This window comes from Cellulomonas sp. NEAU-ZC6 (assembly GCF_056844425.1).
This window is the reverse complement of record NZ_JBXFYH010000003.1, coordinates 345253-551974: the sequence shown is the minus strand read 5'-3', so window position 1 is coordinate 551974 and position 206722 is coordinate 345253. Positions and strand designations below refer to the sequence as shown.

The following is a 206722-nucleotide window of genomic DNA, read 5'->3' as shown; positions in this document are numbered from 1 at the left end:
CCGGGAAACACGAAGAGCCACCCCTTGCGGGGTGGCTCTTCGTGAATGGATGTCCGGCGGCGTCCTACTCTCCCACACCCTGGCGAGTGCAGTACCATCGGCGCTGAAGGGCTTAGCTTCCGGGTTCGGAATGGGACCGGGCGTTTCCCCTTCGCTATGACCGCCGTAACTCTGTCGAACTGTCAAAGCACATACCTGACGGCAGGGTGCTCGTGGTTCGGGAACCGCACAGTGGACGCGTAGCAACACAAAGTGTTGTGGTGAAGTTGTCGGCTTATTAGTACCGGTCAGCTGCGGCAGTCTTGCGTCCTGCCTTCCACATCCGGCCTATCTACCCGGTGGTCTAGCCGGGAGCCTCTCACCCCTCGAGGGGGCGTGGAAACCTCATCTTGAAGCAGGCTTCCCGCTTAGATGCTTTCAGCGGTTATCCCTTCCGAACGTAGCCAACCAGCCGTGCTCCTGGCGGAACAACTGGCACACCAGAGGTTCGTCCGTCCCGGTCCTCTCGTACTAGGGACAGCCCTTCTCAAGTTTCCTGCGCGCGCAGCGGATAGGGACCGAACTGTCTCACGACGTTCTAAACCCAGCTCGCGTACCGCTTTAATGGGCGAACAGCCCAACCCTTGGGACCTACTCCAGCCCCAGGATGCGACGAGCCGACATCGAGGTGCCAAACCATGCCGTCGATATGGACTCTTGGGCAAGATCAGCCTGTTATCCCCGGGGTACCTTTTATCCGTTGAGCGACGGCGCTTCCACAAGCCACCGCCGGATCACTAGTTCCGACTTTCGTCCCTGCTCGACCTGTCAGTCTCACAGTCAAGCTCCCTTGTGCACTTGCACTCGCCACCTGATTGCCAACCAGGCTGAGGGAACCTTTGAGCGCCTCCGTTACATTTTAGGAGGCAACCGCCCCAGTTAAACTACCCATCAGGCACTGTCCCTGATCCGGATCACGGACCGAGGTTAGATATCCAGAGCGACCAGAGTGGTATTTCAACGTTGACTCCACCGACACTGGCGTGCCGGCTTCACAGTCTCCCACCTATCCTACACAAGCCGCACCGAACACCAATACCAAACTATAGTAAAGGTCCCGGGGTCTTTCCGTCCTGCTGCGCGTAACGAGCATCTTTACTCGTAGTGCAATTTCGCCGAGTTCGCGGTTGAGACAGCGGGGAAGTCGTTACGCCATTCGTGCAGGTCGGAACTTACCCGACAAGGAATTTCGCTACCTTAGGATGGTTATAGTTACCACCGCCGTTTACTGGGGCTTAAATTCTGAGCTTCGCCTTGCGGCTGACCCGTCCTCTTAACCTTCCAGCACCGGGCAGGCGTCAGTCCGTATACATCGTCTTGCGACTTCGCACGGACCTGTGTTTTTAGTAAACAGTCGCTTCCCCCTGGTCTCTGCGGCCCTCCACGCTTCCCGGGCAAGCCGGTACACGCTTCAGGCCCCCCTTCTCCCGAAGTTACGGGGGCATTTTGCCGAGTTCCTTAACCACGATTCTCTCGATCGCCTTGGTATTCTCTACCTGATCACCTGAGTCGGTTTAGGGTACGGGCGGCTAGAACCTCGCGTCGAAGCTTTTCTCGGCAGCATAGGATCACCCAATCATCCAGCATACGCTGTCACCATCGGTTCTCAGGCTATGTGAGTGGCGGATTTGCCTACCACTCGCCCTACGGCCTTGGACGTGGACTACCATCGCCACGCTGGGCTACCTTCCTGCGTCACTCCTGTTAATACGCTTACCTACTACCGGATCGGGTCACGCGCTCCCCGCCGCGGTGACTCCCGAAGGAGTCGGTGCGGCGGCTCGGGCGTTTAGCATCACCGGGCTCGGTATGGGCGGTTCTTCGCCGGTACGGGAATATCAACCCGTTGTCCATCGACTACGCCTGTCGGCCTCGCCTTAGGTCCCGACTTACCCAGGGCGGATTAGCCTGGCCCTGGAACCCTTGATCATTCGGCGGACGGGTTTCTCACCCGTCATTCGCTACTCATGCCTGCATTCTCACTCGTGTGGCGTCCACCACTGGGTTACCCCGCAGCTTCACCCGCCACACGACGCTCCCCTACCCATCCACACGGCTGGACCACGAAGGCCTGCCTGAAATGTGAATGCCACAGCTTCGGCGGTATACTTGAGCCCCGCTACATTGTCGGCGCGGAATCACTTGACCAGTGAGCTATTACGCACTCTTTCAAGGGTGGCTGCTTCTAAGCCAACCTCCTGGTTGTCTGTGCAACTCCACATCCTTTCCCACTTAGCATACGCTTAGGGGCCTTAGCTGGTGGTCTGGGCTGTTTCCCTCTCGACTACGGAGCTTATCCCCCGCAGTCTCACTGCCACGCTCTCACTTACCGGCATTCGGAGTTTGGCTAACGTCAGTAACCTGGTGGGGCCCATCGGCTATCCAGTAGCTCTACCTCCGGCAAGAAACACGTGACGCTGCACCTAAATGCATTTCGGGGAGAACCAGCTATCACGAAGTTTGATTGGCCTTTCACCCCTAACCACAGGTCATCCCCCCGGTTTTCAACCCAGGTGGGTTCGGTCCTCCACGCGGTCTTACCCGCGCTTCAACCTGCCCATGGCTAGATCACTTCGCTTCGGGTCTAGAGCACGCGACTGTATCGCCCTATTCGGACTCGCTTTCGCTACGGCTTCCCCACACGGGTTAACCTCGCCACGTACCACTAACTCGCAGGCTCATTCTTCAAAAGGCACGCCGTCACCCCTGCTAGGGAGGCTCCGACGGATTGTAGGCACACGGTTTCAGGTACTATTTCACTCCCCTCCCGGGGTACTTTTCACCTTTCCCTCACGGTACTTGTCCGCTATCGGTCACTAGGTAGTATTTAGGCTTAGCAAGTGGTCTTGCCAGATTCACACGGGATTTCTCGGGCCCCGTGCTACTTGGGATCCCCTTCGGGAGGCCACGTCATTTCGTCTACGGGGGTACCACCCTCTGTGCCGGGCCTTTCAATGCCCTTCGACTATAACGCGGCTTTCTGACTCCCTGACGGATCGGCAGATCCATCGGAAAGGTCCCACAACCCCGTACACGCAACGCCTGCCGGCTTGGCACGCATACGGTTTGGCCTCATCCGCTTTCGCTCGCCACTACTCACGGAATATCTCTTCCTGCCGGTACTGAGATGTTTCACTTCCCGGCGTTCCCTCCACACACCCTATATATTCAGGTGCGGGTCACACGACATGACTCGTGCGGGGTTTCCCCATTCGGACATCCTCGGATCACGGTTCGTTTGCCAACTCCCCGAGGCTTATCGCAGGCTACAACGTCCTTCTTCGGCTCCTAGTGCCAAGGCATCCACCCTGTGCCCTTAAAAACTTGACCACAAAGACATTACTTTAAAAGATGCTCGCGTCCACTGTGCAGTTCTCAAACAACGAACGATCCCCAGGTCTTCCGCCGGCGCCTGCCCCCACCAGCTGGTGTGAGCGGTTCGACCGACCGACCGGGCCCGTCATGAAGCAACACCCCCAAAGCGGGCTGTTCCCTCAGGACCCAACAGCGTGCCCAGGCGACCCGACCAGATCAGCGGTGCGAGGTTCCGACCACCCGAAGGCGGAGTACTGACGCGATGCCGACCCAGCAAGAGGTCGCCGTAGTTGATGTTCCACCCGTGAGCACCACCCCGAACGCGTACGGTCCGGGCCTGGTCTCTGCACACCCTGCACCAGGCAGAGCGTCAGAAGCTCCTTAGAAAGGAGGTGATCCAGCCGCACCTTCCGGTACGGCTACCTTGTTACGACTTAGTCCCAATCGCCAGTCCCACCTTCGACGGCTCCCCCCACAAGGGTTGGGCCACCGGCTTCGGGTGTTACCGACTTTCGTGACTTGACGGGCGGTGTGTACAAGGCCCGGGAACGTATTCACCGCAGCGTTGCTGATCTGCGATTACTAGCGACTCCGACTTCATGGGGTCGAGTTGCAGACCCCAATCCGAACTGAGACCGGCTTTTTGGGATTCGCTCCACCTCGCGGTATCGCAGCCCTTTGTACCGGCCATTGTAGCATGCGTGAAGCCCAAGACATAAGGGGCATGATGATTTGACGTCATCCCCACCTTCCTCCGAGTTGACCCCGGCAGTCTCCTATGAGTCCCCGGCATGACCCGCTGGCAACATAGGACGAGGGTTGCGCTCGTTGCGGGACTTAACCCAACATCTCACGACACGAGCTGACGACAACCATGCACCACCTGTACACCGACCTTGCGGGGCAACCATCTCTGGAAGTTTCCGGTGTATGTCAAGCCTTGGTAAGGTTCTTCGCGTTGCATCGAATTAATCCGCATGCTCCGCCGCTTGTGCGGGCCCCCGTCAATTTCTTTGAGTTTTAGCCTTGCGGCCGTACTCCCCAGGCGGGGCACTTAATGCGTTTGCTGCGGCACGGAACTCGTGGAATGAGCCCCACACCTAGTGCCCAACGTTTACGGCATGGACTACCAGGGTATCTAATCCTGTTCGCTCCCCATGCTTTCGCTCCTCAGCGTCAGTTGCGGCCCAGTGACCTGCCTTCGCCATCGGTGTTCCTCCTGATATCTGCGCATTCCACCGCTACACCAGGAATTCCAGTCACCCCTACCGCACTCTAGTCTGCCCGTACCCACTGCAAGCCCGAGGTTGAGCCTCGAGTTTTCACAGCAGACGCGACAAACCGCCTACGAGCTCTTTACGCCCAATAATTCCGGACAACGCTTGCGCCCTACGTATTACCGCGGCTGCTGGCACGTAGTTAGCCGGCGCTTCTTCTGCAGGTACCGTCACTTGCGCTTCTTCCCTGCTGAAAGAGGTTTACAACCCGAAGGCCTTCATCCCTCACGCGGCGTCGCTGCATCAGGCTTGCGCCCATTGTGCAATATTCCCCACTGCTGCCTCCCGTAGGAGTCTGGGCCGTGTCTCAGTCCCAGTGTGGCCGGTCGCCCTCTCAGGCCGGCTACCCGTCGTCGCCTTGGTGGGCCACTACCCCACCAACAAGCTGATAGGCCGCGAGTCCATCCCTGACCGATAAATCTTTCCAGACACTTCGGATGCCCGAGCGTCTCGTATCCGGTATTAGACCTCGTTTCCAAGGCTTATCCCAGAGTCAGGGGCAGGTTACTCACGTGTTACTCACCCGTTCGCCACTGATCCACCCAGCAAGCTGGGCTTCACCGTTCGACTTGCATGTGTTAAGCACGCCGCCAGCGTTCGTCCTGAGCCAGAATCAAACTCTCCGTTGATGTCTACATGGCAACCACCACCCGAAGGCAGCAGTCCACCGACACACGAAACGACCACCCCCACGCTGACGAAGGGGCAGCCAGTTCAACATGGCTGTGCGGGCCGACCCAGACGGAGCAGGGCCAGACCCACGACACCAAAAAAGCACACCAACCCGAAAGCCACCCCGAACGAGGCAACCACCCGAGCCGATGCACCGATATGGCATCAACTACTTAGGCACACTGTTGAGTTCTCAAAGAACAGACGCGCATCCCCCACTCACCCTTGCGGGCTTCGCGGCCGGAGGCTCTCCGTTGTCCAATCTACCAGAGTTCCTGGCCCGCGTTCACCCGGTGTTCACCCGGCGAAGCGCTCCCGAACTCTACCCGAGGTCCGGACCGGCTCACGCCGCTCCCTCTCCCGGGTCCCTGCACGGCCCTGCAGACGCCGAAGCGTCCGCGTGCTCTGCTGGGGGTCGTCTCCCGCGGGACCAGCCACCGGGTGAACCCTCGGTGTCCGTTCCTCCCTGCCGGGCGACTCGGAGAACATTACGCGGACGTTTCGTCCAGCGTCAAGCGAGCGACCTTGCGGTCGCCGCGCACCCCCCGCACCCCTGCTGACCTGGGCTTTCACCCGGATCACGCCGGGGCGACCCCTGCTGCCCCGTCCCGGGCGCCGGTGCGACGCCCGTCACGTCCCGACCAGCGTGCCGTGACCGGCACCGGGCCGCTACCGGGACGCCGGCCCGGGGCGCACGAGGCGACCCGGGCCGGCGTGGGCCGGGCTCAGGCGGAGGCGTCCGCCAGCCGCGCGACCGCGAGGGTCCGCTTGCCCCGGCGCAGCACGAGCCACCGCCCGTGCAGCAGGTCGCCGGGCTCCACGACCGCGGCGTCGTCGGCGATCTTGCGGTTGTTCACCGACGCGCCGCCCTCGGCGACCGCCCGGCGCGCGGCGCCCTTGCTCGCGACCAGGCCGGTCGCGGCGAGCACGTCCACCAGGGGGTCGCCCACCCGGACGTCCGCCGTCGGCAGCTCGGCGACGGCGGCGCCGAGGGTCGCCGCGTCCAGCTCGGCCAGGTCCCCGCCCCCGAACAGGGCCCGGCTCGCGGCGATCACCTTGTCGGTCGCGTCGGTTCCGTGCACGAGCGAGGTGACGTCGTACGCCAGCGCGCGCTGCGCCTCGCGGGCGGCCGGCTTCTCGGCGACGGCCTGCTCCAGCTCCGCGATCTGCTCGCGGGTGCGGAACGTGAACACCTTGAGGTAGCCGATCACCTCGGCGTCGTCGACGTTGAGCCAGAACTGGTAGAAGGCGTACGGGCTCATCATCTCCGGGTCGAGCCAGATGGCCCCGCCCTCGGACTTGCCGAACTTGGTGCCGTCGGCCTTGGTGATCAGCGGCGTGGTCAGGGCGTGCACCGCGGCGCGCTCGGACTTGCGGATCAGCTCGACGCCCGAGAGCAGGTTGCCCCACTGGTCGTTGCCGCCGGTCTGCAGGGTGCAGCCGTACCGGCGGTGCAGCTCCCGGTAGTCCATGCCCTGCAGGATCTGGTAGCTGAACTCGGTGAACGAGATGCCCTCGTCGCTCGCCAGCCGACGGGCGACGGTGTCCTTGGCGAGCATCGTGCCGAGCCGGTAGTGCTTGCCGACCTCCCGGAGGAAGTCGATCGCCGACAGCTCGCCGGTCCAGTCGAGGTTGTTGACCATCCGCGCGGGGTTGTCCCCGTCGAAGTCGAGGAACCGGCTGATCTGGCCCTGCAGGCGCGCCACCCACTCGGCGACGGTGTCCTTGGTGTTGAGCACGCGCTCGCCCGACATCCGGGGGTCGCCGATGAGGCCGGTGGCCCCGCCGACCAGCGCCAGCGGGTGGTGGCCGGCGAGCTGCAGGTGCCGCATGAGCACGAGCTGCACCAGGTGGCCGTGGTGCAGGCTCGGCGCGGTGGGGTCGAACCCGGCGTAGAAGGTCACCGGGCCGGCGTCGAACGCCTCGCGCAGGGCGTCGAGGTCGGTGGTCTGGGCGACCAGCCCGCGCCAGGCGAGCTCGTCCAGGAGGTGGGTCACGTCGTGCTCCTTGCGTCGCGCGGCCGCGGGGGCCGCACCGTCGGCGGTCGTGGTCATGCCGGCGTCGTCCCGCGTCGCGGGTGGCTGCTCGACGCCGGCCGGCGATACGCCGGGCGGAAGGCGGAGACCGTGGGCTCCCCCGTCAGCCACAGCCGCCACGGGAACCGGGTCGCGTCTCCCCCGTCGCCGGCGACGCCGACCCGGGGTCCGGTGGCGTGCGCCGCGATGCGGGCGTCGGGATCCCGGTGCACGACGACGCGGCCGCTCGGCTCGGTGAGGTCCGCGCCGTAGTCGTCCAGGTCCAGCCCGAGGGCGACGGCGAGCCTGGCGGGGCCGCGCGCGATCTGGCGGTCGGAGTCGACGACGCCCGAGCGCAGCCGGCGGGCGCGCGCGAGCTCGACGCCGTCGAGCACCTCACCCGCGCGCAGCAGCACGGCCGCGGCGCGGCCGGCGGTGCCGGTCACGACGTTGACGCAGTGGTGCAGGCCGAGGTGCCGGTAGACGTACAGCCGCCCGCCCTCGCCGAACATGACGGCGTTCCGCGCGGTGCGGCCGCGGAACGCGTGCGAGCCGGGATCGGCCTCGCCGTCGTACGCCTCGACCTCGGTCAGCCGGACGGTGACGTCGCCCTCGTCGGAGCGCACGGTCACGTGGGCACCCAGCAGGTCGGCGGCCACCGCGAGCACGGGGCGGGCGTACCAGCTGCGCGCGGGCACGACGCCGTGCACCTCGTGCACGGGGCGCACGTCGGGCGCGTCGGGCACCGCGGGCGCGCCCGCGCTCGCTCCGTCCCGCGGGTCCGTCCGGCTCACCGGGCCATCCTGCCCCATGCGTCGACCCGCACGTCGGCGCGTCCGCGCGTGCACTCCCGCGCGTAGTGCGCGGCCTCGTCCCGCATCCAGCGCTCCCAGTGCGCACGGGCGTCGGCGCCGTCGCGCGCGAGGCCGCGGGCGAGCCGGGTCGTCGCGTCCGCCTCCACCCAGACCAGCACGCCGACGTCCCGGGCGCCGGCCCGGCGGCCGGAGCCGCAGCCCTCCAGGACGAGGACGTCGGGGACGGGCACGTCGACCCACCCGTCGAACCGGCCGGCGACCCAGTCGTAACGCTGGAACCGGCCCGGCCGGCCGCGGCGCAGCGGCTCGAGCACCTGCGCGGCCAGCCGGGGCCACAGGTCGCCCTCCAGACCGCTCCAGCCCGCGTACAGGTCGTCCATGTGCAGCACGTGCGCCGTCCGGCCGGCGGTCGCGCACCGCTCGGCGAGCGCGGCGGCCAGCGTGGTCTTGCCCGAGCCCGCCGGGCCGTCGACGGCGACGACCCGCACGGGGCCGAGGCGCGGCGGCCGGGACAGCAGCAGGGGGACGACGGCCGCCGCGGCGGTGTCGTCCCCCTGCTGGTGCTCGCTGCTCACGCCGCGATGGTGCCAGAAGCGCGGGCCCTCAGGAGGCCCAGGTCCGCAGCTCGGCCGCGCGGGCGCGCGCCCGGTCCAGCTGTTCCGCCACCCGCACGGGGGCGGTCCCGCCGTGCGCCGAGCGGGACGCGACCGACCCCTCGACCGACAGCACCGACCGGACGGCAGGCGTCAGCGCGGGGTGGATCGCGGCGAGCTCGTCGTCCGTGAGGTCCCAGAGCTCGACGGCCGGCTCGTGCTGCTCGCAGGCCCGGACGCACGCGCCCGCGACCTCGTGCGCCACCCGGAACGGCACGCCCTCGCGGACCAGCCACTCGGCGATGTCGGTGGCGAGCGAGAACCCCTGCGGGGCGAGCGCCGCCATCCGGTCCGTGTCGAAGGTCAGCGTCGCGGTCATCCCGGCGAACGCGGGCAGCAGGACGGTGAGGGTGTCGACCTGGTCGAACACCGGCTCCTTGTCCTCCTGCAGGTCGCGGTTGTACGCGAGCGGCAGGCCCTTGAGCGTCGTCAGCAGGCCCGTGAGGTCCCCGACGAGCCGGCCGGCCTTGCCGCGCGCCAGCTCGGCGACGTCCGGGTTCTTCTTCTGCGGCATGATGCTCGACCCCGTGGAGTACGCGTCGTCCAGGCGGACGAAGCCGAACTCGTGCGTCGACCAGAGGACGACCTCCTCGGCGAACCGGGACAGGTCGACGCCGAGCATCGCGGACACCCAGGCGAACTCGGCGACGACGTCGCGGGCGGCGGTGCCGTCGATGGAGTTCTCGACCGGCGCGTCGAACCCGAGGTCGGCCGCGACCGCCGCCGGGTCCAGGCCCAGCGAGGACCCGGCGAGCGCGCCGGAGCCGTAGGGCGAGACCGCCGCGCGGCGGTCCCAGTCCACGTACCGGTCCACGTCGCGCAGCAGCGGCCACGCGTGCGCCAGCAGGTGGTGCGCCAGCAGGACCGGCTGCGCGTGCTGCAGGTGCGTGCGGCCGGGCATGATCGCGTCGCCCGCCGCGGCGGCCTGCGCGACCAGCGCGTCGACGACGTCGAGGGTCAGCCCGGCGATCGCGCGCGCCGAGTCCCGCAGGTACATCCGCACCAGCGTGGCGATCTGGTCGTTGCGGGACCGCCCGGCGCGCAGCCGCCCGCCGAGGTCGGCCCCGGCACGCTCGATCAGGCCGCGCTCCAGCGCCCCGTGCACGTCCTCGTCGGACTCCGCGGCGACGAACGCCCCGGACGCGACGTCCGCCCGCAGGCGCTCGAGGGCGTCGAGCATCCCGGCGAGCGCCGCGTCGTCCAGCAGACCCGCGGCGTGCAGGACCCGGGCGTGCGCCTGCGAGCCGGCGATGTCCTGCGGCGCGAGCCGCCAGTCGAAGTGCGTCGACTTGGACAGCGCGGCCAGGGCGTCGGCGGGGCCGCCGGCGAACCGGCCACCCCAGAGCGCGCCGGCCTGCTCAGGCACCGATGCCGCCCTGCTGGCCGAGGTCCTCGGCGTTGCCGAACTTCACGTCGCGCGCGGCGGCGAGCTTGGACGACAGGCCGTAGATCTCGATGAAGCCGCGGGCGGCCGACTGGTCGAAGGTGTCCCCCGAGTCGTAGGTGGCCAGGTTGAAGTCGTACAGCGAGGTCTCCGAGCGGCGGCCGGTGACCGTCGCGCGGCCGCCGTGCAGGACCATGCGGACCTCGCCGGAGACGTAGCGCTGGGTGTCGTCGATGAAGGTGTCCAGCGACTTCTTCAGCGGGGAGAACCACTGGCCGTCGTAGACCAGCTCGGTCCAGCGCTGCTCGACCTGGCGCTTGAACCGGGCCTGCTCGCGCTCGACGGTGACGTTCTCGAGCTCCTGGTGCGCGGCGATCAGCGCCATCGCGCCGGGCGCCTCGTAGACCTCGCGCGACTTGATGCCCACCAGGCGGTCCTCGACGATGTCGATCCGGCCGACGCCCTGGGCGCCCGCGCGGCGGTTCATCTCCTGGATGGCCTGCAGCGGCGTGACCGGGACGCCGTCCAGCGCGACCGGGACGCCCTGCTCGAACGTGATGACGACCTCGTCGGCGACCGGCGGGAACGTCGGGTCGTCGGTGTAGGTGTACACGTCCTTGGTCGGCTCGTTCCAGATGTCCTCGAGGAAGCCGGTCTCGACCGCGCGGCCCCACACGTTCTGGTCGATCGAGAACGGGTTGTGCTTGGTGGTCGCGATCGGGAGCTTCTTGCGCTCGGCGAACTCGATGGCCTTGTCGCGGGTCAGCGCGAGGTCGCGGACCGGGGCCAGGCACTTGAGGTCCGGGGCCAGCGAGGTGATGCCGACCTCGAACCGCACCTGGTCGTTGCCCTTGCCCGTGCAGCCGTGCGCGACCGTCGTGGCGCCGAACTGGCGGGCGGCGCGCACCAGGTGCTTGACGATGACCGGGCGGGACAGCGCGGAGACCAGCGGGTACTTGTCCAGGTACAGGCCGTTGGCGCGCAGCGCGGGCATGCAGTACTCGGCGGCGAACTCGTCGCGGGCGTCGGCCACGTAGGCCTCGACGGCGCCGCAGTCGAGCGCGCGCTGCCGGATGACCTCGAGGTCCTCGCCGCCCTGGCCGACGTCGACGGCGACGGCGATCACCTCGGCGCCGGTCGCCTCGGCGATCCAGCCGATGCCCACGGAGGTGTCCAGGCCGCCCGAGTAGGCGAGGACGACGCGCTCAGTCATGTTCTTCTCTTTCGTCTCTGGGTGCTGCGAAGGGTGGGTGGCGACGGGCCGGCTCAGCCGGTCGTCGCGAGCTCGAGGAACCGCGCGGCCAGCGCCGTGCCCTCGGGGCCGTCGGCGCCCTCGCGGGCGATGACGAGGACGGTGTCGTCCCCCGCGATCGTGCCGAGCACGCCGGGGAGCACGGAGTGGTCGATCGCCGAGGCGAGGAACTGCGCGGCGCCGGGCGGCGTGCGCAGGACGACGAGGCTGCCGGACGCCTCGGCGGTGACGAGCAGCTCGGAGCACAGCCGCGCCAGCCGGGAGGCGAGCGCCTCGGCGTCCACCACCGGGGCGGGCGACCGGTCGCCGCCCTCCCCCGGCGCCGCGTAGGCGAGCGAACCGGTGGGGGTGCGGATCTTGACCGCGCGCAGCTCGACGAGGTCGCGGGACAGCGTGGCCTGGGTGACGGTGACGCCCTGGTGCGCGAGCAGGTCGGCGAGCTCGGACTGCGAGTGCACCGACTGGCGGGACAGCAGGTCGCGGATCAGCGCGTGCCGGGCCGCCTTGGTCGCGGCGACGCGACCCGTGGTCGTGGGCACCTCGTCCGCGTGCGCGCCGGTCACGACCGCTCCAGGAGCCAGGTCAGCAGCGCCTTCTGGGCGTGCAGCCGGTTCTCGGCCTCGTCCCAGACCACCGACTGCGGGCCGTCGAGCACCTCGGCGGTGATCTCCTTGCCGCGGTAGGCCGGCAGGCAGTGCAGCACCAGCGCGCCGGGGGCGGCCAGCGCCACGGCTGCCGCGTCGAGCCGGTAGGGCACGAACGGCTGCTCGCGCTCGGCGGCCTCGTCCTCCTGGCCCATGGACACCCAGGTGTCGGTGGCCACGGCGTCCGCGCCGGTCACGGCGGCCGCGAGGTCGTCGGTGACCACGACCGAGCCGCCGGTCGTCGCCGCGATCTGCGCCGCCCGCGCCACGACCTCGGCCGACGGCAGGTACGCGGCCGGCGTGGCGATCCGCACGTGCAGGCCGGCGGTGGCGCCGCCGAGCAGGTAGGACTGCGCCATGTTGTTGGAGCCGTCCCCGGTGTAGGCGAGCGTCCGCCCGCGCAGCGCGTCGACCCCGCCCCAGTGCTGCGCGAGCGTCAGCAGGTCGGCCAGGATCTGGCAGGGGTGGAAGTCGTCGGTGAGCGCGTTGACCACGGGGACGCCGGCGTGCGCGGCCATCTCCTCGATGCGGTGCTGCGCGTGCGTCCGCCACACCACGGCGGCGACCTGCGGGCCCAGCACGCGGGCCGTGTCGGCGACCGACTCCCGCACGCCGATCCGGGCCAGGTTGCCGTCCACGGCCAGCGGGTAGCCGCCCAGCTCGGCGACGCCCGCGGTGAACGACACCTGGGTGCGCAGCGTCGGCTTGTCGAAGATGATCGCGACGGCGCGCGGGCCCTCGAGGGGGCGCTTCGCGAACCGGTCGGCGCGCAGCGCGAGGCCGAGCCGCAGCACCTCGGCCTGCTCGGCCGGGTTGAGGTCGTCGTCGCGGAGGAAGTGCCGGGTCGTCATGCCGTCGGCTCCTGTCCCAGGTCGTGCGGCAGCCCACCGACGAAGTCGGTGAACGTCGCGGCCTGCTCGCGGGTGAGCACGTAGGGCGGGGCGAGCCGGATCGTCGAGGGCGTGCACGGGTTGACGACGAAGCCCGCCGCCAGCGCGCGCGCCGCGACGTCGGCCGCGACCGGGGCGGTCAGCTGCACCGCGATCAGCAGGCCCTCGCCGCGCACCTCCGCGACGAGCGGGTGCCCGAGCGCGGCGACCTGCGTCCGCCACCAGGCGCCGAGGTCGGTGACGTGCGCGAGCAGGCCGTCGCGCTCGATTACGCCGATGGTCGCCAGCGCCGCGGCGGCGGCGACGGGGTTGCCGCCGAACGTCGTGCCGTGCTGGCCGCGGCCGAGCAGGGTCGCCGCGCGCTCGCCGTACGCCACCACCGCGCCGACGGGGAACCCGCCGCCCAGGCCCTTGGCGAGCGTGACGGCGTCGGGCCGGATGCCGCCGCCGAGGTGCGGGTGCTGGTGCGCGAGCCAGACGCCGGTGCGGCCCATGCCGGTCTGCACCTCGTCCAGGATCAGCAGCGCGCCGTGCTCCTCGGTGAGCTCGCGGGCCCGGACCAGGTACCCCGGGGGCAGCGGCAGGACGCCGGCCTCGCCCTGGATCGGCTCGAGGAAGACCGCCGCCACGGTGTCGCCGGCGCCGTCGGCGAACGCGGCCTCGAGCGCGGCGGTGTCCCCGAACGGCAGGAACTCGACGCCGCCGGGCAGCGGCTCGAACGGCTCCCGGTACGCGGCCTTGGACGTCAGCGCGAGCGCGCCCATCGACCGGCCGTGGAACGCGCCCTCCATGGCGAGGACCCGGGTGCGGCGGACGCCGCCGGGCCCCTCGCCGTTGCGGCGGGCCATCTTGAACGCGGCCTCGTTGGCCTCGGTGCCGGAGTTGGTGAAGAACACCCGGGAGCCCTCGGGTGCGTCGGCCAGGGCGAGCAGCCGCTCGGCCAGCGCGATCTGCGTGGGGCTGGCGAAGAAGTTCGAGATGTGGCCGAGCGTGCCGAGCTGCGCGGAGATCGCGGCGGTCAGCGTCGGGTGCGCGTGGCCGAGCGAGTTGACGGCGATCCCGCCGAGCAGGTCGAGGTAGCGGGTGCCGTCGGCGTCCCACACGTACGGGCCCTCGCCGCGGACCAGCACGCGCTGCGGCGCGCCGAAGGTGTCCATCACCGCGTGGGTGTACCGCTCGGTCCAGCGCGCGACCGAGTCGGGGCCCACCAGGGCGGTGCCGTCGGGCTCGGCGGTCAGGTGCTGCTCGGTCACTCAGCTCACCTCGGGGTCGTGGTGGTGCGGGACGTCGACGGCCGGCGGCGCGACCCGCGGGATCGGCGCGGTGAACGGGGACGGGACGGGCTCGTCGTCGGGCAGCACCATCGTGCCGATGCCCTCGGAGGTGAAGACCTCCACGAGGATCGAGTGCGGCTGCCGGCCGTCGATGACGTGCGCCCGGCCCACGCCGCCGGTCACGGCGCGCCAGCAGGCCTCCATCTTCGGCCGCATCCCCGTGTCCAGGGACGGCAGCAGGTCGGCCAGCGCGCCGGCGCGGATCCGCCGGGCGAGCGAGGACCGGTCGGGCCAGCTCGTGTAGAGCCCCTCGACGTCGGTCAGCACGATGAGCTTGCGCGCACCGAGCGCCACGGCCAGGGCGGCCGCCGCGGTGTCGGCGTTCACGTTGAGCACCTGGGTCGGGTCGTCCATGTCGGGCGCGACCGTCGAGACGACCGGGATCCGGCCGGCGTCGAGCAGGTCGTGCACCGCGCCGGGGTTCACCTCGACGACGTCGCCGACCTGGCCGACGTCGACCTCGACGCCGTCGACGACCGCGGTGCGGCGCCGGGCGCGGAGCAGGCCGCCGTCCTCGCCGGACAGGCCGACCGCGTACGGGCCGTGCGCGTTCAGCAGGCCCACGAGCTCGCGGGACACCTGGCCGGTGAGCACCATGCGGACGACGTCCATCGCCTCCGGGGTGGTGACGCGCAGCCCGCCGCGGAACTCCGAGGCGATGCCGAGCCGGTCGAGCATCGCGTTGATCTGGGGCCCGCCGCCGTGCACGACGACGGGGCGCAGGCCCACCTGGCGCAGGAAGACCATGTCCTCGGCGAAGGCGCGCTTGAGGTCGTCGTCAACCATGGCGTTGCCGCCGTACTTGACGACGACGAGCGCACCGGCGAACCGCTGCAGCCAGGGCAGCGCCTCGATCAGCACCTCGGCCTTCTGGTCGGGGCGCAGGTCGGTGCGGGTGTCGAACGCCGCGTCGTGCGGCGGCGGGGCGTCGAGGCTCATGTGCTGTACGCGCTGTTCTCGTGGACGTAGTCGTGCGTGAGGTCGTTGGTCCAGATGGTCGCGGTGGCGTCACCGGCGTGCAGGTCCACGTCGACGCGCACCTCCCGAGCCGCGGCCAGGTCGACGCCCTCGCGCGGGTCGCCGACCCCACCGGCGCGGCACACCTGGACGCCGTTGATCGACACGTCCAGCAGGGCGGCGTCGTAGGGCGCGACGTCCTCCGGGACGGTGCCGACGGCGGCGAGCACCCGGCCCCAGTTGGGGTCGTTGCCGAACACGGCGGCCTTGAACAGGTTGGACCGGGTGACCGCGCGGGCCACGGCGACGGCCGCGTCCTCGCTGCTGGCGCCGGTCACCGTGACGGCGATGTCGTGCGAGGCGCCCTCGGCGTCGGCGACCAGCTGCCGGGCCAGGTCGGCGGACACCGCGGCCACCGCGGTGGCGAACGCCTCGGGGTCCGGGGTGACGTCGCTCGCGCCGGACGCCAGCAGCAGGACGGTGTCGTTGGTCGACATGCAGCCGTCGGAGTCGACGCGGTCGAACGTCGTGCGCGTCGCACCGCGCAGCGCGGCGTCGGCCTGCTCCGCGGTGACGACGGCGTCGGTGGTGAGCACGACGAGCATCGTGGCGAGGCCGGGGGCGAGCATGCCCGCGCCCTTGGCCATGCCGCCGACGGTCCAGCCGTCGCCGACCACCGCCGCGGTCTTCGCCACGGTGTCCGTGGTCATGATCGCGGTGGCGGCGTCGGGGCCGGCGGTCGCCGAGAGGGTCGCGGCCGCCGCGGACACGCCGCCGAGCAGCAGGTCCATCGGCAGCCGCTCGCCGATCAGGCCGGTGGAGCAGACCAGCACGTCGCCGGCCGAGGTGCCGAGCACCCCGGCGACGTGCTCCGCGGTGCGGTGCGTGTCGAGGAAGCCCTCGGGACCGGTGCACGCGTTGGCACCGCCGGAGTTGAGGACGACGGCCGTCGCGACGCCGTCGGACACGGCCTGGCGGGACCAGACCACCGGGGCGGCGACGACGCGGTTGGACGTGAACACCCCGGCCGCGACCTGCAGCGGGCCGTCGTTGACGACCAGCGCCAGGTCGGGCTTGCCGGAGGCCTTGAGGCCGGCGGTGACGCCCGCGGCACGGAAGCCGGCCGGGGCGGTCACCCCCTGGGTCTCGACGTCGGTCACGGGGCGACTCCCTCGGTGGTGAGGCCGGTGCGCTCGGGGAGCCCGAGCGCCAGGTTGAGCGACTGCACCGCGGCGCCCGCGGTGCCCTTGACGAGGTTGTCCAGCGCGCACAGGGCGACGACCCGGCCCGCGGCCTCGTCGACGGCGACCTGGACCAGCGCGGTGTTGGCACCGGTGGTGGCGGCGGTCGCCGGCCACTCGCCCTCGGGCAGCAGCTCGACGAACGGCTCGGCGGCGTACGCGGTCTCCCAGGCGGCGCGGACCGCCGCGGCGTCGGCGCCGGGCGCCAGAGGCGCCGTCACCGTGGCCAGGATGCCGCGGGCCATGGGGACCAGCACCGGCGTGAACGACAGCCGGGTGCCCGTCGCGCCCGCCACGCCGAGGTTCTGCGTGATCTCCGGGACGTGCCGGTGGGTGCCGCCGACGGCGTACGGCTGCGCGGAGCCGAGGGCCTCGGAGGCCAGCAGGTGCGGCTTGAGCGTGCGGCCGGCGCCGGTGTAACCGACGGCCAGCACCGCGACGACGTCCGCGGGGTCCAGCACGCCCGCCGCGACCCCGGGCTGCAGCGCCAGGGTCACCGCGGTCACGTTGCAGCCCGGGACGGCGATCCGGCGCGCGCCGCGCAGCACGTCCCGCTGCGCGACGGCGGCCTGCTCGCCCGCGTGCAGCAGCTCGGGCATGCCGTAGGGCCAGGTGCCGGCGTGGTCGGTGCCGTAGAACCGGCGCCAGGCGTCGGCGTCGGTCAGCCGGTGGTCCGCACCGAGGTCCACGACCACGGCCCCGTCGCCCCGGTCCGCGAGCGCCGCGGCGATCTCGCCGGACGCCCCGTGCGGCAGCGCCAGGACCACGACGTCGTGCCCGGCGAGCTCGTCCACCGACGTCGGCGTGAGCACGCGGTCCGCCAGCGAGCGCAGGTGCGGCTGGTGCGCGCCGAGGCGGGTGCCCGCGTTGGAGTGCGCGGTGAGCGCGCCGATCTCGGCGTCGGGGTGGCCCAGCAGGAGCCGCAGGGTCTCGCCGCCGGCGTACCCGGAGGCGCCTGCGACGGCGACGGAGAAGGACATGTGCATGATCATACATCCGAGTGCACACAGATTCATGCACGCGTGGTCCGGCGCGGCTAGGGTCGGCCCGTGACCTCCGCGCACTCCCCCGCCCCCACCGAGCGTGCCACGCTGCACGACGGCCCGCCCGTCGCCGGACCGAGCCGGGGCGCCGTCCTCGTGCTGGCCGGCGGCGGCTACCAGATGCGGTCCGCCGACGAGGACGGCCCCGTCGCCGCGTTCCTCGCGGCCTCGGGCGTCCGCGCGCACTGGCTCGACTACCCGGTCGCGCCGGCCCGGTACCCCGCCGCCCTGCACGAGGTGCTGCTCGCGGTGGCCGACCTGCGCGCGGGCCGCCGCGGCGGCCCGCCGGTCGACGGGCCGGTCGCCGTCCTCGGGTTCTCGGCCGGCGGGCACCTGGCGGGCACCGCCGCCACGGCCACGGACGCCGAGCTGCGCGCCGCCGCCGCGCTCGGCGGGCTGGACCCGGCCGAGGTGCGCCGCCCCGACGCCGCCGTGCTCTGCTACCCGGTGGTGTCGCTGGTGGACCACCCGCACCTCGGGTCGCGGCTGAACCTGGTCGGCGACCCCGAGGACGCGGCGGCACGCGCGCTGTCCGTCGAGCTCCGGGTCGACGCCGCCACGCCGCCGACGTTCCTCTGGCACACCGCCGAGGACCCGTCCGTGGGCGTCGAGCACGCCCTGGCGGCCGCGGGCGCGCTGCACCGGCACCAGGTCCCGGTCGAGCTGCACGTCTACCCGCACGGGCGGCACGGCCTGAACCTGGCCGTCGGGCACACCGCCGGCGAGTGGGCGTTCGCGGCGGTGCGCTGGCTGGGCGAGCAGGGCATCGGCTCGGTCGTCTCCTGACCCGTCCGGAATGCGGGGCGACGTGCCAGGTGTTCCAGGTCGCATGCACGCGATCCTCGCCACCGAGCCCGGTGGCCCCGACGTCCTGGTCCCCGACGAGATCGGCGACCCGCTGCCGGGACCGCGCGACCTGCTGGTCCGGCTGAGCGCCGCGGGCGTGAACTTCGTCGACGTCTACCACCGCAACGGCACCTACCCGATGCCGTTCCCCCACGTCCCGGGGTCCGAGGGGTCGGGCGTCGTCGAGGCCGTCGGCCGGGAGGTGCGCGACTTCGCCGTCGGCGACCTCGTCGCCTGGGCCTCGGCGCCGTCGTCGTACGCCGAGCTGGTGGTGGTCCCGGAGGTCGTCGCGCTGCACGTCCCGGACGGCGTCACCGAGGAGGTCGCCGCCGCGCTGCCGCTGCAGGGCATGACGGCGCACTACCTGGTGTCCTCGACGTTCCCGGTGCTCGCCGGCCAGGACGTGCTGGTGCACGCCGGGGCCGGCGGCGTCGGCCTGCTGCTGACCCAGCTGGCCACCGCCCGCGGCGCACGGGTCGTCACGACCGTCGGCTCGCCCGAGAAGGAGGCGCTGTCCCGCGCCGCCGGTGCCGCCGAGGTCATCCGCTACACCGAGCTCGGCGACCTGACCACGGAGCTGCCCGCGCTGGTGCGGGAGCTCACCGGGGGGCGCGGCGTGCACACCGTGTTCGACGGCGTCGGCCGCAGCACGTTCGAGGCGTCCCTCGCGTCCCTGCGTCCCCGCGGCGGGCTGGCGCTGTTCGGCGCGGCCTCCGGGCCGGTGCCGCCGTTCGACCCCCAACGGCTGAACGCCGCCGGCTCGGTCTTCCTGACCCGGCCCACCCTGGGCCACCACACCGCGACCCGCGAGGAGCTGACCTGGCGGTCGGGCGAGCTGTTCGACGCCGTCGCCGCCGGCACGCTCGACGTCCGGGTCGGCGCGACGTTCCCCCTGTCCGAGGCCGCCGAGGCGCACCGCGCGCTCGAGGCCCGGGCGACGACCGGAAAGGTGCTCCTCACCGCATGACCGACCTGCAGATCGAGATCTGGTCCGACATCGCCTGCCCCTGGTGCTACATCGGCAAGCGCCGGTTCGCCGCGGCGCTCGAGCAGTTCGAGCACCGGGACCACGTGCGGGTCACGTGGCGCTCGTTCGAGCTGCAGCCGGACGCCGAGCCGTCGTCCGCGCACCCCGGGATGACCGAGGCCCAGATGCTCTCCGAGCGCAAGGGCGTGCCCGTCGCGCAGGTGCAGCAGATGTTCGACCAGGTGACCTCCGTGGCCGCCTCGGTGGGGCTCGCGTACGACTTCGACTCCGTGGTGCCCGCGAACACGTTCGACGCGCACCGGCTGGTGCACGTCGCGCAGGACCTGGGTGGTGCCGACGTGGCGGCCGACGTCGTGGAGCGGCTGATGAGCGCGCACTTCGAGCACGGTGTGGTCGTCGACGACGCCGAGGTGCTGGTCGAGATCGCCGTGGCAGCGGGTCTGGACGCGGAGCCGGTGCGCGCCGCGCTGGCGTCGGACGCCGGGGCGGGCGCGGTGCGCGCCGACGAGGCCGAGGCGGCGGCGCTGGGGATCCAGGGCGTGCCGTTCTTCGTGGCCGGACGCACGCTCGGCGTGTCCGGGGCGCAGCCGGTCGAGGTGTTCGCGCAGCTGCTCGCGCAGGCGTGGCGGGACGCGAACCCGCCGCTGGCGATCCCCACGATCGCGGGCGCGGCCGACGCGGAGGCGTGCGGGCCCGACGGCTGCTGAGCGCGACCGGACCGCGGCCGGGGCCGGCCGGGGACGTGTCCGAAACGTCCACGACCCGGCGCCCGGCCGCGTCCTACGGTCGGGGCATGACACCGCACCTCGACATGATCGGGCTGGTCGCGGGCGACCTGCCCCGCACCCTCGCCTTCTACCGCGCCCTCGGGCTGGCGCTGCCGGCCGACGCCGACGACGCCCCGCACGTCGAGATCACCCTGCCCGGTGGGCTGCGCCTGGCCTGGGACACCGTGGACGTCGTCCGGTCCTTCGACCCGGACTGGCAGCCGCCGGCAGGCGGGCACCGGGCGGCGCTCGCCTTCCGGTGCGCGGACGCGGCCGAGGTGGACGCCACCTACGCGCGGATGGTCGACGCCGGGTTCACCGGGCACGTCGCGCCGTGGGACGCCGTCTGGGGGCAGCGGTACGCCGTGCTGCACGACCCCGACGGCACGGCGGTGGACCTGTTCGCCCCGACCGCCTGAGGTCACGACGCCGCGCGGTCGGCCGCCAGCTGCGCCGGGGACCGGCCGGTGAGCGCCCGCACCTCGCGCGAGAGGTGGGGCTGGTCCGCGTACCCGGCCCGCTGCGCCACCTCGGCCAGCGGCAGGCCGGCGTCCAGCAGCGGCAGCACGCGCTGCACGCGGAGCACCCGGCCGAGCGTGCGCGGCCCGTACCCGAACGCGGCGAGCGAGCGCCGGTGCAGGGTGCGGGTCGTCACGCCGAGCCGGTCGGCGACCTCCGCGGCGTCGTGCCCGGCAGCGACGAGCCGGGCGACCACGGCGGCGTCGCGCGCCGGTCCGCCCGCTCCGGCGAGCCGCGCCGCGACCAGGTGCTCGAGCGCGGGGGCGCCGCCCGCGGCCACCGCGTCGGACCACGGGCGGGCCGCCCGCGCGCCCCAGAGGTCGGCGAGCCCCGGCCGCTGGTCGCGGAGGGCGTCGGCGGGGGTGCCGAGCAGGACCGGCGCCGCGCCCGGCGGCAGCCGCAGCCCCAGCACGGGGCGACCCGGGGTCACGGGAGCCGACGTGTGCGCCCGGGTGTCCGGCCCGGCCACCAGCAGCCGGCCGTCGGACCAGATCAGGTCCATGCACCCGTCGGGCAGCACGCTGCCGCCGGCCTCCGCCGCGGAGACCCGCCAGAGCACGGCACCGGGCACCCGGGCCGACGGACGTTCGGCGTACACGAACGCCAGTATGTCGCGGGGACGACGACGGCCCCCGCCGCGGATCGCTCCGGGGCGGGGGCCGTCGTCGTGGGGCCGTCGGGTCAGCGCTTGACGGTGACCGTCACCGGGGCGCTGGTGCTGCCCGCGACGGTGTCCGGCCGCGACGGCACGAACACCGCCGTGTACTCGTGCGCGCCGACCGGGGCGGTGCGGGGCACCGAGCCGAGCGCCAGGCCGAGCACCACCGGGGAGCGGCCGATCACCCGGTCGCCCTCGCGGAACTCGACCGTGCCGGACGGGAACCACGTGCCCTCGACCTGGACCCGCGAGACCAGCAGCGTCGGGAGCCAGGTGCCGTAGGACTGGCTGGACCGGCTCGCCGCGAGACTGACCGTGGACTTCTTCAGCTCCGGCTCGGGCTCCTCGGCGGCGGCCACCGTGAGCGGCAGCGTGACCGTGGTGCCGCTCGGCGCGGCGACCAGCGTGAGGACGTGCGCCCCCGCCGTCGTGCCGGCCGGGACCGTCACCGCGACCTGCGCCGCGCCGGCGGTGACCGCCGCGGTGCCGATCGACGTGCCGTCCAGCCGGACGTCGAGCGTGGTGTTCTCCGGAGCGCCCAGGCTGGTGAGGTTCAGCCCGGTGACCGGGAACGCGAGCTCCGTGCCCGCGGTGACCTCGTCCGGCAGGGCCGGGACGCCGACCGCCCGCTCGTCGAACTCGGGCGTCAGGCCCGGGTTCGCTTCGAGGTAGGCGATCCACGCGTCCCGGTCGACCAGGCCGGAGTCCGCCGTCCCGCTGCCCTCGGCGAGCACGCGGAAGTTGTCACCGCCCTGGGCCAGGAAGGAGAACGTGCCGATCCGGTACTCCGCCGCCTCGTCGATCGGGGCGCCGTCGACCGTCACCGACGTGATCCGCTCGCCCAGGGGCAGCGACTCGTCGTAGGTGTACGACACGTTGTCGGAGAGGCCGAGCTGCAGGTACGGCCGGCTCGGGATGGTGCCGTCCGCGTTGGTCTGCCACTGCTGCTCGAGCATCGTGACCACCTGGTCGCCCGTGAGGGTCGTGGTCCAGAGGTTGTTCACGAACGGCAGGACCGCGTTGGCCTCGGCGTAGGTGATGGTGCCGTCGGGCGCGTAGAGCAGCTCCGCCCGCAGGCCGCCGGGGTTGACCACGCCGATCTGCGCGCCGCCCCGCTCGTCCGAGGACAGCGTGTCCAGCAGCGAGTCGGCGACCAGGTTGCCCAGCGTCGACTCCTTGGACCGGTCGTCCCGGGTGCCACCGGTGTAGACGCCGTTCGTGTACGCGCCGCCGGCGTAGGCGGTGGTGATGTCGGCCGTCACCGAGCCCTTGGGCTGGTTGCCGACGACCGCGGCCTCGGCGAGCGCCGCGTCGACGATCGTCTTGACCTCGGCGACCCGCGGGTACTGCGCGACCAGGGCGGCCAGGAAATCGGCCGGGGTCTGGCCGGCGGCGGGCGCGAGGCGGGCGACGTTCGTGCCCGTCAGCGCGGACGCCGTGTCGGTGGCCGGGTCGTAGGTCAGCGTGACCTTGCCGATGTTCTCGCCGTAGGAGCCCGTCTGCACGATCGGCCGGGTCCACTCGCCCGAGGCCTCCGGCTCGGCCGGGCCGTACCAGGCATACTGCTTGTGGGTGTGACCGGTGAAGACCACGTCCACGTCGCCCGAGGTGAGCGTCGCGATGTCGGCGAAGGCACCACCCGCGGCGATCTCCTCCTCCAGGGTCGCGCCGTCCGGCGTACCGGCGCCCGCGCCCTCGTGGTACTCGGCGACGACCACGTCGGCCTCGCCGTTGGCCTCGTCGCCGTCGGACAGCTGCGCCGCGACGCGGTTGACCGCCTCGACCGGGTCGCCGAAGTCCAGGTCGGCGATGCCGCCCGGCGTCACCAGCGTCGGGGTCTCCTGGGTGACCGCACCGATCACGCCGACGGTCACGCCGTCGACGTCGACCAGGGCGTACTCGTCGAGCGCCGGGTTCTGCGTGCCCGTGTCGTAGACGTTGGCGCCGAGGTACGGGAACTCCGCGTTGCCGCCGTCGGCGATGACGCGGTCGACCAGGTCGGCGTACCCGCGGTCGAACTCGTGGTTGCCGACGGCCGAGGCGTCGAGGTCCAGCGCGTTCAGGACGTCGATCGTCGGCTGGTCCTCGGCCACAGCGGAGGCGAACAGGGAGGCACCGATGTTGTCGCCCGCCGACAGGAAGACCGCGGAGCCGCCCGCGGCCTCGGCCTGCGCGCGCTGCTGCTCGACCGTGCCGGCGAACGCGACGGTGTTGGCGTCGATCCGGCCGTGGAAGTCGTTGATGTTCAGCAGCGTGAGGTCGACCGGGCCGGTCGACCCGGCGTCTCCGGCGGTCAGGCCGACGAGGACCGGGTCGTGGTCCGAGGAGCGGTACGGGTCGGCGGCGTAGAACAGCGTGCCCTGCGCGTTGTAGCGGCTGTACTCCAGCGCCACCGACTCGCCCGCGTTGATGTTCCACACGTCCGCGCCGGTCGCGCGCTCCAGCGCCGCCTCGTTCAGCAGCACGTGGTCGAGCGAGCCCGACAGGCCGGAGAAGGAGTACGAGTACTCCCCCGCGTCCAGCGCCATGGTGGCGTCGGTGTAGCCCGCGCCGTAGAGGACCTGCAGCGGGTCCTCCTGCGTGTAGGAGTTGAAGTCCCCGACCAGGGCGACCGCCTCGGCGTCGCCCTGCACGGTCGGGACCCAGTCGCGCAGGGCCTCGGCCTGGCGCACGCGGGACTCGTTGGACGCGCCCTGGCCGTCGCCGGCGTCGGCGTCGCCCGGCCACGGGCCGGCCGAGCCCTTGGACTTGAAGTGGTTGACCACCACGAACAGCTGCTCGCCGCCGCCGACCGGCGCGAACGCCTGCCCGATCGGCTCCCGGGCGTTGCCGAACGCCTGGTCGTCGCCCGACTGCGTGCCCAGCGCGCGGGCGTCGCCCACGGTCTCGACGGCGGCCGGCCGGTAGATCAGCGCGTTCGTGATGGTGTCCAGCTGGTCCGCCGCGGGCAGCTCGGCCGACGAGGGCACGTAGGCCCACGTCCCCGCGCCCGCAGCGGCGTTCAGGGCCTCGACCAGGGTCGCGAGCGCCTCGTCCGCGTCGCCGTCGACGCGCGCCGAGTTCTCGATCTCCATCAGGCCGACGACGTCGGCGTCGAGGGCGTTGATCGCCGCGACGATCTTGTCCTGCTGGCGCTGCAGGTCCTCGGGGTCCCAGGCGCCGCGCTGGTCGCAGCCCTCGCGGACCGTGACCGGGTCACCGGTGCGGTCGTCGTACGACTCGCAGGTGGCGGTGTCGGCGCCGAGGGTCGTGAAGTAGTTGAGCACGTTGAACGACGCGACCGTCACGTCCGCCTCGCCCAGGCCCTCGGGCGCCGCGGTGCGGTCGTTCTCGAAGGTGGCCGGGTAGCCGGCCGGGTTCGCCGCGTCCAGCGGGAGCGTCGGGTTCAGCTTCCACGCGTTGTTCCGGTAGTCGACCACGACCGGCGCCGTGAAGCTCGCGGCCGCGCCGACGCGCACCGGGTTCTCGAGCGACACGTACGGCGGGGTCAGGCCGGTGTTCGCCGCGGACAGGAAGTTGGTGCTGGCGCCGTCGTCGAGCACCACGGCCCGGGCCGCGTTGTCCGCGACCGCCGCGGCGTACTCGGGGGTGCCGGGAGCGGCGACCTCCGTCGGCTGGACCAGCGGCGTCGTGCCGGCGGCCAGGCCGACCTCGCCGTACTGGTGGGTGCTGTACGTGTTGGAGACCGTGAGGTCGCCCGACGGCAGGTAGAGCATCGACTCGAGCGCCTCGCGGGCCGTCGCGTCGGCGGGCCAGGTGCCGGTCACCGGCTCGACGGCCGCGTCGCCGTCCAGCTGGACGAGGCCGGCCGCGCTCGCCACGGTGATCTCGGTCAGGCCCTGGTACTCGGAGACCGCACCGGTGACCTGGACCAGGTCGCCCGTCGCCACCGAGGCCGCGGTCGCCTGCGAGAACACGAAGACCGCGTCCGAGGCCGTCCGGCCCGCGGCGTCGCCGCCGCCGGTGCCCGGGGTCTGGATGACGTAGCCGCGGAAGCCGCCGGTCGCGTAGACCGCCGTCACCACCCCGGACGTCGTGACCGTCTGGCCGGCCAGGGGGGACGCGTCGCCCGTGCCCTGGACCTGCGCGATGGTGTGGGTGTCCTCCGCCGCGGCGGCGGGGACCGCGGCGGCCAGGGACGTCCCGACCATCGCCCCCACCGCGGCGAGGCTCGCCGCCCACCTCGTGCGTGTGCGTACAGCGCTCACCGATGTCTCCGATCCCCCGGGGCGCTTCTGGCACCCTCGTCAGCAGGCCGCGTCACGATCGTCACACTGCCGGGTGACAACGTATGAGCGGTATGTCCGATTAGGCAACCACCAACGGCGGACCTGCAGGTTGCGGACGGGTGAACGGCGAGCGTCGCATCCGGGTGCCGGCCGAGCTGCTCCGCGGCGCGGTCGCCGTACCGCGGCGACCCGCCCCGGGACGCGGGGGCGTCCGGCTCTGGCGAGGTCGTCACTCGCCGACCAGGTCGTCACTCGTGCATGACGACCTCGGCGACGTGTGACGACCTCGCGGCGCGGACGGACGGGGGCCGGACGGGGGTGGGACGGGGCGGGCGGCGCACAGGCCCGGGGACGGGGGCGGCCCCGGGCGCGGCGACCCGTGCGGGTGCCGCGGCCGGGGCCGTCGGTCGTGCTGCGCGCGCGAGGCGCTGCTACGCGCGGAGGGTGGCGCCGAACCGGCGCTCCGCCTCCTCGACCACCGCGGCGCGCACGGCCGCCGTCTCGTCGGCCGTCAGCGTGCGGTCGGCGGCCCGCAGACGCAGCGCGAAGGCCAGGGAGCGCAGCCCCTCGCCGACCTGCTCGCCCGTGTACACGTCGAACAGCCGGGCGCTCTCGAGCACGTCCCCCGCGGTGCTGGCGGCGGCGCCGGCGCGGACGGCGTCCAGCACGTCGGCCACCGGCACGTCGGCCGGCACCACCAGCGCCACGTCCTCCTTGGCCACGGGGAACGTGGACACCTCGCGCGCGGGAACGGCCGAGCGCGGGGCGGCGGCGAGCAGCACGTCGAGGTCGACCTCGAACGCGCACGCCCGTGCCGGCAGCGCGTGCGCGGCGACGACGGTCGGGTGCAGCTCGCCCGCGTGCCCGACCAGCGCGCCGTCGACCGTGCGGAACCGGGCGCACCGACCCGGGTGCCAGGGCGCCCGGTCGGGGTCCGCCTCGACCACCAGCGGCACGCCGAGGGTGTCGGCGACCAGCCGGACGGCGTCGATCGCGTCGGTGTGGTCGGCCGCGCGGCCGGGTCCCCACCAGCCGGCGGGCTCCCGCAGGCCGCTCAGCACGCCGGCGACGTGCCGCGGCTGGTCCGGCACCGCGGCGCGGATCGCGTCGAGCACGTCGGCCGACGGCCGCTGCGCGACGGGCGGTACGGGCGCCGCTCCGGCACCCGGGCGGGGCAGGGTCACCGAGCCGACCTCGTAGACGGCCAGGTCGGTGGTGCCGCGGGCGGCGTTCCGGCGCGCCGTGTCCAGCAGCGTGACGAGCAGCGACGTCCGCAGGAAGGGCTTCTCCTCCGACAGCGGGTTCGCCAGCCGCAGCATGGTCCGGCGGGCGTCGTCCTGCGGCAGCCCCAGCGCGTCCTGCTGCGCCACGGAGACGAAGGGGTAGGACCACGTCTCGACCCAGCCGGTGTCGGCGAGCACCGCCGAGACCCGGCGCCGGCGGCGCTGGTCCGGGGTCAGGCCCAGGCCCACGGGCGAGCGCGGCACGACCGACGGGATCGCGTCGTAGCCGTGCAGGCGCGCGACCTCCTCGACCAGGTCCACCGGCGCCGCGAGGTCCGGGCGCCAGGTCGGGACGTGCACGGTGAGCACCGCGTCCGCGCCCGCCCCGACGACCTCGCCGACCGTGCAGCCGATCTCCCGCAGGTACCGGGACACCAGCGCCACGTCCAGGTCCAGCCCGATCAGGCGGGACGGCAGCGCGACGGGCAGCGTGATCGGCGCCGGGGGCACCGTCACGTCGACGTCCGTCAGGACGGGGTCGGGGGTGCCGCCGCCGTGCTCCACCAGCAGCTCCACGACCCGGGCGGCCGCCACGCGGGGCAGCTGCGGGTCCACCCCGCGCTCGAACCGCTTGCTCGCCTCGCTGGGCAGCCTGTGCCGCCGGGCGGTGCGCGCGATCGACACGGGGTCGAAGTGCGCGGCCTCGATGAGCAGGTCGGTGGTCGAGGCGGAGACCTCGGTGTCCGCACCGCCCATCACGCCCGCCAGGCCGAGCACGCGCCCGGCGTCCGGGCCGTCGGTGATGAGCAGGTCCTCGGGGTCGAGCACCCGGCGCACGCCGTCCAGCGTGGTGAGCTCCTCCCCCGCCCGGGCCCGCCGCACCACGATCGGCGCCGTCAGCGTCGCGAGGTCGTAGGCGTGCAGCGGCTGCCCCAGGTCGAGCATCACGTAGTTCGTGACGTCGACGGCGAGCGAGATCGGCCGCATGCCGGCCTGCGTCAGGCGCTGCTGCATCCAGGACGGCGACGGCGCGCTCGCGTCGACGCCGCGCACGACCCGCGCGACGAACCGGTCCGCGCCGGGCACGCCGTGCACCGGGGCGTCGTCGCGGAGCTCGACGCCGAACCCGCCGGTGGTCGCCAGGCCGTCGTCCGCGCCGGCGCGCGGCAGGCCGCGGTCGGTGAACGCGGCGCCGGTCGAGTGCGCGTACTCGCGGGCCACGCCGCGCATCGCGAAGCAGTAGCCGCGGTCGGGCGTCACGTTGATCTCCAGGACCTCCTCGCCCAGCCCCAGCAGGGCGCGCGCGTCCGTCCCGGGCTCGGCGTCGATCCCGAGCTCGGACAGCACGATGATGCCGTCGTGGTCGTCGCCCAGCCCCAGCTCGCGCGACGAGCAGATCATCCCGTCGGACACGTGGCCGTAGGTCTTGCGCGAGGCGATGGCGAACGGCCCGGGCAGCACGGTGCCGGGCAGCGCGACGACGACGTGGTCGCCCACGTCGAAGTTGTGCGCGCCGCAGACGATGCCGCGCGGGGTGCGCGTGCCGTCCTCGGCGGTGCCGTTGTGGTCGCCCACGTCGACCTGGCACCAGTTGATGGTCTTGCCGTTCTTCTGCGGCTCGGGCACGCGCTCGACGACGCGGCCGACGACCAGCGGGCCGGACACGGCGGCCGGGTGCACCGCCTCCTCCTCGAGGCCGACCTTCACCAGGTCGGCGGCCAGCTGCTCGGCCGTGGTGCCGGCGGGCAGCTCGACGTGCTCGGCGAGCCACGTCAGGGGGATGCGAGGCATCAGATCACCGTCCGGAACTGGGTGGAGAAGCGCACGTCGCCCTCCACGATGTCGTGCATGTCCGCGATCTCGTGGCGGAGCATCAGGGTGCGGTCGATGCCCATCCCGAAGGCGAAGCCGGAGTACTCGTCGGGATCCAGGCCCGCCGCCAGCAGGACGTTGGGGTTGACCATCCCGCAGCCGCCCCACTCGATCCAGCCGGGCCCGCCCTTCTTCTGCGGGAACCACAGGTCCATCTCGGCGCTCGGCTCGGTGAACGGGAAGTACGCCGGGCGCAGCCGCGTGCGCGCCTCGGGGCCGAACACCGCCCGCGCGAAGTGGTCCAGCGTGCCCTTGAGGTGCGCCATGGTCAGGCCCTTGTCGACCGCGAGGCCCTCGACCTGGTGGAACACCGGGCTGTGCGTCGCGTCGAGCTCGTCGGTCCGGTAGACCCGGCCCGGGCAGGCGATGTAGATCGGCAGGTCCCGCTCGAGCAGGCTGCGCGCCTGCACCGGCGAGGTGTGCGTGCGCAGCACCAGGTGCGGGTCCGGCTCGCCGTCGGCCGCGGCCACGTAGAACGTGTCCTGCATCTGCCGCGCCGGGTGGTCCGGCTTGAAGTTGAGCGCGTCGAAGTTGAACCACTCGGCCTCGACCTCGGGGCCCTCGGCGATCTCCCAGCCCATGCCGACGAACACGTCGGCGACGCGCTCCTGCAGCTGCTCCAGGGGGTGCCGGGCGCCGCGCGGGGTGCGGTCGGACGGCAGCGTCACGTCGACGGCCTCCTCGACCAGCACGCGGGCATCGCGCTCGGCGACGAGCACCTCCTCGCGCGCCGCGAGCGCGGCGTTCAGCCGGCCGCGGGCCTGGCCGACGGTCTTACCCGCGACCGCCTTGTCGGCCGGCGGCAGCCCGCCGATGGCGCGGTTCGCGAGCGCGAGCGGGCTGCGCTCGCCGGTGTGCGCGAGGCGCGCGGCCTTGAGCTCGTCGAGGTCGCGGGCGGCCGCGAGGGCCGCCAGGGCGTCGGAGAGGGCGTGCTCGACGGCGTCGGCGTCGAGCGGGGACAGAGTGGTGTCAGGCGTGGACATCCGGACCTTCCAGGCGGGAGCTGCGGCGGTGCGGGCGCGCGGGGGCGACGCACCGTCCGACGGGCGAGTCTAGTGGCGCCCGTTCCGGGACCCGGGGACCGTCCGCCGCCAGGGCGGGACGGGACCTGCGCGTCGGGTCAGCCTGCGCTGACGCCGTGCCCGGGAACGGGCCCGGGAAATCGGCGGCTGCGACGCTGCGGGGTCATGCCGCCATGCTGCCACAGGCCACGACCTCGCCACGAGGCGTGCCGGGGCGTCGACACCGGCCGGTCGGGTCCGGGAGGATCGGCGGCGACCGCACGCGCAGGCGCTCGACGAGGAGACGTGATGCCCGACTTCGGCACGGACGACGACCTGCGGGGCGCGCGGTTCGTCGACGCGGACCTCGGCGGGGCCCGGTTCGTCCGGGCCGACCTCTCCGGGGTGGTGATGCGCGGCGTCGACGTCGCGGGGGCCGACGTCGACGCGCCGTGGCTGCTGGACGGCGGCGCCGGCCTGCGGGTGAACGGCGTCGACGTGGCGCCCTACGTGGACGCCGAGCTGGACCGGCGGTTCCCCGGCCGCGAGCAGCGGCGTGCCGCCGACCCCGACGGCCTGCGCGCCGCCTGGGCGGCCGTCGAACGCACGTGGGCGGCGACGCTCGACCGCGTCGCGGCGATGCCGCCCGGCACGGTCGACGTCCGGGTGGACGGCGAGTGGTCGTTCGCCCAGACGCTGCGGCACCTGGTGATGGCCACCGACACGTGGCTGCGTGGCGCGGTGCTCGGGATCGCGCGGCCGTACCACCCGATCGGCCAGCCGAACGAGGAGTACGCGGCGGACGGCCACGACCCGGGCGTGTTCGCCGCGGGCGTCCCGCCGTACGCCGAGGTGCTCGAGGTGCGTGCCGGGCGCGTGGCGATGGTGCGGGAGCACCTCGCGGCCGTCACCCCCGCGGTCCTCGCCGCCGAGCGCCCCGACCCGTGGGCTCCCGCCCACGTCGTGACGGTGCTGTCCTGCCTGCACACGATCCTCGAGGAGGAGTGGGAGCACCACCGGTACGCCGTGCGCGACCTGGACGCGATCGCGGCGGGACGCGCGGGCTGATCAGCCGGCGCCCAGGGGCCAGGAGCCGAGCGGCCGGTACAGCGGGCCCCCGGCGCGACCCTCGCCCGGGAGGGACTCGGTCAGCACCAGCTCCGACACCGGCCACCGCGGACCGCGGTACACCGCGAGGGCGTGCACCAGCAGGTCCCCCGGGTCGGGGGTCACCAGGTCGCGGCGCCGCCGGCCGCCGCGCGGCTGCGCCACCCGGCCGAGCGTCAGGTGCGGCCGGGACCGGACGCGGTCGTCGTGCCGGGCGCCGACGCCCTCGCCCGCGTCGCGGCAGCCCTCGACCAGGGCGTGCACCGACTCGACCGCACCACCCACCCCGGCCCAGAGGGTCCGGTGGGCGAACACCCCGGCGCCCGTCAGCTCCAGCTCGAACGGCCGGCCGGCGGCCGCGACGTCGGCCAGGTCCCCGGCGAGCTGCTCGGTCCGGCCCTCGCCCAGATCCCCGTAGAACGCCAGCGTCACGTGCCAGTTCTCGGCCGGGGTCCACCGCACTCCGTCCGGACCGCGCCCGGGTGCGGCGTCCGGGTCGACGCCCACGGCCGTCCGCAGCGCGGACGCGAGGTGCTGCCGGACCTCGGGGGTGGGCCAGAGCCCGGCGAAGACGCGCACCGGACCAGCATGCCCGACCGCGCGGCACTCAGCGGTGCGCCCGCGACGACGCGTAGAGGCAGACGGCGGCCGCCGTGCCGAGGTTGAGCGACTCGGCGCGCCCGCGCAGCGGCACCCGCACGACGGCGTCGGCCCGGTCCCGATCCTCCGGGGGCAAGCCCCAGGCCTCGTTGCCGAACAGCCAGGCCGTCGGGGCCCGCAGGTCGGCCCCCGGCGTCGGCGCGCCGTCCACCGCGCGGGCGGCGGCGTCCTGCAGGTCGTCCAGGTCCAGCTCGCCCGTGCCGTCGGCGGCCAGCACGGTCAGGCCCGCGGCGCGCAGCGCGGCGACGGCGTCCTCGACCGGCACGCCGGAGACGACGGGCAGGTGGAACAGCGAGCCGGCGGTCGACCGCACCACCTTCGGGTTGGTCGCCTCGACGCTGTCCCCCGCGATCACGACGGCGTCGGCGCCCGCGGCGTCCGCGACGCGGATCACCGTGCCGGCGTTCCCGGGGTCGCGGACGCGTGCGAGCAGCGCGACCAGCGTGGGACGGGTGGCCAGGACGGCGTCCAGCGCGCCGGCACCCAGAGGGCCCGCGGGCGGCTGCCCGGGCTGCCCGGGCTGCCCGGCGCCGTCGCCCGGCGCGTCCGCGACCGCGAGCACCCCCTGGGCGTCCGGCGACATCGCGTCGAGCACGTCGGCCTCGCCGAGGTGCAGGTAGAGCTCCGCGTCCCGGGCGTCGGACACGATCTCGGCGTACCGGTCGGCCGCCTCGGGCGTGAGGTACAGGTCGCGCACCAGCTGCGGCGTCCAGCGGACCAGCTCGCGGACCGCCTGCGGCCCCTCGACCAGGTAGCGGCCCGCGCGCCGGCGGCCGGCGCGGGTCCCGAGGGCGCGGACGGCGCGGACCCGGTCGGCGTGCGGGTTGGTGAGCGGGGGGCGGCCGTCGGCGGAGGTGCGGGACACGCCCCCATCCTCCCGTACCCGGGCCGCGCGGGTGCGCCGCACGCACCGGACCCCCGGGAGCCTGGTGGCTCCCGGGGGTCCGGGGTGTGCGTCGGCGTCCGCCCGTCGGGCGGCGTCGCGCGGGGTGCTACGGGTGCGTCAGGCCGCGGCGCGGGGCGCGTTGACGTCGGCCGGCAGCGCGTCCTTGGCCAGCTGCACCAGCGCGTTGAACGCGGGGGCGTCGTTGACGGCCATGTCGGCCAGGACGCGACGGTCCACCTCGATGCCCGCGAGCTTGAGGCCCTGGATCAGGCGGTTGTAGGTCAGGCCCTGCTCGCGCGCCGCAGCGTTGATCCGCTGGATCCACAGCTTGCGGAAGTCGCCCTTGCGCGCCTTGCGGTCGCGGTAGGCGTAGACGAGGGAGTGGGTGACCTGCTCCTTGGCCTTGCGGTACAGGCGCGAACGCTGCCCGCGGTAGCCGGCGGCGCGCTCGAGTGTTGCCCGGCGCTTCTTCTGGGCGTTGACCGCCCGCTTCACGCGTGCCACGTGATGCTCCTTGCGTTGTTCTCAGGTCGGCGTGCCACCGCGGCGCTCGCGCGCCGGCGGGTCACTTGCCGAGCAGCTTCTTGATACGGGGGGCGTCGGCCGGGGTGACGACCTGGTCGGTGGCGAGACGGCGCGTGCGGCGGCTCGACTTGTGCTCGAGGAGGTGACGGGCGTTCGCCTGCTCGCGCATGACCTTGCCGCTCCCGGTGATCCGGAAGCGCTTCTTCGCACCGGAGTGCGTCTTGTTCTTCGGCATGGCTGCCGTCTCTCCTTGTCGTCGCATCGCGCACACGGGTGCGCGACTCGTCGTCCGTCCGGTCCCGGTGGGGTCCGAGCGTGGTGGTGCTGGTCAGGCGTTCTGCGACCCGCCGGGCGACCGGGGAGCCGGTCGCGCCGCGGGACGCGGGCTGGGTGCCGGGCGCGGCGCGGGCCGCGGGGTCGGCGTCGCCGTCGGCCGGGGGGCCGCGGCGGGCTTGGGTGCGGCAGCCGGCTTCGGGGCGGCGGCCGGCGTGTTCGTCGCCTCGGGCTTCGGAGCCGACGCCGGCTTCGCGGCCGCGGGCCGGGACGCGGCGGGCCGGGTCGCGGCAGCCGGTCGCGGTGCCGACGGGGCCTTCGGCGCCGCCGGGGCGGCGGCCTCCGGTGCCGGGGCGGGCTCGGGCTGCGCGGCCGGGGTCGTCTCCGCTGCTGCGGGGGCGGCCTCGGGTGCCGGGGCGGCGGTGGGCTCGGCGACCGGGGCGGGTGCCTCGGTCGGCGCCGACTCCTCCGGCGCGGCGGACTCGTCCACGACCCGCTCCTCGCGGGCCGGGCGGGCACGACGCTGCTCCTGGCGCTGCTCGGCCTTCTTCTTGGTCGGGCCGAGCACCATGATCATGTTGCGCCCGTCCTGCTTCGGCATGCTCTCGATGAAGCCGAGCTCCGCGACGTCGGCAGCCAGACGCTGCAGCAGGCGCACGCCCATCTCCGGGCGCGACTGCTCGCGACCGCGGAACATGATCATGACCTTGACCTTGTCGCCGGCCGCGAGGAACCGCTCGACGTGGCCCTTCTTGGTGCCGTAGTCGTGCGGGTCGATCTTGAGCCGGAAGCGGATCTCCTTGAGAACCGTGTTGCTCTGGTTGCGCCGGGCCTCGCGGGCCTTCATGTCTGCTTCGTACTTGAACTTGCCGTAGTCCATGATCTTGCAGACGGGCGGACGGGCATCCGGCGCGACCTCGACGAGGTCGAGGTCGGCGTCCTGGGCCAGGCGCAGTGCGTCCTCCACGCGGACGATGCCGACCTGCTCGCCGTTCGGGCCGACCAGGCGGACCTCGGCGACGCGGATCCGATCGTTGATGCGGGGCTCGCTGATGTGGTGCTCCTCGAAGTCGTCGTGACGACCGCCGGGAACGAGGAAGGCCCCCGAACCTGAGCACAGGCGGGGGCCGACGGATCCGCGGTGCGCCCGCACGAGACGGTGCACCGAACGAGCCACGCCCCCGCGAGGGGCACGGCCTGGACCGGGACCTGGACCCTGCTGCCGGCGGACCGGGCGGTCGGGACTCAGGTGGGATTCGACTCCACTTGTGCGCCTGGTCCGCCCGCTCGTCCTCGCGGACGCACGACCGATCCAGGCCAGTCGCGGACAACTGTAGCAGAACCTCGCCGGGAGCCCGGCCGGCCCGACGGCCACTCCCCCGGACGTGACACGCCGTCAGATACCTACTTGAACAGTTCCAGAAAGCATGCCAGGGTGAGGACATGCCCGTCGACCAGCACGCCGACCCCGCGGAGCTCCTCCGCGACCGGGGCCTGCGCGTGACCGCCCCCCGCCTCGCCGTGCTCGAGGCCGTCGAGCAGCTGCCGCACGCCGACGCGGACGCGCTGCTGCGGCACGCGCGCTCCGCGCTGCCCACCGTGTCCGTCCAGGCCGTCTACGACGTGCTGCACGCCCTGACCGACGCGGGCATCCTGCGCCGCATCGAGCCCGCGGGGCACCCGGCGCGGTACGAGCGCCGGGTCGACGACAACCACCACCACGTGGTCTGCCGGCAGTGCGGCGCCGTCGGCGACGTCGACTGCGTCGTGGGCGAGGCGCCCTGCCTCACCCCGAGCTCCACGTCGGGCTTCTCGATCGAGCTCGCCGAGGTCACGTTCTGGGGTCTGTGCCCCGCCTGCCGCGCCGCCTGACCCCTGCGACCACCACCCCCTCGACCCCCTCGACTCCCGGTCGGGCGAACCCTCGCCCGACCGGTCCCCGGCGCGCCCTCGACCGGCGTGCCGCCGACCCGGAAGGACACCCTGTGACCCAGGTCCACCCGACCACCACCAACTCCGGCGCCCCCGTGGCCTCCGACGCGCACTCGATGTCCGTCGGCGCGGACGGCCCGATCGTCCTGCACGACCACTACCTGGTGGAGAAGCTCGCGCAGTTCAACCGCGAGCGGGTCCCCGAGCGCGTCGTGCACGCCAAGGGCGGCGGCGCCTTCGGCACGTTCACCACGACGGGCGACGTCAGCCGGTACACCCGCGCCGCGCTGTTCCAGCCCGGCGTCGAGACCGAGATGCTGGCGCGGTTCTCCTCGGTGGCCGGCGAGCACGGCTCCCCCGACACCTGGCGCGACCCCCGCGGCTTCGCGCTGAAGTTCTACACGTCCGAGGGCAACTACGACCTGGTCGGCAACAACACCCCGGTGTTCTTCCTGCGCGACGGCATCAAGTTCCCCGACTTCATCCGCTCGCAGAAGCGGCTGCCGGGCTCCAACCTGCGCGACAACGACATGCAGTGGGACTTCTGGACCCTGTCCCCCGAGTCCGCGCACCAGGTCACCTGGCTGATGGGCGACCGCGGCCTGCCGCGCAGCTGGCGCACGATGGACGGCTTCGGCTCGCACACCTACCAGTGGGTCAACGCGGCCGGCGAGCGGTTCTGGGTCAAGTACCACTTCAAGTCCCAGCAGGGCATCGACAACCTGTCCGGCGACGAGGCGGCCCAGCTGGCCGGCTCCGACGCCGACCACCACATCCGCGACCTGTTCGAGCACATCGCCGACGGCGAGTTCCCGCGCTGGACGCTGTCGGTCCAGGTCATGCCGTACGAGGACGCGAAGACCTACCGGTTCAACCCGTTCGACCTGACCAAGGTGTGGCCGCACGCGGACTACCCGCTGATCGAGGTCGGCACGATGGAGCTGAACCGGAACCCCGAGAACTACTTCGCGCAGATCGAGCAGGCGACGTTCGCGCCGAGCAACTTCGTCCCCGGCATCCAGACCAGCCCGGACAAGATGCTGCTCGCGCGGATCTTCTCCTACGCGGACGCCCACCGGTACCGCGTCGGAACCAACCACCAGCAGCTGCCGGTGAACGCGCCGCGGTCGGAGGTGCATTCGTACTCCAAGGACGGCGCCGCGCGGTACTCGTTCAACGCGCCCGAGGTCCCGGTGTACGCCCCCAACTCGATCGGCGGCCCGGCGGCCGACCCGGCCCGCGCGGCCGAGTCCGGCGGCTGGGAGTCCGACGGCGAGATGGTGCGGTCCGCCGCGACCCTGCACCCGGAGGACGACGACTGGGGCCAGGCCGGCACCCTCTACCGCGAGGTGTTCGACGACGCCGCGCGGGCCCGGTTCCTGGAGACCATCACCGGTCACGTCGGCGGCGTGAAGAGCGACGTGATCCGCGCCCGGGCGATCCAGTACTGGACCAACGTCGACGCGGGCCTCGGCGCCGCGCTGTCCGCCGCCCTGGCGGGGACCGCGCCGCTCGAGACCGGCGAGCCGGCGACCGCGAGCACGCCGGTCGCCTGACCCGGCCGGCGCGCCCCCACGCGCCGACCCCCGCAGCGCCCGTCGACCCGGCTCCCGCCGGGGCGGCGGGCGCTCGTACGTCCGCCGCGCGGTCCGGGCGGAGAGCCGCCGCGGCGGATGAGAGGATCGGCGCCATGAGCGAGACCCCCGACCCCACGACCGCCACCCGCGACATCGCCGACGTGGCCGCGGTCGAGGTCATCACGACCGCCGCCGTGCACCTGATGAGCGCCGCCGCCGTCAAGTGCGGCCTGGCGCCCGACGAGGACGGCCGCAGCGGCGCGGAGCACCTGGACCTCGACGAGGCCCGCAAGCTGATCACCGCGCTGGCCGCGCTGGTGACGGCGTCGGCGCCCGACATCGGCAACCAGCACGCCCGCTCGCTGCGCGACGGGCTGCGGTCGCTGCAGCTCGCGTTCCGGGAGGCGAGCCCGTTCCCGGACGCGCCCGGCGAGGGACCGGGCGAGAAGTTCACCGGCTACGTGAGCTGACCCGGCCGGGCGCGCCCACCCCGGCGCGCCGCGCTCAGCCCGCGGTGGGGGCGTCCTGCGGCAGCGGACGGGCGGGCACGTCGTCCGCCCCCACCGGAGCCGGGGTCGGCACGACGCCGCCCGGGGCGGTGGCCCGGTCCCCCGGCACCTCCTCGAGCACGGCGGGCACCGCGCCCGGCAGCACCGGTCCGCGGCGGCGCCGGACGAGCGCCAGCACCGCGAGGCCGAGCACCGACAGCAGCAGGCCGACGCCGCCCGTCGCGGCGAACCCCGCGCCCGGGCCGAGGCCGTCGATCACCGCACCGATGACCGGCGCGCCCAGGGCGGCGCCGACGGTGTTCGCGGTGCCGCTCCAGCCCATGACCTCGCCGCGCCGGTGCTCCGGCACCGAGCGGACCAGCGAGGCGTTGATCGCCGACAGCGCCGCGGCGCACGGCAGGCCGGCGACCACGACGGCCACCGCGAGCTGCCACTGCGTCTGGGCGAACGCCGCCGGGACGGTCGCGGCGCCCAGCAACGCGACCAGGACGAGCGGGTGCAGCTCGCGCTTCTGCGCGCCGTAGACCAGGCCGCCCACGACGGACCCCACGCACCACAGCGCGATCATCCAGCCGACGGCGGCCTCGTTCTGCCAGCCCTGCAGCGCCGCGACGATGCCCACGTCCGTGCCGTTGAGGATGAGCGCCGCCGCCGACGCGGCGGCCAGCACCACCAGCAGCCCCGGGGTGACGAGGCGCGGCCGGCGGCCGGTGTGCTCGGGCACCACCGCTCCCCCGGCCGACCGCGTCGGCGGGTTGAACCACATGAGCAGCAGGCCGGCGGCGACGGTGGAGACGCCCACGAGCGTCAGCGCGGCGGTGGTCGACACCTGCGTCGCGACCAGCACGCCCAGCGTCGGCGCCAGCATGAACGTCATCTCGGTCGCGACCGAGTCCAGCGCGAAGGCCGTGCGCTGCTGCTCCACCGGGACGAGGACCGCGAGCGACTGCCGCACGACGGAGAACACCGGGACCAGGAACACGCCGGCGACGACCGCGGCGACGAGCAGCGCCTCGTAGCCCAGCCGCGGCGCGACCAGCCACACCGCCGACTCCACGAGGACGGACGGCAGCAGCGCGCGGCGCAGGCCCAGCCGGTCCACCCGGCGACCGCGCCACGGCGAGCCGATCGCGACGCCGACCGTCATCGCCGCGGCGACGAGGCCGGCGCGCGCGTACCCGAGGCCGAGCGGGCCCACCACGTGCAGGGTGAGCACGACGCCGGTCATCGCGTGCGGGATGCGGGCGACGAACGCGACGAGGACCAGGGGCAGGACACCGGGCAGGCGCAGCAGGCGGCCGTAGGGAGCGAGGGACACCGCAGGATTCTCGCCCCCGCGGGGCCGTTCGGTCGACAGATTCGCACCGTCCGGACGGTGCACCGGACGTGACGTCGCGCACACCGGGCGCGCCGGACGTCGCGCCCGCCCGCGCCGGGTCCCCGTAGGGTGGTGCTCGTGACGTCTGCCACCGGGCCGAACGACCCGATCGGCCCGCCGCGGCCGACCGGGGCCTCGTCGTGGCCGGGACCGCACTCCTCGACCACCACGGAACCGCCCGGCGCGCGCCCGCACGCAGACGCCGGCCACCCCGACCGGCCCGGTCACCCCGACCGGCCGGCGCACCCCGAGCACGCGCACCTCGCGGAGCCCGCCGCGCCGCGGCGCCGCCGTCGCCCGTGGGCCGTGGTCGTGCTGGCGGTGCTGCTGGTGCTCGTCACCGCGCTGGCCGCCTACCTCTGGGTGCGCACCGACCGGTACGAGCGGTACGCCGACGACGTCGAGGCGCAGGCCCGGGTGATCGGGACCGACCTCGCGACCCTGCGCGCGGAGCACGACGGCACGGTCTCCGAGCTCGCGGCGGTCAACGACCAGCTGGCGACGGCGCAGACCCGGATCACCGAGCTCGCGGACGAGAAGGCCCAGGTCGGCGACGACCGCGAGGTGCAGCGCCAGCTGGTGGACTACCAGGAGCGGATCTCACAGGCCGCGGCGAACGTGGCCTCGGCCCTGACCACCTGCATCGACGCCCAGAACCAGCTGATCACCTACCTCGCCGACGCGGCCGCGTACGACCCGGCGGACCTCGAGCGGTTCAAGTCCGACGTCCAGGGCGTGTGCGCGACGGCCACCGAGGCCAACACCGAGCTGCAGCGCCAGCTCGCCGCCGGAGCGGCCGGGTGACCCGCCCCGCCGTCACCCGTGCCGTGGGCACCGCCGCCGCGGCGGTGCTGCTGCTCGCCGGCTGCGCGGTGCTCCCGGCGATGCCCGAGCCCGTGCCGACCGACCTGGTGCCGTCGAGCGTGCCCGTGGCGACGCCCTCGTCGTCGGGCAACCTGTCCCCCGACGGCTTCGACGCGGCGCAGCGGATGGCGGTCCGCATCCGCAACGTCGGCTGCAACTCGCTGTCGACGGGGTCGGGGTTCGCGATCGACTCCTCGACCCTGATCACCAACCGGCACGTCGTCGCCGACTCCTCCGACCTGCAGCTGAGCACCTACGACGGCCGCGACGTCGCGGTCACGGCGTCCTCGGCCGCGGCGCTGGCCGACCTCGCCGTCGTCCGCACCGCCGACGCGCTGCCGACCGCCCCCGGTCTGGCCGACGCCGACCCCGACCCCGGCGACGAGGTCACCGTGGTGGGGTACCCGCAGGGCGGTGCGCTGACCGTCACCAGCGGGCAGGTCATCGGCGCGACGACGGACCCGCTGAACGAGAACCTCGGGCAGGTGCTGGTCACGAACGCCGAGGTGGAGCCCGGCAGCTCCGGGTCCGCGGTGCTCGACGCGGAGGGCCGCGTCGTCGGCGTGGTGTACGCGAAGAACTCGACCGGCCAGAGCTTCGTGGTGCCGGTCAGCACGCTGCGCCAGCTGCTCGCGGACGAGACGGCGTTCGCCCCGACCACGTCCTGCACCGGCGGCTGACCGGGTCGACCCGGTCCGGGCCTGGTGCCGCCCCCTGCGGGCGTGCCACGGTGGACGGACCCACCGACCTCGGGAGGACGACGATGACCGACGAGACGCACCCGGACCTGACGGCGATGACCCGCGCCGCGAGCGACATCTTCTCCGTGCAGCGGGTGTTCGGCCCGGCGTACGAGCGCGGCGGCACGCTGGTCGTCCCCGTCGCGAAGCTGGTCGGCTCGCACGGCGTGGCGGGCGCGCACGCCGACGCCCGGCTGGGCATCCGCAAGGGGGCGCCGGGCGGCTCCGGGGGGCCGGGCGGTCCGGACGCCCCGGGCGGGCACGGGCCGGAGGACGCCGCCCCGGGCCCCGGGCCCGAGGGCGCGCCGGCACCGGCCGACGCGCCCGCCCCCGGACCGTGGCACCGCGGACCCGGGCGCGGCCCGGGCGTCCGCGGGCCGCAGTGGCCGTTCGGCAGCGGCCGGCCGTCGGGGCGCAGCGGCGGCCACGCCGACAGCGGCGGCTACGCGGGCCGCGTGAAGCCGCTCGGCGTGTACGTGATCACGGAGGACGGCGCCCGCTGGCAGCCCGCGCTCGACCTGAACCGGGTGATCCTCGGCGGGCAGGCGCTGGGCGCGGTGACGGTCGTGGCCCTGGCGTGGGCGCTGCGGCGGCGGCGTCACTGACGACGGGCCGCCCGCAGCCCGTCGGCGGACGCCGTCAGCGCAGCCGGACCTCGACGGAGTCCACGCGCTGGGTGACGGTGTCGTCCGCCGCCAGCGCCTCGCCGACCCGGCGCAGCACGGCGTCCAGAGCGGCGCGGTCCAGACCGGCGACGAGCGTCAGCACGACGGCGACCTCGGCGCGGGCACCGGGCACCGCGTCGACGTCGACGAGGGGCGTCGTGGGTGTCGTGGGCGTGGCCGGTGCCGCGGCTGCTGTGCGGCGGCGCCGCAGCCACACGCCCGGACCGCCGCGCTCCGGTGCCGGAGCGGGGGTGGGGGCGGGAGCGTCCGGGAGGGCCGCCCGCACCGCCGCGCGCACGGCGGACCGCACCTCGGGGTCCACGGCCGGGCCCGAGGCGTCCCGGATGACCGCCGGGTGCCAGGGCTGCTGCTGCGCGAGCGCCCAGACCGCCGGCCGGGGCAGCAGGGCGGTCACGGGGCCGCCGGCGTCCAGCACCAGCAGCTCCCAGCCCTCGCTGACCGCGGACAGCGCCGCACGTACCACCTCGGTGGGCACGGGCCGGGCCTCCGGCCGCCAGGCGGTCATCGCCGCCACCGACGAGAACACGGGCAACGCGGTGCGGCCGTCGGGCGCCTGCAGCGCGACGATGCCGGCGGACGCCTCCTTGTCCACCGTGTGCGCGTGCCCGCCGACCTCGACCGTCTCGGCCACCTCGAGCTCCGCGAGCACCGGGACCAGCACGCGGGTGCCCGCGAGGGCGGCGACGACGCCGTCCAGCCCGCCGGTCCCCGCCCCCAGGGCGGCCAGCGCCTCGGCGACCGCGGGGTCGGCACCGCCGTCGTCCCCCGCGAACGCGGAGGTCGGCGGCAGCTCCCGCCCGGTCACGGGCGCCCGGCGACGTCCAGGGCCTCGGGCAGCGTGAACGCGCCCGCGTAGAGCGCCTTGCCGACGATCGCGCCCTCGACGCCCGCCGGGACCAGCTCGCGCAGCACGCGCAGGTCCTCGAGCGAGGAGATGCCGCCCGACGCCACCACGGGCGCGTCGGTGCGCGCGCAGACCTCGCGCAGCAGCTCGACGTTGGGGCCGCGCAGCGTGCCGTCCTTGGTCACGTCGGTGACGACGTAGCGGGAGCAGCCGGCGGCGTCGAGCCGGGCCAGCACCTCCCAGAGGTCGCCGCCGTCGCGGGTCCAGCCCCGGGCGGCGAGCGTCGTGCCGCGCACGTCCAGGCCGACGGCGATCGCGTCGCCGTGCCGGGCGATGGCGTCGGCCGTCCACTCGGGGTCCTCGAGCGCGGCCGTGCCGAGGTTCACGCGGGTGGCCCCGGTGCTCAGGGCGCGCTCGAGCGACGCGTCGTCCCGGATCCCGCCCGACAGCTCGACGCGGACGCCCTTGCCGGACAGCACCTGCGCCACGTCGGCGAGCAGGTCCGCGTTGGACCCGCGGCCGAAGGCGGCGTCCAGGTCGACCAGGTGGATCCACTCGGCGCCGCCGGCGTGCCAGTCGAGCGCCGCGGCCAGCGGGTCGCCGTAGGAGGTCTCCGAGCCGGCCTCGCCCTGGACGAGCCGGACGGCCTGGCCGTCGGCGACGTCGACGGCGGGCAGGAGCTGCAGACGGTCGGGCATGGGTCTCCTCGTTCGGGTCGCGGCGGGCGCCGCGCACAGGGTGCGGTGGTGCGGGTGGCGCGCTCAGCCGAGCGAGCGCACCCAGTTCTCGAGCAGCTGCGCGCCCGCGTCCCCGGACTTCTCCGGGTGGAACTGCGTGGCGGCGAGCGGGCCGTTCTCGACGGCGGCGACGAACCGGCCGCCGTGGTCGGCCCAGGTGACCAGGGGCGGGGCCATCCGGTCGGGGTCGGCGGTCTCCGCCAGCGGGAAGTCCCGCGCGGCGTAGGAGTGCACGAAGTAGAACCGCTCGTCCTCGACGCCGGCGAACAGCCGGGTGCCCTCGGGCGCCTCGACGGTCGACCAGCCCATGTGCGGGACGACGTCCGCCTCGAGGCGGTCCACCGTGCCGGGCCACTCGCCGAGGCCCTCGGTCCGCACGCCGTGCTCGTCGCCCTCGCCGAACATGACCTGCATGCCGACGCAGATGCCGAGCACCGGCCGGCCGCCCGCGAGCCGCCGGTCGACGATCTGCTCGCCGCGGACGCCGCGCAGGCCCGCCATCACCGCCGCGAACGCACCCACGCCGGGGACGACGAGGCCGTCCGCGTCGGCGGCGTGCTGGGGGTCGGACGTCAGCTCGACCTGGGCGCCGACCCGCTCGAGGGCGCGCACGGCCGAGCGGACGTTCCCGAATCCGTAGTCCAGGACGACGACTGCAGGCTGGCTGGGCACCGGTCCAGGTTACCGGCCGCGGGCGGGACCAGCCGCCCCGCGTCCGGTGCGCGGGATCACTCCGTGCGCTTGCGGCCGCTCGACAGCGCGCGCAGGGCGGCCCACCGGGACATCCCGACGCTGGTCTCCACGCCGGCGACCTCCGTGACCGGGGTCCCGCCGACCAGCACGTCCTCGAGCACCGCGGGCGCCCCGGACAGCACGAGCCCGGCCGGGAGGTCGTCCTCCTTCTGCCCGGCCGTCCAGCGGCTGGCGGCGATGCGGCCGGCACGCCGGTCGAGCAGCACCACCGGGGAGCTGCGGAGCATCTGGGAGATCGCCGCGGCGGCCTCGGCGGTGCGCGCGGCGTCGGTGGTGTCGCGGAGCACCGCGAGCGCCCCCACGGGCGACGGCACCGCGTCGACGTCCACACCCGCGAGCGAGCACGCCGCGGCCAGCGCCCTCGCACCGGCGACCTGGGTCACGACCATCGCCACAACCGGCTCGTCCGGCTCGGCGGCCGCGGCCTCCAGGCCGGACAGGTCGTCGGGGACGGCGAGGTCGTCGTCCGGTCCCGCCGCGGGGCCGGCCCCCTCCGCGGCGTGCGCGCCCCGCTGGGTGGGCTGGGCGGGCTGGGTGGGCTGGGCCGGCTGCGTGGGCTCCGCGGGGGCCGGCACGTCGTCCAGGCCGGACAGGTCGTCGGGGATCTCGAACCCGAGGTCGTCCGGGAGCCCGTCCCCGGGGAGGTCGTCGCCGGGCCGGTCGTCGCGGGGCCGCTCGTCGCTCACAGCGCGCCCTTCGTGCTCGGCACGCCGTCGACCCTCGGGTCCAGGGCGACCGCGGCCCGCAGCGCGCGGGCCAGCGCCTTGAACTGCGCCTCGACGACGTGGTGCGGGTCCCGGCCGGCCAGCACGCGCACGTGCATCCCGAACGCGGCGTGGTGCGCGATCGACTCCAGGACGTGGCGGGTCAGCGACCCGGTGAAGTGCCCGCCGATCAGGTGGTACTCCTGGCCCGCCGGCTCCCCCGAGTGCACCAGGTACGGCCGCCCGGACACGTCGACGACGGCCTGGGCGAGCGCCTCGTCCAGCGGCACGGTGGCGTCGCCGAACCGGGCGATGCCCCGCTTGTCCCCGAGCGCCTCGCGCAGCGCCTCGCCGAGGCAGATCGCCACGTCCTCGACCGTGTGGTGCGCGTCGATCTCGATGTCGCCCGTCGCCCGGACCGTCAGGTCGATGAGCGAGTGCTTGCCCAGGGCGGTGAGCATGTGGTCGTAGAACGGCACCGTCGTGCTGATGTCCGTGCGCCCCGTGCCGTCGAGGTCGACCTCGACGACGACGCTGGACTCGCTCGTCGTGCGCTCGATCCGGGCGGTCCGCCCGCCGGTCGTCCTGCTCACAGTCCCAGCACCTCCCACAGCGCGGCGGTGAACGCCGCGGTCTCCTCCGGGGTGCCGACCGACACCCGGAGCCATCCTTCCGGTCCGACCTCACGGATCAGCACCCCCCGGTCCAGCAGACCCTGCCAGACGGCGTGCCGGTCCCCGTGCACCTGGAACAGCACGAAGTTCGCGTCGGACTCCGCGACCCGGATGCCGCGGTCCCGCAGGTCGAGCACCAGCTGGTCGCGCTCGGCCCGCAGCGAGCCGATCTGCGCCATCAGCGCGGGCGCGTGCCGCAGCGCGGCGCGGGCGACCGCCTGGGTCACCGCGGACAGGTGGTACGGCAGCCGGACCACCCGCAGCGCGTCGACGAGCTCCCGCGACGCGGCCAGGTAGCCGACACGGGCCCCGGCCAGGCCGAACGCCTTGGACATGGTGCGGCTGACGGCCAGGTGCGGGTACGCGGCCAGCAGGGTCAGGGCCGAGGCGACGCCCTCGCGCCGGAACTCGGCGTAGGCCTCGTCGACGACGACCACGCAGCCGCCGGGCACCTCGGCCGCGGCGGCCAGCACCTCGCGCACGGTGTCCAGCTCCAGCGCGGTCCCGGTCGGGTTGTTCGGGCTGGTCAGGAGCACCACCGAGGGGGCCTCCCGGGCGATCAGCGCGCGCGCCTCCACCGGGTCGACGTCGAAGTCCTCGGTGCGCCGGCCCGCGACCCAGCGGGTGTGCGTGTCGCGCGCGTACTCCGGGTACATCGAGTACGTCGGGGCGAACGACACCGCCGTGCGGCCGGGGCCGCCGAAGGCCTGCAGCAGGTGCAGCATCACCTCGTTGGACCCGTTGGCCGCCCACACCTGCTCCGGGGCGACCCGCACGCCGGACTCGACGGCGAGGTAGTCGGCGAGGTCCGCCCGCAGGCCGAGGAACTCGCGGTCCGGGTACCGGTTCAGCCCCGCCGCGGCGTCCGCCACGGCGGCGGCGATGTCGGCGACGACCTCGGGCGACGGCGGGTACGGGTTCTCGTTGACGTTGAGCAGGACCGGCACGGCCAGCTGCGGGGCGCCGTAGGGCGCGCTGCCGGCCAGCTCCGGGCGCACCGGCAGCACGGGCTGCACGGGCTGCACGGGCTCAGCAGCCTGCACGGGCCGGACCGGGCGCGCGGGGTCGGGTGCGGGGGCGGGTGCGGTCACGGGGCGATCGTATCCGCGCCGTCGCGGCACGCCGGTCGTGCGTCCACAGGCCGTGCGGCCGGCGGACGCGGGTGTCGGCGGGGGTGGCTAGGGTCGACGCGATGACCGAGACCCAGCAGCACCCCGCGACCGGATCCCTGCGCGACGAGGCGGAGACCGTGCTGCGCCGGCTGGTCGGCCGGGACGACGCCCGCCTGCGCGACGACCAGTGGCTGGCCATCGACGCGCTGGTCTCCGACCACCGCCGCGCGCTGGTGGTGCAGCGCACCGGCTGGGGCAAGTCCGCCGTCTACTTCGTCGCCACGGCGCTGCTGCGCGCCCGCGGCGCCGGGCCCACCGTGCTGGTCTCGCCGCTGCTGGCGCTCATGCGCAACCAGGTCGCCGCGGCGCAGCGCGCAGGCGTCCAGGCGGCCACGCTCAACTCCGCGAACGTCACCGAGTGGGACGCGGTGCACCAGCAGATCGCCGACGGCGAGGTCGACGTGCTGCTGGTGTCCCCCGAGCGCCTCACCCACCCGCAGTTCCGGGACGAGGTGCTGCCGCGGCTCGCGGCCGACGCGGGGCTGGTCGTGATCGACGAGGCGCACTGCATCTCCGACTGGGGGCACGACTTCCGGCCGGACTACCGCCGCATCCGCACGCTGCTCGGCGAGCTTCCGGACGGCATCCCCGTGCTGGCCACCACCGCCACGGCGAATGCCCGCGTCACCGCGGACGTGGCCGAGCAGCTCGGCACCGCCGTCCACGACGACGTGCTGGTGCTGCGCGGCCCGCTCGACCGGTCCAGCCTCGACCTGTCGGTGGTGCGGCTGCCGGACACCGCGGCGCAGCTCGCGTGGCTGGCGCAGAACCTGCCGGCCTTCGAGGGGTCCGGGATCATCTACTGCCTGACGATCGCGGCGGCGCAGCAGGTGACCGAGCACCTGCGCGCCGCGGGCCTGGACGTGCGCACGTACACCGGCCAGACGGACCCCGCGGAGCGCGAGGCCGCCGAGGCGGACCTGCTGGCGAACCGGGTCAAGGCGCTGGTGGCGACGTCCGCGCTCGGCATGGGCTTCGACAAGCCGGACCTCGGCTACGTGATCCACGTCGGGGCGCCGTCCTCCCCCATCGCCTACTACCAGCAGGTCGGCCGCGCAGGGCGCGCGGCGGAGGCCGTCGGCGGCCGCGCCACCGCCGTGCTGCTCCCCGGCCGGGAGGACCGCGCGATCTGGGAGTGGTTCGCCTCCACCGCGTTCCCGCCGGAGGACGACGTCCGCGCCGCGCTGCGCGCGCTGGCCGAGGGCGGCACCCTGTCCACCGCCGCCCTGGAGACGCACGTGTCGCTGCGCCGGTCCCGGCTGGAGCAGATGCTCAAGGTGCTCGACGTCGACGGCGCCGTGCGCCGGGTGCGCGGCGGCTGGGAGGGCACCGGGCAGCCGTGGTCCTACGACGCCGACCGGTACGGCCGCGTCAGCGCGACCCGCAAGGCCGAGCAGCAGTCGATGGTCGACTACGTGACCACGGAGGGCTGCCGCATGGCGCACCTGCGCCGCGCGCTCGACGACCCCGAGCTCGCGGGGCCCGCCGGCGAGACGTGGCGCTGCGGGCGGTGCGACACCTGCACCGGCACGTCGGTCGGCACCGCCCCCGACGCCGAGCACGTCGCCGGCGCGCAGGCGCTGCTGACCGCCGCGGGCGTCGAGGTCGAGCCGCGCCGGCAGTGGCCGTCCGGCATGGCCACCCTGGGCGTCGACCTGCGCGGCAAGATCGCGGAGGACGAGCGGGCCGGCACCGGCCGCGCCGTGGCCCGGCTCGACTCCGTCGGCTGGGGCGGGCTGCTGCGCGAGCTGTTCGGCGGGGACGCCGACCCCGAGGCCGGTCTGCCCGTCGCCCTGCGCGACCCGGTGCTCGCGACGCTCGACGCGTGGCGGCCGGAGCAGCGTCCCGAGGGGGTCGTCATGGTCCGCTCGGCGACCCGGCCCACGCTGGTCGAGCACCTGGCGCAGGGCGTGGCCCGGCACCTCGGCGTCCCTCTCGTCGGCGCGGTGGCGCCGCGCCCGGACAGCCCGCCCACGCGGCACGACGTGAACTCCGCGCACCGGCTGGCCGCGGTCGCCCGCCGGCTGGAGCTGGACCTCAGCCCGGCCGCCGCGTCGGGGCTGCCCGGCCGGACGATCCTGCTGGTGGACGACCGCACCGACTCCGGCTGGACGCTGACCGTGTCCGCGCGGCTGCTCCGGCAGGCGGGCGCGGCGGCCGTGCTGCCGTTCGTCCTCGGCGTGGGCTGAGCCCGGAGCAGGCCGCGTCGGGCCGCACCCACGTCGGCGGGGTCGGGCCCGCCGCGTCAGAACCGCGCGCGGACCGCCTCGCCGTGCGCGGGCAGGCCCTCGGCGTCCGCGAACGACACGATCCGCCCGGCGACCTCGCGCAGCGCGTCGGCGTCGTACTCGATCACCTGCACCGCGCGGACGAACGAGTGCACGCCCAGTCCGGACGAGAAGTGCGCGCAGCCGCCGGTCGGCAGCACGTGGTTGGACCCGGCCATGTAGTCGCCCAGCGACACCGGCGAGTACGCGCCCACGAAGATCGCGCCGGCGCTGGTGACGCGCTCGGCGACGGCCGCGGCGTCGGCGGTCTGGATCTCCAGGTGCTCGGCGCCGTACGCGTTGACGACGTCCAGCCCGGCCTCGAGGTCGTCCACCAGCACGATCGCGGACTGCGGGCCCGACAGCGCCTGGGCGACCCGCTGCGCGTGCCGCGTGGCCTGCACCCGGTGCACCAGCTTGGACTCCACGGCGCCCGCCAGCTCGATGGACGTCGTGACCAGCACCGAGGCGGCGAGCGGGTCGTGCTCCGCCTGGGACACCAGGTCCGCGGCGACGTGGTCGGCGTCGGCCGTCTCGTCGGCGAGCACGGCGATCTCGGTCGGCCCGGCCTCCGCGTCGATGCCGACCGCGCCGCGCACCAGGCGCTTCGCGGCGGCGACGTAGACGTTGCCGGGGCCGGTGATGACGTCCACCGGCTCGCACAGCACCGCGCCGTCGACGTCCTCGGACCCGTCCGCGCCGTAGGCGAGCATCCCGACCGCCTGCGCCCCGCCGACGGCGTAGACCTCGTCCACGCCGAGCAGCGCGCAGGTGGCCAGCACGACGGGGTCCGGCAGACCGCCGTTCTCGCGCTGCGGCGGGGACGTGACGACCAGCGAGCCGACGCCGGCCTCCTGCGCCGCCACGACGTTCATGATCACCGACGACGGGTACACCGCGAGCCCGCCCGGCACGTACAGGCCGACGCGCCGCACCGGGATCCAGCGCTGGCGCACCTGCGCGCCGGGACCCACCTGCACGGTGTGGTCCGCGGGACGCTGCGCCGCGTGCACCAGGCGCACGCGGCGGATCGTCTCGGCGACCGCTGCGCGGACGTCGGGGTCCAGCACGTCGACGGCGGCGGCGATGGCCTCGGCCGGCACCCGCAGGTGCTCGGGCCGGACGCCGTCGAACTTCTCCGCCAGGTCGCGCAGCGCGGCCGCGCCGCGGGCGCGCACGTCGGCGAGGATCGGCTCGACGGCCGCGGCGGCGGACTCGACGTCCAGCTCGGGCCGCGGCAGGGCCTCGAGCAGCTCACGGCGGGACAGGGTGCGACCACGCAGGTCGATGCGGGAGATCACCTGCCCGAGTCTAGAGGCGCCCGCCGGCACCGTCGCCCGAGGGTGCGCGGGGGCGCGCGGTCCCGCCCGGCGCTGGCAGGATGAACCCCGTGACCACCGTGCCGATCTCCGACGACTCCATCCGCCTCGGCCAGTTCCTCAAGCTCGCGGGGCTGGCGGACTCCGGCGCCGACGCGCGCACCCTCCTGCAGGAGGGCGAGGTCAAGGTGAACGGCGAGCCGGAGCAGCGCCGCGGCCGCCAGCTGCGCAAGGGCGACGTCGTCGAGGTCGACGACCCGCGGGGCAGCAACTCCGCCGAGGTGGGCTGACCGGGTCCTCGCGGGGCGCCCGCGGTCAGCCGGCGCCGGGCGTGTCGGCAGCGGCGCGGTAGCGCGGGAGCAGGTCGTCGAACCGCGCGTCCCAGTCGCGGGCGTCGCCGCCCCCGAGGTGGTCGTCGAGCCGGTCCAGCGAGGTGTGCCAGCCGGCCCCGTAGCCGACCGCCTGCGCCGGCTCCAGACGGCTGTGCACCAGCACCAGGTCGGCGTCGCCCGCGCCCGCCGGCTCGACCCGCACCGCGACCTCGCTCGGCTCCTCGCCCGGGAAGCACCACTCGACGACGAACGCGCGGGGCGGGTCGCAGGACCGCACCTCCCCGGTCGCGTTCTGGTCGGAGCCCGGCTCGTCGGCGCCCATCCGCAGCTCGTAGCGGCCGCCCGCCGCCAGGTCGCCGTAGACCGGGCCGAGCCAGCGGGCGATCCGCTCCGGCACGGTCACCGCCGCCCAGAGGTCCGCGGCGTCGGTCGGGTACCGGCGGCGGAAGGTCACCGACGCCGCCCCGGGTCCCAGCCGCAGGACCCCGAGGCCCGCCGCCACGTCGGTCGTCTCATCCGTCATCGGTCCCACCCCCGGCTCGCTCCCTGCCGGACCCCGCGGTCGCCGGGTCCGTGCCGCCACGCCGCCGGCGGCCCCGGGCGACCTCCGTGCCCAGCGCGTCGAGCCGCTGGTCCCAGAACCGCCGGACGGCGTGCAACCAGGTCTGGACCTCGTCGAGGGCCTCGGGACGCACGGCGTACAGCCGCCGCGCCCCGTCGACCTCGGCGGTGACCAGCCCGGTCTCGCGCAGCACGCGCAGGTGCCGGGACGCCGCGGGCTGCGAGATGCCGAACTCGGCACCGACCACCGCCGCCAGGTCCCCGGCCGGGCGCGACCCGTCGGCCAGCAGCTCCACGAGCCGCCGCCGGACCGGGTCCCCCAACGCGTCCATCACCTGCACGGGAGCAATGTTTCCACCCTGCGTTATATAACGCAAGGCTCATACCTCGATCCGAGGCCGCGCGGGGGTGCCGGCGGGCACCGAGACGGCGCGGGCTACACCGGGATCGGGGACTGCGCGGAGACCAGGCAGCCCGGGCCCAGCAGCGCCTTGAGGTCCCCGTACAGCGACGGCGACCGCTCGACGCGCAGGGCCTCCCCCGCCCGGAGCACGGTGGTCCGCCCACCGGGCCGGGTCACCCGCAGGTGCAGCTCGACGATGCCGGGGTGCGTCGAGATGACCTCGCGCAGCCGCTCGACGACCGGCGGGATGCACCGGGACTCGGGCAGGGTCACGACGACGGGCGCGTCGGCGACGGCCGACAGGTCCGGCAGCGACACCTCCATGGCCTGCAGCTGCATGGCGTCGTCGCGACGTCGCACCCGGCCGCGGACGACGATGACGGCGTCCTCCGCCAGCACGGTGGAGTAGGCCAGGTAGGTCTCGCCGAAGAACATGATCTCGACGGAGCCCTCCATGTCCTCCAGCGTGACGGCGGCCCACGGGTTGCCCTGCTTGGACATCTTGCGCTGCAGCGACGTGACCAGGCCGGAGACGACCACGGTCGACCCGTCGGGACGCGCCTCGTCGGCGTTCAGCGTCGCGATCGACACGTCGGCGGCGGCGGACAGCACGTGCTCCAGGCCCGACAGCGGGTGGTCGGACACGTACAGGCCGAGCATCTCGCGCTCGAACTGCAGGCGCTGCTTCTTGTCCCAGTCCGGCACGTCCGGCACCTGCACGGAGAAGCCGGGACCGTCGTCGCCGCCGAGGTCGGCGAACAGGTCGAACTGCCCCTCCGCCTCCTTGCGCTTGACCCCGATGACGGACTCGACGGCCTGCTCGTGCACCAGCAGCAGGGCGCGGCGGGCGTGGCCGAGCGAGTCGAACGCACCGGCCTTGATCAGCGACTCGATGGTGCGCTTGTTGCAGACGACGGCCGGCACCTTGTCGAGGAAGTCGGTGAACGACGTGAAGTCGCCCTTCTCCTCGCGGGTCCGCACGATGGCGTCGACGACGTTCGCGCCGACGTTGCGCACCGCGGTGAGGCCGAACCGGATGTCGTCGCCGACCGCCGTGAACAGCGCGGAGGACGAGTTGACGTCCGGCGGCAGCACCGTGATGCCCATGCGGCGGCACTCGCCGAGGTACAGCGCGGACTTGTCCTTGTCGTCGCCGACCGAGGTCAGCAGACCGGCCATGTACTCGGTCGGGTAGTTCGCCTTGAGGTAGGCCGTCCAGTACGACACCACGCCGTAGCCGGCGGAGTGCGCCTTGTTGAACGCGTAGCCGGCGAACGGCACGAGCGTGTCCCAGACCGCCTTGATCGCGGCCGTCGAGTAGCCGCGCTCCTTCATGCCCGCCTCGAAGGGCACGAACTCCTTGTCGAGGATCTCCTTCTTCTTCTTGCCCATCGCGCGGCGCAGCAGGTCGGCCTGGCCGAGCGAGTAGCCGGCCAGCACCTGCGCGGCCTTCTGCACCTGCTCCTGGTACACGATGAGGCCGTAGGTGCCGTCGAGCACCTCGGCGAGCGGCTCCTCGAGCTCCGGGTGGATCGGCGTGTTCGGCTGCAGGCCGTTCTTGCGCAGCGCGTAGTTGGTGTGCGAGTTCATGCCCATCGGCCCCGGCCGGTACAGGGCGATGACGGCGGAGATGTCCTCGAAGTTGTCGGGGCGCATCTGGCGCAGCAGGGCGCGCATCGGGCCGCCGTCGAGCTGGAAGACGCCGAGGGTGTCGCCCCGGCCGAGCAGCTCGTAGGTGGGCCGGTCGTCGAGCTCGATGTCGTCGAGCTCGATCTGCGGCTTGCCGTTCATGACGATGTTGCGCAGCGCGTCGTCGAGGATCGTCAGGTTGCGCAGCCCCAGGAAGTCCATCTTGATCAGGCCGAGGCCCTCGGACGTCGGGTAGTCGAACTGCGTGATGACGGCGCCGTCCTGCGGCCGCTTCATGATCGGGATGATGTCGATCAGCGGCTCGCTGGACATGATGACGCCGGCGGCGTGCACGCCCCACTGGCGCTTGAGGTTCTCCAGGCCGCGGGCGGTCTCCAGGACGCGCTGCGCCTCCGGGTCCGCGGCGACGACCTGGCGGAACTCCTCGGCCTCGGCGTACCGCGGGTGCTCGGGGTCGTACATGCCCGACAGCGGGATGTCCTTGCCCATCACGGCGGGCGGCATCGCCTTGGTCAGCTTGTCGCCCATCGCGAACGGCATGCCGAGCACGCGCGAGGAGTCCTTGAGCGCCTGCTTGGCCTTGATCGTGCCGTAGGTGACGATCTGCGCCACCCGGTCGTCGCCGTACTTCTCGGTGACGTACCGGATGACCTCGCCGCGCCGGCGCTCGTCGAAGTCGACGTCGACGTCGGGCCAGGACACGCGCTCGGGGTTGAGGAACCGCTCGAAGATCAAGCCGTGCCGCAGCGGGTCCAGCTCCGTGATGCCCATGGCGTACGACGCCATCGAGCCGGCGGCGGAGCCGCGCCCCGGGCCGACCCGGATGCCCTGGTCCTTGGCCCACTGGATGAAGTCGGCGACCACGAGGAAGTAGCCGGAGAACCCGAGCTGGACGATGACGCCGGTCTCGTACTCGGCCTGCTTGCGCACGTCGTCCGGGACCTGCCCGTGGTACCGCTTCTGCAGGCCGCGCTCGACCTCCTTGACGAACCACGAGTTCTCGTCCTCGCCGTCGGGGACGGGGAACCGCGGCATGTAGTTGGCGCCGGTCGGGAACTCGACCTCGCACCGCTCGGCGATCAGCAGGGTGTTGTCGCACGCCTCGGGCAGCTCGGCCCACGTGCGGCGCATCTCCTCCGCCGACTTGACGTAGTAGCCGTCGCCGCCGAACGCGAACCGCGAGCCGCCCTGGTCGTACGTGGGCTCGTCCAGAGTGGAGCCGGACTGCACGGCCAGCAGCACCTCGTGCGCGTGCGCGTCGTCCTTGGTCGTGTAGTGCAGGTCGTTGGTGGCGACCAGCGGCGCGCCGATCGTCTCCGACAGCCGGATCAGGTCCTTGATCGTGCGGCGCTCGATCTCCAGGCCGTGGTCCATGACCTCGACGAAGAAGTTCTCCTTGCCGAACACGTCCTGCAGCTCGCCCGCGGCGCGGACGGCCTCGTCCCAGTGCCCGAGGCGCAAGCGGGTCTGCACCTCGCTGGACGGGCAGCCGGACGTCGCGATCAGGCCCTCGCTGTACGTCTGCAGCAGCTCGCGGTCCATGCGCGGCCACTTGCCCATCTGGCCGTCCAGGGACGCCAGCGACCCCAGCCGGAACAGGTTGTGCATGCCCTCGGTGGTCCGGGACAGCAGCGTCATGTGGGTGTACGCACCGCGCGCGGAGACGTCGTCGGACGCCTGGTGCGCCTCGCCCCAGCGGACGCGCGTCTGGTCGAACCGGCTGGTGCCCGGGGTGACGTAGGCCTCGACGCCGATGATCGGCTTGATCCCGAGCTTGCGGGCCTGCGAGTAGAAGTCGAAGGCGCCGAACAGGTAGCCGTGGTCCGTGATGGCCATCGCCGACTGACCCAGCCGCTGGGCCTCCGCCAGCATCTCCCCGACCCGCGCCGCACCGTCCAGCATCGAGTACTCGGAGTGGACGTGCAGGTGGACGAAGTCGGAGCCCGATGAAGCCATGCCCGCCATCCTAGGCGCCGCCTCCGACACCCCGGCGCCGACACAGCGGAGCCGTGCGGGGGCCGCCGGACGTCACACCGGACGGGTCAGCGGTACCCGTCCTGCAGCGTCTCGAGCGCCCGCGCGAGGTCCGCCGGGTACTCGCTGGTGACCTCGAGCCGGCGGCCGTCGGCGGGGTGCGCGAAGCCGAGCCGCATCGCGTGCAGCCACTGCCGGGACAGCCCGACGCGCTCCGCGAGGGCGGGGTCGGCCCCGTAGGTCAGGTCGCCCACCAGCGGGTGCCGCAGCGCCGCCATGTGCACCCGGATCTGGTGCGTCCGCCCGGTCTCCAGGTGCACCTCGACCAGCGACGCGGCCGGAAGCATCTCGAGGACCTCGTAGTGCGTGACGGAGGGCTTGCCGTCGGCGACCACCGCGAACTTCCAGTCCGAGCCGGGGTGCCGGCCGATGGGGGCGTCGATGGTGCCCGTCGTCGGGTCCGGGTGGCCCTGCGCGAGCGCGTGGTAGATCTTGTCGACGGTGCGCTCCTTGAAGGCGCGCTTGAGCTCGGTGTAGGCGTGCTCGCTCTTGGCGACGACCATCAGGCCCGAGGTGCCGACGTCCAGCCGGTGCACGACGCCCTGCCGCTCGGCCGCGCCGGAGGTCGAGATCCGGTAGCCCCGGGCGGCCAGCACCCCGACCACGGTCGGACCGGTCCAGCCCGGCGACGGGTGCGCGGCCACGCCGACCGGCTTGTCCACGACCACCACGTCGTCGTCCTCGTAGGCCACCCGCAGCGCGGGGACGTCGTCCTCGGAGGTGATGGGCCGCACCGCCTCGGGAGCCGGCATCTCGACCTCGAGCCAGGAGTCGGGCAGCAACCGCGCCGACTTGCCCACCGCGACCCCGTCGACGTGCACGAACCCGCCCTCGGCGAGCTCGGCGGCGCGGGTGCGCGACAGCCCGAGCATCCGGGACAGCGCGGCGTCGACCCGCTCGCCCGCCAGGGCGTCGGGGACGGGCAGGGTGCGGACGTCAGCCATCGCGGCGCTCCGTCCCGCGCACCGGAGCGTCCGCGCCGGCCACGTCGTCGGCGTCGGCCGCCGGCGCCGGCGCGCCGGGCTCGGCCGCGGGTGCCGCGGGGTCGGCGACGTCGGTGCCCCCGGCGTCGACGGCACCCTCGCGCGTGCCGTCCAGGCGGACGCCGCGCAGCGAGAGGATCATGAGCAGGCCCGCCGCCACGACGATCGCGATGTCCGCGACGTTGCCCACGAACAGGTCGCCGTACGCGATGAAGTCGATGACGTGGCCGCGGGCGACCCCGGGCTCGCGGATCATCCGGTCGGTCAGGTTGCCGAGCGCCCCGCCGAGCAGCAGGCCGAGCGCGACCGCCCAGCCGCGCGAACCCAGCCGGCGGGAGACGCGCACGATCACCACCACGACCACGATCGCGACGATGGTGAGCAGCCACGTGGTGCCGGTGGCCAGCCCGAGGGCGGCGCCGGGGTTGAACAGCAGCTGGATGCCGAGCAGGTCCCCGAGCACCGGGTGCCGCACGCCCTCGTCGAGCGAGGCCAGCGCCCACGCCTTGGTCACCTGGTCCAGGACCAGGACGATCGCGGCGAGCGCGACCAGCCCGGCGACGAGGCGCCGGCGGCCCGGCCCTGCGGTCGGGGCGACGGTGCTCCCGGCGCGGTCGGAGCTGCGTGCGCCGTCGGCACTGACTGCGGGAACGGGTGCGGGCGCGGGCTCGCCGGCGGGACGCGGGGCGTCGGGCGCGGAGCCGGAGGTGGCGGACATCGCGCAGGAGTCTACGCAGCGCACCGGTGTCCCCGGGCCCCGGGCGCGCGACGACCCCCGTGCGAGCGGCTCGCGCGGGGGTCGTCGGGTGCGTCGTCGGTGCGGCGCAGGTTCAGCGGCGCTCCTCGCGCTGCTTGCACGAGACGCAGAGCGTCGCCCGCGGGAACGCCTGCACGCGCGCCTTGCCGATCGCCTCGCCGCAGGAGTCGCACCGGCCGAACGTGCCGGCCTCGATGCGCGCCAGCGCGCGGGTGGTCTGCTCCAGCATGTCGCGCGTGTTGTTCACGAGGGTGAGCTCGTGCTCGCGCTCCAGGGCGCTGGAGCCGGAGTCGGCCTGGTCGTCGCCGGCCCCGTCGCCCGAGTTGCGCAGCAGCTCCGAGAGCTCCTGGTCGGCGGCGGCGAGCTCGGAGGTCAGGCGGTCGATCTCGGCGACGAGCTCGGCGGCGATCTCCTGGACCTCCTGCTCGGTCCAGGGATCCTCGCCGGCGCGGACCGGGAACCGGGTGGCCGCGTCCGAGAGGTCGGGCAGCGCGCGCGCGGCGGGCGCGTCGAGCGAGTCGTTGATGGCCACGTCGGTCCTCTTTCCTCAGATGAGTCCGCAGAGACTATGCGCCCGCCGCCTGGACGCACAACACACCACGCCCGAGCTCCGGGCGTGGTGTGTCGTGGGTGACGGACGATCGGTGCGCCGGCCGGGCCGGCGCGCCGGGTCAGATGCGGTCGCCGGCCGGCGTCGCACCCTGGGCGCCGCGCTGCGGGAGCGCGCTGGCCCGGTTGTCCAGGTCCCCGAGCAGGTTCTCGAGGTAGCTCTTGAGGCGCGTGCGGTAGTCCCGCTCGAACACCCGGAGCTCGTCGATCTTGCGCTCGAGGATCGAGCGCTCCTGCTCGAGCTCGCTGAGCGTGCGGGCCGAGGTCTCCTCGGCCTCGCGGACGATGCGCTGCGCCTGGCCCTTGGCCTCGTTGACGATGCGGTCGCCCTCCTCCTGGCCGCTGCGCACGTAGTCGTCGTGCAGCTTCTGCGCCAGGGCGAGCATGCCGGTCGCGGACTCGGGCTCGCTCTGCCGCTGCGGCGCCACCGGGGCGCTGACGACGGGGGCGGGCGCCGGGGCCGGCGCGGCCTGCACGGCGGCGGGGGCCGGGGTCGGCGCGGGCGCCGGCTTCTCGGCCTCGGGCTTCGGGGCCGGAGCGGCCTGCGCGCCCTGGCGGCTGAGCTCGGCGATCCGCCGCTCCGCCGCGGCGAGCTTGGCCTTCAGCTCCTCGTTCTCGTTCTGGGTCTCCCGGAGGGTGTTCACGACCTCGTCGAGGAAGTCGTCGACCTCGTCCTGGTCGTACCCCTCGCGGAACTTGGTCGCCTGGAACTTCTTGTTCAGGACGTCGTCTGCTGTCAGCAGTGCCATCGTCGTCACCTCTTCGGTCGTACTGGGTCGAGCCGGTGGCAGTCCGCCGACCACCTCGGGCCACCGTAGCGGACATTCCGGGATGTGCACGCGACCCGCCACGCGGGGCCCGTTTCGTGACCGGCCACCGGGCCGGCGATCTGCTCGGACGGGCGCGTCATGCGCCGAGCCAGCCGAGCAGGGAGAGCAGGAAGGAGCAGCCGAGCATGAGCACCAGGAACGCCAGGTCGAGGCGCACGGAACCCAGGGTCAGCGGCGGGATCAGCCGGCGCAGCGCACGCAGCGGCGGGTCCGTCACCGAGTAGGTGACCTCCGCCACCACGAGCGCGACGCCGCGGGGGCGCCACTCGCGGGCGAAGTACTGCACCCAGTCGAGGACCAGGCGCACGAGCAGCACCAGGATGAACAGGAGGACGACGACGCGGAGCAGGTCGAGGACGAGAGTCACGCCGCCCAGTCTCCCCTGTCCTCGTCAGCTCTGGTTGAAGAAGCCGGCACGGGACGCCTCCGGCGCGCGGCCGTCGCCCGTGATCTCGACCGAGGACGGCGAGAGCAGGAACACCTTGTTGGTCACGCGCTCGATGGCGCCGTGCAGGCCGAAGATCAGACCCGCGGCGAAGTCGACCAGGCGCTTCGCGTCCGCGTCGTCCATGTCCGACAGGTTCATGATGACCGGGGTGTTCTCGCGGAACGCCTCGCCGATCTTGCGCGCGTCGTTGTACGAGCGCGGGTGGATCGTCGTGATCCGCCGCACCTCGCCGTCGTGGCGGGGCGCGGGCGCGGCCGGACGCTCGGCGGGCGCGGCCGCCGGCGTGCGGTGCAGCGGCGTGACCTCGGCCTCGTAGTCCTGTCCCACCGTCGCCTCCGGCTCGTCGTACTCGTCGACGTACTGGTCGTGCTCGCCCCGGTCGTCGGCAAGGCCGAGGTACAGCATGGTCTTGCGCAGCGCTCCGGCCATCGCGATCACTCCATCCGCATTGCTCAAATGTCTCGCGCGATCACGCTAGCAATGCGCTGACGTGCCACGAGGTTCCGACACGCGGCGTGTCGGGTGCACATCGCACCCAGTTCTCCGGCGACATATCAGGGGCCGGCGAGGGACACGATCCCCGCCGACCGGCCGGTGGTCGTCCCCGCCCGCTGCGCGCGCCGGTGCGAGAAGAACCGGTCGTCGGAGTCGGTGCACCACCCCGTGACGTGCACGTGCCCCACCCCGGCGCGCCGCAGCACCGCCGCGGCACCGGCCGGCAGGTCCAGGCCGGGCGTCCCCGCGTCGGTGCGGCACGCCGTCTCGGGCACGACCGCCACCACCTCGCGCTGCATCGGCGCCGGCACCTCGTACCGCGCCCCGCTGATCGCGGGCCCGACGGCCGCGCGCACCCGTGACGGGTCGGCGCCCCGGGCCACCATCGACGCCAGCGTCGCCTGCAGCACCCCGGCGACCAGCCCGCGCCGCCCGGCGTGCACCGCGCCGACCACGCCGGCCCGGGCGTCGGCGAGCAGCACGGGCACGCAGTCCGCCACGAGCACGCCGACGCCGGTCCCCCGCCGGTCCGTCACCAGGGCGTCGGCGTCGCCGACGGTGTCTCCCGGGTCGCCGCCGCCGAGCACGTGCACCGCGGTGCCGTGCACCTGCGTCGCCCAGGCCAGCGGGGTGCCCGCCCACGCCGCGACCCGTGCCCGGTTCTCGCGCACGTGCGCCGGGTCGTCGCCGACGTGCAGCCCGAGGTCGAGCTCGTCCCAGGGCGGGGCGCTGACGCCGCCCGCGCGGGTGGTGAACCCGGCGCGGACGCCCGGGCCGAGGTCGACCTCGAGGACGGGGACCGGCACGCGGCCTACTTGAGGAAGTCGGGCACGTCGAGGTCGTCGTCCTTGCGGCGCGCGACCTCCTCCTCGAAGATCCGCGGGACCTCGAGCTGGCTGGTGCCCGCCTGCTCCGGGCTGAGGAACGCCGGGACGTCCGACGCCTGCCGGCGCTGCTCCTCGTCGGGGCCGACCGGGCGCGGCGGGATCGTCGCGTGCGCGGCGGTCGTGGTGGGGACCGCGGCCGACGGCGGGATCGCGGCGGGGGTCCGCGCGGGCGCGCCGGCGCCGACCTGGCCGAGGCCGCGCGCGTCGCGGTGGACCGTCGGCGACCCGCTGTCGAAGCCCGCGGCGATGACGGTCACGCGGACCTCGTCGCCCAGGGCGTCGTCGATGACCGCACCGAAGATGATGTTGGCCTCCGGGTGCGCGGCCTCCTGCACGAGGCGCGCGGCCTCGTTGATCTCGAACAGACCGAGGTCCGAGCCGCCCTGGATGGACAGCAGCACGCCGTGCGCGCCGTCGATGCTGGCCTCGAGCAGCGGCGAGGAGATCGCGAGCTCGGCCGCCTGCACCGCGCGGTCCTCCCCGCGGGCCGAGCCGATGCCCATCAGCGCCGAGCCGGCTCCCTGCATCACGGACTTCACGTCGGCGAAGTCGAGGTTGATCAGGCCCGGCGTGGTGATCAGGTCGGTGATGCCCTGGACACCCGAGAGCAGCACCTGGTCGGCCGAGCGGAACGCGTCGAGCACGGACACGGAGCGGTCGGAGATCGACAGCAGGCGGTCGTTCGGGATGACGATCAGCGTGTCGACCTCGGCACGCAGCGCCTCGATGCCCGAGTCGGCCTGCACGGTGCGGCGGCGGCCCTCGAACGTGAACGGGCGCGTCACCACGCCGATGGTCAGGGCGCCGAGCGACCGGGCGATCCGCGCCACGACGGGCGCGCCGCCGGTGCCGGTGCCGCCGCCCTCGCCCGCGGTGACGAAGACCATGTCGGCGCCCCGCAGGACGTCCTCGATCTCCTCCGCGTGGTCCTCGGCGGCCTTCTTGCCGACCTCGGGGTCGGCGCCGGCGCCGAGCCCCCGGGTGAGCTCGCGGCCGACGTCGAGCTTGACGTCGGCGTCGGACATGAGCAGGGCCTGGGCGTCGGTGTTGATGGCGATGAACTCGACACCCTTGAGGCCGACCTCGATCATGCGGTTCACGGCGTTGACGCCGCCGCCACCGATGCCGACGACCTTGATGACCGCCAGGTAGTTCTGCGGAGCTGCCACGGTGGGTGCCTCTCGTTGCGCTGTCGACGAACCTTCACCCTCAACTAGAGGGTTATAGTTATGTCAGTTCTGTCTAGGTGTGACGGTATGTCGCGCACCGAGGTCGTACAACGACCGGTGCGCGCGTGTCGCCCGGGGTGTCGCCGGGATCACCCGACGACGGGCATGGTCGGCGCCGACACGTCGAACCGCGTCGACGCCGCGGTCTCGGGAGCCGCGCGCAGGGCCTGCAGCACGGCCACCTTGAGGGCCGACTCGTGGGCGCTCCCCCACTCGACCGTGGCCCCGTCGCGCAGCGTGAACCGCACGGTGTCCTGCGTCCCGGCCGACACCTGCCCGATCGCCGCCAGCAGGTCCGGCGGCAGCTGCTCGAGCACGCCCAGGGCGGCCGCGAGGATGCGCGCCTCGCCCACCGGCACCTCGACGACCGGCAGCCCCTCGGGCGGGGTGTCCGACCGGCCGACCTTGACGCCCTCCTCGTCGACCAGGGCGAAGCCCGGGCCCGCGGGCTCGGCACCGGCCGCCCCGTCGTCGGCGGCGTCGGGCGCGGCACCGTCGGCGGTGCCGGCCACGTCCGCCGCCTCGGGGACGGCCGCCACCGGCTCGCGCGACACGAGCTGCACCGTCAGACCGTGCGGCCAGTCGCGGGTCACGGTGACGTCGCGCACGCCGGGCACGTCGAGGATCCGCTGCCGCAGGCCGGCGGTGTCGAGCCGGGTCAGGGGGGTCCCCGCCTCGGTGTCCACCACGGCGGCCACCTGGTCCACCGCCACGACGGTGCCCGCACCCGTGACGCGGACCTGCTCCGCGTCCAGCGCGAGCGCGGGTGACAGCAGCAGCAGCCACGCCAGCGCTGCGGCGGCCAGGACCGAGCCGGTGACGACCAGGATCTGCCGCCACGCCAGCCGGCGGCGGGCACGCGCGCGCTCGGCGAACCGTGCCGCGGAGCCCTGGCTGACCACGGGCGGACGCACCGGGAACGCCCCGGTGCGGGGCGCGAGGAGGCCGGAGCCGGAGGACCGGCGTCCCGGGGCGGCGGGCTGCTCGGCGGTGCGGACGGGGGCGACGGGCGCGCCCGTCGCCGCCCGCACCGCGCGCGTCGGCGCGGTGCCGTCGGCGCCCGCCCCGGTCCTGCCGGTCGTGCCGGTCGTGCCACCCGACCCGCCCGTGCGTGCGCCGGCGCCGGGACGCGAGGTCGTCCGCGGCGCGCCGGCACCGGGCGACCCGGCGCCCGGGGACCCGGGCGCGGGCGTGGCGGGACCCCGCGTCCGCGCGGGGGCGGGGCGGGGAGCGGCGGGACGCGGCGGCCCGGCCGGTCGCGGTGCGCCCGGCTGCGGCGGGCGCGGGCGCTGGGGCGTCACGCGGGCTCCGCCCCGCCCTCGCCGGCCAGCGCGGCCAGCACCTCGGCACCGAGCTGGGTGACGTCGCCCGCGCCCACGGTCAGCACGAGGTCGCCGGGAGCCGCGGCCGCCGCGACCGCCCGGGCCGCCGCGTGCCGGTCCGCCACGAACCGGGCGCGGCCCGGCGTGGGCACGCGCTGCACGACGGTGTCGCCGGTGATCTCGGGGTCGAGGTCCTCGCGGGCGGCGTAGACGTCGGTGACGACGACGGTGTCCGCCAGGTCGAGCGCCGCGCCGAACTCGGCGGCGAACGTGCGGGTCCGCGAGTACAGGTGCGGCTGGAACAGCACGTGCACCGCGCCGTCCCCGGCCACGCCGCGGGCGGTGCGCAGCAGCGCCGCGACCTCCGTGGGGTGGTGCGCGTAGTCGTCGACGACGCGGACGCCGGCGGCGGTGCCGCGCTCCTCGAACCGGCGGCCGGTCCCCCGGAACTCGCCGAGCCCCGCGGCGACGGCGGCCGGGTCGGCACCGACGGCCCACGCCGCCAGGTAGGCGGCCGCGGCGTTGGCGGCGTTGTGGTCTCCGGGCACGGCCAGCGTCAGGTCCGCACCGGGCACCTCGGCGGACCGGGACGTCAGGGTGACCTGCCACGCGCCGCCCGTCGCCCGCACCGGGCCGAGCACCAGGTCCGGGCCCAGCTCGCCGATGGCCGTGTCGGAGCCGTAGGTCAGCACGCGGACGCCGCGTCGCGTCAGCCGGTCCCCGACGGACGCGACGAGGCGGGCGGCACCGGCGTCGTCCAGGCACGCCACGAGCGCACCGCCGTCCAGCACGCGGTCCGCGAACTGCTCGAAGGCGGCCTCGAACGCCTCGGCGCTGCCGTAGTGGTCCAGGTGGTCGGGCTCGACGTTGGTCACGACCGCCACCGCCGGCGCGTAGGCCAGGAACGAGCCGTCCGACTCGTCGGCCTCGGCGACGAACACCTCGCCGGCACCGGTGCGGTAGCCCGGCGTGGGGCCGTCCGCCGTCAGCACGGTGCCGCCGATGGCGTACGACGGGTCGAGCACGGCGTCGTCCCGCCCGGCGGCCGCCAGCGCGGTGGCGACCATGGTGGAGGTGGTGGTCTTCCCGTGCGCGCCGGCCACGGCGATCCCGATCCGGCCCGCCATCAGCGCGGCGAGCGCGTCCGAGCGGTGCAGCACGGGCAGCCCGCGCTCGCGTGCTCGCACCAGCTCCGGGTTCGTGTCCCGGATGGCGCTGGACAGCACCACGGTGTCGACGTCGTCGACGTGCGCGGCGTCGTGCCCCACGTGCACCGTCACCCCGGCGGCGCGGAGCCCGGCCAGCGCGGGACCCTCGTGGGCGTCCGAGCCGGACACCGTCAGCCCCCGGCCGGCCAGCAGCCCGGCGACGGCGGACATCCCGGCGCCGCCGACCCCGACCAGGTGCACCCGGCCCAGGTCCTCGAGGCCGTGCGCGCCGCCCGCGCCCGGCTGCGGCACCCCGGACGCGTCGGGCACGGACGGGGTGGGCGCCGTCGCACCCGCGGCCGCGCCGGCTGCCGCGGCGGGTCCGGAGCCGGCGGGCTCGGCCTGCTCGTGCTCGGCCCCGGCCTCCGCGCGCTGCGCCGCCGCCTGCTCGGCCGCGACGCGGTCGGCCTCGGTGCGCTCGGCCTCGGCGCGCTCGGCCTCGGCGCGCTCCGCGGCCAGGCGTGCGGCCTCGGCGGCACGGCGCTCGCCCTCGGCCAGCGCCTCGACGACCAGGTCCGCGACCCGGCCCGCCGCGTCCGGCACCCCGACGCGCGCGGCCGCCTCGCCCATCGCCCGGCGCTCCTCCGCCGCGCCGGGTGCCAGCAGCGGCAGCAGGTGCGCGCCGATCCACGCGGGCGTCAGCTCCTCGTCCGCCACCAGCAGCCCGCCGCCCTCGGCGACGACCGGCTGCGCGTTCAGCCGCTGCTCGCCGTTGCCGACGGGCAGCGGGACGTACACGGCGGGGATGCCGAGGGCTGCGAGCTCGCCGACGGTGCCCGCGCCGGAGCGGCACAGCACGACGTCCGCGACGGCCAGCGCCTGCTCCATCTCCCCCAGGTACTCGCGCACGTGGTAGCGCTCGGCGCCGGGCACACCACGCACGGCGGCCCGGACCTCCTCGGCCTTGCCCGTCCCGGTCAGGTGCAGCACCTCGGCGCCCGTGGCCAGGACCGCGCGCGCCTGCGCGGCGACCGCGCGGTTGACGGAGACGGCGCCCAGCGAGCCGCCGGTGACCAGCAGCGTGACGCGCTCGGGGTCGAAGCCCAGCTCCGCGGCGGCGCGGCGCCGGGTCGCCCCGGCGTCGGCGGCGCGCTCGGCGACCAGCCGCGCGATCTCGGGGCGCAGCGGCAGCCCGGTCACCTGCGCGCGCGGCAGCCGCGTGCCGGGGAACGTCACGGCCACGTGGGTCGCGCTGCGCGCGCCGAGGCGGTTGGCCAGGCCGGGGCGCGCGTTCTGCTCGTGCACCACGACCGGGATCCCGCGGGACCGCGCCGCCAGGTACGCCGGCGTCGACACGTAACCGCCGAAGCCGACCACGGCGCCCGCGCCCGTCTCGTCGATGGCCGCGCCCGCCGCGTCGATCGCCGCACGCAGCAGCCGCGGCAGCCGGAACCAGTCCGGCGTCGGGCGGCGCGGCAGCGGCACCTTGGGCACCACGAACATCTCGAACCCGCGCTCCGGCACCAGCCGGGACTCCAGCCCCTCGGCCGTCCCCAGCACGGCGAGGCGGAGCGCGGGGTCGCGCTCGCGCAGCTCCTCCGCGACGGCGAGCAGCGGGTTCACGTGCCCCGCGGTGCCGCCGCCGGCGAGCAGGACCGCACGGGGCCGGGCCTCGGGGGCCTCCTGGTCCGGGGCGACGGTCGGGTCGTCGGCTGCGGTCACGGGGGTCCTCCGGTTCAGGGGCGGCGGCGCGGGGCGGGCGCGCGCCTCGGGTCGAGCAGGTGGGACGGGTCAGGCACGGGTCCGGCCGATCACGGCGAGGGACCGGCGCACGACGCTGGGGCGGGCGGCCAGCGCCTCGGCCGCCCCGGGTTCGGTCCGGGCGAACGAGACCACCACGCCGAGCGCGACCAGCGTCGTGATCAGCGCCGAGCCGCCGGCGGAGACCAGCGGCAGCGGCACGCCGATCACGGGCAGCAGGCCCACGACCACGCCCATGTTCACCAGCGCCTGGCCGATGATCCACGCCGCGACGCCGCCGGTGACGATCTGCGCGAACGGGTCGCGGTGCCGGGCGATCACCCGGAACATCGCGAACGCCAGCACGCCGAACAGCGCCAGTACGAGCAGCGTGCCGATCAGGCCGAGCTCCTCGCCGATGATGGCGAAGATGAAGTCGTTGTGCGCCTCGGGCAGGTAGGACCACTTCTCGCGGCTCTGCCCGAGGCCGAGGCCGGCCCAGCCCCCGGTGGCCAGGGCCTGCATGCCGTGCTTGGTCTGGTAGCACCCGGCGGTGGGGTCGCAGTCGCCGCTGAACCAGTCCATGATCCGGCCGACGCGGTTGGAGCTCGTGACGGCCAGCGCGGCCACGCCGATCGCGGCCAGGACGCCGGCCCCGGCGAAGATCCGCATGGGGACGCCGGCGACGAACAGCGCACCGGCCACCAGCAGCAGCATGATCATCGCCGTGCCCAGGTCGTGCCCGAGCAGCACGAGCCCGACGGCGCCGCCGGCGACCGGGATCGCGGGCACGGCCGCGTGCTTCCAGTCGTCGAAGAGCGGCTGCTTGCGCACCAGGATCATGCCGAGCCAGACCACCAGCGCGAGCTTGAGCGCCTCGGACGGCTGCGCGGAGAACCCGCCGATGAAGATCCACCCCTGGTTGCCGCCCTTGCCGCGGCCGAGCGGCGTGTACACCAGCAGCTGCGCGAACACGCCCACCGCGAGCAGCGGCCACGCCATCCGCTTGTACACACCGGGACGGATCCGGGAGGCCAGCCACATGAGCGGCAGGCCGATCACGGCGAACTGCGCCTGGCTGAAGAACACCGCGTACGGCGAGTCGCCGCTGGCGAGCGACTCCACGGACGAGGACGACAGCACCATCACCAGACCGATGACGAGCAGCAGCATGCTGGCGCCGACGAGCAGGTAGTAGCTCGTCACGGCGCTGTTCCACTGCCCGAGGCGGGAGGGGGCGCGCGGCGCGGTGCCGGGTGCCGGCGGTGCGGTCGTCGTGGCCATCGGCGCCGTCGTCACCCCCTCGGGTGCAGGGCGCGGACCTCGGCGGCGAACGCGTCACCCCGCGCGGCGTACGAGTCGAACTGGTCCATCGAGGCGCACGCCGGCGCCAGCAGGACCGTGGTGCGACCGGGGGCGGCCGTCGCGCGGGCGGCCGCCAGGCGGCGGGCCTCGGTCACGGCGCGGGTCATCACCGACCCAGTGTCACCGGGATCGACGCGGACGACGGGGACGTCCGGCGCGTGTCGGGCGAGCGCGTCCGCCAACGGAGCGGCGTCGACGCCGATCAGCACCACGGCGTGCAGCCGGTCCGCCCGGCTCGCGACGAGGCCGTCGAACGAGGCGCCCTTGGCCAGCCCGCCGGCGATCCACACGACGCTGCCCGCCTCGAACGCGGCCAGCGCGGCGGCCGCGGCGTGCGCGTTGGTGGCCTTGGAGTCGTCGACCCAGCGCACGCCGTCCACCTCGGCGACCGTGGCGATGCGGTGCGCACCGGGCCGGTACGCGCGCAGCCCGTCCCGCACCGCCTGGGGCGGCACGCCGTGCGCCAGGGCGAGCGCCCCGGCGGCGAGCGCGTCCTGCACCACGTGCGGCGCCAGCCCGTCCGGGCCGGCCAGGTGCTCGAGGTCGTCGAACGTGGCGAGCTCGGCGGCGTGCGTGTGCCGCAGCGCGGCGAACCCGCGGTCGACCAGCACGCGGTCCACCAGCCCGACCTGGCCGACCGACGGCGCCCCGAGCGTGATGCCGACGGCGACCGCGCCGTCGGCGACGTCCGCCTCGCGCACCAGGTGCTCGGTCGTCGGGTCGGCCGTGTTGTAGACGCACGCGACCTCGACCCCGGCGTACACCCGGCCCTTGTCCGCGGCGTAGGCGTCGAGCGAGCCGTGCCAGTCCAGGTGGTCGGCGGCGACGTTCAGCACGACGGCGGCCTGGGCGGCCATCGACTCCGTGTGGTGCAGCTGGAAGCTGGACAGCTCGACCGCCAGCACGTCGAGCGCCGGGTCGGTCGCGGCCAGCACGACCGGCGTGCCGACGTTGCCCACCGCGGCGGTGCGCCGGCCGGCTGCCCGCAGCACCGAGGCGAGCATCTCGACCGTGGTCGTCTTGCCGTTGGTGCCGGTGACCGCCAGCCACGGCGCGGGCCCGTCCCCGGAGTCCCGGTCCACCCGGAGCCGCCACGCGAGCTCGACCTCGGACCACACCGGCACGCCCGCGTCCCGCGCCGCGACGAGCAGCGGGTGCGACGGCGGCCAGCCCGGGGACGCCACGACGACGTCGGCGCGTGCGGGGGCGGCGAGCCCGTCGGCCTCCAGGAAGGCGTCGACGGTCCGGTCGGCGTCGTCGGCGCGGTCGTCCACGGTCGTGACCCGGGCACCGAGCCCGGTCAGCACGTCGCGCGCGGCCCGGCCGCTGACGCCGAGGCCCGCGACGACGACCCGCGCCGACGCGAGCCCGTCCCGCGTGAGGTCGTCGGTGCCCGTCACGTCAGCCTGTCACCCACTCCGCGTAGAAGATGCCGATGCCGAGCGCCACGAACAGCCCGGCGATCAGCCAGAACCGGATCACGATGGTGACCTCGCCCCACCCCGAGAGCTCGAAGTGGTGGTGCAGCGGCGCCATCTTGAACACCCGCTTCTTCGTCATCTTGAAGAAGCCGATCTGGATGACGTCCGACAGCACGATGATGACGAACAGGCCGCCGATGATCGCCGCCAGCACCTCGGTGCGGGTCACGATCGACATGCCGGCGAGCGCGCCGCCGAGGGCCAGCGAGCCGGTGTCGCCCATGAAGATCTTCGCCGGGCTGGCGTTCCACCACAGGAACCCGAAGCAGGCGCCGGTCACCGCCGCGGCGACCACCGCCATGTCCAGGGGGTCGCGGGTGGCGTAGCACCGGGCGCCGGCGGTGAGCGCGCACCGCTGGTTGAACTGCCAGACGCAGACGATCACGTAGGCGCCGAACACGATCAGCGAGGACCCGGTGGCCAGGCCGTCGAGCCCGTCGGTCAGGTTGACCGCGTTGGACCACGCCGTGATGAGGAAGTTGGCCCAGATCACGAACAGGATCGCGCCCACGGTCGCCCCGGCGAACGCCAGGTCCAGGTTGGTGTCCCGGATGAACGAGATCTTGGTCGACGCCGGGGTGCGCATGGTCGCGTCGGGGAACCGCAGCGCGAGCACCGCGAACGTGATGCCGACGAGGCCCTGCCCGACGATCTTCCACCGGGCCGACAGCCCGAGGCTGCGCTGCCGGGAGATCTTGATGAAGTCGTCGAGGAACCCGACGACGCCCAGCCCGGTCATCAGGAACAGCACGAGCAGCGCGGACGCGCTCGGCAGGTTACCGGTGACCAGCGCCGCGACCGCGAAGCCGATCAGCGTGGCCCCGATGATGACGACGCCGCCCATCGTCGGCGTGCCGCGCTTGGTGTAGTGCGCGGTCGGGCCGTCCTGGCGGATGAACTGGCCGTACTGCTTGGTGACCAGGAAGTTGATGAACAGCGGGGTGGCGAGCAGCGCCACCACCATCGCGACGCCACCGGCGACGAGGACGGAGATCACGGGCGCACCTCCGCCGGCGCGCCGTCGGTGAGGAGGTCGCCGAGGCGCCACAGGCCGGCGTCGTTCGAGGACTTCACCAGCACGACGTCGCCCGGGCGCAGCGCACCCTCGAGGAAGGCCGCAGCGGCGTCCACGTCGTCGACCATGACCACCTCGTCGCCCCAGGACCCCTCGCGCTGCGCGCCGGCGAAGATGCCGAGCGCGCCCTCCCCCACCACGACGGTGAGGCCGACGTTGAGCCGCACGACCTGCAGGCCGATCGCCTCGTGCTCGGTGCGGGAGTCGGCACCGAGCTCCATCATCTCGCCGAGCACCGCGACCGACCGGCGCTCGCGCCCGGCCAGGACGGCCAGGGCGCGCAGCGCGGCCCGCATCGAGTCCGGGTTGGCGTTGTACGAGTCGTCGACGACGGTGATGCCGTCCGCGCGCTCCACGACGTGCATCCGGTGCGGGCTGAGCGCGTCGGCGGCCGACAGGCCCGCGGCGACGTCCTCCAGCGGCAGGCCGACGGCCAGCGCGGCGGCCGCGGCGGCCAGCGCGTTGTGCACGTGGTGCTCGCCCACCAGCCGCAGCGTCACCTCGGCGCGGCGGCGCTCCCCCGGCGCGTCCCCCTCGACGGGCGGCACGGGGCCGGCGTCGAGGGTGAACGCGGCGCGGCCCGCGCGGTCCACCCGCAGGTCGACCGCGCGCACGTCGGCGCCGGTCGTCGTGCCGAACGTCGCGACGGGTCCGGGCGCCTGCGCCGCCATGGCGAGCACGCGGTCGTCGTCGGCGTTGAGCACGGCGACCCCGCCCGGGGCCAGGCCCGCGACCAGCTCGGCCTTGGCCCGGGCGACGGCCTCGATGCCGCCGAAGCCCTCGAGGTGCGCGTGCCCGACCACGAGGACGACGGCCACGTCGGGCGCCGCGATCCCGGTGAGGTAGGTGAGGTGCCCGATCCCGGACGCGCCCATCTCGAGCACGAGGTACCGGGTCTGCTCGTCCGCGCGGAGCACGGTGAGCGGCAGCCCGATCTCGTTGTTGAAGGACTTGACCGGCGCGACGGTGGGCCCGTCGGCCGCGCAGAGCTGCGCCAGCAGGTCCTTGGTGGTGGTCTTGCCGACCGAGCCGGTCACGCCGATGACGCGCAGGTCGGTGCCGCCGGGCTCGACGGCGGCCTCGCGCAGCTGGGCCAGGACCGCGCGGGCGAGGTCGCCCAGCGCCTTCTCGACGTCGTCGACCACGACCGCCGGCAGCTCGACCGGCCCGCCGGGGCGCTCCTGGGTGACCGGGCGCGCGGCGAGCACCAGGCTCGCGCCCGCGCGCACCGCCGCACCGGCGAAGTCGTGCCCGTCGACCTGCTCCCCGGGCAGCGCCACGAACAGCGAGCCGTGCTCGACCTGCCGCGAGTCGACCACCACCGGGCCGGTGACCACGGTCGCCGGGTCCAGGTCCTCCGGGCACAGCCGGCCCCCGGTCGCGGCCGCCACCTGCGCCGCCGTCATCGCGATCACGCGTGCTGCTCCTGCGCCCCGCGGGCCGTCCGGGCGGCGTCGGCCGCCCGCAGCACGTCGCGGTCGTTGTACCGGTGGAAGACCCCGGCGATCTCCTGGGTCGGCTCGTGGCCCTTGCCGGTGATGATGATGGTGTCCAGCTCCGTGGCGAGGTCGAGGGCGTCGTGGACGGCCTGCGTGCGGCTGGTCGCCTCGTGCACGTCGGCCAGGTCGGGGCGCTCGTCGCGCACCCCCTGCAGGATGGCGGCCCGGATGGCCGCGGGGTCCTCCGAGCGCGGGTTCTCGTCGGTGACGACGAGCACGTCGGCGAGGCGCGCGGCGATCGCGCCCATGATCGGGCGCTTGCCCTGGTCGCGGTCGCCGTCGGACCCGAACACGATGACCAGCCGGCCCGGCGTGATCGGGCGCACGGCCTCCAGGGCCAGGACCAGCGCGTCCGGGGTGTGCGCGTAGTCGACCAGGCACAGCGGCCGGCCGGGCACCTCGGGCGTCGCGTCCCGCCGCTCGAGGACGCGCTCCATCCGCCCCGGGATCTCGTGCGCCGTGCCGACGGCGTCGATCGCGACGTCCAGCGGCACGCCGGCGCGGAACGCGAGCACGACGGCGAGGGCGGCGTTGGACACGTTGACCAGGCCGGGCAGCGGGCTGGCGGCGCGGTGCTCGGTGCCGTCCGGGCCGCGCAGCGTGAAGGAGGACCCGACGCCGTCCAGGCCGACGTCGGCGGCGGTGACCGCCCAGTCGGCCGTCTCGCCCTCGGGCGCCCCGACGTGGGTGGCGACGGTCTCGACCGGGATCCCGGCCTCGGCGGCCATCCGGCGGCCCCACTCGTCGTCCACCACGACGACGCCGCGGCGGGCGTGGCCCGGGCGGAACAGCAGGGCCTTCGCGGCGAAGTAGCCCTCCATGTCGCCGTGGAAGTCCAGGTGGTCGCGCTGCAGGTTGGTGAACCCCGCCACGTCGAGCTCCAGGCCGTTCATCCGGCCGAGCGCCAGCGCGTGCGAGGACACCTCCATGACGGCGGCCGTCGCCCCGCGCTCGAGGCCGAGGGACAGCATCGACTGCACGACGGGGGCCTCGACGGTGGTGCGCGGGCTCTCGATCGCCTCGTCGCCGATCCGCAGCTCGACGGTGCCCATGACGACCGTGCGGTCGTGCACCCGGTTCAGCGCGGCGTCGACGAAGTACGACGTGGTGGTCTTGCCGTTGGTCCCCGTGACGCCGACGGTCGTGACCCGGCGGCCGGGGTGGTCGTGCAGCCACGCGGCGAGCGGGCCCGCGACGGCGCGCGGGTCGTCGGTCACGAGCACGGGGACGGTCACGGACCCGGCGTCGGCGAGCAGCCGCGCGCCGTCCGCGTCCGTGACGACCGCCACGGCGCCCGCGGCGACCGCCTGCGGGGCGTGGGCCGCCCCGTGCGTCCGGGCACCGGGCACGGCGACGAACACGTCCCCCGGGGCGGCGTCGCCGCTGGCGACCGTGATGCCGGTGGTGCCGAGGTCCGTCGGGACCGGCGAACCGGCGCTGACGAGGCCGAACGCGTCGGCGAGGTCGGCGACCCGGCGTCGGTGGGGGTGCTCCGGGCGCAGCCGGCCCTGCGGGGACGTCATAGGGAGAATCTACCGCGCAGCGCGACGCCCCCCGCGACCGGAGCGTCCGGGCGCGCGGTGCGCAGGGCGTGCCGCACCGCCGTCACCAGTGCGTCGGGAACAGCTGCGGCTGGGTCCCGCTGGGGGCCACGCCGAGCTCGGTCAGGGCGTACCCGGCCACGTCGGAGAACACGGGGCCGGCCACGGTGCCGCCCCACTCCGACGTCCGCGGGTTGTGCAGCACGACGCTGAGCGCGATCTCGGGGTCGTCCGCGGGCGCGACGCCGATGAACGACGCCGTGATGCCCTGGGTGCCGTCGGCGGCCCAGGCCTGCGCCGTACCCGTCTTGCCCGCCACCCGGTAGCCCGGGATCGCGGCCGTCGAGCCGGTGCCCTCGTCGACGGCGCTCTCCATCATCGTGAGCACGGTGTCGGCGGTCTCCTTGGAGACGACCTGGGTCGTCTCGGCGGGCGCGGCGGGGGTGTACGTGCCGTCCGGCTCCGTCCAGCCCTTCACCAGGTGCGGAGCCACCCGGACGCCGTCGTTGGCGATGATCGCGAACACGTCGGTCGCCTGGACGGCCGTCACCGACACCGCCTGGCCGAACAGCACCGCGTACTTGGACCGGCCGTCCCACCGCTCCGCCGGGTGCAGCAGGCCGGCGGACTCCCCCGGCATCTCCAGGCCCGTCTTCTTGCCGAAGCCGAACTTGGCCAGGTAGTCGTACCGGACCTGCTGCGGGATGTTCTGCCCGATCATCACGGTGCCCGTGTTCGACGACTGGGCGAGGATGCCGGTCGTGGTCAGCCGCTCGCCGGCGTGCTCGTGGGAGTCCTTGAACGTCTGGTTGTTCGACGTCGTGTACTGGTAGGGCACCTCGAACTGCTGGAGGGGGTCGGTCACGCCGGTCTCGATGGCCGCGGCCATCGTGATGACCTTGGCCGTGGACCCGGGCTCGAAGACGTCGGACACCGCCCGTGAGCCGCCCAGCAGGTCGGTGGTCGCACCCGGGTTGTTCGGGTCCACCCGGGTCGACTCCGCGATCGCGAGGATCTCGCCGGTCTTCGGCGCGATCGCGACGATCGAGCCGGAGTCCGAGCCGGTCGCCGCCACCTGCGCCGCGATGGCCTGCTCGGCCTTCCACTGCAGGTCCGCGTTGAGGGTCAGCTGCACGCTGCGGCCGTCGGTCGCGGACGTCGACTCCTGGAAGCCGCCCGGGATCTGCTGGCCGCCCCGGCCGCGCTCGTACGTCGTGCTGCCGGGGGTGCCGGAGAGCTCGGCGTCGAGCATCGCCTCGATGCCCTGGGCGCCCTCACCCTCGCCGTTGACCCAGCCGAGCACGTTGCCCGCGAGGTCCCCGTTCGGGTACGTCCGCTCCGCGACCTGCTCGCCGGTGATGCCGTTGATCCGCAGCTCGCGGACCGCCTGCCAGACCTCGGGCAGCACGCCCTTGGCGACGTACCGGTAGCCGGAGTCGCCGTCCAGCTTCGCGCCGAGCTCGGCCGCGTTCACCTCGAGCAGCGGGGCGAGCAGCTGCGCCGCCCCGGCGGCCCCGGAGTACACCGTGCCGTCCACCTTGCTGGAGAACGTGTCGATCTGCTTCTGGTTCACGACGATGTCGTACCGGTCGACCGAGGTCGCCAGGACCTCGCCCTGGGAGTCGGTGATCTGGCCGCGGGCCGCGACGAGCTGCGCCGTGCTCAGCCGGTCCTGGAGCGCCTCCGCCGCGATCGCGTCACCCTCGACGCCCTGGAGCCACAGCAGGCGCCCGGAGAACACGGTGAGCAGCAGCGCCACCACCACGACCAGCACGGCCCGGCGGCGGTTCAGCTGCGCGACGCCCGGACCACCGGGGCGCGGGCCCCGGGGACCGCGCGGGCCGCGCTGCGTGGGCACGCCGCCGGCGCGCACCTGGCCGGGCCGCGCGACAGCGCGCACCGGACGCGCCGGGGCAGCGGTGCGCCGCGTCGGCGTGCTCACTGGCCCGCTCCCGACCCGCCCTGGACCGTGCCGTCGGACAGCCGCAGCCACGCCGTGGACCCGGCGGGCTGCATGCCGAGGCCCGTCGCGGCCTCGGCCAGCCGGGCGGGTGCCTTGTTCGCGTCGATCTCGGCCGAGAGCGCCTGCTTGCTCCGCGCGAGCTCGGCGAGCTGCACGTCCAGGTTGCGGGTCGCGTACGAACCGGCGGCCAGCTGGGTGTTGAGCAGCAGCGCCGCGAGCAGCGCCGCCGCGAGGATCGCCATGCAGGTGACGACGAACGGCACGTGGGTGCGCTCCTGCGCCGGCGGGCGGACCAGCCGGAGCCGCGGGCGCGCCGGCGCGGTGGCCGGGCTCGCGGGGCCGGACGGGTTCGCAGGAGAGGACGGGCGGCGGACGCGCGGTGCCGACACCCGCGGTGCGGCCTGCTCGGCGCTCATGCGGTTCTCCTCGGTCCGTGGGTCGGGGTGCTGCGGGGGGTGCGGGCGGGGCGGGGGCCGCCGCGCCGCGGGCTGTCGTCGGCCCGGCCGGGCCGCCGGTGCTCGGGGGTCGGGCGGAGCCGCTCGGCGGCGCGCAGCCGCACGGACTGCGACCGCGGGTTGCGGGCGAGCTCGGCGGCGTCGGCCTCCTCGGCGCCCCGGATCAGCAGGCGCAGGTACGGCTCGTCCGCGTCCGGCACCACCGGGAGCCCGGGCGGTGCGCTGATCTCGGCGCCCGCGGCGAACGCGCGCTTCACCAGGCGGTCCTCCAGCGACTGGTACGCCTCGACGACGATGCGGCCGCCGACCACGAGCGACTCCACGGCCGCGGGCACGGCGCGCTCCAGCACCGCGAGCTCGTCGTTCACCTCGATCCGCAGGGCCTGGAACGTGCGCTTGGCCGGGTTGCCGCCGGTCTGCCGCGCCGCGGCGGGGATGCCCGCGCGCACCAGGTCGACCAGCTCCGACGACCGCTCGATCGGCGACTTCTGCCGGGCCTGCACGATGCGGCGGGCGATCCGGCCGGCGAACCGCTCCTCGCCGTACTCGCGGAGCACCCGGGTCAGGTCGGCCTCGTCGTAGGTGTTGAGCACCTCGGCGGCGGTCCGGCCCCTGGTCGGGTCCATCCGCATGTCCAGCGGGGCGTCCTGCGCGTAGGAGAAGCCGCGCTCGGCCTCGTCGAGCTGCAGCGAGGACACGCCCAGGTCCATCAGCACGCCCTGCACACCGGGCAGGCCCAGGCGCTCGAGCACCTCGGGGATCTCGTCGTAGACGGCGTGCACGGGGGTGAACCGGTCGCCGAACCGCTCCAGCCGCTGCGACGCGAGCCGCAGCGCCTCGGGGTCGCGGTCGACGCCGATCACCCGCACGTGCTCGAACGCCGCGAGGACGCCCTCGGTGTGCCCGCCCATGCCCAGCGTCGCGTCCACCATGACCGAGCCGGGCTCGGCGAGCGCCGGGCCGAGCAGGTCCAGGCAGCGCTGCAGGAGCACCGGGGTGTGCCGGGACGCGGCGTCGCGCTCGGACATGGTGGCCTCCTCTCGGCGTCGGCGGGTGGTACGGGTCGCTGGGTGCTGCGGGTGCTGCGTGCACGGTGCTGGTCGGGCGGCCCCTCCGCCGTCCGACCAGATCCCCCACCGGCCCTCTGACGCCGGGGAAGTGCGTCAGAGCTGCCGGGGGGAGGTCTCGCCGGGCGGTGGTGCTGGTGCGCGGACCTGCCGTGCTGCGGGTGCTGCGGGTGCTGCGGGTTGCTGTGCTGCGGGTGCTGCTGGGTCCTGTGCTGCTGCTTCGTGGTGCGGACGGGGTCAGAAGGCTCCGGGGAAGACCTCCTCGGCCGTCTCCGCGTACCCGGCCTCCTGCTCGGCCAGGTACGCCTCCCACGCCTGCAGGTCCCAGATCTCGACCCGGGTGCCGGCGCCGATCACGGCGACGTCCCGGTCGAGCCCCGCGTAGGCCCGGAGCATCGGCGGGATCGAGATCCGCCCCTGCTTGTCCGGCGTCTCGTCGGAGGCGCCGGACAGGAACACGCGGAGGTAGTCGCGGGCCTGCTTGCTGGTCACGGGGGCCTGGCGCAGCTTGTCGTGCATCCGCGCGAACTCGTCGAGCGGCAGCAGGAACAGGCAGCGGTCCTGGCCCCGGGTCATGACCAGGCCCTGGGCGAGCTGGGGGCGGAACTTCGCCGGGAGGATCAGGCGCCCCTTGTCGTCCAGCTTCGGGGTGTGCGTCCCGAGGAAGGGCACGGTGGCGCCGAGCCCGGCGAGAGCCTGCTCGAACCCCACGTCGTCCACCTCCCCCGGACCGCGCGTTCGGGCACCCTCCGGCACCCGATGGCTCCACGGTACTCCACTTCACTCCACCGTCAGAGATGGAATCGGCGGCGTCCGGGTGAAGTTGAGGCATCGCCGCAGGTCAGGTGCGGTGGAGCGCGGTGGAGGATTCACAGGCACCGGGGCGCCGACGCGCGGGCGTCGCCGGCCGCTCGCACCGGAGCCCGCCGACGGCGGACAGGGTGTTCGCGCAGGTCAGAGCGCATCGATCCGCCGTCGCCCCGCCCGGGCGCCGGCACCGGGGAGCGCGGTGGAGGGCGGCCCGGTGCGCGGGGTGGGGGGATGTGGAGGAGGCGGGGCTCCTTTCGCCCTCCGCCCGCGCGCGCCGCGCCTTAGGCTTCCCCCAGTCGACCGAGGGGGAACCCCATGCCGCGAGCGGTGCCTGGCACGTCCGAGATGGACGAGCTCATCAACGTGTCGGACCAGGTGCGAGCGGGCATCGACCGCGTGATCACCGGCCGGTCCGACCTGGTCCGCACCACCGTCGCGGTCCTGCTCGCCGAGGGGCACCTGCTGCTCGAGGACGTGCCCGGCGTGGGCAAGACGACGCTCGCCAAGGCGCTCGCCCGCACGATCGACTGCACGGTCGGCCGCGTGCAGTTCACGCCGGACCTCCTGCCCAGCGACCTGACCGGTGTGACGATCTACCGCGCGGCCACCCAGGAGTTCGAGTTCCGGCCGGGGCCGGTGTTCTCGCACATCGTCATCGGCGACGAGATCAACCGCGCGTCCCCCAAGACGCAGGCCGCCCTGCTCGAGTCCATGCAGGAGGCGCAGGTCACCGTCGACGGCACCACCTACCCCCTGCCGCGGCCGTTCCTCGTCGTCGCCACGCAGAACCCGGTCGAGATGGAGGGCACGTACCCGCTCCCCGAGGCCCAGCGCGACCGGTTCATGGCCCGGCTCACCGTCGGCTACCCGAGCCCCGAGGCCGAGCTCGCGATGCTCGACCTGCAGGAGACGTCCGACCCGCTCGCGCACCTGTCCCCCGTGACCGACGCCGCGCAGGTCGGCCGGCTGGTCGACGTGACCCGGCGCCTGTACGCGTCGCCCGCCGTCAAGCAGTACGTGGTCGACCTGGTCGCCGGCACCCGGGACGACCCGGCCCTGCGCCTCGGCGCGTCCCCGCGGGCCGCCATCCAGCTGCTGCGGGCCGCCAAGGGGCTCGCCGCCGTCGCCGGGCGCGACCACGTGCTGCCGGACGACGTGCAGCAGCTCGCCGAGCCGGTGCTCGCGCACCGTCTGATCCTCAGCGCGGAGTCGCGGCTCTCGGGCCGCTCGGGGCAGGACGTCGTGGCGGACCTCGTGGCGCGCACGGCCGTGCCCGCGCCGGCGCGGGTCGCGGTCCACGACCGGTCCGCGGCGGGCTGATGCGCCTGCGCCCGACCCGCCGCGGCGTGGGCCTGGTGGTCCTCGGCCTGGTCGTGGGCGGCACCGGCACGGCCTTCGGGTCCACCGACCTGCTGACCATCGGCACGCTGCCGGTGCTGCTGGTGGTGCTCGCGCTGCTCGGCGTCGGGCTGGTCGACCCGGGCCGCGGCCGCGGGCTGCGCACCCGGCGCTCCGTCCGCCCGGACCCGGTCCACGTGGGCCGCACGGCGGACGTGGTGGTCGAGGTCGGCCTGGCCCAGGGCGCGTCCCGGGCGCGGCTGACGGACCTGCGGCTGCGCGAGCAGGCGGCCGTGGAGCTGTCCGGCGGCCGCCCGCTGCGCGCGTCGGTGTCCCGGGAACCCCGGGTGGTGCGGCTCCGGTACGCCGTGCAGGCCACCCGCCGCGGCCGGTGGGCGCTCGGCCCGCTCGTCGTCACGCGCACCGACCCGTTCGGCGTCGCGCGGGTGCGCGCGACGCTCGGCGAGCGGGAGACCGTCACCGTCTGGCCGACGGTCGTCGACCTGCCGGTCCCGCGCGAGCTGCTGGTCGCGGAGCCGGAGCGGTCCGTCGTCGGCGCCCGGTCCCCCGCCCCGGACGACGCCGCCCTGCGCGACTACCGCGTCGGCGACGACCTGCGCCGGGTGCACTGGCCGAGCAGCGCCCGGCGCGGCGAGCTGGTCGTGCGGTCGGACGAGCGCGCCGGGATGCGTCCGGTGACCGTGCTGCTGGACCAGACCGCCCCCGGCGAGGACCTCGAGTGGAGCATCTCGCTGGCCGCGTCCGTCGCGCTCGCGCTTCACGGGGCGGGGCACCCGACGCACCTGCTCACCGGGACCGCCCTGGACGACCCGCGCGCGAGGCGCGCCGAGACCCCGTCCGCCCAGCGGCTGCTCGACTCCACCGTCGACCTGGCCGGCCACCTCGACGCCTCCGCGGCGGAGCGCGCGCTGCTCGCCGAGATCCGCGGCCTAGACGAGGCCGACGGCGGGTCCGGCCTGGTCGTCGCCGTCCTCGGGCCGCAGGGTCCCGCCGCGCGCGCTGCGCTCGCCGGGGTCAGCCAGACCCGGCCCGGGTGGGCCGTGGTCCGCGGCGGGGAGGACCACGAGCCCGCGACCGCCACCGCCCGCTCGCTCCGGCGCGCCGGGTGGCGCGTCGTCCAGGCCGACCCGGGCGCGGACGTCGCCGCCACCTGGTGGCGGCTGACGGGTGGTGCCGCGTGAGCGCCGACGCCGTCCTGCGCCGCGGCTGGCGCTCCCCCGTCGCGACGGCCCTGGTCGCGCTCGCCACCTGCACCGCGCTCGGGTCGCTGGCCGGCCTGCTCGCGAGCGGTGCGTGGGCGTGGCACGCGGTCGTCGCCGTCGCCGCCACCGCGCTGGTGGTCGGCGGGGTGCGCAGCCTCACCCCCTCCGCGTGGCTGCCGTCCGTCGCCGGTCTGGTCGTCGCCGCGTACGGCCTGCTCGCCTGGTACGCGACGCCGCCTGGCGGCAACCCCCTGCTGGTCGGACCCGGCACCGTCGAGCACGCCGGCCAGCTGGTCACCCAGGCCGCGCAGCTGATCGAGACGTCGGTCGTCCCGATGGTCGTCTGGCCGCCCGTCGAGCTCCTGCTGGTCGGCGCGGCGGTGCTGGTCTTCCTCGCCGCCGACCTGCTCGCCGTCGGCTGCGGCATGCCGGCGCTCACCGGCATCGCCTTCGTCGCCGTGTGGACGCCGGCGGTCGTGCTCGGCTTCGGCGGCAGCGGCTGGGCGGTCGCGGCCACCGGCTTCCTGTACCTGCTGCTGCTGGCCCTCGCGCAGCCACCCGCCGCCCGCGAGCAGGGCGGCCGCCGAGCCGGCGTGGTCGTGGTGGGTGCCGCCGGCCTGGTCGCCCTGACCCTGGCCGCCGGCCCGGTGGTCGCGGCCGTCCCCGCCTGGTCCTGGCTCGACCTGCCCGACGTCGGGACCGGCGCCGTCGGCCCGGTGCGGCTCGCCGACGACCTCGACCTGCGTGACAGCCTGCGCCAGCAGTCGTCCCAGGTCGTCCTCACGTACACCGTCGAGCGCGTCGACGGTGGTGACGGTGGCGACGAGGGCCCCGCGGCGACCGCCGGCCTGATCGGTCCCCTGCGCTCGTTCACCCTCCGGGACTTCGACGGGCGGTCCTGGGAGCGCGAGGCGGGCGCCGACGTCGACGACTGGGACCGCGAGGGCCTGCTCGCCTCCGACCCGGCCCTGGTGGGTGCCGCGCCCGACCCCGACCGCGGCATGCTCACCGACGTCGCCGTGCGCGTCGGCGCCCTGCGCGAGCAGCGGCTGCCGGTGAGCACGTTCCCCCGGACCGTCGACATCGAGGGACCGTGGGCCTACGACACCGCGCGCGACGAGGTCGTCGGCCGCCAGCGGACCGACGTCGGCACCGCGTACGACATGGTCGTCGAGGTGCCCGACCTGACCCCCGAGCTGCTCCGGTCCGCCCCCGCCGACGTGCCCGAGGAGGTGCAGGACTACCTCGGGGTGCCCGGAACCGAGCACGAGGAGGACCTGCGCGCCCTCGCCGCCCAGATCACCGCCGGCGCCACCACCGCGTACGACCAGGCGCTCGCGCTCCAGTCGTACTTCCGGGACGGGACGCAGTTCCGGTACGACACCTCGGTCGACACCGGCGAGAGCGACGACGCGGTGTGGGACTTCCTGCAGAGCCGCCGCGGGTACTGCGTGCAGTTCGCGACGTCCATGACGGTCCTCGCCCGCACGCTCGGGATCCCCGCCCGGCTCGGCGTCGGCTTCCTGCCGGGCGAGCTCGGCACCGACCGCAGCTACCGGGTGACCGGCGCCGACGCGCACGCGTGGCCCGAGCTGTACTTCCCCGGCACCGGGTGGGTCCGGTTCGAGCCGACTCCCGCCGTGCAGACCGGGCCTCCGCCGTCGTGGAGCAACCCGTTCAGCGCCGCGGCCCCCACGGCGACGCCGAGCCAGGCCGCCCCGCAGGCGACGGCCGCCCCGACCGCGGGCGCGTCGACGGCCCCGGGCTCCACGGGCGGCGGCCTGCCCGGGGACACCTCGGACTCCGGCTCCCGCGGCCCGCTGGTCGCCGTGGTGGTCGTCCTCGCGCTCGCCGCGGCCACCGCCGCCGCGCTCACGTGGTACCGCCGGCGCCCCGCGCCCGAGCTCGCGCCCGAGGTCGCGTGGCGGCGGCTGCGCGACCGGCTCCGGCGGGCGGGCATCGTCTGGTCCGACGCGCACACCCCGCGCCAGGCCGTCGCCGCGGTGCGCGCTCAGGTCGAGGCCCGGCGCGGCCGGCCCCTCGGACCCGAGGGCGACCGCGCGCTCGTCGCGCTGGCCGACGCCCTCGAGCGCGAGCGGTACGCCCCGGCCCCGGGGTCCGTCGAGCCGGCGCAGCTGCAGGCGTGGGTCGGCGCGGTCCTCACGGACGTGAGCACCCGCACCCGCGACACCCCCGGCGACGCCGCCCGCCCCGCCGAGGCCTGACCGCGCCGACGCGGCGCGGGGCCGCCCCGGCGCGGCGCCGGCCGGGTCGAGCCGGGCCGAGCCCGGTCGAGCCGGCTCGCCGACGTAGGGCGTTCCCGCCGAGATAGGGCGTCAGAAGGCTCTACCTCGGCGGGACGGCTCTACCTCGACGTCCGGGCAGACGTGGGGGGTGCCGGGAGCGAGCGCTCCGGCGTGCCACCCGGAGCGCGGCGCGGTCGAACGGCCGGGGCCGCCGGGGTGGTCGACGCGCCGCACAGCGACGGGGCACCGCCGACGCGGGCGGGCGCTCGGCGCGGCAGCACCGCCGACGCGGGCGGGCGCTCGGCGCGGCAGCACCGTCGACGCGGGCGGACGCTCGGGGCGGCAGCACGCCGACGCGGGCGGGCGCTCGCCGGCACACGTGTGCGTGCGGCGTCGTGCGCGACGTTCCGGCGCGCGATCTCGGCCGGCTCGGCGCCGTCCGAGGTCGGTGCAGGGCGAGGGTCAGCGACCCTGGTCGCGCCTCCGGTCCCAGCGGTCCTCCATGCGGTGCATGAAGCCCTTCTTCCGGGCAGCCGGTGCCGCAGGTCGGCTCGTGGTGCCGTCGGGACGGACGACACCGACCGGTCCGCTGCCGCGGCGTGGTCGCGTGAACGCGATCGCGACGGAGGCGAACATGACGACGAAGCCCAGGACCCCGAGCCACACCTCGGACGACGCGGCGCCGCCCACGAGAAGCAGCAGCCCTGCCACGGCACCGATGCCGCCCAGGACGTACCGCAGGACCGGCTTGCGACCACGCGATGTCAGCGTGTTCGCGAGCCGGGGATCATCAGACGTGAGCTGACGCTCCATCTGCTCCAGTACACGTTGCTCGTACTCGGAGAGAGGCATTCCAACCCCCGTGCTCCGCCGTTGGGACTACTTCACGTCAGGATAGATGGCGTTCGCCGATGTCGGTAGTCGGCTGCTCGCCCGTACGGGGTGATCCACCCGACACCCGGTTCCGGGAACTTCCCGGAGGCGGCTCCGCCGGCTCCGCGAGGACCGGCGCCGAGCGCCCGACGGCACGGGTGCCGGCACCGATGGCCGCCCGCCCGAACCGCTCCCGCACCAGGTCCATCGTGCGCTCGGCGGCGCGCCGGGCGTCCGCGCTCCCGGTCACGGCCTCCTCGAGCGTGAGCTGCCAGACGCCGTCCTCGGCGGCGGACAGGCCCTCGGCCCGCACCCCCACGAGCCGCACCGGCAGCCCGCCCAGGTCGACGCCGGCGAGCAGGTCCCGGGCGGTGAGGTAGATCTCGCGGCCGACGTCGGTCGGCTGCGGCAGGGTCCGGGACCGGGTGAGGGTGCGGAAGTCGGCGGTCCGGACCTTCACCGCGACGGTCCGCGCCACCTGCTGCTGCGCGCGCAACCGGCCTGCGCACCGGTCGGCGAGCTCGAGCGCCTTGCTCTCGACCACGCGCATGTCCCGGACGTCCACGGCGAAGGTCTCCTCCGCCCCGACGCTCTTCTCCTCACGACCGGGCAGCACCGGCCGGGGGTCCCGGCCCCACGCGAGGTCGTAGAGGTGCGCGCCGGTGGTGCGGCCGACCGCACGCTGCACCGTGCCGACGTCGCTGGCCGCCAGCTCCGCGACCGTGCGGATCCCCCAGCGCTCCAGGGCGGAGGCGGTCCGCTCCCCCACCCCCCAGAGCGCGCCGACCGGCAGCGCGTGCAGGAACGGGACGGTCGCCTGCTTGGGGACCAGCAGGACGCCGTCGGGCTTGGCGTGCCCGGACGCGAGCTTGGCGACGAACTTGGTCGCGCCGATGCCGACGGAGCAGGTGATGCCGAACTCGGCCTGCACCCGCTCCCGGATCAGCGCGGCGATCCGCGTCGGGCTGCCCAGCCGGCGGCGCGCGCCGCTGACGTCGAGGAACGCCTCGTCGACGCTGACCTGCTCGACCAGGGAGGTGACGCCACGGAGGATCTCCATGACCCCGCGCGAGACCTCCTGGTAGGCGCCGTGGTCCGGCGGCACGACGACGGCCTGCGGGCAGAGCCGCCGTGCGACCGCCATCGGCATCGCGGAGTGCACCCCGAAGGCGCGTGCCTCGTAGGTCGCGGCCAGCACGACCGACCGCTCCGATCCGCCGACCACCACGGGACGGCCGCGCAGGTGCGGTCGACGGGCGAGCTCCACGGACGCGAAGAACGCGTCCATGTCGACGTGCAGGATGGAGCACCCGTCCTCGTCGGCGCCCCAGTCGCGCCGGGCGTCCGGCGACCGTGGGCCCCGGCTCATCCCGCGCGAGCCTCCGCGAGGGCGGCAGCGCCCTCGAGCTCCGCGCGGACGATGTCGAGGAAGTCCTCCGCGTGGCAGAGCACCTGCTCGGCGCGATCCGCCGACACGGCGTCGAACCGGCCGGCGTCGACCGCCGCGCGCAGGCTCGCACCGCCGGCGAAGTAGCTCGACCAGCGCCCGAGCTCGGGCGAGACGGCGTCGAGCAGCTCCCAGACGGTCCGCGGGCCGCGGCGGCCGGACAGCGGCTGGCGCTCGGCCAGCACGGCCGCGCCGGCCCGCAGCGCGGCGAGGTGCGCGTGGGTGAACTGCTCCCACGGCTCGGAGGAGAACTGCGCGGCGACCAGCTCGGCGTCGGCGCGCTGCAGCAGCTCCGCAGCGCGTCCCGACAGCCCGGGTGCGGCACTCCGCGGGGCACGAAGGGTCTTGACCGGCATCGCACACCTCCCTCTCTCGACTGGTCCCAGTATCGAACACCTGTTCGAACGCGTCAACCCGTACGGTGGTCCGATGGCCTCGCGCGACCGTTCCGGACGTCCCAGCAGGGCGGACAAGCGCGGGCGACCTGGCACAGCGTCGCACCGGCCACCGACACGCGGCGGCGCCGGCGGCGGCGAGCGCTGGCCCGACGGCCCGGTGCCCATCGCCACCGGCACCGCGCAGGTGCAGCGGTCCCCCGACGACCCGGACGCCGTGACGCTGCTGGTCAACGGCGTGCCGAGCTCGCACCTGGACCTGGCCGACCCCGAGCGCCTCGACTTCGAGTACATGCAGCAGATGGCCGCGGTGCTGGACCACCTGCCGCGCAGCGAGGGCCCGTTCCGCGCGGTGCACCTCGGTGCCGCCGGCTGCGCGATGGCCCGCTGGGCGGACGCGCGGTTCCCGGGCGCGCGCCAGGTCGCCGTCGACCTGGACCCGGTGCTGGTGCAGCTGGTGCGCGAGTGGTTCGACCTGCCGCGCTCCCCCGCCCTGCGCCTGCGCGCCGGGGAGGCCCGGGCCGAGCTCGGGACGCTCCCGGACGCGAGCGCCGACGCGGTGCTCCGCGACGTGTTCGCGGGCGACCGCACCCCGCCGCACGTGACGACCGAGGAGTTCGCCCGGGACGTGGCGCGGGTACTGCGCCCGGGCGGCGTCTACCTGGCCAACTGCGCCGACCGGCCGCCGCTCGCGCTCGCCCGCGCGGAGGCCGCGACGCTGGCCGCGGTGTTCGCGCACGTCGCGGTGGTCGCGGAGCCGTCGCTGCTGCGCGGCCGGCGGTACGGGAACCTCGTGCTGGTCGGCACCGACGACCCGGACCTGCTGGACGACGCGGGGCTGGCCCGGGCCCTGCGCTCGCTCCCGGTCCCGGCGCGGCTGCTGCAGGGCGAGGAGCTGACCGCGTTCGCCGGGCGGGCCACGCCCCTGCGCGACGCGGCCCCGGAGCTCGAGCCGGAGCCGGGCGCGGCCGCACCGGCGTGACGACGCCGGCACGCCCCGGGACGCCGCCGGACGCGGACGAGGCCGCACCCCCAGGGGGATGCGGCCTCGTCGGCTCGGGCGCTCGCGAGGAGCGGTCCGATCAGATCAGAGCGGGCGGACCTGCTCGGCCTGGGGGCCCTTGGGGCCCTGCGTGATCTCGAACTCCACGCGCTGGCCCTCCTCGAGGCTGCGGTAGCCCGAGGAGTCGATCGCGGAGTAGTGCACGAAGACGTCGGCGCCGCCGCCGTCCTGGGCGATGAAGCCGTAGCCCTTCTCAGCGTTGAACCACTTGACAGCACCCTGTGCCATGTTCTTGTCCTTCTGTCCATCCGGTGACGGGCCGGGACCTCGTGCCCCGGACCGTGCCGCAATGCCTATCCCGCGTCCTGCACCGGGTGGACCAGCCGGATGGCTGGAGGGTGCCGGCCAGGTCCCCGAGAGGCTCCCGCCCGACGCCGGTCAAGCGTCAGTACGTCACTGCAACACGGCGATCTTCTCACGCAGGTCAGCGACGCGCCACGCTTCTTCACCAGGGCATTCGCGCTCGGAGACAACGATCCGGTCACGGTGCGGTCACAGGACGACGACACCGACCAGGTGGTCGGGAGGCCGCGAGCGCCGCCCGCACGCGCCGTCAGACGGCCAGGCCGGGGTGCGCCCGGCGCGCGCTGCGCCGGCCCAGGAGCATGCCCGCGACGCCGACGACCCACGGCACGGCGACCACGGAGAACGCCGCGCGGAACGCGTCCAGGTCGCGGGCGCCGCCGCCGACGCGGTCGAGCACCAGCCCGATCGCGAGCATCGTGAGCAACGCCCCGACGAAGCCGCCGGTGTTGACGAACCCGGTCGCGGTGCCGAGCCGGCTCGGCGGCGTGCAGGACCGGGCGACGTCGAACGCGATCAGCGAGGTGGGACCGCCGACGGCGACGACGACCACGAACACGGCGAGCACACCCAGCGGGACCGGGGCCGACGGCACGGTCACCGAGAGCCAGGCCAGGGCGATCGCGACGGCGGTGCCGAGCGCCAGCGGCAGCCGCGCGCCCGGCCGCCGGCCGACCAGCAGCCCGATCAGCGGACCGGCGACGACGGCGGCGACGACGTTGAGGGTGAGCAGCGCGCTGGCCTCACCGGGGGTCCGCCCCTGGCCCTCCACGAAGAACGCGAACCCCCACAGCAGCACGACGACGTGGTTGCTGAACTGCCCGGTGAAGTGCATCCAGAACCCGAGCCGCGCGCCGGGGTCGCGGAGCACCGCCGGCAGCGCCCCGGGCTCGCGCGGGGCCCGGGCCGGCGCCGGGCGCCAGCGGCGGCGCAGCAGCCCCACGCGGCGTCCGCGGTCGGCGGCGAGGACCGCGGTCCCCGGGTCGGCGGGCGCGTCCCGCACCACGACGAGCACCGCGATGGTCGCGACGACGCCGACCGCGGCCACCGACAGGAAGGTGGTCCGCCAGCCCTCGGCGTGCAGCAGCGCGACTACCGGCACGGCCGACAGCACCTGGCCGAGCTGGCCGAGGCTGCCGGTCAGCTGGGTCATCACGGGGACGCGCCGGGCCGCGAACCACGCGGGCACCAGGCGCACGACCGACACGAAGGTGAGCGCGTCCCCGGCGCCCACCAGCATCCGCCCGACCAGGACCCAGGAGGCGGACGGGGCGAGAGCGAGCACCACCTGCCCGGCCGCCATGCCGGCGGCGCCGGACGCGACGAGCACGCGCGCGCCGTACCGGTCCAGCAGGACGCCGACCGGGACCTGGAGCAGCGCGTACACGACGAGCTGCGCGACGGCCACGGCCGCGAGCGCCGCGGAGGACACCCCGAACAGGGCGCTGACCTCGAGCGTGGCGACGCCGAACGACGACCGGTTGAGGATCGCGACGACGTACGCGCCGACCGCGACGGACCAGACGAGGAAGGCGCGGCGGTCGGAGGTCACGTGGAGCCATTCTGCCCGCTCCCGGGACCCCGTCCGCCGCGCGCTCGCCGGGCGGGAGCCGCCCGGAGGTCGTCAGCCCGTCAGGAGCCGTCCTCGCGCTGCTCGGCGAGGAACCGCTCGAACTCCTCGCCCAGCTCGTCCGCCGTCGGGAGCCCGGAGGTCTCCGCGAGCAGGCTGGGCCGGCCGATGTTGCGGGTGAACGCGTCGTACTGCTGCTCCAGCGCCTGCACCACGGTGGCGACCTCGGGCGAGTCCTCCACCTGGCGCTCCACCTCCAGCAGCGTCTCCTCCGCCGCGGCGGTCAGGGCGCCGAGGTCGAGCTCGAGGCCCGCGGCGCGCTGGACGTGCTCCAGGCCGGTGATGCTGGCCTGCGGGTACGGCGACTGGGCCAGGTAGTGCGGCACGTGCACCGCGAAGCCCATCGCGTCGTGGCCGGACTGCCCGAGGCGGATCTCCAGCAGCGAGCCGGCGTCCGCGGGCACCTGCACGGTGCCGAACCACGAGGTGTAGTCCGCGACCAGCTCGGGCCGGTTGGCGTGCGCGGTCACCGACAGCGGCCGCGTGTGCGGGATGCCCATCGGGATGCCGTGCAGGCCGACGGTCAGCGGCACGTCGAACCGCTCGACGATCTGGCGGACGGCGGCGGCGAACCGCTCCCACTGCACGTCCGGCTCGACGCCGTGCAGCAGCAGGAAGGGCACGCCCGAGGTGTCGCGGACCAGGTCGATGGCGAGCTCCGGCTCGTCGTACTCGCCCCAGTGGTCGCCGTCGAACGTGACGGTGGGCCGGCGGGAGCGGTAGTCGAGCAGCTGGTCGACGTCGAAGGTCGCGAGCCGCTCGGACGGCAGCTGCTCGGTGAGGTGCTCGGCCGACAGCCGGCCGGCGCCGCCCGCGTCGACGAAGCCGCGGACGGCGTGCACGAGCACGGGCCCGCTGCCGCCCGCCGACCGCGCCTCGACCTCGGCGGCGACCGCCGGGTCGACGGCGTAGATCTCGCTCGGGTCCAGCATGGGTCCTCCTGGTGGTCACGGTGCGTGCCGCCTCACGGCGGCTTCCACAGGGCACAACACCACGGGGCGCCGGTGTCTTCCCGCAGGCCGGCCGCGCGTCGCGGAGTGGCGCACGTCGCCCCCGGGACGGGGTGACACGAGGCCCCCCGGATGGCGGATAATGGACGGCTGCTCGCGCCGGGAGGCCGCGCGGGCGACGGGCGCAGGCGGGGGCACGACCGCTGCCGGGCGCCCCGCGGGGTCGAGGCGACAGGAGCACGCGTGGGCGGGATCGAGGCGCAGCTGGCGGCTGAGCAGGTGGTCGTGGACGGGCTCTACGCGCGGCTCGACGAGCTGCGGGCGACCACCCGCAGCCGCCTGGCGGAGGTCCGCCGGGTCGGGCCGTCGGGCTCGCCGCAGAACCGCTCGGAGCGGGACGCGTTCGCCACCCTCTACGAGGACCGCCTGGCGCGGCTCGAGGCCGTGGAGGACCGGCTCGCGTTCGGCCGGCTCGACCTGAGCGAGGGCGGCCGGCGGTACATCGGGCGCATCGGCCTGAACGACGCCGAGCACGTCTCGATCCTCACCGACTGGCGCGCGCCCGCCGCCCAGTCGTTCTACCGCGCGACCTCGGCGCAGCCCGACGGCGTGGTGCAGCGCCGGCACCTGGTCACCCGCGGGCGCCGGGTGACCGGCCTCGAGGACGAGATCCTCGACCTGGCGGTGCTCGCGGACGCCGACGCCGCCGAGCGGCTCGGTGCGCTGTCCGGCGAGGGCGCGCTGCTCGCGGCCCTCGCGGCGCGGCGGACCGGGCGGATGGGCGACATCGTCGCGACGATCCAGGCGGAGCAGGACGCGATCATCCGCGCGGAGCTCGCGGGCGCCCTGGTCGTGCAGGGCGGACCCGGCACGGGAAAGACGGCCGTCGCGCTGCACCGCGCGGCCTACCTGCTCTACGCGCACCGCCGGGTGCTGGAGCGCTCCGGCGTGCTGCTGCTCGGCCCGAGCCGCACCTTCCTGCGGTACATCGACCAGGTGCTCCCCTCGCTCGGCGAGACGGGCGTGGTGTCGACGACCGTCGGCGAGCTGTACCCGGGGCTGGTCGCGACCGGCGCGGAGTCGGACGAGGTCGCCGAGATCAAGGGCCGCCTGGTGTGGCGCCGGATCATCGAGCGCGCCGTGCGCCAGCGGCAGCGCGTGCCCGACCAGCCGACCTCGGTGACGATCGACGGCCGCACGATGGTCGTCCGGCCGAACGACGTGCGGTCCGCGATCGCCCACGCGCGGCGTGGCCACCGGCCGCACAACGAGGCCCGGGTGACGTTCGTGCGCGACATGCTCGGTCGCCTGGCCGAGCAGTACGTGAGCCAGCTGGGCTGGTCGGTCGCGCCGGACGAGCGCGGGGAGATCGTCGAGGAGCTGCGCACCACGCGGGAGATCCGGATCGCGCTCAACCTCGCGTGGATGCCGCTCACGCCCCAGGGCCTGGTCGCGGGGCTGCTGTCGAAGCCCGCCCGGCTGGAGGCCGCCGCGCCGGAGCTGTCCGCGCACGAGCGCGCCGCCCTGCTGCGTGCCGCGGACGCCCCGTGGACCGAGGCCGACGTGCCGCTGCTCGACGAGGCCGCGGAGCTGCTGGGCGAGGACGACCAGGCCTCGCGTGCGCAGGCCCAGCAGGACGCGGCCCAGCGCGCGCAGGAGCTGGACTACGCCCGGCAGGTGCTGCAGCAGTCCGGCGGCGGGCTGGTCTCCGCCGAGCTGCTCGCGGACCGGTTCGCCTCCAGCGGGCCGGCGCTCACCACCGCCGAGCGCGCCGCGGCGGACCGCACCTGGACGTACGGCCACGTGGTCGTCGACGAGGCGCAGGAGCTCTCGCCCATGGCGTGGCGGATGGTGCTGCGCCGGGTGCCGACCCGCTCGCTCACGGTCGTCGGCGACGTCGCGCAGACGTCGACGTCGGCGGGCACGCGGGACTGGGCGAGGACGTTCGACCGGATGCTGTCCGGGGGCTGGCGGCTGGCCGAGCTGACGGTCAACTACCGCACGCCCGGGACCGTCGTGGAGGTGGCCGAGCGGGTGGGCCGCGCGGCCGGTCTCCCGCTCACCGCGGCGACCTCGGCGCGCGACGTCCCCGACGCCCTGCAGGTCGAGCAGGTGGACCCGGCGGCGGTGCCCGAGGTGGTCGCCCGGCACGCCGCCGCCGCGCTCGACGCGGTGCGGGACGCGAGCGGCGCCGGGCGGGTGGCCGTCATCGCCGCCCCCGAGGCGCTGCCGGACCTGGCCCGCGTGCTGCCGGACGCCGGCGTGACGCGCGGCGGTGCCCCCGACCTGGACGCGCCGCTGACGCTGATGACCCCGACCCAGAGCAAGGGCCTGGAGTTCGACGCCGTCGTCCTGGTCGAGCCGGCCGACGTGCTCAAGGGCGGTGCCGGCGACCTGTACGTGGCGATGACGCGCCCGACCCGGGCGCTGCACGTCGTGCACGCCCGGCCGCTGCCCGCCGGCTGGGAGGGCTGAGGCGGCCGGGGCCCCGCCGGGAGGGTCACGGGTGTCCGAGGACCGGGACCGGCTTGGACCGGGCGACGACGAGGCGCACCATAGGGGCGTGCTACGCGCCCTGCTGCTCGAGAACCTGCATCCCCAGGCCCGGACCATCCTCGAGGCCGCCGGCTACGAGGTCGTCACGCGCTCCGGCGCGCTCGACGAGTCCGAGCTGGTCGAGGCCCTGCAGGGGGTGCACCTGCTGGGCATCCGGTCCAAGACCCAGGTCACCGAGGCCGTGCTCGACGCCGCGACCGACCTGGTCGCCGTCGGCGCCTACTGCATCGGCACCAACCAGGTGGACCTGCACGCGGCGGCGTCCCGCGGCGTCGCGGTGTTCAACGCCCCGTTCTCCAACACCCGCTCGGTGGTGGAGATCGCGCTGGCCGACATCATCGCGCTGACCCGCCGGCTCACCGTGCTCGACCGGTCGATGCACGACGGCGTGTGGAACAAGTCGGCCGACGGCGCCCACGAGGTGCGCGGCCGCACGCTCGGCATCGTCGGCTACGGCAACATCGGCACCCAGCTGTCCGTGCTCGCCGAGAACCTCGGCATGTCGGTCGTGTTCTACGACACCGCCGAGAAGCTCGCGCTCGGCAACGCCCGCCGCGCCGAGACGCTGGACGAGCTGCTGGACGTCGCCGACATCGTCACGCTGCACGTGGACGGCCGCAGCGGCAACGCCGGGCTGTTCGGGGCGAAGCAGTTCGCCCGGATGCGCGAGGGCGCGATCTTCCTCAACCTGTCCCGCGGGTTCGTGGTCGACTACGCCGCGCTGCGGGACGCGGTGCTCGCCGGGCACGTGGCCGGTGCGGCCGTGGACGTGTTCCCGGTCGAGCCCAAGCGCAAGGGCGACCCGTTCGAGTCGGAGCTGCGCGGCCTGCCGAACGTGATCCTCACCCCGCACACCGGCGGGTCCACCGAGGAGGCGCAGGAGGCGATCGGCCAGTTCGTGTCGAACAAGCTCCGGGACTTCATGACCACGGGCACCACCATGCTCAGCGTCAACCTGCCGAACCTCACGCTCGAGCACCGCCCCGGCGTGCACCGCCTCACCTACCTGCACCGCAACGTGCCGGGCGTGCTGGCGGCGGTCAACCAGACGCTCGCGGAGCACGGCGCGAACATCGAGGGCCAGCTGCTCGCGACCCGCGGCGAGGTCGGCTACGTGGTCACGGACGCCGTCGCCGTCGAGAGCGCGGTCGTCGAGGCCCTGCGCGCCCGCCCGGAGACGATCCGCCTGCGCGTCGTCGACTGACGCCGCGGGCGGCGGCTACGGTCGGGGTCGTGCAGCACGCCGACCCCGACCGCCACGCCCGTCTCCCCCTGCGCCGCGCCGGCCGCACGGGGCTCGACCTGCCCGCGGTGACGCTCGGGCTCTGGCAGAACTTCGGCGACGCCACGCCGTTCGCCGACCAGCGCGCCCTGGTGCTGCACGCCGTCGACCTCGGCGTCGTGCACCTGGACCTGGCCAACAACTACGGGCCGCCGCCCGGAGCCGCCGAGGCGGGCGTCGGGCGGCTGCTCGCGTCCGACCTGCGGTCGCACCGCGACGAGCTGCTCATCGCCACGAAGGCCGGGTACCGCCAGTGGCCCGGTCCGTACGGCGAGTTCGGCTCCCGCAAGTACCTGCTGGCGTCGCTCGACCAGTCGCTGCGCCGGCTCGGCACCGACCACGTCGACGTGTTCTACAGCCACCGGTTCGACCCGAGCACGCCGCTCGAGGAGACCATCGGTGCGCTCAAGACGGCCGTGGACTCCGGTCGTGCCCGGTACGCCGGGATCTCGTCGTACTCCGCCCGGCGCACGCAGGAGGCCCTGGCGGTCGCGGGGCGGATCGGGCTGCCGCTGGCCCTGCACCAGCCGTCGTACTCGATGCTCAACCGCTGGGTCGAGCGCCCGGACCCCGAGGCGGGCGGCGCGAGCCTGCTCGACGTGGCGGCCGGGGCGGGACTCGGGGTGGTCGCGTTCTCCCCGCTGGCCCAGGGGATGCTCACCCGGAAGTACCTGGACGGCGTGCCCGCGGACTCGCGCGCCGCGCGGGGCGGGCCGCTGCGGCCGGAGTACCTGAGCGACGACAACCTGGCCCGCGTGCGCGCGCTCGCCGCGGTCGCCGAGGCACGCGGGCAGTCGCTCGCGCAGCTGGCGATCGCCTGGGTGCTCCGCGACCCGCGCGTGACCTCGGTCGCACTCGGCGCCCGCACCCCCGAGCAGCTGACGGAGAACCTCGCGGCCGTGCACGGGCCGGCGCTCACCGACGCCGAGCTCGCGGAGATCGAGTTGCACGCGGTCGACGCGGGCATCAACCTGTGGGCGTCCCGCTCGTCCGATCTGTGAGGACCTGCGTCGGCGCGGTACCCGGTGCGCGGTTGCCTCAGGCTACGCACACGTAAGTTACGGCTGCGTAGGTTACGGTGACCTCGTGACTGCATTCACGCGACCCTGGCACGACTCCTACGCCCCCGGTGTCCCCGCCGAGGTGACGGTGCCCGACGAGTCCCTGCTGGCTGCGCTCGACCGCGCCGCGGCGACCTGGCCCGAGCGGGTCGCCGTCGACTTCATGGGCGCGGCCACCACGTACGCCGACCTGGCCCACGCCGTCGCCCGCGGGGCGACGGTGCTCCGCGACCTCGGCGTGGGTGCCGGCGACCGCGTGGCCATCGCGCTGCCCAACTGCACGTCGCACGTGGTCGCGTTCTACGCGGCCCTGCGCCTGGGCGCCGTGGTCGTCGAGCACAACCCGACGTACACCGCGGCCGAGCTCGAGCACCAGCTCGCCGACTCGGGCGCGACCGTCGCCCTGATCTGGGAGAAGGCGGTGCCCGCGGCCCTGGAGGCGCAGCCCGCCACCGCCGTGCGCACCGTCGTCGCGGTCGACGTGTCCGCCGACCTGCCGCGGGTCAAGCAGCTCGCGCTGCGGCTGCCGCTGCCCGCGGCCCGCCGCACCCGCGCCGCGCTGCGCAGCACCCCGCCGGCCGGCACGCCCGTCTGGCACCGCCTGGTCGCGGACGCCGCGCCGCTGGCCGCGGACCACCCCCGCCCGGGAGCGCAGGACGTCGCGCTGCTGCAGTACACCGGCGGCACCACCGGCACGCCGAAGGCCGCCGTGCTCACGCACCGGAACCTGGTGGCCAACGCGGTGCAGGGCCAGGCCTGGACCCAGGCGGAGCCCGGTACCGAGACGATCTACGGCGTCCTGCCGTTCTTCCACGCGTTCGGGCTCACGCTGTGCCTGACCTACGCGACCCGGGTCGGCGCGACGCTCGTCGCGTTCCCCAAGTTCGACCCGGAGTCGGTGCTCGCGGCGCAGCGCCGCCGCCCCGGCACGTTCCTGCCGGCGGTCCCCCCGATGCTCGACCGGCTCGCGGCCGCCGCCGAGCAGAGCAAGGGCGCCGACCTCACGTCGTTCCGCTACGCCATCTCCGGCGCGATGTCGCTGTCGCCCGAGACCGCGGCGCGCTGGGAGCGGGCGACCGGGGGGCTCGTCGTCGAGGGCTACGGCATGACCGAGACCTCCCCCGTCGCGCTCGGCAGCCCGCTGTCCCCCGCCCGCCGGCCCGGCGCGCTCGGCCTGCCGTTCCCCAGCACCGACATCCGCGTGGTCGACCAGAACGACCCCACCCGCGAGGTCGCGCCGGGCGAGCAGGGCGAGCTGCTGATCCGCGGCCCGCAGGTGTTCTCCGGCTACTGGGGCCGCCCCGAGGAGACCGCCGACCAGCTGCTCGAGGACGGCTGGCTGCGCACCGGCGACGTGGTCCGGCTCGACGAGGACGGCTTCGTCGTCCTGGTGGACCGGATCAAGGAGATGATCGTGACCGGCGGGTTCAAGGTGTACCCGTCGCAGGTCGAGGACAAGCTCCGCAGCATGCCGGGCGTCCGCGACGTCGCCGTGGTCGGCCTGCCCGGCGGCGACCTCGGCGAGAAGGTCGTCGCCGCGATCGTCACCGAGCTCGGCGCGCACGTCGACCTCACCGCGGTCCGCGAGTGGTGCGACGCCCGCCTCGCGCGCTACGCCGTGCCGCGCGAGCTGGTCATCCTCACGGAGCTCCCGCGGTCGCAGATCGGGAAGGTCCTGCGGCGCGTGGTCCGGGACGACCTGCTCGCGGGCGGTACCGCCTGACCCGACCGGTCTCGCGCACGCACGACGAAGGCCCGCACCGACCGGTGCGGGCCTTCGTCGTGCGGCTCAGGCGACGGGGAGCGTCCGGCTCCACCAGTCGAGCACGTGCTCGAACCGGACCAGGCGGTGCTGCGGGCGGCCCGAGCGGGTCAGCTCGTGCCCCTCGCCCGGGAACAGCAGCAGCTCGGCGGGCACGCCGCGGCGCTTGAGCTCCACGAACCAGCGCTGGCCCTGCTCGACGGGGCAGCGCCAGTCCTGCTCGGAGTGGATCACCAGGGTCGGGGTCGTCACCTGCGCGACGTGCGCCATCGGCGACTGCGCGGCCACCGCGGCACGGGATGCCTCGTCGTCGCCGTCGCCCAGGTACTCCAGGCCGAAGAACCACCCGATGTCGCTGGACCCGACGAAGCTGACCGGGTCGAGGAACCCGCGCTCGACGATCGCCCCGACGAACCGGTCGGTCCGGGTGGTCAGCCACGCGGTCAGGTAGCCGCCGTACGAACCGCCCATGACGCCGACGCGGTCGCCGTCCAGGGCCGGGTCCTCCAGCGCGGCGTCCAGCAGCGCCAGGACGTCGTCGGTGTCCACCGTGCCGAACCCGTGCCGGATGGCCGAGCCGTGCGCCGAGCCGTAGCCGGCCGAGCCGCGCGGGTTGCCGTACACGACCGCGTAGCCCGCCTCGGCGAGGGTCTGCACCTCGTCGAACAGGGCGACCGTGTACTGCGCGTACGGGCCGCCGTGGATCATCAGGATCGTCGGGTGCGGTCCGGCGAACCGCTCCGGGTCCGGCGTGACGACCCAGCCGTGCACCGGGTAGCCGTCCGGGGCCGTCGCGGTCAGCTCGCGCGGCTCGCGGACCCGGCCCGTGGCACGCAGCGCGGCGGACCAGTCGGTGAGCGCCCGGGTCTCCCCCGTGGCGAGGTCGACCGCGTGCAGGTCGCCCGAGGTCAGCGGTCCGGCGACCGTGACCGCGGCGACCGGGGCGGCGGCCGCGGCGGCGACGCCGTGCACGGCGACGGTCCCGGCCACGAGGTCCCGGGTGGAGCCGTCGGCGCGGTGCTCCCGCAGCACGACGGTGCCGCGGTGCAGCACGCCGGCGAGGACGCCGTCCGCGGTGACCGCGAAGGTGCCGGGGTCGAGGTCGACGGCCTCCTCGTCGGTCAGCCGGGTGGGCGCACCGGCGGCCGCGGGCACGCCGTCGCCGGTGGTGAGCGGCAGCCGGTACAGGCCGGTCTGCCGGGCGACGAAGTCGCGACCGGTCGGCCCCATGTCCTGCGCCAGCAGCCAGAGCGCGGTGCCGTCGGGGCTCGGCAGCACCGCGGCGACGGCCAGCGTGCTGCCGGCGTCCGCGTCCGTCAGCGGGCGCAGCGCGTGGTCGGCGTCGGGAGCCGTGTCCACGACGACCGCGTCGCTGCGCAGGTCCGCGTCCTTGGCGGCGTGCCGGGCGGCCACGGCGGCGACGAACCGGCCCCCGGGCAGCCAGGCGACCTGCTCCACGTCGGTGTCGCCGGCGGTGACCTGACGGGACCCGGCCGCGACGTCCTCGTCCGCGGCGACGGCGCGCTCGGCCGGGTCCGCCGGCACGTCGACGACGAACAGCTGACGCCGCTTGTCCCGGGTGAAGCCCACGCCGTCGTGCCGGTAGGGCAGCTCGGTGATGTGCCGCGGCCGCTCGGCCCCCGGCTCGCCATCCGCCGTGTACCGGCCCTCGTCGGGGACGCGCGCGAGGTACGCCAGGACGGTGCCGTCGGGCGAGAACCGCGCGGTCTGGACGCCCAGCGGGGCGTCGGTCAGGCGCACCGGCTCACCGCCCGCGGCCTCGACCAGGTGCAGCTGCGGCCGGCCCTTCGGCTCCGCGCGCAGGAACGCGACCCAGCGCCCGTCGGGCGAGACCTGCGGGTCGGAGTCCCGGTGGCCGCGCGTGAGGCGGACCGGCGGGGCGGACGCGTCGGTCGCGACCCGCCAGAGCTGGCCGGTGTACTCGTCGGAGTCCAGGTCGGGCGCGGTACGCGCCACGACGGCGAACGAGCCGTCGGGGGCGAGCGCGGGGGTGCCGGGTGCGTGCAGGAGCGAGAGGTCAGCTGGGATCACGCACTCGACCGTAGTACGCGCCGACCGCACCGGTGGGGCGACCCGCGCAGCGGCGTCAGGAGGCGACGGGTCCCGCGCCGTCCTCGTCGTCGGGCTCGGGGGCCGCGTCCGTGCCGGCGCGCCGGGCGGCGTCGGCCACCTCGTTCTCCGCGCGGAGCACGGTGATGGCGGCCTCGAAGTCGTCCAGCGAGTCGAACGCCTGGTACACGCTGGCGAACCGCAGGTAGGCGACCTCGTCCAGGTCTCGCAGCGGGCCGAGGATCGCGAGCCCGATCTCGTAGGCGTCGAGCTCGGCGCTGCCGCTCGCGCGCAGCGTCTCCTCGACGCGCTGCGCCAGCACGGCGAGGTCGTCGTCGCTCACCGGGCGGCCCTGGCAGGCCTTGCGGACGCCGTTGACGATCTTCTCCCGGCTGAACGGCTCGGTCGCCCCGGACCGCTTCACGACCGACAGGCTGGCGGTCTCGATCGTGGTGAAGCGGCGGTTGCACTGCGGGCACTGCCGGCGCCGGCGGATGGACAGACCGTCGTCCGAGGTGCGCGAGTCGACGACGCGGGAGTCGGCGTGGCGGCAGAACGGGCAGTGCATGGGGCGCCTCCTCCAAGGGGGTCGTCGCCGCGGCGGGCCGACGGCAGCTGCGCCGCGCCCGTCCGGACGACCGGGACACGGTAGGGCCCCCGCGCGCCACGACGCAACACGGCTCGGCGCCACGACCGAGGCCGGGCAGACGACGAGGGTGGCCGCTGGTGCGGCCACCCTCGTGGGGACGCCCCCGTCCCGTCTCGTCCGCGACGACTCGCCTCGCGCGGACGGTTGCTGCACGCCTCCGTGCCGGGCCCGAGAGCCACGACGACGATGCGTCCCTCGTGGCGAGCCCCCCAGCCAGCCGTTCGAGGTGGCACCACACTAGAGGCGGCCGTCGCAATTACGCAAGCAGCGAGTGTCGTAATCCGGTGAGCCGGCGCCGTGGCCCTCACCAGCACCTCCGTGGTGCCACCGGGGCGGCCGTCCGGGGCGGAGTCCGCGGTCAGTCCGCCGGGATCACCAGCACCTGGCCGGCCTGGAGCGAGCCGTCGGCCAGCCCGTTGAGGTCCTGCAGCGAGCGGACGACGTCCCGCACGTCCTCGCCGGGCGCGGCGACCGTCGACGCGATCTGCCACAGCGTCTCGCCCGCCATCACCGCGTGGGTCGTCACCTCGGTCGCCCGCTCGGGACCGTCGGCGACCGCGCGGCCGCCGACGGCACCGCCGAGCACGACCGCCAGGCCGAGGAGCACCACGACGACGCGGCCCCGTCGGGTCAGGTGGAGCCGACCCTGCGGCGCCGACCCCGCCCGGCGCGCATCCCCGTCGCGCCGGACGGGCGCCTGCGGGCGCGCCGGACGGAAGGAGCCTGCACGGGTCCCCGAGGTGATCCCCGGGTGTGCTGCGACCGCGCTCATCTCCACCACTTCCCTCCTGGGCCGCCCTGCGGCCCGGTCGAACGTGTGTTCGTTCGAACGTCTGTACGATGCTGCCACGACTCGCCGCCGATGTCGAGACACGATCGAACAGGTGTTTGAAACCACCGGCCCCGCGCCCTACGCTCGTCGACGTCGGGTACAGCGCACCACGAGGCACTGACACGCCCGCCCGACAGGTCGCCCGCGACGGACGCGTGGGCGCTCTGACCAGGGCGGACGGACGGGAGCGGACATGACCAGCGACGGAACGGGCGCCGCGGCGGGCACGACGGCGGGAGCCGGCCCGGCGGCCACGGGCGCCTCCGTGGTCGACCTCGGGGACGGCGACGGCCTCACGCCGCGCCAGCGGCTCGTGCTCGAGACGGTGCGCGCCTCCGTCGAGTCGCGCGGCTACCCGCCGAGCATGCGCGAGATCGGCGACGCGGTCGGCCTCACCAGCCCGTCCAGCGTCAAGCACCAGCTCACCGCGCTGGAGCGCAAGGGCTTCCTGCGCCGCGACCCCAACCGGCCGCGCGCGATCGAGGTCGTCCAGCCCGACGACTCCCGCGGGGTCGCCACGCTGCCCGGCGCGCTCGGCATCGGCGACGAGGACTCCGCGGCGCGCGACGGCGCGCCCGAGGCGGCCTACGTGCCCGTGGTCGGCCGCATCGCCGCCGGCGGGCCGATCCTCGCCGAGCAGCTGGTCGAGGACGTGTTCCCGCTCCCCCGCCAGCTGGTCGGCGCCGGTGAGCTCTTCCTGCTCAAGGTGGTCGGGGACTCGATGATCGAGGCCGCGATCTGCGACGGGGACTGGGTGGTCGTCCGCCGCCAGCCCGTCGCCGAGAACGGCGAGATCGTCGCCGCGATGCTGGACGGCGAGGCCACCGTGAAGACGCTCAAGCGCGCGGACGGGCACGTGTGGCTGCTGCCGCAGAACGCCGCGTACTCCCCGATCGACGGCGACCACGCCGAGGTGCTCGGCCGCGTCGTCTCCGTGCTCCGCAGCCTCTGACCCGCGGCCGGGGCGCGCCGCGCGCCGCGCCCCGGGGCACGTCCCGGGGCCCGGTCAGGTCCCGGGCGCGGGCACCGTCCGTGCGGCCAGCGCGGCCAGCGCGGCCAGGGCGCCGTCGACGTCGGCGGCGTCGTTCCAGGCGTGGAACGCCAGCCGCACCCGGCCGGCCCGCCCGGCGACGCGGCAGCCGGCGCGCTCCAGGTCCGCCCGCAGGGCGCCGTCCGGGTCGGGCAGGGTGACGATCGCGCTGCCGCCCGGCGCGAGGCCGAGCCCGGCGCGGAACGCGTCCGCCAGCCCGACGGCGTGCGCCTGCACCGCGTCGGGGTCGACCCCGTCGAAGGCGGCCAGCGACTCGGCCGCCCCGAGCCAGGCCTGCCAGGCGGGCGAGACGTCGAACCGCCGCGCGTCGCCCGCCAGTCGCATCTGCGGCCCGTAGCACGACGCCCAGGGGTCGTCGCCGGCGTACCAGCCGGCCTGGGTCGGCAGCAGGGCCTCCTGGACCTGCTCGCGGACGGTCAGGAACCCCGTGCCGCGCGGCGCGCACAACCACTTGTACGCCGCGGTGACGCTGACGTCGTACCGGCCGGCGTCCACCCGGAGCCAGCCCGCCGCCTGGGTGAGGTCGCACAGCGTGCGGGCCCCGACCGCCCGGGCCGCGGCCAGGACCGCGTCGTCGTCCAGCACCGCGCCCGTGGCCGACTGCACCAGGGAGTAGGCGACCAGGTCGGCGCCCGCCAGCACCTCCGCGGCCAGGCGGTCGGCGGGGACGTGCCGGACCTCCAGCCGGGGCCCCTGCGCGAGGAACGGGAACACCACCGAGCTGAAGTCGCCGGCCACGCAGACCACCCGGGCGCCGTCCGGGAGCGAGGCCGCGACGACCGACGCCATGGCCGACACCTGGGACCCGATGGCGACCCGGTCCGCCGTCACACCGACGAGCGCGGCGAACCGGCTGCGCGCCGCCGCGACCGCGGCCTCGTAGCGGGGCACGTCGATGCCGCCACCGCCCCACCGGTCCAGGTCCGCCCGCAGCGCCTGCACCGTGCGCCGCGGGGCGACCCCGGCGGTGGCGGCGTTCAGGTACCCGGGTGCGGGGTCGAACTCGCGGCGGAGGTCGTCGAGGGAGCGCATGCCCCTACGGTCGTCGCCCGCGGCCCATGCGTGCAACGGCCAGTCCGTTCCCGACGCATGCACGGGGCTTATCGTTCGGGCATGCCCCGCACGCTCGACGCCGCCGCGCTCCGCCTGGTCCGCACCGTGCACGAGACGGGCAGCGTCACCGCCGCGGCCCGGGCGCTGGGCCTCACCCAGCCCGCGGCGAGCCAGCAGCTGCGCGCGGTCGAGCGGACGATCGGCACACCGGTCGTGCTGCGTGCGGGGCGCGGCGTGCGCCTGACGGATGCCGGGCTGGTTCTGGCACGGAACGCGGCGGCGGTGCAGCAGGCGCTGGACGCGACGCTGGAGGAGGTCGCGGCCGTGGCCAGCCTGCGGGCGGGCCGGGTCCGGGTCGCCGCCTTCCCCTCCGCCGCCGCGACGCTGCTGCCCGCCGCGCTGGCCGCGCTGCGCGAGGAGCACCCCGGCCTGGGGGCGACGTTCGCCGAGGCGGAGCCGCCGGAGGCCCTGGCCGAGCTGGCCGCGGGGCGGGTCGACCTCGCGCTGACGTTCCGCGAGGCCGGGGCCCCCGCCGGGCTCGACCGCCCGGACCACCGGGCGCCGCTGCACCGGGTGCCGCTGCTGCGCGACGAGGTGCTGGTCGTCCTGCCGGCCGCGGACGGCCGCGAGCCGGGATCGCCGGTGGAGCTCGCTCACCTGGCCGACCGGCCGTGGATCGCCGGCTGCCCGCAGTGCCGGGCGCAGCTGGTCGGCACCTGCGCCCGGGCCGGGTTCGCCCCGCGGGTGGACTTCGCCACCGACGACTACCCCGCCGTGCTCAGCCTGGTCCGCGCGGGGCTCGGCGTCGCGACTCTGCCGGGCCTGGCGCTCGCCGCGCTGCCGCACCCGGGCGTGACCGTGCACCCGGCGCGGCCCGGGACCGCCCGCGTGGTCGAGGCGGTCACCGCGCCGGGCGCCACCCGGATCCCGGCGGTCGCCGCCGCGCTCGAGGCGCTGCAGCGGGCCGCCGCGGCCCTGGCCGGGCCGGGGCAGCCGCACGTCCGGCCGGCCCGCGCACGACGCGGCGAGCCGGCCGACGCGACCTGACGGACGTCAGAGGCCGAACCGGCGGGCGACCGCGCGCAGCTGCTCGCCCGAGCGCCGCAGCCCGGCCAGCTCGTCCGTGGACAGCGGCACCTGCAGCCGCTCGCCGACGCCCGAGCGCCCGACCACCGACGGCACGGACAGGCAGACGTCGCTGATGCCGTGGTAGCCCTCCAGCAGCGAGGACACGGGGAGGATGCGGCGCTCGTCCTTGACGATCGCCTCGATGATCCGGGAGCCCGCCAGCGCCACGGCGTAGTTGGTGGCGCCCTTGCCGGCGATGATCCGGTAGGCCGACTCGACGACCTCGCGGGCGATCGACTCGCGCACCTCGTGGGTCAGCGGCACGTGCCCCTCGATGGCGTTCCAGTCCAGCAGCGGGACGCCGCCGATGGTCGCGGACGACCACAGGGGCAGCTCGGTGTCGCCGTGCTCGCCCGCGATGTACGCGTGCACGTTCTGCACCGCGACGCCGGTGTACTGCGCGATCAGGTAGCGCAGCCGCGAGGAGTCCAGCACCGTGCCGGACCCGAACAGCTGCGTGGGAGGCAGGCCGGAGACCTTCAGCGCCGCGTAGGTGACGATGTCCACCGGGTTGGTCACCATCACGTAGACGGCGTTCGGGGCGACCTCGACGAGCGACGGCAGGATCTTCTTGACCAGCGAGATGGTCGCCTCGGCCAGGTCGATCCGGGTCTGCCCCGGCTTCTGCTTGGCGCCCGCCGTGACCATGACGACGTCGGCGTCGGCGCAGGCGGCGATGTCGTCCGAGCCGATCACCTCGGCCATCGGCATGAACTGGATGCCGTGCCCCAGGTCGAGCGCCTCGGCCTCCACCTTGGCCTTGTTGATGTCGTACAGGACGACGCTCCGCGCGGCGCCCCGCATGAGCGCCGCGTAGGCCATCGTGGACCCGACGGCGCCCGCGCCGACCACGGCCAGCTTGGTGGTGCGCCGGGGCGCCACCGCGGTGCCGGTCAGTCCGAGCTCGTCGCCCTCGACGTCGTCTACCTGCTCGCTCACAGCGGTCCCCTTCGTTGCCCGCGCCCCGGTCGGCGCGCTGGTCACGAGGCTAGCGCGTCAGGCCGACGGGGTCTCCGCGAGCCGCCGCAGGGCGCCGAGCGCGACCTCCCGGTCGGTGGTGCGCCAGAACGCCGGCAGCGACCGGGCCAGGTACTCGCCGTACCGGGCGGTGGACAGCCGCGGGTCCAGCACCGCGACCACGCCGCGGTCCGACGTCGAGCGGATCAGCCGGCCCGCGCCCTGGGCCAGCAGCAGCGCGGCGTGCGTGGCGGCGACCGACATGAACCCGTTGCCGCCCGAGGCCGCGACCGCCTCCGAGCGGGCCGACTTGACCGGGTCGTCCGGGCGCGGGAACGGGATCCGGTCGATGATGACCAGCTGGTTGGCCCGGCCCGGGACGTCGACCCCCTGCCACAGCGACAGCGTGCCGAACAGGCAGGTCGCCTCGTCCTCGGCGAACTGCCGCACGAGGGTCGGCAGCTGGTCCTCGCCCTGCACCAGCACCGGGACGTCCAGCCGCTCGCGCATCGCCTCCGCCACGGCCACCGCCGCGCGCCGGGAGGAGAACAGCCCGAGCGTGCGCCCGCCCGCCGCGGTCACGAGCGCCTCGATCTCGTCCAGCTGGGCGTCGGTGGCGGGCTCGCGGCCGGGCGGCGGCAGACGCCGCGCGATGTACAGGATCCCCTGCCGGGGGTAGTCGAACGGGCTGCCGACGTCCACCCCGTGCCAGGGCAGGGTCGTCGTGGCGGTCCCCGAGGACGGGGCCGGCACCGGCACGTCGAGCGCGTCGGACGTGCCCTCGCTGCCGCCGGGCGCCGCGACCGCCACGGTGGCCGCCGACGCCGTCGCCGCGGCCGCCTCCGCCGCCCCCTCCAGACCGATGCTGCGCGCCATCGCCCGGAACTCGCCGCCCAGGCTCAGGGTGGCCGAGGTGAGCACGGACGCCCGTCCGGTCAGCAGGTTCGTGCGGATCAGGCCGTTCACGGCCAGGGGCGCCGCGTACAGCCGGGTGGCGCCGTCCCGCTCGCCGCGGGAGCACCACAGCACCGTGTACCGCTGCTCGTCGGGCCCGGCGGCCATCCGCTCGGCGACCTCGAACAGCGCGAGGACGGCGGAGCTGGCGATCTTCAGGCCGGAGTCCGCCGGCGCGGCCTCGCCCGCCGCGGGCTTCTCCGGACGCAGGTCCGACAGCAGCCCGCGGGCGGCGTCCCGCACCATCGCGACGGCCTGGCGGGTGCCGTCGGGCAGCCCGTGGGTGAACCGGCCCTCGGGCAGGTGGATCAGGGCGGCACCGAGCGCGGCCGCCGCGCCGTCGAGCTCGGTGGTGGTGATGCCGCCGTGCCGGCGGGCCATCCGGCCGGCGTGCTCGACGGAGCCGACCGACAGCTCGGCCGTCGACTGCGCGGTGACGCGGTCGGCGAGCTCGTGCGCCTCGTCGACCACCAGCACGTCGTGCTCGGGCAGCACGTGCGTCGACCCGGACGCGGCGATGCCGAGCATCGCGTGGTTGGTGACCACGACGTCGGCGGACCGGGCGGCGGCCTTCGCGCGCTCGGGGAAGCACTCCTCCAGCAGCGGGCACTTCTGCCCGAGGCACTCCAGCGAGGTGACCGACACCTGCCGCCAGGCGCGGTCGCCGACTCCCGGCACCAGGTCGTCCCGGTCGCCCGTGTCCGTGCTGTCCGCCCACTCGCGCAGCCGGACCACCTGGGCGCCGAGCGCCTCCTTCTCGGGGACGGCGCCGTCGGCGCCCTCGGCGCCCCCGGCGGGCTCGGTCGGCGACGGGTGCTCGGCCGCCCCGCGGTCCCCGAGGTCGAACAGCATCCCCTGGTCGTCCGGCGGGTAGCCGCCCGACGTCTTGTGCACGCAGACGTAGTTGTGCCAGCCCTTGAGCAGCGCGACCCGCGGGGCGCGCGGCAGCTCGGGGGCGAGCGCGTCGGCGACCAGCGGCAGGTCCCGGGTCATCACCTGCCGCTGCAGGGCGAGCGTGGCGGTCGAGACGACCACGCGCTCGTCCTTCAGGACGGCGTGCCGGACCGACGGCACCAGGTAGCCGAGCGACTTCCCGGTACCGGTGCCGGCCTGCACCATGAGGTGCTCGCCCTTCTCGATCGCCTCGGCGACCTCGCGGGCCATCCGGCGCTGCCCCTCGCGGGGCGACCCGCCGAGCGCCGCGACCGCCACGTCGAGCAGGTGGTCGACGTCGGGAGCGGGATCGGGCACCCGGACAGGGTAGTCGGGTCCGGCGACCCCTAGCGCACCTCGACGGCCGCCGCCGCGAGCTCCGTGGCGAGGCCCTCGTCCACGCGGCCGCGCAGCGCGGTGCCCTGCGGCGTGTGCTCCTCGAGGTCGATCTCGCCCGACTCGTGCACCCGGTGCACCAGGTCGCCGCGGTCGTACGGGATCACGACGTCGACGCTCACCCCCGGGCGGGGCAGCTGGTCCGCGATGACGGCCTGCAGCTGCTCGATGCCCTCGCCGGTGTGCGCCGAGACCACCACCGCACCGTGCTCGCGGGACCGCAGCCGCGCGAGCGCCTCCGGCTCCGCCAGGTCGGCCTTGTTGAGGATGATGATCTCGGGCACGTCCATGGCGCCGGGGATGTCCGCGAACACGTGCCGCACCGCCGCGATCTGGCCCTCGGGGTCCGGGTGCGAGGCGTCGACCACGTGCAGCACAAGGTCCGCGTCCGCGACCTCCTCCAGCGTCGAGCGGAACGCCTCGACCAGCTGGTGCGGCAGGTTCCGGACGAAGCCCACCGTGTCGGCCAGCGTGTACACGCGGCCGTCCGCGGCCTGCGCGCGCCGGACGGTCGGGTCCAGCGTGGCGAACAGCGCGTTCTCCACCAGGACGCCCGCGTCGGTGAGCCGGTTGAGCAGCGAGGACTTGCCCGCGTTGGTGTACCCGGCGATCGCGACCGACGGGATCGCGTTCTTCTTCCGGGACGCGCGCTTGGTCAACCGCGCGGGCTCCATCGCGGCGATCTCCCGGCGCAGCTTGGCCATCCGGTCGCGGATGCGCCGGCGGTCCAGCTCGATCTTGGTCTCACCGGGTCCGCGCGAGCCCATGCCCGCACCGGCGCCGCCGACCTGGCCACCGGCCTGCCGGGACATCGACTCGCCCCAGCCGCGCAGGCGCGGCAGCAGGTACTCCAGCTGCGCCAGCTCGACCTGGGCCTTGCCCTCACGGGACTTGGCGTGCTGGGCGAAGATGTCGAGGATCAGCGCCGTGCGGTCGACGACCTTGACCCGCACCACGTCCTCCAGCGCACGGCGCTGGGACGGGGCGAGCTCGCCGTCGACGATCACGGTGTCGGCGCCGACCGCCGCGACGAGGCCCGCCAGCTCCGCGGCCTTGCCGGAGCCGAGGTACGTGCCGGGGTCCGGGTTCTGCCGGCGCTGCAGCAGGCCGTCCAGCACCTCGGAGCCCGCGGTCTCCGCCAGCGCCGCGAGCTCGCGCAGCGAGATCTCGGCCGTCTGCTGGGTGGTGCCGAGCGGGCCCCAGAGGCCGACCAGCACGACGCGCTCCAGGCGCAGCTGCCGGTACTCGACCTCGGTGACGTCCTGCAGCTCGGTCGACAGCCCGGCCACGCGACGCAGCGAGGTGCGCTCCTCGAGGTCCAGCTGATCGCCGTCGTACGACGTGTGGACGGTGTCGCCGTCGTGCACCGCCGTGCCCGCCCGCGCGAGCACGCGTGCCACGACGTCGTCGGCGACCCGCTGGGCGTGCCGCGCGGCCTGCTGCGCGTCCACCTCGGTCTCCTCGGGGGCGTCCTGCTCGCGCGTCGTGGGGTCCTGGGGCTCGTTCAAGAGGTTCCTTCTCGGGTCGATCTCCGGGCGGGCGTCGGTGCCGTCCGGGTCCCAGTGTCGCGCGCCGCGAGGCCGGGCGCGAGGCAATTCGCCACCGGCGGACGCCCCGGTAGGGTCGCGGGCGTGACCGGCACCGAGCACTACTTCACCGCGGAGCCCGCCTCCCCCGACGAGCGCCGCACGCGCGCCGTGCACCTGGCCGGCCAGGACGTCGAGGTCGAGACCGCCGGCGGCGTGTTCTCCCCCGACCACCTGGACGGCGGCACCGAGGTGCTGCTCCGGCACGTCCCGCAGCCGCCGCCGGACGGGCCGCTGCTCGACCTCGGCTGCGGCTGGGGCCCGGTCGCCCTCAGCCTGGGTCTGCTCGCCCCGCACGCGCCGGTGTGGGCGGTCGACGTCAACGAGCGCGCCCTCGACCTGACCCGGCGCAACGCCGCGCGCCTGGGGCTCGGGCACCTGCGCGCGGTGCGCCCGGAGGACGTGCCCGACGACGTGCGGTTCGCCGCGATCTGGTCGAACCCGCCGATCCGCGTGGGCAAGGAGACGCTGCACGCGATGCTCCGGCAGTGGCTGCACCGCCTGCTGCCGGGCGGCGAGGCGTACCTGGTGGTCGCGAAGAACCTCGGGTCCGACTCGCTGCTGCGCTGGCTGGCCACCGAGCTGGCCGGGACGGCCCAGGTCGACCGGGTCGCCACGGACCGCGGGTTCCGGGTGCTGCGGGTCGTCCGGGCCTGAGGGCGCCTCAGCCGACCGCGCCCACGGCCGCGCGGGCCTGGGCCAGGCTCGGCACGCCGGTGGCGCGTGCCACCGGTGCGCCCGCCGCGTCGAGCACGACGACCGTCGGCGTCTCGGTGATCGCGAACCGGGTCGCCAGGTCGGCGCGGTGCGCGACGTCGACCTCGACGTGCGCGACGCCGTCCGTGGTCGCCACGACCCGCTCCAGCACCCGGCGGGTCGCCCGGCACGGCGCGCAGAAGCCGGAGGAGAACTGGACGAACGTCGCCGACGCGCCCAGCGGCTGGCGCAGCGCGGCGGCGTCGAGGGGGGCGTCGGGGGTCACGACGGGCACAACGCCCGCGGCGGGTCCCGCTGTTCCCGGATCAGGCGCCCGGTGCGCCGAGCGTGCCCAGCGCGTCCAGGTCGACGTCGAGGTCGGCCAGCAGGACGGCCGGCCCGGCGAGCTCCACGTGCCCGTCGGGCAGGACCGCGACCCGGACGGTGCCGCCCGGCACGTCGACCAGCCAGACGTCCGGCGCCTCGGGGCCGGCCCACGCCCGCACGGCGAGCGCCGCAGCGCACGCGCCGGTGCCGCAGGACCGCGTCTCCCCCACGCCGCGCTCGTGCACGCGCATCCGCGCCCGGCCCAGCACCGTGCCGTCGGCCGCGCGCTCCTCGCCGAGCGGGACCACCAGCTCGACGTTGGTGCCGTGCGGCGGCACGGGCTGCACCCGGGGGGCACGGGTCAGGTCGGCGGCGGCGAGCTCGGCGGCCCCGGGCAGCGCCAGCACCGTGTGCGGGTTGCCCACGTCGACGCTCAGCGCGGGGCGCACCACGTCCAGACCGGCCACGTCGACCTCCGCGTCGAACCCGGCGGCGGCCGCCTCGGGCCCGCCGGGCAGGTGCCACGGACCCATGTCGACGGCGTACCAGGCCTCGCCGGCCGGGCCGGCGACCGCGCGCACCCGGCGCACGCCGGCGCGGGTGCCGAGCACGAGCTCGCCCCGGGCGGGGTCCCACAGCCCGAGCGCCTGCGCGTACGCGGCCACGACGCGCACGCCGTTGCCGCACATCTCGGCGATCGAGCCGTCCGCGTTGCGGTAGTCCATGAACCACTCGGCGGCCGGGTCCACGGCGAGCACCGCCGCCCCCTCCGGCAGGTCGGCGCTCGCGACGAGCCGGATCACGCCGTCGCCGCCGACACCGGCCCGGCGGTCGGCCAGCGCGCGCACCAGGTCCGCGTCCAGGGCGGTGCCGTCCCGGCCGTCGAGCAGCACGAAGTCGTTCTGCGTCCCGTGGCCCTTGGTCACCCGCAGCGCACGGGCGGCGTCGGCGGTGGCGGGCGCCGGGCGCGGCGCGGTGGCGGGGGCGGTCATGACCCCAGACTACGGCGCGGCGCCGGGTCGTCCGTGGCGGGGGCGAGGGTGCCCGCGTCCGCGGCGGCGACCAGGTCGAGCGCACGCCCGACCAGGTCCGGGTCGCGCGCGTCCAGCCAGTGCACGCGCGGGTCCCGCCCGAACCAGCCCATCTGCTTGCGTGCCAGCCGCCGGGTGCCCGCGACCACCTGCGCGCGGGCCGCGTCCTCGGTCAGCTCGCCGCGCAGCGCCGCGAGCACCTCGGCGTAGCCGACGGCGCGGGACGCGGTGCGCCCGATCCCCCGCCCGGCCAGGCCGCGCACCTCCTCGACGAGGCCCGCCGCCCACATCCGGTCCACCCGGGCCTCGACCCGCTCGTCCAGCACCGCCCGGTCGCAGTCCAGGCCGATCTGCACGGCGGGGACCTCGTAGTCGTGCCCGGGCAGGTTCGCGGAGTACGGCGCGCCGGTCAGCGCGATCACCTCCAGCGCGCGGACGATCCGGCGGGCGTTGCGCGGGCCGATGCCCTCGGCGGCGACCGGGTCCAGGCGCGCGAGCTCCGCGTGCAGCGCCCGGGCCCCCTCGGCCTCGACCCGCGCCTCGAGGGCGGCCCGGACCTGCGGGTCGGTGCCCGGGAACTCGATCCGGTCCAGCAGCGCCCGGACGTACAGGCCGGAGCCGCCGACGGCCACGGGGCGGTGCCCGCGCGCGGCGATCTGCTCGATCGCGGCCCGGGCGTCGCGCTGGTAGTCGGCGACGGAGGCGTCCTCGTGCGGGTCCAGCACGTCGAGCAGGTGGTGCGGCACGCCCCGGCGCTCCGCCGGGGTCAGCTTGGCGGTGCCGATGTCCAGGCCCCGGTACAGCTGCATGGCGTCGGCGTTCACCACCTCCCCGTCGAGGTGCTCGGCCAGGGCGAGCCCCAGGTCGGACTTGCCGGTCGCGGTCGGACCGACCACGGCGACGACGACGGTCAACGGGGCTCCTCGGGTGCGGTGCGGGTGATGGCGCCGGGGGTGGCGACGGGCGTGGTGGCGGGCGTGACGGTCCAGGCGACGACGGCGTGCTGCGCGCCGGCCAGGACCTCGGCGTGCCGGGTGGTGACCTCGACGGCGCCGTCCGGGACCTGCCCCAGCGCCACGCGCCACGGTCCCGCGCCGGAGATCGCGAGGTCCCGTGCGGCGTCCGGGCCCAGCCGGTCGAGCGCGGCCGCGAGCGCCGCGGGCCCGTCGCCGAGCGCCGCCAGCAGCGCGGCGTCGGCCGCCGGAGCGCGGGGGTCGTCGGCGAGCGGCGCGTCCGGGCCGTGCCGCGCGCTGAGGGACCCGACGACGACCAGCAGGCCGAGGTCGTCGAGGGAAGGTCGCGCCGGCGCCGGGCCGCCGTCGGCACGGTCGACCTCGTGCACGTCGACCGGGGCGCGGACCCCCGCGGCGTGCAGCATGACGAGGGCGGTGGACGCCGCGACGTCGGCGCGCCGGGCGGGCGGGCCGTCGAGGGCACCGGTGCCCGGTCCCCCGGGCCGCTGACCGGCCCGGCCGTCCAGGGGGCCGGGGTCCAGCCCGGCGGCGCCGAGACCGAGCCCGACGGGGTGCCTCAGCGCCCGGGTGCGCCGACCCGGTGCGACGACGAGGACGCGCCCGTCCACGTCGGCGGTGCCCAGCGCCGCGAGCGCCGCGGCCCGCAGCCCGGCGGCGGGGTCGGCGAGGCCACCCGCGCCGGGGACCAGCAGCGCGGTGTCGGGCACGAACACCACGGCCAGGCTCACCACCTGACCGTAGCGCCCGCGCGCCCCGGGTCCCGCACGCGGCCCGCCCCGGGCCGGATCCTGCGCGCGATCGCCGAGATGGCAGTCCTCGCCTGTGCCGGGCGCTCGGGCCACAGGCGTGGACTGCCATCTCGGCGCGCACCCGCCTCTCGGCGTCGGCGCGGGGGTCAGGACGTCAGCGAGCGGGCCAGGTCGTCGGCGCGGGCTTCCTGGCCCGAGCGGCGCAGGACGTCGACCAGCGCGTTCGCCACCTCGCCGTGCGGGTCGCGCTGCCGCGCCGCGGCGAAGCCCTCCATGGCCGACTCGAGGTGCCAGACGGCCTCGTCCACGTGCCCGAGGGCGTCGTGCAGCCGGCCGGCGAGCCAGAAGGCGTGCGCCGCGTCGGCCACCGCCCCGACGCCGGCGTACGCCTCGGCTGCGGTCTGCGCGCGGGTCGCCGCCGCGGCCGCGCGCTCCGGCCCGCCGAGCGTCGCGAGCAGCCGGGCGGCGGCGTCCTCCAGGTCGGCGAGGGCACGCCGCGCCGCGGCCTGGTCCCGGGCGACCAGCTCGGGTGCCCGGTCGGACGCGTCCCCGGCGACCCCCAGCCGGGTGACCAGCGCGTCGGCCTGGGCCAGCACGGACCCGGCGTCCCCGGTCGCCGCGGCGGCGCGCGCCCACGCGGCGACCACCGGTGCGAGCGACGGCGCGTCGACGCCCCCGGCCTGCATCCGCGCCACGGCGGCGGCGTAGCCGGCGGCGGCCCCGTCGTCGTCCCCGAGCACCTGGGCGCAGTGCGCCGCCTCCGCGTAGGCGTACCCGGACTCCGTGAGCAAGCCCGCGCCCTCGAACGCGACGGCCGCGTCCAGGTAGACGCCGGCGGCGGACTCGGCGTCACCCGCCGACGACAGGCGCTCGGCCTCCGCGGCGAGCTCGGCGGGGTCCGGGGCCGCGGCGCGGCGGGCGGTCCCCGGTGCGCTCGCCGGGGCCGCGCCGTGAGCCGCCGCGGCGGCCTGGAGCGACGGCACCGATGGCACGCTCGGCACCGGTCCCCCGCCCAGCCCGCGTGGGAGCACGTCCAGGTCCAGCCGGTGCGCGGCCGCCTCGGTGGCCCAGGCCCGCGCCACCGCCTCGCTCTCCGCGGTGGTCCCGTTGCGGGCGTCGAACTGCGCGGCGAGCGTGTCCGCCTGCGCGCGCAGCCAGTCGTCGAGCTCGGCGACCGTCGTCGCGGGGACCGCGGTGAGGCGCACCTCCCGGTCGCCGTGCCCGCCGCTGCGCAGCACGTGCGTGGCGGCGCCGACCAGCCGCGCGAACGCGAGCCGCGAGTACGGGGTGTCCCCGCCGGTCAGGTACTGCTGGTCGTCCTCGACGGCGCGCAGCGCGCGGTCCACCTGCCCCCCGCGGGCCAGCAGCCTCGCGCGGCGGCCGCGGGCGCCGACCATGTCGGACTCGGCCTCGGCCAGCGCCGCGACGGCCCGGCGGTGCGTCCGCGCGGCGTCCTGCGTGCGACCGGCGTCGAGGTAGGCCTCCGCGAGGTACGACAGCATGTCGGCGGGCTCGGACGCGCAGGAGGGGTCCGCGGTGAGGGTCCGCTCGATCAGCCGCACGCCCTCCTCGGCCCGACCGGTCGCGAGCAGCCACGCGGCGCGGTCGCCCGGGTCGCACGCCTCGCACTGGGAGTAGTCGTCGCGCGGCGTGGCGATCCAGGTCTGGTACGCGGCCTCGGCCTCGGGCAACCCGCGCTGCCGGGCCCAGGCGAACCGCTCGTACGCGACGGCGTCCATCCCGTTGCCCGCCAGCGCGAACCGGCGCTCCATGTCGGCGAGCGTGCGGTCGATCTGCTCGGCCGGGACGGTCGGGAAGTCCGCGAGACCGCTGATCATCCACTTGAACGACCAGAACAGGCCGTGCCGGTCGTGGGCGTCGAAGTGCTCGGGGTGCTCGTCCCACCACCGCAGCAGCCGGGCGAACGCCACGAACGAGCGGTCGACCTCGCCGCCCCACTGGTACGCCTCGACCAGCGTGCCGAGCGCGAACGCCCGTGCCGCGTCCGGGCCCTCGGCGTCGACCAGCCGGACCTGCCGCTCGGCGGCCTGGGTGCGCGCCGCCCCGTAGGGCATCTGCCGCACCCGGCTGATCTCGCGGTTGGCCTCGTCCAGCGTGCGGCTCACGCGTGCTCCTCGTCGTCGTGGTCGATCGCGCCGTCGGCACGCTCGTCGGTGCCGGCGGTTCCGCGCAGGCCCGCGCGCAGCAGCACGGCCATCGAGCCGGTCATCAGCTCGGCGTCCCGTGCCCGCAGCGGCTCGCCGGAGAGCAGCAGCGCCGAGACGTACAGCGACCGCAGCCCCGCGGCCGACACCGTGCCGGGCGGGGCCGCGAGCAGCTCGCGCACCAGCGGGCTGGCGTCGTTCAGCACCAGCTGCCGGGCCACGGCGGGCTCGGCGAACCCGGCGAGCACGTCGCCCCAGACGTCGTCGGCCTCGGCCATCGCGGCCTGCAGGTCGCGCTGGTGGTCGCCGTCCCGGTCGTGCAGCAGCACGGCGGGCAGCTCGGCGGGCTCGAACGTGCGCAGCACCAGCTCGGTGTCCAGCGGCCGCAGCACCTCGCCGCCGGCGCGCACCGCGTCCAGGGTGGCCAGCTCGCGCTCCGGCGTGACCGGCGCCAGCACCTGGGCGATGTCCCCTGCCCCGAGCGGGCGCACCTCGCCCAGCGACGCCCCGCCGCGCGCGACGAGCCGGGCGAGCAGGTCGGCGTCGTACACGTAGCCGGCGTTCACCACGGCGATGCCCTGGGCGCGAGCCACCGGCGCGATCCGGCGGTACTCCTCGAGCGTCGGCGCGTACACGACCCGGCCGTGCTGCTCGGCGACCTCCGCCAGCGTGAGGGTCCCGTCGGTCGTCTCGTACGGCAGGATCCGGGCCGCGAGGTCGAGCATCGTGTCGTCGGTCAGCGCGAGCGAGCGCACCGCGAGGTGGTGGGTGCTCACGAACTGCCGGGCGAGCGTCGTGGACGACTCGAGCGTGCGCAGCGTCCAGGACCGGACCGCGCCCGCGAGCGCCTCCTGCGTGGCCAGCAGCACCTCGTCCGTGTACAGCTGCTCGCGGGAGGCGGTCGGTCGCAGGCCGGAGGCGTCGATCACGCAGCGGACGAAGAACGCCCACTCGGGCAGCAGGCCCTCGACCCGGGAGCCGAGCAGCATCCGCTTGAGGTAGACGCGGTGCGAGCCGCCGCCGCCCGGCGGCACCGCGGCCGGCAGCACGAACGCCACGCCGGAGACGCCCGCCAGCGGCACCGCCAGGTCGACGTGCGCGAGCGGCGTGAACCCGAAGGTCTCCTCGCAGTACCGCGCCAGCGCCCGGGCGCGTGCCGCCTCGTCCGGGTAGGTCCGGGCCCACGGGGGCTCCGGCGTCGACACCCGGCGCCAGGCGTGCCCGGGACGGGGCGTGCCGTCGGCGGGCAGGTCCGCAGGCAGGTCGGCGGCGTCGCCCGGCGCGCCGGGCGCCAGCGGGACCTCGACCGCCACGTCCACGCCCAGCAGGGAGCCGAACTCCGCCGCGAGCGCCGCGACCGTCTCCCCCGCGAGCCAGTGCTCCATGTCGCGCCGCGGGCGCAGCCGGACGGTGCTGCCCGCGGGCAGGTCGGCACCGGGCAGCTCGACCAGGTCGTACGACCCGTCGGCGTGCCCGCGCCAGCGCACCGCCGGCGCCTCGGGGTCGCGGGCGGACCGCGACACCAGCTCGATCCGGTCGGCCACCATGAACGCCGACAGCAGCCCGATGCCGAACTGCCCGAGGAACTCCTCGCGCCCGAGCCCCAGGTCGAGGTCGCGCTTGGACGACCGCCCGACGGTCGCCAGCAGCTCCTCGGCCTCGGCGCGGGTCAGCCCGACGCCGGAGTCGACCACCAGCAGCGAGCCGTCGGCGAGCGGCCGCAGCCGCACCGTCGCCGGGCACGCCGGGTCCAGCGCGCGGCGCGCGGTGATCGCGTCGACGCCGTTCTGCAGCAGCTCCCGCACGTAGACGCGGGGGCCGGAGTACAGGTGCCGGGCGAGCAGGTCGACGACGCCGTGCAGGTCGACCTGGAACGCCTGGGCGGCGGGCTCCGTCATCGGCGGCGCGTCACTCGCCCTCGAGCTGGGCCTTCGCGGCGGCCGCCTCGGCCGGGAACTGCTCGTCCAGGTGCTCGAACAGGCTCAGCGCCGTCGTGATGCCGCAGGCGAGGTGCAGGTCCAGCTGCTCGTCGGTGACGCCGTGCTCGTAGTCGACCGTGTGCTCCGCGTAGACGCCGACGACGCCGTCCTCGGCGCGCACGTAGCCCTTGGGCCACAGCTTCTCGGAGTTCCAGGTGTTCACCAGGTCGACCACGCGGGCGTACTCCTCGACGCCGACCCGGCGGTTCCAGCGGCCGCGGGTCTGCAGGTACTCCTGCTGGCCGCCCATCCGGAAGAAGTAGAAGAGGTGGCCGTCCCAGTAGCCGCCGACGTCACCGTCGTCGTCGACCGCGTAGTTCATCTGCCGCGCGTCCAGCACGTCGATCAGCCGCTGGTGGGACAGCGGCTGCGGCGTGGGCGCGGCAGCGGTCTCGTCCGGCTTGGTGAAGAAGCCCATGTCGTTCCTCGTCCTCGTGCTCGTGACCGGCGTCGGTGCAGGTGACGGACCGGTCGAGGCCCGCACGGACCGAGCCTAACCCGATCGTCCGCGCCCACCGGGGACCGGTGGTGCCCGTTCCGGTGAACATCTCGCGGCGCGCTGGCACGGCCGGGTCCCCCGCGTATGGTGTGGGCATGGGTCTGTTCCGGAACCGTCGGCCGCGCCGGGGGCCCGACCGGCCCGCGCCTCCGACCAGCGGCCACCAGGCCGGTCCCGTCCCGCCGAACCCGGGTCGCCGCGGGCCGCGCACGCTCCCCGAGCCCGCCGGCGTGACCGTCGAGGACGGTCGCCCCACCCCGCTGTCGTCCGAGCGGGTCGTCGAGTGGTTCGAGCGCAACGACTTCCACTACTTCGTGGACAACGACGGCGACCTCGGCGGCCTGTGGCGCGGGCGGCTGTTCTACTTCTTCCTCTTCGGCGACCGGCAGGAGATCCTGCAGGTCCGCGGGCAGTGGCACCGCGAGGTCGCCATCGAGCGGCTCGAGGAGGTGCTGGACGCCTGCACCGAGTGGAACGCCGAGCGGATCTGGCCCAAGGCCTACGTGCGCGTGCGGGACAACGGCATGGTGCACGTCGTCGCGGAGGTGTCCACGGACCTCGAGCACGGCGCGACCGACGCCCAGCTCAGCCAGGTGCTGTTCTGCGGGCTGTCGACCTCGAGCACGTTCTTCGACGCGATCGACGAGCTCTACCCCGACCCCGCGGCGGTGGCCCCGTGACCGCCCCGCGCACGCCGGGCTGGCTGTCGCGCGTGCTCGGCGAGCGGTCCGTGGCACCCGCCCCCGAGCGCAAGGTGCCGCTGCAGGCGCGGCCGACACCGCTGACCCGGGACCGGGTGGCGGCGGTGCTCGCCGAGCGCGGCTACCACTACCGGGTGGACGAGGACGGCGACCTGACCGGGGTCTGGAACGACTCCCGGTTCTGGTTCCTGCTGCTCGGCGAGCAGCGCGAGATCCTGCAGGTCCGCGGGCGGTGGCACCGGCAGCTGCCGGTCGACAGCCGGCGCGCCGTCACGCTCGCCCTGAACGACTGGAACCGCGAGCGGATCTGGCCGAAGCTCTACCTCCGCGAGGAGGAGGGCCAGCTCGCCGTGTACAGCGAGGTGTCGACCGACCTCGAGCACGGCGTCACCGCCGAGCAGCTGGACCAGCTGATCTCGTGCGGGCTCGGCACGGGCGTGCAGAGCTTCGCCTCGTTCGACTCGCTGCTGCCGCCCTCCGTCTGAGCCCGTCGCAGGGTCGGCCGGAGGTCGGCGCGGGTCAGCGCGGGCCGACGCCGATGGTCGGCAGGCCGAGCAGCACCGGGGCCGCCGGACCGCCCGCCGCCCCTCCCGTGCCGCACGCGTCGCCCGCACCGCCGTGCGCGTGGTCGTCCTCGCCCCGCTGCCGGCGCTCCCACGCGTCGCCCGCCCGCGTCCGCCGCACGGCGAACGGCCCGCCCTGCACCGCGGAGTCCGCCACCAGGTGGTGCGGTGCCGCGTGCGTGACCGCGACGGTGACCAGGTCACCGGGGCGCGGGGCGTCCGCCTCGGGCAGCCCGGCGGGCAGCGCGAGGTGCACCAGGCGGTTGTCCGCCGCGCGGCCGGACAGCCGGTGCGTGGCGCCGTCCTTACGGCCCTCGCCCTCGGCCACCAGGACCTCGACGGTGCGGCCCACCTGGCGCTGCGCCTCCGCGAGGCCGATGCGGTCCTGCAGCGCGAGCAGCCGCTCGTACCGCTCCTGGACGACCGCCTTGGGCAGCTGGTCGGGCAGGTCGGCGGCGGGCGTGCCCGGGCGCGGGGAGTACTGGAACGTGAAGGCCGACGAGAACCGGGACGCCTCGACCACGCGCAGGGTCTCGGCGAAGTCCTCCTCGGTCTCCCCGGGGAAGCCCACGATGATGTCGGTCGTGATGGCCGCGTCCGGCATCGCGGCGCGCACGCGGTCGAGGATGCCGAGGAACTTCTCCGACCGGTACGACCGGCGCATGGCGCGCAGCACCCGGTCCGAGCCCGACTGCAGCGGCATGTGCAGGCTGGGCATCACGGTCGGCGTCTCGGCCATCGCGGCGATGACGTCGTCCGTGAACGAGGCGGGGTGCGGGGAGGTGAACCGCAGCCGCTCCAGCCCGGGGATCGCCCCGGCGGCGCGCAGCAGCTTGGCGAACGCGCCGCGGTCGCCGAACTCCACGCCGTACGAGTTCACGTTCTGACCGAGCAGCGTGACCTCGACCGCGCCCTGGTCCACCAGCGCGGCCACCTCGGCCAGCACGTCGCCGGGCCGGCGGTCGCGCTCCTTGCCCCGCAGGTGCGGCACGATGCAGAACGTGCAGGTGTTGTTGCAGCCGACGCTGATGGACACCCACCCCGCGTAGACGGACTCGCGCCGGGTGGGCAGCGTCGACGGGAAGACCTTGAGGGACTCCTCGATCTCGACCTCGGCGGCCTCGTTGTGCCGGGCGCGCTCCAGCAGCACCGGCAGCACGTCGAGGTTGTGCGTGCCGAACACGACGTCCACCCACGGCGCGCGCTCGACGATGCCGCTGCGGTCCTTCTGCGCCAGGCAGCCGCCCACGGCGATCTGCATCCCGGGGCGCGCGCGCTTGGTCCCCGCCAGCCGGCCGAGGTTGCCGTACAGCTTGTCGGCCGCGTTCTCCCGGACCGCGCACGTGTTGATGACGATGACGTCGGCCTCCTCCGCGGCGGCGGCCTCGGGCGTCGCGGCGACGTAGCCGGCCTGCTCGAGCATGCCCGCCATGTGCTCGGAGTCGTGCACGTTCATCTGGCAGCCGAGGGTCTTCACCAGGTAGGTGCGCGCAGGTGCCGCCGCGCCCGACGCGTCGAGGTCGAGGGCGGTGCGGACGGGGGGCTCGGTCGTCGTGCTCATCGCCGACAAGGGTACGTCGGCCCGGCCCGGCGCCCCGTCCGCTTGCCCGCCGCCGGGGCCCACATGACCGAGACGTTTCCGCATCGTGACCTGAAGGGGTGGCGCGGGTAACAATCGCCTCATAGGTTCCAGGGATGGCACAGCCCGATCCGGTCCCCGCCCAGCACGCGGGCGAGCCCCTCGTCGTCCTCGACCACGTCGACAAGCACTTCGGTGCGCTGCACGTCCTCAAGGACGTCAACCTGACCGTGCGCCGCGGCGAGGTCGTCGTCGTCATCGGCCCGTCCGGCTCCGGCAAGTCCACGCTGTGCCGGACCATCAACCGGCTGGAGACCATCGAGTCCGGCACCATCACCCTCGACGGCGTCCCGCTGCCCGCCGAGGGCCGCGCCCTGGCGAAGCTGCGCGCCGACGTCGGCATGGTGTTCCAGTCGTTCAACCTGTTCGCGCACCGCACCGTCCTGCAGAACGTCACCCTCGGCCTGCGCAAGGTCCGGCGGATCGGCGGCGCCGAGGCCAAGGAGCGCGCGATGGCCCTGCTCGAGCGGGTGGGCGTCGCCAACCAGGCCGACAAGCTGCCCGCGCAGCTGTCCGGCGGTCAGCAGCAGCGCGTCGCGATCGCCCGGGCGCTCGCGATGGAGCCCAAGGTGATGCTGTTCGACGAGCCCACCTCCGCGCTCGACCCCGAGATGATCAACGAGGTGCTGGACGTCATGACGGCCCTCGCCGCCGAGGGCATGACCATGGTCGTGGTCACGCACGAGATGGGCTTCGCCCGCCGGGCCGCGGACCGCGTGGTCTTCATGGACGGCGGCGCCATCGTCGAGGAGGCCGACCCCGAGACCTTCTTCACCGCGCCGCGGTCCGACCGCGCCCGCGACTTCCTGTCGAAGATCCTCACCCACTGAGCCCTGCTCACCCACGCACCCACCCGGCCGGGCACGTCCCGGCGGGCACCCGACACGCGACGCAAGGAGCTCCCATGAGAACCCGCACCGCTGGACCGATCGCCCTGGCGGCAGCCGCCGTCCTCACGCTCGCCGCCTGCGGCGGCTCGGACGACGGCGACGAGGGCTCGACGCCCGAGGTCTCCGAGGTCGACGCCGCCTCGTTCCCCGAGGGCTCGACGATGGCCGAGCTCGCCGAGGCGGGCGAGATCACGATCGGCACGAAGTTCGACCAGCCGCTGTTCGGCCTGGTCGGGCCCGACGGCACCCCCGAGGGCTTCGACGTCGAGATCGGCAAGATCATCGCCGGCGCCCTCGGCATCCCGGAGGACGGCATCACCTGGACCGAGACCATCTCGGCCAACCGCGAGTCGTTCATCGAGTCCGGCCAGGTCGACCTCGTCATCGCGACCTACACGATCAACGACGAGCGCAAGGAGGTCGTGTCGTTCGCGGGCCCGTACTACGAGGCGGGCCAGTCGATCCTCACGCTCGCCAGCAACGAGGACATCCAGAGCGAGGAGGACCTCGCGGGCAAGAAGGTCTGCACCGTCTCCGGCTCCACGCCCGAGGCGAACCTGCTGGAGAACTTCCCCGACACCGAGGTCGTGCCGTTCGGCGCGTACTCCGACTGCCTCGAGCCGCTGCGCGGCGGCCAGGTGGACGCCATGAGCACCGACAACGTCATCCTCGCGGGCTTCGCGGCCGACGACCCGACGTTCGAGGTCCGCGGCGAGCCGTTCACCTCCGAGCCGTACGGCATCGGCCTGGCCCTGGACGACACCGAGTTCCGGAACTGGATCAACGACACCCTCGAGGCCAGCTTCGAGGACGGCACCTGGACCGAGGCGTGGGAGTCCACCGCCGGCGCCGTGCTGCCGACCCCGGAGCCCCCGGCCGTCGACCGGTACTGACCCGCGTGCCGCCCGGCCCGCGCACCTCGCGCGGGCCGGGCGCCGCACCCCTGCCGCGCCGTCGTGCGCGGCCCTCGAACCCGAAGGACCCTGCGTGGACCTCTTCGCCGACAACCTGCCGGCCTACCTGAACGGCTTCCTCGTCACCCTGAGGCTCACCGCCCTGTCCGGGTTGATCGCCCTGGTCTGGGGCACCGTGCTCGCCGCCATGCGGGTCTCCCCCGTGGCGACCCTGCGCGGCCTCGCCGTGACGTACGTGGAGCTGCTCCGCAACACCCCGCTCACGCTGGTGTTCTTCTTCCTCGTCTTCGTGGCCCCGCAGTTCGGGGTCGTGCCGCCGCTCGGCTTCTGGACCGCCGTCATCGCGCTGTCCGCCTACACCTCGGCGTTCGTGGCCGAGGCCGTGCGGTCCGGCATCAACGCCGTGCCGATCGGACAGGCGGAGGCCGCCCGCGCCATCGGCCTTACGTTCGGCCAGACGCTCAACCTGGTCGTGCTGCCGCAGGCCGTGCGCTCGGTCGTCCCGCCGATCATCAACGTGCTGATCGCCCTGACCAAGAACACCTCGGTCGCCGCGGGCTTCGCCGTCGTCGAGCTGCTCGCCTCCGGGCGCCGGATCGCCCTGGCGAACCCGTCCGAGGCGATGCTCGCCCTGGCCGGCGTCGGCATCTTCTACCTGATCATCACCATCCCGGCCGGCCTGCTCGCCGGGGTCCTCGAGCGGAAGGTGGCGTTCGCCCGATGATCGCACCCCACGACCTCGTTCGCTCCGCTCACGAGCCCGAGGGGGCCCCGAGATGAGCTCCGTCCTGTACGACGAGCCCGGACCCGTCGCGCGCCGCCGGGAGCGGATCGGCTCCGTGATCGGGGCCCTGCTGATCATCGCCCTGCTCGCGCTCGCCTTCCGGTACGCCGACGGCCGCGGCCTGTTCGGCGCCGACCGCTGGGACGTGCTCTACGACCCGCCCAAGAACCAGTCCGCCGAGGACGTCTGGCGCTCGATGGTGATCCGCGGCCTGGGCGCCACCCTGCGCGCCGCCGTCGTCGCCGCGCCGCTCGCGCTCGTGCTCGGCCTGCTGCTCGCCATGTGGCGCACCACCCGCATCGCCTGGCTGCGTGCCCCCGCGACCGCCGTCATCGAGCTGTTCCGCGGCCTGCCCGTGCTGCTCATGATGCTGTTCGGCCTGCTCGGCTTCGGCTGGGACGCGTTCGCCTCGGTCGTGTTCGGGCTCACCGTCTACAACATGGCGATCATCGCCGAGATCCTGCGTGCGGGCCTCGCCTCGCTGCCCAAGGGCCAGACCGAGGCCGCGTACGCCATCGGGCTGTCCCGGTGGCAGACGCTGCTGCTGGTGCAGCTGCCGCAGGCCGTCCGGACCATGCTGCCCAGCCTGATCGCCCAGCTCGTGGTGCTGCTGAAGGACTCGTCGCTCGGGTTCATCGTCGGCTACCCCGAGCTGCTCAAGGCGATGCAGAACAACGCGCAGTACTTCGGGCAGAAGTACTACGTCGCCCTGTTCCTGGTCGGCGCGGGCATCTACCTGGTCGTCAACATCGCGCTGACCCGGCTGGCCGTGTGGCTCCAGCGGCGCAGCACCCGCACCGGCAAGGCCGCCGCGGACCCGACGCTCGTCACGATGACGGCCGGCGGCCCGGGCGGCGCGGCAGCAGGCGCCGGCGGCACGGTCTGACCCACCCGGCCGAGGGGACCCGGCCGGGCCCGGCCACTCCACCGGGCGCGCCCGACCGACCGCACTCCCCCGCCGAGATAGGGCCGCCGCACCGAGATAGGGCTCAGGAAGGTCCTACCTCGCCGCGACGGCCCTATCTCGGCGAGCGCGAGAGGGCGAGCGCGACGGGCGCGGGCGGTGGCGGACGGCGAGGGACCGGTGCCCTGCTCGCCCGCGGCGAGCCTGGTGGTCAGCCGGCGGTGGCGCTGGCGCGGACCTCGCGGACGACGGTCACCTTGATCTCGCCCGGGTAGGACAGGTCCTGCTCGATGTGCCGCGCGATCTCCACCGCGAGCCGCCCGAGGTCCGTGTCCGGGACCTGGCTCGGCTCGACGACCACGCGCATCTCGCGGCCCGCCGCCATCGCGAGCGCGCGGCGGACGCCGGCGTGGCCGGCGACGAGCTCCTCCAGCTGCTCGAGGCGCTCGACGTGCTGGTCGACGTCCTCGCGCCGGGCGCCCGGCCGGGCCGCCGACATGGCGTCGGCGACCTGGACGAGCACCGCCTCGACGGTCTCGGCGGGGACCTCGTCGTGGTGCGCGGCGATGCCGTTGACGACGACGGCCGACTCGCCGTGCCGGGCGGCGAGGGCGGCGCCGACCTGGGCGTGCGTCCCGGGGACCTCGCCGGTGAGCGCCTTGCCGATGTCGTGCAGCAGCGCGGCGCGGCGGGCGACGTCCACGTCGGCGCCGATCTCGCCGGCGACCTGGGCCGCCAGCAGCGCCGACTCCACCAGGTGGTCCAGCACGTTCTGCCCGAACGACGTGCGCAGCCGCAGCCGGCCGAGCACCCGCACGAGCTGCTCGTCGAGGCCCCGCACCCCGGCACGCTCCGCGGCGTCGTGGCCCGCCTCGTCGGCGCGGTCGTCGGCGCCGGCGAGCGCCTCGGCGTAGGCGGCCTCGATCCGCTGCGGGTTGATCCGGCCGTCGGCCATCAGCGCCTCGAGCGTGACCTGGGCGACCTCGCGGCGGTCCGGGTCGAAGCAGGACAGGACGACGGTGTCGGGCGTCTCGTCGACGAGCACGTTGACGCCGGTCAGCGCCTCGAAGAGCCGGATGTTCCGGCCCTCCTTGCCGATGATCCGGCCCTTCATCTCGTCGGAGGGCAGCGGGAGCAGCGTGACGGAGCTCTGGCTGCTCGTCGCGACGGCGGCCCGCTGGACGGCGGTGGCGAGCACCCGGCGGGCGCGGGACTCGGCGGTGCGGCGGGCCTGCGCCTCGATGCGGCGTACGGACGCGGTGGCAGCCGTGGAGGCCTCGGCGGTCAGCTGGCGCAGCAGCTCGGCGCGCGCCTCGGCGGCGGTGAGGCCGGAGGTGGCCTCCAGCCGCTCCGTCGCCTCGTGGTCCGCGGCGGCCAGGCGCTCGGCAGCCTTCCGCTCGCCGGCGGCCACGGCCTCGGCGGCGGTGCGCTCCGCGGCGGAGACGGTCTCGGTGGCCGCGCGCTCGGCGGCGGCGACCCGCTCGGCGGCCGCGGCGGCGGCGGTCGCGGCCTGCTCGGCCGCCTGCCGGCGCAGCTCGGCGGCGGCGTCCTCGGCGGCACGGGCGGCGCGCTCGCGCTCCCCCGCGGTGCGCTCCGCGGCGGCCGCGTTCTCCTCGCGCTCGACCGCGCGGGCCTCCCGCCGCTGGGCGTCGGCGAGCGCACTGCGTGCCTCGTCGCGGATCGACTGCACGTCCTCCAGGGCCTGCCGGCGGACGGCGGCCGCCTCGCGCCGGGCCAGCAGCACGAGGATCAGCGCCACCAGGCACGCGGCCAGGAGTCCGACGACGATCGCGACGTCCTGCATGCCTTCACGCTCCTGGTCCTGGTGCCGCCCGGGCGGGCGGCGGAGGCGCGGCCCGGGACCGCGCGGCACCGGGCGGTCCGGCCGGGCGGGTCGGACGCGTGACCTGCGGCGCCGACGCCCATTGTTCACCACCCGGACGCCCGGCCCGGACAAGCCGCTGCGCGCGGCGGGTCCGCGGGCCACGGAACCGGGACTGCGCGTCAGCCGCGGCGGAAACCGCCCGGGCCGAGGTCGGCGTCGTCGTGGGCCTCGTCGTCCGCGCCCTCGGCGTCGAGCTCCTCGCGGACGACCCGGGAGACGAGCGAGCCGCCGTAACCCCGCCGGCCGAGCGCCCCGTACGCGCGCCGCAGCCGGGTCTCGCGGTCGAGCCCCCGGGTGGCGCGGAGCTTCTTGCGGGCGAGCGCGCGTGCCGCCTGCTCCTCGTCGGCGTCGTCGACCTGCTCGAGCGCCTCGTGCGCGGTCTCGTCGTCGACGCCGCGGCGCCGGAGCTCCTGCGCGAGAGCGCGGCGGGACAGCCCGCGCTCGGTGTGCCGGCTGCGCACGAGGATCTCGGCGTAGGCGGCGTCGTCGACCAGCCCGACCTCGGTGAACCGGTCGAGCACCCGGTCGGCGACCTCCTCCGGCACGTCGCGCTTCGCCATCGCCTCGGCGAGCTGGTGCCGGCTCTTCGGGGCTCCGGTCAGCAGGCGCAGCGCGACGGACCGGGCGACGGACTCGTGGTCCGGCTCCGCGTCCTGCGCGGCGGGACCGTCCTCCGGGGGCTCGGTCGCGGGCGCACGCCGGCGGCCGCCGGTGCCGCGGCGGGCGCCCCCGGGACGCTGCCCGGCGCCGCCGCGGCCGCGGCGCGCGGGTGCCGTGGCCGGCGCGGACCCGGCGTCCCCCGGGTCCGCGTGCCCGGCTCCCGCACCGCGGGCCGCACCGGTCCGGCCCACGAGCTCCGCCAGGCGTGCTGCCACCGCCGCGACCTCGTCCACCGGCCCCGGCGCGTCGGCCGTCGGCTGCGCACCCGCGTCCGGCACGACCGTCGCCGACGACGACGCAGCCGCGGCCGACGCCTCCACGGCGGCAGCCCGCTGCGCGGGACGGCCCGCACGGGGTGCACGCCGGTGCGGGGCGGCCGGTGCGTCGTCGGGCTCGACCGCGGGCGCGTCGACCGCGATGTCGTCCCAGCTCGACGCCGGCGCCGGCGCGTCGACGTCCCAGACCGACCGGGGTCCACCGCCGGCGGCGGGTGCGTCACCGTCCCGGCCGACCGGCGGCACCGGCCCGCCGCCGAGCTCCCAGCCCGTGTCGGCGGCGGACCCGGCCCACGCGGGCACGGCGTCGTCGGCACCGTCGGCACCGTCAGCACGGTCGGTGCTGGCGGCGCTGCCGGCACCGCTGGTGCCGTCGTCCCACGCCGAGGCGCCGTCCTCCGGCGCGGTGTCCCAGGCGGCGGCCCCGTCGTCGGCTCCGTCGGCCCAGGCCGACCCGTCCTCGGGTACGGGGTGCGGCGCGGGGCCCGCCGGACGACCTGCGTCCGCCGGGCCCCGCCCCTGCGCCCTGCTGTCGTGCTGCGTCGACATCAGAAGTCGACCTTCACCTCCGCGCCGGCCGGCTCCTCGACCTTGGCGCCGATGCCGAGCTTGCCGAGGATCTTCTTCTCGATCTCGACGGCGAGGTCCGGGTTGTCGCGCAGGAAGCTGCGGGCGTTCTCCTTGCCCTGGCCGAGCTGGTCGCCCTCGTAGGTGAACCAGGAGCCGGACTTGCGGATGAACCCGTGCTCCACGCCCATGTCGATCAGCCCGCCCTCGCGGGAGATGCCGACGCCGTAGAGGATGTCGAACTCGGCCTGCTTGAAGGGCGGGGCCATCTTGTTCTTGACGATCTTGATGCGGGTCCGGTTGCCGACGGCGTCCGTGCCCTCCTTGAGCGTCTCGATGCGCCGGATGTCCATGCGGACCGAGGCGTAGAACTTGAGCGCCTTGCCACCGGTGGTCGTCTCGGGCGAGCCGAAGAACACGCCGATCTTCTCGCGCAGCTGGTTGATGAAGATCGCGGTGGTGCCGGACGCGTTGAGCGCACCGGTGATCTTGCGCAGCGCCTGCGACATGAGGCGGGCCTGGAGGCCGACGTGGCTGTCGCCCATCTCGCCTTCGATCTCCGCCTTCGGCACCAGGGCGGCGACGGAGTCGATGACGATGATGTCGATCGCGCCGGAGCGGATCAGCATGTCCATGATCTCCAGCGCCTGCTCGCCGGTATCCGGCTGGGACACGAGCAGCGCGTCGGTGTCGACGCCGAGCTTCTTGGCGTAGTCGGGGTCCAGCGCGTGCTCCGCGTCGATGAACGCGGCGATGCCGCCGGCGCGCTGGGCGTTGGCCACGGCGTGCAGGGCGACGGTCGTCTTGCCGGAGGACTCCGGGCCGTAGATCTCGACGACGCGGCCCCGGGGCAGCCCGCCGATCCCGAGCGCGACGTCCAGCGCGACCGAGCCGGTCGGGATGACCTCGACGGGGGCGCGGCCGTCGTCGCCGAGGCGCATGATCGAGCCCTTGCCGAACTGGCGGTCGATCTGGCTGAGGGCGGCCTCGAGGGCCTTCTCGCGGTCCTGGGTAGCGGGCATCGTGCTTTCACCTCGTGCGTCTCGTGCAGCGTCGCGCTGCGCCTACGGGGGCTGGTCTGATGTGTCGTCGCAGTGACGCTATGCCCGACCACCGACATGCACCCCGGCGCCGTCCACAACCCGCACCGGCGGTCCCACCTGGGGACCACCGACGGGCCGCGCACGACCTCGCGGCGCGTCACCGAGGACCACACTAGCCGAACACCTGTTCGATCCGGCACGGGCGCACCCGGCGTGTCGCCGACGCTCAGCCGGCCGCCGTGCCCGCCCCCTCGACCTGCCCGTCCGGTCGCGCGTCGGGCGTCCCGGAGGGCCCGAGCCGCTCCGCCGTCGACCCCAGGTGCACCGCCTCCCCCGGCGCGAGCACCACCGGCTCCACGTGCCCGCGCCGCGACAGCGCCCGGGCGAACGCCGGGCCCGCGCGGTCCATCCAGCCCGGCGGCAGCCGCCGGGACGCGGGGGCGTGCAGCGTCCCCCAGTGCACCGGGACGGCCCACCGCGCCCCGACCGCCTCGCAGACCGCCGCGGCCTGGTGCGCGTCCATGTGCCCGCCCGACAGCCGCGGCCCCCAGCCGCCCACCGGCACCAGCGCGAGGTCGAGGGGCCCGCCGGCCAGGTCCGCGAGGTGCCGCATCCGCGGGTACGGCGCGGTGTCGCCGGCGAACCACGCGCGCAGCCCCGGGGCGACGACCAGGAACCCGTGCGTGGCGTTCGGGCGGTGCGGCATCGGGCGGTGGCCGTGCTCCGCCCGGACGGGCCGGACGCGGACGGCGGTGCCGGGCACGGTCCACCACTCGTGCGCCCCGAGACCGCGCGCGGGCAGCCCCTGCCGCGCGAGCCAGTGCGCGTTCGCCCGCCCCGACACCACCGGCGCGTCCCCGAGCAGCCGCAGCGACCCCAGCTCGGCGTGGTCGTGGTGCAGGTGCGAGATCAGCACGACGTCCGCGCCCGCCCAGTCCTCGCGGCGCGGTGCCTCCGTCCTGCGGCGCAGCAGCCCGGCGTGCGGCCGCAGCAGCGGGTCGGTGACCAGCCGGGCGCCGCCGACGTCCAGCACGACGGTGGCGTGCCCGAGCCAGCGCACCGTCGCCCCGGCACCGCTCGGGTCGCCCGCGGTCACGGCGTCGCCCGCGGGTCGCGGGCGTCGCGCTCGGCCGGCGCCCCGTCCGCCGCCCCGTCCGCCGCCCCGTCGTCCCTCCCGGCGTCCGCGAGCGCCACGGATCCCGTCCGCGCGTCACCGGGCCGCAGCCCCAGCCCGGCCGCCCACCGCACCAGCTGCTCGTGCACCCGGTCGGCGCCGACCGGCATCCGCTCCCCGCCCACCGGTCGCAGGAGGTCGTCGTCCACCGGCAGGTCCACGGGGTGCAGCAGCACGGCGAGGTTCTGCGCACCGCCGAGGCCGCCGTGCGACCCGACCTGGCCCTCGAACGCGTGCACCCGGCCGCCGGGGCTCACGTCCGACAGCAGCACCAGGTCGCCCACGTTCCCGAGCCGGCCGAGCCGGCGCAGGTCGTCCGCGGCCATCGACCCGTAGCGCGCGACCGGGTCCGTCCCGTCGACCGGCTCGTGCCCGTCCGAACCGTCCACCTCGAGCCACGCCACCCCGCCCGGCCCGACGGCCATCAGCCCGCGCGCCGCCGTGTCGACCAGCACCAGGCCGACGCCCGGCGTCGCCGCCAGGCCGCGCACCAGGCCGGGCCAGCGCTGCTCGACCTCCTCGAGCACCAGGCGCCGGCCGGCCTGCGGGAACCACACCATGCCGAGGTTGCCCGAGCCGGTGACGGCCACGTCGGGCACCCCGTCGGACGCGGGCGACGGCTCCGGGCGCCGCTCCCGACCCTGGGGTCCGAGCACCACCGACCGGTCCTCGCCGTGCCGCGCCGCGGTCCCGCTGAGGAAGGCGTTCAGGGGCCCCCACTCCTCCTCGTCCGCCGCCTGCACGGCGTCCGCCCCGGGCGCGTCCATGTGCTGCCGGACGACGTCCACCAGCGGCCGGCCGGTCACCTGGTCGAACGTCGCGCCGAGGGACTGGCCGTGGTCGGACAGCACGACGACGCGGTAGTCGCGGGGCGCGGCCGCCGCGACGCGCACCAGGGTGTCGAGCACCCGGTCCAGGCCCTCCAGCGCGCGCAGCGACTCCGGGCGGGTCGGGCCGGCGTGGTGCGCGATCTCGTCGTAGTCGACCAGGTCGACGTACACGACCGGCGCCCCGCGGACGAGCTGCTCGGCGACGAGCGACGTCGCGAGGTCGCGGAGCAGCACGTTGGACACGCCGCGCAGCACCACGTACCAGCCGCGGCGCGGGACCCGGGGCCGCACGTCGCGGACCCGCTGCCGCCGGCCCTGGTAGAGCTCCTTGACCATCTCCCCGACGGTCAGGGTCACGGCGCGCGCCAGCACGAACGGGCTGGCGAAGAACCGCAGGTACGACGTCCCGGGCCCGATGCCCCGTCGCGCCTGGCTCATCACCAGCAGCTGCCGCTCCGCGTCCCCGGAGAACATGGTCGCGACCGCGGCGCCGCCGTCCGCCAGGAGCCCGCGCCCGTCGGACAGCCGCTGCTCCACCAGGGCCGCGTCGTCCGGGTGGTTCGTCACGACCAGCCGCCCGGTCTCGCGGTCCCACCACCGGAACGACGGGATCCGGTCGGCCGCACCGTGCAGCAGACCGGCCTGGCTGGCCGGCGTGGTCGACGGGGTCTGCGCCCACCAGGTGCGCAGCACGTGGCTCCCCTCGGCCGTCCAGCGCGCCATCGTCGGCACCAGACCGGCGTCCACCGCCTGGGCCAGCACCGGGGCCGCGACGCCGTCCAGCTGCACGACCAGCAGGCCGGGCTCCCGGTCGTCGGGGACGGCACCGCCGCCCTCCCCCGCGCGCCGGGCGTGCGCCCGGGCCCGGCGCAGCACGTCGCCGACGACGTAGTCCGAGTCGGACGCGCCCCAGATCCAGCGCCCGACCGCCATCACGAACGCGGTGATGACGAGGACCTGGATCACGTCCCAGGGGTTCGTCGCGTGCACCCCGGGGACCAGGGACAGCGCGAACCAGGCGACCGCCACCTGCGCGGCGAGCCCGGCGACCAGCGCCCCCATGGCGCCGCCCACCCGCGCGAGCAGCCGCAGCGACGGACGCAGCACCAGGTCGCCGACCGCGACGAGCAGGGCCGCCAGGACCACCGCCCCGGGGTTGGTCGCCGACACGCCGTCCACGAGCGCGATCGCGATGCCGAGGCCGACCGCCGTCGTCACCAGCCCCAGCAGCGCGTCGCCGACGTCGCTGAGCGTGACCGCCCACGATCCCGGCGGCGGGCGGTGCGGGGCGGCGGACGGCACGCCCCCAGCGTGCCACTGGACGGCGCGCGCGGGCAGGCCCCCGCGCGGGTGCCTTCAGCGGCGGGGCGGTGCCTGCCGGTGCTGGTCGAGGCCCCAGCGCTGCGGGTCGGGGATGTCCAGCTCGTCGCACAGGGCGTGCCAGACGTCGCGGGGCTCGGTCCCGGCGTCCAGGGCCTGCTCGGCGGTCCGGGCGCCGAGCGTGGGCAGCACGAGCTCGTGCACCAGCGCGCGCCCGTGGGCGCTGCCGAGCACCTCGTCGACCAGCTGCCAGAACTCCCGGTACCGCACCGCGCCTCCCCGTCCGTGTGGGCTCACGAGCGTACGACCCGTGGGCACCACCCGGCGCGCGGTCTTCCCTCAGCGGCCGGCGACCGGGAGCGACATGATCCAGCCCGACGGCGGCAGCGCGGCGTCGACCGCCGCGGTGTAGGTCCGGGCGCCGGGTCCGGTGCCCGCCGTCACCTCGAGGTCCGACGGCGCGGGGCTGGCCAGTGCCACCGCCAGCAGGTGCGCGAGGAACCCCCGCACCCGCGGCCGGCGCCGGGCGCGGCCGGCGAGCAGGGCCTCGACGACGGCCACCACGTCCGCCCGCGGCACCTCCAGGTCGACGACGCCCTCGACCTGCACGGCGTCGCGCCGGTCCCGGTGCAGCCGGACCACGACGTCCGGCACCCCACCGAGCTCCACCACCACGGCACCGCCCTCGGCGCCCTGGACGTCGTCCTCCCACGGGTCCGCCTCCGGCACCGGCGCGGGTGGCCGGCCGTGCGCGGCACCCGTCGCCCACAGCGCACGCACCACGGCCTGCGTCTCGTCGTCGATCGGCATGCCCCGCATCCTGCCCGACCGGCCGCGGCTCCGCGGGCGTTCCGGGCTCGGGCGCTCCGCCGGCGGATTCTCGCGTCGCCGCCCGGGATCGACGCTGGCGACGCGAGAATCCGCTGGGGATGCGCGGGGCGCGCGGCGGGGACGCCGCCGGCGAGGCCGCAGGTGGGGGCGCGCGTGTCGGTGCCGCGGGACAGAATGGCGCGGTGACCCCGCCCCCGACCAGCCAAGCCACCGGCGGACCGACGCCCGCCGACGTGCTCACGCGGTTCTCCGAGCCGACGCAGGACTGGTTCCGGGGCGCGTTCGCGGAGCCGACGGCTGCGCAGGCCGGGGCGTGGGACGCCGTGTCGACCGGACGGCACGCCCTCGTCGTCGCCCCGACGGGCTCCGGCAAGACGCTCGCGGCGTTCCTGTGGGCGCTGGACCGGATCACCCACCAGCCGCCGGACGAGGCCGCCGACCCGCTGCAGCGCTGCAAGGTGCTCTACGTCTCGCCGCTCAAGGCGCTGGCCACGGACGTCGAGCGCAACCTGCGCTCCCCGCTGGTCGGCGTCCGGCAGGCGGCGACGCGCCGCGGCCTGACGCTGCCCGACGTCCAGGTGGGGGTGCGCACCGGCGACACCCCGCCGAGCGAGCGCCGGGCGTTCGCGACCAGGCCGCCGGACATCCTCATCACGACGCCGGAGTCGCTGTTCCTGGTGCTGACGTCGGGCGCGCGCGCCGGGCTGCAGGGCGTGCGGACCGTGATCCTGGACGAGATCCACGCCGTCGCCGGCACGAAGCGCGGCGCGCACCTGGCGGTCTCGCTGGAGCGGCTCGACGCCCTGCTGGACCGCCCCGACGGCCCCGGGCCCGCCCAGCGGGTCGGTCTGTCGGCGACGGTCACGCCGGTGGACCGGGTGGCCGCGTTCCTCGCGGGCGGCCGCGCACCGGCCGACGGCGGCCGCGAGGTCGTCGTGGTCCAGCCGCCCTCGACCAAGAAGATCCAGGTCGACGTCGTCGTCCCCGTCCCGGACCTCACGGACCTCGGCGCGCCGCTGCCCGACGACGGCGCACGGCGGCAGAGGAAGAAGGGCGACGACCTGCCCCCGCTGGCCCCCGGCGAGGTGGACCTGACCGGGCAGGCGGCGAGCGACGGCGCCGCCGGCACGCGGCCGTCCATCTGGCCGCACGTCGAGGAGCGGGTCGTCGACCTGGTCGCGGAGCACCGGTCGACGCTGGTGTTCACCAACTCCCGGCGCGGGGCGGAGCGGCTGACCGCCCGGATGAACGAGGTCTGGGCCGAGCGGCAGGGCGAGGACGTCCCCGACCCGTCGACGCTGTGGGCCGCGCAGGTCACCGCGCAGTCCGGGACGGCGGTCGGCGTGGACTCCCGCGACGCGGAGACGATCATCGCCCGCGCCCACCACGGGTCGATGAGCCGCGCGGAGCGCACCCGCACGGAGTCCGAGCTCAAGGCCGGCCTGCTGCCCGCGGTGGTCGCGACCAGCTCGCTCGAGCTCGGCATCGACATGGGCGCCGTCGACCTGGTGGTCCAGGTCGGTGCGCCGCCCTCGGCCGCGAGCGGGCTGCAGCGCATCGGGCGTGCCGGTCACCAGGTCGGCGCGGTGTCGCACGGCGTGGTGTTCCCGACGTTCCGGGGCGACCTGGTGCCCGCCGCCGTGACGGCGCTGCGGATGCGCGCGGGCCAGATCGAGCCGCTGCACGTGCTGACCAACCCGCTGGACGTGCTCGCGCAGCAGGTCGTCGCGATGGTCGCCCAGGAGGACTGGACGGTCACCGAGCTGGCCGCGGTGGTGCGCCGGTCGGCCCCGTTCGCGACGCTGGGCGACGCGACGCTGCGCGCGGTGCTCGACATGCTGGCCGGCCGTTACCCGAGCGAGGAGTTCGCCGAGCTGCGGCCGCGCATCGTCTGGGACCGGGCCACCGACGTGCTGAGCGGCCGGCCCGGCGCGCTCCGGCTCGCGGTGACCAGCGGCGGGACCATCCCGGACCGCGGCCTGTACGGGGTGTTCCTGGCCACCGGCGCCGAGACCGCGGACGTGCCGGTCGACCCGGAGCGCTCCGGCGGCCGCACCCGCGGCGGCAAGCGGGTCGGCGAGCTCGACGAGGAGATGGTCTACGAGTCCCGGGTCGGCGACACCTTCACGCTCGGGTCCAGCACGTGGCGGATCCAGGACATCACGCCCGACCGCGTGCTCGTGACCCCCGCCCCCGGCGTCCCGGGGCGGCTGCCGTTCTGGAAGGGCGACTCGCAGGGCCGTCCGGCCTCGCTCGGCCGCGCGATGGGCGCGTGGTCGCGCGAGGTCGCCGACCTGCCGGACGCCGACGCCCGCACGCGGGTGGCCGAGGCGGGGCTCGACCCGTGGGCCGCCGACAACCTGCTCGGCTACCTGCGCGAGCAGCGCGACGCCACCGGGGTGCTGCCGAGCGACGTGACGGTGGTGGTCGAGCGGTTCCGCGACGAGCTGGGCGACTGGCGCGTCGTCGTGCACTCCCCGTTCGGCGCGCGGGTGCACGCCCCGTGGGCGCTGGTCCTCGGCGCCCGGCTGCGCGAGCGGTTCGGCGTGGACGCGGCCGCGCTGCACGCCGACGACGGCATCGTGCTGCGGCTGCCCGACATGCTCGCGGCCGCGGCCGACCCGGTCGGCGACCTGCTCGGCTGGACCGCACCCGACGCCTGGTCCGCCGACGGCAGCCCGTCCTCCCCCGGCGGGCTGTCCGACCCGGCGCCCGTCGACGCGACGGACCTGCTGATCGAGCCGGACGAGGTCGCCGAGGCCGTGCGCGCCGAGCTCGGCGCGTCGGCGATGTTCAGCGCGCGGTTCCGCGAGGCCGCCGCCCGTGCGCTGCTGCTCCCCCGGCGGCGGCCCGACCGGCGGCAGCCGCTCTGGCAGCAGCGGCAGCGCTCGGCGCAGCTGCTGAGCGTCGCGTCCCGGTACCCGGACTTCCCGATCCTGCTCGAGGCCGTGCGGGAGTGCCTGCAGGACGACTTCGACATCGACGCCCTCGTCGACCTGATGAAGGACGTGTCGGCCGGCCGGGTCCGCGTCGTCGAGGTCACCACCACCCGGCCGTCGCCGTTCGCGCAGTCGCTGCTGTTCGGCTACACCGCCCAGTTCCTGTACGACGGCGACGCCCCGCTGGCCGAGCGCCGCGCGGCCGCCCTGACGCTGGACCCCACGCTGCTGGACGAGCTGCTGGGCGGCGGCGGCGGCTCGCAGATCGCCGACCTGCTCGACCCGGACGCCGTGCTGCGCACCGAGGGCGAGCTGATGGCCACCGACTCGGACCGCCAGGCGCGGACCGGCGAGCAGGTGGCCGACCTGGTGCGCCGGCACGGGCCGCTGCCGCTCGCCGGCGTCGAGGCGCGCACCCGCGAGGACGTGCGCGGCGAGGTCGCGGGCTGGCTGGCCGACCTGGAGCACGCGCGCCGGCTGATCCGGGTGCGGATCTCGGGCGTGCCGGCCGGCGAGGAGGAGCAGTGGGCCGCCGTCGAGGACGCGGGCCGGCTGCGGGACGCGCTGGGCGTGGCGCTGCCCGTCGGCGTCCCCGAGGTGTTCACCGAGGTGCTGCCGGACCCGCTCGGCGACCTGCTGCGCCGGCACGCGCGGACGCACGGCCCGTTCCCGGCGGTGGCCGTCGCGGCCCGGTTCGGGCTCGGCACCGCCGTGGTGCAGGCCGCGCTGCGGCCCCTGGAGCGCGCCGGTGTGGTCGTGCAGGGCCGGCTGCGGCCCGACGCGCTCGGCGGGGTCGGCGACGAGTACTGCGACGCCGACGTGCTGCGGACGCTGCGTCGCCGGTCGCTGGCCGCGCTGCGGTCCGAGGTCGAGCCGGTGCAGCAGGTGGCGCTGGGCCGGTTCCTGCCGTCCTGGCAGCAGGCCACGCACCGCCCGGGCCGCCCGGACCAGACGTCGGCCGGCTCGCTGCGCGGTGTCGACGGCCTGGCGCGGGCCGTCGAGCAGCTCGCCGGTGCGGTGGTGCCGGCCTCGGCCCTCGAGTCCCTGGTGCTGCCGGCACGGGTGCCCGACTACGGCCCGGCGCTGCTGGACGAGCTCACGGCAGCGGGCGAGGTGCTCTGGGCCGGCCACGGCACGCTGCCCGGCAAGGACGGGCTGATCAGCCTGCACCTCGCCGCGACCGCGGACCTCACGCTGCCGCTGCTCGCGCCGCCGGGGACCGAGCCGGCGCCCGCCGACCACCTGGACACCCCGCTGCACCGGGCGCTGGTCGAGGCGCTGCGCGGCGGCGGGGCGTACTTCGTCGGGGCGCTCGCCGGCCGGGTGGCCGAGGCGCTCGCGCCCGAGCAGCCGCCGTCCCAGGCAGCGCTGGTCGACGCGCTGTGGGACCTGGTCTGGGCCGGGCTGGTCTCCAACGACGGGCTGGCGCCGCTGCGCGCCCGGCTGGCGGGCGGGAAGACCACGCACCGGACCACCGCGTCACCGGCACCGTCGCGCGCCCGGACGCTGACGATGGGCCGGTACGGCGGCCGTCCGAGCCTGCGCGGCAGCGGGCTCGGCCTGCGCAGCGCCGGCCTCGCGGGCGGCGGGCTGGGCGGGCTGGGCGGCGGGCAGGCGTCCGCCGGCGGGGAGGCGGGCGGCCGGTGGTCGATGCTGCCGGCCCGCGAGGGCGACCCGACCCGCCGCGCCCACGCCCTGGCCGCGCAGCTGCTGGACCGGCACGGCGTGCTGACCCGCGCCGTGGCCCCCGCCGAGGGGGTCGCGAGCCAGTTCGCCGGCGTCTACCGGGTGCTCGCCGCGCTGGAGCAGGCGGGTCAGGTGCGCCGCGGCTACTTCGTCGAGCACCTGGGCGGCTCGCAGTTCGCGCTGCCCGGGGCGGTCGACCAGCTGCGGTCGGACGCCCGGCAGCTCGAGCGGCTGGCCGAGCAGTCCGCGCCCGCCGACGCCGACCGGTCCGTGGTGCTGCTCGCCGCCACCGACCCGGCGAACCCCTACGGTGCCGCGCTGGCGTGGCCGACCCGGGCCGACGCGCCCACCGGGCACCGGCCGGGTCGCAAGGCGGGCGGCGTCGTGGTGCTGGTGGACGGCACCCTCGCGCTGTACCTCGAGCGCGGGGGTCGCACGGTCCTGACGTTCAGCGACGACGAGCACGTGCTGCGCCTGGCCACCGAGCGGCTCGCCGACACCGTGCGCGACGGCCGGCTGGGCCGTGTGACGCTCGTGCGCGCCGACGGCGAGGAGCTGCTGTCCGGCGGGGTGGAGTCGACGGCGCTCGGTCGCGCGCTGGCCCTCGCCGGGTTCGCCCCGACGCCCCGCGGGCTGCGGCTGCGGGGCGCGCGATGAGGGCGATCCGCACGACGCCGGCGGAGACCCGTGCCTGAGGGCGACATCCTGGCGCGTACCGCGCGGCGGCTGAACGAGGCGCTGGCCGGCCGCGAGATCGTCCGGAGCGAGCTGCGCTGGCCGTCGGCGGCGACCGTCGACTGGGTGGGGAGCACGGTCCTGGTGACCAAGTCCTACGGCAAGCACCTGCTCACCCGGTTCGACGACGGCCGCACCCTGCACACGCACCTGCGGATGGACGGGTCCTGGCGCGTCGCCCGGACCGGGTCCCCCGGCGCCCACGCGGGCGGCCACGTCGTGCGGGCCGTGCTCGCGAACGCCACGTGGACGGCGGTGGGCGAGCTGATCGGCATGCTCGACGTGGTGCCGACCCGCGACGAGCACACGCTGATCGGGCACCTCGGCCCCGACCTGCTCGCCGAGGACTTCGAGACAGCGGGGATCCCCGAGGTGCTGCGCCGGTGGGCGGCGCGGGGCAGCACGCCGGTGTGCGAGGTGCTGCTGGACCAGACCGTCGTGGCGGGGATCGGCACCATCTACATGGCCGACTCGCTGTTCCTGGAGCGGATCTGGCCGTGGACGCCCGCGGACGAGGTGCCCGACCCGACCCGGCTGCTCCGCGTGGCCCGCGCCATCATGCTCCGGTCGGTCGGGACGTCGCTGCCGTCCACGACCGGCGAGGTCTACCGCGGCCGGAACACCTGGGTGCACGGCCGGCTGAAGGAGCCGTGCCGGCGGTGCGGCGCACCCGTGCGCCGCGGGCTGGCGGGGCACCCGCCGACCGAGCGGCCGGCGTACTTCTGCGGGGTGTGCCAGCGGCCGCCGCTGCCCGCTACCTGACCGCCCAGCACCGCGCAGCACCGCGGGCGCCGGCCCGCCCGGCCGGGCGCGCCGGACGCCCCCGGACGCGGCGACGCCCGGCCGTCCGCCGAGCGAGGGCGGGACGACCGGGCGTGGCCGGTGTCGTGGTGGGGGTCCTCCGGGAGGCTCAGCCGATGGGGGCGAGCTCCGGACGACGACGGGACCAGGAACCGTCCTGGCCACCGAGGGCCGACGCGAGGTCGGCGGGGACGGTGTCGGGGATCAGCAGACCCTCGGCCACCGCGATGCGGTCGCTCACCTCACGGAGGACGACCGACATGGGGACGGCGAGCGCCTCGCAGATGCTGGCGAGCAGCTCGGAGGACGCCTCCTTCTGACCGCGCTCGACCTCGCTGAGGTATCCCAGCGACACGCGGGCGGCGGAGGACACCTCGCGCAGGGTGCGTCCCTGCCGCTGGCGGGCATCCCGCAGCACATCACCGATCTCACGGCGCAACACGACCATCTGGCGTCCCCCTCTCGTGTCTCGATCCTGCTCCTGCCGAGCCGCCGGCGCCCCCGCGGGGACGGTCCGTGCGACTGCGGCACCCTTGTGGCCCCGCGTCGGGAGGCTCCCACCGTACAGGTCGCCGCCCCGACGGGCAGCGCCAGGACGGGTGGACGGACTGGTGTTGATCACGTGTCTTCCAACGCGCCCGGGTGCCCCGGTGTTCCCGGCCGTCACGCGGGTGCGTCCGGTCGCACCGCGGCCGCCGCCTCGCGGAGCACGGCGACGCAGGTGGCGGTGCGGATCGCGGCCCGGTCGCCGGCCAGCGCCAGGGTGCGCACGACGGTCCCCCGCGGGGTCGCGACGGCGACGTGCACCGTCCCGGGTGAAAACCCGTCCTGCCGGTCCGGTCCGGCGACGCCGGTGGTCGACAGCCCGACGTCGGCGCCGAGCACCCCGCGCACCCGCTCGGCCATCTGGCGGGCCACCTCGGGGTGCACGGCGCCGTGCGCCGCGAGCAGGTCGGCGTCCACGCCGAGCACCGTGCGCTTGACGTCCGTGGCGTAGGCGACGACGCCGCCGCGCATCGACCGCGACGCCCCGGGGACGTCGACGACCGTCGCCGCGAGCTGCCCGCCGGTCAGCGACTCGGCGGTGGCGAGCGACCAGCCGCGCTCGCGCAGCGCGTCGAGCAGCGCCGCGGCCTCCCCCGCACCCGCTGCCGTCATCGCGGCGACGTGAGCGCGTCGGGCCCCGGACCCGTCCCGTCGGCGTGCGGCGACGTGGTCCCCGTGGCTGCGGCGTGCCGGGCGACCTCGGACGTGCCGCCCGCCGTGTGCTCCCGGTGCACCCGGACCGCCGTGCGCACGTAGTCTAGGCCGGTGACCAGGGTGACGACCACGGCGACGCCCATCAGGACGCTCGCGACCACCGTCACCCAGGCGGGCAGGTGGCTGAGCGGCAGCAGGTAGACCCCGAGCGCCACGGACTGCAGCACGGTCTTGATCTTGCCGCCGCGCGACGCCGGGAGCACCAGGTACCGGAGCAGGAAGAACCGCATCACCGTGATCCCGAGCTCGCGCACGAGGATCGCCCCCGTGACCCACCAGCTGAGGTCGCCGATGATCGACAGGCCGATGAGCCCCGCACCGATCAGCGCCTTGTCGGCGATCGGGTCGAGCAGCTTGCCCAGGTCGGTCACCAGCCCGAGGCGCCGGGCCAGGTACCCGTCGAGCCGGTCGGTGGCGGCGGCGAGGACGAACATCCCGGTCGCGACGAGCCGCCAGGTGACGTCCTGCCCGTCGTCGACGAGCAGCGCCCACGCGAAGAACGGCACGACGGCGATGCGGAGCACCGTCACGACGTTGGCGACGTTCATCGGCGAGGGGCGAGTCACCCCGACAGCCTACGTGCCCGGGGTCCCGGGCTCAGCCCGGGCGGTCACGCGGCCGGGGCCGGGGTGGGCGTCAGCGCAGGTCGTCGGCGTCGTCGTGGTAGTCGACGGCCTCGGGCGGCTCGCCCGGCATCCGGCCCTCCGGGGCCGCGTACCGGTTGTCCTCGGCGGCCTGCGGCTCGGGCTCGCCGCGCAGCATCGCCAGGGTCCCGGGCAGATCGTCCGGCTGCACCAGCACGTCGCGGGCCTTGGACCCCTCGGAGGGGCCGACGATCTCCCGCGACTCCAGCAGGTCCATCAGCCGGCCGGCCTTCGCGAACCCGACCCGCAGCTTGCGCTGCAGCATCGACGTCGACCCGAACTGCGAGGTCACCACGAGCTCGGCCGCCTGCAGCAGCAGGTCCAGGTCGTCGCCGATGTCCTCGTCGACCTGCTTCTTGACCGCGGCGACGGCGACGTCCTCGCGGTAGACCGGCTTGAGCTGGGTCTTCACGTGCTGCACGACGGCGTGGATCTCGCTCTCGGAGACCCAGGCGCCCTGCGTGCGCATCGGCTTGGCCGCGCCCATCGGCAGGAACAGCGCGTCGCCCTGCCCGATCAGCTTCTCGGCGCCCGGCTGGTCCAGCACGACGCGGGAGTCCGTCAGCGACGAGGTGGCGAACGCCAGCCGGGACGGCACGTTGGCCTTGATGAGGCCGGTGACGACGTCGACCGACGGCCGCTGGGTCGCGAGCACCAGGTGGATGCCGGCGGCGCGTGCCAGCTGCGTGATGCGCTGGATCGACGCCTCGACGTCGCGCGGTGCGACCATCATGAGGTCGGCCAGCTCGTCCACGATCACCAGCAGGTACGGGTACGCGGCGATCTTGCGCTCGGAGCCCGGCAGCGGCTTCACCTTGCCGGCCTTGACCGCGACGTTGAAGTCGTCGATGTGCTTGAACCCGAACATGGCGAGGTCGTCGTACCGCGCCTCCATCTCCCGCACCACCCACTCGAGGGCCTCGGCGGCCTTCTTCGGGTTGGTGATGATCGGGGTGATCAGGTGCGGGATGCCCTCGTAGACCGTGAGCTCGACGCGCTTGGGGTCGACCAGCACCATGCGCACCTGGTCCGGCGTCGCGCGCATGAGGATCGAGACGATCATCGAGTTCACGAAGGACGACTTGCCCGCGCCGGTCGCACCGGCGACCAGCATGTGCGGCATCTTGGCCAGGTTCGCGGTGACGTACCCGCCCTCGACGTCCTTGCCGACGCCGATGACCATCGGGTGCTCGGTGCGGCGCGCCGCGCTGGACCGCAGGACGTCGCCGAGCGACACCGTCTCGCGGTCGGTGTTCGGGATCTCGATGCCGATGGCCGACTTGCCGGGGATCGGCGACAGGATGCGGACGTCCGCGCTGGCCACCGCGTAGGCGATGTTCTTACTCAGCGCCGTGACGCGCTCGACCTTGACGCCCTTGCCGAGCTCGACCTCGTACCGCGTGACCGTCGGCCCGCGGGTGAAGCCGGTGACCTGGGCGTTGATCTCGAAGTTCTCCAGCACGCCGGTGAGCGCCTCGACGACGCGGTCGTTCGCGGCGGAGCGCACCTTGTGCGGCGCACCCTTGGCCAGCACGTCCTCGCTGGGCATCGTGTAGAGCACGTCGCCCTCGAGCATCGGCTGCTCGCCGCGCGGCACCCCGGTGGTCGGGGGCGCGACGGGCTCGGGCCGCGGCGTGGCGGCGGGAACCGGGGCGCCGGCGGCCCCCGCAGTGCCCGCGAGGTCGCCGACGGCGGTCACGGCCTGCGTGGGGGCGGTGCCGGTGGCCTCGGCCGCAGCCAGCTCCTCCGCGGCGAGGACGGCGGTCGCCTCCTCCTCCTCGCGGCGCCGGCGCTCGACGTACGCCGCGCGCTCGAACGCCTCGTCGCCCGCGTAGCCGTCCAGCAGGGGGTCCTCGCCGGCGTCCGCGTCGCGGTCCTTCCTGCGCTTGCCGAGCAGGCCGCGCCGGGCCGGCTTGGCCGGCGGCTCCTCGATGGCGGTGTGGCCGGCGTTGATGATCAGCGGCGCGTCGTCGTCCTCAACCTCGGCCTCGGCGTCCCGGTGGTTGCCGGTGAGTCGGTCGTAGACGTCGCGCAGCCGCGGGCCGATCTGGTTCACGGGGGTGGCGGTGACGACCAGCACGCCGAAGAACGCCAGCAGCACCAGCAGCGGCACGGCCGCCCACGCGGTGACCAGGCTGACCAGCGGCGTGCCGACCAGGTAGCCGACGATGCCGCCGGCGTCGCGCACGGCCTCGAACCCGCCGGACGGGGCGGGCAGGTCCTGCTGCACGTGCACCAGCGCGCAGGCCGCCAGCGTGATGGCGGTGACGCCGATGCCGATCCGGGAGTTCGCCTGGTTCCGCTCGGGGTGCCGCATGAGGCGGACCGCGAGGCCGACCAGGGCGACGGGCACCGCGACGGAGACCCGGCCGAACGTGCCGGCGACCACGACGTGCACGGCGTCGCCCGCCATGCCGTCCAGCCCCCACCACTCGCGGGCGGCCACGACGATGGCCAGCGCGATCAGGAAGAACGCGGCACCGTCCCGGCGCAGCGCCGGGTCGAGGTCGCGCGCGCCGTGGCCGACGCGGCGCGCCGCACCGCCGACGACGTGGGCGCAGCCCATCCAGACGCCGCGGATGATGCGCAGCGGCAGGGCGGGCCGGGTCGGGGGCGGCGGCGTGGCACCGCGGGCACCGCTCGCGCGCCCGGCCGGCGCCGCCGTGCGGGCGCGCGCGGACGGCGCGGCACCACGGGTGGCGGTCGAGGACGGACGGGCGGCCATGGTCCTCACGGTAGCGGGCACGGCCGGTCCCGGCGGGGAGCGCGCGCCGGTGGGACGCGTGTCGGTGACGGGCGACACAGCCCGTGGGTACCGCCGGTCACGCGGACAGCAGCCCGACGCCGAGGGTGGTCACGCCGGCCGCGATCGCGAGGGCGCCCGCCGGCAGGAGCACGACGAGCCGGTTCGGGCGGGTCCGGCCGCGTCCGGTCGCGGACAGGAAGAACCCGGCGGGCAGCAGCACGGCGCCGACCAGCACCCCGGTCTGCGCGAGCCACCGCCAGAAGCCGGCCAGGTCGGTCGCCTCGCCGAGCAGCAGGCAGACGAGCCCGAGCGTGACCAGCACGCCGGCGTGCGCGTGACCGGCCCGGTAGAAGGACCGCTGCAGGTCCGTGGCCTGCTCGCGACCGGTGACCACCCGCAGCAGGAAGAACCCGCCCGACTCCACGGCCACGACCGTCAGCGCGACGACGCCCGCCGTGACCCGCGCCGCCTCCGTCAGCTCCAGCATGCTGCGCCCCTGCCGTCGACCACCAATGCGAACACTGTTATGGAACAGCGTTCGGCAACCCCGGGTCAAGTGCGTACACTCGGCCGACATGGCGCGACCCCGGCTGCACGACGACGCCCTGCGGGACCGCCTGCTCCAGGTCGCCGCGGAGGCCGTCGCGACCGCCGGGACGAGCGGCGTGACCGTGCGGGACGTGGCGGAGCGCGCCGGCACCTCGGCGTCCGCGGTGTACTCGTTGTTCGGCGGGCGCGCGGCCCTGGTGCGCGCGGTCGGTGATGCGGCGTTCGCCGGGTTCGCAGCGCACCTCGCGGAGGTCCCCCGGACCGACGACCCGCGCGCGGACCTGCTCGCGCTGGGGCTCGCGTACCGGGAGCACGCGCTGACCCACCCGCGGCTGTACCGGGTCATGTTCAGCACCAGCGGCGCCGGGGCGCAGGACCCAGGGCGCGAGGCAGCGACGCAGAGCAGGTCCTTCGCCGCGCTGGAGGACGGCGTCCGCCGCGTCCTCGCGCACGGGCAGGACGCGCCGGCGGCACCGGACGCGCGCGAGCCCGCGCTGGGCCTGTGGGCCCTCGTGCACGGCCTCGTCGAGCTCGAGCTGGACGGCCTGCTGCCCGGGACGCCCGCCGAGCAGGCCGCCCGGTACACCGCCGTCCTGCGTGCCGCCGGCCCCGCCGTGCTCGCAGCGGGACCGGGCCCGGGCACCGCGGGACCGGGCGCGCTGTCGGAGGGCCGTGGCACCGTGGGGTGATGAGCCAGCGCGACGCCTCGGTGCACCCGTCGGCCGTCACCGTCGACCAGGTCCTCCGGTACCGCCTGCGGGTGCAGCAGCTCGACCGCGCCCACGACCCGGGCCGCGCGGTCACCGACGCGACGGTGCTCGACCTGGGGGTGCAGGACACGGGACCCGACGGCGCTCTCTGGGCGCTCGCGCTGCGCGGCGTGCCCGTCGCCGCGCACGACTGGCCGGACGACCTCGCGCTCGCCTGGACCGTCCGGGGCGCCCCGCACGCGTACCGGCGGGCCGACCTGCCCGCGGTGCAGCGGGCGGTGCGGCCGTACTCCGACGCCGACGCGGGCAAGCGGATCTACGACGCCGCGAAGCCGCTGCGCGCGGCGGACCTGCGCCCCGTGGACGCACTGGCGCACGCCGCCCGCACCATGCGGGACGTCGTGACGGAGCCGATGGACAAGGGCAGCGTGTCCACCCGGATGACGCAGGAGCTCACCGAGCCCTACCTGCGCTGGTGCCGCGGGTGCGGCGTGACGCACATGTGGGAGATGCCGTTCCGGCTCGCGGCGCTGCACGGCGGGCTGGAGCTGGAGCCGGACACCTCTCCCCCGGTGCTGCGCCGGATCCCGCGGTTCCCGGCCGGGCAGGTCGGGGCGGTCGAGCGGGACGACGCCACGGACGGGGACGACGGTGCGTTCGACCTGGTCCGGGGCGTGCTGCACCTGCTCGGACCCGCGCGCCCGAAGGACGTGGCCACGTTCCTGGACGCGCCGCTGCCCGACGTGCGCCGGCGGTGGCCCGCGGACGCGGTGCCGGTGCACGTGGCCGGCGACGACCGCCCGGGCGACCCGGCCGCGGTGCTGCCGGAGGACCTGCCCCTGCTGCGGGACGCGGCCGACCGCGGGGACGAGCGGGTGGTCCGGCTGCTCGGCCCGTACGACCTGCTGCTGCAGGCCCGCGACCGGGAGGTGGTCGTGCCGGACCCCGCACGGCGCAAGGCGCTGTGGCCCGTGCTGGGCCGGCCGGGCGTCGTGCTCGCGGACGGCGAGCTGGTCGGCACCTGGCGCCCGCGGGCCCGGGGCCGTCGCCTGGCCCTCGAGCTCGACCCGTGGGTCCCGTGGGACGCCGGCCTGGAGGCGGCGGTGGCCGAGCAGCACGCGCGCCTCGCGGCGTTCCGCGGCGCCGACCCGGCCTGACCTCCCGACGCCGGACGCCGGGACACCGGGCGCCGGGACATCGGGCGCCGAGGTCGTCAGACATGGGCGAGGTCGTCATGCAGGAGTGACGACCTCACCCGCGTATGACGACCTGGCGAACGGGCGGCGGCGCGCGCCGGTGGCGGGGCGGCGTCGCGCCGAGCGGGTGGCGTCCCGGGCGCCGATCGGCCGGCGCCCGGACGGCGACGGCCCGGTCGCGCGCGCCGCGAGGGGCGAGCGGGACCGGGCCGGAGCGCGGGCGGGCGGGTCAGGCCTCGACGACCACCGGGATGATCATCGGCCGGCGGCGCAGGCGGTTGGACACCCAGCGGCCGACGACGCGGCGCACGACCTGCTGCAGCTGCTGCGTGTCGACGGCGCCCGAGCGGGTCGCGTCCTCGAGCGCGGCGACGACGTCCGGGAGGATGCCGTCGAACACCTTGCTGTCCTCGGCGAACCCGCGGGCGTGGATCTGCGGGGCGACGAGCACCTTGCCGTCGGTCGAGCTGACCACGGCGAAGATCGAGATGAAGCCCTCGTCGGACAGGATCCGGCGGTCCTTGAGGTCGGTCTCGGTGATGTGGCCGACGCTGGAGCCGTCGACGAACACGTAGCCGCACGGCACGGCGCCGACGACGCTCGCCCGGCCGTCGACCAGGTCGACCACGACGCCGTCCTCGGCCAGCACGACGCGGTCGGCGGGCACGCCCGACTTCACGGCGAGGGCGCCGTTGGCCACGAGGTGCCGGACCTCGCCGTGCACGGGCATGACGTTCCGCGGCTTGAGGATGTTGTAGCAGTACAGGAGCTCGCCGGCGCTGGCGTGGCCGGAGACGTGCACCTTGGCGTTGCCGCCGTGCACGACGCGGGCGCCCAGCCGGGTCAGGCCGTTGATGACCCGGTAGACCGCGTTCTCGTTGCCCGGGATCAGGGACGACGCGAGGATCACGGTGTCGCCGAGGCCGACCGAGATCTTGTGGTCGTTGTTGGCGATCCGGGACAGCGCGGCCATGGGCTCGCCCTGCGAGCCGGTGCACATGAGCACGAGCTCGTCGTCGCGGATGTCGCCCATCCGCTTCTGGTCGACGAGCACGCCCTCGGGCACCTTGAGGTAGCCGAGCTCGGCCGCGATGGTCATGTTGCGCACCATCGACCGGCCGACCAGGGCGACCTTGCGGTCGTGCGCGGCGGCGGCGTCCAGCACCTGCTGCACGCGGTGCACGTGCGAGGAGAACGACGCGACGACGATCTTGCGCGCGGAGGTCGCGAACACGCCGTCCAGCACGGGGCCGATGTCCCGCTCGGGCGTGACGAACCCGGGGACCTCGGCGTTGGTGGAGTCCACCATGAACAGGTCGACGCCCTGCTCGCCGAGCCGCGCGAAGGCGCGCAGGTCGGTGATCCGGCCGTCCAGCGGCAGCTGGTCCATCTTGAAGTCGCCGGTGTGCAGGACGGTGCCGGCGGGGGTGGTCACGGCGACGGCGAGCGCGTCCGGGATGGAGTGGTTCACCGCGACGAACTCGCAGGAGAACGCGCCGATCTGCTCGGTCTGCCCCTCGGCCACCACGAGCGTGTGCGGGGTGATCCGGTGCTCCTTGAGCTTCGCCTCGACGAACGCGAGCGTGAGCCGCGAGCCGATCAGCGGGATGTCCTTGCGCAGCCGCAGCAGGTAGGGCACCGCGCCGATGTGGTCCTCGTGCCCGTGGGTGAGCACGATGCCGTCGACGTCGTCCAGGCGGTCGGCGATGTAGTCGAAGTCCGGGAGGATCAGGTCGACGCCGGGCTGGTGGTCCTCGGGGAACAGGACGCCGCAGTCGATGATGAGCAGGCGGCCGCCGTACTCGAGGACGGCCATGTTGCGGCCGACCTCGCCGAGCCCGCCGAGGGCCACGATGCGCAGGGCGCCCTCGGGCAGGGCGGGCGGCAGGGCGAGGTCGGGGTGCGGGTGGGACATGCTTCTCCTGGGTCAGTGGTGCACAGCGGCGAGGACGTCGGCGAGGCCCGCGGCGCGGAGCCCCGCGCGCACCAGCTCGACGTGCTCGTCCGAGGCGGCGACGTTGGGCAGCCGCAGGTGTCGGGACGGGATCAGACCGAGGGACCAGACGGCGGCCTTGGCCGCGACCGCCTGGAACCCCTGGCCGTTCAGCGCGTCGATCGCCGGTGCGATCGACAGGAAGATCTGGAGGGCACGGGCGTGGTCGCCCGCGTCGTGCGCCGCCGTCATCGCGGCGAGCTGCGGGCCGGCCACGTGGCCGACCACGCTGACGATGCCGGCCGCGCCGTGCGCGAGGAACGGCAGGTAGAGCGAGTCGTCGCCGCTGTACCAGGCCAGCCCGGTGCGGGCGGCGGCCGTCGCGGCGGCGTACAGGTCGCCCGTGGCGTCCTTCATCGCGACGACGCGGTCGTGCGCGGCGAGGACGTCCAGCGTCGGCTGGGCGAACCGGACGCCCGTGCGCCCCGGCACGTCGTAGAGCATGACGGGTAGCGGGGTGGAGTCGGCCACGGCGGTGATGTGCGCCGCGACGCCGTCCTGGGAGGGCCGCGAGTAGTACGGGCTGACGACCAGCAGGCCGTCGGCGCCGGCCTCGGCGGCCTGCTCGGCCATCCGCACGGCGTGCAGCGTGTCGTTGGACCCGGCGCCCGCGACGACCGCGGCCCGGTCCCCCACCGCGCCGGCGACGGCGCGGATCAGCTCGGCCTTCTCGGGCGCGTGCGTGGTGGGCGACTCGCCCGTGGTCCCGTTGAGCACCAGGCCGTCGTGCCCGTGGTCCACCAGGTGCGTGGCCAGGGAGACGGCGGCGTCGAGGTCGACCGAGCCGTCCTCCCGCATCGGCGTCACCATGGCGGTGAGCACCGCGCCGAAGGGACGCGACGGGGTGGCGGGGAGCATGGCCCCCACGGTACCGCCCCGCCCCGCTGCCCCGCGCCCGGCGTCCAGGCGCAGGACCGCCGGGGCCGGCGGCCCGGGAGGGCTGCCGGCCCCGGCGGTCGGGCACCGTGGCGGGTGTCGCGTCCGCGTCAGGCCCGCGCGGCGAGCCAGCCCGCGAGCCGGTCGGGGCGGTCCGTGATGACCGCGTCCACCCCGAGCTCGACCGCCGCGGCCCAGTGGTCCGGCTCGTTGAGCGTCCAGACCTGGACCTGCAGCCCGGCGTCGTGCAGCTGCTCGACCAGCTCGGGCCGGGCGATCAGCAGCGGCCCGTAGGGGTTGACCGTCATGACGCCGAGGTCGGCCGCGAGCGCCAGCAGCGCCTCGGTCCCGCCGTCGGCGTCCTCCGGCACCTGGAACACGAGCAGCCCGCGGCGCAGCCCCGGGTCCGCCTCGGCCAGCGCCCGGACGGACTCGGGCCAGAAGCTCTGGCCGATCACCCGGTCGGCCAGGCCGGCCGCGTGGATCGCCGCGACGACGGGGCGCACCTGCGCGGTCGTCCACGGGCCCTTGAGCTCGAGCAGCAGGTCGGTGCCGGGACGGCGGACCAGCAGCTCCAGCACCTCGGCGAACGTGGGCACCTGCTGCCCGGCGTAGGCCGCGGCGAACCACGAGCCCGCGTCGAGCGCCCGGACGGCGTCGAGCGTCATCTCGGTGACCACGCCCTGCCCGTCGGTGGTCGCGTCGACCGTGTCGTCGTGGATCACGACGACCTGGCCGTCGGCCGTGGGCTGGATGTCGATCTCGATGCTGTGCGCGCCCGCGCGCCACGCCGCCTCGAAGGCGGCGAGGGTGTTCTGCGGGGCGACCGCCGAGTTGCCGCGGTGCGCGACCACGAGCGGGACGGGGACCCCGGCGCCGGGGCCGCCCTCCTGGGCGACCCCGGCGACCGGACCGGTGACCGTGTCGGTCACAGGTACGGCTCCACGTTCTCCTCGTACGCCGTCTCGATCTGCGGGGTGACCGAGCCGAAGGCCTCGGCCGGGTCGGTGCCCTCGAGGACGATCTGCTCCAGCGCGTCGGTCAGCAGCGCGTCGGCGCCGGGGACGAACACGCGGATGTAGTCCTGCGGGCGCGCCTTCTCGGCGAGCTGGTCCACCGCGGTGCGGAACTGCGGGAACTGCTCGTAGACGGCCTTCATGGTGTCGGACTCGACGGCCGACGTGCGGACCGGCATGTAGCCCGTCGCCTGGGAGAAGGTCGCGGTGTTCTCGGTGTTCGTGAGGAACTCCAGGAACATCGCCGAGGCGAGCTGCTCCTCCGGCGTGCTGGAGGACGAGATCGCCAGGCCGGTGCCACCGGTCGGGGTGCCGCCACCGGCGGGGCCGTCCGGCAGGTACGCGGTGCCGACCTCGAAGGACGCCGCGTCCAGCGCACCCTTGAGCGAGCCGGTCGAGCCGATGGTCGAGGCGATGAGGCCCGACGCGAAGTCGGTCATCGAGTCGTCGGCCGAGACGGTCGCGATGGCGTCCTCGCCGTGGAACAGGCCGCGCAGGAACTCGCCGCCCGCGAGCGCCTCCTCCGAGTCCAGGGTCACGTCGAACTCGTCGGAGTACTGGCCGCCGGCGCCCCAGATCATGTTCTCGAACCACCAGGCGGACCACGACGTGCCGAGCGACAGGCCGAAGGGCGAGCCCTCCGCCGGCACCTGGGCCTCGAGGGCGGTGCTCCACTCCTGGAGCTGCTCCCAGGTCTCGGGGCCCTGGTCGGGCAGGCCGGCGGCCTCCCACATCGTCTTGTTGTAGTAGAAGAGCGGCGTCGAGCGGGCGTACGGCGCGGCCCAGTGCTGGCCGTCGTACTCGTAGTCGCCGTACAGGCCCGGCTGCAGGTCCTCGGCGTCGGCGTCCAGGTACTCGAACACGTCGTCGAGCGGCATGATCTGGTCGTTCAGGTGGTAGCGGAACCACCAGACGTCGGAGGCGATGACCAGGTCGGGCTTCTCCTCGGTCTGCGACGCGGCCTGGAACCGCTGGGCGACCTCGTCGTAGTTCGCGCCGGCGGTGACCAGGTTGACCGTGATGTCGGGGTTCTCCGCCTCGAAGGCGGCGATGAGCTCCTCCTCCACGGCCTGGGACTGGCCGGGGTGGTTGCTCCACCAGGTGATCTCGGACGCGGGCTCGACCTGCGACCAGTCCGTCGACGCGGTCGACTCGGAGTCCGAGGACCCGGCCGCAGTGCTCGGGCCGCCGCAGGCGGTCAGGGCGAGGGTCGTGCCGGCGACGACAGCGGCGAGGGCGGGCAGGCCGCGGCGACGCCTCTGGGGGTGGGACACGGTGGTGCTCCTTCGGGGTTCGGCACCCGGGCGGGTGCGCGGTGACGGCGTGCGGGGGCACGTCCGTCTCAGGCGACCGGCGGACCGGTCCGTGGGTGGGCGGGTCAGCCGGTGACGGCACCCGCGGTGAGGCCGTCGACCAGACGGCGCTGCAGGACCAGGAAGACCAGGAGGATCGGCAGGGTGACGACCACCGTGGCGGCGAGCAGCACGCCCCAGTTGGTCAGGCCGTCGATGTTCTGCAGCAGCGTCAGGCCGATCGGCAGCGTCATCTTGTCGGCGCGGTCGATCACCAGGAACGGCCACAGGTAGTCGTTCCACTCGGTGACGACGGACACGAGGGTGACCGCCGCGATGGTCGGTGCGCTCATCGGCACGACGAACCGCCAGAGCTTGCGCCAGTGCCCGGCACCGTCCAGCTCGGCGGCCTCGAGGATGGAGGCCGGCAGGGACAGGAAGTGCTGCCGGAACAGGAAGGTGCCGAAGGCGCTGGCCAGGCCGGGCACGAGGATGCCCTGGTAGGTGTTCAGCCAGCCGAGGTCGGCCACCAGGGTGTAGTTCGGGATGATCGTGACCTGCGGCGGGATCATCAGCGTCGCGATGACCAGCCCGAACACGACCTTCTTGAACGGGAACTCCAGGAACACCAGCGCGTAGGCGCAGGTGAGGCCCAGGATCACCTTGAGGCCGGCGCCGACGACGGTCAGGCCGACGCTGTTGGCCAGCAGGCGGCCCAGCGGGACGGTGCTCGCCGCCTGCGCGTAGTTGTCCAGGCTCGGCGCGCCGGGCAGCCACTGCACCGGGAACTGGTACAGCTCGGCCGGGGTCTTCAGGCTGGCCAGGAAGAGCCACACCAGCGGGGCGCCGAGCACCACGGTGGCCAGGACCATCGTGACGTAGCTGCCGACGTGCGGGCGCTGCCGGCGGCCGGGCCGCGAGGACGCGGCGCTGGGCCGGATGTCGCGGTGGCTCGGCGTGGCCGGGGGCTGCTCGGGCGCGCTCGTGGTGGCGCGCCGGGGCGTCAGGACGCTCATGCGTAGTGGACCTTCCGCTGGACGAACCGCATCTGCACCGCGGTGACCGCCAGCAGCACGAGGAACAGGACCGTGGCGACGGCCGAGGCGTACCCGGCGCGGCCGTTGACGAACGACTCCTGGTACACGGAGTACATGAGGGTCGTGGTGGACCCGAGCGGTCCGCCCTGGGTCATCGCCTTGATGATGTCGAAGGACTGCAGGGACGCCAGCATCATCGTGACCAGCAGGAAGAACGACGTCGGCGTGAGCAGCGGCAGGACGACCGACCGCAGCGTCCGGAACGGCGAGGCCCCGTCGAGGGCCGCGGCGTCCTTGAGGTCCTGCGGCACCGACTGCAGGCCGGCCAGGTAGATCAGGGCGACGTACCCGAGGTTCTTCCACAGGTAGACGACGATCACCATGACCAGCGGCCAGGGGCGCTCGGTGTACCACTGCGGCGAGGTGGCGCCGACCCAGCCGAGCACCTCGCGCATCAGGCCGTAGCGCGGGTCGAAGATGAACAGCCAGAGGATGCCCACCGCGAACCCGGACAGCACGTACGGGGCGAACGCGACCGTCCGGGCGAACCCGCGGCCCTTCAGCTTCTGGTTGAGCAGCACCGCCAGGCCCAGGCCCAGCAGCATGGCGCCGCCGACCGTCGCGACGGTGAACACCACCGTGGTCGTCACCGTCTGGCTGAACCCGCGCGAGGTGAACAGCTCGACGTAGTTGCCCAGGCCGATCTGGCGGGCGACGGGCGAGCCGAGGTTCCACTGCAGCGTGGACAGGTAGAACGACTGGATCAGCGGCCGGTAGACGAACACGACCAGCAGGGCCAGGTTGGGCCCGGCCAGCAGGAGGAACCAGATCAGCGCCGACCGGCGGCGGCGCGACTGGAGGGCCCCGCGCCTGCGGGGCGCACCCGGGGGTGCGACCGCCGGTGGCGGGGCGAGGACGTCGGCAGTGGTCACGGGGAAGGTGTCCGCTTCGTTCAGGGGGCAGGTGCACGGCCCGCTCCGTCGCGGCCCGGACCACTCTGCGCCGCCCCGCGACCCGGATCGAGCCGTTCGAGCCGACGTTCCGCCAGGCTTCCCGGGTCGTTCACCTGCGGTTCCACCAGTCCACCGGGAGGTCAGGCCACGGCCGCCCGCGCGTGCCCGCGGCGGGGACCTACCCTCGTGCCGTGCCTCCCCCGCCGCCCTCCCCCGCACCGTCCCGCGCGCCCGACCCGGCGGTGCGCGCCGCCGTCCGGACCGCGCTGTCGGTGTCCCTGGCGACCGGCCTGTACGGCGTGTCGTTCGGGGCGCTCTCCGTGGCCGCCGGCCTGGACCTGCCGCAGACGATGGTGCTGAGCCTGCTGATGTTCAGCGGCGGGTCGCAGTTCGCCGCCGTGGGCGTGGTCGGCGCCGGCGGTGCGGTCGGCGCCGTCGTCGCCACCGCCGGGCTGCTCGGCGCGCGCAACGGGCTCTACGGCGTGCAGGTGGCGCCGCTGCTGGGTGCCGGCGGCTGGCGCCGGCTGCTCGCCGCGCACCTGACGATCGACGAGTCGACCGCGGTGTCGACGGCGCAGCCGACCCGCGCCGCCGCCCGGGCGGGGTTCTGGTGGACGGGCGCGGGCGTCTTCCTGCTGTGGAACGCCTGCACCCTGCTCGGGGCGCTGCTCGGCGACGCGCTCGGCGACCCGCGGGCGTACGGGCTGGACGCCGCGGCGGCCGCGGCGTTCCTGGCGCTGCTCTGGCCGCGGCTGTCGGGCGGCGACCCGCGGGCGGTCCGCACGGTGCGGGTGGTCGCGGTCGCGGCGGCGGTGGTCGCGCTGGCGCTCACGCCGGTCGTGCCCGCCGGGGTGCCGGTGCTCGCCGCCGCGGCGCTCGCGGTCGTCGTCGGGGCGCTGGAGCGGCCCGGGGACGACCAGGACGCGGTGGGCGCGGCCGACCCGGTGGTGACCCCGTGAGCCGGCTGGCGGTGTGGTGGGCCGTGCTCGCGGCGTCGGTCGTGGTGCTGGCGACCAAGGTGCTCGGGCACGTCGTCCCGGAGCGGGTACTCGCCCGACCCCGGGTGACCCGCACGGCGGCGCTGGTCACGGCCGCGCTGCTGGCCGCGCTGGTCGCCGTGCAGACCGGCACGACCGACGGCGCGCTGGTGCTGGACGCCCGCGTGGCGGCGCTGGTGGTGGCCGCGGTCGCGCTCCTGCTCCGCGCGCCGTTCGTCGTCGTGGTCCTGGTGGCGGCGGTCACGGCCGCGGGCCTGCGCTGGCTGGGCGTGCCCTGACGGACGCGATCGCCGGCGCATCCTCGCGTCGCCGGCCGATCCGTCGGCCTGCGACGCGAGAAAGGGCCGGCGGTGCGCCGGGCGCGGGCGCTCAGACCGCGACGGGGGCCTTGATCGCCGGGTGGTGCCGGTAGTCGAGGACCTCGACGTCGTCGAAGGTGTAGTCGAAGAGGCTCGCGGCCTTGCGCAGGCGCAGCGTGGGGAACGGGTACGGCTCCCGGGTCAGCTGCTCGGTGACCTGCTCGACGTGGTTGTCGTAGATGTGGCAGTCGCCGCCGGTCCAGACGAAGTCGCCGACCCCGAGCCCGACCTGCTGCGCGACCATGTGCGTCAGCAGCGCGTAGGAGGCGATGTTGAACGGCACGCCGAGGAACAGGTCGGCGGACCGCTGGTACAGCTGGCAGGAGAGCTTCCCGTCGGCCACGTAGAACTGGAAGAACGCGTGGCACGGGGCGAGCGCCATCGACGGGATGTCCGCGACGTTCCACGCGGACACGACGTGCCGGCGGGAGTCCGGGTCGGCGCGCAGGGCGTCGAGCACCTGCGCGAGCTGGTCGATCGTCCCGCCGTCGGGCGTCGGCCAGGACCGCCACTGGACCCCGTAGACCGGGCCCAGCTCGCCGTCCTCGTCGGCCCACTCGTCCCAGATCTTGACGCCGTTCTCCTGCAGCCAGCGCACGTTGGAGTCGCCCCGCAGGAACCACAGCAGCTCGCCGACCACCGACTTGAGGTGCACGCGCTTGGTCGTGACCAGGGGGAACCCCTGCGTGAGGTCGAACCGCATCTGGTGCCCGAACACGCTGCGGGTCCCGGTGCCGGTGCGGTCGCCCTTCGGGGTGCCGGTGGCGAGCACCAGCCGGAGCAGCTCCTCGTAGGGCGTCGACGCGGGCGGGGCGGCGGGCACGGCGGTCGTCATGGCCCCATCGTAGGCAGCATCCGGCGTGCCGATCCGGGAGGTCCGGGTCGACACTGGGCCCATGACCACGCCGCTGCCGCCGTACGTCGCCGCGCACACCCCGACCGGCCTGCTGATCGACGGCGAGTGGCGGCACGCCACCGGCGGCGGCACGTTCCCCGTGGCCGACCCCGCCACCACGGACGTGCTGTTCGAGGTCGCCGACGCCGCGCCCGAGGACGGCCTGGCCGCGCTGGACGCGGCGCACCGGGCGTTCCCCGCCTGGCGGGACGTCGCGCCGCGGGTGCGCTCGGACGTGCTGCGGTCGCTGTTCGACGCGATGGTCGCCCGGTCCGAGGACCTGGCCGCGCTGATCACCGCCGAGGGCGGCAAGCCGCTGGCCGAGTCGCGCGCGGAGGTGCAGTACGCCGCCGAGTACGTGCGCTGGTACTCGGAGCAGGCCGTCCGGCTGGACGGGCTCGCCCGCCGCGCACCGGCCGGCACGCACCACCAGCTGGTGCTCCGCCGCCCGGTCGGCCCGGCCCTGCTGATCACGCCGTGGAACTTCCCGATCGCGATGATCACCCGCAAGGTCGCCCCGGCCCTGGCGGCCGGCTGCCCGGTGGTGGTCAAGCCCGCGCAGCTGACGCCGCTCACCACGGCCTACTTCGCCGAGCTGCTGCGGGCGGAGCTGGACGCGCGCGACCTGCCGGCGGGCGTGGTCAACGTGGTGCCGACGTCGTCGTCCCGGGCGCTGACCGAGCCGGTGCTGGCGAACCCGCGGCTGCGCAAGCTGTCGTTCACCGGGTCGACGGAGGTCGGCCGGACGCTGCTCCGGCAGGCCGCCGACGGCGTGCTGCGCACGTCGATGGAGCTGGGCGGGAACGCGCCGTTCCTGGTCTTCGACGACGCGGACCTGGACGCGGCGGTCGAGGGCGCCGTGGCCGCCAAGATGCGCAACTCCGGGCAGACCTGCGTGGCGGCCAACCGGTTCCTGGTGCAGGAGTCCGTCGCCGCGGAGTTCGCGGACCGCCTGACGGCGGCGTTCGAGCGGCTGGTCGTCGGCCACGGCACCGAGCCGGACGTGACGGTCGGCCCGCTGATCGAGCGGTCGGCCGTCGAGCGGGTCGACGACGTGGTGACCGAGGCAGCCGACGCCGGTGCGCGGGTCCGCACCGGTGGCGACCGGCCGGGCGGGCGCGGCTACTTCTACCCGCCGACCGTCCTGGACCGCGTGCCGGAGGACGCCCGGGCCGTGACCGAGGAGATCTTCGGCCCGGTGGCGCCGATCGTGACCTTCGGCGACGAGGCGGACGGCGTGCGGCTGGCCAACGCGACCGAGTACGGCCTGGTCGCCTACGCCTACACCCGCGACGTCGGCCGGGTCATGCGGCTGGCCGAGCAGGTCGAGACCGGCATGCTCGGCGTCAACCGCGGCATGGTCTCCGACGCGAGCGCGCCGTTCGGCGGCGTGAAGTCCTCCGGCATCGGGCGGGAGGGCGGCGAGGCCGGGATCGAGGAGTACTGCGAGCAGCGGTACGTGGCATTGTGACCGGCATGGATCCCCTGACGGCCGCCTCCGCCGACGTGTCCGTGCGCCCCGCGGTGCCGGGCGACGAGCGGGCCGTCGCCGCCGTCCAGCTGGCCGCCTGGCGCGCCACGCACGCCGAGCTGCTGGGCGACGCCGTGCTGGACCGGGTGGACCCCGCGCGCCTGGCCGACCGGTGGGCGACCGCGATCGCCTCGCCGCCCGGCCGCGGCTACCGGGTGCTCGTCGCGATGCACGGTCCGCGGCTGGTCGGGTTCGCCTCGGTCGCGCCCGTCGTGGCGCCCGCCGGCTCCGGCGACGACAGCCCGGGCGGGGAGATCCTCGCCCTCGAGGTGGCCCCCGACGAGCGCCGGCGCGGGCACGGGTCCCGGCTGCTCGCGGCCGTGGTCGACCTGCTCCGGGACGAGGACCACGCGACCAGCGTGCAGACCTGGGTGATCGCCGGCGACGTCGCGCGGGAGCAGTTCCTCGGGTCGTCCGGCATGGGCGACGTCGGCGCGCGCCGCGTGCTCGGGGAGCAGGACGACCCGCGCGAGATCACCGAGCACCTCTGGGGCGCCGCGCTCTGAGCCGGCACCGCCCCTGAGCCGGCGCCGCCGTGGGACCGGCACCGCGCGGCGGACGGGTGAGCGGCGTCACCCGGACGGGCGTCGTGCGGTGAACGGCGGACGAACACCCGGCGACGACGCGCGCCGGACCCTCAGGGCGGCCGCAGGCCGGGCGATCGTCCCGGACGTGGCTCCCCAGACCCGCGCGCCCTGGCGGCGCGCCGACCGCGGCCGTGCGCTCGCCGACCTCGTGTCGGCGCCCGTGGTCATCGCCCCGTCCGACACCTGCGAGGCGGTGGACGTCGGCTTCCGCACCCGGTGGACCGGCTCGTCCGTCCTGGTGGCCCCGCGGGACCCCGGCGGGCCGCACGGGATGGTGGCGCGCAAGGACTTCCTCACCACGATGACCGGCCGGTACGGGTTCGGCCGGTCGCTGTGGGGCCGCCGCCCGGTGGCGGACGTCGCGCGCTGGGACGTGCCGCGGGTGGACGTCGGGGCGTCGCTGACCGAGGCCGCGGAGCGCCTGGCGACCGGGGACGGGTACCAGGACATGGTCGTCACGGGCGCCGACGGGTCGCCCGTGGGCATCCTCGACCCCACCACGCTGATGGAGGCGCTGGCCGCCGAGCTCGCGCACGAGGCCTCCCACGACCACCTGACGGGCGTCACGTCACGGTCCCGGTTCGTCGACGCCCTGCGCGAGCGGTGCGCCGCCGCGCGGGCCGAGGGTGGCGCCGTCGTGCTGGCGTTCCTGGACCTGGACCGGCTCAAGGAGGTCAACGACTCCCTGGGGCACTCGTTCGGCGACGCGCTGCTGCACTCCGTGGCCACCCGGCTCGCCGCGGGCGCCGGGCCGGGCGACGTGGTCGGCCGGCTGGGCGGGGACGAGTTCGCCCTGGTGCGGATGCTCGGCCCGCAGCGCCCGGACGACACCTGGCGGGCGCGGGCGCTCGAGCTCGGCGAGACGCTGCGCGCGACGATCGCGGCCCACGACCCCACCCTGCCGGTCCCGGCGCACTCGCGCGCGAGCGTCGGCCTGGCGATCGGGGCCGGGCCGCTGCTGGACGCCGACCGGTTGCTGCGGGAGGCCGACCTGGCGATGTACGGCGCCAAGAAGGCGGGCGGCGACCGCGTGCGGCTGGCGGGCGCGGACGCGGTCGGTCCCGCCGGCGCGGACGCCTCCGGTCCGGCGGCGGTCCCGGACCCCTGGGCGGGGCTGCGCGGGGCCGGCCTCGACGTCGACGCCCTCGAGGTGCACTACCAGCCGATCGCCGGGGCGGTCGACGGCAGCGTGCGCGAGGTGGAGGCGCTGCTGCGCTCGCGGGACGGCGAGGGCCGGGTCGCCGGGCCGGTCGCGCCGCTGGACCGTGCCGCGCGGGCCGGGCTGTCGCTGGACCTGGACCTGTGGGTGCTCGCCCGCGCGTGCCACGACCTCGCGGGGTGGCGGCACGACCTCGGCGGTGCCGCGCCCGCGGTGGTCAACGTCAACCTCTCCCCCGCGGCCCTCGAGGAGCCGGAGCTCGCGGTGCGGGTGCTGCACGTGCTCGACGCCACCGGCACCGCCCGCGCCGCCGTGCGCCTGGAGCTGTCGGAGGCCGCGAGCGACGCGCAGATCGCCCTGGCGCACCCCGCCCTGCGCGCGCTGCGGGACGCGGGGGTGCCGATCGCGCTGGACGACCTCGGCGGGGCGATGTCCGGGCTGCGGCACGTCGCGCGTCTGCCCGTCGACGTGCTCAAGATCGACCGGTCCGTGGTGGCCGGGATGCTCGACGACCCCCTGGACGCCCTGCTGGTGGAGCTGGTGCACCGGATGGCGAGCGAGCGCGGGATGGCCGTGGTGGCCGAGGGGGTGGAGACGCAGGCCCAGCTCGACGCGCTGCGCCTCGCCGGCGTGCCGCTGGTCCAGGGGTTCCTGGTGGCGCGGCCGATGCCCGCGACCGACCTCGCGGCGTACCTGGTGCCGGTGGCCTGAACCGGCGTCAGAGCCCGCGCGGCTCCGCGTCGGCCCCGGCGCGGCCGCGGTGGATCCGCGAGGCGTGCCGCAGCGTGGCGCGCGCCCGCTTCCGGTCGCCGGCGGCGTCGTAGGCGAACGCGAGCCGGTACCACGGGCCCCAGTCCCCCGGTGCGGCGGCCTCCGCCTCGGCGCGGGCGTCGTCGAACGCCGCCGTCGCCACGGCGCGGTCGATCCGCCCGCCCGGGCTGCGCGGCAGGTCGTCGACCGGCAGCTCGCCGCGGTCGGCCAGGGTGTCGGCCATCTTCTGCACGTCGACCGCCAGCAGCCACTCGCGCGCGACCAGCACCAGGACCAGCAGCGGCAGCACCGCGAACGCGACGCCGAGCCCGATGGCGACGGGCTCCCCCGTGCGCACCAGCGCGACGGAGCGGCCGGCGACCAGCCAGACGTAGAGCCCCAGCAGCGCGGTCAGCGCGACCGCCGCGACCAGCGCGGTGCGGGACCGGCGGGCCGGGCGGGGCGAGGTGCTCACGCCAGGTCCAGGTAGTGCTCGAGCCCGACCGTCAGGCCCGGGTGCGCCCCGACCTGGCGGACGGCGTGCAGCACCCCCGGCATGAACGACACCCGGTCGAAGGAGTCGTGCCGGATGGTCAGCTGCTCCCCCGCGTTGCCGAGCAGGATCTCCTCGTGCGCGACCAGGCCGCGCAGCCGGACGGCGTGCACCCGCACCCCGTCGACGTCCGCGCCGCGGGCGCCGTCGAGCGCGGTGGTCGTCGCGTCGGGCACCGGGCCGAGGCCCGCGGCGCGGCGGGCGGCCGCGATCGCCTGGGCGGTGTGCCGGGCGGTGCCGGACGGCGCGTCGACCTTGTCCGGGTGGTGCAGCTCGACCACCTCGACCGACTCGAACCACCGGGCCGCGCGGGCGGCGAACGCCATCGCGAGCACCGCGCCGAGCGCGAAGTTCGGGGCGACCAGGACGCCGACGCCCGGGCGCGCCACCAGGTCGGCCTCGACCCGGGCCAGCGACTCCGCCGTCCAGCCGGTGGTGCCGACGACCGCGTGCACGCCCTGCGCGACCAGGCTGCGGACGTTCGACTCGGCGACGGAGGGGACCGTGAAGTCGACGGCGACGCGCGCGCCGGTCGCGGCCACCGCGCCGACGTCGTCGCCGTGCTCCAGGGCCGCCACCAGCTCCAGGTCCGGGGCGGCCTCGACCGCGTCGACGACGGTCCGGCCCATGCGACCCGCCGCGCCCAGCACGGCCACGGGTAGTGCTTCGCTCACGCACCGCACCCTATGCGGTCGCGAGCACGTCCTCCATGCCCCGCACCGCCCGGCGCAGCTCCAGCGCGCTCATCCCGGTGAACCGCTCGACCTCGCGCTGCGGGTACCCCGCGTCGGCGTAGGCGCGCAGCACGGCGACCACCCGGCCGGCGTCGCCCCGGTCGTCGACGCCCAGCTCCCGCACGGCGCAGGACAGCCGCACCGTGGCGAGGAACGCCGACGGCGTCAGCCCGACGTGCGTGGTGAGCAGGGCGTGCAGCGAGGCCATCGACCGGTCCACCGAGCGCGCCAGGTCCACGGACCGGATCAGCCCGCGCTCAGCGTCGGCGTACCGGGTCAGGCGGTCGAGGTCGTCCAGGTCGCCGACCGGCAGCGGCCGCCGCACCGCGCCCGTCAGCGCGTCCTCCAGCACCCGGGCGGCCGCCACGGCGGCGGCGTCCTCGCCGACGTCGTCCGTCCAGCAGGCCCGCACCCGGTCGACCAGGGCGGCCTCGTCCAGCCCGAGCGCCTCGCCGAGGGGCCGGTGGTCGTCCACCAGCGCGTCGACGGGGTGCAGCGCGGAGAGCGCCCACGGGGCCAGGCGGGCCCCGACCTCCCACTGCGGCACCGGCCCGCCCGCCGGGTCCACGTGCCGGACGACGCGCGGGATCGTGCGCGGACCGCGCAGCAGGCTCGCCACGGTCTCGGTCTCGTGGGTGAGCGGGTCGACCCACTGCGCCGCGCCGCCGAGCCGGACGACCGCCGCGGGCCGCCCGTCCGGCAGCGCGACCCGGGGCGGGGCGCCCAGCGGCACGCGCGCGACCCACAGCCCCTCGACCAGGCCGGGCACCCCGGTCGGACGCGGCGGCACGGCGACGGAGCGAGCGGGGACGGTGACAGCGGCCATGCCCCCATGATCGTCCTGCCCGTCGCACCGCGGGGAGGGACTTCCGGCCCGGACCCGCAGCGAGAGCGCACGGCGCGGACCCGCGGGCACGAGGGCAAGACGCACGCGAGCCGGGCCCCCGTGGCGGGGACCCGGCTCGCGGGACGTGCGGTGCGGTCAGTCCCCGAAGGGGCCCACGCGCACGACGGAGCGCGGCCGGCCGGCGAGGTCCGCCGCCAGCTCCTGCACCTCGCGCGCGGTGACCGCGCGGACGCGGTCCAGGGACTCCTGCGTGGACAGCAGCTCGCCGTGCACCAGCTCGGACTTGCCCAGCCGGCTCATGCGGGAGCCGGAGTCCTCGAGGCCGAGCACCAGGCCGCCGGACAGCTGCCCGACGGACCGGCGCAGCTCGGCGTCGGTGATCCCGCCGTCGGCGAGCCGCTCCAGCTCGGCCACCATCAGCTCGGTGACCTCGTCGATCTTGGCCGGCGCGCAGCCGGCGTACAGCCCGAACACCCCGGTGTCGGCGTGGCCGGACGCGAACGAGTACGTCGAGTACGCCAGGCCCCGCTTCTCGCGGATCTCCTGGAACAGCCGGGACGACATGCCGCCGCCGAGCACCGCGTTCAGCACCGACAGCGTGAACCGGCGCGGGTCGGTGGCGGTGAGCCCCGTCCCGCCGACGATGACGTTGCCCTGCTCCGTGGAGCGGCGCACCGTGATCTCGGACGCCCCGGCCGTGACGGCCAACGCGTCGCCCGCGCCACGCCGCGCGGCGGGCGCGTCGGTGCCGGTCAGCGACCAGCCGCCGTCCCCGAGCGCGCGCACGACCTGGTCGGCCAGCGCGTCGTGGTCGACGTTGCCGGCCGCCGTGACGACGAGCGTCGCGGGGCGGTAGTGCTGCCGGTAGTGCTCCCACACCGCGTCCCGCGGGACGGCCCGGATCGTGTCCGGCGTGCCGCCGATCGGCCGGCCGAGCGGGTGCTCGCCCAGGACGACGGTGGCGAACCGCTCGTGCACGACGTCGCTCGGGTCGTCGTCGTTCATGGCGAGCTCTTCGAGGATGACGCCGCGCTCGGTCTCGAGCTCGTCCGCGTCGAGGCGGGCCGACGTGACCATGTCGCTGATGACGTCGACCGCCATCGGCAGGTCCTCGTCGAGCACGCGGGCGTAGTAGCAGGTGTGCTCCTTGCCCGTGGCCGCGTTCGCCTCGCCGCCGACCTCGTCGAACGCCTCGGCGATGTCCATCGCCGTGCGCCGCGCGGTGCCCTTGAACAGCAGGTGCTCGAGGAAGTGCGTCGAGCCGTGGTGGCCGTCCTCCTCGTCGCGCGACCCGACGCCGACCCACGCCCCGACGGACGCGGAGCGGACGCCGGGGACGTGCTCGGTGAGCAGGCGGACCCCGCCGGGCAGGACGGAGCGACGGACGGAGCCGTCACCCGCCTGCCCGGCGGTCAGGTCGCTCCCCGGCTGCCCGGGCGCGACCAGAGGGAGGTCCAGCGGCACGTCAGGCGTCGGCCGGCTGGTCGGCGGCGGGCGCGTCGCCCTCGGCCGGCTCCTCGACCACCGCGTGCAGCGAGAGCTTGCCGCGCGGGTCGATCTCGCCGATCTCCACCTGGACCTTCTGGCCCACCCCGAGGACGTCCTCGACGTTCTCCACGCGCTTGCCACCGACCAGGCGACGGATCTGCGAGATGTGCAGCAGGCCGTCCTTGCCCGGGGACAGGGAGACGAAGGCGCCGAACGTGGTGGTCTTGACGACCGTGCCCACGAAGCGCTCGCCGATCTCCGGCATGTGCGGGTTGGCGATCGCGTTGATCGCGGCCCGCGCCGCCTCGGCCGAGGGGCCGTCGGTCGCGCCGATGTAGACGGTGCCGTCGTCCTCGATGGAGATGTCGGCGCCGGTCTCCTCCTGGATCTGGTTGATCATCTTGCCCTTGGGGCCGATGACCTCGCCGATCTTGTCGGTCGGGACCTTCACCGTGATGACGCGCGGGGCGTTCGGCGACATCTCGTCCGGGACGTCGATCGCCTCGTTGAGCACGTCGAGGATCGCCAGGCGCGCCTCCTTGGCCTGGGTCAGCGCGTCGGCCAGCACGGAGGCGGGGATGCCGTCGAGCTTGGTGTCGAGCTGGATGGCCGTGACGAACTCGCGGGTGCCGGCGACCTTGAAGTCCATGTCGCCGAACGCGTCCTCGGCGCCCAGGATGTCGGTGAGCGCGGCGTACCGGGTCTCCCCGTCCACCGTGTCGGACACGAGGCCCATCGCGATGCCGGCGACCGGCGCGCGCAGCGGCACACCGGCGTTGAGCAGCGACAGCGTGGCCGCGCAGACGGAGCCCATCGAGGTGGAGCCGTTGGAGCCCAGCGCCTCGGAGACCTGGCGGATCGCGTAGGGGAACTCCTCGCGGCTCGGCAGCACCGGCATGAGCGCGCGCTCGGCGAGCGCGCCGTGCCCGATCTCGCGCCGCTTCGGCGAGCCCACGCGGCCGGTCTCACCGGTCGAGTAGGGCGGGAAGTTGTAGTTGTGCATGTAGCGCTTGCGCGTCTCCGGGGAGAGCGAGTCGATCTGCTGCTCCATGCGGAGCATGTTCAGCGTGGTGACACCCATGATCTGGGTCTCGCCGCGCTCGAACAGCGCCGAGCCGTGCACGCGGGGCAGGACCTCGACCTCGGCCGACAGCGTGCGGATGTCCCGCAGGCCACGGCCGTCGATGCGGAAGCCGTCCGTGAGGATGCGCTGGCGGATGACCTTCTTGGTCACGGCGCGCACCGCGGCGGAGAGCTCCTTCTCGCGGCCCTCGAAGGACGCGCCGAGCTCGGCGAGCACCTCGGCCTTGACCTCGTCCAGGCGGCCCTCGCGGGTCTGCTTGTCCGCGATCTGCATCGCCTCGTTGATCTTCGCCTGGGCGGCGCCCTCGACGGCCTCGTACGCGTCCGGCTGGTAGTCCGGGAACGTCGGGAAGTCGCGGGTCTCCTTGGCGGCCTGCGCGGCGAGCTGCTGCTGCGCCTCGACCAGGGCCTTGATGAACGGCTTGGAGGCCTCGAGGCCCTCGGCCACGACGGCCTCGGTCGGGGCGACGCCGCCCTCGTCCTTGATGAGGTTCCAGGACTTCTCCGGGGCCTCGGCCTCGATCATCGCGATCGCGACGTCGTCACCGACGACGCGGCCGGCGACGACGATCTCGAACGTGGCGCGCTCGCGCTCGGTGTAGCGCGGGAACGCGACCCACTGGCCGTCGATCAGCGCGATGCGCACGGCGCCGACCGGGCCGGAGAACGGCAGGCCGGAGATCTGGGTGCTGATGGACGCGGCGTTGATCGCGAGCACGTCGTACGCGTCGTCCGGGTGGATCGCCAGGACGGTGATGACGACCTGGACCTCGTTGCGCAGGCCCTTGACGAACAGCGGGCGCAGCGGGCGGTCGATCAGGCGGCAGGCCAGGATCGCGTCGGTCGAGGGACGGCCCTCGCGACGGAAGAACGAGCCGGGGATCTTGCCGGCGGCGTACTGCCGCTCCTCGACGTCGACCGTCAGCGGGAAGAAGTCGAACTGGTCCTTGGGGTGCTTGCCCGCCGTCGTGGCGGACAGCAGGGCCGTCTCGCCGTCGAGGTAGGCCATCGCGGAGCCGGCGGCCTGCTTGGCGAGGCGGCCGGTCTCGAAGCGGACGGTGCGGGTGCCGAAGCGACCGTTGTCGATCACGGCCTCGGCGAACTGGATCTCGGGACCCTCCACGGGTGCCCTCCTTTGGTCTCGAAGGCGCCGGACCGGTCACGGCGGTCTTCGATCGAGGTACCCGGATCGCGCGGGGCGTTCCGGGCGCCACTACCGAGGACCGGACGCGTCGACCGGCGCGGACTGAGGTGGTGCTGGTGGTGCTCAGGTGGTGCAGGTGGTGCGGCGCCGGGGCGCACGGCCCCGACGCAGGACCAGCCCGGACCCCGTGCGGGGTCCGGGCTGGTCAGGCGGTCATCGACGCAGGCCGAGCCGCTGGATCAGGGTGCGGTAGCGCTCGATGTCGACCTTCTGCAGGTAGCCCTGCAGGCGACGGCGCTGACCGACCAGCAGCAGCAGGCCACGACGGCTGTGGTGGTCGTGCTTGTGGGTCTTGAGGTGCTCGTTCAGGTCGTTGATGCGCTGCGTGAGCATCGCGATCTGGACCTCCGGCGAGCCGGTGTCACCCTCGTGGGTGGCGTACTCGGCCATGATGGACTTCTTGGTGGCGCTGTCGAGGGGCACGACTCTCCTGATGTGCTCGTTGCGCGGTGCTCCGGGGCAGGTCCACCCGGGCGCTCTCGTTCCGCGGCCGTTCTGACGGCTGTACGAGTCTAGCAGCCGGTCAGGCGGGATCCACGGCCAGGGCCGCCCGCACGCCCTCGACGTCATCGTGCATCCGCTCCACGAGCGCGTCCACGGAGTCGAACCGGAGGGTCGGCCGCAGGCGCTCGACCAGCTCGAGCACGACCTCCTCGCCGTACAGGTCCAGGTCGGTGCGGTCCAGCACGTACGCCTCGACCCGGCGCTGGGCGCCCGCGAACGTGGGGTTGGTGCCGATGGACACCGCCGCGGGCAGCACCGCGTCCGGGGCCCCGGGGTCGAGCGCCGGGCGGCGCAGCCGGCCCGCGTACACGCCGTCGGCCGGCACCATGCCCGTGGCGTCCGGCGACAGGTTGGCGGTCGGGAAGCCGAGCTCGCGCCCGCGCTTGTCGCCGTGCACGACGGTCCCGCGGATCCGGTGCGGGCGGCCGAGCACGCGCGCGGCCTGGCGCACGTCGCCCGCGACCAGCAGCTCGCGGACCCAGGTGGACGACCAGCGGCGGGTCAGCGGGTCGGCCAGCGCGTCCGGGTGGTCCCCCTCGCCCGGGGCGACGTCCTCGATCACCTCGACGCCGAAGCCGAACCGCTCGCCCAGCTCGACCATCGTGGACAGGTCGCCGGCGTTGCCGCGGCCGAACCGCACGTCGCGGCCCACGACGACCGTGCGGGCGTGCAGCCCGTCGACCAGGTAGGTCCGGACGAACTCCTCGGCCGTCTGCTGCGCGAAGTCGAGCGTGTAGGTGAGCAGCAGCACCGCGTCCAGGCCGGTGCGCTCGAGCAGCTCGAGCCGGTCGGCGTCCCCCGTCAGCAGCGGCGGCGCCTCGTCCGGCCGGTGCACCTGCTGCGGGTGCGGCGTGAACGTCACCGCGACCGACCGGGCACCGACGGCCCGGGCGTCCGCGACCATCCGCGTCAGCACGCCGACGTGCCCGCGGTGCACCCCGTCGAAGTTGCCCACCGTCACCACCGACGGCCCGAAGTCCGCCGGGACCTCGGCGAGGTCCGTCCAGCACTGCACACCCGCTCCCGTCGGTCGGCGCCGGCACGGCGCGTGGTGCGCCGACGGCCCGCGGCGCGGGGACAAGCCTGCCACGGCGCCGGGGGTGCCCCGGACGGCCCGCCGCCGGAGCCGGTCAGGCCGCGGCGAACACCAGGGCGGGCCGGGCGTGCGGCCCGCGGTCCTCGAGCAGCGCCACGAGGGTCCCGTCCGGCGACAGCGCGGCGACGGTCACGTCGGCGCCCGTGCCGGTGGCGGGGATCCGCTGCCCGTAGGACAGCGCGCGGGTCTCGTCCGCGGTGAGCTCGCGCACCGGGAACGTGGCCCGCGCCGCCTCGGCCAGCGGCAGCGTGTCCAGCGGCACGTCCGCCGGCCAGGCGTCCAGGTCCTCGAGCGTCCGGGCCACGGCGAGCGGGTAGCCGCCGACCCGGGTGCGCCGCAGGGCGGTGAGGTGGCCGCCGACGCCGAGCGCGCGACCCAGGTCCCGCGCCAGCGCCCGGATGTACGTCCCCGACGAGCACGCCACGGTGACGTCCACGTCCTGCACCGTCACGCCGTCGCCGAGCGGCACGGCCCGCACCTCGTGCACGTCGAACCGGCTGATCGTCACCGGCCGCGCCGCGAGCTCGACGTCCTCCCCCGCGCGCACCCGGGCGTACGCCCGCTGCCCGTCGACCTTGATCGCGCTCACCGCGCTCGGCACCTGGCTGATCGCGCCGGTCAGGCCGGCGACCCCGGCGTCGACCGCGGCCCGGCCCACGCCGGACGCGTCGACCCGGCCGACCTCCTCGCCCTCCGCGTCGTCGGTCGTCGTGGCCACGCCCAACCGGATGGTCGCGGTGTACTCCTTGTCCGCGCCGACCACGTAGGTGAGCAGCCGCGTCGCCCGGCCGATCCCGAGGACCAGCACGCCGGTCGCCATCGGGTCGAGCGTGCCGGCGTGGCCGACCTTCCGGGTGCCCGCGAGCCCGCGGGCCTTCGCGACGACGTCGTGGCTGGTCCAGCCCTGCGGCTTGTCGACCACCAGCAGCCCGTCCGGCGCGGTGGGGCGGCGCGGGCGAGCGGGCCGGTCGGGGCGGTCGGCGTGCGCGGTCATCGTCCGACCTCGACGCCGGTGACCTCGAGCACCTGCGCACCGAGGCAGGACAGCAGCGCGTCCATCCCCGGGTCCTCCTCGGCGTGCCGGAAGGCGTCGGCGGAGAGCAGCACGTTGATGAGCATGCCGTCCGCGACGAACCGGCGCGCGGCCTCGTCCGCGGCGGCGTCGGCGTCCGGCCCGTCGGGCACCTCGACCCGCTCCCGGAACAGCGCGAACACCTGGCCGAGCGTGCGCCGGGCGGTCTCGCCGATCTCCGGGTCGCCGGCCGCGGTGAACCCGTGCATCAGCACGCGGAGCAGGTCGCGGTCCGCCATCAGGGACACGTAGGCCTCCCCCGCCCGGCCTGCGGCGTCCGGGCCCGGCTCGACGGCGCCGATCACGTCCAGCACCTGCGCGCAGACGCCGCGGTACAGGTCCAGGAACAGCTGCTGCTTCGAGCCGAACAGCCGGATCACGTACGGCTGCGACACCCCGGCGGCGCGCGCGACCTGGTCGGTGCTGGTGCCGGCGTACCCACCGGCGGCGAACACCGGCAGCGCCGCGGCGAGGATCTGCTCCCGCCGCTGCTCCCCCGACATCCGCGGTGCGCGGGGGCTCGGTCCGGAGGGTGCGGCTGCGTCGGTCATGGTTGACAGGTTATCAGTCGATAACTAGCGTCGCCGGTGTTAGTTATCAGTCGATGCATACAGGAGCCGTCATGTCGACGCAGACCAGCACCCCGTACGTCCCGGCGGTGCCACCGGCCGCCCGCCCGCCGGCCGCCCGCCGGGCCGTCCCCGTCGGCGTCGCCTTGGTGGCCGCGTCCCTGCCGATGTTCATGGCGACCCTGGACAACCTGGTCGTCACCAGCGCCCTCCCGGTCCTGCAGGCCGAGCTGGGCGCGTCCCTCACGGACCTGCAGTGGGTGGTCAACGCGTACACGCTGGCGTTCGCCACGCTGATGATCGCCGCCGCCACCCTGGGCGACCGCTGGGGCCGCCGCCGCACGTTCCTGGGCGGCATCGGGGTGTTCACCCTGGCGTCGGTCGGTGCCGCCCTGGCGGACACGCCGGCGCTGCTGATCACCGCCCGCGCGGTGCAGGGCGCCGGCGCCGCCGCGATCATGCCGCTGTCGCTCACGCTGCTGGCCGCGGCGGTGCCGCCCGCGCGCCGCGCGATGGCGATCGGGGTCTGGGGCGGCGTCTCCGGGCTCGGTGTCGCGCTCGGCCCGGTCGTCGGCGGCGCGGTGGTCGAGGGCATCTCCTGGCAGGCGATGTTCTGGATCAACGTGCCCGTCGCGCTGGTCGCGGTCCCGCTGGTGCTCCGCACGCTGCCCGAGTCCCGCGGCCGCGTCCAGCGGCTGGACCTGCTCGGGCTGCTGCTGGCCGGCGCCGGCGTCCTGGGGATCGTGTGGGGCGTCGTGCACGGCAACGAGGACGGCTGGACCTCCGCGGGCGTGCTCGGCCCGGTCGTGGCCGGCGTCGTGGTCCTGGCGCTGTTCCTCCGGCACGAGGCCCGGACGCCGTACGCGCTGGTCCCGCTGCGGCTGTTCCGGTCCCGCAGCTTCGCGGTGGCCAACGTGTCGGGCTTCGCGTTCTCGCTGGGGGCGTTCGGGGCGGTGTTCCTGCTCGCCCAGTACCTGCAGGTCGTCCAGGGCTACTCCCCGCTGGAGGCCGGCCTGCGCACCCTGCCCTGGACCGCCGCGCCCATGGTCGTCGCACCGCTCGCCGGGATGCTGGCACCCCGCGTCGGGGTGCGGGTCCTGCTGACCGGCGGCCTCGTCCTGCAGGCAGCCGGGCTCGCCTGGCTGGCCCTGGCCGCCGACGACGGCGGCTACGGCGCGCTGGTGCCGGGCCTGGTGCTGGCGGGGACCGGCATGGGCCTGACGTTCGCGCCGAGCGCCACCGCGGTGCTGGCCGGCATGGCCCCCGACGACCACGGCACGGCGTCCTCGACCAACTCGACCCTGCGGGAGGTCGGGGTCGCGCTCGGCGTCGCGGTGCTGACGGCCGTGTTCACGGCGGCGGGCGGCACGATCGCTCCCGACGGGTTCGACGCGGGCCTGCAGCCGGCGGTCCTGACCGGCGCGGCCGTCATCGCGGTCGCGGCCGTCGCCTCGCTGGCCATGCCCCGCGGCACGGGCCGCGAGTCCTGACCCGCGCGGTCTGCGCGCGACCAGCACGTCGAGTGTCCAGAAACCTGGTCGTTCCGGGCGGAATGTCCGCTGGTTCCTGGACACTCGACGTCGCGCTCGCGCGCGGGCGCGGGCTCAGCGAGCGGCGGGCTCGTCGTCCTCGGGCTCGTCCGCGGGCTTGCGGTACGGGTCCGCCTCCCCCGCGTGCCGGGCGCCGGCGGCCAGCTCGGCCACCTCGCGGTCGCGCCGGGCGGCCTCGAGCAGCGCCGCGTCCAGGTGCGCGGCCGTCTCGGGCACCGCGTCCAGGTGGAACTCCAGCGTCGGCGTCAGCCGCACGCCGGTCTGCTTGCCGACCTCGGACCGGATCAGGCCCTTGGCGCTCTCGAGCGCCTGCGCGGACCCCGTGCGGGCCTCCTCGTCACCGAGCACCGTGTAGAACACGCTCGCGTGCTGGAGGTCGCCGGTCACCCGGACCTCGGTGACGGTCACGAAGCCGAGCCGCGGGTCCTTGACCCGGGTGTCGAGCATCTGCGCGACGATCTGCTGGATGCGGTCCGCGAGCTTGCGGGCCCTGGGGTGATCCACCATGTGAAGCTCCTTCCTGCGCCCGCACCAGGCGGGCAGACGGCCGCGGGCCCGCCCCCACGCACGAGGGCGTGGAGGCAGACCCGCGGATCACGACCGGTCTCAGCTGCGAGGCTTCTCGCGCATCTCCCAGGTCTCGATGACGTCACCCTCGGTGATGTCGTTGTACGAGCCGAGGCCGATACCGCACTCGAAGCCCTCGCGGACCTCCGTGGCGTCGTCCTTGAACCGCTTGAGCGACTCGATGGTGAGGTTGTCCCCGATGACGTTGCCGTTCCGGAGCACCCGCGCCTTGCTGTTGCGGCGGATGTCGCCCGACCGGACGATCGAGCCGGCGATGTTGCCGAACTTGGAGGAGCGGAACACCTCGCGCACCTCGGCGGTACCGAGCTGCACCTCCTCGTACTCCGGCTTGAGCATGCCCTTGAGGGCCGCCTCGACGTCGTCGATCGCCTGGTAGATGACCGAGTAGAACCGGACGTCCACGCCCTCGCGCTCGGCCAGGTCCTCGACGCGCTCGCCGTACTTCACGTTGAAGCCGATGATGATCGCCGAGTCGACGGTGGCCAGGTTGACGTCGTTCTGCGTGATCGCACCGACACCGCGGTGGATGACGCGCAGCTCGACCTCGTCGCCCACGTCGATCTTGAGCAGCGCGTCCTCCAGCGCCTCGACGGCACCGGACACGTCGCCCTTGAGGACCAGGTTGAGGGTCTCGACCTTGCCCTGCTGCAGCGCCTGCGTGAAGTCCTCGAGGCTGACGCGCTTGCGGCGCTTGGCCAGGAGGGCGGCCCGCTCGGCGGCCTCGCGCTTCTCGGCGATCTGACGGGCGGTCCGCTCGTCCGGCGCCACCAGGAAGGTGTCGCCGGCGCTCGGGACCGACGCCAGGCCGAGGACCAGCACCGGACGCGCCGGGCCCGCCTCGGTGACGTTCTCGCCGTGCTCGTCGAACATCGCGCGGACGCGGCCGTGGGCCGTGCCGGCGACGATCGCGTCACCGACGTGCAGCGTGCCGGACTGGACCAGGACGGTCGCGACGGCGCCGCGGCCCTTGTCCAGGTTCGCCTCGATGGCGACACCGCGGGCGTCCTTGTCGGGGTTGGCCCGCAGGTCGAGCGCGGCGTCCGCGGTCAGCAGGACGGCCTCGAGCAGCTGGTCGATGCCCATCCGCTGCTTGGCGGAGACGTCGACGAACATGGTGTCGCCGCCGTACTCCTCGGCCACCAGGTTGTACTCGGTGAGCTGCTGGCGGATCTTGTCGGGGTTGGCCCCCTCCTTGTCCACCTTGTTGACCGCGACCACGATCGGCACGCCGGCCGCCTGGGCGTGGTTGAGCGCCTCGATGGTCTGGGGCATCACGCCGTCGTCCGCCGCGACCACGAGGATCGCGATGTCCGTCACCTGCGCACCACGGGCACGCATGGCGGTGAACGCCTCGTGACCCGGGGTGTCGATGAACGTGATGGCCCGGTCCTGGCCCTCGTGCTCGGTCCGGACCTGGTAGGCGCCGATGTGCTGGGTGATGCCGCCGGCCTCGCCCGCGACGACGTCCGTGGAGCGGATGGCGTCGAGGAGCTTGGTCTTTCCGTGGTCGACGTGACCCATGACCGTGACGACCGGCGGGCGCGGGAACAGGTCCTCGTCGGACTCGCCCTCCAGCTCGGCGTCCAGGTCGATGTCGAAGGCCCCGAGCAGCTCGCGGTCCTCCTCCTCGGCCGAGACCATCTCCACGACGTAGCCGAGCTCGGTGGCCAGCGTGCCGAAGGTGTCCTCGTCGAGGGACTGCGTCGCGGTCGCCATCTCACCGAGGTGGAACAGCACGGTGACCAGCGAGGCGGGGTTCGCGTCGATCTTGTCCGCGAAGTCGTTCAGCGACGAGCCGTGGCGCAGGCGGACGACGGTCGTGCCGTTGCCGCGGGGCACCTGCACGCCGCCGAGCGACGGCGCCTGCATCTGCTCGAACTCCTGGCGCTTCGCGCGCTTCGACTTCCGTCCGCGGACGGGGCGACCGCCGGCGCGACCGAACGCGCCCTGGGTCGACCCACGACCACCGGCACCGGGACGACCGCCGCCGCCACCGGGACGGCCGGCGAAGCCGCCGCCACCACCGGGACGACCGGCACCGCCGCCGGCGTAGCCGCCGCCACCACCACCGGGACGACCGCCACCGCCACCGGGACGGGCCGGACGCTCGCCCGGGCGGCCGACGCCGCTCGCGGAGCGGCCCGGCATCATGCCCGGGTTGGGGCGGGGACCGCCGGGACGCGGAGCCGCGGGACGCGGCCCACCCGGACGCTCACCGGCACCCGCACCGGCCGAGGCGGCCGGGGCGTCGGTGCGGCGCTCGCCGGGACGCGGCATGCCCTGCGAGGGCGCGAACGGGTTGTTGCCCGGACGCGGCGGGCGCGGCCCGCCGGAGCGGGGCATGCCCTGGGACGGCGCGAACGGGTTGTTGCCCGGACGGGGCGCACCGGGACGCGGGGCGCCACCGGGACGACCGCCGCGGTCGCCGCCACCGGACTCGCCCGCGGGGCGGGGAGCCGAGGGACGCGCGGCCGGGGCCGCCGGACGGGACGGGCCCGGGCGCGCCGCGGGAGCGGCCGGGGCGGGGGTCGCCGAGGCGGCCGGGGCCGCGGGGGCAGGGGCTGCCGGAGCGGCGGCCGGGCGCGGGGTCGCCGCGGGGGCGGGCGCGCTCGGGGCCGGGGCGGCGGGTGCCGGGGTCGCCGCAGCCGGCGCCGCGGGAGCGGCCGGAGCCGCGGGCGCGGGCGCTGCGGGCCTGGCCGCGGCGGGGGCAGCCGGACGGGCGGCGGGCTTGGCGCCGCCACCGGCCGGGTAGGTGTCCCGCAGCTTGCGGACCACCGGGGGCTCGATCGTCGAGGACGCCGAGCGCACGAACTCTCCGAGCTCGTTCAGCTTGGTCATGAGGGACTTGCTGTCGACTCCGAGCTCCTTGGCGAGCTCGTAGACGCGGACCTTGGCCACATCTCTCCCTGTCTCGGCCCGCCCGGACAGGGTCGGACCGTCGTTAGTGCTGGGTACTCATCGCTGGGTACTCATCGGTGCGTGCTCATCGGGCAGCCATCGGCTCTTCGACCCGCTTTCCCTGTTCGACGGTGCACATGCCACCCCGGCGGGGTGCCCGGGTGGCGACGGTCCTCCTCAGGCCCCGAGGTGCTCCCGCACCGCGGACGTGTCCAGCGGCCCTGCGAGACGCAGGGCACGCGGGAACGCACGACGGCGCTCGGCGAGCTCGAGACAACGAGGATCGGGGTGCAGCCACGCCCCCCGGCCCGGCAGCGCACGACGCACGTCGACCACGACCGCGGGATCACCCGCGTCCGTCGTCGCCGCGACCACGCGCAGCAGGACCGACCTCGGACCGGCGTTCCGGCACCCCACGCACGTGCGCACCGGGCCCACGACGGCCTCCGCCGCGGGATCCGCTGCGTGGGTGTCGGGGTGGCGCCTGCTCGGCGAGGAGAACCGGGCGTCCGGCCCAGCCTCACCCAGTCTAGCGCGCGACGTCACCGGTCTCGACCGGTGCCCTCCGCGGCGGCGTCGGCGGCGCCCCCGTCGGCCTCCGCCGGCGCCTCCTGCGCGTCGGACCGGATGTCGATCCGCCAGCCGGTCAGCTTGGCGGCGAGGCGGGCGTTCTGGCCCTCCTTGCCGATCGCGAGCGACAGCTGGTAGTCCGGCACGACCACCCGCGCGGCGCGCGCCGCGGGGTCCACGACCGTGACGGACAGCACGCGCGCCGGCGACAGGGCGTGCGCCACCATCTCCGCCGGGTCGTCCGAGTGGTCGACGATGTCGATCTTCTCGCCGTGCAGCTCCGCCATCACCGCGCGGACGCGGGCGCCCAGCGGGCCGATGCACGCACCCTTGGCGCCGAGCCCGGGCACCCGGGACCGGACCGCCATCTTGGACCGGTGGCCGGCCTCGCGGGCCAGGGCCGTGATCTCCACGTGCCCGTCGGCGATCTCCGGGACCTCCAGCTCGAACAGCTTGCGGACCAGGTTCGGGTGCGTCCGGGACAGCGTGATCTGCGGTCCCTTGGACCCGCGGGACACGTCGAGCACGAGGGCGCGGATCCGCTCGCCGTGCACGTACTGCTCGGTGGGCACCTGCTCGTGCGCGGGGAGCACCGCCTCCGTGCCGCCCACGTCCACCAGCACCGTCCGCGGGTCGCGGCCCTGCTGGATGACGCCGCCGAGGACCTCGCCCTCCTTGCCGCGGAACTGCCCGAGCACCTGGTCGTCCTCGGCGTCCCGCAGGCGCTGCACGATCACCTGGCGCGCGGTGGCGGTGGCGATGCGGCCGAAGCCGGCCGGGGTGTGGTCGAACTCCGGGCCCACCGTGGTGGTGGTCGGCGGGACCGCGGTGACGGTGCCCTCCTCCTCGTCGCTCGTCGCGGGCGCGTCGGGAGCCGGCACCACGGTGCGCTCGCGCGCCCAGACGGTCACGTGCCCGCTGCGGCGGTCGAGCTCCACCCGGGCGTCCGGGTGCGCGTCCGGGGTGCGGTGGTAGGCGGACAGGAGCGCCTGCTCGATGGCCGAGACCAGCACGTCCAGGCTGATCTCCCGCTCGCGCTCGATGAGCCGCAGCGTCTGCATGTCGATGTCCACGTCAGTCCTCCTGGCCGGTCGGCCCGTCCGGCACGCCGTCGGCGCCGCCGTCCTTCTTGTCCTTGTCCTTCACCATCTCGACCTCGACGCGGCCCTCGCGCACCTGGGCGAGGAGCGTCCGCACCGGGTCGCCGACCTTCGCCGGCCGGCCCTTGACGCCCGGGGTCACCGGGGTGACCACGACCGCGTCGTCCGCGTCGGTCGCGCCGCGCTGCACGTCCACGAGCCGGCCGTGCAGCGACCCGCCGTCGGCCAGCGTGAGCGCCACCAGGCGGCCGAGGGCGCGCGTGTAGTGCCGGCGGGCGGTCAGCGGGGCGGTGGCGCCCCGGGTCGAGACCTCGAGCGTGTACCGGTCGGGCAGGCCGTCGACGTCGTCCAGCGCCGCGGAGACGGCGCGCGACACGTCGGCGACGCCGTCCAGGTCGAGGGCCTCCTCGGCCTCCTCCACGGCGTCGACCACGACGCGCACGACGTGGGCGGCGCCGTCGCGCGCGAGCTCGACGTCCTCCAGCCACAGTCCGGCGGCGGTCACCACCGGCTCGATGGTCTCCCGGATGCGCTGCGCGCTGGTGGGCGCGGGCATGTTGACCTCCTGTGTCGGTCCTCGGCGGGTGCGGCCTGGCGGCGCGCACGCCGCTGCGCGGGGACGTCGACGCTGTGTGGTTGTCGGGTCTCGCACGGTGCTGCGGCGCGCGGCCGGAGCCACGTGCTGCGACCAGCGTACTGACTCCGGCGGCGCGCGACCGACCTCGGCCCGCCGCCCGCCTCGGCGTGGGAGGATCCGACGCGATGTCCACCACGGCCCGCCGCCCCGACGCGGCCCCCCGCCCCGCCCCGTCCGCCGACCGGTCGCGCCGTCCGCTGCCGCCCGCCCCGGCGCGCACCCGGCGGTCCCGCCGCACGCGGGCGCTCGCCGGGGTGCTGGCGGCCGGCGCCGCCGTGCTGCTGTCCGGCTGCGGCCTGCGCTGGGAGACGGCGCCCCCGGCGGAGCCCGTGCCCGACGCCGCGGAGGAGGCACGCCGCACCGCGGTCGACGACGCCCTCGCGCTGGCCGACGCCGCCCGGGCGGCCGGCGACGGCGCCGAGCAGCAGGCGGCGGGCGTGCTCGCCCTGGTCGTGGACGCCGCCTCGACGCAGGTCGACGCCCTCGGCGGCGTGTACGACTCCGGACTGCCGGAGCCCGAGCCGGACGAGGACGCACCGAGCCCGTCCCCCACCGCGACGTCCGCGGCGGCGACGCCGGCCGACGTGCTCGCGCTGCTCGGGACCGCGGCGTCGAGGGCGCGCGCCGACGCGCTCGACGCGCAGGACGCGGGCCTGGCACGGCTGCTCGCGTCCGTCGCCACGTCCCGGGCGCAGCTCACCGACCGCCTGGCCGCCGCCCTCGGCGCGGAGGCGCCCGCCGTGGACGCGGCGCCCGGGCCGGGCTGGACGTCGGGCGGTGCCGCCGACGGCTCCGGCTCCGGCGACGGGTCCGCGACCAGCCCGTCCGCCACCCCCTCCGGCTCGGCGACGCCGACCGGCACGCCGAGCGCCGGCACGGCGGGTGCCCAGGACGAGGCGCCCGGCACCGACCTGGACCGCGCCGACCTCGTCGCGCTCGTGCTGGCGGAGGACCAGGCCGGCTACGGGTTCGAGGTCGCCGCGGCGCGGCTCTCCGACGACGCCCGCTCGCAGGCCCGGGACGCCGCGGCCCGGCACCGGGCCGCCGCGTCCACCTGGGCGGCCGCCGCCGGGATCGCCGGCACGGCCGACGACCCGCGCCGCGTGGGCTACGAGCTGGACGGCGACGTGTCGTCGGCCGACGCCGTGCGCGCGTTCTGCGCCGGGCTGCTGTCGGACCTCGCGACCGTGCACGCCGACGCGGTCCTGGCGACGGACGCCGGCACGGCGGACCGCACCGCCACCGTCGACGGCCTGCGGACCTCCGCCGTCGAGGCGCTGCGCTGGGGCGGGACGCCGACGCCGCTGCCGGGCATGCCGGACCTGCCCGCGGCGACGTCCACGCCCACCCCCGCACCGACGCCCGCCGCGGGCTGACCGGCGCGCACCACCACCGACGTGCCGAGGGGGTGACCGGCCACCGGTCACCCCCTCGATCTGCTGCCCGACCCCGCCCAGGGGTCGTGCCGCGTCAGCCCAGCAGCGCGTCCACCAGCTCGGCGACGCGGTCGGCGGCCTCGGCCACCGGCACCTGCGCCGCCTGCGGACCGCCCTCGACGGCGACGCGCGGCCGCACCTCGACCACGCCGTCCGCCAGACCGCGCCCGACGACGACCGTCAGCGGCACGCCCAGCAGCTCCGCGTCGGCGAACTTCACGCCGGGCGACACCTTCGGGCGGTCGTCGTACAGGACCTCGATGCCGCGCGCGTCCAGCGTCTGCGCCAGTGACTCGGCGGCCTCGAACACCGCCGCGTCCTTGCCGGTGGCGACGACGTGCACGAGGGCCGGGGCGACCCCCGCGGGCCAGGCGAGGCCCTTCTCGTCGTTGTTCGCCTCGGCCAGGGCCGCGAGCACGCGGGTCACGCCGATGCCGTACGAGCCCATCGTGACGACCTGCGTCTTGCCGTTCTGGTCCAGCACCGTCAGCCCGAGCGCCTGGGCGTACTTGCGGCCGAGCTGGAAGATGTGGCCGATCTCGATCCCGCGGGCGAGCTCGAGCGGGCCCGAGCCGTCGGGCGCCTCGTCGCCGGCGCGCACCTCGGCGGCCTCGACGGTGCCGTCGGCCGTGAAGTCGCGGCCCGCGACCAGGTCGAAGACGTGCTTGCCGTGGGCGTTCGCGCCGGTGATCCACCGGGTGCCCGGCACCACGCGCGGGTCCAGCAGGAACCGGATCGCGGTCCGGGCCTCGTCGTCCAGCGCCAGGCCGTCGACGTTCGGGCCGACGGCGCCGGGGCCGATGTAGCCCTTCACCAGCTCGGGGTGCGCGGCGAAGTCGGCCTCGACGGCCGGCTCGACCTCGGCCGGCGCGACCGCGGCCTCGAGGCGCTTGAGGTCGACCTCGCGGTCGCCCGGCAGGCCGACGACCAGCAGCTCCCGCTCCCCCGTCGGCTGCACGAGCGCGAGCACGACGTTCTTCAGCGTGTCCGCCGCCGTCCAGGCGCGGTCCGGGCGCGGGAACCGCTCGTTCGCCACGGCCACCAGGGTGTCGATGGTCGGGGTGTCCGGGGTGTCCTCGACGTGCGCGGCCGGGGCGTCGTCGAACGGCAGCGCGTCCGGGACGACCGTGGTGACGGCCTCGACGTTCGCCGCGTAGCCGCCGGGCGACCGCACGAACGTGTCCTCGCCGATCGCGGTCGGGTTGAGGAACTCCTCGGACCGCGAGCCGCCCATCGCGCCGGACGTCGCCGCCACGATCACGTACTCGAGGCCGAGGCGCTCGAAGATCCGCTGGTACGCGGCGCGCTGCGCCTGGTAGGACGCCTCCAGGCCCTCGTCGTCGATGTCGAACGAGTACGCGTCCTTCATGATGAACTCGCGCCCGCGGATCAGACCCGCGCGCGGGCGGGCCTCGTCGCGGTACTTGGTCTGCACCTGGAACAGCGTCAGCGGCAGGTCCTTGTACGACGAGTACAGGTCCTTGACCAGGAGCGTGAACATCTCCTCGTGCGTCGGCGCGAGCAGGTAGTCGTTCTCGCGGCGGTCCTGCAGCCGGAACAGGTTCGGCCCGTACTCCGTCCAGCGGCCCGTCGCCTCGTACGGCTCGCGCGGCAGCAGCGCCGGGAAGTGCACCTCCTGCGCGCCCGCGGCGGCCATCTCCTCGCGGACGACGGCCTCGACCTTGGCCAGCACCCGCAGGCCCAGCGGCAGCCAGGTGTAGATGCCGGGGGCGGCGCGGCGGATGTAGCCCGCGCGGACGAGCAGCTTGTGGCTGGCCACCTCCGCGTCGGCCGGGTCCTCGCGCAGGGTGCGGACGAACAGCGTGGACAGGCGTAGGAGCATGGGCGGCAGCCTAGTGCGGCCCGGGCGGCTGTCGGACGCGTAGGCCACGATGGGGGGCATGCCGGAGCTGCCCGAGGTCGAGTCCCTGGCCGTCTTCCTGCGCGAGCGCGCCGTCGGCCGCACCGTCGCCGGGGTCGAGGTGGGCGCCATCAGCGCGCTCAAGACGTTCCGCCCGGCACCCGCGGACCTGGCGGGCGGGACCGTCGTGTCCGCCGACCGGCACGGCAAGTGGCTGGACCTGGGCGTCGAGCCCGCGGGCGGCGGGGCGCCGCTGCACCTCGTCTTCCACCTGGCGCGCGCGGGGTGGCTGCGCTGGTCCGACGCCCTGTCCCCCACGCCGGTCCGGCCCGGGAAGTCCCCGCTCGCCCTGCGGGTGCGGCTCGACGACGGCTCCGGGTTCGACCTGACCGAGGCCGGCACCCGCAAGCGGCTCGCCGTGCACGTCGTGGCCGACCCCGCCGAGGTGCCGCCGATCGCCACCCTCGGCGTCGAGCCGCTGTCGGCCGAGTTCACCCCCGAGCGGCTCGGGGAGCTCATGGCGGCGAAGAACCAGCAGATCAAGGGGCTGCTGCGCGACCAGCACACCATCGCCGGCATCGGGAACGCCTACTCGGACGAGATCCTGCTCGTGGCGCGCACCAGCCCGTTCGCCCTGACCCGGTCCTTCGACGCCGACAGGGTCGAGCGGCTGCACGCCGCCACCCTCGGCGTGCTGCGCGAGGCGATCACCGCCGCCGCCGGCCGGCCGGCGGCCGAGCTCAAGGACGCCAAGCGCCGCGGGATGCGGGTGCACGGCCGGACCGGCGAGCCCTGCCCCGGCTGGGACGGCGTGCCCTGCGGGGACACCGTGCACGAGGTGTCGTTCGCCGACTCCTCGCTGCAGTACTGCCCGACCTGCCAGACCGGCGGCACGCCGCTGGCCGACCGGCGGATGTCCCGGCTGCTGCGCTGAGCCGGTACGACCCGAGCCGGTACGGGCCGGGCCGGGCCGGCGCGCCCGGCTTCACGAGTCGGGCACACGATCCGGCCACAGGCTGCACGGGGGCGGCGCGCGAACCGACCACGGCCTCCCTACCGTGGGGGGATGCCCGAGACCACCCGCGCCGCCCGGCGGACGCGCGCCGTCCGCCGCCCCGTGCGGCACGCCCGCCGCACCCGAGCCGGCCGGCGCGTCGCCCGGACCGCCGCGCTCACCGTCGGCGTGCTCGCGCTCAGCGGCACCACGGGCGCCGCCGCCCTGTACGCCCAGGTGCAGAACGGGATCGAGAGCGCCGACGTCGACCAGTTCCTCGGCGACGACCGGCCCGCGCAGGAGGAGCCGCCGACCGACGGCTACGCCGGCCGGCCGCTGAACATCCTCGTGATGGGCACGGACAGCCGGGACGGCGAGAACGTCGACCTGGCGGGCGAGACGGACGGCATGCGCTCGGACACCACCGTGCTCGTGCACCTGTCCGCGGACCGCGCCCGGGTCGACCTGGTGTCGGTTCCCCGGGACTCGCTGGTCGACATCCCGTCCTGCACGCTCGAGGACGGCACGACCACGGAGCCCCGCACGGACCACATGTTCAACGAGGCGTTCTCGATCGGCGCGGGCAGCACCGACAACCTCGCCGCGGCCGCCGCGTGCACCCGGCTGACGTTCGAGCAGAACACGGGGCTGCGCACCGACGAGAGCATCGTCGTGAAGATGGACGGCGTCCGCGACGTCATCGACGCCCTGGGCGGCGTGCCGATGGACCTGCCCGAGGCGATGGACTCCCCCAAGGCCGGCCTGCACGTCCCGGCGGGGCCGCAGACCTTCGACGGCACCACCGCCCTCGCCTTCCTGCGCGCCCGCACCGGCACCGGCAACGGGCTGGAGCTGGGCTCCGACCTGGCGCGCATCGAGCGCCAGCAGCAGCTGATCGACGCCCTCGCCGCCCAGGTGCAGAGCGCGAAGCTGCTCGCCGACCCGGGCACGCTGATGCCCGTGCTGACCAGCGTCACCCGCTCGCTGTCGATCAGCGAGGGCCTCGCCGGCGTCCGGGACCTCGCCGGCCTGGCGCTGACGCTGCGTGACGTCGACCCGGCCACGCTCAGCCCGGTGACGGTCCCGGTCACGACCGCCCCGCAGGACGAGGCGCGCGTGGTCTGGACCGCCGAGGCGGACGCCCTGTGGGCGGCCCTCGCCGCGGACCAGCCGCTCCCGGGCGACGCCACGGCGACCCCGACCGCCCCCGCCCCCTGAGCGGCACGCCGAGCGGGCAGCAGACGTCGCCTCGGGGCCGTACGAGGGGACGTCTGCTGCCCGCTCGGCGCCCGGAACCGGCTAGAAGAGGACCGTCGCGTAGGTGCCGACCTGGCGGAAGCCCACGGCGCGGTACGCCGCCAGCGCCCGCTCGTTGTAGTGGTTGGCGTAGAGGCTCACCACGGGCGCCACGTCGTGCCGGGTGTGCGCGACGACGGCCGCCATCCCGCCCTCGGACAGGCGCTCGCCGCGGCGCACCGGGTCGACCCAGACGCCCTGCACCTGCGCGACACCTCCGGCGACGGCGCCGAGCTCGGCCTTGAACACCACCTGCGGCCGGCCGTCGTCGTCGGGCTCGACGCGGACGAACGACCGGCCCTCCCGCACGAGCGAGCGTACCCGCGCCTCGTACGCGCCGCCGGTGCCGCCGATCGGTGAGTAGCCGACCTCCTCGGTGAACATCCGGACGCACGCCGGCAGCACGAGGTCGTACTCCTCGGGCACGGAGTACCGCACGCCCGGGTCGGGCGCGACCGCCGGGTCGTGGTCGATGACCATGGACGGCTGGTCCTCGCGCACCTCGCGGACCGGTCCCCACGCGGGCGCGAGCCGCTCCCACAGCGGCAGCACGGCCGCCGCGTCGCCGACCACGGAGGAGCACCGGCGGCCCTGGGCGCGGCCGAAGGCGGCGAACGCGTCGAGGGCGCCGGCCCGGTGCTCGGCGTCGGGCGCGACCGGGACCAGGTTGGCGCCCGCCCAGCAGACCGCGACCAGCGTCCCGTCGACCTCGTAGCCCCAGACCTGCCCGCTCACGCGGTGCAGGCCGACGAACCGCGCCTGCTCGAGCCGGGTGGTGGCCAGCACGGCGGCGACGGCGTCCCGCGCGCACACCTCGAGGGCCTGCGGCAGCTCGTCCTCGCCCAGCACCCGGCCGACGCCGGGGCCGATCCGCAGGTCCCCGCCGGCCAGCCCGTCCCGCACCCCGCGCACGGCGGTCAGCCGACCGTGACCACGGGGCCGCCGGCGCCGGGCGTGCGGTCCGCCGCCGTCATGCTGTCGGCGATCCGCATCGCCTCGTCGATCAGGGTCTCCACGATCGCCGACTCGGGCACCGTGCGGACGACCTCGCCGCGCACGAAGATCTGGCCCTTGCCGTTCCCGGACGCCACGCCGAGGTCGGCCTCGCGCGCCTCCCCCGGCCCGTTGACGACGCAGCCCATGACGGCGACCCGCAGCGGGACCTCCAGGCCCTCGAGCCCGGCGGTGACCCGCTCCGCCAGGGAGTAGACGTCGACCTGGGCCCGGCCGCAGGACGGGCAGGACACGATCTCGAGCTTGCGGGGCCGCAGGTTCAGGGACTGCAGGATCTGGATCCCGACCTTGACCTCCTCGACCGGCGGCGCGGACAGGGACACGCGGATGGTGTCGCCGATGCCCTTGCTCAGCAGCGCTCCGAAGGCGGTGGCGGACTTGATGGTGCCCTGGAACGCGGGCCCCGCCTCGGTGACGCCGAGGTGCAGCGGCCAGTCGCCGGCCTCGGACAGCAGCTCGTAGGCGCGCACCATGACGACCGGGTCGTTGTGCTTGACCGAGATCTTGAAGTCGTGGAAGTCGTGCTCCTCGAACAGCGACGCCTCCCAGACGGCGGACTCCACGAGCGCCTCCGGGGTCGCCCTGCCGTGCTTCGCGAGCAGCCGCGGGTCGAGGGAGCCGGCGTTGACGCCGATCCGCAGGGAGACCCCGGCGTCGGAGGCGGCGCGCGCGATCTCCTTGACCTGGTCGTCGAACTTGCGGATGTTGCCGGGGTTGACCCGCACGGCGGCGCAGCCCGCCTCGATGGCGGCGAACACGTAGCGGGGCTGGAAGTGGATGTCGGCGATCACGGGGATCTGCGACTTGCGTGCGATGGCGGGCAGCGCGTCGGCGTCGTCCTGCGTGGGGACCGCGACCCGGACGATGTCGCAGCCCGCGGCGGTCAGCTCGGCGATCTGCTGCAGCGTCGCGTTGACGTCGGAGGTCAGGGTCGTGGTCATCGACTGCACGCTGACCGGCGCGTCGCCCCCGACCTCGACCTTGCCCACGCGGATCTTGCGGGTCGGCCGCCGCGGCGCCAGCACCGGCGCGGGTGCCTCCGGCATGCCGAGGCTGATGGGGGTGCTCACACAGGTCATCATCGCACCGCCGGGCGCGTCGCACCCGGCCGCGCGCCGGAGCGTCGCGTCAGCCGAGCGAGATCGGCGCGACGACGTCGGCGTACGCGAGCAGGAGCCCCATCCCGCCGAGCACGACGAACACCGCGAGCGCCAGCGGCTGCAGCCGCGCGGCGTCGGCCGGCCGGGGGCGCGGCAGCCCGCGCAGGCGCGCGACCTGGCGCTTCAGCCCCTCCCAGAGCGCGGCCGCGACGTGCCCGCCGTCGAGCGGCACCAGCGGGATCAGGTTGAACACGAACAGCGCGATGTTCAGCGACGCCAGGATGCTCAGCATCGAGGCGACCCGCTCCGTGATGCCGAGCCCCGCGGCGTCGGCGGACGCCACGTCGCCGGCCAGGCGGACCACGCCGACGGGGCCGAGCACGCCGTTCGGGTCGCGCTCGGCGTCGCCGAACGCGCTCTGGGCGATGCCGACCAGGTTGGCGGGCAGGGTCACGACGGCCCTGCCGGTCTGCCAGACGGCGTCCGCGGTCACCGTGACGATCTCGGAGACGGGCTGGCGCTGCAGCTCGGTGCCGGGGCTGATGCCGAGGAACCCCACCTCGGTCGTGACGGGGTCACCGGCCTCGTCGAGGACCACGGCGCCGTCGTCGTCCGTGACGGGCCGCTCCGCGACCACGGGGGTGACGGACAGCTCGAGGCGCTCGCCGTCGCGCTCGACGACGACCGGGACGGCCTCCTCCCCGGTCCCGCGGATCATCCCGCTGAGCTGCTCCCACGACTCGACCTCGACGCCGTCGTAGGCGACCACGGTGTCCCCGGGCTCGAGGCCCGCGGCGGCACCGGGGGCGGCGGGGTCGTCGGCCGAGCACTCGGTGGACGTGGAGCTCGCGGGCAGCACGCACTGGCTGACCGCGGACAGGGTGGTGCTCGACCCGGGCGTGCCGATGCCGATGAAGACCACCGCGAGCAGCACGACCGCGATCAGCAGGTTCATCACCGGCCCGCCGAGCATGACGACCAGCTTCTTGGGCGTGGAGAGCCGGTAGAACGCGCGGTGGTCCTCGCCGGGACGGATCTCCTCGGCGCTGACCTCGCGGGCGTCGGCGGCGATCCGGCTGAAGAAGCCCGTCGTCGGCGGGTTGCCGACGGCGTCCGGCGTCGGGTACATGCCGATCAGCCGCACGTAGCCGCCGAGCGGGATCGCCTTGACGCCGTACTCGGTCTCGCCCCGGGTGCGGGACCACAGGGTCGGCCCGAACCCGACGAAGTACTGGCTGACCCGCACGCCGAACTTCTTGGCGGGGACCATGTGGCCGACCTCGTGCAGCGCGATGGACACCAGGATGCCCACCACGAGCACGACGACGCCGATCGCGTAGGCCAAGGGGGTGCTCCGTCCAGGTCGCTGCGGCTGCGGGGGTGGTGCGCGGGCGACCTCAGCGCGGGACGCCCGACCCCTCATCCTGCCCCGTCAGCCTGGACGCGGGCTGGACGTCACCCGCACGGCCGTCGGTGTCCACCTCGACCCGGTCCCGGCCGGCGCGCTTCGCGCGGTACATCAGCGCGTCCACGCGCCCGATCGCGGCGTCCGGGTCCTCGGCCGACCGCAGGGCGATGACCCCGAGGCTCGCCGTCACGTCGACGGGCGCCTCCGCCCGGACGGCCACGGGGACGGCCGCCCGCAACCGCTCCGCGAGCGCCCCGGCGTCCTCCGGCGTCAGCCCGGGCGCGACCACGAGGAACTCCTCGCCCCCCAGGCGCGCCACCAGGTCGCCGGACCGCACGTGCTGCTCCAGCGCCCGGGCCACCGCGACGAGCACCCGGTCCCCCACCGGGTGCCCGTGCACGTCGTTGACCGCCTTGAACCGGTCGAGGTCCAGGTACACCAGCGCGACGTCGAGGCCGGAGCCCACGACGCGCGCCTGGTAGGCCAGCTCGTCCTCGAGGCGGCGGCGGTTGGCGGCCCCGGTGAGGGCGTCGGTGTACGCCATCTCGCGCATCGACGCGGCCTCCGCGCTCGCGTGCTCGGCGGCCAGGAACGCCCGCGTCGCGTGCTCCTTGGTCCGCGAGAGCACCCACACCAGCGCCGCGAGCACCGCCAGGTAGACGGCGTACCGCACCAGGTCGACGAGGTGGTCGGCGGTGTCGCCGTCCGACGGGCCCAGCAGCAGCCCGGCGGTGCCCACCGCGACCGTCGCACCGACCACCACCCCGGCGTGCAGCACCGCGAACCGGTTCGGGTAGACCAGGTACCCGATCACGACGAACAGCGCGAGGCCCATGAACGTCGTCGGGAACAGCGCCGCCCAGCCGTCCCCGGTCAGCAGCCTGCTGGCGAGGGTGACCAGCCACAGCACGTCGAACCCGGTCAGCACCACCCGGGACACCGCCACGGTGGCCTGCGGGCGCCGCAGCACCAGCCACGCGAACAGCAGCACGACGACCAGCAGCAGCGGCGACGCCACGCGCAGCAGCACGTCGTCCCACCGCAGCACCGCCACGGCGACGATGGCGACCGCACCGCCGAGCAGGCACGCCAGCAGCACCCGGCGGATCAGGCTCAGCGTCGGATCGCCTGCCCGGCGGGCCACGGGCAGGTCCCGGTGCGGCGGGGACGGGGCTGGCACGGCGCCTCACGATCAGCGGCGGGATGGTCCGCCGAACGTACCTCCCGCGCCGCGCCCGGACACCCCGTGCGGGACGGCTTCACCCGGTCGCTCCGCCGCACCCGGCACCGCCGGCGCACCGCCGCCCGGCACCGCGCCGGGCCGCCCTGCGCCGTCCTGGGCCACCCAGGGCCACCCAGGGCCACCTTGCGTCCGCCCGCGCGATCACCCACGATCGGCGCAGGCCGAGCGGAGGGTGGACCCGGGTGAGCGGCACGACGGGCGAGGGCACGGGGCTCGACGGGGCGGGGCCCGACGGGACGACGACCGTGGCGTGGACCTCCGGGGGCGGGGTCCGGCCCGTCTCGCTGTGGTTCGACCAGGCCGAGGCCGACACGCCCCTGCCGCCGCGGGACCCGCTGGACGGCGACACCACCGCCGACGTCGTCGTGGTGGGTGCCGGGCTGACCGGGCTCTGGACGGCGTACTACCTGCTGGAGGCCGACCCGGCGCTGGACGTCCTGGTGGTCGACGCCGCCGTGGCCGGCCACGGGGCGAGCGGGCGCACCGGCGGCTGGGCCTCCTCCGGGTCGCCCGCCGCCGCCGACCGGGTCGCCGCCCTGCACGGCCCGGCCGCCGCCCGCGCGCTGCGTGCCGCGCTCCGGGACGCGGTGGTCGAGGTCGGGGGCGTCGCGGCGGCGGAGCTGATCGACTGCGACCTCGCGGTCGGCGGCCTGGTCACCGTGGCGCGCACGCCCGCCCAGCTCGCCCGGCTGCGGCAGCACGCGGCCGCCGCCCGCGCCTGGGACGACGAGGTGGAGCTGCTGACCCCGGACCGGGTCGTGGAGCACCTCGGCGGGTCCGAGCCGCCGGGCGACGACGTGCTCGGCGGGGCATTCACGGCGGACGCCGCCCGCGTGCAGCCGGTCCGGCTGGTGCGCGGCCTGGTCGAGGTGGTGACCGCCCGTGGTGGCCGGCTGGCCGAGCGCACGCGCGCGCTGCGGGTGTCCCCGCGCGCGCTCGTCACCGACCAGGGCACGGTGCGGGCACGGTCGGTCGTGGTGACCACGGGGGCAGGCGGCACGGACCTGCGACGACCGGTGCCCGCCGGCCGGGTGCACGCCATCGCGACCGCGCCGCTCCCGGCCGACGTCTGGCAGGCCGTGGGGCTGGACCGCGGGCGGACGCTCGCCGACGCGGCGCACCGCCCGGTGCACGCCGTGCGGACCGCCGACGACCGGCTCGTGCTCAGCGGCCGGGTGGGCGCGGCCGGCGACCAGGACCCCCGCGCGACCCGGCGGCTGCGGGCGGCGCTGGCCGACCTGCTCCCCGCGACCTCCGGGGCCGCCGTCACGCACGCCTGGGGCGGCGTCGCGAGCCCGGTGGACGACGGGCGGCTCGCCCTGGGGCTGGACCCGGGCACCGGCATCGCCTGGGCCGACGGGCACGGCGACGACGGGGTGGTCGCGGCCAACCTCGCGGGCCGGACGCTCGCCGACCTGCTGACGGGGACGGACTCGGCGCTGACCCGGCTGCCGCGCGTGGACGGGCCGGCGACGGCAGGACCGCTCGGGCGCGCGCGGACGGCGGTGCGCTCGGCGCTCCCGGGGCTGGCGGACGCGGAGGAGCGGCTGACGGGGCGGCCGAGCCGGCTGGCGCGGCGGGGCGAGGGCTGAGCCCGCACCACGGGGCCGCACGCCCGTCGCCCGTCGAGCGAGGCGTCAGCCCGAGAGGCCGATGACCGTCGTGCCGCGTGCTCCGGCCTCCCGAGCGAGCCGGGCGTCGAAGGTCGCGAGCGGTGCCCGCACGTGCTCGGCGGTCGCCAGCACGCACGCGTCGGGCATCCGCACCGCGGCGGAGGCCCGCACGAGCGCGAGGGCACCCGGACCGGGGTCGGTGGCGGACGAGCTGCGGATCCCCGCTGCCTCGAACGCGGCCAGCGCCACGTCCTGCTGGCCGGACCTGGCGGGGCCGACCAGCACCTCGGCCATCGTGAGCGTGTGCAGCACGACACCCGACGCCCCGTGGTCGAGCAGGATCCTCCGTGCTCGTTCGTGGTGCACGTGCCCCGGCGTCGACGCCGCGATGATGACGTTCGCGTCCGCGACGATCACGCCGGCCACCCGTCCCGCACCTCGTCGAGGTAGCCGGGCGGGTAGAGCGGGGACAAGGCGGTCAGCGCGGACACGGCACGCTCACGCTCCTCCTTCGCACCGGCGTCCTCGGCCTCGACCACGCGCCCGCCTACCTCGATCAGGTGCGTCAGGAGCCGGGACGCGGGCTGCCCCGGCCACCGTCGGCGAGCGACGTCCAGGGCGTGCGCGACCTCGCTCGTCTCCGTGATCGCGTGCCGCGGCCTGGTCGTGGGCATGCCGCGACTGTAACACCGTCGGCCCGAGGTGTGACACCTCTCGTCGCAGACGCACGTCGCCGCCACGCCGCCTCCCTGGGTTCGCTCGACGTCACGGCCGTGCGGTCCGCGACCGGTCCAGGGTGCGCGCCCTCGTCGCCACTGTGAGGGACCTCGGCCCCTAGCCGGGTCGATCGGGGGGAGCGACCGGTCCGCTCGGCTCACCCCGCCGCGGCCACGCGCTCCCGCGCCCGGGCGCGGGCCCACGCCTCCGCGGCGTGCACGTCCGCGACGTCCCGCACCGGGCCGCCCTCGTGCTCGCCGAGCACCTCCTCCACGGTCCCGACGACGTCGAGGAAGCCGATCCGCCCGGCCAGGAACGCCGCGACCGCCTCCTCGTTGGCCGCGTTGTACACGGCCGGGTGCGTCGGGGAGGCGGCCACCGCGGCCCGCGCGAGCGCGACCGCGCCGAACGTGTCCTCGTCCAGCGGCTCGAACGTCCAGGACGCGGGCGCGGTCCAGTCGACCGGCGGGACCGCGTCGGGCAGCCGGTCCGGCCACGACAGGCCCAGCGCGATCGGCAGCCGCATGTCGGGCGGCGAGGCCTGCGCGATCGTGGACCCGTCGGCGAACTCGACCATCGAGTGCACGACCGACTGCGGGTGCACGACGACCGCGATGTCGTCGACCGGGACGTCGAACAGCAGGTGCGCCTCGATCAGCTCCAGCCCCTTGTTGACCATCGTGGCCGAGTTGATCGTGACCACCGGGCCCATCGACCAGGTCGGGTGCTGCAGCGCCTGCTCGGCGGTGACGTCGGCGAGCTCGGCACGGGTCCGGCCGCGGAACGGGCCGCCCGACGCGGTGAGCACGAGCCGGCGGACCTCGGAGCGCCGGCCGCCCCGCAGCGCCTGCGCGATCGCGGAGTGCTCCGAGTCGACCGGGACCACCTGACCCGGGCGCTGCACGGCGGCCCGGACCAGCGGGCCGCCGGCGACGAGGGACTCCTTGTTCGCGAGCGCGAGCGTGCTCCCCGAGCCCAGCGCGGCGAGCGTCGGGCCGAGGCCGACCGACCCGGTGATGCCGTTGAGCACGACGTCGGCACCCCGGGCGGCGAGCTGGCTCGCCGCGTCCGGACCGGTCAGGACCTCCACGCCCATCTGCCGCAGCCCGGCGTCGGCGGAGGCGCGCACGAGCTCGGCGAACACGGTGCCGGCCGCGTCCGGGTCCGCGACCGCGACCGTCTGCGCGCCGAGCGCCACCGCCTGCCGCGCCAGCGCGGCGGGGTCCGACCCCCCGGCGCTGAGGCCGGTGACCCGGAACCGGTCCGGGTTCCGGGCGATGACGTCGGCGGCCTGGGTGCCGATCGATCCGGTGGAGCCGAGCAGGACGACGGTGCGCGCGTTCATCCGGCCCATCCTGCCCGCTGGACGCCGTCGAGCACCTACGCAACGCCCGGCCGTCCCCGACGCCCCGGCTGGGTGCCACGGAGGCGCCGGTAGCGTCGCCGACCCGAGCGGGTCGCCCACCCGGCTGCGCGGGCCGCTCTCCCCCGTCGTCCCGCGTGAGGAGGCCGCCGTGGCGGTCCCGGTCGTCCTGCTGCCGCTCGCCGCCGTCCTGGGCGTGGCGGTCGGCTCGTCCCTCGGCGCCGTCGTCCGGCGGCTGCCGTCCGGCGCGACCCTGGCCCCGGCGATCACGCGACGGCACCGGGTCGCCCGGGCGGGCACCGGAGCGGGTTTCGTCGTCATGACCGCGGTGGTGGGGACGTCCTGGGCGCTGCCGGCGGTGCTGTACCTGACGGCGGCCGCGGTGGCCCTCACCCTGATCGACCTGGACCTGCACCGGCTGCCCGACGCGATCGTGCTGCCGTCGTACCCGGTGCTCGCCGTGCTGCTCGCGCTCGCGTCGTGGAACCCCGGCGGCGGATCGGACTGGGGCGCGCTGCCGCGGGCGGGAGCCGGGTGCGCCGGCTTGCTCGCGCTCTACCTGGTCGCGGCGTCGCTGTCGCCCACGGGCATGGGCCTGGGTGACGTGAAGCTGGCCGGGGTGCTCGGGATGGTGCTCGCGTGGTTCGGCTGGGGGCAGCTGGCCGTCGGGGCGTCCTCCGCGTTCGGGCTGGGAGGGCTGTTCTCCGTGGCGCTGCTGCTCGCCGGCCGAGCGGGTCGGACGTCCGGGATCCCGTTCGGGCCGTGGATGCTGCTCGGGGCGTCCGCGGGGATCGCCGTGGGGCAGCCGGTCGCCGGCTGGTACCTCGGCCTGCTCGGCTGAGCACGGCTGAGGACGGCTCGAGTCCGCACGCCGGCTCGCGTCAGCGACCCGCGGCCGTCCGGGGTCGCGCCGGCGTCACTCCGCGGCGAGCAGCACGTCGACGGCACGCTCGAGGAACGCGTCGACGGGCGCCTCGGCGTACGCGCCGGCACCCTTCTTGCGCCCGAACACCGCGGAGCGGATCTCCTGCGCGCTGAGCGGGGCGTTCTTGTCGAAGTAGTCCACGAGACGGTGGCAGAGGGCGTCGACCTCCGCGGCGTCGTAGCCGGCCTGCCGGCCCTTCGGCGGGGAGAACCGCTCGCCGTCCGGCCGGGTCAGGCGCCCGTAGAGCGTCCGCGCCTGCTCGGCGAGGGTCTCCATCCAGGCCTCGCGGCCCTTGTCGGCGATGAAGTCGGCGCGGGCGCGGGCGACGAAGGCGGCCTCGAGGCGGTCGAGGGCGGCGTCCACGGCGGTGGTCGAGTAGCCGCGGCGCACGAGGTCGAACGCCACGGTGCGGACGTCACGGCTGGACAGCGCACCGGCGGGACCCTGCTCGTACACGCTGCGGGCGTGCGTGAAGAAGTCGTCGACCTCCTCGGGGTGGTAGCCCGTCCGCATCCCGGTGACCTTCCGGAACATGACGCCGCCGCTGCTCATCCCTCGTCCTCCTCCGCGGCGAGCTGGCCGCACGCACCGTCGATGTCGCTGCCGCGGGTGTCCCGGACGGTGGTCGGGATCCCGTGTGCGCGCAAGCGTGCCACGAACTCGGCCTCGACCGCGGGATCGCTCGCGGTCCACTTGGACCCGGGCGTCGGGTTCAGCGGGATCGGGTTGCAGTGCACCCAGCCGCGGCCCCGGCGGTTGAGCTCGGTGCCGAGCAGGTCGGCGCGCCACGCCTGGTCGTTGATGTCCTTCATCAGCGCGTACTCGATGGACACCCGGCGGCCGGTGGTCTGGAAGTACTCGTAGGCGGCGTCGATCGTCTCCTTGACGCTCCACCGGGTGTTGATCGGCACGAGCTCGTTGCGCAGCTCGTCGTCGGGGGCGTGCAGGGACAGCGCCAGCGTGACCGGGATGCCCTCCTTGGCCAGCTTGCGCATGGCGGGGACCAGGCCGACGGTCGACACGGTGATGTTGCGGGCCGACATGCCGAGGCCGTGCGGCACCGGCGCGACGAGCCGGCGCACGGTCTCCATCACGGTCTTGTAATTGGCGAGCGGCTCGCCCATGCCCATGAACACGACGTTGGACAGCCGGGTCGGGCCACCGGGCACCTCGCCGGCGACCAGCGCGGCGGCGGCCGAGCGCACCTGCTCGACGACCTCGGCCGTCGACAGGTTGCGGGTCAGGCCGAGCTGGCCGGTAGCGCAGAACGGGCACGCCATGCCGCAGCCGGCCTGGCTGGACACGCACAGCGTCGACCGGTGCGCGTACCGCATGAGGACGGACTCGACCTTGGCGCCGTCGAACAGGTGCCACAGCGTCTTGACGGTGGTGCCGCCGTCCGCCTCCATCGTGCGCGCCGCCGTGAGCAGTTGCGGGAACAGCGCCTCGACCAGCTTGTCGCGGGAGGCCGCGGGCAGGTCGGTCATCGCCGCCGGGTCGGCGGTGAGGTGGCTGAAGTAGTGGGTCGCCAGCTGCTTGGCGCGCAGCGGCTTCTCCCCCAGCGCGGTGACGGCCTCGACCCGCTCCTCGGGGGTCAGGTCGACGAAGTGCTTCGGCGGCTTGCCACGGGCCCCGCGGGTGGGGGCCGACAGGTTGAGTGCGACGGGCGTGGCGCTCACGCGGTCCTCCTCGGGATCGTGGTGGTGCGTCGGATGGGGACGAGCAGGTACGGGTGCCGCGGTCAGGCGGCGACGGGCTGCAGCGCTTCGAGCAGCAGGTAGACGACCGGCGCCGCCAGCAGCATCGAGTCGATGCGGTCGAGCACGCCCCCGTGGCCGGGGAGCAGCGTGCCCATGTCCTTGAGCTCCAGGTCGCGCTTGATCATCGACTCCCCCAGGTCGCCCAGCGTGGCCACGGCCACGGTGGCGACACCGAGCAGGGCGCCGAGGGCGGGATCGCCGTCCAGCATGAAGTGCACACCCAGGACGCCGACCACGCTCGCCAGGACGACCGAGCCGAGCAGGCCCTCCCAGGTCTTCTTCGGGCTGACCGACGGCGCCAGCGGGTGCCGGCCGATCAGGACGCCGACCACGTACCCGCCGGTGTCGTTCGCGACGCAGAGCAGGATGAAGAGGGCGACGCGCATCGCGCCGTCCTCCGCCGCCAGCATCAGCATCACGAAGCCCGCCATGAGCGGCAGGTACGCGGCCGAGAACACCCCGGCCGTCGCGTCCCGGACCGCCCGGGGGCCGCTGCCGTCCAGCACGCGCCAGACGACGATGCCGCCGACCGTCAGGACGAACGCGACGAACAGCGCCTCCATTCCCGCGACGTACGCGGAGACGAGGATCCCGACGTCGCCGACGAGCAGCGGCAGCACCGGGATGCTGACCCCGCGCCGCGCGAACGCCTGCGCGAGCTCCCAGAGGCCGGCACCGACCGCGAGGACCGCGATGGCGCCGAACACCTCCTTGCGGACGAACAGCGACAGGGCGACCGCGACGAGCAGCGCCAGGCCGACGGCGATGGCGACGGGCAGGTCACGCCCGGCACGCGAGGTGCCCGGCGCCGGAGCGACAGCGGGGTGGGACGACATCAGACCTCGAGCAGCTCGCTCTCCTTGGACGACAGCAGCTGGTCGACCAGCTCGACGTGCCGCTTGGTGACGCCCTCGAGCTCCTTCTCCGCGCGGGAGACCTCGTCCTCGCCGGCCTCGCCGTCCTTGACCAGGCGGTCGAGCTCGTCCTTGGCGCGGCGGCGGACGTTGCGCAGCGAGACGCGCGCGTCCTCGGCCTTCGTCTTGGCCAGCTTCACGAACTCCTTGCGGCGCTCGGTGGTGAGCGCGGGCAGGCTCACCCGGATGACGTTGCCGTCGTTGGTCGGGTTCACGCCCAGGTCGGAGTCGCGCAGCGACTTCTCGATGCCCTGCATCGCCGACTTGTCGAACGGCGTGATGAGGATCGTGCGCGCCTCGGTCACGTTGAACGACGCCAGCTGCTGCAGCGGGGTGGGGCTGCCGTAGTAGTCGACGGTGATCTTGTTGAACATCGCCGCGTTGGCACGACCGGTGCGGATCGCGGCGAAGTCCTCCTTGGCGACCTCGACGGCCTTGTCCATCTTCTCCTCGGCCTCGAGGAGGATCTCGTCGATCACGGTGGCTCCTTCAGTCAGGTGCTGCTGGGGTGCTTGACGGGCGGGCGACGGCTGCGCGCGGGCGCGCCGAGGATGTCAGTCCTCGGTGACCAGCGTCCCGATCTTCTCACCCCGGAGCACGCGGGTGACGTTGCCCGGCTCCTCGAGCCCGAACACGCGCATCCGCACGCCGTTGTCCCGGCACATCGACAGGGCGGTGGAGTCCATGACCCCGAGCTCCTGGACGATGGCCTCCGTGTAGGTGAGGTGGTCGAGCTTCGTCGCGGTGGGGTCGGTGCGCGGGTCCGCGGTGTAGACGCCGTCCACGCCGTTCTTGCCCATCAGCACCTCGTCGCAGTGCGTCTCGAGGGCGCGCTGGACGCAGACGGTGTCGGTGGAGAAGTACGGCATGCCGGCGCCGGCGCCGAAGATGACGACGCGGCCCTTCTCCATGTGCCGGATGGCGCGCAGCGGGATGTACGGCTCGGCGACCTGGCCCATCGTGATGGCGGTCTGCACGCGCGTGTCCACGCCGGCCTGCTCCAGGAAGTCCTGGAGGGCGAGGCAGTTCATGACCGTGCCCAGCATGCCCATGTAGTCGGCACGCGCACGGTCGAGGCCGTTCTGGGCCAGCTCGGCGCCGCGGAAGAAGTTGCCGCCGCCGCAGACGATCGCGACCTGCACGCCCTCGGCGACCGCCGCGCTGATCTCGGCCGCGACCCGGCGGACCACGCCGGCGTCCAGGCCGATCGAGCCACCGCCGAACGCCTCCCCCGAGAGCTTGAGGAGCACCCGCCGGGGCTGGGTCTCGTGCGTCATGGGGAACCTCCAGGTCGTCGGCGGGTCGGGTGCGAGCTGGTCTCGCGCCGGTGGCCCCGGCCCTTGCGGGCCGGGGCCACCGGATGGTGCGACGTCAGGCGCCGACGCGGAACCGCACGAAGCCGGTGACCGTGCCACCGACCTCGGCCAGCACCTGCGCGACGGACTTCTTGGAGTCCTTCGCGAACGGCTGGTCCAGCAGGACGACGTCCTTGAAGTAGCCGGTCAGACGACCCTCGACGATCTTCGTGAGGGCGGCCTCGGGCTTGCCCTCGTTGCGGGCCGTCTCCTCGGCGATGCGACGCTCGTTCTCGACCGTCTCGGCCGGGACCTCGTCACGCGTGAGGTAGGCGGGCGAGAACGCGGCGATGTGCGTCGCGATGTCGCGGGCCACCTCGGCACCCTTGGCGTCGGTCGCGACGAGCACGCCGACCTGCGGGGGGAGGTCCTTGTTCACCTTGTGCAGGTAGACGGTGACCTTCTCGCCGGCGACGCGGGCCACGCGGCGCACGACGACCTTCTCGCCGAGCGTGGCGGCCGTCTCGTCGACGATCTCCTGCAGGGCGCGGCCGTCGGTCTCGGCCGACAGCAGCGCGTCCGCGTCGCGGGCGCCGCTGGCGACGGCGGTCGCGAGGACCTTCTCCGACAGCGTGATGAACGTGGCGTTCTTCGCGACGAAGTCCGTCTCGGAGTTCACCTCGACGATCACGCCGACCTCGTCCTCGCCGTCGGCGGCGGTGACGACCTCGGCCGCGACCAGGCCGTCGGAGGCCGAGCGGCCCTCGCGCTTGGAGACGCCCTTCAGGCCCTTGACGCGGATGATCTCGAGGGCCTTGTCGGCGTCGCCGCCGGCCTCCTCGAGGGCCTTCTTGACGTCGAGCATGCCGGCGCCGGTCTTCTCGCGCAGCGCCTTGATGTCAGCCAGGTTTGCCATCTGTGCTTCCGTCCTTCTCGTCAGTGCGTGTGAGTGGCGGACCGGGTCACTCGGACTCGGCGTCGCCCTCGGACCCGGCGGCGGCGGTCTCCGTGGCAGCGGCCTCGGCAGCGGCCTCGACGGCCGGAGCGGCGTCCTGGCCCGGGGTGGCAGCACCCTCGGCCGGGCCGGCCTCGCCGGCGGGGGCGACCGGGTCGCCCGCAGCGGCGGCGACGGCGGCGGACTCGGGCGTCGCGTCGGAGGCCAGGCTCTCCTCGGCGCCGGCCAGGAGCTCGCGCTCCCACTCGGCGAGCGGCTCGGCCTCGGCCGGGGCGGTGCCCTGGCCGCCGCCCTGGCGGGCGGAGTGGCGCTGCATGGTGCCCTCGGCGGCGGCGTCCGCGATCACGCGGGTCAGCAGCTGCACGGCGCGGATCGCGTCGTCGTTGCCCGGGATCGGGTAGTCGACGACGTCCGGGTCGCAGTTGGTGTCGAGGATCGCGACGATCGGGATACCCAGCTTGCGCGCCTCGTCGACGGCCAGGTGCTCCTTGTTGGTGTCGACGATCCACACCGCGGACGGCGTGCGGGTCATGTCCCGGATGCCGCCGAGCGTCTTCGCGAGCTTGTCCTTCTCGCGACGCATGATGAGGAGCTCCTTCTTGGTGAAGGCGCTGCCCGCGACGTCGTCGAAGTCGATGAGCTCGAGCTCCTTGAGGCGCTGCAGGCGCTTGTTCACCGTCTGGAAGTTGGTGAGCATGCCACCGAGCCAGCGCTGGTTCACGTAGGGCATGCCGACGCGGGCGGCCTGCTCGGCCACCGGCTCCTGGGCCTGCTTCTTCGTGCCGACGAAGAGGATGGAGCCGCCGTGGGCCACCGTCTCCTTGACGAAGTCGTACGCGCGGTCGATGTAGGACAGCGACTGCTGCAGGTCGACGATGTAGATGCCGTTGCGCTCGGTGAAGATGAAGCGCTTCATCTTGGGGTTCCAGCGGCGGGTCTGGTGCCCGAAGTGGACACCGCTCTCGAGCAGCTGGCGCATGGTCACGACGGCCATGGCACGTCCTTCCGGCGCACCCCAGCGGGGGCGCGCGCACTGATCGCGGGCCCGCCTGGGCGGACCCGCTCGTCCGGTTGTCGGCGCCGCCCACGTCGGGTGGCACCCCTGGCGCCACACCCACGCCGACGCCGGGCGAACCCGGACCAGTGCCGGCGTCGGTCCTCCCCCGCGCGCCCGTGACCGCGGGGCGGCCGGTGGGAGCGAGGCGTCGGTGATGACGCGCGATGTCGACCGGCACGTACCGGTCGCAAGGAGGAGTCTACCGGACCGCCGTGCGGCCCCCGCACGCACGCGACGTGACGGCGCGCACGGTCCCCGGACCTCGTCGTGGCGGGTTCGCCCCTGCGCGGTCACGTCCGGCCGCTGCGGCAGGCGGGTGGCCGCCGGGCGCGGGGCGGGTACCGGGTGGCCCCCAGGCTACCGGGGGCGACTGCGTCCCCACGACGGGATCGGCGTCGGACCGACGTGGTCGCCGGGCGGGGCACGGTGACGCCATGCGCCTGCCCTCCCCCGCCCCGTCCGCCCTCCGCGCGCTCGTGCCCGCCCCCGCGACCCGGAGCGCGGCGGTCCTGGGGCTCGCGCTCACGCTGCTGGGCACGCTGCTGGTCGGGGTGCCCGGGCAGCCGCCGGCGCAGCCGGGCGCCCGGGCGGTGACGCCGCTGCACGACCCGTGGCTGGCCCCGGTCGACCCGGTCAGGGTCGTGGTGCCGTTCGACGGCCCGGCGCAGCCCTGGCTCGCCGGCCACCGGGGCGTCGACCTGGCCGCGGCGGTGGGCACGCCGGTCCGCGCCCCGCGCGCCGGGACCGTGACGTTCGCGGGCGTGGTCGTCGACCGGCCGGTGCTGACCGTCCTGCACGACGACGGGCTGCGCAGCTCGGTCGAGCCGGTCGACGCCGCGGTGGCGCCCGGCGAGCGGGTCGCGGGCGGCGCCGTGCTGGGCACCGTCTCGCCCGCACGCAGCCACTGCGACCCGACGTGCCTGCACTGGGGCGTGCGGGACGGCGAGACCTACCTCGACCCGATGCTGCTGCTGCGCGGCGGCCCGGTGGTGCTGCTCAGCCGCACCCCGACGGACCCGCGCAGGGTGTCAGCCCCGGTCGGCCTCCGTCAGGCGAGCGCGCAGGCGCAGCATCGCGGCGGTGTGCATCTGGGAGATGCGGGACTCGGTCACGCCGAGCACCCGGCCGATCTCCGCGAGCGTCATGCCCTCGTAGTAGTAGAGGACCAGGACGAGCTTCTCGCGCTCGCCGAGCTGGTCGATCGCCCGGGCCAGCAGGAACTTGGTCTCCTGCGCCTCGAACGAGTTCTCCGGGTCCGGGGTGCGGTCGTCGCCCAGGGTGTCGAGCAGCGACAGCCGGTCGCCGCGGTCCTCGCCGGCGCCGAGCAGCTCGTCCAGCGCGGCGACGTTCACGGTCGACAGCTGGGTGAACAGCGCCCGCAGCTCGCGGACGTCGATCTGCAGCCGCGAGGCGACCTCGGACTCGGTGGGCACCCGGTGCAGCTGGCCCTCCAGCTCGGCGTAGGCGCGGTCGACCGCACGGGCCTTGGTGCGGACCGAGCGCGGGATCCAGTCCATCGCGCGCAGCTCGTCGATGATGGCGCCCCGGATGCGGGAGCTCGCGTAGGTCTCGAACTTCACCGAGCGGCCCGGCTCGTACTTCTCGATCGCGTCGATCAGGCCGAACATGCCGTAGGACACCAGGTCCGCCTGCTCGACCATGGCGGGCAGGCGCATGCCCACCCGGCCGGCGACGGCCGTGACCAGCGGGGCGTAGTGCAGGATCAGGCGCTCGCGCACGAGGCGGTCGCCGCCCGACTTGAAGATCAGCCAGTCCTCGGCCACCGGGTCGACCGGGGCGTCGGTCAGGCCGGCCGGGGAGTCGACGACGGTCAGCGTGACGACGTCGTCCAGGTCCGCGACCGTGTCGACCTCGGCCTCGAGCGTGTCCACCGCGAGCGCAGCGACCGCGTCGACGTCGAGCGTCTGCTGCCGGGGGATGACACCGAGCGGCGCGCTCGACCCGCGGCGCTGCGGTGCAGCCAGCTGCACCGTGTCCTCAGCCGGAGCTGACATGGGCGTCTCCATCTCGGACTTCATGCTCGGGGGTGGGCTTGCTCGAACGAGGCGCGGAGGCGGTCCGCGGTCACGTGGGTGTAGCGCTGGGTGGTCGCGAGGCTGGCGTGACCCAGCACCTCCTGCACGCTGCGCAGGTCGGACCCGCCCTCGAGCAGGTGCGTCGCGACGGAGTGCCGCAACGCGTGCGGCGCGACGTCGTCGACACCGGCCGATCCTGCGACATCATGCACGACCTGGCGCAGCCGGCGCTGGTCGATCCGGCCGCCACGCTGCCCGAGGAGCAGCGCCGGGCCGGAGGTCGCGGTGGCGAGCGCGGGACGACCCCGGGTCAGCCACGCCTCGACCGCGTCGACCGCGAGCTCGCCGACCGGGACGACGCGCTGCTTGTCGCCCTTGCCGGTGACCCGCAGGGTGCGGCCGCCCAGGTCGAGGTCGTCGACGTCCGCGCCGCACAGCTCGCCGACCCGCACGCCCGTGGCGTAGAGCAGCTCGAGCGCCGCCCAGTCCCGCAGGTGCACCGGGTCGCCGTCGTCGGCGCGGACCCGGGCGGTGTCGAGCAGCGTCGCCGCGGCAGCCTGGTCCAGCACGGTCGGCAGGTGCGAGGCCGGCCGGGCGCTCGCGAGGCGGAGCGCCGGGTCCTGCGCGACGCGGCCGGTGCGGGTGGCCCAGGCGAAGAAGGTGCGCACCGCGGCGCCGCGGCGCGCCATCGTGGCGCGGCTGCGCTGCGACGAGGCCATGGAGGCGAGCCAGCCGCGCAGCACGACGATGTCGACGTCCATCAGGTCGGGCACGCCGTGCCGCCGGGCGTAGCCGGCGAGGTCGGCCAGGTCCCCCAGGTACGCCCGGACCGTGTTCTCGGCCAGGCCCCGCTGGGCGCCCAGGTGGAGCGCGAAGGCATCGACCACGGAGGTCGTCCCCCGCGTCGTCCCTGCTTCCGCCCCCGTCTGCACGGGACTACGGTCACCCGTCACCCCTGCGGGCGACAAGGCATGTGTGGCGCGTTTCACCCACCCCTGTACGAATCAGGGTCGTATGTCCGATTCGAAGCCGCGTTTTCATGCGTTTTCATGGCGTTCTGGGCACCCGGGTGTCCAGCAGGCGGACACCCGGGAACCTTTTCCGGGTCCCCCATCGGTGTGAAGACGCTTTCCGGGGCGCGCGGACCCGCCGGACGTGTGGCATGGGGCCGCGGTGCGGGCGGTTCCCGGAGGTGCGGGGCGGTGCCGGGACGTGCGAGCGGTGCCGGGCCGTGCCGTGCCGTGCCGGACCGTGCCGGGCTGCGCCCGGCCGCACGGACCACGGCGACGTCCCGCTCGGGCCGGTGGAGGTCACCGCGCACGCGGGCTGCTCGGAGCGCGTGACCAGAGTCCGGCCGTGCAGCGGACCGTCCCCGCGAGCTCGAGCAGCCCGAGCTCACCGGTGACCTCGCGCTCGGACAGGCCCGCCCGTCGCGCGACGTCGTCCACGCCGGCGCCACGGCGCACCGGCAGCGCGTCGAGGACGCGCGAGGCGAGGCTGTCGGCGCGGTCGGTGCTGTCCGCCCGTCCGCGCTCCCGGGAGGCGGCCGTACCGTTGTCGCCGCCGGTGCCGGTGCCCGCGCCACCACCGGGTCCCGCCGTGGGGCCGTCCAGCAGCTCCAGGACCTCGTCGGCGTCGGTGACGCACACCGCGGCCCCGTCCCGCAGCAGCCGGTGGCAGCCGGCCGACGCCATGGACGTCACCGGCCCGGGCACGGCACCGAGCGGCCGGAGCAGCGCCGTCGCGCGCGCCGCGGTGCTCAGCGCGCCGGACCGCCACGCCGCCTCCACCACGACCGTCGCGCCGCCCAGCGCGGCGATGAGCCGGTTCCGCTGCAGGAACCGGGACCGGCTGGGCACCGTCCCCGGCGGGCACTCCGACACCAGCGCGCCACCGGCCTCGACGAGGCGTTCGAGCACGGGCAGGTTCCCGGCGGGTGACGGCCGGTCGATGCCACCGGCGAGGAGCGCGACCGTGGTGCCGTCGGCGGCGAGCGCGCCGCGGTGGGCGGCGACGTCGATCCCGAACGCGCCGCCCGAGACCACGGTGACGCCGTGGCTCGCGAGGCCGGCGCCGAGGTCGGCGGCCACGCGCTCGCCGTACGTGGTCGCCGCCCGGGCACCGACCACCGCGACCGACCGCCCGGTGACGGAGCCCAGCAGCGGGTCGCCCCGCACCCACAGGCAGAGCGGCGCCTCGACGCCGAGGTCGTCGAGGCGCCGCGGCCAGCCCGGCCGGCCCGGCACGAGCAGCGTGCCGTCGACGCGCGCGAGCCCGTCCAGCGCGCGGTCGGGGTCGATCTCGGCTGCCCGGGGTGCCCAGCGCGGGAGCGCCCGGGCCAGCACGCGGGCTGGGGCGTCCGGCCAGGGCACGGACCACAGGCCGTCCTGCACGGGCACCGCGCCGGGCCGCGGGCCTGCGGGCGCGCCGCCGTCGCCGTCCCCGAGGCCACGGGCGTCGCGGGCGTGCGCGACCCTCGCACGGGCGACGTCGGTACGAGCGACCCCCGCACGAGCGGGACCAGCACCAGGGTGTGCGTCCGTGCCGGCGCTCGCATCGCGCGCCAGGACGCGCAGGCGCTCCAGGGCGTCACCGGCCGGGACGTCGACCGCCCACCGGAGCCAGTCGAGGGCGCGGACGGCTCCGAGCGCCGCCACGACGGCACCGGCGGTGGGGTCGCCGGGTTCGGTGACCTGGCTCCACGCGGCACGTGCACGGACCTCCGCCAAAGGCAGGGCGGGCACGGCGCCCGTGGCGCCCCGGCCGTGCGGGTCGTGCGGGTCGTGCGGGTCGTGCGGGTCGTCGGCCCCGAACGGCTCGCGAGCACGCGGCGCGGTCATGACGTCGCCTGCCCGCGGGTGCGCAGCGCCACGGCCCGCCCGATGTCGCCGCCGTCCGGCGCGGCGCGGCCCGCCAGGTCGGCGAGCGTCCACGCGACCCGCAGCACCCGGTCGGCACCCCGGAGCGTCAGCGTGCCGCGGTCGAGCCCCTCGTCGACCAGCCGCAGCAGGCCGGGTTCCGGGCGCAGCCGCTCGCGGAGCACCCGCCCCGGCACCTCGGCGTTGACCCGCCACGGCGTGCCGGACCAGCGCTCGGCCTGCGCCGCCCGCGCACCGGCCACGCGGGCGGCTACCGTCGCTGTGCTCTCCGCCTCACCGCGCAGCTCGGCGCGACGCACCGCGGGGACCTCCACCTGCACGTCGACCCGGTCGAGCAGCGGGCCGGAGATCCGCCCGAAGTACCGCCGCCGGTCCAGCGAGGAGCACGTGCACGCCAGCCCCTTGCCGACGGCGCGGCCGCACGGGCACGGGTTGGCGGCCAGCACGAGCTGGAACCGGGCCGGGTACCGCGCGGCGCCCCGGGCCCGGTGGATGACCACCTCGCCGTGCTCGAGGGGCTGCCGCAGCGTCTGCAGGACCGACGTGGGGAACTCGAGCGCCTCGTCGAGCAGCAGCACGCCGCGGTGGGCGCGGGACGCCGCACCCGGGCGGGCGACCCCGGATCCGCCGCCGATGATGCTCGCCGACGTCGCGGTGTGGTGCGGGTCCTCGAACGGCGGGCGCCGCAGCAGGCCGTGGGCGGGGTCGAAGGTGCCGGCGACGGAGTGCACGGTGGTCACCTCGACGGCCTCGGTCTCGTCGAGGTCGGGCAGCAGGCCGGGCAGCCGCGACGCGAGCATCGTCTTGCCCGCCCCGGGCGGGCCGACCAGCAGCAGGTGGTGCGCCCCCGCCGCGGCGACCTCCACCGCGGTCCGCGCCACCACCTGGCCCCGCACGTCGGCCAGGTCGCCGGGCGTGCTCCGGCGCTCCGGCGCGGTGCGCACCGCGGGCACCGGCGGGACGTCGGGCACCGGAGCCGCGCCGCCGTACCGGTGCACGACCTCCGCGAGCGTGCGGCACCCGACCACGCGCGCGCCGGGGACCAGCGCCGCCTCGGCGACGTCCGCCTCCGGGACCACGACGTCCGGGAAGCCCGCGGTCACGGCCGCCGCGACGGCGGGCAGCACCCCGCGCACCGGGCGCAGGCGCCCGTCCAGGCCGAGCTCCCCGAGGTGGACGGCCCGGGCCGCGCGCGCGGCGTCGAGCAGGTCCCCGGCCGCGAGGACCGAGACCGCCACCGCCAGGTCGAACGCCGGCCCGGACTTGGGCAGCGCGGCGGGCGTGAGGTTGACCGTGATCCGGCGGTTCGGCCACGCGAGCCCGGTCGACCCGACGGCCGCGCGCACCCGGTCCCGCGCCTCGGACAGCGAGGCGTCCGGCAGCCCGACCAGCACGAAGGCGGGCAGCGCCGGGGCCAGGTGCGCCTCGACCTCGACCACGTGCCCGACCATCCCGACCAGCCCCACCGCGCGCGTTCGCCCGAGCGCCATCAGCAGACACCGACGAGGTGCTCGATCCGGGGCGGTCCCGCGGGCAGCAGCCGCACGGCGACGACGTCCAGGCGTGCGCCGGCCGCGTGCACGTCGTGCGCCGTCAGCCACTGGGCCAGCAGCACCCGCATCCGGCGCACCTTGCGCGGCGTGACGGCCTCGGCGGGGCTGCCGTACGCGGCGGTGCGGCGGGTCTTGACCTCGACGCCGACCACGGCGTCCTCGGCGACGTCGTGGGCGACGACGTCCAGCTCACCGGCCGGGCCGTACCAGTTCCGGTCGAGCACCCGGTAGCCCTGCAGCTCCAGGTAGCGCACGGCCAGGTCCTCGCCCAGCCGGCCGGTCTCGATCCTCGTGCGCATCCGCGTCACCTCCGCCACGGAGGCTGCCCGGCGCGACGGGCGCACCGCACGGGCCGACGGGCGCGAGCTGGGGACGACGCACGACGGGTGCCCTGTGGAGGACCCGGGGCCCGCTCAGGCAGCGGGGCGGGTGCCCCGTGAGCCGCGGGTCAGCGCGCGAAGCCGCTGCCGCCGCCGAGGTCCAGGTCCGCCTTGACCAGCTCCTCGACGTTGACGTCCTTGAACGTCACGACGCGCACCGACTTCACGAACCGGGCGGACCGGTACACGTCCCACACCCAGGCGTCGGCCAGCGTCAGCTCGAAGTACACCTCGCCCGCCGCGGACCGCACCTGCAGGTCCACGTGGTTCGCCAGGTAGAACCGGCGCTCCGTCTCCACGACGTACGAGAACAGCCCCACGGCGTCGCGGTACTCGCGGTAGAGCGCGAGCTCCATCTCGGTCTCGTAGTTCTCCAGGTCCTCGGCGCTCACCGACCCATCATCCCCCATGGACGGCCGGGGTCCGCACCCGGGCGCACGTCACCCCCGCGGCCGGACGCACCGCGCCGCGCAGGACGGGCCCGGCTACGGCGCGGCCGGACCCGCCGGCACGAGCGGCAGCGGCTCCAGCAGCACCGGCACCTCGGCGGCGTCGCCCTGCTCGTCGAGCGGCGCCCCCACCCCGGGCAGCCGCCAGGACGTCCGGTGGTGCGGGCTCGGGCCGTGCCGCCGCAGCGCGGCCAGGTGCTCCGGCGCCGAGTACCCCTTGTTCTCGGCCCAGCCGTACTCCGGGTGCTCGTCGTGCAGGCGCGTCATGATCGCGTCGCGCTCCGTCTTGGCCAGGATGCTGGCCGCGGCCACCGCGGCGCACCGCAGGTCGGCCTTGACGATGGTCCGCACCGGCGGCACCACGTCGAGCACGACGGGCGGGCCGAGCAGCGTGTCCTGCGCGGGCGTGGTCACGTAGTCGTGGTTGCCGTCGAGCAGCAGGGCGCCCGGCGCGACGTCGAGCGCGGCGATCGCGCGGTGCGCGGCGAGCCGGAGCGCCGCGATGATGCCGTAGGCGTCGATCTCGGACGGCTCGGCGTGCCCGACGGACCAGGCGGCGGCCCAGCGGCGGATCAGCGGGGCGAGCCGCTCGCGCTCGGCGGGGCTGACCAGCTTGCTGTCCCGCACGCCCTGGGGGACGGCGCGGCTGTCCGCGGTCACGACCACGACCCCGACGGTCACGGGCCCGCTGAGGCTGCCGCGGCCGACCTCGTCGGCGCACGCGAGCGCGGGGACGCCGTCGCGGATGATCTGCCGCTCGACGCGCAGCGTCGGCGCCGCCCGGTTCCAGGCGGTGCGGGCCCGGCCGGCGGTCACGACGGGTCGGGGACGTCGGCGAACACGTCCCCGGGGTTGCGCAGCAGGCCCAGCCGGTCGGCGGGCCACAGCGTGACGAACGCGGTGCCGACCACGTCGTCGACGGGCACCGAGCCGCCGCCCGGGTCGCCCAGGTGGTAGCGGGAGTCCGCGGAGTGCTGCCGGTTGTCCCCCATGACCCACAGGGAGTCCGCGGGCACGGTGACGTCGAACGCGATCTCGCTCGGGCTCGCGCCGGGCGCCAGGTAGGGCGACTCGTCGACCGGCTCGCCGTTGACGGTCAGCGGCGAGCCGTCGCCCGCGGAGGCCACCCGGTCGCCCGGCAGGCCGATGACCCGCTTGATCAGGTGGTCCTCGGACTGCTGCGGCATCAGACCGACCGCGATGAGGGCGTCCTGGACCACGTTGGTCTCCGGGACGGCCTGCTGGTCCAGCCAGCCGCCGGAGTCGGAGAACACGACGATGTCACCGCGGTGCAGGTCGAACGGGCCGGGGGCGAGCTTGCTCACCAGCACGCGGTCGCCCTCGAGCAGCGTGTCGTGCATGGACGCGCTCGGGATGAAGAACGCCTGCGCGAGGAAGGTCTTGACCACCCAGGACAGCACGATCGCGCTCAGCAGGATGATGGCGGTCTCGCGCGCGAAGGACGCGACCGGTCCCCGCCTGCGCTCGGTGGTCGGCCCCGCGCCGGAGCGGGCCTCCTGCTCGGCGGCTGCCGCGTCCTGGTCCGTCACCGCATCACTCTCCCACGTCGTCCCGCTACTTCCCACCATCGCGCGCCGCCCCGCGCAGGTCGCGCACGCCGACCTGCCCGGACGCCGCGACGGGCGGCCACCCCGTCGTGGGGTGACCGCCCGTCGGCGCTGCAGCGGGGGTCTCAGGCCTTCTTGGCCGGGACCGCGTCGCGCTTCTCCTTGATCTTGGCCTTCTTGCCGCGGAGGTTGCGCAGGTAGTAGAGCTTGGCGCGGCGGACGTCACCGCGGGTCGCGACCTCGACCGACTCCAGGGTCGGGGAGTGCACCGGGAAGGTGCGCTCGACGCCGACGCCGAAGGAGACCTTGCGGATGGTGAAGGTCTCGCGGACGCCGTCGCCCTGGCGCGCGATGACCACGCCCTGGAAGACCTGGACGCGAGAGCGGTTGCCCTCGACGACCTTGACGTTGACCTTCAGCGTGTCGCCGGCCCGGAAGTCCGGGATGTCGGTGCGGAGCGAAGCCGCATCGAGCGAGTCGAGGATGTGGGACATCGTGTGTCGCTTTCCCGCCGTGCCACAGGTCACGCGCGTCGTCGTCGGCACCGTGTGGTGCCGGGTGGAGTCAGTGAGGTGCGCGGCCGATCGCTCGGCGGGTCGTGCTCGTCTCCCCCGTGGCAGGGACGTGACCGTGCGCGCACCGACGGACAAGTCTGCCACACGCGGACCTGGGCGGTCGAAACGGGTGGTCGACGTCACGCCGGCGGCGCGACGCCCTCGTCCCCGACCGTCCAGCCGAGCTCGGCCAGGGCGGCCCGGTCGGCCTTGTCCAGGCCGGCGGGGTCCAGCAGCCGCAGCAGGTCCGGGCGGCGCGCGGCGGTGCGGGCGAGCGCCTGGTCGCGGCGCCAGCGCTCGACGCGCCCGTGGTGCCCGGACAGCAGCACCTCGGGGACCTCCAGGTCCCGCCAGGCCGGCGGCTTGGTGTACACGGGGTACTCGAGCAGGCCGGCGCTGCCGTGCGACTCCTCCACCAGCGAGGCCGGGTTGCCGACCACACCGGGCAGCAGCCGGACCACGGCCTCGACCAGCACCATCGCGGCGACCTCGCCGCCGTTCAGCACGTAGTCGCCGATCGAGTACTCGTCGACCCGCACCCCCGGCCGGTCCGCGTAGTGCGCGGCGACGCGGGCGTCGATGCCCTCGTACCGCCCGCAGGCGATCACCAGGTGCTCGTCCTGCGCCCACCGCTCGGCGTGCCGCTGCGTCAGGGAGGCGCCGGACGGGGTCGGCAGCAGCAGGTGGGTGCCGTCGGTGACCAGGTCGTCCAGGGCGGCGCCCCAGACGTCGGGCTTCATGACCATGCCCGCTCCCCCGCCGAACGGGGTGTCGTCGACGGTGCGGTGCCGGTCGGTCGTCCAGTCGCGCAGGTCGTGCACCCGCAGGTCGACCAGGCCGGCGGTCCGGGCCTTGCCGACCAGCGACAGCCCGAGCGGGGTCAAGTAGTCCGGGAAGATCGAGACGATGTCGATGCGCACGTCAGTCGTCGTCCCCCGCCGGGGTGCCGGAGGTCTCGTCGCTGACGACCAGGTTCGCGGCGTCGGCGGCGAGCAGGCCGCCCGGCGGGTCCAGCACCACGCGGCCGCCCGGGACGTCGACGACCGGCACGATCGCCCGGACGAACGGCACGAGCGTGCGGGCGCCGTCGGGCTCGCGGAGCACGAGCACGTCGTGCGCGGGGTGGTGCTCCAGGCCCAGGATCTCGCCCAGCGGACGACCGTCGACGTGCTCGGCGCGCAGCCCGGCCAGCTCGTGCGGGTACCAGGCGTCCTCGTCGTCGTCCTCGGCGGACGTCGCGTCCTCGGCGACCTCCACCACCAGCTCGACGCCGCGCAGCGCCTCCACCGCGGTCCGGTCCGCCGCCTCGGCGAACGTCACGAACCACCGGTCCTGCTGCACGCGCACGCGCTCGACGGTGAGGGGGCCGGCCGACGCGGGCTCGGTGGGCAGCACGGCGCCCACGGTCAGCCGCGCCGCGGGGTCGTCGGTGCGCACGTCCAGCGCGACCTCGCCGCGCAGCCCGTGGGGGCGGCCGATCCGGGCGACCGTCAGCAGCATGGGGTTCCTCTCGGGGCGTCCGGCTCTGGTCCGGACAGCGTAGGGGCGGTGCACAGCACAGGCCCGGTCCCGCGAGGGGACCGGGCCTGTGCCGGGTGGTGCTACGCGCGGATCACCGGCGGGCGACGTCCACGACGTCGACGCGCACCGGGCCCTCGGTCGACAGCGCGCCGACGACGGTGCGCAGCGCGCGCGCCGTCCGGCCGCCGCGGCCGATGACGCGGCCGAGGTCGTCCGGGTGCACCCGGACCTCGAGCAGGTCGCCGCGCCGCAGCGAGCGGGCGTCGACGTGCACGTCGTCCGGGTGGTCGACGATGCCGCGGACCAGGTGCTCCAGCGCGTCGGCGAGCATCAGGCCTGCTCGTCCTCGGCGGTCGCCTCGTCGGCGGCCGGGGCGGCAGCAGCAGCGGCCTTCTTCTCCGAGGCCTTGGCCTTGGCCTTCTCGGCGTCGGCGGCGACGGCGTCGACCGCGGCCTTGACGTCGGACGGCGCGGCCTTGGTGCGCAGGGTGCCCTCGGCGCCCGGCAGGCCCTTGAACTTCTGCCAGTCACCGGTGACCTTGAGCAGCGCCAGCACCTGCTCGGACGGCTGCGCGCCGACGCTGAGCCAGTACTGCGCACGCTCGGAGGAGATCTCGATGAGCGACGGCTCCTCGGTCGGGTGGTACTTCCCGATCTCCTCGATGGCGCGGCCGTCGCGCTTGGTGCGGGAGTCCGCGACGACGACGCGGTAGTACGGCGCCCGGATCTTGCCGAGGCGCTTCAGGCGGATCTTCGTGGCCACAGTGTGGTCTCTCCTGGATGTCTACGGGGCGGTCGTCGCGGTCCGCACGTGGGGCATGCGGTCCGGGTCGGACCTGAAGGACACGACCGCGTGCGGGTAGAGGGGCCGCGCGCGCCGAGTACAGCGAGCCATTCTGCCAGACGCCGACCGCTGCGTGCGACCGTCCGGGGCTGTGACCGGCACGACGCTCACCCCGGCGGGGTGCGGCGCCGGCCCGCGAGGTCTGCCACGGTCGGAGCATGGTCGCCGTGGACTGGGCGGTGCGCGAGGTCGAGGTCGCCGGGCACCACGTCGTGGTGCGGACCGGGCCGGTCGTCGCCGGCTCGACGCCGCTCGTCCACGTGCACGGGTTCGCGATCTCCGGCCGGTGCATGCTCCCCACCGCCGCCGCCCTGGCAGGTCGCGCCACGACGGTCGTCCCCGACCTGCCGGGGCACGGGCTGAGCCCGGCGGCGCGGCCCCCGCTGACGATCCCCCGGCTGGCGGAGGCGCTGCTCGGCACGCTCGACGCCCTGGGGCTGGACCGGGTGGTGCTGATCGGCAACTCCCTCGGCTGCCCGGTCAGCCTGGAGGCGGCGCACGACGCGCCCGGGCGGGTCGAGCGCATCGTCCTGGTCTCCCCCGCCGGCGGGGTGCACAACCAGCCGTTCTCGCGCGCGGTCGTCCAGCTGGCCCGCGACGCGGTGCGGGAGAGCCCGCGGATGGCACGCGTCGCCGTGCCGGACTACCTGCACTACGGCCTGGTCGCCACGGTCCGCGCGTTCCACGAGCTGGTGCACTTCCCGTCGCTGGAGCGGCTGCTGCGCACGCCGGTGCCGACGCTCGCGGTGCTCGGGTCGCGCGACCCGCTGATGCCACCGCCGTGGCGGGCCCGGGAGGTCGCGCGGCTGGCGCCGGAGCACCTGACCGTCCTGCTCGTCCGCGGCGCCGCGCACGCGATGAACTTCAGCCACCCCGGCGAGCTCGCGCACGCGATCGGCTGCTGGCTGGACGACCGCGAGATCACGGACGACCCCGACTCCCCCGGTGAGACGCGGGTGCTGCAGCGCGCGCGGGACGTCCGCGGCTGACGCGTCACGCCACCCGCACGCCCCGCAGCACCACCGCGCGCGGCGCCGCCAGCTCGGCGATGTCGGCCCGCGGGTCGGCGTCGTACGCCACCAGGTCGGCGCTCGCCCCCTCGTCGAGCCCGGGCACCCCGAGCCACGCGCGGGTGTGCCAGGACGCCGCCGCCACGACGTCGGGCGCCGGGACGCCGGCCGCGACCAGCTCGGCGGCCTCGTCGGCGATCCGGCCGTGCCCGATGGTGCCGCCCGCGTCGGTGCCGACCAGCAGCCGCACCCCCGCGTCGTGCAGGTCGCGGACGTGCGCGTACCGGCGGTGGTGCATCCGGCGCATCCGGGCGGCGTACAGGGGGTACTTCCCGGCGCGGTCGGCGATGGCCCCGAACTGCGCGACCTGCAGCAGCGTCGCGGTGACCGGGATGCCGGCGTCGGCGATCCGGGCGATGTGCCGGTCCTGCGCCCCGGTGGCGTGCTCCAGGCAGTCGACGCCGGCGTCGAGCAGCGCGTCGAGCGCCTCGGTGGCGAAGGTGTGGGCGGTGACCCGGGCACCGGCCGCGTGCGCCGCCGCCACCGCGCCCGCGAGGACGTCGTCCGGCCACAGCGGGCGCAGGTCGCCCTGGTCGCCGAGGTCCCGGTCGATCCAGTCGGCGACCAGCTTGACCCAGCCGTCCCCGCGGGCGGCCTCCTCGCGCACCGCGGTCGCGAGGTCCCCGACGGCGTCCAGCTCGCGGCCGTAG

Annotated in this window: 179 protein-coding genes, 3 rRNA genes and 1 pseudogene (1 of these 183 cut by a window edge); 47 read left to right on the top strand and 136 right to left on the bottom strand. The window is 75.3% G+C overall.

The window, feature by feature from the left end; all coding sequences use genetic code 11:
- Positions 1–51: 51 nt before the first annotated feature.
- The 14 genes from rrf to argC all read right to left on the bottom strand — a co-directional run bounded on the left by rrf (position 52) and on the right by argC (position 17474).
- Positions 52–168: ribosomal RNA gene (rrf, locus tag AC1050_RS16045) — 5S ribosomal RNA — on the bottom strand.
- Between the two features lie 89 nt (positions 169–257).
- A 23S ribosomal RNA gene (locus AC1050_RS16040) occupies positions 258–3369 on the bottom strand.
- Positions 3370–3739: 370 nt separating this feature from the next.
- Positions 3740–5260: ribosomal RNA gene (locus tag AC1050_RS16035) — 16S ribosomal RNA — on the bottom strand.
- Together the 16S, 23S and 5S rRNA genes form the textbook arrangement of a ribosomal RNA operon.
- Positions 5261–6028: 768 nt before the next feature.
- Entirely contained in the window at positions 6029–7300 is a 1272-nt protein-coding gene (tyrS, locus tag AC1050_RS16030; RefSeq protein WP_482388415.1) for a tyrosine--tRNA ligase, read from the bottom strand.
- A gap of 53 nt (positions 7301–7353) precedes the next feature.
- Entirely contained in the window at positions 7354–8064 is a 711-nt protein-coding gene (locus AC1050_RS16025) for a DNA-3-methyladenine glycosylase (RefSeq protein ID WP_482388414.1), read from the bottom strand.
- A 44-nt stretch (positions 8065–8108) separates the two neighbouring features.
- Positions 8109–8708 carry a uridine kinase family protein gene (locus tag AC1050_RS16020; RefSeq protein WP_482388393.1) on the bottom strand — a complete coding sequence of 200 codons (600 nt, stop codon included), beginning with the start codon at positions 8706–8708 and terminating at the stop codon, positions 8109–8111.
- 28 nt (positions 8709–8736) lie between these two features.
- Complete coding sequence (gene argH, locus AC1050_RS16015) at positions 8737–10152, bottom strand: argininosuccinate lyase (RefSeq protein WP_482388392.1); 1416 nt, start codon at positions 10150–10152, stop codon at positions 8737–8739.
- Positions 10145–11383: an argininosuccinate synthase gene (locus AC1050_RS16010; protein ID WP_482388391.1), complete on the bottom strand. Its 1239-nt coding sequence runs from the start codon at positions 11381–11383 to the stop codon at positions 10145–10147. The genes argH and AC1050_RS16010 overlap by 8 nt, the downstream gene beginning before the upstream one ends.
- 53 nt (positions 11384–11436) lie before the next feature.
- On the bottom strand, positions 11437–11985 hold the full coding sequence (locus tag AC1050_RS16005) for an arginine repressor (protein WP_482388390.1): 549 nt from the start codon (positions 11983–11985) through the stop codon (positions 11437–11439).
- On the bottom strand, positions 11982–12917 hold the full coding sequence (gene argF, locus AC1050_RS16000) for an ornithine carbamoyltransferase (RefSeq protein WP_482388389.1): 936 nt from the start codon (positions 12915–12917) through the stop codon (positions 11982–11984). Before argF ends, AC1050_RS16005 begins: the two co-directional genes overlap by 4 nt.
- The gene (locus AC1050_RS15995) at positions 12914–14209 is read right to left on the bottom strand and encodes an acetylornithine transaminase (protein ID WP_482388388.1); all 1296 of its coding nucleotides are present in this window, start codon (positions 14207–14209) and stop codon (positions 12914–12916) included. The genes argF and AC1050_RS15995 overlap by 4 nt, the downstream gene beginning before the upstream one ends.
- Positions 14210–15229, bottom strand: coding sequence for an acetylglutamate kinase (gene argB / locus AC1050_RS15990; protein ID WP_482388387.1), 1020 nt, complete (start codon positions 15227–15229; stop codon positions 14210–14212).
- Positions 15226–16407: a bifunctional glutamate N-acetyltransferase/amino-acid acetyltransferase ArgJ gene (gene argJ / locus AC1050_RS15985; protein WP_482388386.1), complete on the bottom strand. Its 1182-nt coding sequence runs from the start codon at positions 16405–16407 to the stop codon at positions 15226–15228. Before argJ ends, argB begins: the two co-directional genes overlap by 4 nt.
- Positions 16404–17474, bottom strand: coding sequence for an N-acetyl-gamma-glutamyl-phosphate reductase (gene argC / locus AC1050_RS15980; protein ID WP_482388413.1), 1071 nt, complete (start codon positions 17472–17474; stop codon positions 16404–16406). Before argC ends, argJ begins: the two co-directional genes overlap by 4 nt.
- Before the next feature lie 63 nt (positions 17475–17537).
- Between argC and AC1050_RS15975 the strand changes: the two genes are divergently transcribed.
- The 4 genes from AC1050_RS15975 to AC1050_RS15960 all read left to right on the top strand — a co-directional run bounded on the left by AC1050_RS15975 (position 17538) and on the right by AC1050_RS15960 (position 20551).
- Positions 17538–18317, top strand: coding sequence for an alpha/beta hydrolase (locus AC1050_RS15975; protein WP_482388385.1), 780 nt, complete (start codon positions 17538–17540; stop codon positions 18315–18317).
- Positions 18318–18360: 43 nt separating this feature from the next.
- The gene (locus AC1050_RS15970; RefSeq protein ID WP_482388384.1) at positions 18361–19344 is read left to right on the top strand and encodes a quinone oxidoreductase family protein; all 984 of its coding nucleotides are present in this window, start codon (positions 18361–18363) and stop codon (positions 19342–19344) included.
- A complete protein-coding gene (locus tag AC1050_RS15965; RefSeq protein ID WP_482388383.1) occupies positions 19341–20072 on the top strand; it encodes a DsbA family oxidoreductase in 732 nt (243 codons plus the stop codon). Before AC1050_RS15970 ends, AC1050_RS15965 begins: the two co-directional genes overlap by 4 nt.
- An 86-nt stretch (positions 20073–20158) precedes the next feature.
- Positions 20159–20551 carry a VOC family protein gene (locus tag AC1050_RS15960; RefSeq protein ID WP_482388382.1) on the top strand — a complete coding sequence of 131 codons (393 nt, stop codon included), beginning with the start codon at positions 20159–20161 and terminating at the stop codon, positions 20549–20551.
- A gap of 2 nt (positions 20552–20553) precedes the next feature.
- On the opposite strand, the gene AC1050_RS15955 is transcribed toward AC1050_RS15960, so the two are convergent.
- The 4 genes from AC1050_RS15955 to pheS all read right to left on the bottom strand — a co-directional run bounded on the left by AC1050_RS15955 (position 20554) and on the right by pheS (position 29616).
- A complete protein-coding gene (locus tag AC1050_RS15955) occupies positions 20554–21249 on the bottom strand; it encodes a helix-turn-helix domain-containing protein (protein ID WP_482388381.1) in 696 nt (231 codons plus the stop codon).
- Between the two features lie 83 nt (positions 21250–21332).
- Complete coding sequence (locus AC1050_RS15950) at positions 21333–25460, bottom strand: ExeM/NucH family extracellular endonuclease (protein ID WP_482388380.1); 4128 nt, start codon at positions 25458–25460, stop codon at positions 21333–21335.
- A 509-nt stretch (positions 25461–25969) separates the two neighbouring features.
- Positions 25970–28552, bottom strand: a complete 2583-nt coding sequence (gene pheT, locus AC1050_RS15945) for a phenylalanine--tRNA ligase subunit beta (protein ID WP_482388379.1) — start codon at positions 28550–28552, stop codon at positions 25970–25972.
- Positions 28552–29616: a phenylalanine--tRNA ligase subunit alpha gene (gene pheS / locus AC1050_RS15940; RefSeq protein WP_482388378.1), complete on the bottom strand. Its 1065-nt coding sequence runs from the start codon at positions 29614–29616 to the stop codon at positions 28552–28554. The genes pheT and pheS overlap by 1 nt, the downstream gene beginning before the upstream one ends.
- A gap of 327 nt (positions 29617–29943) precedes the next feature.
- On the opposite strand from pheS, the gene AC1050_RS15935 reads away from it, so the two are divergent.
- Positions 29944–30702: a DinB family protein gene (locus tag AC1050_RS15935; RefSeq protein ID WP_482388377.1), complete on the top strand. Its 759-nt coding sequence runs from the start codon at positions 29944–29946 to the stop codon at positions 30700–30702.
- On the opposite strand, the gene thpR is transcribed toward AC1050_RS15935, so the two are convergent.
- The 5 genes from thpR to infC form a co-directional block, all read right to left on the bottom strand.
- Positions 30703–31320, bottom strand: a complete 618-nt coding sequence (gene thpR, locus AC1050_RS15930) for an RNA 2',3'-cyclic phosphodiesterase (protein WP_482388376.1) — start codon at positions 31318–31320, stop codon at positions 30703–30705.
- A 28-nt stretch (positions 31321–31348) separates the two neighbouring features.
- Positions 31349–32266: a TrmH family RNA methyltransferase gene (locus AC1050_RS15925; RefSeq protein WP_482388375.1), complete on the bottom strand. Its 918-nt coding sequence runs from the start codon at positions 32264–32266 to the stop codon at positions 31349–31351.
- Between the two features lie 138 nt (positions 32267–32404).
- A complete protein-coding gene (rplT, locus tag AC1050_RS15920; RefSeq protein WP_482388374.1) occupies positions 32405–32791 on the bottom strand; it encodes a 50S ribosomal protein L20 in 387 nt (128 codons plus the stop codon).
- Between the two features lie 61 nt (positions 32792–32852).
- On the bottom strand, positions 32853–33047 hold the full coding sequence (gene rpmI / locus AC1050_RS15915; protein ID WP_454049046.1) for a 50S ribosomal protein L35: 195 nt from the start codon (positions 33045–33047) through the stop codon (positions 32853–32855).
- A gap of 93 nt (positions 33048–33140) precedes the next feature.
- Positions 33141–34250 (bottom strand): translation initiation factor IF-3, encoded by a 1110-nt coding sequence (infC, locus tag AC1050_RS15910; RefSeq protein ID WP_482388373.1) that lies wholly within the window; start codon positions 34248–34250, stop codon positions 33141–33143.
- Between the two features lie 278 nt (positions 34251–34528).
- On the opposite strand from infC, the gene AC1050_RS15905 reads away from it, so the two are divergent.
- The 3 genes from AC1050_RS15905 to AC1050_RS15895 all read left to right on the top strand — a co-directional run bounded on the left by AC1050_RS15905 (position 34529) and on the right by AC1050_RS15895 (position 37064).
- Entirely contained in the window at positions 34529–34957 is a 429-nt protein-coding gene (locus AC1050_RS15905) for a Fur family transcriptional regulator (RefSeq protein ID WP_482388372.1), read from the top strand.
- A gap of 113 nt (positions 34958–35070) precedes the next feature.
- The gene (locus tag AC1050_RS15900; RefSeq protein ID WP_482388371.1) at positions 35071–36573 is read left to right on the top strand and encodes a catalase; all 1503 of its coding nucleotides are present in this window, start codon (positions 35071–35073) and stop codon (positions 36571–36573) included.
- A gap of 134 nt (positions 36574–36707) precedes the next feature.
- Positions 36708–37064, top strand: coding sequence for a DUF1844 domain-containing protein (locus AC1050_RS15895; protein ID WP_454049050.1), 357 nt, complete (start codon positions 36708–36710; stop codon positions 37062–37064).
- Between the two features lie 34 nt (positions 37065–37098).
- Here AC1050_RS15895 and AC1050_RS15890 read toward each other — a convergent pair whose 3' ends face one another.
- Positions 37099–38421 (bottom strand): MFS transporter, encoded by a 1323-nt coding sequence (locus tag AC1050_RS15890; RefSeq protein ID WP_482388370.1) that lies wholly within the window; start codon positions 38419–38421, stop codon positions 37099–37101.
- Positions 38422–38559: 138 nt separating this feature from the next.
- On the opposite strand from AC1050_RS15890, the gene AC1050_RS15885 reads away from it, so the two are divergent.
- The 3 genes from AC1050_RS15885 to AC1050_RS15875 all read left to right on the top strand — a co-directional run bounded on the left by AC1050_RS15885 (position 38560) and on the right by AC1050_RS15875 (position 40690).
- Positions 38560–39285 carry a hypothetical protein gene (locus AC1050_RS15885; RefSeq protein ID WP_482388369.1) on the top strand — a complete coding sequence of 242 codons (726 nt, stop codon included), beginning with the start codon at positions 38560–38562 and terminating at the stop codon, positions 39283–39285.
- A complete protein-coding gene (locus tag AC1050_RS15880) occupies positions 39282–40025 on the top strand; it encodes a S1C family serine protease (RefSeq protein ID WP_482388368.1) in 744 nt (247 codons plus the stop codon). Before AC1050_RS15885 ends, AC1050_RS15880 begins: the two co-directional genes overlap by 4 nt.
- An 83-nt stretch (positions 40026–40108) precedes the next feature.
- On the top strand, positions 40109–40690 hold the full coding sequence (locus AC1050_RS15875) for a hypothetical protein (RefSeq protein ID WP_482388367.1): 582 nt from the start codon (positions 40109–40111) through the stop codon (positions 40688–40690).
- Between the two features lie 34 nt (positions 40691–40724).
- Here AC1050_RS15875 and AC1050_RS15870 read toward each other — a convergent pair whose 3' ends face one another.
- From AC1050_RS15870 to AC1050_RS15845, 6 genes are all read right to left on the bottom strand, one after another.
- Positions 40725–41576: an SseB family protein gene (locus AC1050_RS15870; RefSeq protein ID WP_482388366.1), complete on the bottom strand. Its 852-nt coding sequence runs from the start codon at positions 41574–41576 to the stop codon at positions 40725–40727.
- Positions 41573–42313, bottom strand: a complete 741-nt coding sequence (priA, locus tag AC1050_RS15865) for a bifunctional 1-(5-phosphoribosyl)-5-((5-phosphoribosylamino)methylideneamino)imidazole-4-carboxamide isomerase/phosphoribosylanthranilate isomerase PriA (RefSeq protein ID WP_482388365.1) — start codon at positions 42311–42313, stop codon at positions 41573–41575. Before priA ends, AC1050_RS15870 begins: the two co-directional genes overlap by 4 nt.
- A 63-nt stretch (positions 42314–42376) precedes the next feature.
- On the bottom strand, positions 42377–43024 hold the full coding sequence (gene hisH / locus AC1050_RS15860; RefSeq protein WP_482388364.1) for an imidazole glycerol phosphate synthase subunit HisH: 648 nt from the start codon (positions 43022–43024) through the stop codon (positions 42377–42379).
- 56 nt (positions 43025–43080) lie between these two features.
- Positions 43081–43791 carry a hypothetical protein gene (locus tag AC1050_RS15855; protein WP_482388363.1) on the bottom strand — a complete coding sequence of 237 codons (711 nt, stop codon included), beginning with the start codon at positions 43789–43791 and terminating at the stop codon, positions 43081–43083.
- Positions 43788–44402 carry an imidazoleglycerol-phosphate dehydratase HisB gene (hisB, locus tag AC1050_RS15850; protein WP_482388362.1) on the bottom strand — a complete coding sequence of 205 codons (615 nt, stop codon included), beginning with the start codon at positions 44400–44402 and terminating at the stop codon, positions 43788–43790. The genes AC1050_RS15855 and hisB overlap by 4 nt, the downstream gene beginning before the upstream one ends.
- Positions 44399–45508 carry a histidinol-phosphate transaminase gene (locus AC1050_RS15845; RefSeq protein WP_482388412.1) on the bottom strand — a complete coding sequence of 370 codons (1110 nt, stop codon included), beginning with the start codon at positions 45506–45508 and terminating at the stop codon, positions 44399–44401. The genes hisB and AC1050_RS15845 overlap by 4 nt, the downstream gene beginning before the upstream one ends.
- Positions 45509–45675: 167 nt before the next feature.
- On the opposite strand from AC1050_RS15845, the gene AC1050_RS15840 reads away from it, so the two are divergent.
- Positions 45676–47844, top strand: coding sequence for a RecQ family ATP-dependent DNA helicase (locus AC1050_RS15840; protein WP_482388361.1), 2169 nt, complete (start codon positions 45676–45678; stop codon positions 47842–47844).
- 56 nt (positions 47845–47900) lie between these two features.
- Here AC1050_RS15840 and hisD read toward each other — a convergent pair whose 3' ends face one another.
- A complete protein-coding gene (gene hisD / locus AC1050_RS15835; RefSeq protein WP_482388360.1) occupies positions 47901–49223 on the bottom strand; it encodes a histidinol dehydrogenase in 1323 nt (440 codons plus the stop codon).
- Positions 49224–49303: 80 nt separating this feature from the next.
- Here hisD and AC1050_RS15830 point away from each other — a divergent pair, with 80 nt between their 5' ends.
- Positions 49304–49531, top strand: a complete 228-nt coding sequence (locus tag AC1050_RS15830; protein ID WP_482388359.1) for an RNA-binding S4 domain-containing protein — start codon at positions 49304–49306, stop codon at positions 49529–49531.
- Positions 49532–49556: 25 nt separating this feature from the next.
- On the opposite strand, the gene AC1050_RS15825 is transcribed toward AC1050_RS15830, so the two are convergent.
- The 22 genes from AC1050_RS15825 to mraZ all read right to left on the bottom strand — a co-directional run bounded on the left by AC1050_RS15825 (position 49557) and on the right by mraZ (position 75787).
- Complete coding sequence (locus AC1050_RS15825; RefSeq protein ID WP_482388358.1) at positions 49557–50096, bottom strand: SRPBCC family protein; 540 nt, start codon at positions 50094–50096, stop codon at positions 49557–49559.
- Positions 50086–50466, bottom strand: coding sequence for an ArsR/SmtB family transcription factor (locus tag AC1050_RS15820; RefSeq protein ID WP_482388357.1), 381 nt, complete (start codon positions 50464–50466; stop codon positions 50086–50088). Before AC1050_RS15820 ends, AC1050_RS15825 begins: the two co-directional genes overlap by 11 nt.
- A 104-nt stretch (positions 50467–50570) precedes the next feature.
- Positions 50571–54143, bottom strand: coding sequence for a DNA polymerase III subunit alpha (dnaE, locus tag AC1050_RS15815; protein WP_482388356.1), 3573 nt, complete (start codon positions 54141–54143; stop codon positions 50571–50573).
- A gap of 86 nt (positions 54144–54229) precedes the next feature.
- Positions 54230–55165: an RluA family pseudouridine synthase gene (locus tag AC1050_RS15810; protein ID WP_482388355.1), complete on the bottom strand. Its 936-nt coding sequence runs from the start codon at positions 55163–55165 to the stop codon at positions 54230–54232.
- Entirely contained in the window at positions 55158–55922 is a 765-nt protein-coding gene (locus AC1050_RS15805; protein ID WP_482388354.1) for a signal peptidase II, read from the bottom strand. The genes AC1050_RS15810 and AC1050_RS15805 overlap by 8 nt, the downstream gene beginning before the upstream one ends.
- Positions 55923–56034: 112 nt before the next feature.
- On the bottom strand, positions 56035–56487 hold the full coding sequence (locus AC1050_RS15800; RefSeq protein ID WP_482388411.1) for a TraR/DksA family transcriptional regulator: 453 nt from the start codon (positions 56485–56487) through the stop codon (positions 56035–56037).
- Positions 56488–56632: 145 nt separating this feature from the next.
- A complete protein-coding gene (locus tag AC1050_RS15795; RefSeq protein WP_482388353.1) occupies positions 56633–57319 on the bottom strand; it encodes a DivIVA domain-containing protein in 687 nt (228 codons plus the stop codon).
- A gap of 157 nt (positions 57320–57476) precedes the next feature.
- On the bottom strand, positions 57477–57767 hold the full coding sequence (locus tag AC1050_RS15790; protein WP_482388352.1) for a YggT family protein: 291 nt from the start codon (positions 57765–57767) through the stop codon (positions 57477–57479).
- A 24-nt stretch (positions 57768–57791) separates the two neighbouring features.
- Complete coding sequence (locus AC1050_RS15785; RefSeq protein ID WP_482388351.1) at positions 57792–58277, bottom strand: cell division protein SepF; 486 nt, start codon at positions 58275–58277, stop codon at positions 57792–57794.
- 125 nt (positions 58278–58402) lie between these two features.
- Complete coding sequence (pgeF, locus tag AC1050_RS15780) at positions 58403–59149, bottom strand: peptidoglycan editing factor PgeF (RefSeq protein WP_482388350.1); 747 nt, start codon at positions 59147–59149, stop codon at positions 58403–58405.
- Positions 59150–59154: 5 nt separating this feature from the next.
- The gene (gene ftsZ / locus AC1050_RS15775; RefSeq protein ID WP_482388349.1) at positions 59155–60399 is read right to left on the bottom strand and encodes a cell division protein FtsZ; all 1245 of its coding nucleotides are present in this window, start codon (positions 60397–60399) and stop codon (positions 59155–59157) included.
- A 149-nt stretch (positions 60400–60548) separates the two neighbouring features.
- Positions 60549–61490: a cell division protein FtsQ/DivIB gene (locus AC1050_RS15770; RefSeq protein WP_482388348.1), complete on the bottom strand. Its 942-nt coding sequence runs from the start codon at positions 61488–61490 to the stop codon at positions 60549–60551.
- A 266-nt stretch (positions 61491–61756) separates the two neighbouring features.
- Positions 61757–64651, bottom strand: coding sequence for a UDP-N-acetylmuramate--L-alanine ligase (gene murC, locus AC1050_RS15765; protein ID WP_482388347.1), 2895 nt, complete (start codon positions 64649–64651; stop codon positions 61757–61759).
- A gap of 69 nt (positions 64652–64720) precedes the next feature.
- A complete protein-coding gene (ftsW, locus tag AC1050_RS15760) occupies positions 64721–65953 on the bottom strand; it encodes a putative lipid II flippase FtsW (protein WP_482388346.1) in 1233 nt (410 codons plus the stop codon).
- A gap of 11 nt (positions 65954–65964) precedes the next feature.
- Positions 65965–67434, bottom strand: coding sequence for a UDP-N-acetylmuramoyl-L-alanine--D-glutamate ligase (gene murD, locus AC1050_RS15755; protein WP_482388345.1), 1470 nt, complete (start codon positions 67432–67434; stop codon positions 65965–65967).
- A gap of 1 nt (position 67435) precedes the next feature.
- Positions 67436–68512: a phospho-N-acetylmuramoyl-pentapeptide-transferase gene (gene mraY, locus AC1050_RS15750; RefSeq protein ID WP_482388344.1), complete on the bottom strand. Its 1077-nt coding sequence runs from the start codon at positions 68510–68512 to the stop codon at positions 67436–67438.
- Positions 68509–70005: a UDP-N-acetylmuramoyl-tripeptide--D-alanyl-D-alanine ligase gene (locus AC1050_RS15745; RefSeq protein ID WP_482388343.1), complete on the bottom strand. Its 1497-nt coding sequence runs from the start codon at positions 70003–70005 to the stop codon at positions 68509–68511. The genes mraY and AC1050_RS15745 overlap by 4 nt, the downstream gene beginning before the upstream one ends.
- The gene (locus tag AC1050_RS15740; protein WP_482388342.1) at positions 70002–71612 is read right to left on the bottom strand and encodes a UDP-N-acetylmuramoyl-L-alanyl-D-glutamate--2,6-diaminopimelate ligase; all 1611 of its coding nucleotides are present in this window, start codon (positions 71610–71612) and stop codon (positions 70002–70004) included. The genes AC1050_RS15745 and AC1050_RS15740 overlap by 4 nt, the downstream gene beginning before the upstream one ends.
- A gap of 82 nt (positions 71613–71694) precedes the next feature.
- Entirely contained in the window at positions 71695–73572 is a 1878-nt protein-coding gene (locus tag AC1050_RS15735) for a peptidoglycan D,D-transpeptidase FtsI family protein (RefSeq protein WP_482388341.1), read from the bottom strand.
- Entirely contained in the window at positions 73569–74009 is a 441-nt protein-coding gene (gene ftsL / locus AC1050_RS15730) for a cell division protein FtsL (RefSeq protein WP_482388340.1), read from the bottom strand. Before ftsL ends, AC1050_RS15735 begins: the two co-directional genes overlap by 4 nt.
- Positions 74006–75076: a 16S rRNA (cytosine(1402)-N(4))-methyltransferase RsmH gene (gene rsmH / locus AC1050_RS15725; protein ID WP_482388339.1), complete on the bottom strand. Its 1071-nt coding sequence runs from the start codon at positions 75074–75076 to the stop codon at positions 74006–74008. The genes ftsL and rsmH overlap by 4 nt, the downstream gene beginning before the upstream one ends.
- Before the next feature lie 276 nt (positions 75077–75352).
- A complete protein-coding gene (gene mraZ, locus AC1050_RS15720) occupies positions 75353–75787 on the bottom strand; it encodes a division/cell wall cluster transcriptional repressor MraZ (protein WP_482388410.1) in 435 nt (144 codons plus the stop codon).
- Between the two features lie 453 nt (positions 75788–76240).
- On the opposite strand from mraZ, the gene AC1050_RS15715 reads away from it, so the two are divergent.
- Genes AC1050_RS15715 through AC1050_RS15705 form a run of 3 tightly spaced genes read left to right on the top strand, consistent with a single transcriptional unit; the run spans position 76241 to position 80711 of the window.
- Positions 76241–77245 (top strand): AAA family ATPase, encoded by a 1005-nt coding sequence (locus AC1050_RS15715; protein WP_482388338.1) that lies wholly within the window; start codon positions 76241–76243, stop codon positions 77243–77245.
- Positions 77245–78465, top strand: a complete 1221-nt coding sequence (locus tag AC1050_RS15710; RefSeq protein WP_482388337.1) for a DUF58 domain-containing protein — start codon at positions 77245–77247, stop codon at positions 78463–78465. Before AC1050_RS15715 ends, AC1050_RS15710 begins: the two co-directional genes overlap by 1 nt.
- Positions 78462–80711, top strand: coding sequence for a transglutaminase TgpA family protein (locus AC1050_RS15705; RefSeq protein WP_482388336.1), 2250 nt, complete (start codon positions 78462–78464; stop codon positions 80709–80711). The genes AC1050_RS15710 and AC1050_RS15705 overlap by 4 nt, the downstream gene beginning before the upstream one ends.
- Before the next feature lie 483 nt (positions 80712–81194).
- On the opposite strand, the gene AC1050_RS15700 is transcribed toward AC1050_RS15705, so the two are convergent.
- From AC1050_RS15700 to AC1050_RS15690, 3 genes are read right to left on the bottom strand one after another with little or no spacing between them, the layout of a single operon-like run.
- Positions 81195–81584, bottom strand: coding sequence for a DUF3040 domain-containing protein (locus tag AC1050_RS15700; protein ID WP_482388335.1), 390 nt, complete (start codon positions 81582–81584; stop codon positions 81195–81197).
- Positions 81585–81621: 37 nt separating this feature from the next.
- Positions 81622–82974: a DNA polymerase IV gene (locus AC1050_RS15695; RefSeq protein WP_482388334.1), complete on the bottom strand. Its 1353-nt coding sequence runs from the start codon at positions 82972–82974 to the stop codon at positions 81622–81624.
- Entirely contained in the window at positions 82971–83408 is a 438-nt protein-coding gene (locus tag AC1050_RS15690) for an SAV_6107 family HEPN domain-containing protein (protein ID WP_482388333.1), read from the bottom strand. The genes AC1050_RS15695 and AC1050_RS15690 overlap by 4 nt, the downstream gene beginning before the upstream one ends.
- A gap of 199 nt (positions 83409–83607) precedes the next feature.
- On the opposite strand from AC1050_RS15690, the gene AC1050_RS15685 reads away from it, so the two are divergent.
- Positions 83608–84429 carry a spermidine synthase gene (locus AC1050_RS15685; RefSeq protein ID WP_482388332.1) on the top strand — a complete coding sequence of 274 codons (822 nt, stop codon included), beginning with the start codon at positions 83608–83610 and terminating at the stop codon, positions 84427–84429.
- Positions 84430–84534: 105 nt separating this feature from the next.
- On the opposite strand, the gene AC1050_RS15680 is transcribed toward AC1050_RS15685, so the two are convergent.
- The 3 genes from AC1050_RS15680 to AC1050_RS15670 all read right to left on the bottom strand — a co-directional run bounded on the left by AC1050_RS15680 (position 84535) and on the right by AC1050_RS15670 (position 87375).
- Positions 84535–84738 carry a cold-shock protein gene (locus AC1050_RS15680; RefSeq protein WP_154731012.1) on the bottom strand — a complete coding sequence of 68 codons (204 nt, stop codon included), beginning with the start codon at positions 84736–84738 and terminating at the stop codon, positions 84535–84537.
- Positions 84739–85063: 325 nt separating this feature from the next.
- Entirely contained in the window at positions 85064–86365 is a 1302-nt protein-coding gene (locus tag AC1050_RS15675) for an MFS transporter (protein ID WP_482388331.1), read from the bottom strand.
- 80 nt (positions 86366–86445) lie between these two features.
- On the bottom strand, positions 86446–87375 hold the full coding sequence (locus AC1050_RS15670) for a PAC2 family protein (protein WP_482388330.1): 930 nt from the start codon (positions 87373–87375) through the stop codon (positions 86446–86448).
- 261 nt (positions 87376–87636) lie between these two features.
- Here AC1050_RS15670 and AC1050_RS15665 point away from each other — a divergent pair, with 261 nt between their 5' ends.
- The 4 genes from AC1050_RS15665 (at position 87637) to AC1050_RS15650 (ending at position 94015) form a co-directional block, all read left to right on the top strand.
- On the top strand, positions 87637–89868 hold the full coding sequence (locus AC1050_RS15665; RefSeq protein ID WP_482388329.1) for a HelD family protein: 2232 nt from the start codon (positions 87637–87639) through the stop codon (positions 89866–89868).
- A gap of 88 nt (positions 89869–89956) precedes the next feature.
- Entirely contained in the window at positions 89957–91153 is a 1197-nt protein-coding gene (serA, locus tag AC1050_RS15660; RefSeq protein ID WP_482388328.1) for a phosphoglycerate dehydrogenase, read from the top strand.
- 29 nt (positions 91154–91182) lie between these two features.
- Positions 91183–92232: an aldo/keto reductase gene (locus AC1050_RS15655; RefSeq protein WP_482388327.1), complete on the top strand. Its 1050-nt coding sequence runs from the start codon at positions 91183–91185 to the stop codon at positions 92230–92232.
- Between the two features lie 85 nt (positions 92233–92317).
- Positions 92318–94015, top strand: coding sequence for an AMP-binding protein (locus AC1050_RS15650; protein WP_482388326.1), 1698 nt, complete (start codon positions 92318–92320; stop codon positions 94013–94015).
- A 66-nt stretch (positions 94016–94081) separates the two neighbouring features.
- On the opposite strand, the gene AC1050_RS15645 is transcribed toward AC1050_RS15650, so the two are convergent.
- From AC1050_RS15645 to AC1050_RS15635, 3 genes are all read right to left on the bottom strand, one after another.
- Positions 94082–96106, bottom strand: coding sequence for a S9 family peptidase (locus tag AC1050_RS15645; RefSeq protein WP_482388325.1), 2025 nt, complete (start codon positions 96104–96106; stop codon positions 94082–94084).
- 55 nt (positions 96107–96161) lie between these two features.
- On the bottom strand, positions 96162–96692 hold the full coding sequence (gene nrdR, locus AC1050_RS15640; protein WP_482388324.1) for a transcriptional regulator NrdR: 531 nt from the start codon (positions 96690–96692) through the stop codon (positions 96162–96164).
- 439 nt (positions 96693–97131) lie between these two features.
- Entirely contained in the window at positions 97132–97383 is a 252-nt protein-coding gene (locus AC1050_RS15635) for a LysM peptidoglycan-binding domain-containing protein (protein WP_482388323.1), read from the bottom strand.
- A 415-nt stretch (positions 97384–97798) separates the two neighbouring features.
- On the opposite strand from AC1050_RS15635, the gene lexA reads away from it, so the two are divergent.
- Positions 97799–98557, top strand: coding sequence for a transcriptional repressor LexA (gene lexA / locus AC1050_RS15630; protein WP_482388322.1), 759 nt, complete (start codon positions 97799–97801; stop codon positions 98555–98557).
- A 54-nt stretch (positions 98558–98611) separates the two neighbouring features.
- Here lexA and AC1050_RS15625 read toward each other — a convergent pair whose 3' ends face one another.
- Entirely contained in the window at positions 98612–99688 is a 1077-nt protein-coding gene (locus AC1050_RS15625) for an aminotransferase class V-fold PLP-dependent enzyme (protein WP_482388321.1), read from the bottom strand.
- 81 nt (positions 99689–99769) lie between these two features.
- On the opposite strand from AC1050_RS15625, the gene AC1050_RS15620 reads away from it, so the two are divergent.
- Entirely contained in the window at positions 99770–100756 is a 987-nt protein-coding gene (locus AC1050_RS15620) for a LysR family transcriptional regulator (protein WP_482388320.1), read from the top strand.
- A gap of 6 nt (positions 100757–100762) precedes the next feature.
- On the opposite strand, the gene AC1050_RS15615 is transcribed toward AC1050_RS15620, so the two are convergent.
- The 3 genes from AC1050_RS15615 to hflX all read right to left on the bottom strand — a co-directional run bounded on the left by AC1050_RS15615 (position 100763) and on the right by hflX (position 105528).
- Complete coding sequence (locus AC1050_RS15615) at positions 100763–101734, bottom strand: L-lactate dehydrogenase (protein WP_482388409.1); 972 nt, start codon at positions 101732–101734, stop codon at positions 100763–100765.
- Between the two features lie 99 nt (positions 101735–101833).
- On the bottom strand, positions 101834–103999 hold the full coding sequence (locus AC1050_RS15610) for an ATP-dependent DNA helicase (protein WP_482388319.1): 2166 nt from the start codon (positions 103997–103999) through the stop codon (positions 101834–101836).
- 29 nt (positions 104000–104028) lie between these two features.
- Entirely contained in the window at positions 104029–105528 is a 1500-nt protein-coding gene (gene hflX / locus AC1050_RS15605; RefSeq protein WP_482388408.1) for a GTPase HflX, read from the bottom strand.
- 180 nt (positions 105529–105708) lie between these two features.
- Between hflX and AC1050_RS15600 the strand changes: the two genes are divergently transcribed.
- A complete protein-coding gene (locus AC1050_RS15600; protein WP_482388318.1) occupies positions 105709–106320 on the top strand; it encodes a class I SAM-dependent methyltransferase in 612 nt (203 codons plus the stop codon).
- Positions 106321–106327: 7 nt separating this feature from the next.
- Here the strand turns inward: AC1050_RS15600 and AC1050_RS15595 are convergent, their stop codons facing one another.
- The 7 genes from AC1050_RS15595 to AC1050_RS15565 form a co-directional block, all read right to left on the bottom strand.
- Positions 106328–106645 carry a thioredoxin family protein gene (locus AC1050_RS15595; RefSeq protein ID WP_482388317.1) on the bottom strand — a complete coding sequence of 106 codons (318 nt, stop codon included), beginning with the start codon at positions 106643–106645 and terminating at the stop codon, positions 106328–106330.
- A 40-nt stretch (positions 106646–106685) separates the two neighbouring features.
- The gene (gene dapF / locus AC1050_RS15590) at positions 106686–107678 is read right to left on the bottom strand and encodes a diaminopimelate epimerase (RefSeq protein WP_482388316.1); all 993 of its coding nucleotides are present in this window, start codon (positions 107676–107678) and stop codon (positions 106686–106688) included.
- A complete protein-coding gene (gene miaA / locus AC1050_RS15585; protein WP_482388315.1) occupies positions 107675–108631 on the bottom strand; it encodes a tRNA (adenosine(37)-N6)-dimethylallyltransferase MiaA in 957 nt (318 codons plus the stop codon). The genes dapF and miaA overlap by 4 nt, the downstream gene beginning before the upstream one ends.
- Positions 108628–109419 carry a hypothetical protein gene (locus tag AC1050_RS15580; protein ID WP_482388314.1) on the bottom strand — a complete coding sequence of 264 codons (792 nt, stop codon included), beginning with the start codon at positions 109417–109419 and terminating at the stop codon, positions 108628–108630. Before AC1050_RS15580 ends, miaA begins: the two co-directional genes overlap by 4 nt.
- A 167-nt stretch (positions 109420–109586) precedes the next feature.
- A complete protein-coding gene (locus tag AC1050_RS15575) occupies positions 109587–111566 on the bottom strand; it encodes a hypothetical protein (protein ID WP_482388313.1) in 1980 nt (659 codons plus the stop codon).
- Positions 111563–113503, bottom strand: coding sequence for an HSP90 family protein (locus tag AC1050_RS15570; protein ID WP_482388312.1), 1941 nt, complete (start codon positions 113501–113503; stop codon positions 111563–111565). Before AC1050_RS15570 ends, AC1050_RS15575 begins: the two co-directional genes overlap by 4 nt.
- Positions 113504–113513: 10 nt before the next feature.
- On the bottom strand, positions 113514–114002 hold the full coding sequence (locus tag AC1050_RS15565; protein WP_482388311.1) for a type III secretion system chaperone family protein: 489 nt from the start codon (positions 114000–114002) through the stop codon (positions 113514–113516).
- A 311-nt stretch (positions 114003–114313) separates the two neighbouring features.
- Here AC1050_RS15565 and AC1050_RS15560 point away from each other — a divergent pair, with 311 nt between their 5' ends.
- Both AC1050_RS15560 and AC1050_RS15555 read left to right on the top strand, forming a co-directional pair.
- Positions 114314–114763: a type III secretion system chaperone family protein gene (locus AC1050_RS15560; RefSeq protein WP_482388310.1), complete on the top strand. Its 450-nt coding sequence runs from the start codon at positions 114314–114316 to the stop codon at positions 114761–114763.
- Positions 114760–115269 carry a type III secretion system chaperone family protein gene (locus tag AC1050_RS15555; RefSeq protein WP_482388309.1) on the top strand — a complete coding sequence of 170 codons (510 nt, stop codon included), beginning with the start codon at positions 114760–114762 and terminating at the stop codon, positions 115267–115269. The genes AC1050_RS15560 and AC1050_RS15555 overlap by 4 nt, the downstream gene beginning before the upstream one ends.
- Positions 115270–115303: 34 nt before the next feature.
- Here AC1050_RS15555 and miaB read toward each other — a convergent pair whose 3' ends face one another.
- Positions 115304–116908 (bottom strand): tRNA (N6-isopentenyl adenosine(37)-C2)-methylthiotransferase MiaB, encoded by a 1605-nt coding sequence (gene miaB / locus AC1050_RS15550; RefSeq protein WP_482388308.1) that lies wholly within the window; start codon positions 116906–116908, stop codon positions 115304–115306.
- Between the two features lie 134 nt (positions 116909–117042).
- Here miaB and AC1050_RS15545 point away from each other — a divergent pair, with 134 nt between their 5' ends.
- From AC1050_RS15545 to AC1050_RS15530, 4 genes are all read left to right on the top strand, one after another.
- Positions 117043–117816 (top strand): amino acid ABC transporter ATP-binding protein, encoded by a 774-nt coding sequence (locus AC1050_RS15545; protein ID WP_482388307.1) that lies wholly within the window; start codon positions 117043–117045, stop codon positions 117814–117816.
- A 74-nt stretch (positions 117817–117890) separates the two neighbouring features.
- Positions 117891–118769 (top strand): glutamate ABC transporter substrate-binding protein, encoded by an 879-nt coding sequence (locus AC1050_RS15540; RefSeq protein ID WP_482388306.1) that lies wholly within the window; start codon positions 117891–117893, stop codon positions 118767–118769.
- Positions 118770–118863: 94 nt separating this feature from the next.
- Complete coding sequence (locus tag AC1050_RS15535) at positions 118864–119514, top strand: amino acid ABC transporter permease (protein ID WP_482388305.1); 651 nt, start codon at positions 118864–118866, stop codon at positions 119512–119514.
- Positions 119515–119566: 52 nt separating this feature from the next.
- Complete coding sequence (locus AC1050_RS15530) at positions 119567–120460, top strand: amino acid ABC transporter permease (protein ID WP_482388304.1); 894 nt, start codon at positions 119567–119569, stop codon at positions 120458–120460.
- Between the two features lie 229 nt (positions 120461–120689).
- On the opposite strand, the gene rny is transcribed toward AC1050_RS15530, so the two are convergent.
- The 7 genes from rny to AC1050_RS15495 form a co-directional block, all read right to left on the bottom strand.
- Positions 120690–122282, bottom strand: a complete 1593-nt coding sequence (gene rny, locus AC1050_RS15525; protein WP_482388303.1) for a ribonuclease Y — start codon at positions 122280–122282, stop codon at positions 120690–120692.
- Positions 122283–122482: 200 nt separating this feature from the next.
- Entirely contained in the window at positions 122483–123847 is a 1365-nt protein-coding gene (locus tag AC1050_RS15520; protein WP_482388302.1) for a regulatory protein RecX, read from the bottom strand.
- The gene (recA, locus tag AC1050_RS15515) at positions 123847–124887 is read right to left on the bottom strand and encodes a recombinase RecA (protein WP_482388301.1); all 1041 of its coding nucleotides are present in this window, start codon (positions 124885–124887) and stop codon (positions 123847–123849) included. The genes AC1050_RS15520 and recA overlap by 1 nt, the downstream gene beginning before the upstream one ends.
- Positions 124888–125134: 247 nt before the next feature.
- Complete coding sequence (locus AC1050_RS15510; protein WP_482388300.1) at positions 125135–126004, bottom strand: MBL fold metallo-hydrolase; 870 nt, start codon at positions 126002–126004, stop codon at positions 125135–125137.
- Positions 126001–128214: an alkaline phosphatase family protein gene (locus AC1050_RS15505; RefSeq protein WP_482388299.1), complete on the bottom strand. Its 2214-nt coding sequence runs from the start codon at positions 128212–128214 to the stop codon at positions 126001–126003. Before AC1050_RS15505 ends, AC1050_RS15510 begins: the two co-directional genes overlap by 4 nt.
- Before the next feature lie 54 nt (positions 128215–128268).
- A complete protein-coding gene (locus tag AC1050_RS15500; protein WP_482388298.1) occupies positions 128269–128502 on the bottom strand; it encodes a DUF3046 domain-containing protein in 234 nt (77 codons plus the stop codon).
- Between the two features lie 69 nt (positions 128503–128571).
- Entirely contained in the window at positions 128572–129042 is a 471-nt protein-coding gene (locus AC1050_RS15495) for a hypothetical protein (protein WP_482388297.1), read from the bottom strand.
- Between the two features lie 119 nt (positions 129043–129161).
- Here AC1050_RS15495 and AC1050_RS15490 point away from each other — a divergent pair, with 119 nt between their 5' ends.
- Positions 129162–134345: an Lhr family helicase gene (locus AC1050_RS15490; RefSeq protein ID WP_482388296.1), complete on the top strand. Its 5184-nt coding sequence runs from the start codon at positions 129162–129164 to the stop codon at positions 134343–134345.
- Positions 134346–134375: 30 nt separating this feature from the next.
- A complete protein-coding gene (locus AC1050_RS15485; RefSeq protein ID WP_482388295.1) occupies positions 134376–135185 on the top strand; it encodes a DNA-formamidopyrimidine glycosylase family protein in 810 nt (269 codons plus the stop codon).
- Positions 135186–135333: 148 nt separating this feature from the next.
- Here AC1050_RS15485 and AC1050_RS15480 read toward each other — a convergent pair whose 3' ends face one another.
- The 5 genes from AC1050_RS15480 to AC1050_RS15460 form a co-directional block, all read right to left on the bottom strand.
- Complete coding sequence (locus AC1050_RS15480; RefSeq protein WP_482388294.1) at positions 135334–135672, bottom strand: helix-turn-helix domain-containing protein; 339 nt, start codon at positions 135670–135672, stop codon at positions 135334–135336.
- 215 nt (positions 135673–135887) lie between these two features.
- Positions 135888–136382, bottom strand: coding sequence for a CinA family protein (locus AC1050_RS15475; protein WP_482388293.1), 495 nt, complete (start codon positions 136380–136382; stop codon positions 135888–135890).
- Entirely contained in the window at positions 136379–137032 is a 654-nt protein-coding gene (pgsA, locus tag AC1050_RS15470; protein ID WP_482388407.1) for a CDP-diacylglycerol--glycerol-3-phosphate 3-phosphatidyltransferase, read from the bottom strand. The genes AC1050_RS15475 and pgsA overlap by 4 nt, the downstream gene beginning before the upstream one ends.
- An 88-nt stretch (positions 137033–137120) precedes the next feature.
- Entirely contained in the window at positions 137121–139853 is a 2733-nt protein-coding gene (locus AC1050_RS15465) for an FtsK/SpoIIIE family DNA translocase (protein WP_482388292.1), read from the bottom strand.
- 97 nt (positions 139854–139950) lie between these two features.
- The gene (locus AC1050_RS15460) at positions 139951–140361 is read right to left on the bottom strand and encodes a hypothetical protein (RefSeq protein ID WP_482388291.1); all 411 of its coding nucleotides are present in this window, start codon (positions 140359–140361) and stop codon (positions 139951–139953) included.
- Between the two features lie 88 nt (positions 140362–140449).
- On the opposite strand from AC1050_RS15460, the gene AC1050_RS15455 reads away from it, so the two are divergent.
- Together AC1050_RS15455 and AC1050_RS15450 are read left to right on the top strand one after the other, a co-directional pair.
- A complete protein-coding gene (locus AC1050_RS15455) occupies positions 140450–141112 on the top strand; it encodes a TetR/AcrR family transcriptional regulator (RefSeq protein ID WP_482388290.1) in 663 nt (220 codons plus the stop codon).
- Positions 141112–142290 carry a DNA glycosylase AlkZ-like family protein gene (locus AC1050_RS15450; protein WP_482388289.1) on the top strand — a complete coding sequence of 393 codons (1179 nt, stop codon included), beginning with the start codon at positions 141112–141114 and terminating at the stop codon, positions 142288–142290. Before AC1050_RS15455 ends, AC1050_RS15450 begins: the two co-directional genes overlap by 1 nt.
- Before the next feature lie 268 nt (positions 142291–142558).
- Here AC1050_RS15450 and AC1050_RS15445 read toward each other — a convergent pair whose 3' ends face one another.
- From AC1050_RS15445 to AC1050_RS15420, 6 genes are all read right to left on the bottom strand, one after another.
- Complete coding sequence (locus tag AC1050_RS15445) at positions 142559–144244, bottom strand: ribonuclease J (RefSeq protein ID WP_482388288.1); 1686 nt, start codon at positions 144242–144244, stop codon at positions 142559–142561.
- A gap of 12 nt (positions 144245–144256) precedes the next feature.
- Complete coding sequence (gene dapA, locus AC1050_RS15440) at positions 144257–145180, bottom strand: 4-hydroxy-tetrahydrodipicolinate synthase (RefSeq protein ID WP_482388287.1); 924 nt, start codon at positions 145178–145180, stop codon at positions 144257–144259.
- Positions 145181–145308: 128 nt separating this feature from the next.
- Positions 145309–146130, bottom strand: a complete 822-nt coding sequence (locus AC1050_RS15435; RefSeq protein ID WP_482388286.1) for a glycerophosphodiester phosphodiesterase — start codon at positions 146128–146130, stop codon at positions 145309–145311.
- The gene (locus AC1050_RS15430) at positions 146127–147488 is read right to left on the bottom strand and encodes an ABC transporter substrate-binding protein (RefSeq protein ID WP_482388285.1); all 1362 of its coding nucleotides are present in this window, start codon (positions 147486–147488) and stop codon (positions 146127–146129) included. Before AC1050_RS15430 ends, AC1050_RS15435 begins: the two co-directional genes overlap by 4 nt.
- Before the next feature lie 104 nt (positions 147489–147592).
- The gene (locus AC1050_RS15425) at positions 147593–148522 is read right to left on the bottom strand and encodes a carbohydrate ABC transporter permease (protein ID WP_482388284.1); all 930 of its coding nucleotides are present in this window, start codon (positions 148520–148522) and stop codon (positions 147593–147595) included.
- The gene (locus AC1050_RS15420; RefSeq protein ID WP_482388283.1) at positions 148519–149475 is read right to left on the bottom strand and encodes a carbohydrate ABC transporter permease; all 957 of its coding nucleotides are present in this window, start codon (positions 149473–149475) and stop codon (positions 148519–148521) included. The genes AC1050_RS15425 and AC1050_RS15420 overlap by 4 nt, the downstream gene beginning before the upstream one ends.
- Positions 149476–149687: 212 nt before the next feature.
- Between AC1050_RS15420 and AC1050_RS15415 the strand changes: the two genes are divergently transcribed.
- Both AC1050_RS15415 and AC1050_RS15410 read left to right on the top strand, forming a co-directional pair.
- Positions 149688–150455 (top strand): AzlC family ABC transporter permease, encoded by a 768-nt coding sequence (locus AC1050_RS15415; RefSeq protein ID WP_482388282.1) that lies wholly within the window; start codon positions 149688–149690, stop codon positions 150453–150455.
- On the top strand, positions 150452–150772 hold the full coding sequence (locus AC1050_RS15410) for an AzlD domain-containing protein (protein WP_482388281.1): 321 nt from the start codon (positions 150452–150454) through the stop codon (positions 150770–150772). Before AC1050_RS15415 ends, AC1050_RS15410 begins: the two co-directional genes overlap by 4 nt.
- Positions 150773–150863: 91 nt before the next feature.
- Here AC1050_RS15410 and AC1050_RS15405 read toward each other — a convergent pair whose 3' ends face one another.
- Positions 150864–151688 (bottom strand): thymidylate synthase, encoded by an 825-nt coding sequence (locus AC1050_RS15405; protein WP_482388280.1) that lies wholly within the window; start codon positions 151686–151688, stop codon positions 150864–150866.
- Positions 151689–151749: 61 nt separating this feature from the next.
- On the opposite strand from AC1050_RS15405, the gene AC1050_RS15400 reads away from it, so the two are divergent.
- The 3 genes from AC1050_RS15400 (at position 151750) to AC1050_RS15390 (ending at position 155736) form a co-directional block, all read left to right on the top strand.
- On the top strand, positions 151750–153219 hold the full coding sequence (locus AC1050_RS15400) for an NAD-dependent succinate-semialdehyde dehydrogenase (protein WP_482388279.1): 1470 nt from the start codon (positions 151750–151752) through the stop codon (positions 153217–153219).
- 5 nt (positions 153220–153224) lie between these two features.
- Positions 153225–153785, top strand: coding sequence for a GNAT family N-acetyltransferase (locus tag AC1050_RS15395; RefSeq protein ID WP_482388278.1), 561 nt, complete (start codon positions 153225–153227; stop codon positions 153783–153785).
- 166 nt (positions 153786–153951) lie between these two features.
- A complete protein-coding gene (locus AC1050_RS15390; protein WP_482388277.1) occupies positions 153952–155736 on the top strand; it encodes an EAL domain-containing protein in 1785 nt (594 codons plus the stop codon).
- 7 nt (positions 155737–155743) lie between these two features.
- Here the strand turns inward: AC1050_RS15390 and AC1050_RS15385 are convergent, their stop codons facing one another.
- From AC1050_RS15385 to AC1050_RS15345, 9 genes are all read right to left on the bottom strand, one after another.
- The gene (locus AC1050_RS15385) at positions 155744–156250 is read right to left on the bottom strand and encodes a hypothetical protein (protein WP_482388276.1); all 507 of its coding nucleotides are present in this window, start codon (positions 156248–156250) and stop codon (positions 155744–155746) included.
- A complete protein-coding gene (gene dapB, locus AC1050_RS15380; protein ID WP_482388275.1) occupies positions 156247–157002 on the bottom strand; it encodes a 4-hydroxy-tetrahydrodipicolinate reductase in 756 nt (251 codons plus the stop codon). Before dapB ends, AC1050_RS15385 begins: the two co-directional genes overlap by 4 nt.
- 10 nt (positions 157003–157012) lie before the next feature.
- Positions 157013–157888 (bottom strand): hypothetical protein, encoded by an 876-nt coding sequence (locus AC1050_RS15375; protein ID WP_482388274.1) that lies wholly within the window; start codon positions 157886–157888, stop codon positions 157013–157015.
- Between the two features lie 156 nt (positions 157889–158044).
- Complete coding sequence (locus tag AC1050_RS15370; RefSeq protein ID WP_482388273.1) at positions 158045–159373, bottom strand: M16 family metallopeptidase; 1329 nt, start codon at positions 159371–159373, stop codon at positions 158045–158047.
- 1 nt (position 159374) lies between these two features.
- Positions 159375–161603 carry a polyribonucleotide nucleotidyltransferase gene (locus AC1050_RS15365; protein WP_482388272.1) on the bottom strand — a complete coding sequence of 743 codons (2229 nt, stop codon included), beginning with the start codon at positions 161601–161603 and terminating at the stop codon, positions 159375–159377.
- Positions 161604–161837: 234 nt separating this feature from the next.
- On the bottom strand, positions 161838–162107 hold the full coding sequence (gene rpsO / locus AC1050_RS15360; protein ID WP_482388271.1) for a 30S ribosomal protein S15: 270 nt from the start codon (positions 162105–162107) through the stop codon (positions 161838–161840).
- Between the two features lie 100 nt (positions 162108–162207).
- On the bottom strand, positions 162208–163203 hold the full coding sequence (locus AC1050_RS15355; RefSeq protein ID WP_482388270.1) for a bifunctional riboflavin kinase/FAD synthetase: 996 nt from the start codon (positions 163201–163203) through the stop codon (positions 162208–162210).
- A gap of 115 nt (positions 163204–163318) precedes the next feature.
- Positions 163319–164278 (bottom strand): tRNA pseudouridine(55) synthase TruB, encoded by a 960-nt coding sequence (gene truB, locus AC1050_RS15350; RefSeq protein ID WP_482388269.1) that lies wholly within the window; start codon positions 164276–164278, stop codon positions 163319–163321.
- On the bottom strand, positions 164275–164907 hold the full coding sequence (locus tag AC1050_RS15345; protein WP_482388268.1) for a TetR/AcrR family transcriptional regulator: 633 nt from the start codon (positions 164905–164907) through the stop codon (positions 164275–164277). The genes truB and AC1050_RS15345 overlap by 4 nt, the downstream gene beginning before the upstream one ends.
- Before the next feature lie 71 nt (positions 164908–164978).
- Between AC1050_RS15345 and AC1050_RS15340 the strand changes: the two genes are divergently transcribed.
- Positions 164979–166415 carry an MFS transporter gene (locus AC1050_RS15340; protein ID WP_482388267.1) on the top strand — a complete coding sequence of 479 codons (1437 nt, stop codon included), beginning with the start codon at positions 164979–164981 and terminating at the stop codon, positions 166413–166415.
- A gap of 114 nt (positions 166416–166529) precedes the next feature.
- On the opposite strand, the gene rbfA is transcribed toward AC1050_RS15340, so the two are convergent.
- The 5 genes from rbfA to AC1050_RS15315 form a co-directional block, all read right to left on the bottom strand.
- Entirely contained in the window at positions 166530–166982 is a 453-nt protein-coding gene (gene rbfA / locus AC1050_RS15335; RefSeq protein ID WP_482388266.1) for a 30S ribosome-binding factor RbfA, read from the bottom strand.
- Between the two features lie 99 nt (positions 166983–167081).
- Positions 167082–169961: a translation initiation factor IF-2 gene (gene infB, locus AC1050_RS15330; RefSeq protein ID WP_482388265.1), complete on the bottom strand. Its 2880-nt coding sequence runs from the start codon at positions 169959–169961 to the stop codon at positions 167082–167084.
- A gap of 177 nt (positions 169962–170138) precedes the next feature.
- On the bottom strand, positions 170139–170378 hold the full coding sequence (locus AC1050_RS15325; protein ID WP_482388406.1) for a YlxR family protein: 240 nt from the start codon (positions 170376–170378) through the stop codon (positions 170139–170141).
- Positions 170379–170503: 125 nt separating this feature from the next.
- A complete protein-coding gene (nusA, locus tag AC1050_RS15320) occupies positions 170504–171604 on the bottom strand; it encodes a transcription termination factor NusA (protein WP_482388264.1) in 1101 nt (366 codons plus the stop codon).
- Between the two features lies 1 nt (position 171605).
- Complete coding sequence (locus tag AC1050_RS15315) at positions 171606–172187, bottom strand: ribosome maturation factor RimP (protein ID WP_482388263.1); 582 nt, start codon at positions 172185–172187, stop codon at positions 171606–171608.
- A 206-nt stretch (positions 172188–172393) separates the two neighbouring features.
- On the opposite strand from AC1050_RS15315, the gene AC1050_RS15310 reads away from it, so the two are divergent.
- Entirely contained in the window at positions 172394–173644 is a 1251-nt protein-coding gene (locus AC1050_RS15310; protein ID WP_482388262.1) for a DUF4439 domain-containing protein, read from the top strand.
- Positions 173645–173738: 94 nt separating this feature from the next.
- On the opposite strand, the gene AC1050_RS15305 is transcribed toward AC1050_RS15310, so the two are convergent.
- Positions 173739–175547 carry a proline--tRNA ligase gene (locus AC1050_RS15305; RefSeq protein WP_482388261.1) on the bottom strand — a complete coding sequence of 603 codons (1809 nt, stop codon included), beginning with the start codon at positions 175545–175547 and terminating at the stop codon, positions 173739–173741.
- Between the two features lie 58 nt (positions 175548–175605).
- Here AC1050_RS15305 and AC1050_RS15300 point away from each other — a divergent pair, with 58 nt between their 5' ends.
- The gene (locus tag AC1050_RS15300; RefSeq protein WP_482388260.1) at positions 175606–176499 is read left to right on the top strand and encodes an Fpg/Nei family DNA glycosylase; all 894 of its coding nucleotides are present in this window, start codon (positions 175606–175608) and stop codon (positions 176497–176499) included.
- 132 nt (positions 176500–176631) lie between these two features.
- Positions 176632–177777 carry an LCP family protein gene (locus AC1050_RS15295; RefSeq protein ID WP_482388259.1) on the top strand — a complete coding sequence of 382 codons (1146 nt, stop codon included), beginning with the start codon at positions 176632–176634 and terminating at the stop codon, positions 177775–177777.
- Between the two features lie 81 nt (positions 177778–177858).
- Here the strand turns inward: AC1050_RS15295 and AC1050_RS15290 are convergent, their stop codons facing one another.
- The 4 genes from AC1050_RS15290 to AC1050_RS15275 are packed head-to-tail and all read right to left on the bottom strand — an operon-like array spanning position 177859 to position 182557.
- The gene (locus AC1050_RS15290; protein WP_482388405.1) at positions 177859–178758 is read right to left on the bottom strand and encodes a GNAT family N-acetyltransferase; all 900 of its coding nucleotides are present in this window, start codon (positions 178756–178758) and stop codon (positions 177859–177861) included.
- Between the two features lie 14 nt (positions 178759–178772).
- Positions 178773–179948: a flavodoxin-dependent (E)-4-hydroxy-3-methylbut-2-enyl-diphosphate synthase gene (ispG, locus tag AC1050_RS15285; RefSeq protein WP_482388258.1), complete on the bottom strand. Its 1176-nt coding sequence runs from the start codon at positions 179946–179948 to the stop codon at positions 178773–178775.
- 49 nt (positions 179949–179997) lie between these two features.
- Positions 179998–181314 carry a M50 family metallopeptidase gene (locus AC1050_RS15280; RefSeq protein ID WP_482388257.1) on the bottom strand — a complete coding sequence of 439 codons (1317 nt, stop codon included), beginning with the start codon at positions 181312–181314 and terminating at the stop codon, positions 179998–180000.
- Positions 181315–181366: 52 nt separating this feature from the next.
- Positions 181367–182557 carry a GGDEF domain-containing protein gene (locus AC1050_RS15275; protein WP_482388256.1) on the bottom strand — a complete coding sequence of 397 codons (1191 nt, stop codon included), beginning with the start codon at positions 182555–182557 and terminating at the stop codon, positions 181367–181369.
- 245 nt (positions 182558–182802) lie between these two features.
- On the opposite strand from AC1050_RS15275, the gene AC1050_RS15270 reads away from it, so the two are divergent.
- Positions 182803–184212 carry an NAD(P)/FAD-dependent oxidoreductase gene (locus tag AC1050_RS15270; RefSeq protein WP_482388255.1) on the top strand — a complete coding sequence of 470 codons (1410 nt, stop codon included), beginning with the start codon at positions 182803–182805 and terminating at the stop codon, positions 184210–184212.
- A 45-nt stretch (positions 184213–184257) separates the two neighbouring features.
- Here AC1050_RS15270 and AC1050_RS15265 read toward each other — a convergent pair whose 3' ends face one another.
- The 3 genes from AC1050_RS15265 to dxr form a co-directional block, all read right to left on the bottom strand.
- Entirely contained in the window at positions 184258–184659 is a 402-nt protein-coding gene (locus AC1050_RS15265) for a type II toxin-antitoxin system VapC family toxin (protein WP_482388254.1), read from the bottom strand.
- Positions 184647–184907, bottom strand: a complete 261-nt coding sequence (locus AC1050_RS15260) for a hypothetical protein (protein WP_482388253.1) — start codon at positions 184905–184907, stop codon at positions 184647–184649. The genes AC1050_RS15265 and AC1050_RS15260 overlap by 13 nt, the downstream gene beginning before the upstream one ends.
- 200 nt (positions 184908–185107) lie before the next feature.
- A complete protein-coding gene (gene dxr / locus AC1050_RS15255; protein WP_482388252.1) occupies positions 185108–186295 on the bottom strand; it encodes a 1-deoxy-D-xylulose-5-phosphate reductoisomerase in 1188 nt (395 codons plus the stop codon).
- 169 nt (positions 186296–186464) lie between these two features.
- Here dxr and AC1050_RS15250 point away from each other — a divergent pair, with 169 nt between their 5' ends.
- Complete coding sequence (locus AC1050_RS15250) at positions 186465–187154, top strand: prepilin peptidase (RefSeq protein ID WP_482388251.1); 690 nt, start codon at positions 186465–186467, stop codon at positions 187152–187154.
- A gap of 75 nt (positions 187155–187229) precedes the next feature.
- Here the strand turns inward: AC1050_RS15250 and AC1050_RS15245 are convergent, their stop codons facing one another.
- The 7 genes from AC1050_RS15245 to rpsB all read right to left on the bottom strand — a co-directional run bounded on the left by AC1050_RS15245 (position 187230) and on the right by rpsB (position 193156).
- Positions 187230–187790 (bottom strand): DivIVA domain-containing protein, encoded by a 561-nt coding sequence (locus AC1050_RS15245; RefSeq protein ID WP_482388250.1) that lies wholly within the window; start codon positions 187788–187790, stop codon positions 187230–187232.
- Positions 187787–188917, bottom strand: a complete 1131-nt coding sequence (gene rlmN, locus AC1050_RS15240; protein WP_482388249.1) for a dual-specificity RNA methyltransferase RlmN — start codon at positions 188915–188917, stop codon at positions 187787–187789. The genes AC1050_RS15245 and rlmN overlap by 4 nt, the downstream gene beginning before the upstream one ends.
- A gap of 62 nt (positions 188918–188979) precedes the next feature.
- The gene (locus AC1050_RS15235) at positions 188980–189834 is read right to left on the bottom strand and encodes a phosphatidate cytidylyltransferase (RefSeq protein WP_482388248.1); all 855 of its coding nucleotides are present in this window, start codon (positions 189832–189834) and stop codon (positions 188980–188982) included.
- Positions 189834–190391, bottom strand: a complete 558-nt coding sequence (frr, locus tag AC1050_RS15230; protein ID WP_482388247.1) for a ribosome recycling factor — start codon at positions 190389–190391, stop codon at positions 189834–189836. The genes AC1050_RS15235 and frr overlap by 1 nt, the downstream gene beginning before the upstream one ends.
- A 75-nt stretch (positions 190392–190466) precedes the next feature.
- Positions 190467–191189 carry a UMP kinase gene (gene pyrH / locus AC1050_RS15225; RefSeq protein ID WP_482388246.1) on the bottom strand — a complete coding sequence of 241 codons (723 nt, stop codon included), beginning with the start codon at positions 191187–191189 and terminating at the stop codon, positions 190467–190469.
- A 94-nt stretch (positions 191190–191283) separates the two neighbouring features.
- Positions 191284–192123 (bottom strand): translation elongation factor Ts, encoded by an 840-nt coding sequence (gene tsf / locus AC1050_RS15220; RefSeq protein WP_482388245.1) that lies wholly within the window; start codon positions 192121–192123, stop codon positions 191284–191286.
- Positions 192124–192169: 46 nt separating this feature from the next.
- Positions 192170–193156 carry a 30S ribosomal protein S2 gene (rpsB, locus tag AC1050_RS15215; RefSeq protein WP_482388244.1) on the bottom strand — a complete coding sequence of 329 codons (987 nt, stop codon included), beginning with the start codon at positions 193154–193156 and terminating at the stop codon, positions 192170–192172.
- A 227-nt stretch (positions 193157–193383) separates the two neighbouring features.
- Between rpsB and AC1050_RS15210 the strand changes: the two are divergent.
- Positions 193384–194121 (top strand): annotated as a pseudogene (locus tag AC1050_RS15210) (M23 family metallopeptidase); the annotation flags it as partial.
- Positions 194122–194247: 126 nt separating this feature from the next.
- Here the strand turns inward: AC1050_RS15210 and whiG are convergent.
- The 13 genes from whiG to rpsP form a co-directional block, all read right to left on the bottom strand.
- The gene (gene whiG, locus AC1050_RS15205; RefSeq protein WP_482388243.1) at positions 194248–195234 is read right to left on the bottom strand and encodes an RNA polymerase sigma factor WhiG; all 987 of its coding nucleotides are present in this window, start codon (positions 195232–195234) and stop codon (positions 194248–194250) included.
- A 20-nt stretch (positions 195235–195254) separates the two neighbouring features.
- Entirely contained in the window at positions 195255–196142 is an 888-nt protein-coding gene (locus AC1050_RS15200; RefSeq protein ID WP_482388242.1) for a tyrosine recombinase XerC, read from the bottom strand.
- Between the two features lie 423 nt (positions 196143–196565).
- Entirely contained in the window at positions 196566–198095 is a 1530-nt protein-coding gene (gene dprA / locus AC1050_RS15195; protein ID WP_482388241.1) for a DNA-processing protein DprA, read from the bottom strand.
- Entirely contained in the window at positions 198092–199624 is a 1533-nt protein-coding gene (locus AC1050_RS15190; RefSeq protein WP_482388240.1) for a YifB family Mg chelatase-like AAA ATPase, read from the bottom strand. The genes dprA and AC1050_RS15190 overlap by 4 nt, the downstream gene beginning before the upstream one ends.
- Entirely contained in the window at positions 199624–199986 is a 363-nt protein-coding gene (locus AC1050_RS15185) for a YraN family protein (RefSeq protein WP_482388239.1), read from the bottom strand. The genes AC1050_RS15190 and AC1050_RS15185 overlap by 1 nt, the downstream gene beginning before the upstream one ends.
- Positions 199987–200135: 149 nt before the next feature.
- Positions 200136–200459 (bottom strand): DUF2469 domain-containing protein, encoded by a 324-nt coding sequence (locus AC1050_RS15180; protein WP_482388238.1) that lies wholly within the window; start codon positions 200457–200459, stop codon positions 200136–200138.
- A gap of 93 nt (positions 200460–200552) precedes the next feature.
- Positions 200553–201332 (bottom strand): ribonuclease HII, encoded by a 780-nt coding sequence (locus AC1050_RS15175; RefSeq protein ID WP_482388237.1) that lies wholly within the window; start codon positions 201330–201332, stop codon positions 200553–200555.
- The gene (gene lepB, locus AC1050_RS15170) at positions 201329–202066 is read right to left on the bottom strand and encodes a signal peptidase I (RefSeq protein WP_482388236.1); all 738 of its coding nucleotides are present in this window, start codon (positions 202064–202066) and stop codon (positions 201329–201331) included. Before lepB ends, AC1050_RS15175 begins: the two co-directional genes overlap by 4 nt.
- 143 nt (positions 202067–202209) lie before the next feature.
- Positions 202210–202578 carry a 50S ribosomal protein L19 gene (gene rplS / locus AC1050_RS15165; protein WP_482388235.1) on the bottom strand — a complete coding sequence of 123 codons (369 nt, stop codon included), beginning with the start codon at positions 202576–202578 and terminating at the stop codon, positions 202210–202212.
- A gap of 200 nt (positions 202579–202778) precedes the next feature.
- Positions 202779–203558, bottom strand: coding sequence for a tRNA (guanosine(37)-N1)-methyltransferase TrmD (gene trmD / locus AC1050_RS15160; protein WP_482388234.1), 780 nt, complete (start codon positions 203556–203558; stop codon positions 202779–202781).
- 1 nt (position 203559) lies between these two features.
- On the bottom strand, positions 203560–204138 hold the full coding sequence (gene rimM, locus AC1050_RS15155) for a ribosome maturation factor RimM (protein WP_482388233.1): 579 nt from the start codon (positions 204136–204138) through the stop codon (positions 203560–203562).
- 112 nt (positions 204139–204250) lie between these two features.
- Positions 204251–204490, bottom strand: a complete 240-nt coding sequence (locus AC1050_RS15150; RefSeq protein ID WP_454049181.1) for an RNA-binding protein — start codon at positions 204488–204490, stop codon at positions 204251–204253.
- Positions 204490–204921: a 30S ribosomal protein S16 gene (gene rpsP / locus AC1050_RS15145; RefSeq protein WP_482388232.1), complete on the bottom strand. Its 432-nt coding sequence runs from the start codon at positions 204919–204921 to the stop codon at positions 204490–204492. Before rpsP ends, AC1050_RS15150 begins: the two co-directional genes overlap by 1 nt.
- 239 nt (positions 204922–205160) lie before the next feature.
- On the opposite strand from rpsP, the gene AC1050_RS15140 reads away from it, so the two are divergent.
- Positions 205161–205991, top strand: a complete 831-nt coding sequence (locus AC1050_RS15140) for an alpha/beta fold hydrolase (protein WP_482388231.1) — start codon at positions 205161–205163, stop codon at positions 205989–205991.
- Positions 205992–205995: 4 nt separating this feature from the next.
- Here AC1050_RS15140 and AC1050_RS15135 read toward each other — a convergent pair whose 3' ends face one another.
- A protein-coding gene (locus tag AC1050_RS15135) for an amidohydrolase family protein (protein ID WP_482388230.1) crosses the window boundary here: on the bottom strand, positions 205996–206722 show its 3' portion. Its footprint extends 368 nt past the window's final position; only the last 727 of its 1095 coding nucleotides appear in the window; its start codon lies beyond the right edge, outside the window; it ends in the stop codon at positions 205996–205998.

What these genes read in the sequence shown, in the direction of transcription:
- AC1050_RS15965 (WP_482388383.1), top strand. Translation starts at nt 19,341, where the DNA reads ATGACCGACCTGCAGATCGAGATCTGGTCCGACATCGCCTGCCCCTGG.
- pyrH (WP_482388246.1), bottom strand. Translation starts at nt 191,189, where the DNA reads ATGACGCACGAGACCCAGCCCCGGCGGGTGCTCCTCAAGCTCTCGGGG.
- rimM (WP_482388233.1), bottom strand. Translation starts at nt 204,138, where the DNA reads ATGCTGCTGACGGTCGCCCGGATCGGCCGCCCCCACGGGCTGCGCGGC.
- dprA (WP_482388241.1), bottom strand. Translation starts at nt 198,095, where the DNA reads ATGACCGCGCCGCGTGCTCGCGAGCCGTTCGGGGCCGACGACCCGCAC.
- AC1050_RS15565 (WP_482388311.1), bottom strand. Translation starts at nt 114,002, where the DNA reads ATGGGCTTCTTCACCAAGCCGGACGAGACCGCTGCCGCGCCCACGCCG.
- dxr (WP_482388252.1), bottom strand. Translation starts at nt 186,295, where the DNA reads ATGAACGCGCGCACCGTCGTCCTGCTCGGCTCCACCGGATCGATCGGC.
- AC1050_RS15545 (WP_482388307.1), top strand. Translation starts at nt 117,043, where the DNA reads ATGGCACAGCCCGATCCGGTCCCCGCCCAGCACGCGGGCGAGCCCCTC.
- AC1050_RS15540 (WP_482388306.1), top strand. Translation starts at nt 117,891, where the DNA reads ATGAGAACCCGCACCGCTGGACCGATCGCCCTGGCGGCAGCCGCCGTC.
- nrdR (WP_482388324.1), bottom strand. Translation starts at nt 96,692, where the DNA reads ATGCACTGCCCGTTCTGCCGCCACGCCGACTCCCGCGTCGTCGACTCG.
- AC1050_RS15805 (WP_482388354.1), bottom strand. Translation starts at nt 55,922, where the DNA reads ATGTCCGCCACCTCCGGCTCCGCGCCCGACGCCCCGCGTCCCGCCGGC.
- AC1050_RS15960 (WP_482388382.1), top strand. Translation starts at nt 20,159, where the DNA reads ATGACACCGCACCTCGACATGATCGGGCTGGTCGCGGGCGACCTGCCC.
- AC1050_RS15185 (WP_482388239.1), bottom strand. Translation starts at nt 199,986, where the DNA reads ATGCGCACGAGGATCGAGACCGGCCGGCTGGGCGAGGACCTGGCCGTG.
- lexA (WP_482388322.1), top strand. Translation starts at nt 97,799, where the DNA reads ATGACCAGCGACGGAACGGGCGCCGCGGCGGGCACGACGGCGGGAGCC.
- dapF (WP_482388316.1), bottom strand. Translation starts at nt 107,678, where the DNA reads ATGACCGCCCCCGCCACCGCGCCGCGCCCGGCGCCCGCCACCGCCGAC.
- AC1050_RS15620 (WP_482388320.1), top strand. Translation starts at nt 99,770, where the DNA reads ATGCCCCGCACGCTCGACGCCGCCGCGCTCCGCCTGGTCCGCACCGTG.
- AC1050_RS15680 (WP_154731012.1), bottom strand. Translation starts at nt 84,738, where the DNA reads ATGGCACAGGGTGCTGTCAAGTGGTTCAACGCTGAGAAGGGCTACGGC.
- AC1050_RS15795 (WP_482388353.1), bottom strand. Translation starts at nt 57,319, where the DNA reads ATGGCACTGCTGACAGCAGACGACGTCCTGAACAAGAAGTTCCAGGCG.
- AC1050_RS15260 (WP_482388253.1), bottom strand. Translation starts at nt 184,907, where the DNA reads ATGCCCACGACCAGGCCGCGGCACGCGATCACGGAGACGAGCGAGGTC.
- AC1050_RS15400 (WP_482388279.1), top strand. Translation starts at nt 151,750, where the DNA reads ATGACCACGCCGCTGCCGCCGTACGTCGCCGCGCACACCCCGACCGGC.
- recA (WP_482388301.1), bottom strand. Translation starts at nt 124,887, where the DNA reads ATGCCCGCTACCCAGGACCGCGAGAAGGCCCTCGAGGCCGCCCTCAGC.
- argB (WP_482388387.1), bottom strand. Translation starts at nt 15,229, where the DNA reads ATGAGCCTCGACGCCCCGCCGCCGCACGACGCGGCGTTCGACACCCGC.
- ispG (WP_482388258.1), bottom strand. Translation starts at nt 179,948, where the DNA reads ATGACCTGTGTGAGCACCCCCATCAGCCTCGGCATGCCGGAGGCACCC.
- AC1050_RS15570 (WP_482388312.1), bottom strand. Translation starts at nt 113,503, where the DNA reads ATGACGGAGCCCGCCGCCCAGGCGTTCCAGGTCGACCTGCACGGCGTC.
- rpsB (WP_482388244.1), bottom strand. Translation starts at nt 193,156, where the DNA reads ATGGCCGTCGTGACCATGCGCCAGCTGCTCGAGAGCGGTGTCCACTTC.
- AC1050_RS15190 (WP_482388240.1), bottom strand. Translation starts at nt 199,624, where the DNA reads ATGGCGCTCGGGCGAACGCGCGCGGTGGGGCTGGTCGGGATGGTCGGG.
- AC1050_RS15495 (WP_482388297.1), bottom strand. Translation starts at nt 129,042, where the DNA reads ATGCCGATCGACGACGAGACGCAGGCCGTGGTGCGTGCGCTGTGGGCG.
- AC1050_RS15235 (WP_482388248.1), bottom strand. Translation starts at nt 189,834, where the DNA reads ATGTCGTCCCACCCCGCTGTCGCTCCGGCGCCGGGCACCTCGCGTGCC.
- AC1050_RS15820 (WP_482388357.1), bottom strand. Translation starts at nt 50,466, where the DNA reads ATGGACGCGTTGGGGGACCCGGTCCGGCGGCGGCTCGTGGAGCTGCTG.
- AC1050_RS15970 (WP_482388384.1), top strand. Translation starts at nt 18,361, where the DNA reads ATGCACGCGATCCTCGCCACCGAGCCCGGTGGCCCCGACGTCCTGGTC.
- AC1050_RS15405 (WP_482388280.1), bottom strand. Translation starts at nt 151,688, where the DNA reads ATGACGACCGCCGTGCCCGCCGCCCCGCCCGCGTCGACGCCCTACGAG.
- AC1050_RS16010 (WP_482388391.1), bottom strand. Translation starts at nt 11,383, where the DNA reads ATGACTGAGCGCGTCGTCCTCGCCTACTCGGGCGGCCTGGACACCTCC.
- AC1050_RS15480 (WP_482388294.1), bottom strand. Translation starts at nt 135,672, where the DNA reads ATGGTCGTGTTGCGCCGTGAGATCGGTGATGTGCTGCGGGATGCCCGC.
- AC1050_RS15625 (WP_482388321.1), bottom strand. Translation starts at nt 99,688, where the DNA reads ATGCGCTCCCTCGACGACCTCCGCCGCGAGTTCGACCCCGCACCCGGG.
- dnaE (WP_482388356.1), bottom strand. Translation starts at nt 54,143, where the DNA reads ATGGCTTCATCGGGCTCCGACTTCGTCCACCTGCACGTCCACTCCGAG.
- argC (WP_482388413.1), bottom strand. Translation starts at nt 17,474, where the DNA reads ATGCACATGTCCTTCTCCGTCGCCGTCGCAGGCGCCTCCGGGTACGCC.
- AC1050_RS15810 (WP_482388355.1), bottom strand. Translation starts at nt 55,165, where the DNA reads ATGGCTGACGTCCGCACCCTGCCCGTCCCCGACGCCCTGGCGGGCGAG.
- rplS (WP_482388235.1), bottom strand. Translation starts at nt 202,578, where the DNA reads ATGTCCCACATCCTCGACTCGCTCGATGCGGCTTCGCTCCGCACCGAC.
- AC1050_RS15530 (WP_482388304.1), top strand. Translation starts at nt 119,567, where the DNA reads ATGAGCTCCGTCCTGTACGACGAGCCCGGACCCGTCGCGCGCCGCCGG.
- AC1050_RS15895 (WP_454049050.1), top strand. Translation starts at nt 36,708, where the DNA reads ATGAGCGAGACCCCCGACCCCACGACCGCCACCCGCGACATCGCCGAC.
- AC1050_RS15140 (WP_482388231.1), top strand. Translation starts at nt 205,161, where the DNA reads ATGGTCGCCGTGGACTGGGCGGTGCGCGAGGTCGAGGTCGCCGGGCAC.
- pheT (WP_482388379.1), bottom strand. Translation starts at nt 28,552, where the DNA reads ATGCCTCGCATCCCCCTGACGTGGCTCGCCGAGCACGTCGAGCTGCCC.
- ftsW (WP_482388346.1), bottom strand. Translation starts at nt 65,953, where the DNA reads ATGGCCACGACGACCGCACCGCCGGCACCCGGCACCGCGCCGCGCGCC.
- rpmI (WP_454049046.1), bottom strand. Translation starts at nt 33,047, where the DNA reads ATGCCGAAGAACAAGACGCACTCCGGTGCGAAGAAGCGCTTCCGGATC.
- AC1050_RS15825 (WP_482388358.1), bottom strand. Translation starts at nt 50,096, where the DNA reads ATGACGGATGAGACGACCGACGTGGCGGCGGGCCTCGGGGTCCTGCGG.
- AC1050_RS15315 (WP_482388263.1), bottom strand. Translation starts at nt 172,187, where the DNA reads ATGCCCGCGCCCACCAGCGCGCAGCGCATCCGGGAGACCATCGAGCCG.
- AC1050_RS15670 (WP_482388330.1), bottom strand. Translation starts at nt 87,375, where the DNA reads ATGCTGGACCCGAGCGAGATCTACGCCGTCGACCCGGCGGTCGCCGCC.
- AC1050_RS15690 (WP_482388333.1), bottom strand. Translation starts at nt 83,408, where the DNA reads ATGCCGGTCAAGACCCTTCGTGCCCCGCGGAGTGCCGCACCCGGGCTG.
- AC1050_RS15310 (WP_482388262.1), top strand. Translation starts at nt 172,394, where the DNA reads ATGTCCACCACGGCCCGCCGCCCCGACGCGGCCCCCCGCCCCGCCCCG.
- AC1050_RS15785 (WP_482388351.1), bottom strand. Translation starts at nt 58,277, where the DNA reads ATGGCCGGAGCGCTGCGCAAGACCATGCTGTACCTCGGCCTTGCCGAC.
- AC1050_RS15375 (WP_482388274.1), bottom strand. Translation starts at nt 157,888, where the DNA reads ATGGCCGCTGTCACCGTCCCCGCTCGCTCCGTCGCCGTGCCGCCGCGT.
- priA (WP_482388365.1), bottom strand. Translation starts at nt 42,313, where the DNA reads ATGCCCGACCGTCTGCAGCTCCTGCCCGCCGTCGACGTCGCCGACGGC.
- pheS (WP_482388378.1), bottom strand. Translation starts at nt 29,616, where the DNA reads ATGTCCACGCCTGACACCACTCTGTCCCCGCTCGACGCCGACGCCGTC.
- AC1050_RS15740 (WP_482388342.1), bottom strand. Translation starts at nt 71,612, where the DNA reads ATGACGTCCCCGCAGGGCCGGCTGCGCCCGGAGCACCCCCACCGACGC.
- AC1050_RS15905 (WP_482388372.1), top strand. Translation starts at nt 34,529, where the DNA reads ATGCCCGTCGACCAGCACGCCGACCCCGCGGAGCTCCTCCGCGACCGG.
- AC1050_RS15475 (WP_482388293.1), bottom strand. Translation starts at nt 136,382, where the DNA reads ATGACGGCAGCGGGTGCGGGGGAGGCCGCGGCGCTGCTCGACGCGCTG.
- AC1050_RS15295 (WP_482388259.1), top strand. Translation starts at nt 176,632, where the DNA reads ATGCCCGAGACCACCCGCGCCGCCCGGCGGACGCGCGCCGTCCGCCGC.
- AC1050_RS15695 (WP_482388334.1), bottom strand. Translation starts at nt 82,974, where the DNA reads ATGAGCCGGGGCCCACGGTCGCCGGACGCCCGGCGCGACTGGGGCGCC.
- AC1050_RS15715 (WP_482388338.1), top strand. Translation starts at nt 76,241, where the DNA reads ATGCCGCGAGCGGTGCCTGGCACGTCCGAGATGGACGAGCTCATCAAC.
- dapA (WP_482388287.1), bottom strand. Translation starts at nt 145,180, where the DNA reads ATGCTCCCCGCCACCCCGTCGCGTCCCTTCGGCGCGGTGCTCACCGCC.
- rsmH (WP_482388339.1), bottom strand. Translation starts at nt 75,076, where the DNA reads ATGTCCGAGCGCGACGCCGCGTCCCGGCACACCCCGGTGCTCCTGCAG.
- AC1050_RS15300 (WP_482388260.1), top strand. Translation starts at nt 175,606, where the DNA reads ATGCCGGAGCTGCCCGAGGTCGAGTCCCTGGCCGTCTTCCTGCGCGAG.
- whiG (WP_482388243.1), bottom strand. Translation starts at nt 195,234, where the DNA reads ATGTCAGCTCCGGCTGAGGACACGGTGCAGCTGGCTGCACCGCAGCGC.
- AC1050_RS15875 (WP_482388367.1), top strand. Translation starts at nt 40,109, where the DNA reads ATGACCGACGAGACGCACCCGGACCTGACGGCGATGACCCGCGCCGCG.
- AC1050_RS15395 (WP_482388278.1), top strand. Translation starts at nt 153,225, where the DNA reads ATGGATCCCCTGACGGCCGCCTCCGCCGACGTGTCCGTGCGCCCCGCG.
- rbfA (WP_482388266.1), bottom strand. Translation starts at nt 166,982, where the DNA reads ATGGTGGATCACCCCAGGGCCCGCAAGCTCGCGGACCGCATCCAGCAG.
- AC1050_RS15245 (WP_482388250.1), bottom strand. Translation starts at nt 187,790, where the DNA reads ATGAGCAGCGGCGGCGTCATGTTCCGGAAGGTCACCGGGATGCGGACG.
- AC1050_RS15490 (WP_482388296.1), top strand. Translation starts at nt 129,162, where the DNA reads ATGCGCGGGGCGCGCGGCGGGGACGCCGCCGGCGAGGCCGCAGGTGGG.
- AC1050_RS15425 (WP_482388284.1), bottom strand. Translation starts at nt 148,522, where the DNA reads ATGAGCGTCCTGACGCCCCGGCGCGCCACCACGAGCGCGCCCGAGCAG.
- AC1050_RS15305 (WP_482388261.1), bottom strand. Translation starts at nt 175,547, where the DNA reads ATGCTCCTACGCCTGTCCACGCTGTTCGTCCGCACCCTGCGCGAGGAC.
- miaB (WP_482388308.1), bottom strand. Translation starts at nt 116,908, where the DNA reads ATGAGCACGACGACCGAGCCCCCCGTCCGCACCGCCCTCGACCTCGAC.
- AC1050_RS15345 (WP_482388268.1), bottom strand. Translation starts at nt 164,907, where the DNA reads ATGACCGACGCAGCCGCACCCTCCGGACCGAGCCCCCGCGCACCGCGG.
- truB (WP_482388269.1), bottom strand. Translation starts at nt 164,278, where the DNA reads ATGACCGCGCACGCCGACCGCCCCGACCGGCCCGCTCGCCCGCGCCGC.
- AC1050_RS15830 (WP_482388359.1), top strand. Translation starts at nt 49,304, where the DNA reads ATGAACCCCGTGACCACCGTGCCGATCTCCGACGACTCCATCCGCCTC.
- tsf (WP_482388245.1), bottom strand. Translation starts at nt 192,123, where the DNA reads ATGGCAAACCTGGCTGACATCAAGGCGCTGCGCGAGAAGACCGGCGCC.
- AC1050_RS15445 (WP_482388288.1), bottom strand. Translation starts at nt 144,244, where the DNA reads ATGTCCCACCCGCACCCCGACCTCGCCCTGCCGCCCGCCCTGCCCGAG.
- ftsL (WP_482388340.1), bottom strand. Translation starts at nt 74,009, where the DNA reads ATGAGCGCCGAGCAGGCCGCACCGCGGGTGTCGGCACCGCGCGTCCGC.
- AC1050_RS15340 (WP_482388267.1), top strand. Translation starts at nt 164,979, where the DNA reads ATGTCGACGCAGACCAGCACCCCGTACGTCCCGGCGGTGCCACCGGCC.
- AC1050_RS15935 (WP_482388377.1), top strand. Translation starts at nt 29,944, where the DNA reads ATGCCCGACTTCGGCACGGACGACGACCTGCGGGGCGCGCGGTTCGTC.
- AC1050_RS15950 (WP_482388380.1), bottom strand. Translation starts at nt 25,460, where the DNA reads ATGGTCGGGACGTCCCTGGCCGCCGCGGTCCCCGCCGCCGCGGCGGAG.
- argF (WP_482388389.1), bottom strand. Translation starts at nt 12,917, where the DNA reads ATGACGACCCGGCACTTCCTCCGCGACGACGACCTCAACCCGGCCGAG.
- rny (WP_482388303.1), bottom strand. Translation starts at nt 122,282, where the DNA reads ATGCAGGACGTCGCGATCGTCGTCGGACTCCTGGCCGCGTGCCTGGTG.
- AC1050_RS15450 (WP_482388289.1), top strand. Translation starts at nt 141,112, where the DNA reads ATGAGCCAGCGCGACGCCTCGGTGCACCCGTCGGCCGTCACCGTCGAC.
- AC1050_RS15520 (WP_482388302.1), bottom strand. Translation starts at nt 123,847, where the DNA reads ATGTCGACGCAGCACGACAGCAGGGCGCAGGGGCGGGGCCCGGCGGAC.
- AC1050_RS15700 (WP_482388335.1), bottom strand. Translation starts at nt 81,584, where the DNA reads ATGCCTCTCTCCGAGTACGAGCAACGTGTACTGGAGCAGATGGAGCGT.
- pgsA (WP_482388407.1), bottom strand. Translation starts at nt 137,032, where the DNA reads ATGAACGTCGCCAACGTCGTGACGGTGCTCCGCATCGCCGTCGTGCCG.
- AC1050_RS15840 (WP_482388361.1), top strand. Translation starts at nt 45,676, where the DNA reads ATGACCGAGACCCAGCAGCACCCCGCGACCGGATCCCTGCGCGACGAG.
- AC1050_RS15465 (WP_482388292.1), bottom strand. Translation starts at nt 139,853, where the DNA reads ATGGCCGCCCGTCCGTCCTCGACCGCCACCCGTGGTGCCGCGCCGTCC.
- AC1050_RS15455 (WP_482388290.1), top strand. Translation starts at nt 140,450, where the DNA reads ATGGCGCGACCCCGGCTGCACGACGACGCCCTGCGGGACCGCCTGCTC.
- AC1050_RS15710 (WP_482388337.1), top strand. Translation starts at nt 77,245, where the DNA reads ATGCGCCTGCGCCCGACCCGCCGCGGCGTGGGCCTGGTGGTCCTCGGC.
- AC1050_RS15150 (WP_454049181.1), bottom strand. Translation starts at nt 204,490, where the DNA reads ATGCTCGCCGACGCGCTGGAGCACCTGGTCCGCGGCATCGTCGACCAC.
- AC1050_RS15460 (WP_482388291.1), bottom strand. Translation starts at nt 140,361, where the DNA reads ATGCTGGAGCTGACGGAGGCGGCGCGGGTCACGGCGGGCGTCGTCGCG.